Below are 230686 nucleotides of genomic sequence, written 5' to 3' on the forward strand. Positions count from 1 at the left end.
CCAGTTTCCAAGCTTGCTTCGACAGCCTTTTGTAGCGAGGTCAGTGTCTTTTGCCCATCACTTGTCAGGCAGATAAAACTAGAGCGTCTATCTTGATGGCAACACATGCGACTGAGCAGACCGCAATTTTTAGCTTCCAAACGAGCCACCATCCGAGAAACAGCGCTCGGGCTCAGATGAAGCTTATCTGGCAGGTCAATCTGGCGTAGAGATTTTTCTTCAGCCAAGTCCAGATAGTAGAGCAGGTAAAACTCTTTCAAGGTCAGACTTTGCTCGCTCTTCTGGGCAATGGTCTCTTCCAAGAGACTTTCAATTTCTTTCTGACGCCGATTGAAGTCAAACCATTTTTCCAAATAGGTCATAGTATCTCCTTTCTTTTTAGAGTTGTAAATAGAAGAAAGTCCATTTACGGACAGTCTCTGCATCACAAGATGATTGTGCATGCAATAATTATACTACTTTTCAAAAGAGCTAGCAAGTTCTGTTTTTTAGTGGTTTTCTTTTTTACTGTCCATATTTTTGGTAAAAATCAACTTTTACTTGGATGAAGGTTTTGGCTTCACGTAGGAGTTGAAGAAGGGTGGCACGGGTTTCAAATTCGTCTCTTGTCTTGGGCAGACTGCGGTTCCGGAAGACTTCCAGATAGCGTTCAATTTCATCTAGCAAATCAGAAGCAGGATTGGTCTGGCTTAGTTGACTAGCAATTTTTGAAAAGAGTTGGGCCAAAATCAGGCTTTCACTGGCAGCTAGGTGACAGGTGTTGATTTGGTGGGCCATATTTCGCAGGATACGACTTTGTCGCTGTCTCATCTCAAAGTAGTGGATATGGTAGTCGGTTTGGTGAAAGAGGTGGTCAGAGTGATCCAAATAGACCAGTCTGAGGGCTTCTTCTAAAAGTGTGTCTAATTCCTCTACCAACTGTGCTCGGTTGCGTCCATCCCCTCTGGATAAATAATATTTGAAACGCTGGAGGATATCTTTTAACTTTTCTTCCACCAGCGTGTGGTAGTGCTGGATTTCCTCTTCTCGTGAAGGCATGTAGAGATTGACCAGTAAGGCAAATCCTGTACCGATAGCAAAGAGAAGGAATTCATTGACTAGAAGGTCTGGAGAGGTTGATTTTTGCACCAAGAGATGGCTAACCAACACGCTACTTGGTGTGATGCCAATTTCCCAGCCCATCTTATAGGTCAGGGGAACATAGAGGGCTAGATAGAGGCCGAGGCTCCAGATATGAAATCCGCTCAGGTGAAAAGCTAGAACACCGATAGCCAGAGCTAGGAGCATGGAAAAGAGTCGATTGCGAGCCAGTTTTAAAGTACTTCTACGCGTATCAGATAGGCTCAAGAGAGCGATAATTCCGGCCGAAACTGCTGAGGAAAGATTGAGAAAATAAGCAAGCAGGCAGGCAAGGCAGGTAGCTAAGATGAGCTTGGTCGTACGTTGGCTAATAGACATAAGAATTTCCTGATAATACTCAATGAAAATCAAAGAGCAAACTAGGAAGCTAGCCGTAGGCAGTACTTGAGTACGGCAAGGCGAAGCTGACGTGGTTTGAATTTGATTTTCGAAGAGTATAAGTTAGAATAAAAGAGCAAAAGACAAAACCTGAGCAGGCTTGCCTTTATGAGTTATTTTTTACGGGCTGCTGCGTATTCGGCAACGGCGGTAAAGAGAACATCTGTAGAAGAGTTAAGGGCTGTTTCACATGAGTCTTGGATGACCCCAATCACAAATCCAACCCCAACAACTTGCATGGCAATATCGTTAGAAATACCGAAAAGGCTACAAGCAACTGGGATAAGAAGGAGGGAACCTCCCGCAATACCAGAAGCACCACAGGCTGAGATAGCTGCTACTACACTGAGGACAAAGGCTGTGGCAAAGTCAACAGGGATTCCCAGAGTATTTACTGCAGCAAGGGTCAAAACGTTAATGGTAATCGCTGCCCCTGCCATGTTGATAGTAGAACCAAGTGGGATAGAAACAGAATAGGTATCTGGGTTTAGCCCGAGGTCATGGCAGAGTTTCATGTTGACAGGAATGTTAGCCGCAGAACTACGAGTGAAGAAGGCTGTCACACCGCTGACACGGAGGCAGTTCCAAACTAGAGGGTAAGGATTGCGTCTCATAAAGAAGAAGGCAATCAAAGGGTTGACCACAAGGGCAACAAAAAGCATAGTCGTTACTAATAGAACCAATAAAATACCGTAGTTGGCAAGGCTTCCGATTCCCTTATCGGAAATAGTTTTGAAGACAAGACCAAGGATTCCAAATGGAGCCAGGTTGATGATCCATTCGACAATTTTAGAAGTCACGTCAGCGATAGTTTTTAGCAATTCTTTACTATTTTTGCTGGCTTCTCTCATGGCAATTCCGAAAACAACTGCCCAAGATAGGATACCGATGTAGTTGGCAGTAATGAGGGCATTGACTGGATTGTCAACCAGTTTGAGCAAGAGGTTGCTGAGGACCTGCCCAATCCCATCTGGTGGTGCAATTTCAGTATTGGCACTATTTAGGGTAATTTCAATAGGGACGATGAAACTTGCTAGTACAGCTACAAGAGCAGCAGCGAAAGTCCCTAGGATATACAAGAAAATAACAGTTTTCATATTGCTATCTTGCCCCTTTTGATGTTGGGAAAGGGCATTGGCAACGAGGGCAAAGACTAGGATAGGAGCAACAGCTTTTAGACCTCCGACGAATAAATCCCCGAGTAGCCCAATTCCTGAGAGATTAGGAAGGGTCAGTCCTAGGATTCCCCCACAAAGCATACCAATCAAGATACGCTTGACAAGGCTTGCCTTATTCCAAGCATGAATGATTCTTTTCATAATAATCTCCTTTTTATGTAGTGATTATGATTATAGTATAAATGATAGGCAAAATCAAGAATTTTCTGTCTATTTTTTGAATATTTATGGAGAATGAGACCGATAAAAGTATGGTATAATGAAATAAAGGAGTTTTATATGCAAAAATTTATTCAAGCTTATATTGAAAAGCTAGATGTGACAACTATTATCGAGAATATTCTCACCAAGATCATTTCTCTTTTACTGCTTTTGATTGTATTTTATATTGCTAAAAAAATGCTTCATACTATGGTGCAGAGAATTGTCAAACCTTCTCTAAAAATGTCTCATCATGATGTCGGGCGCCAAAAGACTATTGCGCGTTTACTAGAAAATGTGTTTAATTATACGCTATATTTCTTTTTACTCTACTGTATTTTATCGATTTTAGGCTTACCTGTATCTAGTTTGTTGGCTGGAGCTGGGATTGCTGGGGTGGCCATTGGGATGGGAGCCCAAGGTTTTCTGTCTGATGTCATCAATGGCTTTTTCATCCTTTTTGAACGTCAACTGGATGTGGGAGATGAGGTCGTTCTGACAAATGGTCCTATTACTGTATCGGGCAAGGTCGTCAGCGTGGGAATTCGTACGACCCAGCTTCGTAGCGAGGAGCAAGCCCTTCACTTTGTCCCTAACCGAAATATCACGGTTGTTAGCAATTTCTCACGCACAGACTAGACCTGTTATTTTAAGTAATTTGTGGTACAATAGAAAGAGTTTAATAAAGGAGAAAAAAAGATGTTTTTAGAAAAGCAGTTGGGCAATGGTTGTATTTGGATAGACCTTGATGTGGATAAGATTAAAAATATGGAAGATCTTTCTGACATCTATGGATTGGACAAGGAAACCATTGAGTATGCTCTGGATAGAAATGAACGAGCTCATATGGATTATAACCGTGAAACGGAGACGGTAACCTTTATTTATAATGTTCTTGATTTAGAAAAAGACAAAGAATATTATGAAGCGATTCCCATGACCTTTATCGTCGAAAGACAACGAATGATTACCATCAGCAACCATAAGAATGCTTATGTCATTGATCAGATGTCAGCTTATCTGGATAGCCATGAGTCGCTTTCTATTTACAAGTTTCTCTTTGCTGGTTTAGAGATTATCAGTAACGCTTATTATCCTGTTATTGAAGAGATGGATAAAAGTAAGGACGAAATTAGTGCCTTGCTACGTCAAACTACAACAAAGAAAAATCTCTTCGCCCTCTCTGACTTGGAGACTGGTATGGTTTACTTGACAGCAGCAGCAAAACAAAATCGACTCCTCTTGGAACATATCCAGGGCCATGCTCTTTATCGGAGATTTAATGATGTCGAACGAGAGCAGTTTGATGATGCCATGATTGAAGCCCATCAGTTGGTGTCTATGACAGACTTGATTTCTCAAGTCTTGCAACAACTCTCAGCTTCTTACAACAACATCCTAAACAATAACTTGAATGATAGTTTGTCAATTTTGACTATTATCTCCGTCTTACTAGCAGTACTTGCGGTTATTACAGGTTTCTTCGGAATGAATGTTCCTCTACCATTTACAGAAGAGCCAAATGCTTGGATTTATATCTTAATGGCTAGCTTGATTTTATGGGCAGCCTTATCTCAATGGATGAAGAAAATTACTAGAAAATAAAAGAGAAGGAGCCAGAATGGCGATTGAAAATTACATGCCAGATTTTGCTGTGGAAGCAGTTTATGATCTGACAGTCCCAAGCCTGCAGGCGCAGGGAATCAAGGCTGTTTTGGTCGATTTGGATAATACCCTCATTGCTTGGAACAACCCTGATGGGACGCCAGAGATGAAGCAATGGCTACATGATCTTCGGGACGCGGGCATTCGCATTATCGTAGTCTCAAATAACACTAAGAAACGCGTCCAAAGAGCAGTTGAGAAGTTTGGAATTGATTACGTCTATTGGGCTCTGAAACCCTTCACATTTGGGATTGACCGTGCCATGAAGGAATTCCACTATGAGAAAAGCGAAGTGGTCATGGTTGGCGACCAGCTCATGACAGATATACGAGCAGCCCACCGTGCTGGCATTCGCTCGATTTTAGTCAAACCCTTGGTCCAACATGACTCGATTAAAACACAGATTAACCGAGCTCGTGAGCGTCGTGTGATGCGAAAAATCACTGAAACGTACGGACCGATTACATATAAAAAAGGAATTTAACTATGGAAGAAATTCTCTGTATTGGTTGTGGAGCAACCATTCAGACGACAGACAAGGCTGGTCTTGGCTTTACTCCCCAGTCGGCACTCGAAAAAGGTTTGGAGACTGGCGAAGTCTATTGCCAACGCTGTTTCCGTCTCCGCCACTACAATGAAATCACGGATGTCCAGTTGACGGACGATGATTTCCTCAAACTCTTGCACGAGGTGGGAGATAGTGATGCCTTGGTGGTAAATGTCATTGACATCTTTGACTTTAATGGCTCTGTTATCCCAGGTTTGCCACGTTTTGTATCGGGTAATGATGTCCTCTTGGTCGGGAATAAAAAAGATATCCTGCCTAAGTCAGTTAAGCCGAGCAAGATTAGCCAGTGGCTCATGGAACGTGCCCACGAAGAAGGTCTTCGTCCAGTCGATGTCGTCCTAACTTCAGCACAAAACAAATATGCCATTAAGGAAGTCATCGACAAGATTGAACACTACCGTAAGGGCCGTGATGTCTATGTGGTCGGTGTGACCAACGTTGGAAAATCAACTCTAATCAATGCCATTATCCAAGAAATCACGGGTGATCAGAATGTCATTACGACTTCGCGTTTCCCAGGGACAACCTTGGATAAGATTGAGATTCCGCTTGACGACGGATCTTATATCTACGATACGCCGGGGATTATCCACCGCCACCAGATGGCCCACTACTTGACGGCCAAAAACCTCAAGTATGTCAGCCCTAAAAAGGAAATCAAACCTAAAACCTATCAGCTCAATCCTGAACAAACTCTATTTTTAGGTGGTCTCGGACGTTTTGACTTCATTGCGGGTGAGAAGCAAGGTTTCACTGCCTTCTTTGACAATGAATTGAAACTCCATCGTACTAAGCTTGAAGGCGCTGGTGCTTTCTACGACAAGCACCTTGGAACTCTTCTAACCCCACCAAATAGCAAGGAAAAAGAAGATTTTCCAAAACTAGTCCAACATGTCTTTAACATTAAGGACAAGACAGACCTAGTCATCTCTGGACTCGGCTGGATTCGCGTAACAGGCACCGCAAAAGTCGCCGTCTGGGCACCAGAAGGCGTCGCCGTCGTCACACGAAAAGCAATTATTTAAACACAGAAAGGAAAGGGTTTTCTGAACTCGGACGAGCAGGGCGAGCCCCATAGGGAATACTTTTCGCTGTGGTGCTAGTTGGTACAAGTGATTGTACCAACTGCGGAAAATTTGAGACCTTAGGCTCAAATTTTAGTCATGAAAGTCCGAAGGACTTTGCTGACGTCCGTCACCACTTCAGAAAAGTATAAAAAGAAACTCTTTTAAAGAAATTATGTCATTAACATCAAAACAACGTGCCTTCCTCAACAGTCAGGCACACACCCTCAAACCCATCATCCAAATCGGGAAAAATGGACTCAACGACCAAATCAAAACCAGCGTCCGTCAGGCTCTTGATGCCCGTGAATTGATCAAGGTTACTCTTTTGCAAAACACCGATGAAAATATCCACGAAGTAGCTGAAATTTTGGAAGAAGAAATCGGTGTGGATACAGTCCAAAAAATCGGACGCATCTTGATTTTGTTTAAACAATCCAGCAAGAAAGAGAATCGCAAGATTTCTAAAAAAGTCAAAGAAATTTGACCCCCATACTCCAAACAACTGTTTTTTACAGAGAAATAAAGGAGACTAGCCTATGGCAATCGAATTATTGACTCCCTTTACTAAGATAGAGTTGGAGCCAGAAATCAAGGAGAAAAAACGCAAACAAGTTGGGATTTTAGGGGGGAATTTTAACCCTGTTCACAATGCCCATCTTATTGTTGCGGATCAAGTACGCCAGCAGTTGGGATTGGACCAGGTTCTGCTCATGCCTGAATACCAACCTCCTCATGTAGATAAAAAGGAAACCATCCCTGAACACCATCGTCTCAAGATGCTTGAGTTGGCGATTGAGGGGATTGAAGGACTAGCCATTGAAACCATTGAGTTGGAGCGCAAGGGCATTTCTTACACCTACGACACCATGAAGCTTCTAACTGAGAAGAATCCAGATACAGATTATTATTTTATCATCGGTGCCGACATGGTGGACTATCTGCCCAAGTGGTACCGAATTGATGAACTGGTAGATATGGTTCAGTTTGTGGGAGTTCAGCGCCCACGCTACAAGGCAGGGACTTCCTATCCAGTTATCTGGGTGGATGTACCTCTCATGGATATCTCATCCAGCATGGTGCGTGACTTCCTTGCCCAAGGACGGAAACCCAACTTTCTCCTACCTCAGCCAGTGCTAGACTATATCGAGAAGGAGGGGCTTTACTGATGGCCTATCAAGACCATATCAACTGCTCTCGTGAGGCTTTGTTGGAAAAAATGGCAGAGCTTCTACCTGAGAAACGTCTAACCCATTGTCTAGGTGTGGAGCGTGCCGCTATGGAATTAGCTCAGCGATTTGGAGTCGATACCGAGAAAGCAGGTCTAGCAGGCCTTCTTCATGACTATGCTAAGAAGTTGTCAGATCAGGAATTTCTGGATTTGATTGACCGTTATCAGCTAGACCCTGACCTCAAAAACTGGGGCAATAATGTCTGGCATGGTATGGTCGGAATTTACAAGATTCAAGAAGACTTGGATTTGCATGATTCTGAAATTATACGAGCCATTGAAATCCATACAGTTGGGGCTGGTCAGATGACAGATCTTGATAAGGTCATCTACGTCGCAGACTATATCGAGCACAATCGAGCCTTTCCTGGAGTAAATGTGGCGCGTGAGATTGCAAGTCTATCGCTTGATAAGGCAGTGGCCTATGAAACATCTCGTACCGTAGAGCATCTAGCTCATCAGGGATTCCCCATCTATCCCCAAACTCTTGAAACCTATAACGCCTTTGTGTACTATTTGAAAGAGGACTAAATGAACGAAAAAGAATTACTAGAACTAGTCGTGAAAGCGGCTGATGAGAAACGTGCGGAGGATATCCTCGCACTTGATGTACAAGATTTGACTAGCGTGACGGATTACTTTGTTATTACTAGTTCAATGAATAGCCGTCAGTTGGATGCTATCGCTGACAATATCCGTGAAAAAGTAGCGGAAGCTGGTTTTAAAGGCAGCCATATCGAAGGCGATGCAGCTGGGGGATGGGTCTTGCTAGACCTCGGTGCTGTCGTTGTGCATATCTTCTCAGAAGAAATGCGTGCCCACTATAATCTGGAAAAACTATGGCATGAGGCGCATTCTGTAGATTTATCTGAAACTTTATAGTCTTTTCCTTTATCTTTTATTACGGCGTTAACTCGTTTTGCCTAACTCCAGTTATGCCTGCAACTCGTTGCCTAGTACTAAAAGCAAACGAAAAGACTATAGTGTGCAATTGAACTCAGTTGTAGTCAACTGGGTTTCTTTGCTTATTTTAGAAAAATTGATAGAAAGGTAAAGAGCGAGTGGTGTTTGCCATGGAGGCTCTTGGTATCATGATTATGGCAACTTATGAAACTTTTGCGGCGGTCTATGATGCGGTCATGGATGACAGTTTATACGACAAATGGACTGATTTTTCGCTGCGTCATTTGCCAAAAACTAAGGAGAGAAAGAAACTCTTGGAATTGGCTTGTGGAACAGGTATCCAGTCTGTTCGCTTTTCTCAAGCTGGTTTTGATGTGACTGGGCTTGATTTGAGTGCGGATATGTTGAAGATTGCTGAGAAGAGAGCTTCTTCAGCCAAACAAAAGATTGATTTTATGGAAGGCAATATGCTGGATTTGTCTAAGGCAGGTCAATACGACTTTGTCACGTGTTACTCGGACTCAATCTGCTACATGCAGGATGAGGTGGAAGTAGGGGACGTCTTTAAGGAAGTGTATAATGCCCTCAACGAAGACGGAGTTTTCATCTTTGATGTGCATTCGACTTACCAGACGGATGAGGTTTTTCCAGGCTATTCCTACCATGAAAATGTGGAAGATTTCGCCATGCTTTGGGATACCTATGAGGATGCGGCGCCTCACTCCATCGTGCATGAGCTGACTTTCTTTGTCAAGGAAGCGGACGGCTCCTTTAGTCGTCACGATGAGGTGCATGAGGAGCGGACCTATGAAGTCTTGACCTATGATATTTTGCTGGAACAGGCTGGATTTAAGTCTTTCAAACTCTATGCAGACTTTGAGGACAAGGAGCCGACAGAGACAAGTACCCGTTGGTTTTTTGTCGCGCAGAAGTAGGAGATCACTATGACCATCACAGGTATTATCGCGGAGTTTAATCCTTTTCATAATGGGCATAAATACCTGCTGGATCAGGCTGAGGGACTGAAAATCGTAGCCATGTCTGGAAATTTCATGCAACGTGGAGAGCCTGCTATCGTTGACAAGTGGACACGGGCCCAGATGGCACTGGAAAATGGAGCGGATCTGGTAGTGGAATTGCCCTTTTTAGTCAGTGTTCAGGCTGCGGATTTCTTCGGTCAAGGAGCTGTGGATATCTTGGCTCGGTTGGGCATTGATACTTTAGCTTTTGGGACAGAGGAAGTTCTGGATTACCAGAAAATCGCTGACTTATACACAGAGCAAGCTACTGAGATGGAGAAATTTGTGGAAAATCTGCCAGATGCCCTCTCCTATCCACAGAAAACCCAAGCCATGTGGCAGGAATTTGCAGGTCTTGATTTTTCAGGAAATACCCCCAATCATGTCCTTGCTCTGGCCTATGCCAAGGCAGTTGCAGGACGTAAAATCAAACTGCATCCAATTCAGCGTCAGGGGGCAGGTTATCATTCTGTGGACAAGGATGTGGACTTTGCCTCGGCAACAGCCCTCCGTCAGCACCAGAAGGACCAAGATTTCTTAGAACGCTTTATGCCTTCTGTTACCCTTTTTGAGCAGGCCAGTAAGGTGAACTGGGAAGACTATTTTCCCTTGCTCCATTATCAAATCTTGTCCAATCCAGACCTAACCACTATCTATCAGGTCAATCAAGAAATGGCAGTGCGCATCAAGGAAGCTATCAAAAAAGCTCAGTCTGTTGACGAATTGGTCGAGGCGGTTGCGACCAAACGCTACACCAAGGCGCGTGTCAGACGCCTCTTGACCTATATCTTGGTGCAGGCTAGAGAAAATGACTTGCCAGAATCCATTCATGTCCTTGGCTTTACTGAAAAAGGCAGGCAACACCTCAAGTCCTTGAAGGGACAGGTCAATCTAGTCAGCCGAATTGGCAGAGAACCTTGGGATGCTATGACCCAAAAAGCAGACCAGATTTACCAACTAGGAAATCCAAGTATAGCAGACCAGAATTTTGGAAGAGTGCCGATAAGAATAGAAACAAACTAAGTCTACTGAAAGGTGGACTTTTCTAAATAACAATTTTATTTCAGCAAATGTGTTCCAAATTCCTCAAAACATATTCTATTTTAGGTTTGTGAAAATCACTTTTTTATGGTAGAATGTAAAAGAATGTATGTCATTCGGAATAACAATAAAATGAGGTAAAAACATGGAAATCATGTCGCTTGCGATTGCTGTTTTTGCCGTCATCATTGGTTTAGTCATTGGATATGTCAGCATCTCAGCTAAGATGAAATCATCTCAGGAAGCTGCGGAGTTGATGCTTTTAAATGCTGAACAAGAAGCAACTAATTTACGTGGACAAGCTGAGCGTGAAGCGGATTTACTGGTTAATGAAGCCAAACGTGAAAGCAAGTCTCTTAAAAAAGAAGCACTATTGGAGGCCAAAGAAGAAGCCAGAAAATACCGTGAAGAAGTGGACGCTGAATTCAAATCAGAACGTCAAGAACTCAAACAAATCGAAAGTCGTTTGACAGAGAGAGCTACTAGCCTCGACCGCAAGGACGACAATTTGACGAGTAAAGAACAAACACTTGAACAAAAAGAACAAAGTATTTCTGATAGAGCGAAAAACCTTGATGCGCGTGAAGAGCAATTAGAGGAAGTCGAAAGACAAAAAGAAGCAGAGCTAGAGCGTATTGGTGCTCTGTCTCAGGCAGAAGCACGAGATATTATCTTGGCACAGACAGAGGAAAACTTGACCAAGGAGATTGCTAGCCGTATTCGCGAAGCTGAGCAAGAGGTCAAGGAACGTTCTGATAAAATGGCCAAGGACATCTTAGTTCAAGCTATGCAACGTATCGCTGGTGAATATGTAGCGGAGTCGACAAACTCAACGGTTCATCTGCCAGACGATACTATGAAGGGACGCATTATTGGTCGTGAAGGTCGTAACATTCGTACCTTTGAAAGTTTGACAGGGGTCGATGTGATTATCGACGATACACCAGAAGTGGTGACCTTGTCAGGTTTTGACCCGATTCGTCGTGAGATTGCCCGTATGACGATGGAAATGTTGCTCAAAGATGGTCGTATCCACCCAGCTCGTATCGAAGAGTTGGTTGAGAAAAACCGTCAAGAGATTGACAATAAGATCCGTGAATACGGTGAGGCTGCTGCCTATGAAATTGGTGCGCCGAACCTTCATCCAGACTTGATGAAGATTATGGGACGTTTGCAGTTCCGTACTTCTTATGGACAAAATGTCTTGCGCCATTCGATTGAGGTGGCTAAGTTGGCTGGTATCATGGCGAGTGAGCTTGGTGAAAATGCGGCTCTTGCCCGTCGTGCTGGATTCCTTCACGATATCGGGAAAGCTATTGACCGCGAGGTTGAAGGTAGCCACGTTGAAATCGGTATGGAATTGGCCCGTAAGTACAAGGAACATCCAGTTGTGGTGAATACGATTGCTAGTCACCACGGCGATGTCGAAGCCGAAAGCGTCATTGCAGTGATTGTTGCTGCAGCAGATGCCTTGAGTGCAGCCCGTCCAGGTGCTCGTAGTGAGTCTCTTGAAAGCTACATCAAGCGTCTCCATGATTTGGAAGAAATTGCGAACGGCTTTGAAGGAGTACAAACTAGCTTTGCCCTTCAAGCAGGACGTGAAATTCGTATCATGGTCAATCCAGGACAAATCAAGGACGACAAAGTCACAATCTTGGCTCACAAAGTTCGTGAGAAAATTGAAAACAATCTCGATTACCCAGGAAATATCAAGGTAACCGTGATTCGCGAGCTTCGTGCAGTAGATTATGCTAAATAAATAGGAAAGAGCAGTTGAAAAATTACTGCTTTTTTGTTACACTAGATAGAAAGACTGTAGAAGGATAGTTTGTGTAAAATGCTACTATACTGAAGGAAAATTTTATTTTATTTTTACAGACTGACTAAAAGGAGACACAATGGCAGACCGAGGCTTACTAATCGTTTTTTCTGGTCCTTCAGGGGTTGGAAAAGGAACGGTTAGAAGAGAGATTTTTGAGAGTTCTGAAAACCAATTTCAATACTCTGTATCGATGACGACACGCGCACAACGTCCTGGAGAAGTGGACGGTGTTGACTATTTCTTCCGTACTCGTGAAGAGTTTGAAGAGCTGATTCGTCAAGGACAGATGTTGGAATATGCAGAATATGTCGGCAATTATTATGGAACTCCTCTGACCTATGTCAATGAAACCTTGGACAAGGGAATCGATGTTTTCCTTGAAATTGAAGTTCAGGGCGCTCTTCAGGTCAAGAAAAAGGTTCCAGATGCTGTCTTTATATTCCTGACACCACCAGATTTGGATGAATTGCAAGATCGTTTGGTAGGACGTGGAACAGACAGCGCAGAAGTGATTGCCCAACGAATCGAAAAAGCCAAGGAAGAAATTGCTCTCATGCGTGAGTATGATTATGCGATTGTCAACGATCAGGTGCCCCTAGCTGCTGAGCGTGTCAAACGTGTGATCGAAGCAGAGCACTTCCGTGTGGATCGTGTCATTGGTCACTATCAGGAGATGTTACCAAAATCTCCAACTACCCGATAAAATTTAGAAAATAGGTACAAGCAAATGATGTTAAAACCCTCTATTGATACCTTGCTCGACAAGGTTCCTTCAAAATATTCACTCGTAATCTTGGAAGCAAAACGTGCCCACGAATTGGAAGCAGGTGCGCCAGCAACTCAAGGTTTCAAGTCTGAAAAATCAACTCTTCGCGCTTTAGAAGAAATCGAATCAGGAAATGTAACAATTCACCCAGATCCAGAAGGAAAACGTGAAGCAGTGCGTCGTCGTATCGAAGAAGAAAAACGTCGCAAAGAAGAAGAAGAAAAGAAAATCAAAGAGCAAATCGCTAAAGAAAAAGAAGATGGTGAAAAAATTTAAGGTTGGGGGGACTCAATCTTATTTTTTCTATTGCAAGAATGTACTGACAAGGAGGAGGTGAGAAGATGGCCATAGCTAAGATAATCGTAGATGTGCCCTTGATGCAGACGGACCAGCCCTATAGTTATAGGATTCCGGAGGAATTTGAGGGAATGCTGGAAGTTGGGATGCGGGTTCATGTACCTTTTGGTAAGGGAAATCGTCTGATTCAAGGGATTGTTCTTGGTTTGGAGTCTCAATCAGATGAGGAAGAGATGGAGCAAGATTTAAAAGATATTGCTGAGGTGCTGGATTTTTCTCCTGTTCTCACGCAAGAACAACTCTGGTTGGCTGAAGAGCTCCGCAAGTCCGTCTTTTCTTATAAAATCTCTATCCTCAAGGCTATGTTACCAGGGTTTCTGAACTCCAGCTATGATAAAATTCTCTATCCTAAGGCAGAACTGAGTCAGGAAGACCGAGTGCGCCTGTTTGGTTTAGAAGATTCGCTTGCCTTTTCTTCTCTGGATTTAAGTAAGCAAGCTGAAATGATGCGTTTGACTAGAAAAGGCTTGCTTGGTCTAGAATATCAGGCAATCGATCAAAAGAAGGTCAAGACCCAGTCTTGGTATGAGGTTGACCTTGCTCAATTAGAAAGTGTAGAGATTTCTGCTCGTGCTAAGAAAAAGTTGGAACTGAGAGACTATCTGCTGTCTCATACTGAGAGTGCTTCCTTGGCTAGTTTGCTAGAGTTCTATTCGCGGGAGCAAGTCAACTTTTTTGTGGAACAAGGTGCTGTGTCCATAGTCCAAAAGGAAGTGCAACGCTCGGCTGCTTATTTTGAAGGCATTGAGGCAAGTCAGCCTTTGGAGTTGAATCCAGAGCAAAGACAGGCGCGTGATGCGGTTGTGAGTGCTATTGGCAGTCATCAGCCTCCCTTCCTCCTTCAAGGGATTACAGGAAGTGGGAAAACGGAGGTTTATTTGCAGATTATTCAAGGAGCCTTGGACAAGGGCAAGACAGCCATTTTGCTGGTGCCTGAGATTTCCTTGACTCCTCAGATGACGGAGCGTTTTATTGCACGTTTTGGTGAGAAAGTGGCCATACTTCACTCAGGCTTGTCTAATGGTGAAAAGTATGATGAATGGCGCAAGGTGGAACGCGGTGATGCCCAAGTTGTGGTTGGTGCCAGATCTGCTATCTTTGCTCCGCTGAAAAATCTGGGTGTCATGATTATCGATGAAGAGCATGAAGCGACTTATAAGCAGGACAGTAATCCCCGTTATCATGCTAGAGAGGTAGCTATTTTACGGGCTCAGTATAATCAAGCAGCTTTGGTGCTTGGTTCAGCAACTCCTAGTCTGGAAAGCCGTGCTCGGGCTGGCAAAGGCGTCTATCAACATTTACGTCTAACCCAACGGGCCAATCCTTTGGCTAGGATCCCTGAGGTTCAAGTAATTGACTTTCGAGACTATATCGGACAAAACGAGACATCAAACTTTACACCTCCTTTGCTAGAAGCCATTCAAGACCGTCTGGCTAAAAAAGAGCAGGTGGTTCTCATGCTCAATCGCCGTGGCTATTCTAGCTTTGTCATGTGTCGGGAGTGTGGGACGGTGGATACTTGTCCTAACTGTGACATTTCCCTGACCTTGCACATGGATACCAAGAACATGAACTGCCATTATTGTGGTTTTTCGAAAGACATTCCTCAGGTCTGCCCTAACTGTAAGAGTCGCAGTATTCGTTACTACGGTACGGGAACTCAGAAGGCTTATGACGAGCTAGCAGAACTCTTTCCCCAGGCCCGTATTTTGCGCATGGATGTGGATACGACTCGCAAGAAAGGGAGTCATCAAGCTATGCTTGACCAGTTTGGACAAGGGGAAGCGGATATTTTACTAGGTACTCAGATGATTGCCAAGGGTTTGGATTTTCCAAATGTGACCCTAGTAGGAGTTCTTAATGCAGATACAGCCTTGAATTTGCCTGATTTCCGTTCTTCTGAGAGAACCTTCCAGCTTTTGACTCAGGTGGCAGGTCGGGCAGGACGTGCTGAAAAAGCTGGTCAGGTATTGATTCAGTCTTACAATCCTCAGCACTACGCTATTCGATTTGCCAAGGATCAGGATTACGAAGGTTTTTATGCCTATGAAATGGGTATTAGACGACAACTCGGTTATCCGCCTTACTATTTCACCATTGGCATTACCCTTTCTCATAAGAAAGAAGAAGAGGTGGTCAAACGTGCCTATGAAGTGATGAACATTTTGCGGTCAGGTTTATCTGAAACCAGTAACATCCTTGGGCCGACGCCGAAACCCATTGCCCGTACCCACAACCTCTATCATTACCAGATTTTAATTAAATACCGTTTAGAAGATGAGCTGGGGCCGACTCTAAATCAGGTTCTGGCCTTGACTCAAGAACGGGAAAATAGTGAGCTCCGTCTCAGCATTGACCATGAGCCACAGCAATTTTTATAAGAAGGAGAAGATATGACAAAATTAATCTTTATGGGGACACCCGACTTTTCAGCAACAGTCTTAAAAGGACTTTTGACAGATGACCGTTACGAAATTCTAGCCGTTGTGACCCAGCCAGACCGTGCTGTCGGACGTAAAAAAGTGATCCAAGAAACACCAGTCAAGCAGGCTGCAAAGGAAGCAGGTCTTCCTATCTACCAACCCGAAAAATTATCTGGAAGTCCAGAGATGGAAGAGATTATGAAACTAGGAGCAGATGGAATTGTGACTGCTGCTTTTGGGCAGTTTCTCCCAAGTAAGCTCCTTGATAGTATGGACTTTGCGGTCAACGTTCACGCTTCTCTTCTTCCTAAACACCGTGGTGGTGCGCCTATCCATTATGCCTTGATTCAAGGGGATGAGGAAGCTGGTGTGACCATTATGGAAATGGTTAAGGAAATGGATGCAGGGGATATGATTTCTCGTCGTAGTATTCCAATCACGGATGAGGACAATGTTGGCACCTTGTTTGAGAAATTAGCTCTCGTTGGTCGTGATTTGCTTTTGAACACTTTGCCTGCCTACATTGCTGGTGACATCAAACCTGAACCACAGGATCCAAGTCAGGTTACCTTCTCGCCAAATATCAAGCCAGAGGAAGAAAAACTGGACTGGAACAAAACCAATCGTCAACTCTTTAACCAAATCCGTGGGATGACCCCCTGGCCTGTTGCCCATACTTTCCTTAAGGGCGATCGCTTTAAGATTTATGAAGCTCTAGCTGTAGAAGGTCAGGGAAATCCAGGTGAGATTCTCTCTATCGGCAAGAAAGAATTGATTGTCGCAACAGCAGAAGGGGCTCTATCCCTCAAACAAGTGCAGCCAGCTGGTAAGCCTAAGATGGACATCGCTTCCTTCCTCAACGGAGTTGGACGTACATTGACTGTAGGAGAACGATTTGGTGACTAAAGTAGAAACGGCTAGAAGTCTAGCTCTGGCAGTGCTAGAGGATGTCTTTATCAATCAAGCATACTCAAACATCGCCTTAAATAAACACCTCAAGGGGAGCCGGCTCTCTGCAGCAGACAAGGGTTTGGTGACCGAGCTGGTCTATGGAACGGTAGCCCGTAAACTGACTCTGGAATGGTACCTATCCCACTTTATCGAGGACAGAGACCAGTTAGACAGCTGGCTTTATGTCCTACTTCTCATGAGTGCCTACCAGCTCCGCTATTTGGACAAAATTCCAGACCATGCTGTGGTCAATGAAGCAGTAGAATTGGCCAAAGTCCGTAAAAAAGGCAGTGGAAAATTGGTCAACGCCGTCCTTCGTCGTATTCTACGTGAAGGCTGGCCAGATATCACCAGCATCAAACGAAAAAACAAGCGTGACTCCATTGCCTATTCTCTTCCGGTTTGGTTGGTGTCTAAACTTAAGGAAGAATACGGAGAGGAGCGAGCACAGGCTATTTTTGAAAGTCTCTTGGTGCGAAACAAGGCCAGTATTCGTGTAACAGACCCAAGTCGAAAAGAGGAAATTCAAGTCTTGTTGGAGGCGAATAATTCCCTTTTAGCAACCACTGGTCTGGTTAAGGAGCAAGGGAATTTTGCAGGGCATGATTTGTTTGCAGATGGAGCCATTACCATCCAAGACGAGTCTAGTCAATTGGTTGCGCCAACTCTTGATTTACAAGGCAATGAGCAGGTTCTAGATGCCTGTGCGGCTCCAGGTGGGAAAACAGCCCATATAGCCTCTTATCTCACGACAGGTCAGGTTACTGCTCTGGACCTTTACGATCACAAGTTGGACTTAATCCAAGAAAATGCTCAACGTCTGGGAGTTGCAGATCGGGTTCAAAGGCAAAAATTGGATGCCAGAAAGGTACATGAGTTTTTTGGTCAGGATTCATTTGATAAGATTTTGGTGGATGCTCCCTGTTCAGGAATCGGTCTTTTGCGCCGAAAACCAGATATCAAATACAATAAAGAAACGGCAGATTTCGCGTCCTTACAGGAAATTCAGCTAGAAATATTAGGTAGTGTTTGTCAAACACTAGGCAAAGGTGGTATAATAACTTATAGTACCTGTACTATTGTCTCAGAGGAGAATTTTCAAGTCGTTGAGGCGTTTTTAGAAAGTCATCCTGAGTTCGAGCAGGTAAGACTAGAACATGAATGTAAGGATATCATGAAAGACGGCTGTATCCTCATTACACCTGAATTGTATGGAAGTGATGGATTCTTCATCAGTCAATTTCGCAAGATATCGGATTAGGAAGGAACTGACACATGGAAATTTCATTATTAACAGATGTTGGTCAGAAACGGACAAATAACCAAGACTATGTCAACCACTATGTCAATAGAGCTGGGCGTACCATGATTATTTTAGCTGATGGGATGGGAGGTCATCGCGCAGGGAATATCGCTAGTGAAATGGCGGTAACAGACCTAGGTATAGCTTGGGTCGATACCCAAATCGATACAGTCAATGAAGTGCGTGAATGGTTCGCCCATTACCTAGAAATTGAAAATCAAAAGATTCACCAGCTTGGTCAGGATGAAGCTTACAGAGGCATGGGAACTACTTTGGAAGTCCTTGCTATTATTGGCAATCAAGCTATCTATGCTCATATCGGTGATTCGCGTATCGGCTTGATTCGTGGAGAAGAATACCATCAGTTGACGAGCGACCATTCTTTGGTCAACGAATTACTCAAGGCTGGTCAATTGACACCAGAAGAGGCAGAAGCTCATCCTCAAAAAAATATTATCACCCAGTCTATCGGGCAAAAAGATGAAATTCAGCCTGATTTTGGGACAGTTATCCTTGAGTCAGGTGACTATCTCTTGCTCAATAGTGACGGCTTGACCAACATGATTTCAGGCAGTGAGATTCGTGATATTGTAACCAGTGATATTCCTTTAGCAGATAAAACGGAGACACTTGTTCGTTTTGCTAACAATGCAGGAGGTTTAGACAACATTACGGTTGCCCTTGTTTCTATGAACGAGGAGGACGCAGAATGATCCAAATCGGCAAGATTTTTGCCGGACGCTATCGGATTGTCAAACAGATTGGTCGAGGAGGCATGGCGGATGTCTACCTAGCCAAAGACTTAATCTTAGATGGGGAAGAAGTGGCAGTGAAGGTTCTGAGAACCAACTACCAGACGGACCCGATAGCTGTAGCTCGTTTTCAGCGTGAAGCGAGAGCTATGGCAGATTTAGACCATCCTCATATCGTTCGGATAACAGATATTGGCGAGGAAGACGGTCAACAGTATCTTGCAATGGAGTATGTTGCTGGACTAGACCTCAAACGCTATATCAAGGAACATTATCCTCTTTCTAATGAAGAAGCCGTCCGTATCATGGGACAAATCCTCCTAGCCATGCGTTTGGCCCATACCAGAGGAATTGTTCACCGGGACTTGAAACCTCAAAACATTCTTTTGACACCAGATGGGACTGTCAAGGTTACAGACTTTGGGATTGCAGTAGCCTTTGCTGAGACGAGTCTGACTCAGACTAACTCGATGCTGGGTTCAGTTCATTACTTGTCACCAGAGCAGGCGCGTGGTTCGAAGGCGACTGTACAAAGTGATATCTATGCAATGGGGATTATTTTCTATGAGATGCTGACAGGTCATATCCCTTATGATGGGGATAGTGCAGTGACTATCGCCCTCCAGCATTTCCAAAAGCCCCTGCCGTCCGTTATTGCTGAGAATCCATCTGTGCCTCAGGCTTTGGAGAATGTTGTTATCAAGGCAACTGCTAAGAAATTGACAGATCGCTATAAATCAGTTGCTGAAATGTATGTGGATTTGTCTAGTAGTTTGTCTTATAATCGTCGCAATGAACCAAAGCTGGTCTTTGATGATGCGACTAAGGCGGACACCAAGACTCTACCAAAAGTATCCCAGAGCACCTTGACTTCGATTCCTAAGGTTCAAGCGCAGACAGAACACAAACCAATCAAAAAAACAAGTCAGGCTGTGACAGAGGAAACTTACCAACCACAAGCACCGAAAAAACGTAGATTTAAGATGCGTTACCTGATTTTTTTGGCCAGCATTGTATTGGTGGCAGCTTCTCTTATTTGGATACTATCCAGAACTCCTGCAACCATTTCTATTCCAGATGTGGCAGGTCAGACAGTTGCGGAAGCCAAGGAAACGCTCAAAAAAGCCAATTTTGAGATTGGCGAGGAGAAGTCAGAGGCTAGTGAAAAGGTGGAAGAAGGGCGGATTATCCGTACAGATCCTGGTGCTGGAACTGGTCGAAAAGAAGGAACGAAAATCAATTTGGTTGTCTCATCAGGCAAACAATCCTTCCAAATTAGTAATTATGTCGGCCGGAAATCGACAGATGTTATAGCAGAACTCAAGCAGAAGAAGGTTCCTGAAAATCTCATCAAAATTGAGGAAGAAGAATCAAGTGAGAGCGAAGCAGGAACTGTTCTCAGACAGAGTCCAGCTGCTGGAACAACCTATGATTTGAGCAAGGCCTCAACGATTACCTTAACCGTTGCTAAGAAAGTAACCAGCGTTGCTATGCCAAGTTATATAGGATCTAGTCTCGAATTTACTAAAAATAATCTCGTTCAAATTGTCGGTATTAAAGAAGCCAATATTGAAGTTGTAGAAGTGTCGACAGCTCCCGCTGGAACTGCTGAAGGTACAGTCGTTGAACAGAGTCCAAAAGCAGGTGAAAAGGTTGATTTGACTAAGACGCGTGTCAAGATTTCAATCTACAAACCAAAAACACCGCCGTCAACGTCATCATCAGCACCAGCCCAACGTGGAAACCAAGGTTCTACTACAACACCAAGTCAGGGGAACCAACAAGGAAATCAACGAGAGAATGCACCTGGTCCTACTCAATCAAGTAGTGAAGGCAACCACGAAAATTCTCGTGATTAAATGAATCTTTGTCATGATTTCATGGCAAAGATTTTTTTTGAGTCCAGATTTGTGATAGAATAGAAGGAGTTGATAAAAGGAGGAACGCATGGAAGAATCAAGAGAATTAAATGCCGTCATCGATGTGATTATGTTAGCTGGAACCATTCTTCTCAAAAGTGGCTCAGAGATTCATCGTGTAGAAGATACCATGATCCGTATTGCGCATTCGCAGGGGATTGTGGATTGCAATGTTCTTGCCATGCCTGCTGCTATCTTTTTCTCCATTGAAAACACCAATATTTCGCGCATGAAGCGCGTGACCTCCTCTTCTTATAACATCGAAAAAGTCTGCGATGTCAACCAGATTTCTCGTCAACTGGTTGGGGGGCGGATTGATTTAGAGACAGCCTTCAAGCAATTGACGGCTTTGCAAGCCCAACCCCTTCCCTATACTAAGTTGCAGGTAACTCTGGCTGCGACCTTAAGTGCTCCTTTCTTTTCGGTTATGTTTAGTGGAAATATCTACGACGCACTTGGGGCAGGAGTGGCGACCTTATTTGGTTTTGCCTTTTCCCTTTATGTGGAGAAGTTTATCCGAATTCCTTTTGTAACAGCCTTTGCTGGGGCCTTCGTCTTTGGAATGATTGCCCAGTTTTGGGCTCGCTACACAGGTTTTCCTTCAACAGCAGATTTGATTATAGCTGGTGCAGTCATGCCTTTTGTACCAGGTATTGCCTTGACCAATGCGGTCCGTGATATTATGACCAACCACATAAACTCTGGTATGAGCAAGATGTTTGAATCCCTGCTCATTACCCTTGCTTTAGGGGCAGGAACTTCTGTCGCCTTGGTATTGATGAACTAATATGACACTAACAACCTTTTTATTACAAGCAGTAGCAAGTCTTCTTGCCATTATCACTTTTTTAATCGTACTCAATGTGCAACGCTCTATGCTCTTACCTGGAGGGATTTTGGGCATGGCTGTCTGGCTAATTTATCTCTTGCTCAAGGAACCGACCAATGTTATTGTGGCTACTTTTATTGCAGCTATTATTGGTTCTTGTGTCAGCCAGATTTTAAGTATTCTTTATAAGACACCTGCTGTGGTCTTTATCTTGGCCATCTTGGCACCTCTGGTTCCGGGTTATCTTTCTTATCGGACAACTGCCTTTTTTGTGACAGGGGACTATAATAAAGCGCTGGCAAGTGCGACCTTGGTTGTCATGCTGGCTCTGGTCATTTCCATTGGAATGGCTAGCGGAACAGTGATTCTCAGACTGTATCATTATATAAAAACACATCGAGTATCGTAGACTTTACAGAAATAAAAGAATTTTCTGAAAAAGGAGATAAATATAGTGACAAGGCTTTCTATGTATGCCATTCTCTATATATAGGAGGAAAAATCATGAAAAAATCACTATTTTCCTTATTGTTTGTAAGTCTACTGACCTTGTTATTTTTCCCAGTCATGGTTTCTAATTCAGGCTCAGAATTTCAAAGTGGATGGCAAGAGCATCAGTTGATTGCCGAAAAGGTTAGTAAAACACTTGACAAGACATTTGATAAGGATGTCAGAGAAATTCCGACCAGTCAGTTTTATCAAGAATTTGTAGATGAGATGGGAAGGACTTACTCAGGAGATTTAATCCTCCAGGAGCTGAGAACTGTGAATGGGGCTTATAAAGCTACTTATATCGGTGAACTCTATAGCAACTAATCATTCTTTAAAATTATGACCAATAAGAGGCTTGATTTGGTGAATCAAGTCTTTTTTCTCTCTTTTACTGCCATTTGTGATAAAATAGTACTGAACGATTTTTTACATGAATGATAAAACAGAGGTAAATATGACAATCGGTATTGATAAGATTGGTTTTGCGACCAGTCAATATGTCTTGAAGTTACAAGACTTAGCAGAAGCGAGGGGAATTGACCCTGAAAAATTAAGCAAAGGACTCTTACTCGAGGAATTGAGTATTGCGCCCTTAACTGAGGACATCGTGACCTTGGCGGCGAGTGCAAGTGACTCTATTTTAACTGAGCAAGAGAGACAAGAAATTGACATGGTCATTGTGGCTACCGAGTCAGGAATTGACCAGAGTAAGGCTGCAGCCGTCTTTGTGCATGGCTTGCTGGGTATTCAGCCCTTTGCTCGTAGTTTCGAGATTAAAGAAGCCTGCTATGGAGCGACAGCTGCCCTACATTATGCCAAATTGCATGTGGAAAATTCTCCAGAGTCCAAGGTCTTGGTCATTGCCAGTGATATTGCCAAATACGGTATTGAAACTCCAGGAGAACCAACTCAGGGTGCTGGAAGTGTGGCTATGTTAATTACACAAAATCCACGCATGATGGCCTTTAATAATGACAATGTAGCTCAAACCCGTGACATCATGGATTTTTGGCGTCCAAATTACTCGACAACTCCTTATGTAAATGGTGTCTATTCTACCCAACAATACTTGGATAGTTTGAAAACGACTTGGCTTGAATACCAAAAACGCTACCAGCTTACTTTGGATGATTTCGCGGCGGTTTGCTTCCACTTGCCTTACCCTAAATTAGCACTCAAAGGCTTGAAAAAAATCATGGATAAGAGCCTGCCTCAAGAGAAAAAGGACCTCTTGCAAAAGCACTTTGATCAGTCTATTCTCTACAGTCAAAAGGTGGGGAATATCTATACAGGTTCTCTCTTCCTTGGGCTTCTATCTCTCTTGGAAAATACAGATAGCTTGAAGGCTGGGGATAAAATTGCCCTTTATAGTTACGGAAGTGGGGCCGTAGCTGAGTTCTTTAGTGGTGAATTGGTTGAAGGATACGAAGCTTATCTGGATAAAGACCGTTTGAATAAGCTCAACCAACGAACTGCCCTGTCTGTTGCAGACTATGAAAAAGTCTTCTTTGAGGAAGTAGACTTGGATGAAACAAATTCTGCCCAGTTTGCTGGCTATGAAAATCAAGATTTTGCCTTGGTTGAAATTGTTGACCACCAACGCCGTTATAGCAAGGTTGAAAAATAATGAAGATAAGTTGGAATGGATTTTCTAAAAAATCATACCAAGAGCGCCTCGAGCTGTTAACAGCTCAGGCGCTCCTTAGTCCTGAGAGACAAGCGAGTCTGGAGCAGGATGAACAGATGAGTGTGACTGTGGCAGACCAGCTGAGTGAGAATGTAGTGGGAACTTTTTCTCTGCCTTATTCGCTGGTCCCAGAGGTTCTCGTTAACGGTCAGGAATACACAGTTCCCTATGTGACAGAAGAACCATCTGTGGTTGCTGCGGCCAGCTATGCCAGCAAAATCATCAAGAGAGCAGGTGGCTTTACTGCTCAAGTCCATGAGCGCCAGATGATTGGACAGGTAGCCCTTTATCAAGTTGCTGAACCTGAACAGGCGCAAGAGAAGATTGCCAGCAAAAAGGCTGAACTCTTGGAGCTTGCCAATCAAGCTTATCCTTCTATCGTTAAACGAGGAGGTGGGGCGCGTGATTTGCATGTAGAGCAGATCAAAGGTGAAACGGACTTTCTCGTCGTTTATCTTCATGTCGATACCCAGGAAGCCATGGGTGCCAATATGCTCAACACCATGCTGGAAGCCTTGAAACCAGTCTTAGAAGAACTTAGTCAAGGACAGAGTCTCATGGGGATTCTTTCTAATTACGCGACCGATTCTCTGGTGACGGCTAGTTGCCACATCGCCTTTCGCTACTTGAGCCACCAAAAAGATCAAGGACGAGAAATTGCGGAGAAGATAGCCATGGCTAGTCAGTTTGCGCAGGCTGATCCTTATCGAGCCGCTACTCACAATAAAGGGATTTTTAATGGTATTGATGCCATTTTGATTGCCACTGGTAATGACTGGCGTGCCATTGAGGCGGGAGCTCATGCTTTTGCCAGTCGAAATGGACATTACCAAGGTCTTAGTCAATGGACGCTGGATCTTGAAAGAGAAGAATTGGTTGGTGAGATGACCCTGCCCATGCCTGTGGCGACCAAGGGTGGCTCTATCGGCCTTAACCCTCGTGTAGCCCTCAGTCATGAACTACTGGGGAATCCTTCTGCCAAAGAATTAGCCCAGATTATCGTATCTATCGGGCTTGCACAAAACTTTGCGGCCCTGAAAGCCTTGGTGAGTACAGGCATCCAGCAAGGCCACATGAAATTGCAGGCCAAATCCTTAGCACTCCTCGCAGGTGCTAGTGAATCCGAGGTAGCTCCTCTAGTCGAGCTCCTCATCGCAGATAAAACCTTTAACCTAGAGACAGCCCAGCGCTACCTCGAAAATTTAAGATCATAAAAAACTCAGACGAATTCGGTCTGAGTTTTCTTGTGCTTATACTCAATGAAAATCAAAGAGCAAACTAGGAAGCTAGCCGTAGGTTGCTCAAAGCACTGCTTTGAGGTTGTAGATAAGACTGACGAAGTCAGTTACATATATCTACGGTAAGGCGACGCTGACGTGGTTTGAAGAGATTTTCGAAGAGTATTAAATACTTTTTCCAGGTAAAAGAGTAATTGGCAAAAAGTAACCAGTTGTCGCGACTTCCTTGCCTTCTATCTTCTGCAAGAGGAGGTCAACAGTGAGTTGGGCAATCTCTTTCAAGGGTTGCTTGATAGTAGCCAATTGAGGGTAGTAATTCTCGATAAAGTAGGTTCCATCATAGCCGATGACTTTAAGCTTTTCTGGGACAGAAATGCCCAGCTCCTGAGCAATTTTAATGACTAGAATAGCAGTCAAATCATCCGAAGCAAAAATCGCGTCTGGTTTTTGACGGGTCAAGATATTCTTGATTTCCATTTCTTTTCTGACGGGAGAAAAGTCACTGGAAACATTGATAATAGGAGCTTTTGGGAGTACAGATGCAAAACCAGCGTGGCGTAGTCCAGTTGGAGAATTAGAATTGTCATTCCCAGTAATCATGATGATAGATTGGGCACCTGTCTTAACCAAGGTCTGGGCAGCAAGAACACCACCAGCATAGTTGTCAGAGGAGACGACAGGGATGTCTGGAGACAGGTTTCGGTCAAAGGAAATAATCGGAGCTGTCACACGATTGTAGTCTTCAATTCCCAAGTTGTGACTACCAGAAATGATGCCGTCCACCTGATTGGCTTCGAGCATTTCGATGTACTCGCGTTCTTTTTCAGAATCGTGCTCACTATTGCAGATGATGGTCTTGTAACCATTTTTGAAGAGTTGGTGTTCCAGTTTATCAATCAATTCTGCATAGAAAACGTTGGAAATATTTGGGAAAATCAAGCCGATTAACTTAGCTGATTTTCCTTGCAGACTGCGAGCCAGGTTGTTAGGTTTATAGCCCAATTCTCTCATGGCTTCATTGACCTTTTGAATGGTTTTCTCTGATAAATAGCCTTTTTTATTGATAACCCGAGAAACGGTAGTCGGGCTGACACCTGCAAGTTTGGCGACATCAGTTAGTTTTGCGACCATAATCTAATTCATAGTAAGTTCCAGTTGGGTTTCCAGACTTGATGAGGATACCATTTTGGTCCGCATGTGGGAAGACACGACCAGAAAATACTTTTTCTCCTTTATTGATGAAAATTTCAAAGACAGAGTTATCGATAAAAATTGTGGCGGTAGTAGCCTGGTTATCGATAGGGCAAGAGCGAGTTGTCCCAAATTCTTGAGCGTACTGTTCACCAGCCTGGCTACGATCTACTGTCACTTGACCATTTGCAAGGTCAAAGTTGATGGAAAGTCCCTTGCCTTCTTTGTCAGCAAGTAAGACAATCTCGCTCTGACTATTAGGTTCCAAGTTGAGTTCAAGTTCGTAGCAGTTATTGGTTTGGGTACGGTTTGAGAAGGCTTCTTCAGAAGCACGAAGGTCCTTGATAGTCGCGACTGGGTATTGGTAGAGTTTGCCATCTTTAATAGTTAGTTCTTTGACCAAAGAGAAGGTTCCTTGGTGGTCAAAACGGTCAGATGGGTAAGAAACATCTGGCAAACCAAGCCAGCTAACTGCTAGAGCACGTCCATCAGGAGCGTTGAATGCTTGGGTTGCATAGGCTTCAAAACCATAATCCATGTTTTGGAGTTGAGACACATCTACCATTTTGGCATTTTCAGGGTCAAAGGAAGCCCCAATCTTATACATATTTGGATAGATATTATCGTAGTCTAGAACTTTCTTATCCAATCCTTGTGGGCAGTAGAGAAGGACAGGTTGTTCCCCTACAAAGACCAGATTTGGACATTCCATCATGTAGGCAGTGCGGTCGTTAGCAAAGTCAAGGTCGCCAACTGCTTGCCAGTTTGTGTAGTCGTTGTCCACAGCCTTGTAGAGACGGACGAAGCCTTTTTTCTCCAAGTCCTGTCCTCCGACGATAGCATAATATTGACCTTTAAAGTTAAAAATTTGCGGATCGCGGAAGTGGTCAGTAGAGTCTGCTGGCTGGTCAATCAAGATCTTGTCAATCTTCGTAATCTTGCCATCCTTATCCATCAAAGCACCGATCTGGTAAGGGTGACGGATCCAGTTTTCATCACGGACATTTCCTGTATAGAATAGGAATAAGTTATCGCCAAACTGCATGGCAGAACCAGAGTAGGCACCGTGGCTATCTAATGGAGTATCAGGCAAAACTTTGACTCCAGTTTCTGTGAAATGAACCAAGTTCTCACTTTCCAATTGAACCCAAGATTTCAAACCGTGGGCTGCACCAAAAGGAAAGTTCTGATAAAAAACAATCCACTTTCCATCAAAGTAAGAAAAGCCATTTGGGTCGTTAAGAAGTCCTGTTTTTGGCTCAACATGATAATGAGTATGCCATGGAGATTGTGCCATATTTTCTTTAATATTCTTAATTTCTTCTTGCGTCCAATCTTGATAAAGTCTGTAACGACGCTCAGTTGTCCATTCCATTCTTCTATTCCTCCAAAAATCTTATCACTTTTAATAGTAACCGTTTTCGGAAAAAAAAGCAAGACTTTTATGTTAAAAAAGAGAAAAAACTGTCAAACGTTAGTCATAAAATAAATGCAGGAAATCAATCAAATTTTCACAAAAATATGAAAGAGAATGAAATAAAACCCTTTTAACCAAGATTTTAAACTTATTTTTTTAAGGAACACCTGATAAAACAGTCAAAAACAATCAATCTTACTAAGTGGATAGAATATTTTTCTGCAAAACGCTTGACATATTTCTAAAACATGATAAAATAATAGTCGTAGGGCGAATAAAATCGCTTTCAAACAAGAACAAAATTTTATATAAGGAGATTTTTGCAAATGAACAATCAGGAAATTGCAAAAAAAGTCATCGATGCCTTGGGCGGACGTGAAAATGTCAACAGTGTTGCCCACTGTGCGACTCGTCTTCGTGTCATGGTCAAAGATGAAGGAAAAATCAATAAAGAAGTGATTGAGAACTTGGAAAAAGTTCAAGGTGCTTTCTTTAACTCAGGTCAATACCAAATCATCTTTGGTACTGGTACAGTAAACAAAATGTACGATGAAGTTGTTGCACTTGGTTTACCAACATCATCTAAAGATGACATGAAAGCAGAAGCTGCTAAACAAGGGAACTGGTTCCAACGTGCTATCCGTACTTTCGGTGACGTTTTCGTTCCAATCATCCCAGTTATCGTAGCGACAGGTCTCTTCATGGGTGTGCGTGGTCTTTTCATTGCTCTTGAAATGCCACTTCCAGGAGACTTTGCAACTTACACACAAATCTTGACAGATACAGCCTTCATCATCTTGCCAGGTTTGGTTGTTTGGTCAACCTTCCGTGTATTCGGTGGTAACCCTGCCGTTGGTATCGTTCTTGGTATGATGCTTGTTTCTGGCTCACTTCCAAACGCTTGGGCAGTTGCTCAAGGTGGTGAAGTAACAGCTATGAACTTCTTTGGTTTCATCCCTGTTGTTGGTTTGCAAGGTTCCGTTCTTCCAGCCTTCATCATCGGGGTTGTCGGAGCTAAATTTGAAAAAGCTGTCCGCAAGGTCGTTCCAGATGTCATTGACCTTTTGGTAACACCATTCGTGACACTTTTGGTTATGTCTATCCTTGGACTATTTGTCATCGGACCAGTCTTTCACGTTGTTGAAAACTACATCCTTATCGCGACAAAAGCGATCCTTAGTATGCCATTTGGTCTTGGTGGTTTCTTGATTGGTGGGGTTCACCAATTGATCGTCGTGTCAGGTGTGCACCATATCTTCAACTTGCTTGAAGTTCAATTGCTTGCTGCTGACCATGCTAACCCATTCAACGCTATCATCACTGCTGCTATGACAGCTCAAGGTGCTGCAACTGTTGCGGTTGGTGTTAAAACTAAAAATCCAAAACTAAAAACACTTGCTTTCCCAGCTGCTCTTTCTGCCTTCCTCGGTATTACAGAGCCTGCTATCTTCGGGGTGAACTTGCGCTTCCGTAAACCATTCTTCCTCTCATTGATTGCTGGTGCAATCGGTGGTGGATTGGCTTCTATCCTTGGACTTGCTGGTAATGGTAGTGGTATCACCATCATCCCTGGTACAATGCTTTATGTTGGTAACGGACAACTTGCCCAATACCTTCTTATGGTAGCTGTATCATTTGCACTTGGTTTTGCTCTTACTTACATGTTTGGTTATGAGGATGAAAAAGAAGTTGCTACTGAAGCGGCGACAGAACGTTTGGTCCAAGAAGAAACAACTGGCAACATTCCAGCAGCTCTTCAAAATGAAACACTTGTAACTCCTATCGTCGGTGATGTTGTCGCTCTTGCTGATGTCAATGACCCAGTCTTCTCAAGTGGAGCTATGGGACAAGGTATCGCTGTGAAACCAAGTCAAGGTGTGGTTTATGCACCAGCTGATGCTGAAGTTTCAATTGCCTTTCCAACAGGACACGCTTTTGGTTTGAAAACAACTGATGGTGCTGAAGTTTTGATCCATGTTGGTATTGACACTGTATCTATGGATGGTGAAGGTTTTGAAGCAAAAGTTGCTCAAGGTGATAAGGTTAAAGCTGGCGATGTTCTTGGAACATTTGACTCAAACAAAATTGCTGCAGCTGGACTTGATGATACAACAATGGTTATCGTTACAAATACAGCTGACTATGCCTCAGTAGCTCCAGTCGCAACAGGTTCAGTTGCGAAGGGGGATGCTGTGATCGAAGTGAAAATCTAATCAATCCTCTCTAATGTGAAAACGAACAAATGACATGTTTGTTCGTTTTTGCTTGAATGGTAAGATTTACAGAGGAAAATCTAAAAAATAGAGAAATTTAGACTTTCGAAATATGCTATAATAAAGAAAATAAAAACAAGAGGTTTATCATGACAAAATTATATGGAAGCTTGGAAGCGGGCGGTACAAAGTTTGTCTGTGCTGTCGGTGATGAAAACTTTAACGTTGTAGAAAAAACACAATTTCCAACAACAACTCCAATCGAAACAATCGATAAAACTATTGAGTTCTTCTCAAAATTCGATAATCTTGCTGGTCTTGCAGTTGGTTCATTTGGTCCGATTGATATTGATAAAAACTCAAAAACTTATGGCTTTATCACAACGACTCCAAAACCAAACTGGGCAAATGTGGACTTGCTTGGTGCCCTTCGTCGCGCCCTCAACGTGCCAATGTACTTCACTACAGATGTAAACAGCTCTGCTTATGGTGAAGTGGTTGCACGTAACAATGCTGGTGGTCGTATCGAAAACTTGGTTTACTACACAATCGGTACAGGTATCGGTGCAGGTGTTATCCAACGTGGAGAGTTTATCGGTGGTGTGGGTCACCCTGAGATGGGCCACTACTATGTTGCTAGACACCCAATGGATATTGAAAAAGAGTTTAAGGGTGTTTGTCCTTTCCACAAGGGATGTCTGGAAGGTTTTGCGGCTGGTCCAAGTTTGGAAGCTCGTACAGGTGTACGTGGAGAAAATATTGAACTCAACAACCCTGTTTGGGATGTTCAAGCCTACTATATCGCTCAAGCTGCGGTCAATGCGACAGTGACTTTCCGCCCAGATGTGATTGTCTTTGGTGGAGGGGTCATGGCTCAACAACACATGCTGGATCGTGTCCGTGAGAAATTTACATCTCTTCTCAATGGTTACCTACCAGTACCTGATGTGCGTGACTATATCGTGACGCCAGCAGTTGCAGGAAATGGTTCAGCTACTCTTGGAAATTTTGTCCTTGCAAAAGAAGTTTCAAAATAAATCACAAAATCCGCTTGGGAAACCAAACGGATTTTGTGGTTGAAAACAATATTTTTGAGCCTTTCCTTAAGTGATTACGGACGGTAGCGACTTTCTTCGAAATTCCATACCTAAACTTTGAGCCTAATGTCTCAAAGTTTCCGAACACCTGAAACCATTAGATTTCAAGGGTTTCTATCACGGCGGAAAGGCTAGGTAAGTACTCACCTCACTATTGAAAAATAGGAATGATTTCCATACCAAAGTATATTTAGTATCAAGCTATAATCGATCTACGCTCTAAAAATCCGCTTGGGAAACCAAACGGATTTTTTACGTGTCAAAGCATTTGCCAGAAAAAGTCAATAATATAGGTCAGACCGTAGGTATAAACCACGAGGGTAAAGGGCTTGGTCAGAATGATGATGGTCATATAGCGCTTGAAGCTCATCTTGGTCAGGGCAGCCAGCATACAGAGAAAGTCAGCTGGACTAATGGGCCAAATCATCATAAAGATAAAGAAACGGTCAAAACGATTGCCCTTATCCAGCCAGCCGATATACTTGTCATAGGTACGCTTGCTGACGACAGACTGGACAAAGGCAGCCCCATAGAGACGCACCAGATAAAAGATAATAGCACAGCCAATCACGATGCCGATATAGTTGTAGATAGTCCCGATGATGTGCCCGTAGATAAAGACGCCAGCCACTGAGGTCAAGGCCCCAGGAATGATAGGGACGACCGTCTGTAAAATCTGTAAAAAGATAAAGAGAGGTGGCCCCCAGATACCTGCCTGCTGGATGAAGGCAGAGAGGGTTTCCTTGGACTGTAAAATCCCAGCCTGATAAGCCCAAATACAGAAAATCAAACTCCCAACCCCACCGACAATCGATGAGATATTGATAACTTGCTGTAAAAAGGGAGAAACAGCTTTCATTTGTTTATCCTGTGACATGTAAACTCCTCATAGATAGTATAGTTCTACTATACCATATTTTGGAGGAGAAAGGGGGAATGAGTCTTTTTTGATAAGGAATAGAAAGTAAATAGCCCTTCGAGACTTAGAATAGGTCTGTCAACTAAAGTTTAAATGTATTCTAAGATTAGAATAATCGCAATTACATAAATTTAAAAGCATTCTGAGTTTCGAATAGCTTATCTGAGATAATTTTGAGGCATTCGAGCTTTCGAATAGTCATCTTCTCTAAAGTTTAGATGTATTCTGAAGCTAGAAAAGCTAAAATCTAAAAATAATAAGAGTCTCTATCTGATGGATGTAATTTATGTCTAGTATGAATCCTTTGAATCGTTAGTTAATTTTAATATTAATCAGTTCTGAAATAATTACTAAATATAGTTAGATGGTGAATGAATTATTGCTAAATTTCAAGTTCAAGTTAGTCATCAAGAAGTTTTCTCTGAGCGACTTGTAGTTCAAGCATTTTTTAGGATAGTTGTTAATTCAATTTTCGATGAATGCGACTTCTTTGGGAGTTGTTTTCTTAGTTCCCTTAGGTAACCATCTACGAATGAGCCTGTTGTGATTATCATTAGTTCCCCTTTCCCAAGAGGTATAGGGATGTGCATAGTAGATATGTTCCTTAGAAAACACATCAGACAAGCGATTGAATTCCGTTCCGTCCATTAGTAGATAAAGGATTACTCCTGCTTGAAATGACAGATGAACTTGTTTCTTATAAAAAATGTTGTCAAGAAATTATCTGTTTTTTTCCAGAAGTTTTAGAGGAAGAAAATTTTATGAGGAAAAAGAACTTACTCAAATAACAATTCAGGATAAAAAACTGACAGTTGAGGAGCAGAGTGGATAAATTAAGTTTGCTACTGTATAATGGATTTATCACTAAAAACGCTCCAGGCCATATTTTACATAGCATTAGTCTTCTAAAAATGGACAGAAGTCATTGTAAAGGCTATCAAAAAGGAGTATAATGAGTGAAAGAAATTTCGGAGGTTAAAGATGCTAGAAGTAAGAAGCCTAGAGAAAAGTTTTGGATCCAAGCAAGTTTTGTTTGGTATTGACTTTCAAGCGCGACCAGGTCGTATTTTGGGACTAGTCGGAAAAAATGGTGCTGGGAAGACAACGATTTTCCACAGTATTTTGAAGGTTTTAGAATACCAAGGAGAAATCAGTCTGGATGGTCAGGATATTCGTCAGGAGACCTATGCTCGGATTGGCTATCTGCCTGAAGAACGCAGTCTGATGCCTAAATTGACAGTTCTTGAACAAGTTCGTTATTTGGCTACTCTAAAAGGCATGGATGCCAAGGAGGTCAAGGAAAAACTCCCTCAATGGATGAAGAGGTTGGAAGTAAAAGGAAAGCTGACAGATAAAATCAAGAGTCTGTCAAAAGGAAATCAGCAGAAGATTCAGCTCATCATTACTCTGATTCATGAGCCAGACTTGATTATCTTGGATGAGCCTTTCAGTGGATTGGACCCAGTCAATACAGAATTGCTCAAGCAAGTCATTTTTCAAGAAAAAGAACGTGGGGCAACCATTATCTTTTCTGACCATGTCATGACCAACGTCGAGGAGCTTTGTGACGATATTCTCATGATCCGAGATGGCCGTGTGGTCTTGCATGGACCAGTTCAGGATGTCCGCAATCAATACGGGGAAACGCGTCTCTTTGTTTCAAGTGAACGAAGCAAGGAAGAATTGGAAAACCTTCCTCATGTTAAACAGGTGAGCTTGACCAAACAAGGCAGTTGGAAATTGATTTTGGAGGATGAGAGCGCTGGAAGGGAACTCTTCCCAATCTTAACTCAGGGGCAATATATCGCAACCTTTGACCAGCAAGCGCCAACAATCGATGAAATCTTTAAACTAGAATCAGGGGTGGAAGTATGAGAAATATGTGGGTTGTAATCAAGGAAACCTATCTTCGACATGTCAAATCGTGGAGTTTCTTCTTTATGGTGATTTCGCCGTTCCTCTTTTTAGGAATCTCTGTAGGAATTGCCTATCTCCAAGGCTCTTCAATGGCTAAAAATGATAAAGTGGCAGTAGTGACAACAGTGCCATCTGTAGCAGAAGGACTGAAGAATGTAAATGGTGTTAACTTTGACTATAAAGACGAAGCAAGTGCCAAAGAAGCGATTAAAGATGAAAAATTAAAAGGGTATCTGACTATTGATCAAGAAGATAGTGTTTTAAAGGCAGTTTATCATGGCGAAACGTCGCTTGAAAATGGAATTAAATTTGCAGTTACAGGTACACTCAATGAACTACAAAATCAGCTTAATCGTTCAACTGCTTCCTTGTCTCAAGAGCGGGAAAAACGCTTAGCGCAGACAGTTCAATTCACAGAAAAGATTGATGAAGCCAAGGAAAATAAAAAGTTTATTCAAACAATTGCAGCAGGCGCCTTAGGATTCTTTCTTTATATGATTCTGATTACCTATGCGGGTGTGACGGCTCAGGAAGTTGCCAGTGAAAAAGGCACCAAAATTATGGAAGTCGTCTTTTCTAGCATAAGGGCAAGTCACTATTTCTATGCGCGGATGATGGCTCTATTTCTAGTGATTTTAACGCATATTGGGATTTATGTTGTAGGTGGTCTCACTGCCATTCTGTTCTTTAAAGATTTGCCATTCTTGGCTCAGTCTGGTGTTTTAGATCACTTGGGAGATGCTTTCTCACTGAATACCTTGCTCTTTATTTTGGTTAGTCTTTTCATGTATGTAGTCTTGGCGGCCTTTCTAGGTTCTATGGTTTCTCGTCCGGAGGACGCAGGAAAAGCCTTGTCGCCTTTGATGATTTTGATTATGGGTGGTTTTTTTGGAGTGACAGCTCTAGGTGCAGCTGGTGACAATCTCATCTTGAAGATTGGTTCTTATATTCCCTTTATTTCGACCTTCTTTATGCCATTTAGAACCATTAATGGCTATGCAAATGGGTTAGAAGCATGGATTTCACTTGCTATTACAGTGATTTTTGCAGTGGTAGCAACAGGATTTATCGGACGCATGTATGCCAGCCTAGTCCTTCAAACAGATGATTTAGGAATCTGGAAAACCTTTAAACGCGCCTTATCTTATAAATAGAAGAGCCTCGCGAAAGCGAGGTTTTTTAGAGATGAAAAGAGTGGAATCACGAACCTAATTACTTACACATTATGTAAATAGGTTACTTGAAAACTCGATTGTATAGTGAACTGAATCTGAAATAGGATAATATTGCTTCTAAAACATTCTTATAAATTGATTTGAATTCCAAAATCCCATCGTTCCGTTCTTATTTCATTTTGCGATATAGTGAAAGGAAATAAGTCAGCTCACAAAAAATGCATACTACCAGGATTTTTCAAGACTTAGTAGTATGCGTTTTTTGATTGTGAAGACTTTTCATCCAGCCTCTTTATGTGATAAAGTATCGTTAATAGTCAATGAAAATCAGACTGGGAAGTTAGCGGAAGGCTCCTCGAAACATAGTTTTGAGGTTGAGGAACTAACTAAGTCAGTAACATATACACACTAAGGACAAGCTGACGTGGTTTGAAGAGTATAAAGATCTGTTTCGTAAGCATCTAATAATAGGGTATTTTGATAGTGTAATCATTTGGATAAGCATTGTAGTATAGTGATATGAAATCAACTAAACTAAATAAGAAATATAGATTATCAAAACTCTTTTAAAAGATTGCATTAAATCTAAATAACATAGACGTCTTCAGCGTGTGCTGTCTCATCTTATGCGAAAATCTTATAAGGAGAGTATAGAAAATCTCGATTGTAATCAACTAACTGATTGGAGAAATGTATAAATATGAGAAGTTAGCCCCCCATGTCACTACCATAATGAGATTGCTCGAATTCCTTGCTTTTTATACTCAATGAAAATCAAAGAGCAAACTAGGAAACTAGCCGCAGGTTGCTCAAAACAGTGTTTTGAGGTTGTAGATAAGACTGACGAAGTCAGCTCAAAACACTGTTTTGAGGTTGTGGATAAGACTGACGAAGTCAGCTCAAAACACTGTTTTGAGGTTGTGGATAAGACTGACGAAGTCAGTTACCTATAGATACGGCAAGGCGACGTTGACGCGGTTTGAAGAGATTTTCGAAGAGTATTAACTCAATATCAAACTAGCTACGATGGGGCTGACAAAGACATAGAGAATACCAGTGACACCGATAGCCAACCCCCCCATGGCTCCTGCTACAGAGCCATATCGGAAGGCTGTCCCTGTTCCGACTGCATGACCTGTTCCTCCAAGGGAAAGACCAATAGCTACTGGATCATCTATTTTCAACCACTTCAAAAGTGTTGGGCCGATGACACTGGTTAAAATCCCAGTTGCGACTACAACGACCAAGGTCACGGTCGTCAGACCTTGCAATTTTTCTGTAATTCCTACTGCCATGGCGGTTGTCACTGACTTGGGAAAGAGAGAAATGGCTAGGAAAAAGTCCATGCCAAAAATCTTAGCTACAAGGGCTGTGAAAGAGGTATTGACAACTACTGCTAAGAGACTACCAAAGAGAATACTCCGTGCATGGTGCTTCATCAAGTGAAAACTCTTATAAAGCGGAATCCCTAGAGCCACGGTCGATGGGACAATCAAGTTGTTCAGATAAACTCCACCTTGGTAGTAATCTTGGTAAGAAATACCTGTTACCTTTAGAAAGATGATAATGAAAACAGCTGACAAAAGCAAGGGCGTTGTCAATGGATGAGGAAAACGTCTGTAAATCAGCATTCCCACTAGATAAGCTAGGATAGACAGGGCAAGCCCAAACAAGGGATTGGAAACAAATTCACTCATTTGGCATCTCCTTTCTCATAATCTCCCTCAAACCGTCTCTTGATGAACTGAACTACCAAGGCTATGAGGATAATATTGATGACTGCTGCAAAAAAGACAATCAAAACAATGGGCAAAAGATAGGGAGCAATCACATCAAACTTCTCCATGATTCCCACTGCTGGCGGCAAAAAGAGAATGGTCATATTGGCCAGCAAGAAATTCCCCACCATGTTGACATGCCTGGTTCTCAGCCACTTAAATTGCAGGGCTAGAAAGAGAATAATCAAGCCGATAATACTGCCTGGGATGGGCAAATGAAAGAAACTAGAGATTCCCTCTCCAATTAGAGAAATCACAAAGAGAATCATTAATTGAACATATAATTTCATCCTATACTCCACGAAATAGACTTCTTTCATACCAGTTTACTCTTTTTTCAGAAAATTTCAAGGAAATGCACAAGGGTTAATGAAAATTAAAGAATAAACTAGGAAGTCATCTGCATGTTGCTCAAAGCAAAGTCTTGGGTTTGTAGGTCAAACTGACATAGTTTGAAGCGATTTTCGAAGAATATTACTTTTCTTTGCTTAAGTGACTGACTTGGTCGTAGTGTTTTAAGTCTTCTTCCGTGTAGTGGTGAATGACTTCAATGACTGTTTGAGGTAGGGAGAAGAGTAAATCGCTAATTTTTCTGCTATTTTCCGAGTCAAGATTGGCCTTGATTTCATCTGCTAAGATGAGTTGGCTATCATGGTAGAGGGCGCGAGCGATTTCAAGGCGTTGCTTCTCGCCACCAGATAGACTATCATTACTGAGTGTTCGATTTTTCAAATGTTCTAATCCTGTTTTTTTGAGGATATGATTTAGCGTTTGCTTTTATCTTAAATACTTCATATAAAAATGTAAATTTTTGGGGGATATGCAATTAAATGAAAATATCGTACTGACACAGATTAAAACAAAAAGCGAACAAAACAGAGTTCATTGTTTCGATTCGCTTTTTGTATTATTATCTAGATTTTTTGTAGCTCTGATAACATTTAGTTTGAGCATGTACACTAATAGTTGATGGAATAAAATGTGTACATTAGATTATTTCCAAGCGCCACTGGAATCTACATAGTAACCATCTGGTGTGTAGGTATTGTGAAGCATCTTACCTGATGAAGCGAGGTAGTACCAAGATCCACTATCTTTTACCCAGCCTGTTGCCATAGAACCTGAGTTGTTTAGATAATACCAAGATCCACTATCTTTGATCCAACCTGTCGCCATAGAACCTGAGTCTCTTAGGTAATACCAAGAGTGATTATCATATAGCCAGTCACTAGAAATCATAGCTCCTGATGATTTAAAGGCATACCAGTTGCCACCCTGATAGAGCCAAGTTTGATTGAACATGACCCCTTTATCATTCATAAAGTACCAAGTTCCCTTGTCCTTAACCCAATCGTTCTGCACTAGTTGACCTTGTTTTTGATAGTACCACTTTTCACCTTGATTATTTTTTAGATTTAGCCAGCTTTCTGCTTTTACAATCGGATAAAGTTCTCTGAAGACTCCCCCCCCTTTGTAGAAATGACTGATAGTCCCTGGCTTTACAAGTTTAATATTATCATACTCCTCTGCCCAAGCAAAGACTTTTTGACCATTGATAGTCTCTGGTAAGGTAGCAGTGTAGGTCTTGGTTTGATAGTCCCATTTAGTATCAAGGTAGGTGTATTGATCATTTGATTCTTTAATACGATAGTAGCCACTCTTTCCACCATTATATACATCATCTACCACTTTAGTGGACCAGGTTTTTACTTCATTTCCGCTCTTGGCCTCGACCTTGATATCTCCTCTATAGCCATAAGGAACATAGAAATTCAGGTAATGTCCTTCTTCTCCGATATTGGATCTATCCACTTCTTGACTTAGGAAATTGACAGTTTGATCTTGACCATTGAGACTGACCCTCCACTCAATTTTCTCAGTTTTTGGTAAATCCAAGACTTTTATATCTATGCTATGACCATTGTTAAATCGAAGAATTTTGTCATCTTGATATACAACTCCTCCTTTAACACGCCAAACTTCTTTAAGCTCAAAGGCCTTTCCCGAAAGAGGGAAAGCTAGTAAAGCTAAACCTGCTAGAGACAAACCAAATAATGTGATTTTTTTTGATACTTTCATTTTCTTAACCCCTTATTTTTGGAATAAAACAAATTGGCTGTTTTTAGGATAAACTGATACATGTTGCTCTTCGCGAATTTTTGATGCATCTTCAAGAACTAGAGGATAAGAGTATTGATACAGTTCCTCTAAAGTGATTTTTCCGTTAGCGTTGGTGTCTGCCATAGGCGAAATCATTCTATTTTGAAGCGGATCCCAACCTGTACCCATTGCCCAGTATCTGGTGGCAAGACTACCTACTCCGACTGCACTATACGATTCTTCATCCATACAAGAGGCACATAGTACGAGGAACTTAGAATCAAGCATTTCACCATTCTTGCTTGCTAGATTTCCTGTTGAAAATCCTGCCAAAAATGCTTGTTCATCAAATCTTTCTTCAGACTTGGAGGCAACCTTTTCATCTGATTTACCTACATCTATAATTTTTCCTGAATAGCAACAATCCAGCATAACCACAAACTTACCTTTATATTGTTTCAGTATAGATGCTAATTCCCAACCTGAAAAGGATATTTTATCGCTACCAATGGCTATCGTCCCATCTTCTCCACCATGGCAAGTAAGGTAAAGGTAGTTCACATCGCTTTCGCTAGAAGATTTGAAAAGCTCTTGCATTTTTGCAATAATCTCGGACTTAGTTTTATCTGGGAAACGAACAACTTTACTAAAGTTTTGGTTACTAAAAACCTTTTCCATAGCATTAACATCTTCGATAGGTACTGCTCTCGTTGATGTTTCACCCGTTTTTAGTGTAAGAACCGTCAGAATGTTTCTACCACCAACGGCCATTCGATTGAATCCAACTGCCATTAGAGTGACTATAAGCCTTGGGAGAGATAGATTCTTGAGCAGAAACTGGACTATTTACTGGTAGTGTTGTCACTAGGCTCAGTAAAGCAACTGATGACAATAAAATTTTTTTCATAATCATATTGTCCTTTCTGTTTTATTTTTGTATAATCATAATCATATCACAAATAAAAAAACAGGTTTAATTTTTTGCAGAAATGGAAGAGGAATACTATGGAAAATTTTGGAGCAGTTTTAAAGGATATCCGTATTTCAAAAAATTTTCGTCTTAAAGATTTGGCTTGTGATAAGATTAGTGAGTCAACTATTTCTCGTTTCGAAAATGGGATTACAAAATTATCTATTGATCATTTTTACATGTTGTTAAATCGCCTGGGGATATCATTTTCGGAATTTGAAGAATTAGTTCATTGCTATTATTCCAAAAAAGAATGCTTTTTTGAAGAATTGGAACATGCTGTAAACTCTTCAGATATCATTTTGTTACAAGAACTAATAAAGAAAATAGAGCTAAAACAAAAGCAGGAAAAAAGTTTATGCAATTGTCACATAAAGTTGATTGCTGAGCAACAGATCAACCGGCTTGCAAATCTTCCTTACAATGCCTCTAAATGTAATGAGCTAATCAAGTATTTGCTTTCTGTAGATAATTGGATGGAGTATGAACTGAAAATTTTCTATAATTCGGTGTTTTTTATGAACACTAAAACCATAAGCTTACTATATAGAGCGGTAATCAAGAAAACACGACATTTTTTAAAAACAGATATGGGAACACATAGAGTAATTCCTTTATATTTATTTAATTTAGAATTATTATTAAAAAATAATTTGTTAGATAGCGCTCAATTTTTTATAGATGATTTAGAAAATTTACTGACCAGACAAGGATATTATTTTGAAAAGAATTATTTGCTTTTTTTAAAAGGTATTTATCTCATAAAAACGAATCAAGTAGAGTTAGGTAAAAAAGAATGTTCCAAAGCTATGAGAATATGTAAGGAATATAATGATAGTGTCACAATAGAGAAATTAAACAAGACCTTTAAATCAGATTTAAAAGGATTTGTTTTTAAATAAAGTTAGACGGAAAATGAGATCAAAGAAAAAAGGATAGCCTCTCTGCGATGAGATGTTATCCTTTTTGATTTTAAAACTATTGCAAATTAACCTTGTTTCTCAAGATGTAGTAGGTTCCGAGATAAAAGATAGCTATGAAAATGAGTTCTTCAACAATGCCTACGCTTGCTCCCATATAGAAATTATCATTAAATCCTGCAAATGAACTGACATAGAAGTTAGTACTGGTGTTGAAGAAGAGTTCAATAAATCCAATGACGATTTTGATACCAATGTAGGCTGCAACAGCGAGTGCTGTACGGTATTCATTGAAAAGTTGTCCAATGGAAATGGCTAAGTAGATGCAGAGGATACTGGAAATGGTATTTAGTAGGAAGGATACCCCCATAAGAGAGAGTTGAGGAAGGTATGTTCCTGCAAGTGGAATCAAGTCAGAAGTTGCAAACCAATTTGGAGCTGTTAAGGTCAAAATAACAAAAGCACTTAGAGCTAGGACAGCAGTGCTAATCAACGACCAGATAAAGGCACCGATTAGTTTGGTTATGATGATATGGTGTTCAGAAACTGGCAAGGTCAAAGTCAGATAGCCTTGTCGGTCATAGACACTACCTTTAAAGCGTTTAATGATTAAGAAAAGAGTTGAAATCCCAAGTGTAATCATCAAGCCACCAAAGACGAGGGCTAGAAAAAGTAGCATAGTAGGTTGACTTTCTTTGACAGGTAGATTGTTATAGGTCTGTGCTTGTATCCCGATAAGGGCAGAAAGGACTAGCACAGCACCATAAAGAGCTAAATACCACTTGTTAACATTTTTAAATTCGTAGCGAATTAAATTCCAAAACATAAATAATCTCCTTTGCTTAAGCCTTAAATTCCTGACGGAAGAGTTGGTCAATGGATTCACCCGACTCATAGCGAATGTCATCTACATTTCCTTGACGGACGACTTTTCCGTCTTTTAGGAAGACAATTTCATCCAAGATTGGTTCGATATCAGAAATCAAGTGGGTAGAAATCAAAACGGTAGAAGTTGGTGAGTAGTTGTTGATAATGGTATTGAGGATATACTCACGGGCAGCAGGGTCTACCCCACCAATGGGTTCGTCTAAAACGTAGAGACGAGCATCACGGCTCATAACCAAAATCAGTTGTACCTTTTCCTTGTTTCCTTTTGATAGTTTCTTGAGACGACTATTTTCATCAATGCCAAGGTCTGCAAGTAGATGATGGGCGCGTTCAAGATTGAAATCTTTATAGAAGGTCTTGAAGTAGGTTAGGGCTTCTTTGACCTTCATTTGCTCATTGAGATAGGTCGTATCCGGCAAATAAGCTACGATAGCCTTGGTTGCTGGGCTTGGGTCCATGTCGTTGATAAGGACGCGTCCTTGATCTGGTTGTAAGAGGCCATTGATTAGTTTAATCAAGGTTGTTTTCCCTGAGCCGTTTGGACCAAGAAGACCAACGATTTTTCCAGCTGGAATCTCAAGGGAAACATTTTCAAGGGCTGGTGTTGCTCCATATGATTTGGATACATTTTCAAATGCTAGTAATGACATAGGCTTAAACTCCTTTAATATAATCGCCGACTACGCCTGGTAGTTCTTCTTTTTCATAGCCAAAATGGGTCATGGAGGAAACGAAGTGTTCCAATTCTTCTTCGGATAATTGTTTGCGCGATTGGGCGATTAGCTCCTTATCCTCAGTCACAAATCGTCCAGTTGTGCGCTTACTGTAGACAAATCCTTCTCGTTCAAGGTCTGACAAGGCTCTTTGGATGGTGTTGGGATTGACACCAGCCTCGCTAGCTAGCTCTCGCACGGTTGGAAGTTGTTGATTGGGTTCCAGTGTATGGGAAACAATCTGAAGCTTGATTTTCTCCATAATCTGTAAATAGATGGGTTTTTTGTTGTCAAATGTCCAGGACATCTTGGTCTCCTTTCTTCTATCTTTTTGTCTTAATTAAATAATACAACAAAACAAAAAACTTGTCAAGCAAAAAGAAGAATTGTTTTGGGAATCGCTTAAAAAATGGTATAATGAAAAGAAAACGATAAGGAGGGAAAGGATGCGTTGTCCAAAATGTGGGGCTACCAAGTCAAGTGTTATCGATAGTCGCCAAGCAGAAGAAGGGAACACTATTCGTAGAAGACGTGAGTGCGATGAATGCCAACACCGTTTTACAACCTACGAACGAGTAGAAGAGAGAACCTTAGTGGTCGTTAAAAAAGATGGCACACGGGAACAATTCTCCAGAGATAAAATCTTTAATGGGATTATCCGCTCAGCCCAGAAACGTCCTGTGTCAAGTGATGAAATCAACATGGTAGTCAATCGTATCGAACAGAAACTCCGTGGTCGAAATGAAAATGAAATTCAAAGTGAGGACATTGGTTCACTCGTCATGGAGGAGTTGGCTGAGTTAGATGAGATTACCTATGTACGTTTTGCCAGTGTCTATCGTAGTTTTAAGGATGTCAGTGAGTTAGAGAGCTTGCTCCAACAAATCACCCAGTCCTCTAAAAAGAAAAAGGAAAGATAAATGAAGCCAATTGACCGTTTTTCTTATCTAAAGAATAATCGGGTGTCGCAAGATACCTCATCTCTGGTACAGTGCTACCTCCCGATTATCGGTCAGGAGGCACTGAGCCTTTATCTTTATACGATTAGTTTTTGGGATAATGGCAGAAAGGAATACCTCTTTTCAAGCATTCTCAATCATCTCAATTTTGGGATGGATAGACTGATAAAATCCCTAAAAATCCTATCTGCTTTTAATCTCTTGACTCTCTATCAAAAGGGGGATGTTTATCAGATAGTTATCCATGCTCCTCTATCTAGTCAAGACTTCTTAGAGCATCCTGTTTATCGTAGATTTTTAGAGAAAAAGATTGGCGATGCAGCGGTGGAGGATTTGAAAGTTGAGAGTGCTGAGGGAGAAAAAATACCTGTCTCGCTCAATCAAGTCTTTCCAGATTTGGCAGAGCTGGGAAGTCAAGAAGACCTTGGTCTCAAGAAGAAAGTAGCCAATGATTTTGACTTAGACCATTTTCGTCAGCTTATGGCTCGAGATGGACTTCGTTTTGTGGATGAGCAGTCCGATGTCTTGAACCTCTTTGCCATTGCCGAGGAGAAGAAATGGACTTGGTTTGAAACCTATCAATTGGCCAAGTCAACAGCTGTTTCCCAGGTTATTTCAACCAGACGCATGCGGGAAAAAATTGCTCAAAAACCTGTTTCCTCTGACTTTAGTCCTAAGGAAACAACCATTATCAAAGAAGCCAAAAGTAAAACAGCCCTGCAGTTCTTGGCAGAAATCAAGCAAACACGCAAGGGGACCATTACTCAAACAGAAAGAGAACTCTTGCAACAGATGGCTGGCTTGGGCTTGCTGGATGAAGTCATCAATATTATTCTCTTATTGACCTTTAATAAGGTGGATTCAGCAAATATCAATGAGAAATATGCCATGAAGGTAGCCAATGATTACGCCTATCAAAAGATTCATTCGGCAGAAGAGGCAGTCTTGCGCATCCGTGAGCGAGGACAGAAGAATCAGGCTCAAAAAAGCAGTAAACCCAGTCCTGCCAAGTCCAATGTACCCAAGTGGAGCAATCCAGATTATAAGAATGAAACCAGCGAGGAAACTCGTCTGGAACTGGAACGTAAGAAACAAGAACTATTAGCTCGATTAGAAAAAGGAGGAGATTAGATGGAAAGTGTCGGAGACGTACTCAAACGTCAACCTAGCCGTTTTCATTATCAAGATTTGGTCCAGAAAATCATGAAGGACCCTGATGTTGCGGCCTTTATCCAGCAAGAATCCCTTACTCCAGAGGAATTAAATCGCAGTATCTCCAAGTTTAATCAGTACATCACCGAGCGCGACAAGTTTCTCCGTGGTGATACGGATTATATCGCCAAAGGATACAAGCCGATTTTGGTTATGAATCATGGCTATGCGGATGTTTCTTATGAAGAAACTCCTGAACTAATCGCGGCTGAAAAAGAAGCGGCTATTAAGAACCGTCTCAAGTTAATCAATCTGCCAGCCAGTCTCAAGAAAGCTAGTCTGGCTCAAGTAGACTTGGATGATTTGGGTCGCTTGCCAGTTTTTGAAAAGCTATTAGCCTTCGTAGAGCAATATCCAGCTATTCGAAAAGGTCTTTACTTATATGGAGATTTTGGTGTGGGCAAAAGTTTTATGGTGGCTGCCTTAGCCCATGATTTGTCAGAAAAACGTGGTGTTTCCTCCACTCTCCTCCACTATCCTAGCTTTGTTATTGATGTCAAAAATGCTATCGGTGATGGTAATGTCAAGACCTTGGTAGATGAGATTAAACTGTCTGAAGTCCTGATTTTAGATGATATTGGTGCCGAGCAATCAACAGCTTGGGTACGTGATGAAATCCTACAAGTCATTCTCCAATATCGGATGCAGGAAAATTTACCGACCTTTTTCACCTCCAACTTCAACTTTGAAGAATTGGAGCAGCATTTCGCTAAAGGGAAACATGGAAATGACGAAACCTGGGAAGCCAGACGCGTCATGGAACGCATCCGTTATTTGGCTGAGGAGACTCGTTTAGAAGGAGTAAACCGTCGATGACAGAGACTATTAAACTGATGAAAGCTCATACTTCAGTGCGTAGATTTAAGGAGCAAGCCCTTCCTCAGGAAGACTTGACTGAAATCCTGACAGCAGCCCAGATGGCTTCGTCTTGGAAGAATTTTCAATCCTACTCTGTGATTGTAGTGCGAAGTCAAGAGAAGAAAGATGCCCTGTATGAATTGGTACCTCAAGAAGCCATTCGCCAGTCAGCTGTTTTTCTTCTTTTTGTCGGAGATTTGAACCGAGCAGAAAAGGGAGCACGACTTCATACCGATACTTTCCAACCACAAGGTGTGGAAGGCCTCTTGATTAGTTCGGTCGATGCAGCTCTTGCTGGTCAAAATGCCCTGCTGGCAGCTGAAAGTTTAGGCTATGGCGGTGTCATTATTGGCTTGGTGCGGTACAAGTCAGAAGAAGTGGCAGAGCTCTTTAACCTGCCTGACTACACCTATCCTGTCTTTGGGATGGCGCTGGGTCTTCCAAATGAAGAACATGAAGTCAAACCTCGCTTGCCATTGAATCAAGTGGTGTTTGAGGAAGAATATCAGGAACAAACAGTTGATGTGATTGCGGCTTATGACCGTGTACAGGCTGACTATGCTGGGGCGCGTGCGACCACAAGCTGGAGTCAGCGCCTAGCAGAACAGTTTGGTCAAGCTGAACCAAGCTCAACTAGAAGAAATCTTGAACAGAAGAAGTTATTGTAGAAAGTGAGAAATTATGGCCCTACCAACTATTGCCATTGTAGGACGTCCCAATGTTGGGAAATCAACCCTATTTAATCGGATCGCTGGTGAGCGAATCTCCATTGTAGAAGATGTCGAAGGAGTGACACGTGACCGTATCTATGCAACGGGTGAGTGGCTCAATCGTTCTTTTAGCATGATTGATACAGGAGGAATCGATGATGTCGATGCTCCTTTCATGGAACAAATCAAGCACCAGGCAGAAATTGCCATGGAAGAAGCAGATGTTATCGTCTTTGTCGTGTCCGGTAAGGAAGGAATTACCGATGCAGACGAATACGTAGCCCGTAAACTTTATAAGACCCACAAACCAGTTATCCTCGCGGTTAACAAGGTGGACAACCCTGAGATGCGAAATGATATCTATGATTTCTATGCCCTCGGTTTGGGTGAACCCCTGCCTATCTCATCTGTCCATGGTATCGGTACAGGGGATGTGCTAGATGCCATCGTAGAAAATCTTCCAAATGAATATGAAGAAGAAAATCCAGATGTGATTAAGTTTAGCCTGATTGGTCGTCCTAACGTTGGAAAATCAAGCTTGATCAATGCTATTTTGGGAGAAGACCGTGTCATTGCTAGTCCTGTTGCTGGAACAACTCGTGACGCCATTGATACCCACTTTACAGATACAGATGGTCAAGAGTTTACCATGATTGATACAGCTGGTATGCGTAAATCTGGTAATGTTTATGAAAATACCGAGAAATACTCTGTCATGCGTGCCATGCGTGCTATTGACCGTTCAGATGTGGTCTTGATGGTCATCAATGCGGAAGAGGGTATCCGTGAATACGACAAGCGTATCGCTGGATTTGCCCACGAAGCTGGCAAAGGGATGATTATCGTGGTCAACAAGTGGGATACACTTGAAAAAGACAACCACACTATGAAAAACTGGGAAGAAGATATCCGTGAGCAGTTCCAATACTTGCCTTACGCACCGATTATCTTTGTCTCAGCCTTGACCAAGCAACGTCTTCACAAACTTCCTGAGATGATCAAACAAATCAGCGAAAGTCAAAACACACGTATTCCATCAGCTGTCTTGAACGATGTGATTATGGATGCTATTGCCATCAACCCAACACCGACAGACAAAGGAAAACGTCTCAAGATTTTCTATGCGACTCAAGTGGCAACCAAACCACCAACCTTTGTTATCTTTGTCAATGAAGAAGAACTCATGCACTTTTCTTACCTGCGTTTCTTGGAAAATCAAATCCGCAAGGCCTTTGTCTTTGAGGGAACTCCAATCCATCTCATCGCAAGAAAACGCAAATAAAAAAGTAGAATCTGGAATGACATTTCCAGATTTTTTTGATATAATAAAATAATAGAAAACGCTATCAAAAAGGAGGTGTCGATGAAACATTTGTTTAAATTTGTGCTCTTATTTCCCTGGTTTTACTTTTTCAGCTGGATTGAAAAGGATAATAGAGAAAGTAAATTTTTCCCAATTTTTTACTATTTTTACTGGTTTTACATTCCCCTCTATGCTCTTTTTAGCCTTGCTTGGACAGTTATTTCAGTTCTGTTTTTCAATATCGTCTTGAGAAATTTGACAGATATCAAGTTATGGAGCATTTGGTTTCTTTTTATTCTGCTAGCTATTGGTCTGAATAGGTTAACTTATTTCTGTTTCAAAAAAATGCTTCGCTTGAGACGAGAACTAGGGAAGTCTAAAGGCGAAAGGCATTGATTTATATCGGTTTTTATTTGTAGGAGGTGGCTTATGAAGATTCCTCTCTTAACTTTGGCAAGGCATAAATTTGTTTATGTCTTGCTTACTTTGCTTTTTCTTGCTTTAGTCTATCGTGATGTTTTGATGACTTATTTCTTTTTTGATATTCATGCGCCCGATCTAGCTAAATTCGATGGACAAGCAATTAAAAATGACTTATTAAAATCAGCATTAGATTTTCGTATTCTCCAGTTCAATCTAGGTTTTTATCAATCATTTATTATTCCAATCATCATTGTTTTGCTAGGTTTTCAATATATTGAGCTGAAAAATAAAGTTTTACGATTGAGTATTGGAAGAGAAGTGAGTTATCAAGGGTTAAAAAGAAAGTTGACTTTTCAACTTGCAAGTATCCCTTGTGTGATATATTTAGTGACTGTGCTGATAATTGCAATTTTAACTTATTTCTTTGGGACTTTTTCTCCTCTTGAATGGAATTCTCTATTTTCTGATGGGAGTAGTTTACAAAGACTCCTAGATGGAGAGATAACAAGCTATTTGTTCTTTACTTGTGTCCTACTAATCGGTATTTTCATCAATGCAGTCTATTTTTTTAAAATAGTTGATTATTTAGGGAATGTGACTCGTTCGGCAATTGCCTATTTGATGTTTCTTTGGCTTGGTTCTATGATGCTCTATAGTATCTTGCCATACTATATGGTTCCTATGACGAGTTTGATGCAAGCTAGCTATGGGGATGTAAGTTTGATGAGACTCTTTACTCCTTATATCCGTTATATTGTCCCCTATATGGTACTTAAAAAATATGAAGATAATGTTTAAGAACTTTAACAATATTTGGCTAAAGAGAAAGATCGTTTTACTACTTCGTATAGTTCTGATGATGATTTTGATTAACTATCTATTGTCAATAGCGGTTCAAAAGCAGGATGTTTTTCTCTTTTTCAAGAGGGAATTGATTTCAATCTTTTCCTATAATGACTATTCTGAAGCGAATTTAGAAATCCCCAAACTCTTGTTAAATCTTTCGCTTTTCATGGTAGGATGGCTCTCTGTCATTTTACTTGAAACTGATTTGGCAGACCATTACCATCACTTGATCCGCTATCAATCAACCTCCTTTTTCGATTATACAAGGAAACGATTGGTTGTCATTTCTAAATTTTTTACTCAAGATTTATTTGTCTGGTTCCTTGGTTTACTTCCTCTAGGAATTCATTTCAAAACAGTCGCACTTTTCTTTTTACTTGCTCAGTTAATGATCTTGTACTTACTACTGTCTTATCTGATAGCACTTATTAGTGCGGGCGCTGGTTTTTCCTTTTTTCTCTATTTTTTAGCATTTGTGGGACAAGAATGGATGATGGATCATATTGTAACAGTGTATTTAGTACTCTTAAGTTTATTGGTTATCTTGATTGTTAGTCGCTTGGAAGAGAAATTTAAGAAAGGATAAACGATGAGACTTGAAATTATAAATGGACAGAAAATTTATGGGAAAAGACCTATTTTAAATGAGTTAAATCTGGTCTTTCAATCAGGAAATATTTATGGTCTTAAAGGTGATAATGGATCTGGTAAGACAGTTCTTTTAAAGATACTTGCTGGTTATATTAAGCTTGACAAAGGAAAAGTTCTTCAAGATGGCAAAGTTTACGGGGCAAAAAATCATTATATTCAGGATGCAGGGATTTTAATTGAAAAGGTAGAGTTTCTATCTCATTTATCCCTTAGAGAAAATTTGGAACTGTTAAGGTATTTTTCATCTAAAGTTACGGAAAAAAGAATTGCCTATTGGATTCAATACTATGATTTACAGGAATTTGAAGACGTTGAATACCGTCATTTATCCTTAGGAACAAAGCAAAAAATGGCCTTGATTCAAGCCTTTATTGCCGAACCATCTATACTCTTTCTCGATGAACCTATGAATGCTTTAGATGAGAAGAGTGTGAGGTTAACCAAACAGGTCATTTTATCTTACCTGAAAAAAGAAAATGGTCTGGTTATCCTGACGTCACACATATCGGAAGATATTTCAGACCTTTGTACAGATGTATTAGTTGTCGAAAATGGACACATACAATATTTAAAGGATATACAATCCTAGGAGGTAGCTTATGGCACATCTAAAATCATTTATTACACGCTATTCCAAGGTCTATATTGGTTTAGTTCTGTTGATCTGGATTGCTTTCTTCTTTCTTCCTTGGGGCAGTCCGATTCTGGGGGGAAAGATTGACCTCTTCAGCATACAGAAAGTCTTGCTAGTTTTTGGTATTCTGTCTATTTTGATGGCCTTGCTGTCCAAGAAAGTCAGTCTCTTTGTTTTTGGATTGATCTGCTGTTTTTCTCTTTGGATTAATCTATTTATCCTATTTGCGATTTTGCCGATTTTTGGCAATTAAAGTATCATAAAAGTCAGAGAGGTTAGCTTGGAAACTAGCCTCTTTTTCCTTTTCAAAATGGGGATTCTTCCTTGAAAATAATCAGTAATTGTGCTAAAATTAAAAGAACATTCTAAAATATTCGGAATTTAAAGTAAGGAAAAACATGGCTAATATTTTAAAAACAATTATCGAAAATGATAAAGGAGAAATCCGTCGTCTGGAAAAGATGGCCGACAAGGTTTTCAAATACGAAGACCAAATGGCTGCTTTGACTGATGACCAACTAAAAGCAAAAACAGTTGAATTTAAAGAACGTTATCAAAATGGAGAATCACTGGATTCATTGCTTTATGAAGCATTTGCGGTTGTCCGTGAGGGTGCCAAACGTGTCCTAGGTCTCTTCCCTTATAAGGTTCAGGTTATGGGGGGAATTGTCCTTCACCATGGTGACGTGCCAGAGATGCGTACAGGGGAAGGGAAAACCTTGACTGCGACCATGCCAGTATACCTCAATGCCCTTTCAGGTAAAGGGGTTCACGTAGTTACGGTCAATGAATACCTGTCAGAACGTGATGCGACTGAGATGGGTGAATTGTACTCATGGCTTGGTTTGTCAGTAGGGATTAACTTGGCTGCTAAATCTCCAATGGAGAAAAAAGAAGCCTATGAGTGTGATATTACTTACTCAACCAACTCAGAAATCGGATTTGACTACCTTCGTGATAACATGGTCGTTCGTGCTGAAAACATGGTACAACGTCCGCTTAACTATGCTTTGGTCGATGAGGTTGACTCAATCTTGATTGACGAAGCGCGTACACCTTTGATCGTGTCAGGTGCTAACGCAGTTGAAACAAGTCAGCTCTACCATATGGCAGACCACTATGTAAAATCTTTGGACAAAGACGACTACATCATCGATGTGCAGTCTAAGACTATTGGTTTGTCTGATTCAGGGATTGACAAGGCTGAAAGCTACTTCAAGCTTGAAAACCTCTATGACATCGAAAACGTAGCTCTTACTCACTTTATTGATAACGCCCTTCGTGCCAACTACATCATGCTTCTCGATATTGACTATGTGGTGAGCGAAGAACAAGAAATTTTGATTGTCGACCAATTTACAGGTCGTACCATGGAAGGTCGTCGTTATTCTGATGGATTGCACCAAGCTATTGAAGCCAAAGAAGGTGTTCCAATCCAGGATGAAACCAAGACATCTGCCTCAATCACTTACCAAAACCTTTTCCGTATGTACAAGAAATTGTCTGGTATGACAGGTACAGGTAAGACCGAGGAAGAAGAATTCCGTGAAATTTACAACATTCGTGTTATTCCAATCCCAACCAACCGTCCTGTTCAACGTATTGACCACTCAGATCTTCTTTATGCAAGTATCGAGGCTAAGTTTAAGGCGGTTGTCGAAGACGTTAAGGCTCGTTACCAAAAAGGTCAGCCTGTATTGGTTGGTACAGTAGCGGTTGAAACCAGTGATTACATTTCTAAGAAATTGGTTGCAGCTGGCGTTCCTCACGAAGTCTTGAATGCCAAAAACCACTATAGAGAAGCCCAAATCATCATGAATGCTGGTCAACGTGGTGCCGTTACCATCGCAACCAACATGGCGGGTCGTGGTACCGACATCAAACTTGGTGAAGGGGTTCGCGAATTGGGTGGACTTTGTGTTATTGGTACAGAACGTCATGAAAGCCGTCGTATCGATAACCAGCTTCGTGGACGTTCAGGTCGTCAGGGAGACCCAGGTGAGTCACAATTTTACCTATCTCTTGAAGATGATTTGATGAAACGTTTTGGTTCTGAACGCTTGAAGGGAATCTTTGAACGTCTCAACATGTCTGAAGAGGCGATTGAGTCTCGTATGTTGACACGTCAGGTTGAGGCAGCGCAAAAACGCGTTGAAGGAAATAACTACGATACCCGTAAACAAGTCCTTCAATACGATGACGTCATGCGTGAACAACGTGAGATTATCTATGCTCAACGTTACGATGTCATCACTGCAGACCGTGACTTGGCACCTGAAATTCAGGCTATGATTAAACGCACGATTGAACGTGTCGTTGATGGTCATGCGCGTGCCAAACAAGATGAAAAACTAGAAGCTATTTTGAACTTTGCTAAGTACAACTTGCTTCCTGAAGATTCTATTACGATGGACGACTTGTCAGGCTTGTCTGATAAGGCTATTAAGGAAGAACTCTTCCAACGTGCCTTGCAAGTTTACGATAGTCAGGTTTCAAAACTACGCGATGAAGAAGCAGTCAAAGAATTCCAAAAAGTTTTGATTCTACGAGTGGTAGATAACAAGTGGACAGATCATATCGATGCTCTTGATCAATTGCGTAACGCAGTTGGACTTCGTGGCTATGCTCAGAACAACCCTGTTGTTGAGTATCAGGCAGAAGGTTTCCGTATGTTTAATGATATGATTGGTTCGATTGAGTTTGATGTGACACGTTTGATGATGAAAGCACAAATTCATGAACAAGAAAGACCACAGGCAGAACGCCATATCAGTACAACAGCGACTCGTAATATTGCTGCCCACCAAGCAAGTATGCCAGAAGATTTGGATTTGAGCCAGATTGGACGGAATGAACTTTGCCCATGTGGTTCTGGTAAGAAGTTTAAAAACTGTCACGGTAAAAGACAATAAAATGAGATAGTTTAGAGGCGGATACCTTGTGAAAAGTAAATTTTTACTTGGTATCCGTTTGCTTTATAAGGAGATGAGTTATGGTATTTACAGCAAAAAGTCCTAAAATCAATATTGAAGAAGTTCGTGCCTTGTCAAAATTAGAAGGCCAAGCTTTGGAGAGAAAATCACAGCGCGATCAAGAGCTAGAAGCCATTATACGTGGAGAAAACCAACGAATTCTCTTGGTAATCGGGCCATGCTCATCTGACAATGAAGAAGCTGTTCTTGAGTACGCTAAGCGTTTGGCAGTCTTACAAGAAGAAGTGGCAGACCGTATCTTTATGGTTATGCGTGTTTATACTGCCAAACCCCGTACTAACGGAGATGGTTACAAAGGCTTGATTCACCAGCCTAACGCGACAGAAGCGCCTAGTCTTATCAACGGAATTAAAGCCGTTCGTCATCTTCATTATCGTGTCATCACGGAAACAGGTATGACGACAGCTGATGAAATGCTTTATCCTGAAAATCTTCCGCTTGTAGATGATTTGATTTCTTACATGGCAGTTGGTGCCCGTTCAGTTGAAGACCAGCAACACCGCTTTGTGGCCAGTGGGGCAGGATTTTCTACTGGTTTTAAAAATCCAACCTCTGGAAATCTCAATGTCATGTTTAATGGGATTTATGCTGCTCAAAACAAACAAAGTTTCCTTTTCTTAGGAAAAGAAGTAGAAACAACTGGGAACCCGCTTTCACACGCTATTCTTCGTGGTGCTCTTAATGAGTATGGTAACAATATTCCCAACTACTATTATGACAATTTAATTGAGACCATTGCCCAGTATGAGAAAATGGGCTTGGAAAATCCTTTTATCATCATTGATACCAATCATGACAATTCTGGTAAGCAGTATATTGAACAGATCCGAATTGTCCGCCAGACCTTGATTAACCGTGCTTGGAATGAAAAAATTAAGCAGTTCGTTCGTGGTTTTATGATTGAGTCTTATCTGGAAGATGGTCGACAAAATGAGCCAGAAGTATTTGGTAAGTCTATCACAGACCCTTGCTTGGGTTGGGATAACACAGAAGCTCTTGTCAGAGAAATTTACAAAACGTTAGGAGAATAAGATGGCATTTATTGAAAAAGGTCAAGAAATCGATATGGAAGTCATTAAGGCTGAAACCCAATTGTCTGCGGAAGCCTTGAGACTCAAGGAAAGCCGTGACAGGGAATTGGCAGACATTATTTCAGGGGAAGATGACCGTCTCCTTTTGGTAATTGGTCCTTGCTCTTCTGATAATGAAGAAGCTGTCTTGGAATATGCCCGCCGCTTGTCAGCCTTGCAAAAGAAGGTAGCGGACAAGATTTTCATGGTTATGCGCGTTTATACTGCTAAGCCTCGTACCAACGGAGACGGCTATAAAGGGTTGGTTCACCAGCCAGACACTTCTAAGGCTCCAAGCCTGATTAACGGTTTGCAGGCTGTGCGCCAGTTGCACTACCGAGTGATTACAGAGACTGGTTTGACGACGGCAGATGAGATGCTTTATCCGTCAAATCTAATTTTGGTGGATGACTTGGTCAGCTACCATGCTGTTGGAGCTCGTTCTGTGGAAGACCAAGAGCACCGCTTTGTGGCTTCTGGGATTGATGCACCAGTAGGGATGAAAAATCCAACCTCAGGAAATTTGGGTGTTATGTTTAACGCCATCTATGCTGCTCAAAATAAGCAAACCTTCCTTTATCATGGGCAGGAAGTTGAGACTTCAGGTAATCCTTTGTCCCATGTCATCCTCCGTGGAGCAGTTAACGAGTATGGCAATTATATGCCGAATTACTACTATGAAAACCTACTCCAAGCCATTGAACGCTATGAAACCATGGGACTTGAAAATCCCTTTATCCTCATTGATACCAACCATGATAACTCAGGCAAGCAGTATATGGAGCAGATTCGAATTGTTCGCCAGACCTTGCAAAATCGTGATTGGAATGAGAAAATTAAAAAGACAGTTCGAGGATTTATGATTGAATCTTACCTAGCAGATGGTCGTCAAAACCAACCAGAGGTCTTTGGCTGCTCTATTACAGATCCTTGCCTAGGTTGGGAAAATACAGAGGCTTTGGTAGAAGAAATCTATGCTACCTTGGCAGAATAAGTGAAAAGGATGGAGTTGGGGAATCTCAACTCCTTTTGATGAGAATGATAGTTGGACACGGAATTGACATCGAAGAATTGGCTTCGATAGAAAGAGCGGCTGCACGACATGAAGGCTTTGCCAAGCGCGTGCTGACCGCTCAGGAAATGGAACGGTTTAACAGTCTTAAAGGGCGCAGGCAAATCGAATATTTGGCTGGTCGCTGGTCGGCTAAAGAAGCCTTTTCCAAGGCCATGGGAACGGGAATTGGCAAGCTCGGTTTTCAGGATTTAGAAGTCTTAAACAATGAACGCGGGGCGCCTTATTTTAGTCAGTCACCATTTTCAGGAAAAATTTGGCTATCTATCAGCCATACCGATCAGTTTGTGACAGCCAGTGTCATTTTGGAGGAAAATCATGAAAGCTAGTCCGCATAGACCAACCAAGGCTCTGATTCATCTGGGAGCTATTCGACACAATATTCAGCAAATGGGGGCTCATATCCCTGAGGGGACACTCAAGTGGGCAGTGGTCAAAGCCAATGCCTATGGGCATGGGGCAGTAGCTGTTGCCAAGGCAATCCAAGAAGATGTAGACGGTTTTTGCGTTTCCAATATTGATGAAGCCGTTGAACTTAGACAAGCTGGACTCAGCAAGCCAATCCTTATTTTAGGAGTTTCTGAGCTAGAAGCTGTTACTCTAGCTAAAGAATATGACATCACCTTGACAGTGGCTGGACTGGAGTGGGTTCAAGCACTCTTAGATAAGGAAGCTGATTTAGCTGATTTGACAGTCCACCTCAAGATTGATTCAGGAATGGGACGAATTGGTTTTAGAGAGGCCAGTGAGGTTGAGCAGGCTCAAGATTTGCTCCTTCAACACGGTGCTCGTGTTGAAGGAATCTTTACCCACTTTGCGACTGCTGATGAAGAGTCAGATGACTACTTTAATGAGCAGTTGGAACGGTTTAAAACTATTTTAGCCAGTATGAAGGAAGCCCCAGAGCTGATTCATGCTAGTAACTCTGCAACGACTCTTTGGCATGCAGAGACTATTTTTAATGCGATCCGTATGGGAGACGCTATGTATGGTCTCAATCCAAGTGGAGAGGTTTTGGATTTGCCTTATGACCTGACACCAGCCTTGACCTTGGAGTCTGCTTTAGTCCATGTCAAGACAGTTCCAGCGGGAGCTTGCATGGGCTACGGGGCGACCTATCAGGCGGATAGCGAGCAAGTCATCGCGACGGTGCCAATCGGCTATGCGGATGGTTGGACACGAGATATGCAAAATTTCTCTGTCTTGGTAGATGGGCAAGCTTGCCCAATCGTCGGACGAGTCTCTATGGACCAAATCACCATTCGTTTGCCTAAGCTTTATCCGCTGGGAACCAAAGTAACCTTGATTGGCTCCAATGGGGATAAGGAAATCACTGCAACTCAGGTAGCGACCTACCGTGGAACTATTAACTACGAGGTGGTTTGTCTCCTCAGCGACCGCATTCCGAGAGAATATGATTAGAAAAGAAAGGAGTGGAGCATGAATCTACATCAACCCTTGCATGTCTTACCTGGTGTGGGACCAAAGTCAGCAGAAAAATACGCCAAACTAGGAATTGAAAACTTGCAAGACCTCTTGTTCTACTTTCCTTTCCGTTATGAAGACTTTAAAACCAAGCAGGTTTTGGAGTTGGAAGACGGTGAAAAGGCGGTTCTTTCTGGTCAAGTCGTGACTCCTGCTAGTGTCCAGTATTATGGTTTTAAGCGCAATCGCCTGCGCTTTAGCCTCAAGCAGGGAGAAGTTGTTTTTGCAGTGAATTTCTTTAACCAGCCCTATCTAGCAGATAAGATAGAGTTGGGAGCAACCCTTGCTGTCTTTGGAAAATGGGACCGTGCTAAGGCTAGTTTGACTGGGATGAAGGTCCTGGCTCAGGTGGAAGATGACCTCCAACCTGTCTATCGCTTGGCTCAGGGAATCAGTCAGACCAGTCTGGTCAAGGTTATCAAGGCAGCCTTTGATCAGGGACTGGACCTCTTGATTGAGGAAAATCTTCCCCAGTCTTTGCTGGACAAATACAAACTCATGTCCCGTTGTCAGGCTGTTCGTGCCATGCATTTCCCCAAGGATTTGGCGGAATACAAGCAGGGCCTTCGCCGTATCAAATTTGAGGAACTCTTTTATTTCCAAATGCAATTGCAGACGCTCAAATCTGAAAATAGAGTTCAGGGAAGCGGTCTGGTTCTAGATTGGTCTCAGGAAAAGGTGACAGCAGTCAAGGAAAGCCTTCCTTTTGCCCTGACCCCAGCTCAAGAAAAGAGTTTGCAGGAAATTTTAATCGATATGAAGTCGGACCACCACATGAATCGTCTTTTGCAAGGGGATGTGGGGAGCGGGAAAACGGTAGTCGCTGGCTTGGCCATGTTTGCGGCAGTGACAGCTGGCTACCAAGCAGCCCTCATGGTGCCAACAGAAATCCTTGCAGAGCAACATTATGAGAGTTTACAGAACCTTTTTCCAGATTTGAAACTGGCTCTCTTGACAGGTTCTTTGAAAGTGGCAGAAAAAAGAGAAGTCTTGGAGACCATTGCCAAGGGTGAGGCTGATTTGATTATCGGAACCCACGCTCTGATACAGGATGGGGTGGAGTATGCTCGTCTTGGTTTGATTATCATCGATGAGCAACACCGTTTTGGTGTGGGGCAAAGGCGTATTTTACGGGAAAAAGGCGACAATCCAGATGTCCTCATGATGACGGCGACTCCCATTCCACGGACGCTTGCCATCACAGCCTTTGGAGATATGGATGTTTCCATTATCGACCAGATGCCAGCAGGTCGGAAACCTATTGTGACGCGCTGGATCAAACATGAGCAACTACCTCAGGTCTTGACTTGGTTAGAGGGGGAAATTCAAAAAGGTTCCCAAGCCTATGTCATCTCTCCCTTGATTGAAGAATCAGAAGCTCTAGATTTGAAAAATGCCATTGCCTTATCAGAAGAGCTGACGGCTCATTTTGCAGGTAAGGCAGAAGTGGCTCTTCTACATGGTAAGATGAAGAGTGACGAAAAAGACCAGATCATGCAGGATTTCAAGGAGAGAAAAACAGATATTCTGGTTTCAACAACGGTTATCGAGGTTGGGGTCAATGTTCCAAATGCGACTGTCATGATCATCATGGATGCCGATCGCTTCGGGCTCAGTCAGCTTCACCAGCTCAGAGGTCGTGTGGGTCGGGGGGACAAGCAGTCCTATGCTGTTCTCGTTGCCAATCCCAAGACTGATTCTGGGAAAGACCGCATGCGCATCATGACAGAAACGACCAATGGATTTGTCCTTGCGGAGGAAGATTTGAAAATGCGTGGTTCTGGTGAGATTTTTGGAACCAGACAGTCAGGACTCCCAGAGTTTCAAGTAGCTGATATTATCGAAGATTTTCCGATTTTAGAAGAAGCCAGAAAGGTTGCTAGCTACATTAGTTCTATTGAAGGCTGGCAAGAGGATCCAGAGTGGCGCATGATTGCCCTTCATTTGGAAAAGAAAGAACATCTGGATTAAGCTTTCTCTAAGGAAAACTTAAGCTAGCTTTCAGGTTTGACCCTTATACTAGAGTCATCAAAAAGAAACGAGGACTCTCAGATGACAGTAACAATTAAAGTAAATTACCAAACTACTTTCCAAAAGAAGGAAGCAAAAAACTAGTGTAAACATAAGAAAGAGCGAAATGCTCTTTTTCGTTTCTAAAACTACTTTCAGTCAATAGGCTTGAAGGAGGAAAAGCTAAATTCACTTTCTATTTACCCTTCTTTCTTGCATTGATTACATAGATATGCTACAGTTGTGATAGCGATTATAAAATATAAGGAGCATGCTATGAAAAATCCAGCTTTGTTAGAAGAAATTAAGACTTATAAAGGCAGGGACGAGGTTCCAGAGGACTTTGATGCTTTCTGGGATGAGGAAGTGAAAAAAGTTTCCACGCTTCCAGCCTATCAGTTGGAGGAAAGAGATTTCCACATTCCTCAAGTCAAGTGCTATGAGCTAACCTTTGAAGGAAGCAATGAAGGCAAGGTCTATGCACGCGTCGTTCTTCCAAAGAGTGAGGAGAAGGTTCCACTAATCTTCCATTTCCATGGTTATATGGGACGTGGCTGGGACTGGGCCGACATGCTGGCCTTCACCGTAGCTGGTTACGGTGTTGTTTCCATGGATGTTCGAGGCCAGTCGGGCTATTCACAAGACGGTTTGCGTTCTCCTCTAGGAAATACGGTTAAGGGACATATTATCCGTGGTGCTGTGGAGGGTCGGGATCACCTCTTTTATAAGGATGTTTATCTGGATATTTACCAGTTGGTTGAAATTGTTGCTAGTCTGTCTCAGGTTGATGAGAAGCGTCTTTCTAGCTATGGTGCCTCACAAGGAGGGGCTCTAGCTTTGGTTGCAGCAGCGCTCAATCCTCGAATTCAGAAAACAGTTGCCATTTATCCCTTCTTGTCAGACTTCAGACGAGTGATTGAGATTGGCAATACTAGTGAGGCTTATGATGAACTTTTCCGTTATTTCAAGTTCCACGATCCTTTTCATGAAACAGAGGAGGAAATCATGGCGACCCTTGCCTATATCGATGTCAAAAATCTTGCCCATCGTATCCAAGGTGAGGTTAAGATGATTACGGGCTTGGACGACGATGTTTGCTATCCCATTACCCAGTTTGCGATTTACAATCGTTTGATCTGCGATAAGGCTTATCGCATCATGCCTGAGTATGCCCACGAAGCCATGAATGTTTTTGTCAATGACCATGTTTATAACTGGCTCTGTGGGAGTGAGATTCCTTTCAAATATCTAAAATAAGGAGTCGACTCTAGGCACAAAATCTTAAAAATCACAAACACGCATAGTATCAGGGGATTAAGAAGACTTGATACTATGCGTTTTATCATGGAAATATTTATAGAATTTTTTGTTGCTAGCTTTGTCAAATTGCTTAAAATAATTTTTTTTAGAAAGCAAAAGCCGATACCTATCGAGTAGGGTAGTTCTTGCTATCGTCAGGCTTGTCTGTAGGTGTTAATACTTTCCAAAAATCTCTTCAAACCACGTCAGCTTCGCCTTGCCGTAGGTATGGTTACTGACTTCGTCAGTTTCATCTACAACCTCAAAACGGTGTTTTGAGCATCATGCGGCTAGCTTCTTAGTTTGCTCTTTGATTTTCATTGAGTGTAAAAAACAGATGAGTCTCTGTTTTCTTTTTATGGACTATAAATGTTCATCTGAAACTACTTTCAAGGATATTATTATACAAAAGAGTTTCTTGAAACTAAAATCTATTATACTACACTGTATTGAAAGCGTTTTAGAAATGAGGTATAATAAATTTGCTAACACTTATAAAAAGTGATAGAATCTTATCTTTATGTATATTTAAAGATAGATTGCTGTAAAAATAGTAGCAGCTATGCGAAATGACAGATAGAGAGAAGGGATTGAAGCTTAGAAAAGGGGAATAATATGATATTTAAGGCATTCAAGACAAAAAAGCAGAGAAAAAGACAAATTGAACTACTTTTGACAGTTTTTTTCGACAGTTTTCTGATTGATTTATTTCTTCACTTATTTGGGATTGTCCCCTTTAAGCTGGATAAGATTCTGATTGTGAGCTTGATTATATTTCCCATTATTTCTACAAGTATTTATGCTTATGAAAAGCTATTTGAAAAAGTGTTCGATAAGGATTGAGCAGGAAGTATGGTGTAAATAGCATAAGCTGATGTCCAATAATTTGCTTATAAAGAGATATTTTAGTTTAATTGCAGCGGTGTCCTGGTAGATAAACTAGATTGGTAGGAGTCTGATTGGAGAAAGGAGAGGGGAAATTTGGCACCAATTTGAGATAGTTTGTTTAGTTCATTTTTGTCATTTAAATGAACTGTAGTAAAAGAAAGTTAAGTAAAGACAAACTAAGTGCATTTTCTGGAGTAAATGTCTTATTTCAGAAATCGGGATATAGATATAGAGAGGAACAGTATGAATCGGAATGTTCAAGAACGTAAGTGTCGTTATAGCATTAGGAAACTATCGGTAGGAGCGGTTTCTATGATTGTGGGAGCAGTGGTGTTTGGAACGTCTCCTGTTTTAGCTCAAGAAGGGGCGAGTGAGCAACCTCTGGCAAATGAAACTCAACTTTCGGGGGGGGGGGAGCTCAACCCTAACTGATACAGAAAAGAGCCAGCCTTCTGAGGAAGGAGAAAATATAACTCTTCCTGCAGAGCATGTAGAGTCTGTTTCAGAGACTGAACTTTCTGGCAATGAGCAAGAACAAGAAAGGGAAGATAAGCAAGAAGAAAAAATTCCAAGAGATTACTATGCACGAGATTTGGAAAATGTCGAAACAGTGATAGAAAAAGATGACTTAGAGACGAATGATTCAAACGAAAAAAGAGTAGACTTGTCTGATGAATTAGAGAAAGTAAAGGGACTCCAAAATGCAACTGTTCATGTGGAGTTCAAACCGGCTGCTGATGGTCCTAGTTTTTACAATCTCTTTTCTGCTTCCAGTACAACTAAAGTAAATGAGTACTTTACAATGGCAATCAATAATGGGACAGCTTTGATAGAGGGACGTGGAGCTGATGGTAGCCAATTTTATGGAAGTTATACAGATGCGCCTTTGAAGATTAGACCAGGCAAGTATAATTCGGTTACTTTTACTGTTGAAAGACCAAGAAAGGATAGTCCAAATGGTCAGGTTCGTCTTTATGTGAATGGTGTATTATCTCGTACGAATAAAAAGTCAGGGAAATTCCTGGCAGACATGCCAGATGTGGATAAACTTCAGTTAGGTGCAACTAATAGAGCAGGAGAACTGAAGTGGGGCTCAAATCTCTCTATTCGTAATCTGACTGTATACAATCGTGCTCTAACTCCAGAGGAAGTCAAAAAACGTAGCCAGTTATTTGATGTGACAGATATTGAGCCGTCACTTCCTGAAGGGGCAGTCTTGACAGAGAAGCAAGAGTTGTTTATGAGCGGTGTCAATGGTAAGCCAAATAGTGAAGGAATTAAGAGTTATCGGATTCCAGCTTTGCTACGTACGGATAAAGGAACATTACTGGCAGGGGCAGATCAGCGTCGTCTCCACCATTCTGATTGGGGAGATATTGCTATGGTCGTTAGGAGAAGTGAGGATGGGGGAACTACTTGGCAGCCAACCTTAACCTTGACCAACTTGCGAGACAATCCAGAAGCAAAAGATCCGCAGGCACCATCTCCACTTAATATCGATATGGTCTTGGTTCAAGATCCTACCACAAAGAGAATTTTTTCAATCTACGATATGTTTCCAGAAGGTCGAGCTGTCTTTGGAATGCCAAACAAACCTCAAAAAGCTTATCAACAAGTTGGAGATAAGCACTATCAATTACTATATAAACAAGGGGAAAATCAAGCATATACTGTCCGAGAAAACGGAGAAGTATATGATGCAAATAATCAAAAAACAGATTATCGCGTTGTAGTGGATCCAAAAGAAGAAGCCTACAGAGATAAGGGTGACCTCTATAAAGGAGAAGAGCTTCTTGGGAATATCTACTTTGCTCCATCTGCTAAAAATCCATTTCGTGTAGCCTATACGAGCTATTTGTGGCTTTCTTATAGTGATGATGATGGGAAAACATGGTCGCAACCAAGAGATATTACACCATCAATTCGCCAAGATTGGATGAAATTTTTAGGAACAGGTCCAGGTACAGGAATTGTGCTTAGAACAGGAGAGCACAAGGGTCGTATCTTAGTTCCTACTTATACCACCAATGCTATCTCCCATCTAAGCGGATCCCAGTCTTCTCGTTTGATTTATTCAGATGATCATGGAGAAACATGGCAGGCTGGAGCTGCTGTCAATGATGATAGGACAGTAGGCGGAAGGAAAATTCATTCCTCAACTATGAATAATAGTCCTGCCCAAAATACAGAGTCAGTTGCTGTACAGTTAAATAATGGTGATGTGAAACTCTTTATGAGAGGATTAACGGGTGATTTACAGGTTGCCACAAGTAAAGATGGTGGGCAAACTTGGGACAAGGAAATCAAGAGATACAATCAGGTTAAAGATGTTTATGTCCAAATGGCTGCTGTTCACACCATGCACGAAGGAAAAGAATACATCATTTTAACCAATTCAGGAGGACCTAAACGGACGAATGGAATGGCTCATTTGGCTCGTGTAGAGGACAACGGAGACTTGACTTGGTTACATCATAGACCAATTCAAAAAGGAGAGTTTGCCTATAATTCGCTCCAAGAATTAGGAAATGGGGAGTATGGTATCTTGTATGAACACACTGAAAAAGGACAAAATGACTATACCCTATCATTTAGAAAATTTAATTGGGACTTTTTAACAAAAGATTCGGTATATCCAACGAGTGTAACTATCAGGGACGTTCGTAAATTGGAAACAGAAGAAGAGGATGCAGAACAAGGTATCTTAGCTATGCAATTTGATTCTGAGGTACTAGTGAATTCTATTCCGACTTTGACTTTAGCGAATGGACACAAAGCTACCTTCTTGACCCAAGCAGATCAAAAAACTCTACTTTTCACCTTTAATAAAGAAGATGCAGGTCAAGAAATTACAGGTCTATTGGCCGGTAGAATTGACAGTATGCATGATTTACCAGTTACACTAGCTGGCAGTAGAATTCCTGAAGATGCGAAAGAAAATCCTGTCGAGACCATGAATACAGTAAGAGAAAATGTATCTGAGGAGATGACAGAAAGGAAGTCAGAGAAGGATAAATTATCTTTGGGGTCTTCAGATAGAATGGTAGCAAACTCTCCTCTTACTTCTTTTGCTCCTCGTTACCTCCAATCTTATGTAGGAGATGTTATTAAAACTGAGACTAAAGTTCCAATAACGACTGGTTGGAAGCAAGAAAATGGTGCGTGGTATTTTTATACATCTGCTGGTGAAGTGGTGAAAGGCTGGCATCAGGAAGCGGATAAATGGTACTACTTGAGTTCTACTGGTGCGATGGCAACTGGTTGGGTCAGAGATGGTAATCAATGGTATTATTTGAGTGAGAGTGGAGCAATGTCTACTGGCTGGGTTGAATTCAGTGGTGTGTGGTACTATCTCAATGCTAACGGTTCAATGGCAACTGGTTGGATCAGAGATGGTAACCAATGGTATTATTTGAGTGAGAGCGGAGCAATGTCTACTGGCTGGGTTGAATTCAGTGGTGTGTGGTACTATCTCAATGCTAACGGTTCAATGGCAACTGGTTGGATAAAAGATGGAGACCATTGGTACTATCAGGAATCATCTGGTGCAATGAAGGTAAATCAATGGTTCCAAGTTGGAGACAAATGGTACTATGTCAATGAAAGCGGAAGATTAGCGGTTAATACTATAGTAGATGGTTATAAAGTTAACTCCAATGGGGAGTGGGTCAACTACTAGAACCTTGGATGTTGATGAATAACTGAGACATGTTTTGTCCGTCATAGAGATTAAAAGTTTATTTAGATAGTTTTCGTAGAAATTTCTACTTTAAGAAAAAGTCAATTTAGATGGGCTCTTATTGCCGGGTAAATGCCTTGCTAGTCGTAAATAAACTGTATATTTCCGACTTACTTAGGACTGGATACCACTAGTCGCAACTTAACAGTTCGCTTTAAGTGTTAAAATGCATATAGCTAGTTATTGGTTATATGCGTTTTTGTTCTTGATTATTTTATTTCTGTCTTGGAATATAGGTAAAATTATAGTAAAATAAAATTCTGTAAATCATGTTGGTAGATATACAGGAAGAAGAGTGTATTGTTGACAATACAGCACATAGAATCCAACATGTCCTTATACTCAAAAAATCAAAGAGCAAATTAGGAAGCTAGCCGTAGCCTGCTCAAAACACCGTTTTGAGGTTGCAGATAGAACTGACGAAGTCAGCTCAAAACACCGTTTTGAGGTTGCAGATAGAACTGACGAAGTCAGCTCAAAACACCGTTTTGAGGTTGCAGATAGAACTGATAAAGTCAGCTCAAAACACTGTTTTGAGGTTGCAGATAGAACTGACGAAGTCAGCTCAAAACACCGTTTTGAGGTTGCAGATAGAACTGATGAAGTCAGCTCAAAACACCGTTTTGAGGTTGCAGATAGAACTGATGAAGTCAGCTCAAAACACCGTTTTGAGGTTGCAGATAGAACTGATGAAGTCAGCTCAAAACACCGTTTTGAGGTTGCAGATAGAACTGATGAAGTCAGCTCAAAACACCGTTTTGAGGTTGCAGATAGAACTGACGAAGTCAGTAACATATACATACGGCACGACAAGGCTGACATGGTTTGAAGAGTATGGAACAATCATAACTTATTTGAAGATTTTAAAAGATTGTAAGCTATTATATCTGGATAAATAAGTATTAGAAACTAAAGTGAGGAAAAAGATGTTTTTATATTTAAAGGGTTTAGGAAAATTTCGTAAGTCAAAAGCTTATGGATTGGTGGGATGTCTGGCATTGGTGAGTATGATTGGATTATCGGTTCCTGATTTACCAGTTATTGGTGGTGGGGTCGTTTATGCTGACGTTATTCAAGGTGGCGATGATATAAAAGATGTGAGCGTTCATGAGAAGTCCGCTGAGGGTGTTGCTATGACTTATACCACTTATGATAGTGGTACGAGTGGGAAACAAACCGCATCAGGTAGCGGTGTCTTTGTAGCGCCGAATGTGATGGTAACAGTAGCTCATAACTACTATGATAAAAACCAAGATGATAAGTCTGCGGTCTTGCGTGGTGGGGAGTCTGCTCGTAGTTATGTTGTGATGAACTCGGAAAAGGAGAAAAGCAATAAAGTACCTACTTCAGGGGTATCAGAAGCTCTTGAAAAAGACTCTATTCACTTGTATAACGGCAAAGACTTTGGTAAAGACTATAGCAACGACTTAGCAGTAGTGGTAACTAAAAAGCCTGTAGAAGCTATGACAGGGGGAGAAGACTCTCCAAGAGAGTTGAGTGATAAAGAGGTTTCTACTGGTGATAAAATCACTATGGTCGGATATCCCAATGATTTTTCTACTCCAAATTTAAGTAAAGAAAATAAAGCTCGCTTGAAAGACGGTAAGGCTTATTCAGTCTCAACAACTGTGAGCAGTATCAATAAAGAGAGCGGTGCAGTCACTTATCATTCCTCAGCTTTGGGAGGTTTTTCAGGTGCTCCTTTGTTTAATGATAAGGGAGAGGTAGTCGGTATCCACCAGCACGGAACAAATACTTCAAACGCTCCTGAGAGTGAGCGTATTGGCGGTGGTACTATCTTTACGGAAAAGCACAGAACTTGGATTCGTTCTATGATTGATAAATATGGTATAAAGGGTTGGTATATAGATGGTGCAAACCGTTACTACTATGATGAAAATCATATAGCTTTAAAAGATGTAGAGTCTGAGATTGACGGCGCTTTGTATCGTTTTGATGAAAAAGGTCGAGCTACTTTAGTAAAAGGTGAAGAAAAAGGTCGAGTAGTATTACGTGTAGAAGATACTAAAGGCAATCCTTTGATTTCAGATAAGGTTGTTCAGGAAGGTCCTGTTGGAAGTGGTTTAGAGTTTCATTTGAGACAAAACCCTGATTTTAAGCAGTTGGTAGCAAGTTCTCCTAAAGCCAAAGTGGTTTCTTACAATGGAGTGTCTATAAACAAGTTGGCTAATGATACAAGTTGGTCTGATGAATATATCAGTAAGTTAGCTTTAGGTAATACCATTATAAAAGCTGTTGTTGACTCAGTAAATCCTTCATCTACTTCGTCTTCTGATTTCGCAAGAACGGAGGTTGGTAAGGTTGACTTGAGTGGCAAATCGAACTTACCTGTGCCTAGTAAAGAGGTGTTACAAGCTCCGAATGGTTCAGAAAATTTTTATGCTACAACGCATATTCAAACGCCAGATGGGTCAGGGTCTGGTACCTTAATTGCACAAAATCTAGTATTAACAGTCGCTCATAATTTTTTAACAGTTAAAGGTTCTGAGGTCGTTACGAAATCTGGTCGTACCAATACAGTGTATAAAGCAACCTTACCGAATGGTCAGTCTGTGCATTTTTCAGATGATGATATTGTTTATTGGAATAAAAAAGATTCCGTATTTGGATTTAAAAATGACTTAGCCTTGGTTCGACTAAAAGAAGATTTCAAAGCGGTAACTCCTGTAGAGGTTGTAAAACAATCTTCGAAAGTTGCAGAGGGGGATTCAGTTTCGGTCTATGGTTTTCCAGATAACAAGCTAAGTCCAGTTTTAGATAGCAAAGTAGTAGGAACTACAGACTTCGGTTCAGGTGTTGAGGGTATCAGCTATGAAGGCACAAAACCCGGAGCGTCTGGTGGTGGTCTTTATAATGACAAAGGTACTTTAATTGGAGTTCACCAAAATGGTGTCGTAGGAAGCCGCAGTGGTGGTTTGGTTTTATCAAAAGAGCAACTGGATTGGGTTCGTTCTTATATTGAAGGTAAACCAAAAGAGCCTGTCTATGTAAAAGATGAAGTTTTGGTGGATGAGAAGGATAAGGATAAACTTCCTTCAACTCCAAAAGACGAAAAACCAAGTACACCTAAAATAGAGTCTGATAAAGATAAAGTAGAACCTCCTCTCAAACCGCAAAAGGAGCCGAAAACAGAGGTTATTACCACTTACGAAGGTGACAGTACCCTTGAGGTTGGAAAAGAGCGTACAGAGGATACTAAGGGTGAAAAAGAAGGTGTTCCACTTATTTACCGAGTAGTGTATAAAGGTACTAAGCCGAAAGTAGAAAAAGAATCGATTGCTTTTGATACTCTTTACCAAGGAGATGAAACAAAAGAGCTTGGTTTCCGTTCAGTTGTAGAGGGTAAAGGAGGGGTGGTTACTCGAACTACTACTTATCAAGTAGATAAGTATACAGGAGCGGTATCTTCTCAAGTTTCTGAGAAGAAAATAGCTCCTCAATCCAAGGTGATTACTTTAGGTATTAAACCCAACAGTGTCATAAAAGAACTTCCGATTACAGAGCGTTTTGAGGACTCTGAAGAGTTAGAGAAAGGGAAAACGGAGGTTGTTTCGGAGGGGTATGTAGGTAAAGAAGTTACTAAGGTGACTTATAAGGTCTTAGCTGATGGAAAGATTGTTGAAAATTCTCGTACAGTCGAGGTTACACCTATGAAAGAACGTGTGGTTCTTAAGGGTGTGAAGGAAGTGGTGTCATCGACGGAAGAAAACTCAAGTAATCTCAAAGAGGAAGTGGTATCTCCAGATAAAGTAGAGTTTCCAGTTCCAAAAGATGCGCCGATCAGAGAAGAACTGCCTGCGTCTAGTGAGGAATTTTCAGAATCAGAGGTTTTAGTATCGGGAGAAAAAATACCAGGCGACCTTGGGAAGTCTATAGTATCTTCAAAAGAACTAGTCCCTGAAAGAGTGGAAGTTCCAGACTTTGTGGCTAAAGTTACAGGTGGAGAAAAATTGACAGTAGAAGGGCACCGAGATGAGAGAAAAATAAAGACTCCATCAAAACAGGAAAGATTATCTAGCCCAGAAACCACTGCTCAATTCACAACGAACGGGACAGGTTCGTCATCGTTAACAGCTGTTTTTGGCGTTGAAGCGGATAACATGTCACTTTCTACTGTTGAACATTCTGTTATTACATATAATCAACAAAGAGGATGGCATAAGATAAATAATCAGTGGTATTTTAGAAATTCCGATGGGAAAGAACGGACAGGCTGGATGAAAGAAAATGATGCATGGTATTATTTTGATGCGAATGGAATCATGCAAACCGGTTGGATACAGGATACAGACGGTAATTGGTATTATCTCAAGGATAATGGCATGATGGAGGTAGGCTGGTTCCAAGATTCAAGTGGCGCGTGGTACTACTTAGGATCATCTGGTTCCATGGAATCCAATACATGGATTTATTATAAAGGAAAGTGGTACTACTTAGGATCATCTGGTTCCATGGAATCCAATACATGGATTTATTATAAAGGAAAGTGGTACTATATCGATGCTTTTGGGAAACTACTTTTCAATTCGCTAACACCAGACGGCTATAGAGTGAACGAGTACGGGGAATGGATCAACTGATTTTGCTTTATGACCTATTGACGAGCAAGCGAGTAGTATAAAAAACATTAGAATTAATAGTCTAGGAAGTGGTAAGAGTTCTCTAAAACGGCTGATTTTGTAATCTTTTTTGTAAAATAGAGTCTTTAATAAATAATATGAGCAAGATTTATCTCTTTACAAGTGATTAGGATTAATAATTTTTAACTTTCTCGCTTCTTTTGTCTTTCTTTTCCGAATAAATAGATAGTAGCAGTAAATCTAGTAAACCTAGATTTAAAAATGTGCTATAATGAAAGGAGAAGCAATATGACTGTACGTCATCCGGGCATTAGCCCGACCAATGATTTGGTTGCTAAGAAGATTTTTAGCAATCCGGAAATCACTTGTCAATTTATTCGCGATATGCTGGATTTACCAGCCAAAAATGTGACCATTTTGGAGGGAAGTAACATTCACGTCTTGCCTTCCCTGCCCTACTCGGCTCAGGATTTCTATACCAGTATAGATGTTTTAGCTGAACTAGATAATGGTACTCAAGTAATCATTGAGATTCAAGTCCATCATCAGAATTTTTTCATCAATCGCCTGTGGGCTTACCTTTGCAGTCAGGTCAATCAAAATCTTGAAAAAATTCGTCAACGAGAAGGTGATACTCATCAGAGTTATAAACACATCTCACCAGTATACGCTATCGCAATTGTGGATAGTAACTACTTCTCAGATGACTTGGCTTTTCATAGTTTTAGCATGCGAGAGGATAGGACAGGTGAGGTTTTAACAATTACAAACAATGGACAGGAAAACCATCTGGTTAAGATGGCATTCTTGGAACTAAAAAAATACAGAGAAACCAGCAAAGACGAGGTTCGCAAGCCATGGTTGGAGTTTTTCGGGAATAAACCCTTTACCCAGCAGCCCGAGCGAGCCATCAGCCAAGCAGATCAACTGCTGGACTACAAGAGCTGGTCCGAGGAGGATAGGAAAATGTTTAGTGAACAACGCAGGCGAGAAGAACAAGCCATGTTAGCACAGGACTATGCTTTGGAGCAAGCTGAGGAAAAAGGTTTAGAGAGAGGTCTTGAACGTGGTCGCGCAGAGGGGATTGAACAAGGCATCGAAAAAGGTTTAGAACAAGGACTTGAACGTGGGAAAGTTGAAGGAAGTTTGTCTATGCTACTAAATCTAGTCCACCAAGGACTTCTGACTTCCGAGGTTGCCAGTCAGCAGTTGGGCATGACTGTTGCTGAGTTTGAAGTATTATTGAAAGACCATCATAAATAAGAATGTTGAATCTCAAATTCAAGTTAGGCAGAGAGAAGAAATTTTCAGAGAGATTTGCGATCCAACTATTTTTTAGGACAATCATTGCTTCACCTCTCGATGAAGGCAACTTTTTTAGAAGTCGTTTTTTTAGGTAAGAGGATTGACTTTAGGAAATCATCTACGAGTCAGTTTTTTTAAGTCCTCATATAGAGACTCTAGGCATAAAATCTTAAAAATCACAAACACGCATAGTATCAGGTAATTAAAAAACTTGATACTATGCGTTTTATAGTGCAGTGAATCTATATTAGGACACTACAATTCTTAAATCATTGTTAGAAATTAGTTTGAATTTTCCAATCAATTTATTCGATTTTTACATCATTGCATTATATCATGCGACTATTAACCTTGTTTTCTCCTAAAATTGACTTTCTTGTTTTCTTATCTTGTCCACTCGAAACAAGTCTTGCAAGAAACCTACTTATTTTTGAAAGTACTTTTAATGTAGTTGCTATAGTTAAAAAGATTTGAAACTAAATTCCAAATTAGAAAAAGACTTGAAATACTAAAAAAAAAGTATACTCTAATTGAAAACGGTAACAAAACTAATTTAGAGAATGAAATATAGAGTATTTCTCTCTTAAAAGTTTTTGGTGAAACGAGATGTAGAAAGGAGATTTAGCCAAAGAGTCTATTAGTGCTAGAATAATAGATTAGAATTATTTTAGAAAAACTAATACTCAATGAAAATCAAAGAGCAAACTAGGAAACTAGCCGCAGGCTGTACTTGAGTACGGCAAGGAGACGTTGACGCAGTTTGAATTTGATTTTCGAAGAGTATAAGTGAGCAGCTTATAAATTCAATTCCCCAAATAGATTCATACTAGTATCTTTTGCAAAAAATAAAGGGCGACTTCCTTCATGAATATCAATTTCATCTATAAGGAAGGTAGCTCATTGAACTAACTTATTTATTCTGTTTGTCGCTAGAAAAATCAGACCTCCTTGTGAAGATTGAGGAGATACTGAATGAAAATCAAAGAAGAAACTAGCAAGCTAGTAGCAGATTGCCCAAAACACCGCTTTGAGGTTGTAGATAAGACTGACCTATATAATCCAAGGTGAAGCGACTGTGGTTTGAAGAGATTTTCAAAGAGTATAGGTTAGAGAGTGTAGTGTTTTTATGTCCTTCTAGTAGAAAATGCTAGACAGAAGAATGGGGAACTTGGATAGGAAAAATAGATTGAGAAAGGAGGTTAGAAGAGATGATTATTACAAAAATTAGCCGTTTAGGAACTTATGTGGGAGTAAATCCACATTTTGCAACATTAATAGATTTTCTAGAAAAAACAGGACTAGAAAATTTAACAGAAGGTTCGATTGCTATCGATGGTAATCGATTGTTTGGGAATTGCTTTACTTATCTAGCAGATGGTCAAGCAGGGGCTTTCTTTGAAACACACCAAAAATATTTGGATATTCATTTAGTTTTGGAAAACGAAGAAGCCATGGCTGTTACATCGCCGGAAAATGTAAGCGTTACCCAAGAGTATGATAAAGAGAAAGATATTGAATTATACACAGGGAAAGTGGAACAGTTGGTTCATTTGAGAGCTGGCGAATGCCTCATCACTTTTCCAGAAGATTTACATCAACCCAAGGTTCGTATAAATGATGAACCTGTGAAAAAAGTTGTCTTTAAAGTTGCGATTTCTTAATGTAGAAAGGGAAGAACGATGAAAAAAATGAGAAAGTTTTTATGTCTAGCTGGAGTTGCGCTAGCAGCCGTTGCCTTGGTAGCTTGTTCAGGAAAAAAAGAAGCTACAACTAGTACTGAACCACCGACAGAATTATCTGGTGAGATTACAATGTGGCACTCCTTTACTCAAGGACCACGTTTAGAAAGTATTCAAAAATCAGCAGATGCCTTCATGCAAAAGCATCCGAAAACGAAAATTAAGATTGAAACATTCTCTTGGAATGACTTCTATACTAAATGGACTACAGGTTTAGCAAATGGGAATGTGCCAGATATCAGTACAGCTCTTCCTAACCAAGTAATGGAAATGGTCAACTCAGATGCTTTGGTTCCGCTAAACGATTCTATCAAGCGTATTGGACAGGATAAATTTAACGAAACTGCCTTAAATGAAGCAAAAATCGGAGATGATTACTACTCTGTTCCTCTTTATTCACATGCACAAGTCATGTGGGTTAGAACAGATTTGTTAAAAGAACATAATATTGAGGTTCCTAAAACTTGGGACCAGCTCTATGAAGCTTCTAAAAAATTGAAAGAAGCTGGAGTTTATGGATTATCTGTTCCGTTCGGAACAAATGACTTAATGGCAACACGTTTCTTGAACTTCTACGTACGTAGTGGTGGTGGAAGTCTCTTAACAAAAGATCTTAAAGCAGATTTGACAAGCCAACTTGCTCAAGATGGTATTAAATACTGGATTAAAATGTATAAAGAAATTTCACCTCAAGATTCTTTGAACTTTAATGTCCTTCAACAAGCTACCTTGTTCTATCAAGGAAAAACAGCATTTGACTTTAACTCTGGCTTCCATATTGGAGGAATTAATGCCAACAGTCCTCAATTGATTGATTCAATTGATGCTTATCCTATTCCAAAAATCAAAGAATCTGATAAGGACCAAGGGATTGAAACTTCAAACATTCCAATGGTTGTTTGGAAAAATTCAAAACACCCAGAAGTTGCTAAAGCATTCTTAGAATCACTTTATAATGAAGAAGACTACATTAAATTCCTTGATTCAACTCCAGTAGGTATGTTGCCAACTATTAAGGGGATTAGCGATTCTGCAGCCTATAAAGAAAATGAAACTCGTAAGAAATTTAAACATGCTGAAGAAGTAATTACTGAAGCTGTTAAAAAAGGTACTGCTATTGGTTATGAAAATGGACCAAGTGTACAAGCTGGTATGTTGACTAACCAACACATTATTGAACAAATGTTCCAAGATATCATTACAAATGGAACAGATCCTATGAAAGCAGCAAAAGAAGCAGAAAAACAATTAAACGATTTATTTGAGGCTGTTCAGTAGATGTAAAAGACTAGAAAATAGGTGGGCTAGTGAGCTGAAAAGCCCTAGCCCAATCTTGTAAAAGAAGGGAGAAGGAGAATGGTTAAAGAACGTAATTTAACTCGCTGGATATTTGTTTTGCCAGCTATGATTATCGTAGGATTACTCTTTGTTTATCCGTTTTTCTCGAGTATTTTTTATAGCTTTACCAATAAGCATTTGATTATGCCCAATTACAAATTTGTTGGTTTAGCTAACTATAAAGCTGTGCTATCAGATCCCAACTTCTTTAATGCGTTCTTTAATTCAATTAAGTGGACCATTTTCTCATTAGTTGGTCAAGTTTTAGTAGGGTTTGTATTAGCTTTAGCTCTTCACAGAGTACGCCACTTCAAGAAATTATATAGGACCTTATTGATTGTTCCTTGGGCATTTCCTACAATCGTTATTGCCTTCTCTTGGCAATGGATTCTAAACGGGGTTTATGGCTATTTACCTAATCTAATCGTAAAATTAGGTTTAATGGAACATACACCTGCATTTTTGACAGATAGTACATGGGCATTCCTATGTTTGGTGTTTATCAACATTTGGTTTGGAGCGCCGATGATTATGGTCAATGTGCTTTCAGCTTTGCAAACAGTACCAGAAGAACAATTTGAGGCTGCTAAGATAGATGGTGCTTCAAGTTGGCAGGTGTTCAAGTTTATCGTCTTTCCACATATTAAAGTGGTTGTAGGGCTTCTAGTTGTTTTGAGAACTGTATGGATCTTTAATAACTTTGACATTATCTACCTAATTACAGGTGGTGGACCAGCCAATGCTACAACGACGCTTCCAATTTTTGCCTACAACCTAGGTTGGGGAACTAAATTGTTGGGTCGTGCTTCAGCAGTCACAGTATTGCTCTTTATCTTCTTGGTGGCGATTTGCTTTATCTACTTTGCTATCATCAGTAAGTGGGAAAAGGAGGGTAGAAAATAATGAAGAAGAAATCCGGTATTTATTTAGATATTCTCTCACATGTACTCTTGATTGGTGCGACTATCGTTGCAATTTTCCCATTGGTATGGATTATCATATCTTCTGTCAAAGGTAAAGGGGAATTAACTCAGTATCCAACACGATTTTGGCCTGAACAATTTACATTAGATTATTTCACTCATGTTATCAACGATTTGCACTTTATTGATAACATTCGAAATAGTTTAATCATTGCCTTAGCTACAACCGTTATTGCGATTATTATTTCTGCTATGGCAGCCTACGGTATTGTTCGATTCTTCCCTAAATTGGGAGCAATCATGTCGAGATTACTTGTCATTACCTACATTTTCCCACCAATTTTGTTAGCAATTCCCTATTCAATTGCCATTGCTAAAGTTGGCTTAACAAATAGTTTATTTGGCTTGATGATGGTTTATCTATCTTTTAGTGTTCCATATGCAGTTTGGCTCTTAGTTGGATTTTTCCAAACAGTTCCAATTGGAATTGAAGAAGCGGCTCGAATTGATGGTGCAAATAAATTTGTTACTTTTTATAAAGTTGTACTACCGATTGTAGCCCCAGGTATTGTAGCAACAGCTATTTATACATTTATCAATGCTTGGAATGAATTCTTGTATGCCTTGATTTTGATTAACAATACAGGAAAGATGACAGTAGCAGTAGCCCTTCGATCACTTAATGGTTCAGAAATCTTAGACTGGGGAGATATGATGGCAGCATCTGTTATTGTAGTTCTTCCATCAATCATTTTCTTCTCTATCATCCAAAATAAAATTGCAAGTGGATTGTCAGAAGGATCTGTGAAGTAATACTCAATGAAAATCAAAGAGCAAACTAGGAAACTAGCCGCAGGCTGCTCAAAGTACAGCTTTGAGGTTGCAGATAAAACTGACGAAGTCAGCTCAAAACACGTTTTTGAGGCTGTAGATGAAGCGACGTTGACGCGGTTTGAAGAGATTTTCGAAGAGTATAAGTTAAAATTAGAAAGTTTATTCAATAATAAAGGAGAAAAAACATGGTTAAATACGGTGTTGTTGGAACAGGATATTTTGGAGCTGAATTGGCTCGCTATATGCAAAAGAATGATGGAGCAGAGATTACTCTTCTCTATGATCCAGATAATGCAGAGGTAATTGCAGAAGAATTGGGAGCAAAAGTAGCAAGTTCCCTAGATGAGTTGGTTTCTAGCGATGAAGTAGATTGTGTTATCGTCGCAACTCCAAATAATCTTCATAAGGAACCGGTTATTAAGGCTGCACAGCATGGTAAAAATGTTTTCTGTGAAAAACCAATTGCGCTTTCTTATCAAGATTGTCGCGAGATGGTAGATGCATGTAAAGAAAACAATGTAACCTTTATGGCAGGACATATTATGAATTTCTTTAATGGTGTTCATCATGCAAAAGAACTCATTAATCAAGGAGTCATCGGAGACGTTCTATATTGTCACACAGCTCGTAATGGTTGGGAAGAACAACAACCGTCAGTATCATGGAAAAAAATTCGTGAAAAATCAGGTGGTCACTTGTATCACCACATCCATGAGTTGGATTGTGTTCAATTCCTTATGGGTGGCATGCCTGAAACTGTAACTATGACAGGTGGAAATGTAGCCCATGAAGGTGAACATTTCGGTGATGAAGATGATATGATTTTTGTCAATATGGAATTTTCTAATAAGCGTTTTGCCTTGTTAGAATGGGGTTCAGCTTATCGTTGGGGTGAACATTATGTCTTAATCCAAGGAACCAAAGGTGCTATCCGCTTAGACTTATTCAACTGTAAAGGAACTCTTAAGCTAGATGGACAAGAAAGTTATTTCTTGATTCATGAATCTCAAGAAGAAGATGATGATCGTACTCGTATCTATCATAGTACAGAGATGGATGGAGCAATTGCTTATGGTAAACCAGGTAAACGTACTCCATTATGGTTGTCATCTGTCATTGATAAAGAAATGCGCTATCTGCATGAGATTATGCAAGGAGCTCCAGTATCAGAAGAATTTGCAAAACTATTGACAGGTGAAGCTGCTTTAGAAGCGATTGCTACTGCAGATGCTTGTACCCAGTCTATGTTTGAAGATCGCAAAGTAAAATTGTCAGAAATTGTAAAATAAATTTTGGTATTCTCCTATTATAGGTCGACTTGCTCCTCTGAAAGTACTTTTAGAGGAGCTGTTTGACTTGGCTAGTTTTTGAAACTGAAATCTATTATACTACAAACTCTTGAAAGCGTTTTATTTTTAAGGTATAATAATCTCATAGAAACAAAGAAAAAGGAAAAGGAGGAAAGAGGATGCCACAGATTACTAAAGAAGCCTTGATTACACAAATCAAAGATGGAATCATCGTTTCTTGTCAGGCCCTTCCTCACGAACCGCTTTATACAGAAGCGGGAGGAGTCATTCCCTTGCTGGTCAAAGCGGCTGAGCAAGGTGGAGCAGTCGGTATCCGAGCAAATAGTGTTCGTGATATCAAGGAGATCAAGGAGGTTACAAAACTTCCGATTATCGGGATTATCAAACGAGATTATCCACCTCAAGAACCTTTCATCACTGCTACTATGAAAGAAGTTGATGAACTAGCAGAACTAGATATTGAAGTGATTGCTCTAGACTGTACTAAACGCGAACGCTACGATGGTTTAGAGATTCAGGAGTTTATCCGTCAGGTCAAGGAAAAATATCCTAACCAGCTCTTGATGGCTGATACAAGTACTTTCGAAGAAGGACTAGCAGCCGTTGAAGCAGGAATTGACTTTGTCGGAACAACCTTATCAGGCTATACATCTTACAGTCCAAAAGTGGACGGACCTGATTTTGAATTAATCAAAAAACTCTGTGATGCAGGAGTGGATGTCATTGCCGAAGGGAAAATTCATACACCAGAACAAGCCAAACAAATCCTTGGATATGGAGTGCGAGGCATCGTTGTTGGTGGCGCTATTACTAGACCAAAAGAGATTACAGAACGCTTCGTTGCTGGTCTCAAATAACACAATCTTAAAAAAGAGGAGAGTGGTGGATGAGTAGGATGAAATGAAATCGCATACAAGAAATAAAGAACTCATTATCCAAGTTGGATACGCTTATTACATAGGAGAATACAAATGAAATTTAGAAAATTAGCTTGTACAGTACTTGCGGGTGCTGCGGTTCTTGGTCTTGCTGCTTGTGGCAATTCTGGCGGAAGTAAAGATGCTGGGAAATCAGGTGGTGACGGTGCCAAAACAGAAATCACTTGGTGGGCATTCCCAGTATTTACCCAAGAAAAAACTGGTGACGGTGTTGGAACTTATGAAAAATCAATCATCGAAGCGTTTGAAAAAGCCAATCCAGATGTAAAAGTGAAATTGGAAACCATTGACTTCAAGTCAGGTCCTGAAAAAATCACAACAGCTATCGAAGCAGGAACAGCTCCAGACGTACTCTTTGATGCACCAGGACGTATCATCCAATACGGTAAAAACGGCAAATTGGCTGAGTTGAACGACCTCTTCACAGATGAATTTGTTAAAGATGTCAACAATGAAAACATCGTACAAGCAAGTAAAGCTGGAGACAAGGCTTATATGTATCCAATTAGTTCTGCCCCATTCTACATGGCAATGAACAAGAAAATGCTAGAAGATGCTGGAGTAGCAAACCTTGTAAAAGAAGGTTGGACAACTGATGATTTTGAAAAAGTATTGAAAGCACTTAAAGACAAGGGTTACACACCAGGTTCATTGTTCAGTTCTGGTCAAGGGGGAGACCAAGGAACACGTGCCTTTATCTCTAACCTTTATAGCGGTTCTGTAACAGATGAAAAAGTTAGCAAATATACAACTGATGATCCTAAATTCGTCAAAGGTCTTGAAAAAGCAACTAGCTGGATTAAAGACAATTTGCTCAATAATGGTTCACAATTTGACGGTGGGGCAGATATCCAAAACTTTGCTAACGGTCAAACATCTTACACAATCCTTTGGGCACCAGCTCAAAATGGTATCCAAGCTAAACTTTTAGAAGCAAGTAAGGTAGAAGTGGTAGAAGTACCATTCCCATCAGACGAAGGTAAACCAGCTCTTGAATATCTTGTAAACGGATTTGCAGTATTCAACAATAAAGACGACAAGAAAGTCGCTGCATCTAAGAAATTCGTTCAATTTATCGCGGATGACAAAGAATGGGGTCCAAAAGACGTTGTTCGTACAGGTGCCTTCCCAGTCCGTACTTCATTTGGCAAACTTTATGATGACAAACGCATGGAAACAATCAGCGGCTGGACTCAATACTACTCACCATACTACAACACTATTGATGGATTTGCTGAAATGAGAACACTTTGGTTCCCAATGTTGCAATCTGTATCAAATGGTGACGAAAAACCAGCGGACGCTTTGAAAGCCTTCACTGAAAAAGCGAACGAAACAATCAAAAAAGCTATGAAACAATAGTCCTTAGTCATTCTATAAAAAGTAGTTTTTTAAAGAATCTAAGAGTGTATACCCCCTTTTCCCTCTACACAGATAGTGTAAGAAAAGGGGGGCTTTTGTTTAAAATGTAAGAAATTGTCACGAAATTAAAATGAAGTTCTTACATAAGCGAACCATAAAAAATTTCATTTTGATTTTAAAACAGTTCAAGAAAGTCAAAAAATTATTCTATTTGAAAGAGAGGTGCCGACTGTGAAAGTCAATAAAATCCGTATGAGGGAAACAGTGATTTCCTATGCTTTCCTAGCACCAGTGTTGTTCTTCTTTATTATCTTTGTTTTAGTACCAATGATTATGGGCTTCATCACAAGTTTCTTTAACTACTCTATGACTAGTTTTGAATTTGTGGGCTTAGATAACTATGTCCGTATGTTTAAAGATCCTGTCTTTACAAAATCTCTGATTAACACAGTTATTTTGGTTGTTGGCTCTGTACCGATTGTTGTTCTCTTTTCACTCTTTGTAGCGTCACAGACCTACCATCAAAATGCTATTGCCAGATCTTTCTACCGTTTCGTCTTCTTCCTTCCTGTTGTAACAGGTAGTGTTGCCGTAACAGTTGTTTGGAAATGGATTTATGACCCACTATCAGGGATTCTAAACTTTGTCCTTAAATCAAGTCATATCATCAGCCAGAATATTTCTTGGTTGGGGGATAAACACTGGGCATTACTGGCAATTATGATTATCCTCTTGACAACTTCAGTTGGTCAACCAATCATCCTCTACATCGCTGCTATGGGGAATATTGACAATTCACTGGTTGAAGCGGCTCGTGTAGACGGTGCAACTGAATTTCAAGTTTTCTGGAAGATTAAATGGCCAAGCCTTCTTCCAACAACTCTCTACATCGCAATCATCACAACAATTAACTCATTTCAAGTTTTCGCCTTGATTCAACTATTAACATCTGGTGGGCCAAACTACTCAACAAGTACCTTGATGTACTACCTTTACGAAAAAGCCTTCCAATTGACCGAATACGGCTATGCCAACACAATTGGTGTCTTCTTGGCAGTCATGATTGCGATCGTAAGCTTTGTTCAATTTAAGGCGCTCGGAAATGACGTAGAATATTAAAGAAAGGAGACAGCTATGCAATCTACACAAAAGAAACCTATAACAGCTTTCACTGTTATTTCAACTATTATCTTGCTCTTGTTGACCGTGCTGTTCATCTTTCCATTCTACTGGATTTTGACAGGGGCATTCAAATCACAACCTGATACAATTATGATTCCGCCACAATGGTTTCCTAAAATGCCAACCATGGAAAACTTCCAACAACTCATGGTGCAGAACCCTGCCTTACAATGGATGTGGAACTCAGTATTTATCTCATTGGTAACCATGTTCTTAGTCTGTGCAACCTCATCTCTAGCAGGTTATGTATTGGCTAAAAAACGTTTCTATGGTCAACGCATTCTCTTTGCTATCTTCATCGCTGCTATGGCGCTTCCAAAACAAGTTGTCCTTGTACCACTGGTACGTATCGTCAACTTCATGGGAATTCATGACACTCTTTGGGCAGTTATCTTGCCTTTGATTGGATGGCCATTCGGGGTCTTCCTCATGAAACAGTTCAGTGAAAACATCCCAACAGAGTTGCTCGAATCAGCTAAAATCGACGGTTGTGGTGAGATTCGTACTTTCTGGAGCGTAGCCTTCCCAATTGTGAAACCAGGATTTGCAGCCCTTGCAATCTTTACCTTCATCAATACTTGGAACGACTACTTCATGCAGTTGGTAATGTTGACTTCACGTAACAATTTGACTATTTCACTCGGGGTTGCGACCATGCAAGCCGAAATGGCAACCAACTATGGTTTAATCATGGCAGGGGCAGCTCTTGCTGCTGTGCCAATCGTAACAGTCTTCCTAGTCTTCCAAAAATCCTTCACACAAGGTATTACTATGGGAGCGGTCAAAGGTTAAGAAAAGTAAACTGGTGTGTCAAGATTGCGGAAGTGGTCTTGACATGCTATGGAAATATAGATGTTATAAGTGTCTACAAAATGTTGGGTATTTGCTTACCTTAGAGATTTTGTTAGACACTTATAAACTTAAGAATGATTTTAGTTAACTATCAGAAACGAAGGAAAGAGTATGATTTTTGACGATTTGAAAAACATTAGCTTTTACAAAGGGATTCATCCCAATCTAGACAAGGCTATCGACTATCTCTACCAACATCGTAAGGATTCTTTCGAATTAGGTAAGTATGAGATTGACGGAGATAAAGTCTTTCTAGTTGTTCAGGAAAATGTCCTCAATCAAGCTGAAAATGATCAATTTGAGCATCATAAGAACTATGCAGATTTACATTTGCTGGTAGAAGGACATGAATATTCGAGCTACGGTTCACGTATCAAAGATGAAGCAGTAGCATTCGACGAAGCGAGTGACATTGGCTTTGTTCATTGTCATGAAAAATACCCACTCTTGTTGGGTTATCACAATTTTGCAATTTTCTTCCCAGGAGAACCTCACCAGCCAAATGGCTATGCAGGTATGGAAGAGAAGGTTCGTAAATATCTCTTTAAAATTTTGATTGATTAAAAAATCAGGAGGAGCAAACATGGCACAAAAAGGAGTAAGCCTCATCAAGGCAGCATTTGATACAGACAACTTTCTCATGCGTTTTAGTGAAAAGGTTTTGGATATCGTCACAGCCAATCTTCTTTTTGTCGTCTCTTGTTTGCCCATCGTGACGATTGGAGTGGCTAAAATTAGCCTCTACGAGACCATGTTTGAGATTAAGAAGAGCAGACGTGTGCCTGTCTTTAAAATCTATCTAAGAGCTTTCCAGCAAAATCTGAAATTAGGTTTTCAGTTAGGTCTGCTTGAGCTGGGCATTGTTTTGTTGAGTCTTTTAGACCTCTATATCTTTTGGGGGCAGACAGCTATGCCTTTCCAAATGGTGAAAGCTATTTGTCTAGGGATTCTTATCTTCCTCACTATCGTGATGCTGGCTAGCTATCCAATCGCTGCGCGCTATGATTTAACTTGGAAAGAAGTATTACAAAAAGGGCTGATCTTGGCAAGTTTTAACTTTCCTTGGTTCTTCCTCATGTTAGCCATTCTTATCCTCATTGTGATGATTCTTTATCTGTCCGCTTTCAGTCTACTTTTAGGTGGTTCAGCCTTCCTGCTTTTTGGATTTGGACTATTGGTCTTTATCCAGACTGGATTGATGGAGAAAATTTTTGCAAAATACGAATAGGATGGCTTGTTTCTGAAACTACTTTCAAGCTTTAAACGTTTCAAAATACATATCGAAACTAAAATCTAAGTGTACACCAGATGTTGAAAGCGTTTTTCACAAGGTGTATACTAAACACGTAAAGAATAAATCCTGCTTCTAGCAGAAAAAAGAAATCTTAGGAGAAAATCTATGTCAGATTTAAAAAAATATGAAGGTGTCATTCCAGCCTTCTACGCATGTTACGATGAACAAGGAGAAGTAAGCTCAGAACGTACTCGTGCCTTGGTTCAATACTTCATTGATAAAGGTGTTCAAGGTCTCTATGTCAATGGTTCTTCTGGTGAATGTATCTACCAAAGTGTTGAAGACCGCAAGTTGATTTTGGAAGAAGTCATGGCAGTTGCCAAAGGGAAATTGACTATCATTGCTCACGTTGCTTGCAACAATACTAAAGATAGTATGGAACTTGCTCGCCACGCAGAAAGCTTGGGTGTAGATGCCATTGCAACGATTCCGCCGATTTACTTCCGCTTGCCAGAATACTCAGTTGCTAAATACTGGAACGATATCAGTTCTGCAGCTCCAAACACAGACTACGTTATCTACAACATTCCTCAGTTAGCAGGTGTTGCCTTGACTCCAAGTCTCTATACTGAAATGTTGAAAAATCCACGTGTTATCGGTGTGAAGAATTCTTCTATGCCGGTTCAAGATATCCAAACCTTTGTCAGCCTTGGTGGAGGAGACCACATCGTCTTTAACGGTCCAGATGAACAATTCCTAGGTGGCCGTCTCATGGGTGCTAAAGCTGGTATCGGTGGTACTTATGGTGCTATGCCAGAACTCTTCTTGAAACTCAATCAATTGATTGCGGACAAAGACTTGGAAACAGCGCGTGAATTGCAGTATGCTATCAACGCAATCATTGGCAAACTCACTGCTGCACATGGAAATATGTACGGTGTGATTAAAGAAGTTTTGAAAATCAATGAAGGCTTGAACATTGGTTCTGTTCGTTCACCATTGACACCAGTAACTGAAGAAGATCGCCCAGTTGTAGAAGCAGCTGCCGCCTTGATTCGTGAAACCAAGGAGCGCTTCCTCTAATCCATAAGGAGGTATTTATGACACACTACGTTGCAATTGATATCGGTGGAACCAATATCAAATATGGTTTGATCGACTCAAAAGGCCAACTTGTTGAATCCCATGAAATGCCAACTGAGGCGCATAAGGGTGGTCCTCATATCTTACAAAAGACCAAAGATATCGTAGCCAGCTATCTAGAAAAAGGCCCGGTAGCAGGTGTTGCTATTTCTTCTGCAGGAATGGTGGATCCTGATAAGGGTGAGATTTTCTATGCTGGCCCTCAGATTCCCAACTATGCAGGTACACAGTTCAAGAAGGAAATCGAGACGAGTTTTACGATTCCTTGTGAAATTGAAAATGATGTCAACTGTGCAGGTCTGGCTGAAGCGGTATCTGGTTCAGGCAAGGGAGCGAGTGTCACTCTTTGCTTGACTATTGGAACAGGTATCGGGGGTTGCTTGATTATGGATGGGAAAGTTTTCCATGGATTTAGCAATTCAGCCTGTGAAGTTGGTTATATGCATATGCAGGATGGAGCTTTCCAAGACTTAGCCTCTACGACAGCCTTGGTGGAGTATGTAGCAGTAGGTCATGGAGATTCAGTTGATCAGTGGAATGGCCGACGCATCTTTAAGGAAGCTACCGAAGGAAACAAAATCTGTATGGCTGGCATTGACCGCATGGTAGATTACCTTGGAAAAGGTCTGGCAAATATTTGCTACGTTGCCAATCCAGAAGTAGTCATTCTCGGTGGCGGTATCATGGGACAAGAGGCTATCCTCAAACCGAAGATTCGCACAGCTTTAAAAGATGCCTTGGTACCAAGCCTAGCTGAAAAAACACGATTAGAATTTGCCCATCACCAAAATACAGCAGGGATGTTGGGAGCCTACTATCATTTCAAGACAAAACAATCCTAGTTTGGCCCAGCCAAACTAGGATTTTCTAATCAAGTTCCCTTGACTTTCTTTATAATTGTGAGATAATAAATAAAATATATAAAGGAATTATATAAAATGACTATAGCAAATTCAAGTAAAGTTGTGACCTTCCAAGCTAATAGAGAATTAGTAAATGATGCCATGGAGGTGTTAAAAGAAAAAAATCTCTCTCTTTCATCAGCACTAAGATTATTTTTAAAGAATGTTGCCGTAACAAATGAAGTAGATTTACTGAGTGAAGAGGAATTAGAGAAGGAGTATTTATTTAGGCAATTACAAGCAGAAGTTCAAGAAAGTTATGCCAAGATTGAGGCTGGAAATTACTTGACAGATGAGGATGTCGTGACACGCTATGAATTATAAAAAATATAGGATTTTGTATTCTCCTAGAGTGATTGATAGTCTGGATAAAATATATCAGTATATAGCGGAGGAAATTGGTTCAGTAGAGGCTGCGAGACGAAAAGTGGCGAGTATCAGAAAAGATATGAATCGGCTAGAAATTTTCCCTCAAGCTGGATTTGATGCCGATGAAAAATTTGGTAAGAAATTAGATCCTCACTACCAAACGCGAGGGTTGACCTTGAGTAAGGATTACATCGTATTATATACAATTGTTGAGGATACCGTCAGGCTTGCTTATTTACTCCCTTCAAAAAGTGATTACATGAAATTATTTAAGACTAAGTCAAGATACGACTAATTCATAATCTAGAAGAGGGATGTTTGGTGATGAATAAAAATCCTAGTTTGGCTCAGCCAAACTAGGATTTTCTGACACGTTTTTGTCTACGATAGCCGTTGAGTTTCTTATTTTCCCAGTAGCTATTAAAGATTTTTTCCTTGCTTTCGCGATTGATTTCCAAAAAGTAGGCATAAATCAAATCGATAAAGAAGAGCATAGGAAGTTGAGCGGATATTCGTTGGATGTAGGAAGGTTGGCTGTGGCTAGCAACGAGAACGGTCTCTGTATAGGTCTGGCTATCTTTATTGGGAACACTTGAAAAGAGTACAGTCTTTGCCCCCATCTCCTTGGCATCTAGTAGACTATCTAAAATAGAAGGTGTTGTACCAGAAAGTGAGAAACCAAGTACGAGACAATTTTCGTCCATAATACTGGTTGTCCAGGCAAAGCCGTCTTGATCGGTCAAAGCTTCGCAGACCACACCCAGACGCATGAAGCGCAATTTCATTTCACGAGCAACAAGGCCAGAACTCCCTGTTCCGAAGAAGTAGACACGCTCAGCATCTTCGATTAATTGGGCAATTCGTTCTAGTTGGACTTCGTCAATCAAGTCTTGTGTTTGTTCCCTCATATTGCTATAGCTTCTGAGGACTCGTTTGGTCAGTGGACTGTGCTTGGAGACTTGGTTGGCTTGATTTTCTGCCTGATGTTGGTATTGGAAAATAAATTCTCGGTAGCCAGTAAAGCCACACTTTTTAGCAAAGCGGGTCAGAGCAGCCTGAGAGATATGTAATTTTTGAGTGACCTGTTGGGAGGAAAGGTCATCTTGAATGGTTTCTGCTTGCAAAAAATAGCGAGCGATTTCTTGCTCTAGGTCTGTCATTTCTTCAAAATGTGAATCAATGACAGTTGCGATATCTGGTTTGTCCATAGGGAAGGCTCCTTTAAATGAGTCGTGTTGGAAAAAGACTAGATTATTGAACTGTTACATTCATTATAACATATAATATAGGGATGAATAAATAAAAACGTATCTTACTGTAAAAACGAAAAAAAGCTTCTTTCTTTTCCATAATTTTCTGCTCAAATTGTGGTACAATTAAGAGTAAGATTTTAAGTTAGAAATGAGACTGATTTGTATGAGAAAATTTAACAGCCATTCGATTCCGATTCGGCTTAATTTATTGTTTTCAATCGTCATTTTACTCTTTATGACCATTATTGGTCGTTTGTTGTATATGCAGGTTTTGAACAAGGATTTTTACGAAAAAAAGCTAGCCTCAGCTAGTCAGACCAAGGTCACAACCAGTTCTGCCCGTGGGGAAATTTATGATGCTAGTGGAAAACCTTTGGTAGAAAATACGTTAAAACAGGTTGTTTCCTTTACGCGTAGCAATAAAATGACGGCTACAGACTTAAAAGAAATAGCTAAAAAGTTACTGACTTATGTGAGCATCAGTTCGCCAAATTTAACAGAACGCCAGCTGGCTGATTACTATTTGGCTGATCCTGAAATCTATAAAAAAACAGTGGAAGCTCTCCCAAGTGAGAAACGCTTGGATTCAGATGGCAATCGCCTATCCGAATCAGAACTGTATAACAATGCGGTCGATAGTGTCCCAACAAGTCAACTAAACTATACAGAGGATGAAAAGAAAGAAATCTATCTTTTTAGTCAGTTAAATGCTGTTGGAAACTTTGCGACAGGAACCATTGTGACAGATCCTCTAAATGATTCTCAGGTGGCTGTTATTGCCTCTATTTCAAAGGAGATGCCTGGCATTAGTATTTCTACTTCTTGGGATCGAAAGATTTTGGAAACTTCCCTTTCTTCTATAGTAGGGAGTGTATCCAGTGAAAAAGCTGGTCTCCCAGCGGAAGAAGCAGAAGCCTATCTTAAAAAAGGCTATTCTCTAAATGACCGTGTTGGAACCTCCTATTTGGAAAAGCAATATGAAGAGACCTTACAAGGGAAACGCTCGGTAAAAGAAATCCATCTGGATAAATATGGCAATATGGAAAGTGTGGATACAATTGAGGAAGGTAGTAAGGGAAACAATATCAAACTGACCATTGATTTGGCCTTCCAAGATAGCGTGGATGCTTTGCTGAAAAGTTATTTCAATTCCGAGCTAGGAAATGGTGGAGCTAAGTATTCTGAAGGCGTGTATGCAGTCGCCCTTAACCCCAAAACAGGTGCTGTTTTGTCTATGTCAGGACTCAAACATGACCTGAAAACGGGAGACTTGACGCCTGATTCCTTGGGAACGGTAACCAATGTCTTTGTCCCAGGGTCAGTAGTTAAGGCCGCTACCATCAGCTCAGGTTGGGAAAATGGTGTTTTATCAGGAAACCAAACCTTAACAGATCAGCCTATTGTTTTCCAAGGTTCAGCTCCAATTTATTCTTGGTATAAATTGGCATATGGATCTTTTCCTATTACAGCTGTGGAAGCCTTGGAGTATTCTTCTAATGCCTATATGGTTCAAACGGCTTTGGGCATTATGGGTCAGACCTATCAACCCAATATGTTTGTTCTAACTAACAATTTAGAATCCGCCATGGGGAAACTTCGCTCGACATTTGCGGAATATGGTCTTGGAGCCTCAACAGGCATTGACCTTCCAGATGAGTCAACTGGTTTTATACCAAAAGAGTATAATTTTGCTAATTACATTACCAATGCCTTTGGTCAGTTTGATAACTATACGCCGATGCAGTTGGCTCAGTATGTAGCAACTATTGCAAATGATGGTGTTCGTGTGGCTCCTCGTATTGTTGAAGGCATTTATGGAAATAATGATAAGGGAGGCCTAGGCGACTTGATTCAGCAACTGCAACCGACAGAGATGAATAAGGTCAATATATCCGACTCCGATATGAGTGTCTTGCACCAAGGTTTTTATCAGGTTGCTCATGGGACTAGCGGATTGACAACTGGACGTGCCTTTTCAAATGGTGCCTTGGTATCTATTAGCGGAAAAACGGGTACAGCCGAAAGCTATGTGGCAGATGGTCAGGAAGCAACCAATACCAATGCGGTAGCCTATGGCCCATCTGATAATCCCCAAATCGCTGTTGCAGTGGTCTTTCCTCATAATACCAATCTAACAAATGGTGTAGGACCTTCCATTGCGCGTGATATTATCAATCTGTATCAAAAATACCATCCAATGAATTAGAAAGGAAATTATGCTTTATCCAACACCCATTGCCAAGCTGATTGACAGTTATTCCAAGTTACCAGGTATCGGGATTAAGACGGCTACGCGTCTGGCCTTTTATACGATTGGGATGTCTGATGATGATGTCAATGAATTTGCAAAAAATCTCCTTTCTGCTAAGAGAGAATTGACCTACTGTTCCATTTGTGGACGTTTGACAGACGACGACCCTTGCTCTATCTGTACCGATCCGACTCGTGACCAGACAACGATTTTGGTGCTAGAGGATAGTCGGGATGTGGCAGCCATGGAAAACATCCAAGAATACCATGGCCTCTATCATGTCCTGCATGGCCTTATTTCTCCTATGAATGGTATCAGTCCAGATGATATCAATCTCAAGAGTCTCATGACTCGTCTGATGGATAGTGAGGTTTCAGAAGTAATCGTAGCAACCAATGCCACAGCAGATGGGGAAGCGACTTCCATGTATCTTTCCCGCTTACTCAAGCCAGCTGGGATTAAGGTCACTCGCCTGGCACGAGGCCTTGCTGTGGGAGCAGATATCGAGTATGCGGACGAAGTGACCCTCTTACGGGCTATTGAAAATCGAACAGAGTTGTAAGTGTAGACAAATTTACGAACTCCATTCATTTATAAAAAATCAAGGAGGCTGAAAATCGTTCCTATCGGCCTCTTTTTGTATAGTGTGATGGGTAGTATCAGGTTCAAATTTTAAAAAAACAAGCAAATATGATATACTAAAGAGCGAGTATTCTAGTAGAATTAGGACAAATGATATGAAACAAACGATTATTCTTTTATACGGTGGACGGAGTGCGGAACGCGAAGTCTCTGTCCTTTCAGCTGAGAGTGTCATGCGTGCGGTCAATTACAACCGTTTCACAGTTAAGACTTTCTTTATCAGTCAGTCAGGTGACTTTATCAAAACACAGGAATTTAGTCAGACTCCGGGGCAAGAGGACCGTCTCATGACCAATGAAACCATTGATTGGGATAAGAAAGTTGCACCAAGTGCCATCTACGAAGAAGGGGCAGTTGTCTTTCCAGTTCTTCACGGTCCGATGGGAGAAGATGGTTCTGTTCAAGGATTCTTGGAAGTTTTGAAAATGCCGTATGTCGGCTGTAATATCTTGTCATCTAGTCTTGCCATGGATAAAATCACGACCAAGCGTGTGTTAGAATCTGCTGGCATTGCCCAAGTTCCTCATGTGGCTATCGTTGAAGGCGATGATGTGACTGCTAAAATCGCTGAAGTGGAAGAAAAATTGGCTTATCCAGTCTTCACCAAACCGTCAAACATGGGGTCTAGTGTCGGTATTTCTAAGTCTGAAAATCAAGAAGAACTTCGTCAGGCTTTGGAACTTGCCTTTCAATATGACAGCCGTGTCTTGGTAGAGCAAGGAGTAAATGCCCGTGAAATTGAGGTTGGCCTCTTGGGTAACTACGATGTCAAGAGCACGCTACCTGGAGAAGTTGTCAAGGACGTTGCCTTTTATGACTACGATGCCAAGTATATTGATAACAAGATTACTATGGATATTCCTGCCAAAATCAGTGATGATGTGGTAGCTGTCATGCGTCAAAATGCAGAAACGGCCTTCCGTGCCATTGGTGGCCTCGGTCTCTCTCGTTGCGATTTCTTCTATACAGATAAGGGAGAGATTTTTCTAAACGAGCTTAATACCATGCCAGGTTTCACCCAGTGGTCAATGTATCCACTGCTTTGGGACAATATGGGAATCAGCTACCCAGAACTAATCGAGCGTTTGGTTGACCTTGCCAAGGAAAGTTTTGACAAGCGCGAAGCGCATTTGCTATAAAATGAAAGAGAGGGTAGGAGCCAGAACCATCACTGCAAGGTGATCATAGTTCTCGGACTTCGACCCTTTTTAAAGGAGTAGAAATGAAATTAACAATCCATGAAGTGACTCAAGTTGTAGGAGCTAAAAATGATATCAGCATCTTTGAGAACACCCAGTTAGAGAAGGCTGAGTTTGACAGTCGCTTAATCGCGACGGGGGACTTGTTTGTGCCCCTCAAAGGTGCGCGTGACGGTCATGACTTTATCGAAACAGCTTTTGACAATGGCGCTGCTGTAACCCTGTCTGAGAAAGAGCTTGCAAATCATCCTTACATTTTAGTAGACGATGTGTTGACTGCCTTTCAACAACTAGCTGCCTACTATCTTGAGAAAATGGCTGTTGATGTCTTTGCAGTTACAGGTTCAAATGGCAAGACAACGACCAAGGATATGTTGGCGCACTTGCTATCAACAACCTACAAAACCTACAAAACACAAGGCAATTACAATAACGAGATCGGCCTTCCCTACACAGTTCTTCATATGCCTGAAGGAACAGAAAAGTTGGTTTTGGAGATGGGGCAGGATCACTTGGGCGATATTCATCTCTTGTCTGAGTTGGCTCATCCAAAGACAGCCATCGTGACCTTGGTTGGAGAAGCCCATTTGGCCTTTTTCAAAGACCGTTCGGAGATCGCTAAAGGGAAAATGCAAATTGCAGATGGTATGGTATCGGGTTCCTTGCTTTTGGCACCAGCTGACTCCATTGTAGAGGACTACTTGCCAACAGATAAAAAGGTAGTCCGTTTTGGGCCAGGAGCAGAGTTGGAAATTACAGACTTGATTGAGCGCAAGGACAGTCTGACCTTTAAGGCTAATTTCTTGGAACAAGCCCTCGATTTGCCAGTGACTGGTAAGTACAATGCCACCAATGCTATGATTGCGTCCTATGTTGTCCTACAAGAAGGGGTTTCAGAGGAGCAAATTCGTCAGGCCTTCCAAAATCTTGAATTGACGCGTAATCGTACCGAGTGGAAGAAAGCAGCCAATGGAGCAGATATCCTATCAGATGTGTATAATGCCAACCCAACTGCTATGAAGCTGATTTTAGAGACTTTCTCTGCCATCCCAGCCAATGAAGGTGGCAAAAAAATTGCTGTCTTGGCGGATATGAAGGAACTTGGTGACCAGTCTGTTCAACTCCATAACCAGATGATTTTGAGTCTCTCTCCAGATGTGCTTGATACCGTGATTTTCTATGGAGAAGACATTGCTGAATTAGCCAAATTGGCCAGTCAAATGTTCCCAATTGGCCACGTTTACTACTTCAAGAAAACAGAAGACCAAGACCAATTTGAAGACCTAGTCAAGCAGGTCAAGGAAAGTCTAGGAGCCCACGACCAAATCCTACTCAAAGGCTCCAATTCTATGAATCTAGCCAAATTGGTAGAAAGTTTAGAACATGAAGACAAGTGATTTTGTCAAACATTTACGTATTTCTAAATCCATTTTTCTTAAGTAGCATGGTATAATAAAATGCAGGAAAATTTTGAATCATGAGGAAGACTAAATGAATTTATGGGATATTTTTTTTACAACTCAGGCAACCGAGCCGCCCAAATTTGACCTTTTTTGGTATGTCAGTATATTTACACTCTTGGCTTTGATCTTTTATACAGCCTATCGTTATCGTGAAAAGAAGGTTTACCAACGATTTTTCCAGATTTTACAGGCCGTTCAGTTAATCCTACTTTATGGTTGGTACTGGGTCAATCATATGCCACTATCAGAAAGCTTACCCTTTTACCATTGCCGTATGGCCATGTTTGTGGTACTTTTGCTTCCTGGTCAGTCCAAATATAGGCAGTATTTTGCATTACTAGGAACATTTGGGACATTAGCAGCCTTTGTTTATCCAGTGTCAGATGCCTATCCTTTCCCCCATATCACCATTTTATCCTTTATTTTTGGGCATTTAGCACTCTTGGGGAACTCTCTGGTTTATCTCTTGAGACAGTATAATGCGCGATTGCTGGATGTGAAGGGGATTTTTCTCATGACCTTTGCATTAAATGCTTTGATTTTTATGGTCAATTTGGTAACAGGTGGAGATTACGGATTCTTGACAAAACCGCCATTGGTTGGAGATCACGGCTTAGTGGCTAATTATTTAATCGTTTCTCTGGCCCTGTCAGCAGCGATTACGTTGACAAAGAAAATTTTAGAACTATTTTTAGAACAAGAAGCAGAAAAAATGATTGCAAAGAAAGCTTAACACAGAGCTTTCTTTTTTTGTCTTAGAGAGTTTTTACAAGCAGCTTACAAAATAAGAATTTCTGAACATAGAAACTCAAAAAATGGCTGGGAAATTTAGGAAAAAAGCAAGCACGATTAAATTTTTTGTGTTATAATATTCTGTGAATAGCTATGCCTATGTTTAGCTATGGAATAATACGAAGTGCGAAACTTGGAAGATAGAGAGGATGCGATGTAATGGCTAGAGAAGGCTTTTTTACAGGTCTAGATATTGGAACAAGCTCTGTCAAGGTGCTTGTGGCCGAGCAGAGAAATGGTGAATTAAATGTAATTGGCGTGAGTAATGCCAAAAGTAAAGGTGTAAAGGATGGAATTATTGTTGATATTGATGCAGCAGCAACTGCTATCAAGTCAGCCATTTCCCAAGCAGAAGAAAAGGCAGGTATTTCGATTAAATCAGTGAATGTCGGCTTGCCTGGTAATCTTTTGCAGGTCGAACCAACTCAAGGGATGATTCCAGTAACATCTGATACCAAGGAAATTACGGATCAAGATGTTGAAAATGTTGTCAAATCAGCTTTGACAAAGAGTATGACACCTGACCGTGAAGTCATTACCTTTATTCCTGAAGAATTTATTGTGGATGGTTTCCAAGGGATTCGTGACCCACGTGGCATGATGGGGGTTCGCCTTGAAATGCGTGGCTTGCTTTATACAGGCCCTCGTACTATCTTGCACAATTTGCGTAAGACGGTTGAGCGTGCAGGTGTTCAGGTTGAAAATATTATCATTTCGCCACTAGCAATGGTTCAATCAGTTTTGAACGAAGGTGAACGTGAATTTGGTGCTACAGTGATTGATATGGGGGCAGGTCAAACGACTGTCGCTACAATCCGCAACCAAGAACTCCAATTCACACATATTCTCCAAGAAGGTGGAGATTATGTAACTAAAGATATCTCCAAGGTTTTGAAAACCTCTCGCAAATTAGCAGAAGGCTTGAAACTGAATTACGGGGAAGCCTATCCGCCTCTTGCAAGCAAAGAAACCTTCCAAGTAGAAGTTATTGGAGAAGTAGAAGCAGTCGAAGTGACGGAAGCCTACTTGTCAGAAATTATTTCTGCACGAATCAAGCACATCCTTGAACAAATTAAGCAAGAATTAGATAGAAGACGTCTATTGGAGCTCCCTGGTGGAATTGTCTTAATCGGTGGAAATGCTATTTTACCGGGTATGGTAGAATTGGCTCAAGAAGTCTTTGGCGTTCGTGTCAAACTCTATGTTCCAAACCAAGTTGGTATCCGTAATCCAGCCTTTGCGCATGTGATTAGTTTATCAGAATTTGCTGGACAATTGACAGAAGTCAATCTTTTGGCTCAAAGAGCGGTCAAGGGTGAAGTTGCTCTGACTCATCAACCAATTAGTTTTGGGGGAATGATACAGAAAACAGCTCAGTTTGTACAATCAACGCCTGTTCAACCAGCTCCTGCTCCAGAAGTAGAGCCGGTGGCGCCTACAGAACCAATGGCGGATTTCCAACAAGCTTCACAAAATAAACCGAAATTAGCAGATCGTTTCCGTGGCTTGATCGGAAGCATGTTTGACGAATAAAGAGGAAAAATAAATTATGACATTTTCATTTGATACAGCTGCTGCTCAAGGTGCAGTGATTAAAGTAATTGGTGTCGGTGGAGGTGGTGGCAATGCCATCAACCGTATGGTCGACGAAGGTGTTACAGGCGTAGAATTTATCGCAGCAAACACAGATGTACAAGCATTGAGTAGTACAAAAGCTGAGACTGTAATTCAGTTGGGACCTAAATTGACTCGTGGTTTGGGTGCAGGAGGTCAACCTGAGGTTGGTCGTAAAGCTGCTGAAGAAAGCGAAGAAACACTGACGGAAGCTATCAGTGGTGCAGATATGGTCTTCATCACTGCTGGTATGGGAGGAGGCTCTGGAACTGGAGCTGCTCCTGTTATTGCTCGTATCGCCAAAGATTTAGGTGCTCTTACAGTTGGTGTTGTGACACGTCCTTTCGGTTTTGAAGGAAGCAAGCGTGGACAATTTGCTGTAGAAGGAATCAATCAACTTCGTGAGCATGTAGATACTCTATTGATTATTTCGAACAACAACTTACTTGAAATTGTTGATAAGAAAACACCGCTCTTGGAGGCTCTTAGCGAAGCGGATAACGTTCTTCGTCAAGGTGTTCAAGGGATTACTGATTTGATTACTAATCCAGGATTGATTAACCTTGACTTTGCCGATGTGAAAACGGTGATGGCAAACAAAGGGAATGCTCTTATGGGTATTGGTATCGGTAGTGGAGAAGAACGTGTTGTTGAAGCAGCGCGTAAGGCAATTTACTCTCCACTTCTTGAAACAACAATTGATGGAGCAGAAGATGTGATTGTCAACGTTACTGGTGGTCTTGATTTAACCTTGATTGAAGCAGAAGAGGCTTCACAAATTGTGAACCAAGCAGCAGGTCAAGGAGTGAACATCTGGCTCGGTACTTCAATTGATGAAAGTATGCGTGATGAAATTCGTGTAACAGTTGTCGCAACAGGTGTTCGTCAAGACCGCGTAGAGAAGGTTGTTGCTCCACAAGCTAGACCTACTACTAACTACCGTGAGACAGTGAAACCAGCTCATTCACATGGCTTTGATCGTCATTTTGATATGGCAGAAACAGCTGAATTGCCAAAACAAAATCCACGTCGTTTGGAACCAACTCAAGCATCTGCTTTTGGTGATTGGGATCTTCGCCGTGAATCGATTGTTCGTACAACAGATTCAGTCGTTTCTCCAGTTGAACGCTTTGAAGCCCCAACATCACAAGATGAAGATGAATTGGATACACCTCCATTTTTCAAAAATCGTTAAGTAAATGAATGTAAAAGAAAATACAGAACTTGTTTTTCGAGAAGTCGCAGAGGCGAGTCTGAATGCTCATCGCGAGAGTGGCTCAGTCTCTGTCATTGCAGTTACCAAGTATGTAGATGTACCGACAGCGGAAGCCTTGCTTCCGCTAGGTGTTCATCATATCGGTGAAAATCGTGTCGATAAGTTTCTGGAAAAATATGAAGCTTTAAAAGATCGAGATGTGACTTGGCATTTGATTGGTACCTTGCAAAGACGTAAGGTGAAAGATGTCATTCAATACGTTGATTATTTCCATGCCTTGGATTCAGTCAAGCTAGCAGAGGAAATTCAAAAAAGAAGTGACCGAGTCATCAAGTGTTTTCTTCAAGTAAATATTTCTAAAGAAGAAAGCAAACACGGTTTTTCGAGAGAGGAACTGCTGGAAATCTTGCCAGAGTTAGCCAGACTAGATAAGATTGAATATGTTGGTTTAATGACGATGGCACCTTTTGAGGCTAGCAGTGAGCAGTTGAAAGAGATTTTCAATGCGACCCAAGATTTACAAAAAGAAATTCAAGAAAAACAAATTCCAAATATGCCTATGACCGAGTTAAGTATGGGAATGAGTCGTGATTATAAAGAAGCGATTCAATTCGGTTCCACCTTTGTTCGTATAGGTACATCATTTTTTAAGTAGGAGAGAACCATGTCTTTAAAAGATAGATTCGATAGATTTATAGATTATTTTACGGAGGATGAGGATTCAAGTCTCCCTTATGAAAAAAGAGATGAGCCTGTGTTAACTCCAGTAAATTCTTCACAGGAACCGGCTCTCCCAATGCATCAACCTTCACAGTCTGCTGGTGCAAAAGATAGCAATATCACCAGACTTCATGCAAGACAACAGGAATTGGCAAATCAGAGTCAGCGTGCAACGGATAAGGTCATTATAGATGTTCGTTATCCTAGAAAATATGAGGATGCAACAGAAATTGTTGATTTATTGGCAGGAAACGAAAGTATCTTGATTGATTTTCAATATATGACTGAAGTGCAGGCTCGTCGTTGTTTGGACTATTTGGATGGAGCTTGTCATGTTTTAGCTGGAAATTTGAAAAAGGTAGCATCTACTATGTATCTGTTAACACCAGTGAATGTTATTGTGAATGTAGAAGATATTCGTTTACCAGATGAAGAACAAAATGGTGAGTTTGGCTTTGATATGAAGCGAAATAGAGTACGATAATGATTTTTTTAATTCGTATGATTTATAATGCAGTAGATATTTACTCCCTGATTTTGGTGGCCTTTGCTGTCATGTCTTGGTTTCCAGGCGCCTACGAATCAAGTTTAGGTCGTTGGATTGTAGCGTTGGTAAAACCAGTGCTTGCTCCCTTGCAACGCCTGCCTTTACAGATAGCGGGTCTTGATTTATCTGTTTGGGTTGCGATTGTTTTGATTCGATTTTTAGGAGAAAACCTAGTCCGTTTTCTGGCGATGATAGGATGAATAAAGGGATTTACCAGCATTTCTCCATAGAAGATCGTCCATTTCTTGACAAGGGAATGGAATGGATAAAGAAGGTAGAAGATAGCTATGCTCCTTTTTTAACTCCTTTTATCAATCCTCATCAGGAGAAGCTATTAAAGATTTTGGCCAAAACTTATGGTCTTGCTTGTAGCAGTAGTGGGGAGTTCGTCTCGAGTGAGTATGTTCGAGTTTTATTATACCCAGATTATTTCCAACCAGAGTTTTCAGATTTTGAAATATCTCTCCAGGAAATAGTGTATTCCAATAAATTTGAACACTTAACGCATGCTAAGATTTTAGGGACAGTCATCAATCAATTAGGGATTGAACGGAAACTTTTTGGAGATATCCTAGTAGATGAAGAACGGGCGCAGATTATGGTCAATCAGCAATTTCTTCTTCTCTTTCAAGATGGATTAAAGAAAATTGGCCGTATACCCGTTTCGCTGGAGGAACGTCCTTTCACCGAGAAAATAGATAAGCTAGAGCAGTACCGAGAGCTGGATTTATCTGTGTCTAGTTTCCGATTAGATGTTCTTTTATCAAATGTTTTAAAACTATCTAGGAATCAAGCAAACCAGTTGATTGAAAAGAAACTTGTCCAAGTAAATTATCATGTGGTAGACAAATCAGATTATATTGTTCAAGTTGGAGACTTGATTAGTGTAAGAAAATTTGGGCGCTTGAGATTGCTTCAAGATAAGGGACAAACAAAAAAAGAGAAGAAAAAAATAACCGTCCAGTTATTATTAAGTAAGTGAGGAATAGAATGCCAATTACATCATTAGAAATAAAGGACAAAACCTTTGGAACTCGATTCAGAGGTTTTGATCCAGAAGAAGTCGATGAATTTTTAGATATTGTGGTTCGTGATTACGAAGATCTTGTTCGTGCGAATCATGATAAAGATTTGCGTATTAAGAGTTTAGAAGAGCGTTTGTCTTACTTTGACGAAATGAAAGATTCATTGAGCCAGTCTGTATTGATTGCCCAAGATACAGCTGAGCGAGTGAAACAGGCGGCGCATGAACGTTCAAACAATATCATTCATCAAGCAGAGCAGGATGCGCAACGCTTGTTGGAAGAAGCTAAATATAAGGCAAACGAGATTCTTCGTCAAGCAACTGATAATGCTAAGAAAGTTGCTGTTGAAACCGAAGAATTGAAGAACAAGAGTCGTGTCTTCCACCAACGTCTTAAATCTACAATTGAGAGCCAGTTAGCTATTGTTGAATCTTCAGATTGGGAAGATATTCTCCGTCCAACAGCTACTTATCTTCAAACCAGTGATGAAGCCTTTAAAGAAGTGGTTAGCGAAGTGCTTGGAGAACCGATTCCAGCTCCAATTGAAGAAGAACCAATTGATATGACACGTCAGTTCTCTCAAGCAGAAATGGCAGAGTTACAGGCTCGTATTGAGGCAGCCAATAAAGAATTGGCTGAATTTGAAGCTCAGGCTAAACAGGGAGTGGAAAATCCAACTCCTGTAGTGAGTCCTCAAATGGAAGAAGAGCCTGCTCATCCAGTTGGTCCAATGTACGAAGAACCAGAAGTAGCTCCAGTACATCCTTCGGCTCCAACACCAGCTACAGAAACGTTTGATTCAGCACCAGGATTTGAAGCACCGCAAGAATCCGTTACAATTTTATAAGAAATATTCTGAGAACAATATCTTATCCTTATATTTCCAGCGAGCAGGAGATGGTGTGAGTCCTGCATTCCCTAACGATAAGATTATCCTCTCAAAAACTCAAGTCTGAATGGAGTAAGATTTGACGTTCCCCACGTTACGGGATAAGAGGGAGAAAGACTAGATCTTTTTCCGAATAAAGGTGGTACCACGATTTTCGTCCTTTTTGGCAGTCGTGGTTTTTAATTTGTTATTATTTATAAAGGAGATACCATGAAACTCAAAGATACCCTTAATCTTGGGAAAACAGCTTTCCCAATGCGTGCAGGCCTTCCGACCAAAGAGCCAGTTTGGCAAAAGGAATGGGAAGATGCAAAACTTTATCAACGTCGTCAAGAATTGAACCAAGGAAAACCTCATTTCACCTTGCATGATGGCCCTCCATACGCGAACGGAAATATTCACGTTGGACACGCTATGAACAAGATTTCAAAAGATATCATTGTTCGTTCAAAATCAATGTCAGGTTTTTACGCACCATTTATCCCAGGTTGGGATACTCATGGTCTGCCAATCGAGCAAGTTTTGGCAAAACAAGGTGTCAAACGTAAAGAAATGGACTTGGTTGAGTACTTGAAACTTTGTCGTGAATACGCTCTTTCTCAAGTAGATAAACAACGTGAAGACTTTAAACGTTTGGGTGTTTCTGGTGACTGGGAAAATCCATATGTGACTTTGACTCCTGACTATGAAGCAGCCCAAATCCGTGTCTTTGGTGAGATGGCTAATAAAGGCTATATCTACCGTGGTGCAAAACCAGTTTACTGGTCATGGTCATCTGAGTCTGCCCTTGCCGAAGCCGAGATTGAATACCATGACTTGGTTTCAACTTCTCTTTACTATGCCAACAAGGTTAAGGACGGAAAAGGTATCCTAGATACAGATACTTATATCGTAGTCTGGACAACAACTCCATTTACCATCACAGCTTCTCGTGGTTTGACTGTTGGTGCAGATATTGATTACGTTTTGGTTCAACCTGCTGGTGAAGCTCGTAAGTTTGTGGTTGCTGCAGAATTATTGACTAGCTTGTCTGAAAAATTTGGCTGGGTTGATGTTCAAGTCTTGGCAACTTACCGTGGTCAAGAACTCAACCACATCGTAACAGAACACCCATGGGATACAGCTGTAGATGAATTGGTGATCCTTGGTGACCACGTTACAACTGACTCTGGTACAGGTATTGTCCATACAGCCCCTGGTTTTGGTGAGGACGACTACAATGTTGGTATTGCTAATGGTCTTGAAGTCGCAGTGACTGTTGACGAACGTGGTATCATGATGAAGAATGCTGGTCCTGAGTTTGAAGGTCAATTCTATGAAAAGGTAGTTCCAACTGTTATCGAGAAACTTGGTAACCTCCTTCTTGCCCAAGAAGAAATCTCTCACTCATACCCATTTGACTGGCGTACTAAGAAACCAATCATCTGGCGTGCAGTACCACAATGGTTTGCCTCAGTTTCTAAATTCCGCCAAGAAATCTTGGATGAAATTGAAAAAGTGAAATTCCACTCAGAATGGGGTAAAGTCCGTCTTTACAATATGATTCGTGACCGTGGTGACTGGGTCATCTCTCGTCAACGTGCTTGGGGTGTTCCGCTTCCAATTTTCTACGCTGAAGATGGTACAGCGATCATGACTGCTGAAACTATTGAACACGTGGCTCAACTCTTTGAGGAACATGGTTCAAGCATTTGGTGGGAACGTGATGCTAAGGACCTCTTGCCAGAAGGATTTACTCATCCAGGTTCACCAAATGGAGAGTTCAAAAAAGAAACAGATATCATGGACGTTTGGTTTGACTCAGGTTCATCATGGAATGGAGTGGTAGTAAACCGTCCTGAGTTGACTTACCCTGCAGACCTTTACCTAGAAGGTTCTGACCAGTACCGTGGTTGGTTCAACTCTTCACTCATCACATCTGTTGCCAACCATGGCGTAGCACCTTACAAGCAAATCTTGTCACAAGGTTTTGCTCTTGACGGTAAAGGTGAGAAGATGTCTAAATCTCTTGGAAATACCATTGCTCCAAGCGATGTTGAAAAACAATTTGGTGCAGAAATCTTGCGTCTCTGGGTAACAAGCGTAGACTCAAGCAACGACGTGCGTATCTCTATGGATATCTTGAGCCAAGTTTCTGAAACTTACCGCAAGATCCGTAACACTCTTCGTTTCTTGATTGCCAATACATCTGACTTTAATCCAGCTCAAGATGCAGTCGCTTACGATGAACTTCGTTCAGTTGATAAGTACATGACGATTCGCTTTAACCAGCTTGTCAAGACCATTCGTGATGCTTATGCAAACTTTGAATTCTTGACAATCTATAAGGCATTGGTGAACTTTATCAACGTTGACTTGTCAGCCTTCTACCTTGATTTTGCCAAAGATGTTGTTTACATCGAAGGTGCCAAATCATTGGAACGCCGTCAAATGCAGACTGTCTTCTATGACATTCTTGTCAAAATTACCAAACTCTTGACACCAATCCTTCCTCACACTGCGGAAGAAATCTGGTCATATCTTGAGTTTGAAGCTGAAGATTTTGTTCAATTGTCAGAATTACCAGAAGCTCAAACTTTTGCTAATCAAGAGGAAATCTTGGATACATGGGCTGCCTTCATGGACTTCCGTGGACAAGCTCAAAAAGCCTTGGAAGAAGCGCGTAATGCAAAAGTTATCGGTAAATCACTTGAAGCACACTTGATAGTTTATCCAAACGAAGTTGTGAAAACTCTACTTGAAGCAGTAAACAGCAATGTGGCTCAACTCTTGATCGTGTCAGACTTGACCATCGCAGAAGGACCAGCTCCAGAAGCTGCCGTTAGCTTCGAAGATGTCGCCTTTACAGTTGAACGCGCTGCAGGTGAAGTATGTGACCGCTGCCGTCGCATCGACCCAACAACAGCAGAACGTAGCTACCACGCAGTTATCTGTGATCACTGTGCAAGCATCGTAGAAGAAAACTTTGCGGACGCAGTCTCAGAAGGATTTGAAGAGAAGTAAGGTTGAAAAGTCTCTATGCGTCTAGTATATAAAAATCAGTTATTCCAAGTTTATAATCTCTCTTGTGAGATGCTAAAGTTTAATGAGAATTGGTTTTGCTAATACTAGGAGAAAGTAAGTATGCTAAAATCGCAAGATTGTTTTTCTTGCGATTTCTTAAACTAGTGAGGAAAAATAAACATTATGAGACAAACAAATGTTAGAGGAAGCTTGTCCCTCCGTGGCTTTAGAAAATTGAGAACAGGTGCAATTGTTGCGACAGGTGTCATTTTGCTAGGTCTGGGCTTTTTAGCTCCAACTGTGTCAGCCAGTGAACAAGATGGTGTCTGGGTAGCCAGAACAGTTGAGGAAGTGAAAGCTGACCTTCAAAAAGAAGGTGATTTATTTAAGTATGTCATTAAGTGGGGAGATACATTAAGTGTTATCAGCGAAGCAAGCAATATCCCGGTAGATGTACTCCAAGAAATGAATCAAGCTTCAGGTAAGAATTTATTCTTACCACACAATGAATTGTACTTTACTGAAGCTGAAACGGTTTCAGATACAGTCACAAAACACAAGATTGTCATCAAAGAAAGTGGTGCAAGTGGCGAAGTTCGCACTTACGAAGTCTTGCTCAAGAAAGATCAGGAAACAAAAGCTGTTACCTTTGAATTAACAGATGTCACTGAGAAAGTTGAAAAAATGACTGTGAACTATAGCCTAGTTTATCAGCCTGTATCAGCACCAGTAGTGGAAAGAGCGGAAGAATCGGGTGAAGAACCTGCTTCAGAAGCACCAGCAGAGACAAGCCCAGAAGTTAAAGAAGAAACAGAAGCTCCAGTAGCACCAAAAGCAGAAGAGCCAACTGTAACAACGCCAAAAGCAGAAAAACCAGTGTCTCCAGCACCAACAGAATCAGCGCCAGAGGTAGAAAAACCAGCTGAGCCTAAAGAAGCAGAATCAACACCTGAAGGAACATTTACAGGAACAGCAGAATCAGCACCAGATTCAACAGAATTAGTGGCAAATGGAGCTTCAGGAAGAACAGAAGGGGCTTCAGAAGTAACTCCAGGAGTAACAGGAAAAGAAACTGAAGAATCAGGAACAGAAGCACCTACAACTCCAAAAGAAGATACACCTGAAGGAACAGTTTCAGAAGGAGAAACAGGAACAGAGTCAGCAGAATTGGCTGAACCAAAAACAGAAGCACCTACAACTCCAGAAAATAAAGAAGAACAACCAGGTGCAACAGAAGCACCGGAACCAAAAGTAACAGAGTCCGAGGCAGCGAAACCAGCTCCAAAAGAAGCAGGAACAACAGCAGGAAATGAAGTAAAAGAAACTGAAGAAGCAGGAACAGGTTCAGAAGTAGCTACAACAGGTGCACCAGCAGCGGAAGGAAGTTCAGAAGCGACTCTAGGTTCAACAGAAGAAGCTTCAGGAACAACACCAAAAGCAGAAGTTTCAGAAGCACCAGTGGTAGAGGCTACAACTTCAGGAGAACAAAGCCAACCAGCAGAAGAAACTCCAGCACCATCAAAACCAGAAACCCCAGCTTCAACAGAAGCAGCTACAGAGGCTACAACTTCAAGTGAAGTAGGCAATGCAGAAGAAACCTCTGTTGAGGAGACAGGAAAACAAGATAGCGCAACAAATACACCGTCAGCTGAGTCTAAAGAAGAAGCGGTAACAACACCAGAAGCAACAGAAAAAGAAGCAAAAGCAGAAGAGTCAGCAGAACCAGGAACATCTGCAACTGTGGAATCAACACCAGCAGGAGAAGAAGGTAAAGCCGAAGCAACGGAAGAAGCTGAAGAACCAGGAATAATAGCAGAAGCAACCCCAGCACCAAAAGAATCAGGAGAAGAAGGTAAAGCGGAGGATTCAGTTTCTTCAACTGAATCTTCATCAACTGCTTCTGAAGGGGAGTCAACAGCTACGCAGCCAGCTGTAGAAGAAGAAACAGATTCAACATCGGAAGCTGAAGAACTTGCAACTACGGAAACAGCAACAGCACCAAAAGCGGAAGAGCCAGAGGCGGCAACCCCAGCTTCAGAAGTACCATCAGAATCAGAGTCGAAAGAAGAAGATTCATCTGCAGGGGATACAACAGTTACAGAAGAACAGCCGGCTTCAGAAACTGTCTCTGAAGGTGGGTTACCAGCTACACAACCAGCTGGAGAAGAAAATAAATCCGAACCAACGTCAGAAACTTCAACTATTCCATCTGTAGATGCTACAAATGATTCAGGTAATTCAGAGTCATCACCTTCAGTAACAGAAGGCAATAAAGAAGAAACAAATTCACAAAATACTGAAGCTTCGACTGTGAACGAAAACTCAGAATCATCTAATTCAGATTCAGAAAAACCACAGGGTGATGAACCAGCTGTACAAGTAGGATCAGACCCAACAGCGTCAACAGAAGGAACATCTACAGGAAAAGAAGAATCAGCACCAAAAGCAGAAGAAAAACAAGTCGACAAGAAACTAGAGCTTAGGAATATTTCAAATGTGGAATTATTTACAGTAGAAAATAATAAATATCGACATGTAACCTCATTTGATACGGTTCCAAATAATCCTAGTAACTACTTTATGAAAGTAAAATCAGAGAAGTTTAAAGATGTGATGTTACCTGTCTCAAGTATTACAAGTGTCAGAAGAGATAATCAAGAAGTATATAAAATTGTTGGTCGAGCAAATGATTTAATTCAACATGAAAATGATAGTACTGTAGAAAATTATACTTATTATTTACCAAAAACTATTAATAGTGAAAACGAAGTTTATACATCATTTAAAAATCTAGTAGAAGCAATGAATAGAAATTTACATGGTACGTTTCGTTTAGGAGCAACTATGGATGCTCGTGAAGTAGAACTTTCGGATGGTCAAGAAAGTTATATAAATCAAGAATTTAGTGGTACATTAATAGGTACAAACAATGATAAGAACTATGCTATATATAACTTGAAAAAACCGTTATTTAAAGTTTTAAATCATGCTGCTATTCAAGATCTTTCAATAAAAGAAGCTAATGTTTCTTTGAAAGAAGATGCTGCTACAATAGCGAAAGAGGCGAATAATGGTACTACAATTACAAATGTTCATTCATCAGGTGTAATTGCTGGTGAGCGTAGCATTGGTGGTTTGGTTTCAAAAGTAACTGACTCTACAATTTCTAATAGTAGTTTTACAGGTAGAATAACAAATACTTATAATACAAATGCTACTTATCAAATAGGTGGTTTAGTTGGCAAACTTTCAGGTGTTGGTGCTTTAATAGAAAACTCAATTTCATCTATCGATATGGCGACAAACGCTAATCAAGGGGACCAAACAGTTGGTGGTATAGCTGGGGTTGTTGATAGAAGTGCTAGAATTAGTAATAGTTACGTTGAAGGAAATCTTAACAATGTGAAGCCTTTTGGTAAAGTAGGAGGAGTTGTAGGTAATCTTTGGGATAATTCAGGTGAAGTTGAAAATTCAGGTCGACTATCTGATGTATTAAGCGATGTCAATGTTACTAACGGTAATGCTATTGCTGGTTATGATTTTAATGGTATAAAAGCAACTAACACTTATAGTAATAAAAATAATAAGGTGGTAAAAGTAGTTCAAGTAGATGACGAAGTACTTAGTAAAGATTCTGAAGAGCAAAGAGGAACTGTGCTAGAAGCGGATGAGATTAATGTGAAAAAAGCTCAACTTGTTCCTAAAAATAATATTAAAACTGAGGACTTTAATTTCTCTTCTAAATATGGAACGGATTATAGTAAATTAAAAGATGTTGATGTTTCTAGGTTAAGGGTATATAAAAATATAGAAAAATTACTGCCATTTTATAACAGAGAGACTATTGTTAAGTATGGTAATTTAGTGGATACTAATAATGCTTTATATACTAAGGATCTTGTGTCTGTAGTTTCAATGCATGACAAAGAAGTAATTTCTGATATTAATAAACATAAAGCTAGTATTAATAAGTTGTTACTACATTATTCAGATAATACTTCTCAAACATTAGATATAAAATATCTACAAGATTTCTCTAAAGTAGCAGAATACGAAATAACTAATACAAAATTAATATACACACCTAATACGTTATTACATAATTACAATAATATTGTAAAATCTGTTTTAAATGATCTGAAATCTGTTCAATATAATTCAGCTGATGTTAGAAAAGTATTAGATATTTCTAATGATATAAAATTAACAGAATTATATCTAGATGAACAGTTCGATAAAACAAAAGCAAATATTGAAGATACTTTATCAAAACTTCTTTCTGCAGATGCGGCAATAGCTGTAAATAATAATTCGATAATAGATAATTATGTAGTAGAAAAAATTAAGAATAATAAAGAGGCGTTGCTTTTAGGTTTAACATATCTTGAACGTTGGTATAATTTTAAATATGATAATGCAAGTGCAAAAGATTTAGTATTATATCATTTAGATTTCTTTGGTAAATCTAATAGTTCTGCATTAGATAATGTTATTGAGCTAGGTAAATCAGGATTTAACAATTTATTAGCTAAAAATAATGTAATTACTTATAATGTATTATTATCAAAAAATTATGGAACTAAGAGTTTATTTGAGGCATTGGAAAAATATAGAAAAGTTTTAGTGCCGAATAAAACAAATAACGAATGGTTTAAAGAACAATCTAAAGCTTATATAGTAGAAGAAAAATCTACAATTCCTGAAGTAAGCGAAAAACAATCTAAGGAAGGGACGAAGTATTCTATTGGAGTATATGATAGATTAACTAGCCCTTCTTGGAAATATCAAAGTATGGTGTTACCGTTATTAACACTACCTGAAAAATCAGTGTTTATGATAGCGAATATTTCAACTATAGGATTTGGAGCCTATGACAGATATAGAAGTTCAGAATATCCTAAGGGAGAAAAATTAAATAAATTTGTAGAAGATAATGCAAAAGAAGCGGCTAAACGCTTTAGAGATCATTATGATTATTGGTACAAAATACTAGATACGAAAAATAAAGACAAATTGTTTAGAAGTATTTTGGTATATGATTCTTTCAGATTTGGTAATGATAAAGATAAAAATACTAGTCAAGCAGATTTTGAAACTGATCATCCAGCAATAAAACATTTCTTCGGTCCTGCGGGGAATAATGTTGTTCATAATGGACACGGAGCATATGCTACGGGAGATGCGTTCTACTATATGGCTTATCGTATGCTTGATAAGGCTGGCGCAGTAACATATACTCATGAAATGACACATAACTCAGATAGAGAAATTTATCTTGGAGGATATGGAAGAAGAAATGGGCTTGGACCAGAGTTTTATGCAAAAGGATTATTACAAGCTCCCGATCATCCAGATGATGCAACAATCACGATAAACTCTGTATTGAAATATGATGAAGCGGAAAATGCTAATAGACTACAAGTGAAAAATCCAACTCAACGATTTAATAATGCAGAAGACTTGCGTAAATATATGCATAACTTATTCGATTTAGTTTATACACTTGAAAAATTAGAAGGAGAAGCAGTAGTTAACTTAGGTGCCAATGAGAAAGGTGAGCTATTAAGGAAAATAGAGAATGAGTATAAACCTGATCCTGATGGAAATGATGTTTATGCAACGAATGTAGTCCGTAGATTAAAACCTGATGAGCTTAATAAGTTAACCTCTTTCAATAGTTTAATAGAAAACGATATAATCACAAGAAGAGGGTATATTGATGAAGGTGAGTATAAACGAAATGGATACTACACAATCAATCTTTTCTCGCCAATATATTCTGCCTTAAGTAGTGATAAAGGGACTCCGGGTGATTTAATGGCTCGTCGTATGGCATTTGAACTATTAGCTGCAAAAGGATATAAAGAAGGTATGGTACCATATATTTCTAACCAATATGAAAATGAAGTGAAAGCTAATGGAAGTAAAATTAATTCATACGGTAAAGAAGTAGGATTGGTAACTGATAAATTAGTGCTTAATAAGATATTTAATAACCAGTATTCATCTTGGGCTGATTTTAAAAAAGCTATGTATAAAGAACGAGAAAATAAATTTAATAACTTAACAAATATTAGCTTTATAAATCCTAATAATTGGGGACGTCAAGAGACGATAACTATTGATAGTATTGCTAAGTTAAGAAATATAATTAAAGAAGCGGTTCAGGCGGATGCTACTAATTATGCTTCAATATTATATCCAAAAGAAAGTAGTAAAGTTTACAAACTTAAAAAAGCTATTTTCAAAGCTTATCTAGATAAAACTGATGATTTTAGAAGTTCAATTTTTGATGAGGAAAATAAATTTACTAATTAGGGTAGCACATGAAGATAGGTTTCGTTTCTTCATGTGTGAAACTCTTTCCTTTTTGGTTTTGACTAGCTTTTTTGTGAAAAATTGTGTAAAATAGAATAGATAAACGAGGGGAAACCTCGGAAAATTTAAAGGAGAATCCATCTAATGGTAAAATTGGTTTTTGCTCGCCACGGTGAGTCTGAATGGAACAAAGCTAACCTTTTCACTGGTTGGGCTGATGTTGATTTGTCTGAAAAAGGTACACAACAAGCGATTGACGCTGGTAAATTGATCAAAGAAGCTGGTATCGAATTTGACCAAGCTTACACTTCAGTATTGAAACGTGCGATCAAAACAACTAACTTGGCTCTTGAAGCTTCTGACCAATTGTGGGTTCCAGTTGAAAAATCATGGCGCTTGAACGAACGTCACTACGGTGGTTTGACTGGTAAAAACAAAGCTGAAGCTGCTGAACAATTTGGTGATGAGCAAGTTCACATCTGGCGTCGTTCATACGATGTATTGCCTCCAAACATGGACCGTGATGATGAGCACTCAGCTCACACTGACCGTCGTTACGCTTCACTTGACGACTCAGTTATCCCAGATGCTGAAAACTTGAAAGTGACTTTGGAACGTGCCCTTCCATTCTGGGAAGATAAAATCGCTCCAGCTCTTAAAGATGGTAAAAACGTATTCGTAGGAGCTCACGGTAACTCAATCCGTGCCCTTGTAAAACATATCAAAGGTTTGTCAGATGACGAAATCATGGACGTGGAAATCCCTAACTTCCCACCATTGGTATTCGAATTTGACGAAAAATTGAACGTAGTTTCTGAATACTACCTTGGAAAATAAAAAATTGTAAGTCTAGAATTGATTTCTAGGCTTTTTATGTTAGTATGGTAGTATGATAAGGAATAAAAAACAAGATTATGTACTGGCCTACAAGCAACCAGCGTCAACAACATATAAGGGCTGGGAAGAAGAGGCCTTACCGATAGGAAATGGTTCTTTAGGGGCAAAAGTATTTGGGCTTATAGGGGCTGAGCGGATTCAATTCAATGAAAAAAGTCTCTGGTCTGGATGTCCACTTCCTGATAGTTCAGATTATCAGGGTGGAAATCTTCAAGAACAGCATAACTTTTTAGCTGAGATTCGGCAGGCTTTGGAAAAGAGAGATTACAATCGGGCTAAGGAACTGGCTGAACAGCACCTGGTCGGGCCCAAAACGAGTCAATATGGGACCTATCTGTCCTTTGGGGATATTTTCATTGAGTTCAGCCAGCAAGGTACGACTTTGTCTCAGGTGACGAACTATCAGAGACAGCTGAATATTAGTAAGGCACTTGCGACGACTTCTTATGTCTATAAGGGAACGAAATTTGAACGTGAAGCCTTTGCCAGTTTTCCAGATGATCTCTTGGTTCAGCGCTTTACTCAGGAAGGGTTGGAAACTCTAGATTTTACTATAGAACTATCCTTGACCCGTGATTTGGCTTCTGATGGAAAGTATGAACAGGAAAAATCTGATTACAAGGAATGCAAGTTGGATATTACTGATTCTCATATTTTGATGAAGGGGAGGGTTAAGGACAATGACCTGCGGTTTGCTAGCTGTTTAGCTTGGGAAACGGATGGAGACATTAGAGTCTGGTCAGATAAGATTCAGATATCAGGAGCCAGTTATGCCAATCTCTTCTTGGCGGCTAAGACAGATTTTGCCCAAAATCCTGCTAGTAATTATCGCAAGAAACTAGATTTAGAGCAACAGGTGATAGACTTGGTGGACACAGCTAAAGAAAAGGGCTATGCCCAATTGAAATCAAGGCATATTGAGGACTACCAAGCATTATTCCAGCGTGTTCAATTGGATTTGGGAGCTGATGTAGACACATCCACTACAGATGATTTGTTAAAAAATTATAAGCCACAAGAGGGGCAGGCTTTGGAGGAGTTGTTCTTCCAGTATGGACGGTATTTATTGATTAGTTCTTCTAGAGACTGTCCGGATGCTCTACCAGCTAACCTACAGGGAGTCTGGAATGCGGTCGATAATCCTCCTTGGAATTCGGACTATCACCTGAATATCAACCTGCAGATGAATTATTGGCCAGCCTATGTTACCAATCTCCTAGAGACGGCCTTTCCGGTTATCAACTATATCGATGTTTTGCGTGTCTATGGTCGCATAGCGGCTGCAAGGTATGCAGGAATCGTCTCTCGGGAAGGAGAGGAGAATGGTTGGTTGGTTCATACTCAAGCGACTCCTTTTGGCTGGACGGCACCTGGTTGGGATTACTATTGGGGTTGGTCACCAGCTGCCAATGCGTGGATGATGCAAACTGTTTATGAAGCCTATTCATTTTATAGGGACCAAGACTATCTCAGGGAGAAAATTTATCCCATGTTGAGGGAAACGGTTCGTTTTTGGAATGCCTTTTTACATAAGGATCAGCAGGCGCAGCGTTGGGTGTCTTCTCCGTCTTATTCGCCAGAACATGGGCCGATTTCGATTGGCAATACCTATGACCAATCTCTGATTTGGCAGTTATTTCATGATTTTATTCAGGCTGCTCAAGAATTGGGACTGGATGGGGCTTTGTTGACTGAGGTCAAGCAGAAGTTTGACTTGCTTAATCCTCTTCAAATCAATCAATCTAGTCGAATCAGGGAGTGGTATGAGGAGGAAGAGCAGTATTTTCAAAATGAGAAAGTGGAGGCCCAACATCGGCATGCTTCCCATCTGGTGGGACTCTATCCTGGCAATCTCTTTAGCTATAAGGGGCAGGAGTATCTTGAAGCCGCGCGTGCTAGTCTCAATGATCGTGGAGATGGGGGCACAGGTTGGTCCAAGGCTAATAAGATCAATCTCTGGGCGCGTTTGGGAGATGGCAATCGAGCCCATAAATTATTAGCAGAGCAGTTAAAGTCATCCACCTTGCCAAATCTTTGGTGTAGCCATCCTCCTTTTCAGATAGATGGTAATTTTGGTGCTACTAGTGGCATGGCAGAAATGTTGCTCCAGTCTCATACAGCTTATCTGGTACCTCTAGCTGCCCTACCTGATGCATGGTCAACAGGTTCCGTTTCAGGCTTAATGGCACGTGGACATTTTGAAGTGAGCATGAGGTGGGAGGATAAAAAACTCTTACAGATGACCATTTTATCAAGAAGTGGAGGAGAATTGAGAGTCTCTTATCCAGGTATTGAGAAGAGTGTGATTAAATTGGATAAAGAAACAATAAAAGCGAAATGCATAGAGAAAGATTGTATTTCGGTAGCAACAGCAGAAGGCAATCTGGTTCAATTTTATTTTTAAGAAGATGTTAGAAGGCAGTGGTTTGAGACTGCCTTTTAATAAGGATTTGAGAATGTAAGCAGTTTCCAACTAGTTGAAAAAGCGTTATAATGGTAATAGGAAGTAATACTCAATGAAAATCAAAGAGCAAACTAGAAAGCTAACCGCAGGTTGCTCAAAACAGTGTTTTGAAGAGATTTTCGAGGAGTATAATTTGTTTAAGAGAGGGTGGGTCTGATGGCTTATATTGAGATGAAACACTGTTACAAGCGTTATCAGGTTGGGGACACGGAGATTGTGGCCAATCGTGATGTGAATTTTGAGATTGAGAAGGGTGAATTGGTTATTATCCTTGGTGCATCTGGTGCAGGTAAGTCAACAGTTCTCAATCTCCTAGGGGGAATGGATACCAATGATGAGGGGGAAATCTGGATTGATGGTGCCAATATTGCAGACTATAGTTCCCACCAGCGAACCAATTACCGCCGCAATGATGTCGGTTTTGTTTTTCAGTTTTATAACCTAGTTTCCAATTTGACTGCTAAGGAAAATGTGGAACTGGCTTCTGAAATCGTGACGGATGCCTTGGATCCTGAACAGGTCTTGACAGATGTAGGTCTGGCTCATCGTCTCAATAACTTTCCAGCTCAGCTTTCTGGAGGGGAGCAACAGCGAGTCTCCATTGCACGCGCGGTAGCCAAAAATCCTAAAATTCTCCTTTGTGACGAACCGACAGGTGCCTTGGATTATCAGACGGGCAAGCAGGTTTTGAAAATCCTCCAAGATATGTCTCGTCAAAAGGGAGCGACGGTGATTATCGTGACTCACAATGGAGCTTTGGCGCCCATTGCTGATCGCGTGATTCATATGCACGATGCCAGTGTCAAGGATGTGGTGATCAACCAGCATCCTCAGGATATCGATAGTTTGGAGTACTAGCATGATCAAGCGAAAAACCTATTGGAAGGACTTAATTCAGTCCTTCACAGGCTCCAAGGGGCGTTTTTTATCCATCTTGACCTTGATGATGTTGGGTTCTTTAGCCCTAGTAGGCCTCAAAGTGACTAGCCCCAACATGGAGGCGACAGCTAATGCTTATTTAAGAGCTGCTCAAACCTTGGATTTGGCAGTTATGTCTAATTATGGTTTGGATCAAGAAGATCAAGAAGAACTAAAACAGACGCAGGGCGCAGAGGTTGAGTTTGGCTATTTGACAGATGTGACTATGGATAATGGGCAGGATGCCATTCGGCTGTACTCCAAACCAGATCGAATTTCAACCTTTCAGCTAAGAAAGGGACGACTTCCGCAGTCAGATAAGGAAATCGCCTTGGCAAGTCATTTGCAAGGTCAATATCGTGTGGGACAGGAGATTAGCTTTAAAGAAAAAGAAGGTGGTCATTCCTCTTTAAAAAATCATACATATACCATTACTGGTTTTGTGGATTCAGCTGAAATCCTCTCCCAGCGAGATATGGGCTACGCAGCAAGTGGAAGTGGGACTCTGACAGCCTATGGAGTGATTTTACCTAGTCAGTTTGATCAGAAAGTTTACAATATAGCTCGTTTGAAATATCAAGATTTGGCAGGTTTAAATGTTTTTTCAGAAGCTTATGAAGAGAAATCCAAGCAACATCAGGAAGACCTTGAACAAGCTTTGTCAGATAATGGCAAGGCACGTCTGCAAGTGTTGAAAAAAGAAGGGCAAGAGTCTCTCGATAAGGGGCAAGAGACCCTTGACAAGGCTGAGACTAATTTGCAGGAAGGCAAGCGTCGTTTAGCAGCTACTCAAGCTCGTATACAGGCTCAAGAAAGTCAACTAGCCTTGCTTCCTCAAGCCCAGAGAGAGCAGGCCAGTGCTCAACTTACCCAAGCCAAGCAGGAATTGAGCAAGGAAGAGGATAGGCTAAAGCAGGCTGAACAAAATCTAGACCAAGAAAAGGAAAAATTAGAAAAACATCAGCAAGTCTTGGATGATTTGGTGGAGCCAAGGTATCAGGTCTATAATCGTCAGACCATGCCAGGTGGTCAGGGCTATCTCATGTATAGCAATGCTTCATCCAGTATTCGAGCAGTGGGCAATATCTTTCCTGTGGTGCTTTATGCCGTAGCAGCCATGGTGACCTTTACGACCATGACTCGCTTTGTGGATGAAGAGCGAACACATGCTGGGATTTTTAAGGCCTTGGGTTATCGTAGCAAGGATATTATCGCCAAGTTTCTCCTCTACGGCCTAGTAGCTGGGACTGTCGGAACAGCTCTAGGTAGTATACTTGGCCATTATTTACTAGCCAGTGTGATTTCAAGTGTCATTACAAAAGGCATGGTGGTGGGAGAAACCCAGATTCAGTTCTATTGGACCTATAGCTTACTGGCTCTTGTCTTAAGTTGGTTGGCGAGTGTGTTACCAGCCTACTTGGTAGCTCGGAGGGAACTTCATGACGAAGCAGCCCAGCTTTTACTGCCTAAACCTCCTGTTAAAGGAGCTAAAATCTTACTGGAGCGCATCGGTTTTATCTGGCGCCGTCTCAGTTTTACTCATAAGGTAACAGCCCGCAATATCTTCCGTTATAAGCAGCGGATGTTGATGACGATCTTTGGTGTGGCAGGTTCTGTAGCCCTTCTCTTTGCAGGTTTGGGAATCCAATCCTCTGTGGCAGGAGTTCCGTCCAGACAGTTTCAACAAATCCAACAGTATCAGATGATTGTTTCTGAAAATCCTAGTGCGACCAATCAGGACAAGAAAGAGCTAGAAGGAGTGTTGAAAGGGCAGGACATCAAAGCCTATCAGAAAATCTATTCTAAAACGCTAGACAAGGATTTCAAAGGTAAGGCTGGTCTTCAAACCATTACGCTTATGATGACAGAGAAGGAGGATTTGACTCCCTTTATTCATCTGCAAGACCATCAGCAAGAGTTGACATTAAAAGATGGAGTTGTCATCACAGCTAAACTCGCCCAGTTGGCAGGTGTCAAGCTTGGACAAACTTTAGAAATTGAAGGTAAGGGGCTAAAGGTCGCTGCTATTACTGAGAACTACGTTGGTCACTTTATTTATATGAGTCAGGCTAGCTATGAGCAACTTTACGGACAGCTACCCCAAGCCAACACTTATTTGGTCTCGCTAAGGGATACCAGTGCTACTAGTATCGAAAGGCAGGCAGGCTTGCTTATGAATCAATCTGCGGTGTCCAGCGTTGTCCAAAATGCTTCAGCCATTCGACTCTTTGACTCGGTCGCAAGTTCACTCAATCAGACCATGACCATCTTGGTCATCGTATCGGTTCTGTTGGCTATTGTTATCCTCTACAATCTGACTAACATCAACGTAGCTGAGAGAATCCGTGAACTCTCTACTATCAAGGTTCTCGGTTTTCATAATAAAGAAGTCACTCTCTACATTTACCGTGAGACGATTGTGCTGTCCCTTGTGGGAATCGTACTTGGTCTGGTAGCTGGTTTCTATTTACACCAATTTTTGATTCAAATGATTTCGCCTGCGACTATTCTCTTTTATCCGCAGGTAGGTTGGGAAGTCTATGTAATTCCAGTGGCAGCAGTAAGCACCATTCTGACCTTGCTTGGTTTCTTTGTCAATCGCCATCTGAGAAAGATTGATATGCTTGAAGCCTTGAAATCTGTAGAGTAATACTCAATGAAAATCAAAGAGCAAACTAGGAAGCAAGCCGTAGGTTGCTCAAAGCACCGCTTTGAGGTTGCAGATAAAGCTGACATGGTTTGAAGAGATTTTCGAAGAGTATAAGGTAGTTGTTTTTAGCTGATTGATCTTGTATTTACTTGTAAACAAAAATCCTCCGCTTCAAAGAGCAGAAAACTCTTTGTGACAGAGGATTTTTTCTATAGGGCTTTAGCAGCTGCAATTGCGGCTTCGAAGTTTGGTTCAGAGTTGATATTGTCCACGTATTCAACGTAGCGAATTGTATTGTCAGTATCGAGGACAAAAACTGCGCGTGCCAATAGATGCCACTCATTGATTAAGAGGGCATAATCACGTCCAAAGGAATGGTCGAAATAGTCTGAGAGCATGATGGCATTTTCAATACCTTCAGCACCGCACCAACGTTTTTGGGCAAAAGGGAGGTCCATGGAAACAGTCAAGACAACCGTATTATCCAGTCCAGCCAGTTCTTCATTAAAACGACGTGTTTGAGTTGAGCAGATACCTGTATCGATAGAAGGCACGACACTCAAGACTTTTTTCTTGCCATCAAAATCAGCCAGAGATTTTTTAGAAAGGTCTGTTGTAGTGAGTGAAAAATCAAGCGCCTTGTCGCCGACTTGTAGTTGTTTACCTGTAAAGCTCACAGGATTTCCGAGAAAAGTTACCATAGGATACTCCAATCTTTTTTCTTCCATTGTAGCTGAAACAGTCGAAATTTTCCAATGATTTGACCGGAAATGTGGGCATAGAAAAAACGCCAGCTCATGTGAGAATGACGTTTTTCAGATTTTTTATCTATTTGATATTTCTCGAAGGTAGTGCGGACGGGAGCAACTTCCTTCGGAATTTCATCCCTAATTTTTGAGCCCTAGGTCTCAAAAATTCCGTCCTAGATAAGATCAAAGTTCTTATCTAGGATACCACTACAGTGAGAAATATCTGGTAAAAACTCACTTCGTTCGTACTGATTTAAGAAATCTTTATTCTTATAAACGCTGTTTTGTAGCTAGAGATAGAACTAACAAAGCTAATATTAGAAGTAATGTAAAGAGAGACAAGAACCTAGTAATAGATAAACTAATATCTAGATTATTTAGCCAATCCTTCAGCAATCTTGTCAAGGTTGTATTTCATCATGCTGTAGTAGCTGTCGCCTTCTTTACCTTGTTCTGCGATAGAGTCAGTAAAGATTTGTGCGTAGATTGGGATGTTTGTGTCTTGAGAAACAGTTTTCATTGGACGGTCATCCACACTTGATTCTACAAAGAGTGATGGAACTTTTGTTTGGCGAAGTTTTTCAACCAAGGTCTTGATTTGTTCAGGTGTTCCTTCTTCTTCAGTGTTGATTTCCCAGATGTAAGCACTTGGGACACCATAGGCTTTAGAGAAGTATTTGAATGCTCCTTCGCTGGTTACAATGAGTTTCTTTTCAGCAGGGATATTATTAAATTTATCCTTACTTTCTTTATCAAGTTTGTCTAACTTATCAGTATATTCTTTGAGATTTTTTTCATAGAATTCCTTGTTGTTAGGATCTTTAGCGCTCAATTGTTTGGCGATATTTTTAGCAAAGATAATTCCATTTTCAAGGTTAAGCCAAGCGTGTGGGTCTTCTTTACCTTTTTCATTTTTTCCTTCAAGGTAGATAACTTCAACACCTTCACTGACTGCAAAGTAGTCTTTGTTTTCAGTTTTCTTAGCATTTTCTACCAATTTGGTGAACCAAGCATTACCACCTGTTTCAAGGTTGATACCGTTATAGAAAATGAGGTCTGCCTCAGAAGTTTTCTTAACATCTTCAGGAAGTGGTTCGTATTCGTGTGGGTCTTGTCCAATCGGAACGATACTGTGAAGATCAATCTTGTCACCAGCAATATTTTTAGTAATATCAGCGATGATTGAGTTTGTAGCAACAACTTTTAGTTTTTGACCAGAAGCTGCATCTTTTTTTCCGCTAGCACATGCTACAAGAGCAATAACGGAAAGAAAGAGAACGAGTAATGTACCTAATTTTTTCATTAGATCCTCCAATTTATTAGGGCTTTGCCCCTTATTTTAACAAATGTTTATTTTTTAGTTTCAAATATCGTTGTTTTGGAGCGATAAAGAAGCTAATGAGAAAGAAACTAGCGGCTGTAAGCACGATACTAGAACCTGCCGCAACGTTAAAGCTATAGCCGATAAAGAGCCCCAAAACTGAAGCAGTAGCTCCAAAGGTTGAGGAAAGGAAAATCATGCTTTTCAGGCTATTAGCATACAGATAAGCAGTTGCAGCTGGGGTAATCAGCATGGCTACAATCAGGATAGTTCCGACACTTTGCATGGCTGTCACAGACACGAGAGTCAAGAGTACCATGAGAAGGTAGTGATAGAAATTGACAGGCATTCCCATGGCTTTAGCCAAGAGTTCATCAAAGGAAGTTATCAAGAGTTGCTTGAAGAAAATCCAGATTAACAAGAGAATGACTGCCCCAACACCCATAGTAATAAACATATCCGTATCTTGGACGGCTAGGATATTACCAAAAAGGATATGGAAAAGGTCAGTTGAACTTTTAGCGACACTAATCAAGATGATACCGAGGGCTAAGAAAGAAGAAAAGGTAATGCCGATGGCGGTATCGCTTTTGATAATCGAGTTTCCCTTGATGTAGGTAATGATGATGGCAGCTAGCAGTCCAAAGACAATGGCTCCGATAAAGAAGTCAAGGCCCAAGATGAAGGAGAGGGCTACACCTGGTAAGACAGCATGTGAAATGGCATCTCCCATGAGTGACATCCCGCGTAGAATGATGAAACATCCTACAGCTCCAGCTACGACCCCGACGACAATAGCTGTTATCAAGGCATTTTGTAGGAAATGGAATTTTTGCAATCCATCGATAAATTCTGCAATCATAGGTCACCTCCATTGAAAAAGAGTTGATTACCGTAAGCTTCTTTGAGATTGGTTTCGGTAAAGGTTTCTTTGGTTGGACCAAAGGCAATCACTTCTCGATTGACAAGCAAGACTTGATCGAAGTAGTGGGGAACCTTGCTGAGGTCGTGGTGGACGATGAGAACCGTCTTTCCAGCTTTTTTCAAATCTCTCAGCGTATTCATGATGATTTCCTCACTGACAGAATCAATCCCAACAAAGGGTTCATCCAAGAGGATACAGTCGGCTTCCTGCACCAAACATCTGGCAATCAAGACCCGCTGGAATTGACCTCCAGATAGTTGACTGATTTGCCGTTCAGCGTAGTCAGCTAGGCCGACGATTTCAAGGGCCTCTTGCACTTTCTTCCAATGTTTAGCCTTTAAACTTCGAAAGAGAGGGATAGAGGGAAAGAGTCCTAACGAGACGCATTCCTTGACCTTGATGGGAAAGTTGTAGTCGATATTGATTTTTTGTTCGACATAGGCAATTCGGTGTAAGGATTTTTTAACTTCCTTGTCATCGAGAAATGCCTGACCTTGATGTGGGATAATTCCCAGCATACCTTTTAATAGTGTTGATTTCCCAGCGCCGTTTGGACCAATGATGCCGGTAATTGTTGGTCCATGGAGCACTAGTGAAATATCCTTAAGTGCCAACGTTTCTTTGTAGGAGACACTGAGGTTTTCGATACGTATCATAAACTTGTATTCCTCCTGTCTCTTAATATACATTAAAAAAAAAATTAAGTCAAGTTAATTTTTGAAAAAATTAAAATAATAACTGAAAAATAGATTCTAAAGATAACTCTCAGGATAAATTTCTAAATTATAAAACGCATAGTATCAAGTGTAAACAACTTGGAATTATGCGTTTTATCATGGAAAGATTTTTTATAATAGCTAAAAAATAATAGTTAAATGGTTATTAATTGCATTCCCTAGTGATTTTTGTTAAGATAAATGCAAATACAAATGAAAGCGAGAACAAGATGACACGTTATCAAGATGATTTTTATGATGCTATCAATGGAGAATGGCAACAGACAGCTGAAATCCCAGCAGATAAGTCTCAAACAGGAGGTTTTGTTGATTTAGACCAGGAAATTGAAGACCTGATGCTGGCGACAACAGACAAGTGGTTAGCAGGTGAAGAAGTGCCTGAGGATGCTATCTTGGAAAACTTTGTCAAATACCACCGCCTAGTTCGTGATTTTGACAAGAGAGAAGCTGACGGTATCACACCTGTCTTACCACTCCTTAAAGAATTCCAAGAATTGGAGACTTTTGCGGATTTTACAGCTAAACTAGCAGAGTTTGAGCTTGCAGGAAAACCAAACTTCCTTCCTTTTGGTGTATCGCCAGACTTTATGGATGCTAGAATCAATGTTCTATGGGCTAGCGCTCCAAGCACAATCTTGCCAGATACGACCTACTATGCAGAAGAACATCCTCAGCGCGAAGAGCTCTTGACTCTTTGGAAAGAAAGCAGCGCAAATCTCCTCAAGGCTTATGATTTCTCTGATGAAGAAATTGAAGACTTGCTAGAGAAAAGACTTGAATTGGACAGCCGAGTTGCAGCAGTGGTGCTCTCTAATGAAGAAAGTTCAGAATATGCCAAACTCTACCATCCATATGCTTATGAAGATTTCAAGAAATTCGCGCCTGCCTTACCTCTGGATGACTTCTTCCAAGCCGTTCTTGGACAAATACCAGACAAGGTTATTGTAGACGAGGAACGTTTCTGGCAAGCAGCAGACCAATTCTACAGTGAAGAGGCCTGGCCTCTCCTTAAAGCAACCTTGATTTTGAGTGTTGTTAATCTTTCAACCAGCTATTTAACAGAAGAAATCCGTGTCTTGTCAGGTGCCTATAGCCGTGCGCTTTCAGGAGTTCCAGAAGCTAAAGACAAGGTCAAGGCAGCTTATCAACTAGCACAAGGTCCTTTCAAACAAGCCTTGGGTCTTTGGTATGCCCATGAAAAATTCTCTCCAGAAGCTAAGGCAGACGTAGAGAAAAAAGTAGCAACTATGATTGATGTCTATAAGGAACGCTTGGCTAAAAATGACTGGCTGACTCCTGAAACTCGTGACAAGGCCATCGTCAAACTCAATGTCATCAAGCCTTATATCGGTTACCCAGAAGAATTGCCAGCACGCTACAAAGACAAGGTAGTGGATGAGACTGCTAGTCTTTTTGACAATGCTCTAGCCTTTGCGCGTGTGGAAATTAAGCACAGTTGGAGCAAATGGAATCAGCCTGTAGACTATAAGGAGTGGGGCATGCCTGCTCATATGGTCAATGCCTACTACAATCCACAGAAGAATCTGATTGTCTTTCCAGCAGCTATTTTACAGGCACCTTTCTATGATTTGCATCAGTCATCTTCTGCTAACTACGGGGGTATCGGGGCGGTTATTGCCCATGAAATTTCTCACGCCTTTGATACCAACGGAGCTTCCTTTGATGAAAATGGTAGTCTCAAAGATTGGTGGACTGAGAGTGACTATGCTGCCTTCAAGGAGAAAACACAAAAAGTCATTGACCAATTTGATGGACAGAATTCTTATGGTGCAACTATCAACGGTAAATTGACTGTGTCAGAAAACGTGGCTGACTTGGGAGGAATCGCTGCAGCGCTTGAAGCAGCTAAAAGAGAACCAGACTTCTCAGCAGAAGAATTCTTCTACAACTTCGGTCGCATCTGGCGCATGAAAGGTCGTCCAGAATTTATGAAACTTTTGGCCAGCGTTGATGTACACGCACCAGCCAAACTCCGTGTCAATGTGCAAGTACCAAACTTCGATGATTTCTTTACAACCTATGATGTCAAAGAAGGCGACGGTATGTGGCGTTCACCAGAAGAGCGCGTGATTATTTGGTAATGTAAAAAATCTAGTCATCAGAAAAAAAGGCATCCAATCAGGTGTGAAAACCTTGATAGGATGCCTTTTATAATGGAAAGATTTGCTGGATAGTTTACTTAAATTGCGATATACATTATCATCATCTTGCTAGAAAAAAGGATTGAAGGTCTTTTCATGGGCGATGGTCGTAGCTGGACCGTGTCCTGGATAGACGTCGTAGTTTGGTAGGGTGAAAAGTTGGGTCTGGATACTATGAAGGAGTTGCTCCATGCTACCAGTCGGAAGATCCGTCCGTCCGATTGTTTCACGGAACAGGGCATCACCTGTCAAGACTAGGTGAGCATCAGGAAAGACTAGGGAAACACCACCGATAGAGTGACCTGGTGTTGGCAAGACAGTGAAACGAAATTCCTCTAGTTGGTATTCTTCGTGAAAGATAAAAGTGTGTTCTGCAGGTTTTGTGACCACATCTGCCATATCATCGTGGCGGGGAAGTCCAGAGAGATTGTCGACAGGAGTGTAGAGCCAGCTGGCTTCGCTCTCTGCGATATAGACAGGAGGATTGCCAAAAGTCTCGCGAACCAAGTCCAGACTCATGATATGGTCATAATGGGCATGGGTCTGGAGAATAGCGCATATAGGTTTATTGATGTTCTTTATTGTCTGACGAATAGCTTCCCAATGGCTGCCAGGATCGACGACGATGAGGTGTTTTTCACCCTCCAGGTAATAGGTGTTTTCATAGGCAACAGGATTCACGGTTTTATGGATTTTCATATTGGCTCCAATCTCAAAGAATGTACTAAATTAAGTATAGCACAGTTAGGGAGAATAGGTAAGGATTTAGAATGAACTTAAAAACCAGCATGACTAGAGGAAGACAGGCTGGTTATCAATTTATCACTATTGGAGAGGTGTCAATTGCCCTTCATAGGTTGCATAAACTCCGTCATTAGCTTGTTTGATAGATGTGATATTTAGAGTGCCACCGTAGTTGGCTTCTCGTTTATCGCTATATTCACTATAAGTTATCCTATTGGGTAGGTTCTGGTCGTTAGCATAGTATTGAACGACTGTTTTTTTATAGCTTTGCTGGCTGAATAGAAACAGGCAGCTAACTCCTAACACTAGGAGAGCAAAGATAGAAATAGCAGTTTTTTTCATAGGTGTTCTCCTTATAAACTAAAGGATAAAAGAAAGCATCTTGAGGATTTTAATTCCAAAATCCAGTCAAGGTACCAGTGTATGTGACACGAGTCCCACCGTTTGATCTTCGTACACTGTCTATTTCAAGTGTTCCTTTGAAGGTTGAATGGAAACTATCATTATATTCTGAATAGTAGATAGTTGGTGGGATGTAACCATCATCGTTATAGTATTTTGTTACTGTTTTACTATAACGATGAGAATATATACGCTCATAACGAGGACCTTCAAAGTTATTTGTTGTACTAGTTTCAGCAGCAGTGATTGGAACGGTAATAGATAGAGCAGTAGCTCCTAATAGTGTTAGTACAGTTTTTTTCATAGAATACTCCTTTGTAAAACGACGTCATTCAACTATATTGACTTGAATGAAAAGGTGATAAGGATAGGGAGTTAAATTATATTTAGGTTACAATATGGTTTCCGTTCTTCTATCTCTCCTTCTATCACCTAAATAGAAAATCTAACTGTACAATGTATTATAAAAAAATATTTCAGAATTGTCAAGCAATTCTGAAATATTTTTTTCCTATTCTGTTCCAATCTAGTTTTCCTATTCTTAAAAAAGTGATAAAATGGTAGGAAGAATTGGAGAGTAGAGATGCCAAAAGAAGTGAATTTAACAGGCGAAGAAGTTGTCGCCTTAACCAAAGAATATTTAACAGAAGAGGATGTCCATTTTGTCCATAAGGCCTTGGTCTATGCGGTGGAATGCCATAGTGGTCAATATCGCAAATCAGGTGAGCCTTATATCATTCATCCTATCCAAGTGGCAGGTATTTTAGCCAAACTCAAACTAGATGCTGTAACAGTAGCTTGTGGTTTCTTGCATGATGTGGTAGAAGATACTGATGCGACCTTGGACGATTTGGAAAGAGAGTTTGGTCCTGATGTGCGGGTAATCGTCGATGGGGTTACCAAGCTTGGTAAGGTCGAGTACAAATCTATCGAGGAGCAATTAGCGGAAAATCATCGTAAGATGCTCATGGCCATGTCTGAGGACATCCGTGTTATCTTGGTCAAACTGTCTGACCGCTTGCACAATATGCGGACCCTGAAACATCTTCGAAAAGACAAGCAGGAGCGCATTTCCAAAGAAACCATGGAAATCTATGCTCCACTTGCCCATCGTTTGGGAATTTCCAGTGTCAAATGGGAGTTGGAAGACCTATCTTTCCGTTATCTCAATCCAACGGAGTTTTACAAGATTACCCATATGATGAAGGAAAAGCGCAGGGAGCGTGAAGCCTTGGTGGATGAGGTGGTCACAAAATTAGAGGAATATACGACAGATCGTCACCTAAAAGGGAAAATCTATGGTCGTCCCAAGCATATTTACTCGATTTTCCGCAAAATGCAGGATAAGAGAAAACGGTTTGAGGAAATCTATGACCTGATTGCCATTCGTTGTATTTTGGATACCCAAAGTGATGTTTATGCCATGCTTGGTTATGTGCATGAGCTTTGGAAACCCATGCCTGGTCGTTTCAAAGACTATATTGCTAACCGCAAGGCCAATGGTTACCAGTCTATCCATACGACAGTTTATGGGCCAAAAGGGCCCATTGAGTTCCAGATTCGAACTAAAGCCATGCACGAGGTTGCTGAGTACGGGGTTGCGGCTCACTGGGCTTATAAGAAAGGCGTTAAGGGGCAGGTTAACAGCAAGGAATCGGCTATTGGGATGAACTGGATCAAGGAGATGATGGAGCTTCAAGATCAAGCTGATGATGCCAAGGAATTTGTGGACTCTGTTAAGGAAAACTATCTGGCTGAGGAGATTTACGTCTTTACACCAGATGGAGCTGTCCGTTCTCTTCCCAAAGATTCAGGACCGATTGACTTTGCCTACGAAATTCATACCAAAGTCGGTGAAAAAGCGACGGGTGCCAAGGTCAATGGCCGTATGGTTCCACTGACAACCAAGCTCAAGACAGGGGATCAGGTTGAAATTGTCACCAACCCTAACTCCTTTGGACCGAGCCGTGATTGGCTCAATATGGTCAAGACCAGCAAGGCTCGTAACAAGATTCGTCAGTTCTTTAAAAATCAAGATAAGGAATTGTCTGTCAACAAGGGTCGTGAAATGCTGATGGCTCAGTTCCAAGAAAATGGCTATGTGGCCAATAAATTCATGGACAAGCGCCACATGGACCAAGTTCTACAAAAGACTAGCTACAAGACAGAAGAATCCCTCTTTGCGGCCATCGGTTTTGGAGAAATCGGTGCTATTACCGTCTTTAACCGTCTGACTGAAAAGGAACGCCGTGAAGAAGAGCGTGCCAAGGCTAAGGCGGAAGCAGAAGAACTTGTCAAAGGTGGCGAGATCAAGGTTGAAAACAAAGAAACCCTCAAGGTCAAGCATGAGGGTGGTGTGGTCATTGAAGGAGCCTCTGGTCTCCTAGTGCGGATTGCCAAGTGTTGTAATCCTGTTCCGGGTGACGATATTGTTGGCTACATTACCAAGGGGCGTGGTGTGGCTATTCACCGTGTGGACTGTATGAACCTGCGTGCCCAAGAAAACTATGAGCAACGTCTCCTTGATGTGGAATGGGAAGACCAGTACTCTAGCTCAAATAAGGAGTATATGGCCCATATCGATATTTACGGCCTCAACCGTACAGGATTATTGAACGATGTACTGCAAGTTCTTTCAAACACAACCAAGAATATTTCAACGGTCAACGCCCAACCAACCAAGGATATGAAATTTGCTAATATCCATGTGTCCTTCGGCATTGCCAACCTCTCTACACTGACTACTGTCGTAGATAAGATTAAGAGTGTGCCAGAAGTCTATTCTGTCAAACGGACTAACGGTTAATTGCCCTAGCTCTTACTAGAAAGGCTATTATGAAAATCATTATCCAACGGGTTACAAAAGCCCAAGTAAGTATCGAAGGTCAGGTGCAGGGGAAAATCAACCAAGGCCTCTTATTGCTGGTTGGTGTTGGACCAGAGGACCAAGAGGAAGATTTGGACTATGCTGTGAGAAAGCTTGTCAATATGCGGATTTTTTCAGACGCAGAAGGCAAGATGAACCTGTCTGTCAAAGATATTGAAGGAGAACTCCTTTCTATTTCTCAGTTTACCCTCTTTGCGGATACTAAGAAAGGCAATCGTCCAGCCTTTACAGGTGCAGCCAAGCCTGATATGGCATCAGACTTCTATGACGCTTTCAATCAAAAATTAGCGCAAGAAGTACCCGTTCAGACAGGTATCTTTGGAGCGGATATGCAAGTTGAGCTGGTCAATGACGGACCAGTTACCATTATCCTAGATACTAAAAATAGATAAGAAAGACCAAGCCCAGTCGGCTTGGTTTTTCTCATCTATCATAAAATACTCCAAAATGAAATCGTTTCTTGATAGGCTTTTGGGAAGTCTCTTTTCAGTCTTTGGCTTATGCGATAGGAAGAGATGAGATGTCCTAGGATTAGGAGAGTTCCCTGAAGGAGAAGTGGCACACCACTCAAACATATCAAGGAGAGAATCATCAGGCTATCCCATAGAAGGATTTGTAAGGCAAAATGCCAGAATTTTGGTCTAATCTGGGAATAGAGGTGACTAAAGTGGTCACAAAGCTGGTTTGAAAGATAGGCCAATAGCACAGGGTGAAAGAAAATGAGCCAACCACTATAAATTAAAATCCAATCCCAAGTGAGCCCCTCTTTAAATGTCAAAAATGCCAGCATAATTCCATCGATGGCAAGGAGCTCAATGGTTTTGATGAAGATGATTTTTTTCATGCTAAAACCTCCTTTTTTCATCTGTTAGTGACGTAATATTGAATATAATTATTATACAATATTTAGTTGGAGTGTGAAAGCGTTTACTATCTTTTTTCTTTGAAACAAAGTATAAATTTCTAATTATCTTTTTATATTTTCTTAAATGCTCGTAAAGCCTTATTCTATGTGCTTTCGAGTATTTTTACTGTAGGAAGATACTTCACGTTTCTTTGCATATTTCCTCATGTCTTAGCTGTCAGAAGTGGTAAATAAGTAGTAAATTCATTTGTACTACTAAGCAACAAGACGCTCCTGTTGCTTCTCTTTATTCAAGCGTTTCATTTCTGCCATTGCAGAATCGAATGTTGCATGTGCGTAATAGTTCAGCGTCATGGCTATATTAGCATGTCCCATAATGTACTGTAATGCCTTTGGATTCATTCCTGCATTTGCATAGTTGGTACAGAATGTATGTCGCAAACTATGTGGAGTGATGTGTGGCAATTTATCCTCGTTATACTTATTGTATTTCTTAACAAGACCTTTCATCATGCCGTTGTAATCACTTGCCACTTTTGGATAGTTCTTTCTATTAAGAAAGAGGAAATCACTATATCCATCAATCTCAACACGCTTATCATTCTTTCGATTCGCTAACACTCGCTTAAATGCTTGATAGGCTTCTTCAACCATAGGAACTTGACGTTCGCCACTTTTGGTCTTTGGTGTTTCAATGTAGTACCCAATTTCAGTATCTCTCAATAGCTGATGGTCTATATTGACAAGACGATTCTCAAAATCTAAATCTGGAAGTGTCAAACCACCAAACTCTGAAATACGAAGACCTGTTTTTAAGAGTATCAGAATTTCATCATAATTTTTGCTGTAGGTTTTATCAGCTTTTGCAAAGGCTAACAGTTTTTCTTCCTGTTCTTCTGTTAGTACGGTCTTAGGGACAGTATCATCATCAAGAACTGCTTTCAGTTGAAAGTCAAATGGATTCTTCCGAACACAATCATCTTGTATAGCAATATAGAATGAAGCCTTTAAAGAACGTTTGTAGTTATTGATGGTTTGATAAGCATAACCATTTTCACTCATTCTAATAGCCCATTCTTTAGCGTCTGATGGCTTAATACTGTCAATACTTCTTACACCTAACTTGTCTTTCTTCAAAATATCCATAAGATATTTGCGTCCAGTTTCAGTGTTTTTTCTAACCTTTGGTCTTTGAGCGTTCTGTTTTGCGTAAAGCTGGCAGAGTGTCATTTTCTTTCCTACAACATCAATACCATCATGAATGTCTTTCTGTAACTCTGCGATTTTCTCTCTAAGTGAGATACAATCACGCTTTCCTGCTGGTACTCGGTCTGTAGCCACAAGTTTCCACGAGTAAACAAATTGCGGTTCTCCAAATGAATCTATATATTTGTATAAGTATCTTCCGTCTTTTCGTTGGCTCTCTCCAGTCTTTAAGATTCGACCTTTATTGTCACGTCTTTTTTCTGACATGGCATTTGCTCCTTTCCTTTATGGAAAGAGCCTTGATACGACTTAATACTATTTTATCATATACAAGACCCTTTGGCGACGCTAGATTGCGTCCAATGTATCTATAATTTTTTCAAATTGTTTTCGTTTAATCTGAATACGATTGCCATTCATAATCAGCCAATTTGCATTTTTATTTTCCTCTGCCAAGCGTCGTAGCTTGTTTTCGCCAATACGAAAATATTTTGACGCTTCTTCAATGGTTAGGGTATAACGTTCCCAAATAGGAATGTCAGTCTGCTTCATAAAATCCTCCTTTCCAAATCACTTATTTGGATTTCATAAAAGTTGTTTTACCAGCAATCGAACAGCTTTAGCAAAGCTCACGGGAGTTCCACCCCTGCATGGTTCTCATGTAGCCATACTCATTGCCTGCGACGGTTTTATCACGCTCGGACTATTGACTGTATGGGAGTATCATTATCACGATAAGAATGTCGTTGCAGGCAATCCTGCTAAAGATTGCTTCTCGGATCACTAACATGAATCGCTCGCTATCTTTATAAGATAGGTCATGGCGGTTAGTTCCGTTGGCTCTTTTCTTATCGAAACGTATTCGATTACTTTTATTCAGTTTTCAAAGAACAATGGCTCGTTAGCCTATCAAAACACATTGAAAGCTCAATATGCTTTGGTGGAATAACAAACCTCCCTGTTCGGGAAGCGTGGAATGGTTTAGCACGCTTCCACGAAAGGAGAGAGGATATTACTTAATTTCAAATGACAAAATCTTTGTAATCAGTCTGGTTTCCATTCTTCCACGTAAGACTTCATCAACGACCATACTTTGATTGCCATATTCATCTTTCATAAGTCGTAGGGAACGCTTCGTTATGTACCCTCTGTAATGATGTAGAATCTGGTTAATCGCTTCGGTATCGCCATCTGTTGCCTTTACAATGAGAGGAAAGGGAATCATAGGATATTGTGTTTTCATTCTTCAAATTCCTCCATAAACTTTTTAATTAAGGCTAGTCCACTGGTTCTATGCCGATAGACAGTAGAACGGTTCAATTTCAACAGGTCTGCAATTTCTGAATCGCTCATGTCCATAAAGTAAAACAGCAGTAGAATTTCACGTTTCTTGTCTGGCAACTCACGTAATGCTTCACTCAACAAATCATTTTCAACGCCTACTGATAACCCATTGAGTGTAAAAATCTGAAAGTCAGTTGAATAGTTATCTGTTGTCGCAAACTGGCTAACAAGATAATCGCCAACATCCGAAAAGGACACCTCACGCTTTGCAATCCTTGAAAGATAAAGCATATAATTCTTTCGCTCGTCTTCCATAGCACGTTTACAGATATAGTCAAACTGATTTTCTATTGTGGTCTGAAAAGAAGATGGTTTCATGTTTCTCACCCCCTTTCTGTCTAGGAAAGGAAGTGAGCCTTGCTCGTTTATCTCCTTTCACTCTTAGTCCCAATGTGAAAGGGGGATTTGTTGCATTACTGATAAATAAACTTTGTAAAAAAGTTCTGAATAGCCAAAAAAGCATATAAACAGATTTATTTCTCTGTTTACATGCTTCTGTTATTCTATCTATATGATTTATAAAACCACATTGGTGGACGTACTTATCTATTGCAGATAGACGACTTTTTTTGACAAGAACCCAATGTAAGGAAATTTATTGTATATGATGTACTTCATGGCGACGTTGACCTCCAACAAACCGCCATTTGGAAGTAATATACAATATTTTAACAGCGTAAATAGCACTACCATATAACGGTTTTTTTTATTGGCGTTTAGTAGTGCTTTTTATTAAATATAAACCTATAAACCATATAACACGTTTTTCTATACCTGTTTTTAATTCAGTAGGAACAATAAAATGTATAGAGGTGGTCTACTATGCGTAAAAAAGAAGATAAATATGATTTTAGAGCCTTTGGTTTAGCCATTAAAGAAGCTCGATTGAAACGAGGTTTAACTCGTGAACAAGTGGGAGCATTGATTGAAATTGACCCACGGTACTTAACTAATATTGAAAATAAAGGGCAACACCCCAGCATACAAGTTCTTTATGACCTTGTATCGTTACTTCATGTTTCCGTTGATGAATTTTTCTTACCTGGGGTCCCGAGCGCTTAGTGGGAATTTGTATCGATAAGGGGTACAAATTCCCACTAAACCAATGTTTCAAGGCCTATTTATTTTTTATATTCAATTCTCTTAAGTGTTTAGGAATAGATAACAAGTCAAATTTATACTCTCCAAGAAAAGTGATATGCTCCCAATTAATAGGAGATACATGCTTCATATACTTAGTTACTTCGGGATCTATTTTGACGAGATAATTATAAGCTGCTTGTAAGTAGACGGCGTTCCATATACTTATTGCATTTATTAACACATTAAGCGCACTAGCACTTTGAAGTTGTCGGCGAATATCGCGCTCCATAAATTTTCCGCGTCGCCCAAAAAATAGTTCTCTAGCTAAAGCATTAATCGCTTCTGTCTTATTTAGTCCATGAGTGATCCTTCGCCGTAGCTCACTATCTGTAATATAATCTATCATAAAAATGCTCTTTTCAATGCGACCTAGTTCTCTCAGTGCAAGAGCTACTCTATTCTTACGTGCGTATGAGCCTAGCTTTCCTAATAGTAAAGAACTAGATACTTTTCCTGTTTGAATCGAATAGGCGATTCGTTTAATTTCATCATAGTTTTCTTCAATAATTTTTACATTGATTTTTCCGCTTATATCTTCTGATAAGTTAGGGTAGTAGGAAGGTGATTTGATAGAAAATAATTGTGATTTTTTTATATTTCTGATGCGAGGTTCAAAATCAAAGCCTAGTAATGCGGTCATTCCAAACACCTGATCAGAATACCCATTTGTATCAGTAAAATGTTCCTCAATATCTAGATCTGTTTCATGATAAAGTAGGCCATCAAGGGTATGAGTAGCTTCCCTTGTATTAGTTGAAGCAACCTCGATATGATGAGTCGTATGCCTATCATTTATTGATCGAATCATTGTAGCTCCTTTTTCCATACTTTTGTAATGTGGATTAACATCGGATTTTAGAGCTGAGACGCCCACTGGGACGCGCATTCCGTCTGAAGCAGTGGTTTTTCCTTCACCCCAAAAGTCTGCAACAGGAAGCTTTAACTGATAATTAACCAAAACAGATTGAGCACGAGTCAGAGCTTCTTTATAAAAGCGCCATTGTTTGGCATTGGCTAACTGAGAATAAGAAATTCCAGGAGTTGATTGGGCCATTTTTTCAAGACCAATATTCATCCCTAAACCCAGCAAAGCAGCAAAAATAATTTTTCTTTCTTGTTCACTCGGCGGTTTCCCTGTAGAATCATGACTAAATTCTTGTGAAAAGTTGGTCCAACTGTCCACCTCAATTAAAAGATCACTAAGCCTTATCTTAGGAATTATTGAATAAAGTTTTTTTCTATATATTTCTGCTTCGCTAGGTGTAACTTTTTCCAACTTTTTAAGGTTTGCTCTTGAAATTCTCTTATCAACTGTCGAATAAAATTGAAGCTGTAAATCTAAAATTATTTCCCGATCCTTTAAATAGTCCTCAAACGTGTCTGGAATAGTTTCTGAATCAATACAAGCAGATAAATCAACTAAGTAATCATCAATATTTCGATGGATCATACTTCCTTCAACTGAAATATCTCCTGATCGAATATTGTTCTTTAGCTCGGTGAAAGCTACTAACTCATAGTAAGACCGATCTATTTTCCCCTCTTCTGGCCGAACAAGGCTTTTCCATTTTTTACTCACAAAATCAGTAGAAGTATCTGCCGGTATTTTTCTTTTACCACTATTGTGTAAATCAGTTAGTTGAGTTAGGGCCATGAGGACTGGATTTGCTGCCGGAGTTGCTTTGAACGAAAGGGTCCTCAATAACATTGGCGTGTATCTTCGGAGGTAATTAGCTTTATTTCGAACCATTTCTAAATAGCCATGATTTTTATTACCTGTAATTTTTTTAGCTTCTTCTCCATCTTGTACTAAATCTTCCCAAGGCATGATTCGTTCAATTTCGTCAAAAGGATTACTATCATTATCTTTTGCAAAGTGAAGAGCATCAATTAAAGAAGCATAATGTTCCAATTTTTTAGTAGCCAATTTTCCTTTTTCTTTTAACTGTTCTTGTGAATCACGTGTCCCTTTGCGTTTAATACTTGCTAAAATGCGGTCATTAATCTCAATCAGTTGATCGATCAGATATTGATGATGATTGACTAAAAAAGCAATAAGTAAAGAGTATCTTTTTTCAAGCTCAAAACGGGAGAAGTCATATGCATCATAATTTTCCCCTAGTCTAGCTAGCTGAAGAAACCTGTTCCGATTAATATGGGAGACATTAATTGTCCCGAGTCCCATGGAAGCAATCACTTCCACTTTTTTACAAATACTCATAAAGCTTTCTGGATTTGCCTTACCTGGAATGTCTTTTAGCCAAGCGAGTTTAGTTATTTTCGTCTCTTCATAAATTTGAAACAAACTCTCTAGTTTTTCAATTTGTATATCTGTTAATGAACAGAGTAATATTGAAAATAAGTTGTTTTCTGCTTTATCTCGACAGCGGCTTATAATGTCTTCAAGTGTAGCTATAGATGGAAAAATAATTCTTTTTCGAGTTAAGAAATCAATTGTTTTTTTCATTAGATAGATAGAGTCATCATTTTCTAAAGCTAGTTCAATTAAATATTCTATTAACTGTTTTTGTGTATTAGCACTACCGAATCGATGATAGTTGAATACTTCTAAGATCTCGTTGAAGTGATTTGCACGTGTATTTCTATGATCATATGAATTTAAATCAATTGCATCAAGATGGAGCTGTCGACTCACATAAGAAGTTAGTCTGGTTGATTTAATCGGCCAATTACTTAAAGAACACCCAGGATACCGGGCCAAACAAAGTTGTATCGCAAATCCTAGTTTATTGACCTTTCCACGGTGTTGATTAATAACCTCCAGATCATAATCAGAAAAACTAAAATACGCTTTAAAATCCTCTTCTGATAAGTGGTCTACAGAAAGAAGTTGTTCACGCTGTGAAGTAGTTAAAATTCTTTTCATAGCCATATCTTAAGCATTCCTTTTATTGAGGTAACGGTAAAAGGTTGTTTTGCTTAATTTAGAGGCATCAAGAATTTGACGAATAGAATACTCTTTGCTGTCATACATTTTTAAAGCTAAATCAATTGATAGCTTACCTTTACTTGGACGGCCCCCTTTTTTTCCTCGGACTCTGGCTGCCTTAAGACCAGAGTTAGTTCGTTCAATAATAATATCCCGTTCCAGTTCTGCTAAACTAGCCATAACTCGGAAAAAGAATCTTCCCATAGACGTTGAAGTATCTACGTTATCTTGAATAGATATAAAATTGACACTAAGTTCTTCAAATAATTCAGAAAGTTCAATCAAATGTTTAGTTGATCGTGAAATTCGATCTAACTTGTAAATGACAACAGAATCTCCTTCACGTAGTAGGTTGATCATTTCTTCTAATTGCGGTCGGTCTTTTTTCGCACCAGTTACTTTTTCTTGAAATAATTTATCAATTCCATAATGAGTAAGTGCATCAATTTGTAAACTAAGATTTTGATCATCCGTACTCACTCGAGCATAGCCAAAAATCATAAAAAAACCTCCTTAATTTTATAATTTAAATGTACCATAACTCATTAAGTATAACTATATAGGAACTATGAAAAAGGAACGGATTTTGGTACTTGATTTACTTAAAAAACATTTAGAAAAAGCAGGAAAATGAAAAGGTACCATAAACGGTCGTTTATGGTACCATTCAAATTTATCCTTATTGTACAAAATAACAGCGAAATTTTTAAATCTATTCCTTATCGATACAAATTCCCCGTAGGCGCTAGGGACCTCTTTAGCTCCTTGGAAGCTGTCAGTAGTATACCTAATAATTTATCTACATTCCCTTTAGTAACGTGTAACTTTCCAAATTTACAAAAGCGACTCATAGAATTATTTCCTCCCGTTAAATAATAGATAACTATTAAAAATAGACAATACTTGCTCATAAGTAACGGTACTTAAATTGTTTACTTTGGCGTGTTTCATTGCTTGATGAAACTGATTTTTAGTAAACAGTTGACGATATTCTCGATTGACCCATTTTGAAACAAAGTACGTATATAGCTTCCAATATTTATCTGGAACATCTGTGGTATGGCGGGTAAGTTTTATTAAGACACTGTTTACTTTTGGTTTAGGATGAAAGCATTCCGCTGGCAGCTTAAGCAATTGCTGAATCGAGACTTGAGTGTGCAAGAGCAACCCTAGTGTTCGGTGAATATCCAAGGTACGCTTGTAGAATCCTTCTTCAACAATCAGATAGATGTCAGACGCATGGCTTTCAAAAACCACTTTTTTAATAATTTGTGTGCTTAAATGGTAAGGAATATTCCCAACAATTTTATACCTCTGTTTGTTAGGGAATTGAAACTGTAGAATATCTTGGTGAATTAAAGTGACACGAATGTTCAGTTTTAATTTTTCTGACGATAAGTTGAATAGATGACTGTCTAATTCAATAGACGTTACCTGTTTACTTATTTTAGCCAGTTTCGTCGTTAAATGCCCTTTACCTGTTCCAATTTCGTAAACGGTATCGGTTTCTTTTAAATTCAATTGTTTTATTATTTGGTTGAGTACTTTTTCACTCGTTAAAAAGTTTTGAGAATATTTTATATTTTTGTTCATGTAATCACTCCTGAAGTGATTACATCTATAAATAAATACAGAAGTTAAACGATTTGTTTGTAATTTTAGTTATCTGTTTAAAAAGTCATAAGATTAGTCACTGGTAGGAATTAATCTAACGTATTTATTTATCTGCGTAATCACTGTTTTTAGTCTGTTTCAAAACAGTAGATGTTTTATCTACATTACGCATTTGGAATACCAACATGACGAATCCCTCCTTCTTAATTACAAATTTTTAGCATCTAATTTAACTTCAATTCCTATTATACAAAATTTTAAGATAATGCACAATCAACACACTCTTAAGTTTGCTTCTAAGTCTTATTTCCATAACTTTAGGGTTAACCATACGCAAGACCAATCACTCTCGGACAATACTCATGATTTTAATGATAAAATCCATGTTAAACCCATAGATAAGAAATACACCTGCAATAACCGTTACCTGTTTGTGCCAATTTAAAAATGCACCACTTTTTTATAATTAAAACGGTTGAAAACTGTACCACTAATAACTCACAATAGAGAGATGTCACCGTCAAGTTAAATGTACAAAATAACAGCGAAATTTTTAAATCTATTTCTTATCGATACAAATTCCTCGTAGGCGCTCGGGACCCCTACCTGCTAATAACTTGGTAAAAAGCACCCGACGATTACAGATAGAGAAATACATGGATAGCTTTACAGACAAAGAACTATCCTTAATGGAATCTTTAGCCAGCGGTATCAACGAAGCAAGAAACATCGAAGACTAATTAAAAGAATCCATACATAACGGAAAGAGCCGATAAAATGAGATTGTATTAATCTCATTTTATCGGCTCTGCGTCTTTGCGTCTGGCTCTGTAATCACAGTTACTTTGAACTGCTTTATTTCAATTAAATTTTCTTGTCTGCATTTCGGACAATAGAGGGGGAATTTTTTTAATTCAGTATCTTCCCTTATCTTTAATCGTGTTTTATTTCCACATACAGGACACAATATCCACTTGTAGTTTATAATAACTATCTCCTCCTTTACACTTTAATTCAAATCTTTATTAAAAAATATTTCATCTTATTTAACAAGAAACCATATTTATATAACAACATAAAATACACTAAGTTATTTTATTGAACATATATCGTACTTTATCTATCCGACTATTTGGACGACGGGGCTGGCAAACAGGTTCACCGGTAGTAACATGGTACCCTTTTAACTCTGTTAAACAAACACTACGTCCATTTGTAAAGAAAGTTAAATCACTACGATATTCTTGAATACACCGAGCAGGGATTTCTCCACTAAGAATGACCTCATTATTTTTCAATTGAGTGTCTACGATGTTCGCACAATATTTAGGAGCATCGTTGTATGCTCGTAAAAGATATTCCTGTGGCGCATAAATTTTAAAACTAAGATATGGCTCTAACAATTCTGTTCCAGCTTTTTTTAAGACTTGTTCCAATACAATAGGAGCAAGCATCCGAAAATCTGCTGGGGTACTAACAGGGCTATAGTATAAACCGTACTTAAAACAGATTTTACAATCCGTCACATTCCAACCATATAATCCTTGTTCGCAACCATAGCGTATCCCTTCCATAACTGCATTTTGAAATGATTGATTTAAGTATCCAAGAGAAACCGAGCTCTCATACTGCATTCCACTTCCCAACGGAAGCGGTGATACAGATAAACCAATGGAAGCCCAGAAAGGATTTGGCGGCACTTCGATGTGAATGGTATATTCTGCATTTTTTAACGGTCTCTCCATATAAATGACTGTAGGCTCTTTTATTTCTATCTCCACATGATACTTTTCTTGCAGCAGAGCACAAGTCACTTCCATTTGTACTTTCCCTAAGAAAGAAAGTATGATTTCATGTGTCGCAGAATCCACATAATATCGCAGAAGCGGGTCACTGTCGGAGATTTCTAAAAGTGCATCAAGTAACATTTCCCTTTGTTGAGGTTTGCTCGGTTCAACAGTCGTTTGCAGCAGAGGGAGGGGATTTTCAATTCTCTCTCTCTGTGGCAATAGCTTTGTATCTCCAAGAACACTATTTAACTTCAAAAACTCATTCTGCAAAATAACAATTTCCCCGGAATAAGCCTTATCGATTTTACATAATTCACCATTTATTGAAGTATACATTTCTGTAATTTTTATTTTTTCCTTTTCCGATATTCTAACCGAATCTCGCAAATGCAGTACGCCACTATAAAGACGTATATATGCAAGACGCTGTCTTTTTTCCGAATACTCAATTTTGAAAACTTTTCCGCAAAGTTCAGACTGACCTCGATGTGTTGATGAATAAAATTTATTCGTAATCACTTCTATAAGGTTATCAATCCCTATATTGTTTTTTGCACTTCCGTGATAAACAGGGAACAGGGAACAATTATGAAATCTTATGCTTTCCTCTTGTTCGAGTTCCAATGCTTCTAATGATTTACCGGACATATATTTCTCTAAAAGGTCATCGTTTCCCTCTATTACCGTATCCCATTGTTCAGATTCGGTAAAGTTCGTCACACACATATTAGGATACAGTTCTACCTTCTGTTTGATTACAATTTCGGCAGAAAGTTTCTCTTTAATATCCTGATAAACCGTTGATAAATCAATTCCATTTTGGTCAATCTTATTGATAAAAAAGATTGTGGGAATCCCCATTTTCCTAAGTGCATGAAATAATATACGAGTTTGTGCTTGTACGCCATCTTTTGCAGAAATCAGTAGAATTGCCCCATCTAAAACTGATAATGAACGATATACTTCTGCTAAGAAATCCATATGTCCTGGCGTGTCTATGATGTTCACCTTCGTATTTTCCCACTGAAAAGAGGTTATTCCTGTCTGAATTGTAATTCCTCTCTGACGTTCTAAAAGCGTATTATCCGTCCTCGTTGTACCTTTGTCCACGCTTCCTAATTCTGTAATCGCTCCACTGTTATATAATAAGCTTTCTGTTAAGGTAGTTTTTCCCGCATCAACATGAGCTAAAACTCCAATATTAATAATTTTCATGTGATTTTCCTCCATTCAAAAGCCCAAAAGGGCATAAAAATCCCAGTGATAAATACTCTTATCACTGGGATTTTTATGCATAACCATAGGCATACAAAGCATACAGATATTCTCCGGATACTTTAGAATCACATGATAAAGGTATTCTTAAACTGGGTACAAAAAACTAAGCCCTCCTAAAAAAGGACATCCAATTATTTGTTCCCACTATCAAATTGACAGTTTATTTAAGAATACCTTGCCGCATATTTATTAACTCCTTTTAAATAGATACTTAAATTATAGCACGTAAGAGCATATTTGTAAAGGAATCTCCAATTTTTTATCAAAGAGAGTACGTGATTACAAAATAGCTGTAATAATGTACCAATATTTGTTATTCTATAATCTTCCAATTACTCCCGTTCTTTTCAAGTACCAAATCAAATTGAGATACCTGCGTTGCTTTGGTCTGCTGGTCGATATACTCCACTGTCAGCGATACCGTGACTTGATTATCCTTACGATTGTGAATAGGATTTACCAGTTCTTGAAAGATGTACTCTTTTCCGATTGGTTTTAATATCCCGTCATTCACATAGTAGGAAAGTTCACTGGCTGTCGCTGTAGGATAGAGCTTGAAGAACGTCGTTAAAAACTCATTGATTTCATTGGTTGTAATGGAATCAACCGTCCCCTCACTTTCAATGGCTTTTGGTTTATAACTTGATTTCTTAGGTATGTTGGTAATGGTCGGATTCTTAACCAGTACCATATTTCCAGAACCATCTACATAGACACTCACTATATAAGCAGAGTGGACGGTCTTTGTATTTTCTCCCTCTGTAATGAGCTGGTCTACACTGTAGGTTACATTAAACTCATTGTCGCCAGTTGGCTCTACCGTCCATATCTGAAATCCTCTTACAGAAGACGATACAGGAATATCTTTGCGTACTGTATCAACATTGAGAGCTTGAAGTTCATCTGTCAGATAGCCTTTTAGACTTTCCATTCGATTATCAATGGACTTATCGGATTGCTCCCATGAATAGTAGACTTTCGCAAAGTTCTCTACAAAATTTTCTACATGATGAGTATCAACGTATTCCTTTTCTATGATAGTTGTTTCGTGAATAGTATGAGTATCTATAGCTGTAAAGTGCTTGAATATCGCAAAGCTGAAACTAAGCCCTAAAAGTACCCACAAGGCAATCACAACCTTTTTATGAGGATTGACCTTATAGTAGACACGAGGTTTCTTTTCCTTTGGTATCTGTTTTTCTTTATTCTGATTTTTTCTAAATTTCATCATTAAATCTTCCTTTCTCATTGTTTGATTCGTCCTGCTCCCACTAAATGCTGTTGCCAGTAGGGGCTTGTTAAGTCGGCATAACCGATTGGGTCGCCTGCATGAAACATACGGTTATTGCCAAGGTATATCCCAACATGAGTAATATAAGAGCCAGCGTTATAGGTAGAATGAAAGAAAACCAAATCGCCAGCTTGTGCTTCCGATAGTGGGATATGCTGGGTCACATCATATTGCTGTTGTGTGGTTCGTGGTAAGTTAATTCCAGCTTTTCCATACGTCCATTGTGTCAGTCCGCTACAATCAAAAGAAGTAGTCGGGGAAGCTCCACCGTAAACGTATCGCCAGCCCTCATATTTCAGTGCTTCGTCCATGATGGCTTGTACCGTATCATCATCAAACTCTGTTGTGACAAGATACTGCGTTACCAGTTGCACATAAAACATATTGCCATAGTTGTATCGCCAGCCCCCATTGATAGGTATGGCTATGGGATTGGGGTAAGACACTTTTTCGCCACCTGAATACTCTTTTGAGAAACTTTGAGCCAGTTCAAAGGTATATTTATTTCCACGATTAGCCACATACCCTAAGAAACCACCACCATAATTGTAGGACTGGATAACCGATTCTAAATCTACACTGAGCCTTTCGCTACTGGCTAATAATTCACTGAAATACTTCACACCTTGCTTAATGGATTCTTCTGTACTCAATGAATTAGGTGGAAGACCGAGGGATTCCGAGGACTGCATAACATCTTCCGCAGTACCGCCCGATTCCACCTGTATAATCGCAAGAAGTATGTTGACATATTCTTCAACGCCATATTCTTTGGCATATTTTTCTACCATAGGCTTATGAGCCAGCACTTCTGCGGAAACATTCACACCTCCATAATGAATATTGGAAATTCCGCTGTCCTGTTCATCTGAAAATAAAATGGCAACAAACAGAAGCAGTGAGAAGACCATCAAGAATAATCCAGAACCACCAATCACTAAAGTTTTCAACTTCATGGTTTCTTACCGACTTTCTTAATGGTGGCGGTTTTGATTGGTGGTCTACTTCTTGTATTTTGTAGTGGTACTCTTTGAACAGTAGACGGACGTTCTTTTGTGATTGGACGTTGTGAAGTTCTATCTGCTGTAGTGGTTGAAGTTGCTGGCTTTTGAACGGTTTTTTCTTGAACGGTATTGCCTTGGCGTTCCACTTTTGGACTTGAAAAATCGGACTTAACTGCTGGACGCTCTTGTTTGGCTTGTTGAGATTCCTTATATGAAGTCTGAATATTAGACTGTTTTGAGGTCTGTTCATCATGATATTGTTCTTGTCTTGTAGTCGGTCTTTCATGAACAGAAGAAGCAGGCTGTTTTTTCTGTTTGACCTGTTCCATTTCAGAGCGACGCTTCGCAATGGTTTTTCGCCTTTGTTCCTGCTGTTCCTTGCGTCCACTGGCTCTGTCCGCTTTGGTTTGAGAAATACTACTGGTTAAATCACGGACATTCTCTTTTACTTTGGATTTTCCTTGATATACTGCATATCTTGCATTGGTCGGCAAATCTTTAACCTGTTCTTTCAAACCACTAGCAGTGTCTACCATTCTGTCTTTGGTATCAGCTACTGTACCGATGGTTTGACCGATACGTTTTCCAAGTGTTGATTTTTCCTTTCCGTCTGGTCGGGAGTGATCTGCTTGTGTCCTTGCAGAACTCCCCGAACCCGACTGTCCTTTTTTACCTGTAACAATGGCAGACCCAGCCCCTAGAGTAGTCATGGAACGTCCAAGTTTCCGCTGTAGACGGTGCATGTGAGCGTGCATAAGCATACGAGGTTTTCTCATCACACGACTTCCCACACTTTGAGAATCGTTACTCTGTAGAGAAAACATACTCATTAAATCGCCCAGCTTGAAGTAGATTCCTGCAAAGGTCACAATCTGTAGAAAAGCAATCAAAAAGAACGGATAACCAGCCGATAAGGTATAGAGCATGGTTGAAATACTAAATGCTGTCGTAATAATCAATGTGATTCCAGCTCGTGTCAAAATGGTATTAAAGAGCTTTGTTATGGCTCGTTTTGACATACCATCAAATGATGGAATCATGCTTAAAATAAAGCTCACAGGCAGAAACATAGCATAGATGATAAAAAGTACCTGCGAGAAAATCATGATTCCTGTTAATAGGAATACAAATATGGAAATCCCAATATTGAAGACAAATAGGAAGAAGACTGTACCTAAACGGTTAATGGTCTTTGTAATGGTTAGATTGGTATTGCTTCTGTCTTCAATTTCTTCCGCAACAATTTTTTCTCTGTCTTCGCCATTGTTGGAATCTGGGCTGGTGGAGAGCAGGCTTTCCACACGGTCAATACCGATACTTTCAATGTCTGAACTGTTGTATTGAAGCAGTAGCCACGGTTGCTGAACCTGTATGGAAAACAGGCTATCTCTGATTAAGTCCACGCTGTCCTTGCCTTGACTATCGGAATGGGGCATGACAATCTTCGTGCCAAGTGATAAACTGGCATTACTGATGTCTGATGAAAAGTTATTGATTTTTTTAATGTAGTCGGGAGCGTAGGCAATAAAGGAAGCCGATAGGATAAACACCAGCACAAAATTCATAATGGCATGAATTGCCTTTGTGGTTTCTCTCTTTATCAGTCCCGTATAGGCAACATAAACCCCAAGAACCAAAATCAAGAGTAAGAGGAATCCAACATAGAAACCCTCTGTTGAAAATCCGTTTGCACTCACACCAGCTAAGGTCTGCATATTCTTACCAATGGAATCTGCTGTAGCGGAAATGAAGTCTAAGGAATAGGCTTCCTGTACTAAGTAACCTGTCGCATTGGAAACATACAAACTGATTGTCCAAATAAAATTGGTAATGGCATATAGTCCATACATGACCTGTTTTCCAATCCCGTCCGACCAGTTCCACGGAAGCCAGCCCCAGCTATTATCCACATAAAAATCCAGTTGATAGTTTTCAAGTGGGTATCGGCTGTATTCATTTGCCACATTGACCGTATCATCTACCAAGCCCGCAGCTTGAACCACCGTTCCCAGCATGGCTAAAAGAAAAATGGCAATCACAAGTGTGAAAGCCACTGTCATTGCCACTTTACCTAGACGTTTCAGCGTCCAGTTTGATTTTATTCTGTTTACTATTGATGGTTTCACATTTACACCTCTTTTCGCACAGGTGGTCTGGTATCAAAGGCATGGAGCAGTTCTTCAAATACAGGGTGGAACTGTATCACACCGACACGACCATATAAATCACTGATAAGGCATTGCCCGTTTTCCAAATCACGCAATCGCTTCTGATTGTTTTCGTCCTCTGGGTCTACACCAAAAAAGGCTAAGGTCTTTTTAATCTCGTTAAGGTCAGTGGAACGAAATGCAAATTTTAAGCCGAGGTTATTTTTCAGTTTTTCATCTAAGAGGTCGTCTGTATTTTGGGTCACGAAATATACCCCAGCGTTCATAGCACGACCAGCCCGAACCAGCTTCATAGATAGTGTTTTTCCTTGTGCTACCTGTAAAAAGCTCCATGCTTCGTCTAAATCTACAATCTTGAAAATGCTTCGGTCTGTATGGATAAAGTCTAAAGCAAAGGTACTAATGACAATCAGCATAGCAACGGATAAAAGCTCCATAGTGGTATATTCCTCAAAGGAAGTTTCCTTGTCGGGAAGTACCAAGTCCGCAACCTGTATAATGTTCAGTTGTTTTTCTAAGCTGATAGACTGCTCCACATAACCATTACTGAATAATAAATGTGCAAAGTCATAGTCTGTAAAACTTTCGATATGGTCGGCTATACTGGTACTTAGTGGCGTATTCTCAACCCGTAATTCCTCAATCACTTTCATCAACCCTCGTACTTCACTATTGGTTACTGCACGAATGGCTTTTCTAAGGATTGGGAAGCGTTCCCCATCACGAGAGGAAATCCCCGTAAGGAATGTCAGAATATCAATAGCCAGTGATTCAGAATCTTTGGGATTTTTCATAATCACATAAGGGTCAAGTAAGCCTTTGTTTTTCTCATCAGAAGTCAGAGTGACGATATTGATTTCATGGGAAATCTCTGGCAAGGTTTCTTTCCATCTGCCACGTTCTGCTTTTGGGTCTACAATCACTGCTTGTGCCCCATAAAGCACCGCATAATAGACGATAAGGTTATTCGCAAAGGATTTACCACCACCCAGCGAACCAACAAAAGCCGACGCTAACGCATTGGTTACTGAACCCTTAACCCCTTGACTGGCAAGAGCAGGTTTCAGATAGACATTGCGTCCAGTATCTAAGCTGTAGCCAACATAAATCCCCTCATTTTCCCCCAGCATTTGAGTAGCACCAAAACCTAAACCAGCGAGGAAATCAGAGGTCACGTATTGAATATAATCATTCATATAACGCTTGCTGGCAGGTAAAAATTCTTCATGTAAGCCGAGCATATCCCCAAATGGTCGTACCAGTTTTACGCTTAAATCGTCATAAAAATCTTTCACTTCATTACAACGACGTTTGAGTTCGTCAAGATCATTTGCTGATACCCTTACCACATAAGACAGCTTGTACATAGATTCCTTGCTTTGGTCTAAATTGGTTTCCAGCTCATTCACACTTTCCAGAGCTTCCGCCACATTGGAGCTGGTTTCATTATCACTTTGCCAAGCGTGGTTATCCAAGTCTTTCAGTTCTTTCTTTTTATTGCGGACAGTAGATAGGGCTTTACGATTCGCTACAATTTCCACATTCATTGACGTATCAATCGGGAATGTAAATTGCTGTTGCTGGTAGTAGAAGATTTCAGAGGACGGGAAGTCCAGTTCTCCGACAATGCTGTTAATGGTAAAGTAAGCTACATAGACGGTTTCATCTTCCTGCTGGATTTTCAAATATCGCTGTTTTTCTTCCACCAAACAGCGAGTAGGCTTAATCAAGTCATAGTATTTAATCAGCGTTTCATTATCCAGCTTTTTCTTTGATAGATGGTACTCATACTCTTCATAGGCAGTGCCTGTCTGTCCGTAAAGGTGTTCAATCAGATAGCCGAAGTCGTCCTTATCTAACCTGCGGATTTTGAAACGACGAGAGATTTTATTTTCTAAGAGCTTTTCCATCTTCTGAAAACGCAGGATTTCATCATTACTCATACTAACAAAATCGCCCATCAGCTTATGGTTCACATCATAGACAAAATCAGACAAAGCATTTTTTGCTTCAACGGTAAGACTTTTCATAGAAAACTCCTGATCGTTGAGAAGCAACTTAAAGCCGATAAAGAAACGGTAGTTCACTTGATTTTCGCCAATCATGGATATTAAAGCGTCTGTCTGTTGGTCGATTTTGTCATAGGCAACCGCTTTGAGCTTGCCAGTGACTTCATTTTTGGAACGCTCTTGTGCAGAACGTATGCTGGATTCTGTACTGATTTGTAAAGCATGAATTTTGCCATCACGATTTTGTGCGATAAGCTGTCTGAAAGAATCATGCACTTGTATTTTCTGTTCTGGACTTAGAAATGAGTAATTGTAAGGAACAAGCTCATAGTAAGCATAACATTCCCCGTCTTTATTCCAGACGAGATTGTTTTCAATGTATTTAATTGGATATGCCATAAAATTCACTCCTAACTGCTGTAATGGCTTCTTGTGGCTGGTTTCTGCCAAGCGTTACTTTTTTTCCTGCATAGGTCAGCTTTGGTCGCAGTGCATAAGCAATGACAGACTTCAAAAATCCATAAGGCTTTTTACCATCAAAAGTTTTTGTAGACATAAACCATGTGAAAGCCACAGGAATCCCAAAGTATTTGAGAAATGCTCCCTCTATCATGGAAAGAGGGGGCAAGTTGCCAAGTATCATCACTGCAAAGAGTGACACGACAAACCATGTCATTTGCGTAAAGGTTATGGGAAACGGAAGTCTAAAATCATTGATAGAATACAGTACCTTTTCCACAGACCAGATACTGGTATAGCTTCGTATTTTCTTCATGTAATCAATCCTTTCATAAAAAATAGGGGTAGCTGATTGAGCCACCCCGTAAAATAGAAAATCTGCCAGTAGTAATGTACCGACAGATTTAATAGACGATTTCAAAAATCCCATGATTGGTTGAGATAAACGTTCCTGAAAGGTCTAAATCCCGACCATAGGCTTGATAATCAATATAGTTTTGAAGACTAGCTGGTACTTCGCCTAAAGCACCCGTTTCTTCAATGTAGTAGCGTGCCACGTCATACATATCATCACAATCGGAATGAATGATAATATCCTCTTGATGTTCGCTTAGTTCTTCAATGCTTGAAAAATGAGTGAGCAGAGCAGATAGCTCCGATTGTAATTCTTCGGGTAATTCCGATACCATTTCCCATAGTCGATTGAGTTCGCCAATGGAAGTGTATTCGTCAACCGTAAAGGGTAACTCGTAGTCATGAATGGCGTATTCCTCATATTCATCATTCAAGCCGATTTTCTCTTTGACTTCCTCAAAGTCAATGGGAAAGGTAAACCACGCACCGACCAATTCGCCCTCATTGTATTTGCCTAAATTCGCAATATAGACTTGCATATCGTCCATATATTCACGTCCTTTCTTTGTAGAGATTCAAAAATCCCTACCGCACTTCGTTTGGTGTACCATTCCTTTGCGGAACATAAGAAAACCACTTATATTCCACAAAAGAACGGTTTTATTTAAGCACCAATAATGCGATTGAATAGCTCTAGTAAAATGTCTTTTACTCCAGCAGCGTTGAAGACTAAGCCAACCGCAATAATCGCAATAATTAAAAAGCCAATCAGTTTGCTAAACTCACGCTTGAAGCCAAGATACAAGCCAATCACAACGATTGCTAAAAGCACCAGTGATTGAGCGTTTGATAGAAACCAGTTATAAAGGTTTTGTCCAAAATTCATAAAAATGTTCTCCTCTCTATATTCAATGAATTTGTATTTGAGTTATTTTTTTGTTGTTATCACGTCCTGTTCTTTTACTGACTGTTGCTTCAAAATCTGCTTGTGTCGGTCTGTCAGTTTCGCATGGTCGAGAATGTCTTTTACAACCTGCGTCTGGTTGATTTCATCAAGTTTAATCGCAACCTTTAAGGTCGGGGCAACTTGATGAGATAGCCAGTTCAGCGTCCTTTGGAAGGAGTAAGGCTCTGGTTTTGTGGTTAGTTTTAATCGTTCACGATTGTTCCCAATAAACCAAGCCCATTCTTCATTCAGTTTCCAATCAGAACGAGGTTTGGAATCGTCTTTATCTACAAAACGGATATACCGATTGATAATTTTAAAGGCGGTATGCTCTGGATTGTCATAGACGAGTAAATCACGGACTGCATAATAGGCACGCTCATTTTTCAATCGAATCTCAAAACGGTTTTTTACTTCTGCGTCTTCAATGGGAATATCATTTTTCTTGTACTGCTCGTAGTCCTTTTCATAGATACAGAAATAAACTTCACTTTGTAATGAACCGATATAGAGGGTGTTTCCCATACATTCCTTTTCCTCTTTGCGTACCAGTTCGCCACTGCGATAGCTTTTAAAACTGCGGAAGACGGAGATACATTCTTCCTGTTGGCACTTTTCAGTGAGTACAGGGATATTCAAAATCCCTGTCTTATCGTTAATGGCAAGGTCAAGGCGTTTCATCACACCGCCAGCCACCAAAACGTCCATAAAGAACTCATACCAGCTTCTTTGTTGTGCCAGAAGATAGCTTTCAAATTGTCTGCACCCACGACCTTTCAATTCCACCAGAACTCCTTTGTCCAGTTCATGGGAGCAAAGGACGAATATGTCGCCTAAAGCATAATGCTCTGAATAAGAATAGAAACCATAGTCCTCATGAAGAAAATAGGACAGTTTCAGTTGTAAGATGTTTTCGACCACCTGCTGTACGTCTGTTGTCGGAAAGCGAATCCTTACATAATCAAACAGCATTTCAAGGGGAGCGTCGGGATTGAAGCGTTCCAGAGCTTCCCAAAGGGACTGCTGTAAATCCTCTGATGGCTTGACTTTTCCTGTTTCAATATCGCTTAGATACTGCCTTGTAATACCAGTCGCAACAGCTAAACGGTTTTGAGATAGTCCATAAGCCAAGCGTTTTTCTTTTAAATGCTGTAACCAAGTTTGTTCATTCAGTAAAAATCCCTCCAATCAAAAAGGCGTATGTCAACTTTTAAAGCCCATTTGACATACGCTGAAATTTTGTAAATCCCTTGTAACCAAAGGATTTTCTAATGTTTTTTTGACTGTTTCCTGTCGATTTGTACCCCCCTGTTAGATACGGGGGGTTAAGTGCTGGCGTGGCTATTGCCACACCAGCCAGCAAGATCAGTCCACACCTGCGACTTCCGCTTCGCACGTCGCCTGCGTGGACTGTCTGCTGTTGGATAACTTTTTAATTTCCTCCAAGAAATCATATCCTTTTGGTACAAGGGGAGTATAAAACTCTGATATGACACTTGTTCCTACATCAACATAGCCACGACCTTTGATTCGCTTTAAGAAGAAATCCTTTTGTACGTCACTGCCAAACATCATGCCATAGCCCATTTCAGACATACGACCTAAAGCCACTCTGAAATTAAACTGATCACGGATTCCGTCGCCTAAATATTTTGCGTCTGGACGTTGACAAGCCAGTATTAGAAAGAAGCCAGCTTGACGACCTAACATGACAATCTGTTTCAGCTTATTCATAACTGCGGTGTTTTCTTTTGTTCCCAGCATTTCCATGAAAGCGACGTATTCATCAAAGATTAAGAAGTGTGCCGGGAGACCTAAGTAAGCATAATTTTTGCCAGTCTTATAGTTCTTCATCTGCTTCATTTCCTCACTACGTTTCATCATTTCTTCATAGAATGTTTCAATGCAAGAAAGCAAGTCTTCTTTTCTATAGTAGACATTTGCCATCACAGAACCTAAGTCCGCAAGGTCAGCATTTTTCGGGTCAAGAATATACAGTTTTGAATCTGTATGAAGCAAGGCTTCAATCAGTGTCAGTATAAAGTAAGTTTTACCGCCACCTGTACCACCAGCAATCAACATATGAGGGAGCTTATCATATTCCCACCATACGTTTTTCATTAAGCGAAGTTTACCATCTTTAGCTTCTACTTCATCAATAGAAATACGACTGGCTATGGTGTCATAGAGCAAAGTATATTCCACATAGGAATCCTTTAACTCTTTATCCGTCAGCTCACAGTACAAGCCACTCTCTAATTTCTTTTCCAAGTGTAAGAGTTGGTCTTGATATTTTCCCAGCGTGATTTCCACCCGTATCTGTATCAAGCCATTTTTAAGTCGATAATACATTTTAGGGAAGTAGGTTATCTTTTCCTTTGTACGACCAGCACTATCTTTAAAGAAACCCTCTGTTTTGACCTGTTCAGATTCATACCACTTGTTTTCAAGTATCATCTTTGCCAGTTTTTGACGGTGGTAAAGTTGTTTAACCGTATCATAGCGAACCCGTTTGAATACAAACGCTACCAGCAAGCAGATAAGAATTGCGACACTGAAACTGATAATTAAATAGGGAATGTCAATCTTATCTGCTTGTGATAGGTTAAAATCCTGCCAGTTGATCTGCTGGATTGTCTTCACATGAAACAGTCCGACAACCAGCAGGAAAACAGGCAGGAGTGACGCTATCGTAAAATGAAAGACTAAATCTTTACCAGATGGGCGAATCCTTTTACCACGCTGTTTCATGCGAAAAAGTCTCCTTTCTACCTAGCGACTATTTGTCTTGTGTCGGTTCTTTCTTTGCTTGTGGTTGAGCTTTGAATGAACTAGAATCCTTTGTCAGCACAATATCGTCTGCCTTGATATACCAGTCAACATCTGCTCCTTGATAGGTGGCAGTAGCAACGGTGTCCGCAATGGGATTGATAAGTTCCACCCGTGCGTTATAATCAAACTCTTTCAAAGGCACGCTGGCAGGAATACTTACTTGAATCATGCGTCCTTGTCCTTTGGATTTTAAGTCATAGGTACGTTCCTTGATTTCATCTGAAACCGACCCGTCTTCATTTTGGATTCTCACTTCACGACGTAGAGCAGAGAATTTCAATTCTCCAAAAGTCGTGTCTTTATCTAATACAATGCCATTTGCTAATCTCATCATTTTTCCTCTCTTTCTTTATTCTTTTATCATGTCGTCAGCATGTAAAAGGTAATTTGTAAAACCACGAGTGCCGATTTTGTAGCCCTCTGCGGTAATACGTGGATTGACTAACTTCACACGTTCCTCAAAGCCGAAATGTTTTTCGCCAGCTTCAGCAGGAAGCACCACCACAATATCATCTGCTCTTTGAACATCAGAATAGAGATTATAGCTTCTTGATAAGACAGTTAGCCGTCCGTTGATTCTTCGCTGAACGACTTTATCCTCGCCAGCAAATTCTAAATTGCCGAATGTTTTTTCCATGTTGGGAATCACAAATTTAAGTTCCATATTTTTACCTATCCTTTCTTTTTTATTGGCTGAATGAATGTTTGATGGTCTTAAAGAGTGGGGAACGACCTTTTGATTCTTGATTTTTTGTTTTCATAAGTTCACTTCCTTTCAAAATCGGGTAAAAAAATAGACACCTCATTTTTTGAAGTGTCTACCTATTAAATATTCAAATTTTATTGGAAGTATCTTTATATCTTCACTTTTCAAGGATAAATCGTCGTATCAAAGCTCATTCATAAGTAGTAAATTAGTAGTAAATTGAGTGGTTTTGACCTTGATAAAGTGTGATAAGTCCAGTTTTTATGCGGATAACTAGATTTTTATGCTATTTTTGATATAAAAAATAGATAAGAAAACCCTGAAAATCAAACTTTCAGGGTTGGTAGGGGATTGGAGAAATTAGTTGATTTTCTCGACATAGAGTTGTTTTGCAATGTCCATACTTACTTGTAAGTCCTCGTCTTTACTAAGGATAGTGAAGGTGTTGCTGAAGCCATCAAACTGCTTGACTTGGAGCTGATCACCGATGTGAAGTGAGTGCTTGTCCAGATAATGGAGAATGTCAAAACTATCATGCACCCGAGTCAGGCGGTAGGAGCCAGCTTCCTTGATGTCAGCTAGTGGGAGGTTATTGATTTCAACTAGGAGTTCTCCCTTGGCAGGAATGGTTCCTCCGTGAGGGCAGGTCTTGGGAAATCCAAGCAATTTATCCAGTCTTTCCACGAAGAGGTCAGAGACAGTATGTTCCAATACCTCAGCTTCCTCGTGAATCTGGTCACTCGTATAGTTTAAATGATGAACCAGAAAAACTTCAATCAAGCGGTGTTTACGATAGAGCTCAGAGACCAATTTGAGGCCGAGGTCAGTCAGTAGATAGCCACATTCCTTGTCCTTGAGGATGAGATTTTCGCTCTTCATCCGTTTAATCATTTCAGTTACGGCAGGGGGAGAGACTTGCATGCGGGCAGCAATTTCCTTGTTGGTAATCTTATGCAAATCTATGCTAATTTCATAAATACATTTTAGATAGTCTTCTTTATTCGGGGTCATTCGCTTCCTCTTGTCTAATATCTTTATCTAGTATATCAAAAAAAGCTAGATTTCTCTAGCTGTGACTTTTTATGTTATACTTATTGCAAGAGAAAAAACGAGGAGATGGATATGACGAAAATAGCTCTTCTTTCAGATATTCATGGAAATACCACCGCCTTGGAGGCTGTTTTGGCAGATGCTCGGCAGCGAGGAGTGGATGAATACTGGCTTTTGGGAGATATTCTCATGCCAGGGACAGGGCGTAGAAGGATTTTGGACTTGTTGGCTCAACTACCGATTACGGTTAGAGTTTTGGGAAACTGGGAAGACAGTCTGTGGCATGGTATCCGTAAGGAATTGGATAGTACTCGTCCCAGCCAACGCTATCTCTTGCGCCAGTGCCAGTATGTTCTAGAGGAGATTTCCCTAGAAGAAATTGAACTGCTCCATAATCAACCACTCCAGATCCATCGTCAGTTTGGGGATTTGACGGTAGGAATTAGCCACCATCTTCCTGATAAGAATTGGGGACGAGAGTTGATTCATACTGGAGCGCAAGAGGATTTTGATCGCTTGGTGACCAATCCGCCTTGCGATATTGCTGTTTATGGTCATATTCACCAGCAGTTGCTTCGTTACGGTACTGGTGGGCAATTGATTGTTAATCCGGGTTCGATTGGGCAGCCTTTCTTTCTAGATGCTCAGTTGCGGAAGGACTTGCGGGCCCAGTATATGATTTTGGAGTTTGATGACAAGGGCTTGGTAGATATGAACTTCCGACGGGTAGACTACGATGTGGCAGCTGAATTGCAGTTGGCTAAAGATCTTAAACTTCCCTATTTTGAGGTTTACTATGAAAGTCTGGTCAATGGGATCCACCATACTCATCATCAGGAATTTCTGAGAGAATTGGCCCAGAAAGAGGGCTACGATCGGGAGTTAGACGACTGGTTAAAAGGTGGTAATGATTGACATTACAACTAAAAAGGGTATAATAAAAGAAAAAGAAGAGTAGAGGCAGAGTAGCCTCGTAAAAAGGAGAAGAGGATGCAAATTCCAAGTAGATTTACCATTGCGACTCATATGCTGATAATCATTGCCCTCGAGAGGAAGGAAAGCAAGGTGACCAGTGATTTTCTGGCTGCTAGTGTCGGGGTCAATCCAGTCATTATCAGAAAAACCTTGTCCCAGTTGAAGAAGGCAGAGCTGATTTCAGTCGCGCGCGGAACAGGGGGAACAGAGATTGTTAAGGATCTCAAAGACATTAGTCTTTTAGATGTTTATCAGGCGGTCGAATGTCTTGGTAAGACTGGTCAACTCTTCAGTTTCCATGACAATCCAAATCCAAATTGCCCAGTTGGAGCTCATATTCATGATGTTTTGGATCAAAAATTGGAGAGAATTCAGCTGGCTATGGAGGCTGAACTTGGTCAGACCAGTTTAGAGCAAGTCGTGGCTGATGCAGAGAGTCAGATGAAGGAGTGATTTTTTCTTTAAAACAAAAAAGCTTATGAAAAGGTTTTTATACTCAATGAAAATCAAAAAGCAAACTAGGAAGCTAGCCGCAGGTTGCTCAAAGCACAGCTTTGAGGTTGCAGATAAAGCTGACGTGGTTTGAAGAGATTTTCGAAGAGTATTACCTTTTCATAAGCTTTTTATCTATTTTTCCATGCTTGGTAACGGGTATCAATCAATAACTGGGTGAGGCGTCCCATGGTTTCCCTTTCTTCTGGAGTGAGAGATTGAGCTTGGACAAAGAGATGACGAATGTGTTCGACAGCCTTTAAGGAAGACAAGTCATTGATAGAAGTAATACCTGAATCAAGAATGGTGCCAAAGAAGAGATCAAAGTAGAGCTGGAGTTCCTCGTCAGGGACTGTGGCTACCCACTCCTTGAAGGTTATGTCTACTTGTTGACTATCGCTGTTGGTCTTATCCAGTTGGATGAAGTGCTTGTCCTCAATCTGCCAACTAAAGGTATCGTGCTGGGCAATACCACCCAGGGCAGTACTTTGAACGATGATTTGGTGAGCAGGGATTTCCATCATCATACCGATGATGGAACCTTGTGGGATAAAGACCTTGGTTCTATCCATTATCCTTTGATAGCCCTCGGTTTGTGTCAGTTCTTTGTGGAGACCAGGCGCATCAAAGGTATAAACTGCTGTAATCTGATTTTGCAAGCTTTGCTCAATTTGACTAGCCGCATAGATGGCTAGATTTCCTCCCTTGGAATGCCCAGCCAGAATGACCTTCTGCTTAGGATAGTGGGCAAAAAAGTTCTTTAAATAGCGGAGGGCGTGCTTTTGAGCAGGAATTTCCTTCATATAGGTTAGGTGGAAATCTTCCTTCCAGCCAATGATACTGTCATCAGTCCCACGAAAGACAATCAGATAGGTATCGAGAGTGAGGCGGTAGGTTATAGCCGCAAATTGTTTTTGCAATTCAGGATCGATGTCATTGATAAAATGGGAGAGTTTGCAATTTTTGAAGCGTTTGTGTTGAGCTAATTCATCCAATAATTGGAGACGATTTTTACTGGTCAACATGTTGGGTTCCCTTGGAACCTGAGGTGCCAGGTCTAAAAGTCGCTGAGGACTTGTGGAGACCAGATTATCAAAGGAGAGGTAGGGGATTTCTGTTAGGGCTAGAATGTCTAATTCATTTAAAGGAAGGTCGTAATAAGAATCGTATGCGACATCTTTCAGATAGTCAAAAATATTGGCCATAAGAGCTCCTTTCTTTTTATTTATCTTATCAAATTTCCCTCAAATTAGCTAGTAGGGTTGCCTCACTTTGTTGGCTAAAAACAAGCTCTTTCAAATTCAGTTTCAGACCTTCTAGCATGGAAAAATCTGTTATAATAATAGAAAAGGAGGAGCGCATGCACAAGATTTTATTAGTAGAAGATGATCAGGTTATTCGTCAACAAGTCGGGAAAATGCTCTCTGAATGGGGATTTGAAGTGGTTCTGGTAGAAGACTTTATGGAAGTTTTGAGTCTATTTGTTCAGTCGGAGCCTCATCTGGTCCTCATGGATATTGGTTTGCCCTTGTTTAATGGCTATCACTGGTGTCAGGAAATTCGCAAGATTTCCAAGGTACCTATCATGTTTCTGTCTTCGAGAGACCAGGCTATGGATATTGTCATGGCAATCAATATGGGCGCGGATGACTTTGTGACCAAGCCTTTTGACCAGCAGGTTCTTTTAGCCAAGGTTCAGGGCTTGTTGCGCCGTTCCTATGAGTTTGGGCGTGACGAGAGTTTACTGGAATATGCTGGTGTTATTCTCAATACCAAATCAATGGATTTACATTATCAAGGTCAAGTCTTGAATTTGACCAAGAACGAATTTCAGATTTTACACGTGTTGTTTGAGCATGCGGGCAATATTGTAGCGCGTGACGACCTCATGCGGGAACTTTGGAACAGCGACTTTTTTATTGATGATAATACGCTCTCTGTCAATGTGGCTCGATTGCGTAAAAAGTTGGAAGAGCAGGGCTTGGTAGGATTTATCGAGACCAAGAAAGGGATAGGGTACGGACTGAAGCATGCTTGATTGGAAACAATTTTTTCTAGCCTATCTGCGTTCCCGTAGTCGTCTGTTTGTCTATCTGCTTGCTTTGGCATTTCTGGTTTTGCTCTTTCAGTTTTTATTTGCCAGTTTGGGAATTTACTTTCTCTACTTTTTCCTCTTGTGTTGCTTTGTAACCATCTTATTTTTCACTTGGGACATATTGGTGGAGATGCAGATCTATCGTCAGGAACTTCTCTACGGTGAGAGGGAAGCCAAATCTCCTTTGGAAATAGCCTTGGCTGAAAAATTAGAAGCGCGTGAGATGGAACTCTATCAGCAGAGGTCAGACGCAGAAAGAAAACTGACGGATTTGCTGGATTACTATACCTTGTGGGTCCATCAGATAAAGACTCCCATTGCAGCTAGTCAACTCTTAGTTGCAGAAGTAGCCGACCGCCAACTGAAGCAGCAATTAGAACAGGAAATTTTCAAGATTGACTCCTATACCAATTTAGTTTTACAGTACCTGCGTTTAGAAAGTTTTCATGATGATTTGGTCTTGAAGCAGGTGCAAATCGAGGATTTGGTCAAGGAAATAATTCGTAAATACGCTCTTTTCTTTATTCAAAAAGGCTTAAATGTCAACCTACATGACCTTGATAAAGAAATCGTGACGGATAAAAAGTGGCTGCTAGTGGTCATTGAGCAAATTATCTCAAACAGTCTCAAGTACACCAAGGAAGGTGGTCTGGAGATTTATATGGAAGGCCAGGAACTCTGTATCAAGGATACGGGAATCGGGATAAAAAACAGTGATGTCCTCCGAGTCTTTGAACGTGGCTTTTCAGGATATAATGGCCGCCTAACCCAGCAGTCATCTGGACTTGGACTTTACCTATCTAAGAAAATTTCTGAAGAACTGGGTCACCAGATTAGTATCGAGTCTGAGGTTGGTACAGGAACGATAGTGCGGATTCAGTTTGCTCAAGTGAACTTAGTCCTTGAGTGAGAAGAGACAATGAGTTTTTACCCAATCTCTTTTTGCTATATTTCAGGATATTTGAAGACTGTTTTTTACACAACCAATAATAGAATTTTTAATACGGAATATAGTATAAATACTGGTTCAAAGTGAAGTTTTGTATGCTTTTTGCTCTTGTTAAGTATAAAATCTATTGACTAAGGTTGAAGTACAAAAAATCAATGTGAAATGAAGTGAATAGTAGACTTTGAAAATGTCTCCTACTCGATTTTAGAACGAATCTCTGACACAGGATTAAAAGAACTGAAGCTCTCTTTTTGTTTTGAATGAGATAGGTGTATATAGATTTGTGTAACTGGTGTAGAACTGTTTCCAAGAATTTATTGAATGTATCGAATACACATTCTATTGATTTTGAACCAGTTTTAATTTCTAAATGTTATAATAGTTTTATCAAGTAAAAGGAGACTGCCATGATTGGAGACAATATAAAATTCTTACGAAAATCACATAATCTGATATAACCAGAATTTTCACGGATTGTGGGTGTGTCATGAAATAGCCTAAATCGTTAGAAAAACTGAAAAAGCTTACTTTCAATAGAAGTATTGGAAATATTCATTTTACATCTATCAAAGAAACATGGGATAGACCTATATTTTACAAAATAGCAAATTATATTTTGAATGATAGTAAAAACTGCAGTACTTGTGTGATTTACAATTATTGCACTCAATGTCCGAGTATCGCACTATCTGAAATAGGGAATAGTAGAGATTGTTCTGCGATATGTAAAAAAACGCATTAGCAAGGAGTATCGTATATGCTACCATATCTTAAAACTATTAGATGGTATCTCTTCTTTAATTTTCTTTTTGGTGTAGTATCGAATATCTGCACAGCTTTGTTACCGTATTTCACGCAGGCATTAATCAAAGGGGATTATCAAGTAGCTCTATATGGTTACTCTATGTCAGTGGCAGGCTATTTGAGTTGTAACTATATCCAAATGATACTTGATTGGAAGCAGGGGATTATCTTTTCGACTACTTTGAAAAATGAGTGGTTTCGTTCACTTCTGGGACTCAGTCACCACGATTTTAAGCAGAAAACAGTAGCAGAGTATATTTCCTATCAATCTAATGACCTAGATTCGTTGGAAAAGGATTACCTTCCTCCATTGATGAGTTTTATCAAACAAATTTTACGTATTATCATTTATGCTTTCATTATTAGCAGAACAATTAATCCTATTGTATCACTGATTTTAATCTTTTCCACTGGAATTAGTATTCAAATTCCTAAAATCGTTGGGAAGTTGACCGCTAATCGTAGACAGGTTTACTTGAAAAAACAAGGAGATTACTATCGAACTTTGGAGGATTTGCTCATGGGACATCATTTGGTAAATAAACTAACTATGTCGCATTTTTTGAATCAACAAAAGAGTTCTCTAAAGAATTTGCAGGATAAGTATTTTAAGTATGGTTTGACAAAAATTACAGGCATCTTATTGACAGGTGTTTCGTTTGAATTCATTAGTCTTGTTCTGTTTATTTATTTAGCCTACTCTCTATCTCACCAGCAACTCGGTATTCCTGAGGTGGTGGCGAGTTTCGGATATATTAATGCTTTTTCTGAACCAATACAGGAAATCCTTTATGATTTACAAATGTTAGAGTCCGTAAAGCCTGTAATCAAGAGTTTTCAAAACATTGTTGGGAGACCCGTTTCAGTTCAAGCACCTCAACATTCTTTTGATACGATTACTTTGAAAAACATTTCCAAACAACTGGGAGAATCAAAATTGATAATTACTTCCGCTACGATTCAAAAAGGGGATAAAATTGCGCTTATTGGTAAGAATGGGTCTGGAAAAAGTAGTCTTCTCAACATTTTAAATGGAACAGATGAAGATTTTGAAGGACAAATTGTGCTAGATGGCCTTGTTTTGGACCATCTTTGGGGAAGATTCGGTATGATTCTGCAACAAGAACATACATTTATTTCGAGTTATGAAAATAATGTAACGCTATTCAATAGTTTCAATGAAAAATTCAGAGAAGAAGATTTTGAAAAAATTCCACCACAATCCCTGTCAGGTGGTCAGCAACAACGAATGTATTTAAATCGTGAGAAAAATCGTAAAAATCCATTGCTTATCCTAGATGAACCTTTCTCTGCCTTGGATACTAATCAGTTTAAAATGGAATTGGAAAGAGTTCTGGAACTACCAAGTGCCGTCATTGTTACTTTACATCGCCAAAACGAATTATTAAGTAAGTTTGACCAAGTTTGGGAAATTAAGAATGGAGAACTTATAATTTTGAAATAGCTAAATTATAAAGAATAAAACGCATAGTAACAAGGTCATTCAACACCTGATATTATGCGTTTTTCTGATTTTAAGGACTTTTTACTAGGTTCTTATTTCTCAACGCGTGATTTGTTGGCGATATCAGCTAGGATAGCTTGAACAAAATCATCTACTGAGACAGTTTGTGTTTCTTTTTGACCGTAGCGACGAACGTTGACTGTTCCGTCTTCCATTTCCTTGTCCCCAACGATCAATTGGTAAGGAATCTTGCTGGTTTGTGAAGCACGGATCTTGAACTGCATTTTTTCATTGCGCTCATCTACATCTGCACGGACACCGCGGTCACGGAGTTTCTTCGCCACTTCCCAAGCGTAGTCCACGTGTTTTTCGTTAGAAACTGGGATGAGGGTTACTTGGTGTGGTGCAAGCCATGTTGGGAAGGCACCCTTGTAGTTCTCAATCAAGATAGCTGTGAAGCGTTCCATAGTTGAGATAACCCCACGGTGGATCATCACTGGACGGTGCTCTTCACCATCAGCTCCGATGTATTTGAGGTCGAAGCGTTCTGGAAGCAAGAAGTCAAGTTGGATAGTAGAAAGAGTTTCTTCTTTTCCAAGAGCGGTCTTAACTTGAATATCCAATTTTGGTCCGTAGAAGGCTGCCTCACCTTCGGCTTCAAAGTAGTCCACGCCCATTTCATCAAGGGCTGCACGAAGCATGGTTTGAGCATTTTCCCACATCTCATCGTTATCAAAGTACTTGTGAGTATCTTGAGGATCACGAAGAGAGAGGCGGAAGCGGTATTCAGTCAAGTTGAAGTCTTCATAAACATCGATAATCAACTGAAGGGCGCGTTGGAATTCTTCTTGGATTTGTTCTGGAGTTACGAAGAGGTGACCGTCGTTGAGCGACATTTCACGCACACGTTGAAGACCAGTGAGGGCACCAGATTTTTCATAACGGTGCATCATACCGATTTCAGCGATACGGATTGGCAACTCACGGTAAGAGTGAACATGATGTTTGAAGACTTGGATGTGGTGTGGGCAGTTCATTGGACGAAGGACAAATTCTTCCCCGTCACCCATATCCATAGTTGGGAACATGTCTTCTTGGTAATGATCCCAGTGACCAGAAGTCTTGTAAAGTTCAACAGAAGCAAGAGGTGGAGTGTAGACGTGTTGGTAGCCAGAAGCCAACTCTTTGTCAACGATGTAGCGTTCCAACTCACGACGAATAGTCGCACCGTTTGGCAACCAGAATGGAAGCCCTTGACCAACCTCTTGAGAAATCATGAAGAGATCAAGCTCTTTACCAAGTTTACGGTGGTCACGTTCCTTAGCTTCTTCACGCATTTGGAGGTAGTTTTTCAAGTCTTTTTTGTCAAACCAAGCTGTACCATAGATACGTTGCATCATAGCGTTATCACTATTTCCACGCCAGTAAGCACCTGCTACATGGAGAAGGTGGAAGATTTGGATGCGGCTTGTTGATGGGACGTGAGGGCCACGGCAAAGGTCTACATATTCACCCTGACGATAGATAGTCAAACCGCCTTCGTCTTCTGAGTGTTCTTCAATCAATTCCAACTTGTAAGGGTCATTTTTGAAGATTTCACGCGCCTCGTCTTTAGTCACCTCTTCGCGAATAGATGGGAAGTTTTCTTTGACGATTTTTTGCATTTCTTCTTCGATACGAGGAAGGTCTTCGTTAGAGATTTGACCAGCAGTATTGTCAGTATCGTAGTAGAAGCCGTCTTCGATGGCTGGACCAACTCCCAAGTGAATGTCTGGGAAAAGACGACGAGCTGCTTGGGCGAACAAGTGAGCGGCTGAGTGACGCAAGATTGGAAGGGCATCTTCGTGATCAGGTGTCACGATTTCGATGCTTCCATCTTCAGTGATAGCACGAGTAGTGTCGATGAGTTTGCCGTTGAATTTACCAGCCAAGGCTTTTTTAGCTAGGGAATTGCTGATAGATTGGGCAATTTCAAAAGTTGTAACGCCAGATTCGAATTCACGAACAGCGCCATCTGGGAAAGTAATGTTAATCATGATGTTCTCCTTTTTATTATTTCATAGTTTTTAAGCATTGACTTTTTTGCAGACTACTTCCTAGTCTTAATGTTCAATTGCTTTTCTTTATCAGAGAGGAAGTTTTCCATTTCCGTCAGAATGTCTATATCCAGACGTTGAGAAAGTTCTACTAGCCACCAGATATTTTCTGAAAGTTTTTGTTCCAGTGTGTAGGGTGTTTCATCATAGTAGCGTCCTTGCTTTGTCATCACCAATCGTTGGAAATTTCCAATATCATTAGACAAAGCCAAGAGGTCTTCTTCTACCGTCCACTTGGAATCATGATGCTTAACTTCCAGTTCGTGATAAGCTTGTCGGATTGCCCCACAGCGCTCCACTAATTTTTGCAACTCCATAGTTAGCCTCCTCATAAAAAATTGCGACATCCTCGAAAGGACGTCGCAACGTGGTTCCACCTTCATTTATGTACCTCAAAAGAGAGGGACACCTCTGATTGGCTCTAACGTGGCCACCGTTTTATGTTTTCATAAAAAACTCAAGAGTAGTATCAGTTTAGGCTCTCTATGCGTTTCCAGCAACCACGCACTCTCTAGTAGAAAGGGACTAAGTGACTTGTCTCTATGGATTATTATAGCATGATTGTGAGATTTTTCAAGGATTTTGTGAAAGTTTTTTGTTTTTCATTTTTGTAGAATATGCTTGATGCTAATACCAGAATCCATGCCGACCAGAGCAACTGTTTCATAGATTAGCAAGTAAATTAGTATAAACTCACCAAAGGTTATGATAGTAAAGTAAAAGAGCAGTCCGTTACCAACTAACCATCAAAGTGAGAAACGGAAACGGTAGCTATAGAGTAACGATACAATCAAGATTACCAGAGGTGTAAAGAAGAGAAGATTATTTACGTAGAGACTCTTGAGCAAAAGGGGGTCAGAAATAATTAGTGATAACAACTGATAAAGTGGCCAATAAAAGAAAAATATGACCAGATAGTAGGGGAGATGGGAATAGAATCTACGCATGATAATCACCTCGTTTTAAAAAACAGACAACTTATATTTCTTGCTATGATTATTATAGCATATTTAAAACAAGAAAGTAAATCTGTTGACAAAGAAGTTAGTTATTGGTAGAATAGTGAATGTCGTAAAGACAAATAACTTCTTCTTGGTTACAGGCATGCCAACCTGTCACTCGGATGAAGCCAAATAAAAAGGAGAAACATCATGGCAATCTCAAAAGAGAAAAAAAATGAAATTATCGCACAATATGCACGTCACGAAGGTGATACAGGTTCAGTAGAGGTTCAAGTTGCTGTCCTTACTTGGGAAATCAACCACCTTAACGAACACATCAAACAACACAAAAAAGACCACGCTACTTACCGTGGATTGATGAAGAAAATCGGTCGCCGTCGTAACTTGCTTGCATACTTGCGTAAAAACGACGTTAACCGTTACCGTGAGTTAATTAACTCTCTAGGACTTCGTCGTTAATTCAAGATACAAAGGCCGTCAAAAGCACAAAGCAAAAATAGGAAAATTGACGAAGAAACTTCAGTTTCTAGGAGATTTTATCTTTTTTGCCAAGTGCTTAGGCCGTGTTCAATTGAGCATATCTTGATAATGAAGCTACTCTAAATTGGGTAGCTTTTTTACTTTTGTTACCTTACTTCGATATACTCAAGTATAATCTTCGGTTACAGTTCCTAGCACTGTAAGGTAAAATAAACCAGAATGATCTCCCTTCGGGGAGATTTTTTTGTTTCACTAAAAATTTTGTACAATCTTCGGCTTACCGCCTAGTCTATAAACGGTTTATCCAGCAAGAATTATGATGCTAAGGGCGTAAGAAATCCGTATGAAAACAGGGAAATGACACAGTGTTCGATGAACACAAGGAGTTTCATCTTTTTCACTAGGATTTTAGCCCGAGCTCAAATCAGCTCTCTGATTTTCAGAGGGCTTTTTTATTGAGGTTTTATCGGTCACAATTTTGGAGACTACAAAAACCTCAAATGGTATCAGCTAATTACACCATAAAGGTGCGTAGCTACTCGGAGAGCCCACACTTTACGAAGTAAAGTATAGTATGTTATACTTTACATAGAAGTAGTCACCTAATTCCAGTTAGAAATTACTTTGTAACTACGTTTTGAGGAGGAGTAAAATGCTTTCCTATGTTCGAAATTACCCACTAGCGATAGCTAAATTAATGTGTCTGTGCTCTCCTAAAATCTGCTGATTTATTACTGACTAATACAGGAGGGTTTTTTATGGGACAGACAATCATATCTGCTATTGGTGTTTATATTTCCACCAGTATCGATTATTTAATTATTTTATTTATTTTATTTGCACAGCTATCACAGAATAAACAAAAATGGCATATTTATGCGGGGCAATATCTAGGCACAGGCTTACTTGTAGGGGCGAGTTTAGTTGCTGCTTATGTCGTTAATTTCGTGCCTGAAGAATGGATGGTTGGATTGCTTGGTTTAATCCCTATCTATTTAGGGATTCGCTTTGCAATTGTTGGAGAAGGTGAGGAAGAAGAGGAAGAAGAGGAAGAAATTATTGAAAGATTAGAACAAAGCAAGGCAAATCAACTGTTTTGGACAGTTACATTGCTAACAATTGCGTCTGGCGGAGATAATTTAGGTATCTATATACCTTATTTTGCTTCATTAGATTGGTCACAGACCCTCGTGGCCTTGCTTGTGTTTGTAATCGGCATAATTATCTTATGCGAGATTAGTCGGGTATTATCCTCTATTCCCTTAATATTCGAGACAATTGAAAAATACGAGCGAATCATTGTGCCCTTAGTATTCATTCTACTTGGACTATACATCATGTATGAAAATGGCACGATAGAGACTTTTCTGACCGTGTAGATTTTTTTGTTTCACTAGGATTTTATCCCGAGCTCAAATTGGCTCTCTGACTTCAGAGGGCTTTTTTGTTGTCACCTTCCCTCGATATCTTCAAGTATAATCTTCGGTTACGATTATTAGCACTGTAAGACCAATTATATTTATTTTTCTCATCTTGTTCCATTGTTGAAAATATGGTATACTTTTCATGAGAATTTTCTAAATTTTTAAGATTCTATCAAAGGAGGTTTTCATGCTTTCCAAATTTTCTGGAAGCCGACAAGACCAGCAATTTGTGTTACTTTTAGTTGTTTTGCTAGGTATTTTAGGGATTTCTCTCTTTCTAGCAGTTTCAATGGGATCTGTTGCGATTGATCTAGGAGATACCTATCGGATTATTTTGAGCAGGTTGGGATTTCCTCTTGAGATAGGAGAGGTTTCCAAGTCTACTCTTGCCATTGTATGGAACATGAGATTCCCTCGAGTATTGTTAGGTCTGATAGTAGGAGCAGGCCTTTCTATGTGTGGTAGTGTGATGCAGTCTACAGTGAACAATCCCATCGCTGAGCCTTATGTCTTAGGAATATCTGCGGGTGCAACTCTAGGAGCAACCTTGAGCATCATTCTTGGTTTAAAAGTGATGATTAGCCTTGGAGCTTTTCTTGGAGCTATTTTGGCAACAATTGCTGTCCTCATCATTGCCTCTATGCAGGGAAGGATGACGACTTCTAGTCTGATTTTATCAGGAACGGTGGTCAACGCTCTCTTTCTGGCATTTTCAAACTTTATTATCTCAGTCGGAGCTAATGCGGACAGTGTGATGACCATTAAATTTTGGACCATGGGCTCTCTTGCCGGGACTACCTGGTCTGACTTGGTCCTGCCAACTATAGTAGTAGGAATGGCCTTTCTATTTTTCTCTACTCAGTATCGTGTTTTCAATGCGATGATGATGGGAGATGAGGCTGCTTTAACTTTGGGAATTCCCTTACGCTTTTATTGGTATCTTTATGTGACAATGGTGGCTGTGCTGACAGCAGTTTTAGTGGCAACCTGTGGGATTATTGGATTTGTCGGTCTGATTACTCCACATTTAGCTCGAGGGTTAGTAGGAACGAATTACAAGAGGCTTTTTCCTGTTGCAACCTTGCTAGGTGCCCTCTTTGTCATTTGGGCAGACGTACTCTCTCGTATCATCATTCCAAACGCAGAGCTTCCTATTGGTATTTTCACAGCCTTGGTAGGTGCTCCCTTCTTTATCTACATTGTTGGGGGTAGGCGAAGGGAGGTGAGGGTCTGATATGGACTTGATTTGTCAGGATGTCCACTTTGGACTAGGAGAGAAAAAAATCCTCAAAGGAGTCTCTCTTAAGGTTGAAGGGAATCAATTTCACACGATACTAGGACCAAATGGAAGTGGAAAAACCAGTCTACTTAAACTCCTTTATCGTCAGGAAAAGGTGGACAAAGGCTTGATAAGCCTAGATGGAAAGCCTCTGGAACAATGGACGCTCAAAGAAACAGCCAAGCAAATGGCAGTTGTGACCCAGTTTAACCAGCTGCAGTTTGATTGTACAGTTGAGGAAATTGTCTTGCTGGGAAGAACTCCCCACCTCTCTTTTCTACAAAAGGAAAGGGAAAGGGATTATGCGCTCGTTCAAGATGCTCTCGTTAAGGTGGATATGCTCGAGAAGAAAACTCGTCTCTATTCGTCCCTGTCAGGGGGAGAGAAACAGCGAGTCTTGTTAGCACGTGCCTTGGCCCAAGAACCGACTATCTTGCTCCTAGACGAACCAACCAATCATCTGGATATCAAGTATCAGCTAGACTTGTTGGCCATTGTGAAAAATCTCAAGGTCAATGTTCTAGCTGTCCTACATGATATTCAACTTGCTTGTCGCTATTCGGATTATCTCTATCTGATGAAAGAGGGAGAAATCCTTTACCAAGGGACTCCAAAGGAGACTATCACCCCTGAGTCATTGCAAACTGTATACGGAGTTCAAAGTCAGGTGACTTGGACCGAGGATCAGCAAGCTATGATTCACTATTTATAAGAAAGAAAAGGAAAACAAGATGAAAAAAACACTAAGCATTTTACTCGTAACAGTAGCTACCTTAACTTTGGCAGCTTGTGGCAATACTACCACTGAAAAAGCTACGACACAATCAAGCGCAGAAACAAGTCAAAAGGCCAGCACAGAGACGACTTATCCGTTAAATATCAAAACTTATGATGCTAAAGGAAATGAAGTCGAACAAGTCTTTGACAAGGCACCTGAAAAAGTTATCACCAACAATCTTTCAACCACTGAAATCTTATTGGAGTTGGGATTGAAGGATAAAATTGTTGGCATGCTCAATCCAGACAATGCTGTGACGGACAAATACAAGGACGCGATTGCAACTATTCCTCAAATCGGGGATAAAAAAACAGTCTCACAAGAGACAGTCCTTTCTTATGAGCCAGACGCTGTGATGGGTCGAAATATGATGTTTTCTGAAAAATCCTTGGGGACAGTTAGCACTTGGAATGAAAACAAAATCCCAGTCTATACGCAAAAAGCTTCTCTCTCAACAATTCAGCAAGATTTGGGGAATATCGTAGAAGATGTCAAAAATCTTGGAATGATTTTTAATGTTCAGGACAAGGCCAATGAATACGCAGCCCAATTACAAACTAAAATTGATGCTGTTAAGAAAGCAAATCCAGCAAGCCAAGGTGAAAAGAAAAAGGCTTTGATTATGGTTGCTTATAATGATGAAACCTTTGGTGCCTACAAGTCTGCTTTGCAAGAAAGTTTACTGAACCAACTTGGTTATACAAACGTTGCTACGGGAACATCAGGCTTGACCTTGGAAAATCTCGTGTCAATGGATCCTGAATTGATTATCTATGTGACCAGCGACCGTAATAAAAAATTGGATGAAAAAGCAGTAGAGTTGATGAAGGCAAATGCTGTTTTGGAAAGCGTTCCTGCTATTAAGAATCAAAAAATCATGACCATCTCTTACGATGAGTTGATGGACTATGGTCCAGCAGTGATTGATTCCCTTGAGAAAATCAATGACTTTATCAATAAATAATGAGTTTGATTGGGAAGGAATTCAAGTCAAAATCAGCCTTCCTTCTAACTACGACCTCAATCAAACCTATCCGGCTATTTTATTGAATGATGGAAACTTGGATTTCTTATCGTCTCTTTCCGAATCTGTGATTTTAGTGGGCTTGACCTCTAAAAATCGCCTAGACGACTACACTCCATGGGCGACATCTGCTCTGAGAGATGGGGCTCCAGATTTTGGCGGTCAGGCAAATGCCTATCATAGTCATTTATTTGGAGGTCTTTTGGACAAGTTGCAGTCGCTTTATCGCTTGGATAAAAATCGCCTTGCTTATGGAGGTTACTCACTAGGTGGTTTGGTGGCAGTCTACAGTCTTTTCAGCTTTGACAAGGTTTCCTGTGTCTTTTCCATCTGCGGTTCCTTTTGGTATCCTGATTTTGTGACTTACTGCAAGACAGAGACAGTGAAAAATTTGGACTGTTTGCTGTATTTACAGAATGGTCAAACAGAAGGAGCACACCATACTAATCGCTTGGCTCAAGCACCAGTCTATGCTGAGCAGATCCATACCAGTCTTCAGAAACACTATCCGAACTGTCAGTTTGTTTTTGATCCTTATGGACACCATGAACAATTGGATGAGCGATTTCTAGCCTTTTCCAGCTGGTTGGCCCAAAAATGGAAAATCGAATAAAAGATTTATCCCTTGGCTTTTGCCAAGGGATTGTTGTATTTATTTAACCAAGTTTTTCTCTCTTTTTATCTGGATTCCAGATGAAGCTTGCGATAAAGCTAAAGATGATGGTTAGGATAGCGAGGATAATGGCAAGGATGAGGGCAGGGATACGGATAAACCACCAGAGTGGGTTTGGTTTTTTATCATTGTGCCATTGTTTTGTTTCTTGGTCCAAACGTTGAAATTCTGTTTGGATATGATTGGCGACTGTTTCAATCCCTTCATCATTCATTTTTTTGATATCTGAGATATCAATTGGATTTCCAAAGTTCATATCAACACGCTCGCGGCTAACCAAGCCTTTCAAGGTCATAGGACCTGTATAGGTAACCGGCATGATACGGACCTTGGCCATCTTGGCAATTAGTGCAACTCCACCCTTGACATCGTTTGAGTGACGGCTCCCACTTGGAAACATGATGAGAGAGCGATCACTTTTTTTAAGAACATTGATAGGGTATTTGATGGCTGAGGCGCTAGGATTTTCACGGTCGATAGGAAAAGCGCCACACATACGAATCCACCAGCCAAAGATACGGTTGGTAAAGAGCTCTTTTTTGGCCATAAAGATAAATTGTTTTGGTTTGGTCGCAAAGGCCATATAAACTGGATCCCACCAGGTACGGTGAGGGGCAACCAAAATATAATTTTCATCTTGATTAGGAATTTTATCAGTATTATGATAGTGGGCATTGCCATTGATGGACCATAGGAGCAAGACAACCAATCCACGTAAATAAGTATAAAACATGCGATCTCCTTCGATTATTTTCTTGTTATTATTATACCTTATCAAAGGAGGGCTGGCAAACTTTTCCCTTGACCAGGTCCATATTTGGGATGAGATTAGAATTCTTTTAGAAAAAATGATATGATAGAATTTATGGATAAAAATAAGATTATGGGATTAACCCAAAGAGAAGTCAAGGAAAGACAGGCTAAGGGCTTGGTCAATGATTTTACTGCATCGGCCAGTACTAGCACTTGGCAAATCATCAAACGAAATGTCTTTACTCTTTTTAACGCTTTGAACTTTGCCATTGCTTTGGCACTAGCCTTTGTGCAGGCTTGGAGCAATCTGGTCTTCTTTGCTGTTATCTGCTTTAACGCTTTTTCTGGAATTGTGACCGAGCTGCGGGCTAAACACATGGTGGACAAGCTCAATCTCATGACCAAGGAAAAGGTCAAGACTATTCGTGATGGCCAAGAAGTGGCTCTGAATCCTGAAGAATTGGTGTTAGGAGATGTCATTCGTTTGTCTGCAGGAGAGCAGATTCCTAGTGATGCCTTGGTTTTAGAAGGCTTTGCGGAAGTCAATGAAGCTATGTTGACGGGGGAAAGTGATTTGGTGCAAAAGGAAGTGGATGTCTTGCTTTTGTCAGGAAGTTTCTTAGCCAGTGGAGCAGTTTTAGCTCAAGTTCACCATGTTGGATCTGATAACTATGCTGCCAAACTCATGCTGGAAGCCAAGACCGTTAAACCAATCAACTCTCGTATCATGAAATCACTGGACAAGCTAGCTGGTTTTACTGGGAAAATTATCATTCCTTTTGGTCTGGCTCTCTTGCTGGAAGCCTTGCTTTTAAAAGGCCTGCCTCTTAAGTCGTCCGTTGTAAATTCATCGACAGCCCTTTTGGGGATGTTACCTAAGGGAATTGCTCTTTTGACCATTACTTCGCTCTTGACCGCGGTGATTAAGCTGGGCTTGAAAAAGGTCTTGGTGCAGGAGATGTACTCTGTTGAGACCTTGGCGCGCGTGGATATGCTCTGTCTGGACAAGACGGGCACCATCACCCAAGGAAAGATGCAGGTGGAAGCCGTTCTTCCGCTAATGGAAACTTATAGTGAGGAGACTATTGCCAGCATTTTGGCCAGCTACATAGCTCACAGTGAGGATAAAAATCCAACTGCCCAAGCTATTCGCCAGCGATTCCAAGGCCAAGTAGCCTATTCTATGATTTCCAATCTCCCCTTCTCAAGCGACCGCAAGTGGGGTGCTATGGAGTTAGAAGGTTTGGGAACAGTTTTCTTAGGGGCGCCTGAGATGTTGCTAGATTCTGAGGTCCCAGAAGCCAGAGAGGCCTTGGAGAGAGGTTCACGTGTCTTGGTCTTGGCTCTCAGTCAGGAAAAACTAGACCATCACAAGCCACAGAAACCATTTGATATTCAGGCTCTAGCCTTGCTGGAAATCTTAGACCCGATACGAGAAGGAGCGGCAGAGACGCTGGACTATCTCCGTTCTCAGGAAGTGGGATTGAAAATTATCTCTGGTGACAATCCAGTTACGGTGTCCAGCATTGCCCAGAAGGCTGGTTTTGCGGACTACCATAGCTATGTAGATTGTTCAAAAATCACTGATGAAGAATTGATTGTTATGGCTGAAGAGATAGCTATTTTCGGACGTGTTTCCCCTCATCAAAAGAAACTCATCATCCAAACTCTGAAAAAAGCAGGGCATACAACAGCTATGACAGGGGACGGAGTCAATGATATCCTGGCTCTTCGTGAGGCGGATTGTTCCATCGTAATGGCTGAGGGAGATCCAGCGACTCGTCAGATTGCCAATCTGGTTCTCTTGAACTCTGACTTTAATGATGTTCCTGAGATTCTCTTTGAAGGTCGTCGTGTGGTCAATAACATTGCCCACATCGCACCGATTTTCTTGATAAAGACCATCTACTCATTCTTGCTCGCAGTTATCTGTATTGCCAGTGCTCTTCTGGGACGGTCTGAATGGATCTTGATTTTCCCTTTTATTCCAATCCAGATTACCATGATTGACCAATTCGTGGAAGGTTTCCCACCATTCGTTCTGACTTTTGAGGGAAATATCAAACCTGTCGAACCAAACTTCCTCAGAAGATCCATGCTTCGTGCCCTACCAAGCGCTCTCATGGTCGTGTTCAGCGTTCTTTTTGTGAAAATATTTGGAAGTAGCCAAGGTTGGTCTGAGTTAGAAATCTCAACTCTACTCTATTATCTATTGGGGTCAATTGGTTTCTTATCCGTATTTAGAGCCTGCATGCCATTTACCCTATGGCGGGTCCTCTTGATTGTTTGGTCAGTAGGAGGCTTCCTAGCCACAGCTCTCTTCCCAAGAATTCAAAAACTGCTTGAAATTTCAACCTTGACAGGACAAACATTACCTGTTTATGGTGTCATGATGTTGGTCTTTACCGTGATTTTCATCCTGACTAGTCGCTATCAAGCCAGAAAATAAAGAAAGGCTGCAATCTGTGGATTGCGGTCTTTTTAGGTACAAGATTGCCAGCTGAAATGTGGTATAATAAGAGGTAATAGAGTTTGGAAAGTGAGAGAAGATGATTTCAAAGAGATTAGAATTAGTGGCTTCCTTTGTGCCACAGGGAACCATTTTACTAGATGTGGGGAGTGACCATGCTTATCTGCCTATCGAGTTGGTCGAAAGAGGACAAATAAAAAGTGCTATTGCAGGTGAGGTGGTGGAAGGCCCCTATCAGTCTGCGGTCAAAAATGTTGAGGCTCACGGACTAAAGGAGAAAATCCAGGTTCGTTTAGCCAATGGTTTGGCAGCCTTTGAAGAGGCAGATAAGGTATCGGTCATTACCATTGCTGGTATGGGTGGTCGTTTGATTGCTAGGATTTTAGAAGAAGGCTTGGACAAGTTAGCTAATGTAGAACGATTGATCCTCCAACCCAATAATCGTGAAGATGACTTGCGTATCTGGTTGCAAGACAATGGTTTTCAGATTGTAGCAGAAAACATCCTAGAAGAAGCTGGCAAGTTTTACGAGATTTTGGTGGTGGAAGCAGGTCAAATGAAGCTATCAGCCAGTGATGTTCGCTTTGGACCTTTCTTGTGCAAAGAGGTCAGTCCAGTCTTTGTCCAAAAATGGCAAAAAGAAGCTGTTAAGCTAGAGTTTGCCCTCGGACAAATCCCAGAAAAAAATTTGGAAGAACGTCAAGTTCTAGTAGATAAGATTCAAGCCATCAAGGAGGTGCTCCATGTTAGCAAGTGAAGTGATTAACGCGTATGAAGCCTTTTGCCCTCAGGAATTTTCAATGGAGGGAGACAGTCGTGGCCTGCAAATTGGAACTTTGGACAAGGATATCCAAAGAGTCATGGTGGCTCTGGATATTCGTGAAGAAACGGTGGCTGAAGCCATTGAAAAGGGTGTAGACTTGATTATTGTCAAACACGCGCCGATTTTCCGTCCTATCAAGGACTTGGTAGCTAGCCGTCCGCAAAATCAGATTTATATCGACCTCATCAAGCATGACATTGCAGTTTATGTCAGCCATACCAATATTGATATTGTTGAAAATGGTCTCAATGATTGGTTCTGTCAGATGCTAGGTATCGAGGAAACGACCTATCTGCAGGAGACAGGTCCTGAACGTGGAATTGGTCGTATTGGGAATATTCAGCCTCAGACCTTTGGAGAATTAGCCCAACATGTCAAGCAAGTCTTTGGCCTAGATAGCCTTCGAATGGTGCATTATCAAGAGAATGACTTGCAGAAGTCTATTTCAAGAGTGGCTATCTGCGGTGGAAGTGGGCAGTCTTTCTATAAGGATGCTTTAGCTAAAGGAGCGGATGTCTATATCACTGGTGATATTTACTACCACACTGCCCAGGATATGTTGTCTGATGGCTTGCTAGCATTGAACCCAGGTCACTATATTGAAGTGCTTTTTGTGGAAAAAATTGCAGAGCTTCTTAATCAATGGAAAGGAGAAAAGGGCTGGACAATCGATATTGTACCTAGTCAAGCATCGACCAATCCTTTCCACCATATCTAGTTAGAAAGTGAAAACAATGAAAAAAGTTGCTATTATCGGAGCAGGAATTGTGGGAGCAACAGCTGCCTACTACCTCTCGAAAGAAAGTGACCTAGAGGTGACCGTTTTTGACCATGGACAGGGTCAGGCAACCAAGGCTGCAGCAGGAATTATCAGTCCTTGGTTTTCCAAACGCCGCAATAAAGCTTGGTACAAGATGGCGCGCTTGGGGGCTGATTTTTATGTGGATTTATTGGCTGATTTAGAGAAGTCAGGACAAGAGATCGACTTTTACCAGCGTTCGGGAGTCTTTCTCCTGAAAAAGGATGAAACTAAGTTGGAAGAACTCTATCAACTAGCCCTCCAGCGCAGAGAAGAATCTCCCTTGATAGGGCAATTAGCCATTCTGGACCCAGCATCAGCTAATGAATTATTCCCTGGCTTACAGGGATTTGACCGCTTGCTCTATGCTTCTGGTGGAGCGAGAGTAGATGGTCAACTCTTAGTGACTCGTTTGCTGGAAGCCAGTCAGGTCAAGCTGGTCAAAGAAAAAGTGAGTCTGACACCGTTAGCATCAGGCTACCAGATTGGCGAAGAGGTGTTTGATCAGGTTATTTTGGCGACTGGAGCTTGGTTGGGGGATATGTTAGAACCCTTGGGTTATGAAGTGGATGTTCGTCCCCAAAAAGGACAACTCCGAGATTATTGGCTTGCCCAAGACATGGAATCTTATCCTGTGATTATGCCAGAAGGGGAGTGGGATCTGATTCCTTTTGTAGGTGGGAAATTATCTTTAGGCGCTACTCATGAAAATGATATGGGTTTTGATTTGACGGTGGATGAAACCTTGCTCCAGCAAATGGAGGAGGCGGCCCTGCCTTGCTATCCTAGTTTAGTAGAAGCTACCAGAGCTGGTGAGCGTGTGGGAATCCGTGCCTACACTAGTGATTTCTCACCTTTCTTTGGGCAGGTGCCAGAATTGGCAGGTGTCTATGCTGCTAGTGGACTAGGTTCATCAGGCCTCACAACTGGTCCTATCATTGGTTACCATCTAGCTCAACTGATCCAAGACAAGGAGTTGACTTTGGACCCTCTAAACTACCCAATTGAAAACTATGTCAAACGACTAAAAAGCGAATAAATATTTTACTGAAATTTTAGCTTAGCTTCTAGGATGGCAAATGACATTCCCTATCAAAAATGGTAAAATAAGAAAAAATCCGAGAATCGAGGAACAAAGATGCAAGAAAAGATTTTGGTAACGGGTGGAGCTGGTTTTATCGGAACCCACACTGTTATTGAGTTAATCCAAGCAGGTCATCAGGTTGTTGTGGTGGATAACCTTGTCAACAGCAATCGCAAAAGTTTAGAAGTTGTTGAGAGAATTACAGGAGTTGAAGTGCCTTTTTATGAGGCGGATATCCGTGATACAGACACCCTCAGAGACATTTTCACACAAGAAGAACCAACAGGGGTCATTCACTTTGCTGGTTTGAAGGCTGTCGGTGAATCAACACGTATCCCTCTTGCCTACTATGACAACAATATCGCTGGAACTGTTAGTCTTTTGAAGGTCATGGAAGAAAACAACTGTAAAAACATTATTTTCAGTTCTTCTGCGACAGTTTACGGAGATCCGCATACAGTGCCAATCTTGGAAGATTTCCCACTTTCAGTGACCAATCCATATGGCCGCACCAAGCTTATGCTAGAGGAAATTTTGACGGATATTTACAAGGCAGACTCAGAATGGAATGTGGTCTTGCTTCGTTACTTTAACCCAATCGGAGCCCATGAGAGTGGAGATTTGGGAGAAAATCCAAACGGTATTCCAAACAATCTCTTGCCATATGTGACTCAAGTAGCCGTTGGAAAATTAGAGCAAGTGCAAGTGTTTGGAGACGATTACGATACCGAAGACGGAACTGGTGTTCGTGACTATATCCACGTTGTTGACTTGGCTAAAGGTCACGTTGCAGCTCTGAAAAAAATCCAAAAGGGTTCAGGTCTAAACATTTATAACCTTGGAACAGGGAAAGGCTACTCAGTTCTTGAAATTATCCAAAATATGGAAAAAGCAGTGGGACGTCCAATTCCTTACCGCATTGTAGAACGTCGCCCAGGGGATATCGCAGCCTGCTATTCAGATCCTGCAAAAGCCAAAGCAGAACTAGGCTGGGAAGCAAAATTAGGCATCACCCAAATGTGTGAAGACGCATGGCGTTGGCAAAGCAAGCATCCAAATGGATTTGAAGACTAAGATGGTGATGTCAATCATTGTCCCCTGTTTAAACGAAGAGGAAGTACTTCCTCTTTTTTATCAGGCTTTGGAAACTTTACTTCCAGATTTGGGAACAGAAATCGAGTATGTCTTTGTCGATGATGGATCAAGTGATGGGACCTTGGAACTCTTAAAGGCCTATCGGGAACAAAATCCGACAGTGCATTATATTTCTTTCTCACGAAATTTTGGCAAAGAAGCAGCTCTGTATGCAGGCTTACAATATGCGACAGGAGATCTGGTGGTGGTAATGGATGCAGACCTCCAGGATCCTCCTAGTATGTTGCTTGAGATGAAAAACTTACTAGATCAGAATGAAGACTTGGACTGCGTTGGAACACGGAGAACTAGTCGGGAGGGAGAACCCTTCTTTCGCAGTTTCTGCGCCAATCTCTTTTACCGCCTTATGCAAAAAATTAGCCCAGTAGCCCTACCGTCAGGTGTCCGTGATTTTCGCATGATGAGACGGTCTGTGGTCGATGCCATTTTATCCTTGACCGAGTCTAATCGTTTTTCAAAGGGACTCTTTGCTTGGGTCGGCTTTAAAACCCACTATCTGGACTATCCAAATGTTGAAAGGCAGGCTGGTAAGACCAGTTGGAGTTTTAGGCAACTCTTTTTCTACTCTATTGAAGGGATTGTTAACTTTTCAGATTTTCCCTTGATTATAGCCTTTGTGGCTGGTCTCCTATCTTGTTTTATTTCTCTGCTTATGACCTTTTTTGTAGTAGTTCGTACCCTCATTTTGGGCAATCCGACATCAGGTTGGACCTCTCTGATGGCTGTCATTCTCTTTCTTGGAGGCATTCAACTCTTGACCATTGGGATTCTCGGCAAGTACATCAGTAAGATTTATCTAGAGACTAAAAAAAGACCACTTTATCTTATCAAAGAAAAAAGTGATGGTAGGTCAAAACAAAGATAGAATTTATCTAGCGTAGTTACTTTTTGTTTTTATAATTTTTTTACTCCGGAATTTTGGTAGTTTTTAAAGTAACTAGGGATTTGATACGATATCAAGGATTTATGTAGGAAGATTTACTGCAAAAGTGGAAACTTAAGAAATAAAAAATTAGGAGGATTATTTTATGATAAATAAAGAAGACTATTTCCAAGAAATCGATCTTATAAAGAAACAAAATTATGTAGAGGTTGAACTGTATCCTTTAGTTGCTGATATAATTAAGCCAACTTTAAGAGAGAGTTTATCAAAAAGATATGTCTTCGGAAGAAGAAAGAGTAATATGGGGCAAATATATTATGGTCTAAGTAATTTTCCTGATATAGTTATTTTGGATAAGAATTATCAAAATAAAGCCAGAAAAAGTATAGAAATTGAAGAATGGAAGAAACTTCGAGGATGCGTGGAAATTAAGAATTTAAACAATAGTTTAATTACAGAGGAAAAAATTAAATCAACCATATCGAACAGTTTGGAACATATAACTCGAGAGATGGGACAACTTATTGGAGACCTTTTATGGTATAAAAAAGTAATTTATACCAATGGAATTGAATGGAGATTTCTAAGTTTAGATGATAAGGAAGAGATAGATAACACAATTGTTGAAGTGGTTAACAAAAGAATAGAAACAGAAGAAGCGGGAAATTCTTTTGATTGGTGGAAGAATATTAAAGATTTATCATTCAATTATACGGATATATGTTTATCTAAAGATTGTAGACAAGAGTGGGACGAATTTGTAAAGAAAGTAAAGGAAATAGAATGGTAGTAGTCTATTCTCATTAAGAAATTTAGATTTTAAGTTACAGTAAAATTTATTTGGAGACCAAAAAAAGACCACTTTATCTTATCAAAGAAAAAAGTGACCTTCCTGATTTTACAGAAAAAAATAAAGTGAAAAGACTATAATTTTACATGGAAATGTGCTAAACTAGAGGGAGTGGATTATCGCCATTGATTTAGGCTTCCTGATTTCCAATCAGGGCGCGAGTTGGGCAATTTTTAACAGCCTCTAAGACATCCTGACTAGGAGAAATTTCTTTTTCCAGTTGGTCAGGGTCATCGTAAAAACGCACGATTCCATTATCGTGGTAATCAAATAAATCAGAATAAGTTTGGCAAAGTCCACAGGCGATACATCGTTCAGGTATAAGTGTGATTTTCATGTTCATATTTATATTGTAATAAGAAAAGTAAAAAAAAACAAGGAGTAGGGTATGGAAAAAGAACCGTGGCAAGAAGATATTTATGATCAAGAAGAATCAAGAGCAGAGCGTCGTAAGAGAACTCAAGGCAGAGATGTAGTGGCCAATCGTATTTTGACTATCCTAGCCAGTATTTTCTTTGTAATTGTGGTGGTGATGATCATTGTTCTTATCTATCTATCATCGGGTGGGAGTAATCGCACAGCAGCCTTGAAAGATTTTCACGATTCTGATGCAAGTGTAGCACAAGTCTCATCTTCAAGCAGTTCCCAGCCTGAGCAGAGTTCAGAGCCAGAATCTACTTCTAGTAGTTCAGAAGAAGCTGCTAATCCTGAAGGAACGATTAAAGTTCTCGCAGGAGAAGGGGAAGCAGCCATTGCAGCTCGTGCTGGGATTTCGATTGCTCAGTTAGAAGCTTTAAATCCTGGGCACATGGCTACAGGATCTTGGTTTGCTAATCCAGGTGATGTTATAAAAATAAAATAGGAGCCGATATGAAAACAATTCAAATTGCTATTGACGGTCCTGCTTCCAGTGGTAAGAGTACAGTCGCAAAGATTATTGCCAAGGATTTTGGATACACCTACCTAGATACAGGTGCCATGTATCGTGCGGCAACCTATATGGCTCTCCAAAACCAGTTAGGAGTAGAAGAAGTCGAAGCCCTTCTAGCCTTGTTGGACCAGCATCCAATTAGTTTTGGGCGTTCAGAAACTGGGGAACAGCTTGTCTTTGTAGGAGATGTGGATATTACCCATCCTATCCGTGAAAATGAAGTGACCAATCATGTTTCTGCTATTGCAGCAATTCCTCAAGTGCGTGAGAAACTGGTTTCTCTCCAACAAGAAATTGCCCAGCAAGGCGGGATTGTCATGGACGGTCGCGATATTGGGACTGTTGTATTGCCACAAGCAGAATTGAAAATTTTCCTAGTAGCTTCGGTAGATGAAAGAGCAGAGCGTCGTTACAAGGAAAATATTGCCAAGGGAATTGAAACAGACCTTGAAACTCTAAAAGAGGAAATTGCTGCGCGTGACTACAAGGATAGTCATCGTGAGACTTCGCCTCTCAAACAAGCAGAGGATGCTGTCTACCTTGATACAACTGGCTTGAACATTCAAGAAGTAGTTGAAAAAATCAAAGCAGAAGCTGAAAAAAGAATGTAAATGTAGAAAAGCCGATAGATGGATATCGGTTTTTTTCTAAATTTGTCAAAATGCTGATTTTAGGGTATAATAGTTGCTGTTCGAGAAATTTTGATTTTCAAAGAATAGTGAATGATGATAAGGAGAAACCATGAACAACCTACCAAATTGTCCAAAATGTAACTCAGAGTATGTCTACGAAGACGGTGCCCTACTGGTTTGCCCAGAGTGTGCTCATGAGTGGAATCCTGCTGAAGTTGCAGATGTAGAAGAGGGCCTTGTTGCTATTGATGCCAACGGGAATAAATTGGCTGACGGTGATACAGTAACCCTCATTAAGGATTTGAAAGTAAAAGGTGCGCCAAAAGATTTGAAACAAGGGACGCGCGTGAAAAATATCCGTATCGTAGAAGGCGACCACAATATCGACTGTAAGATTGATGGCTTCGGTGCCATGAAACTCAAATCAGAGTTTGTGAAGAAGATTTAAGTATGTCAAAACACTATAAATTTGTATTTTATAGCCGTGTCTTCTTGTTTCTAGCGGCTTTTACGGGAGTTTACCTTGAAATTACCAAGCATGGTGGTTTTGGGATGCTTCTCTATTACACGGTTCTGTCAAATCTGTTAGTAACTATTTTTACCCTCTATCTCTTAAAGGTTATGAGCCGTGTAGGTGAAAACTGGCAAAAGCCAAGTCTCTTGCGCTTAAAAGGTGGAGTCACCATGAGTATCATGATTACCTGTGTGATTTACCATTTCCTCTTGGCGCCTATTGCGACTAATTTCTATACTCTGGAAAATTTCCTTTGCCACTATATCGTTCCCCTTTGGTTTTTCGCAGATACCCTCTTTTTTGACAAACAGGGTCAATACAAGATTTGGGATCCAATTGTGTGGACGATTTTACCCTTGCTGTATATGATTTTTGCTCTTTTTAATGGCTTGGTTCTAAAACTCAATATTCCAAATGCCAAGGATAATCCTTTCCCTTACTTCTTTTTGAATGTGAACAAGGGTTGGGATGTTGTGTTTAAGTGGTGTCTGATTATCTTTGTTGCCTATATGGTAGCAGGATTTATCTTCTACTTTATTAAGCAAATCAAGAGAAAATCATCCTGAGACACAAGGGATTCATTTTCGAGTTTAAGAAGGAGTCTACAAACCAATGGGACTTCTTCTTTTCTTGCTTGTTTGATAACGATCAAAAAAGTAGAAGATTAAGAGAAAGATAGAAAGAGATTTCATGAAACAATTTTTAGAACGGGCCAGTATTTTGGCTCTCTCCCTCGTTTTGATTACCTCCTTTTCGATTTCAAGTGCCCTGCCAGCCATGTTTGACTATTATCAAGGCTATCCTAAGGAACAAATTGAGCTCTTGGCTAGCTTGCCTTCCTTTGGAATCATGATGATGTTATTACTAAATGGTTTTTTAGAAAAAATATTCACTGAGCGCTTACAGATTAGTTTGGGCTTGCTGATTTTATCACTGAGCGGGACGGCTCCCTTTTGGTATCAAGCCTATCCCTTTGTCTTTGGAACACGGATTCTTTTTGGCCTGGGAGTTGGGATGATCAATGCCAAGGCCATTTCTATTATCAGTGAACGCTATCAAGGAAAAACGCGAATTCAAATGTTAGGGCTACGCGGTTCTGCAGAGGTCGTTGGGGCTTCTCTCATTACCTTGGCAGTCGGCCAATTGTTGGCCTTTGGTTGGACAGCTACCTTCCTAGCCTATAGTGCTGGATTTTTGGTGTTGACCCTTTATTTGCTCTTTGTCCCTTATGGAAAATCAAAGAAAGAAGTCAAGAAAAAAGCGAAGGATGCAAGTCGTTTAACTCGTGAAATGAAAGGCTTGATTTTTACTCTAGCTATTGAAGCGGCAGTTGTAGTTTGTACCAATACAGCTATTACCATCCGTATTCCAAGTTTGATGGTGGAAAGAGGACTTGGGGATGCCCAGTTATCTAGTTTTGTCCTTAGTGTCATGCAGTTGATCGGGATTGTGGCTGGGGTGAGTTTTTCTTTCTTGATTTCTATCTTTAAAGAGAAACTGCTCCTCTGGTCCGGTATTACCTTTGGTTTGGGGCAAATTGTGATTGCCTTATCTCCATCCTTGTGGGTGGTAGTAGCAGGAAGTATTCTGGCTGGTTTTGCCTACAGTGTAGCCTTGACGACGGTCTTTCAACTTGTTTCTGAAAGAATTCCAGCCAAACTCCTCAATCAAGCAACCTCATTTGCTGTTTTAGGCTGTAGTTTCGGAGCCTTTACGACCCCATTCATTCTAGGTGCGATTGGCTTGATGACTCACAATGGGATGTTGGTCTTTGCCATCTTAGGATCCTGGTTGATTGTAACCTCTATCTTTGTCATGTACCTACTTCAAAAGAGAGCTTAGGATTGGTTTCCTAAGTTTTTCTTTTCGAAAATATTGTACCCGGACAGATTTAAATTTTGTAGCTTGTTTACAGACTATTTTCTTGATAAAATAGAGGTTATGACGAGATATAAAGCAACTATTTCCTATGATGGTTATGCCTTTGCTGGTTTTCAGCGCCAGCCTCATGCGCGTAGCGTTCAGGAAGAAATTGAAAAAACCTTGACCAGGTTAAATAAAGGGCAAGCCATTACTGTTCACGGTGCTGGTAGGACTGATAGTGGGGTTCATGCTTTGGGACAGGTTATTCATTTTGACCTGCCTTATCAGATGGATGAGGAGAAGCTCCGTTTTGCTTTGGATACCCAGTCCCCTGAAGATATTGATGTGATTTCGATTGAGCTTGTGGCAGATGATTTTCATTGCCGTTATGCCAAGCATAGCAAGACTTATGAGTTTATTGTGGATAGAGGACGTCCCAAGAATCCTATGCGCCGTCACTATGCCACTCACTTTCCCTACCCACTCGATGTGGAACGCATGCAGATTGCAATCAAAAAGCTAGAAGGAACCCATGATTTCACTGGCTTTACAGCCTCTGGGACTAGTGTAGAAGATAAGGTTCGCACTATTACAGAAGCTAGCCTTAGGGTGGATGAGACAGGCCAGTTTTTGACCTTTACCTTTTCAGGAAATGGTTTCTTGTATAAGCAGATTCGCAATATGGTGGGGACGCTACTCAAAATTGGCAATAACCGCATGCCAGTAGAGCAGATTGACCTCATCTTGGAGAAAAAGGACAGGCAGCTTGCAGGTCCCACTGCAGCACCAAATGGTTTATATTTAAAGGAGATTCGTTATGAAGAATAATCGTATTTTAGCACTTTCTGGAAATGATATTTTTAGTGGTGGTGGTTTGTCAGCTGATTTGGCTACCTATACCTTGAACGGCTTGCATGGCTTTGTAGCAGTGACTTGTTTGACAGCCTTGACAGAAAAAGGATTTGAAGTCTTTCCAACTGACGATGTCATTTTTCAATATGAATTAGATAGCTTGCGTGATGTGGAATTTGCAGGGATTAAGATTGGTCTTCTACCAACTGTCAGTGTGGCTGAGAAGGCCTTGGACTTTATCAAACAACGCCCAGGAGTACCTGTGGTGTTGGATCCTGTCTTGGTCTGCAAGGAAACGCATGATGTAGCTGTCAGTGAGCTCTGCCAAGAGTTGATTCGCTTTTTCCCTTATGTCAGTGTGATTACGCCTAACCTCCCAGAAGCAGAATTATTAGCAGATCAAGAGATTAAAACCCTTGAAGATATGAAAACTGCAGCACAGAAATTGCATGACTTAGGAGCGCCAGCAGTCATTATCAAGGGAGGCAATCGCCTTAGTCAGGATAAGGCTGTGGATGTCTTTTATGATGGACAAACCTTTACAGTCCTAGAAAATCCTGTTATCCAAGGGCAAAATGCTGGCGCAGGTTGTACCTTTGCCTCCAGCATTGCCAGTCACTTGGTTAAAGGTGATGAACTTTTGCCAGCAGTAGAAAGCTCTAAGGCTTTCGTTTATCGTGCCATTGTACAAGCAGATCAGTATGGAGTAAGACAATATGAAGCAAACTAAAACAACTAAAATTGCCATTGTATCCCTATTAACCGCCCTTTCTGTGGTTCTAGGCTATTTCTTAAAAATTCCAACACCGACAGGCATTCTAACTCTTTTAGATGCGGGTGTCTTCTTTACGGCCTTCTACTTTGGTAGTCGTGAAGGGGCTGTAGTCGGAGGACTAGCAGGTTTCTTGATTGACCTCTTATCAGGCTACCCTCAATGGATGTTCTTTAGCTTGGTCAACCATGGTTTACAGGGATTTTTCGCAGGATTTAAAGGAAAAACTCAGTGGTTAGGCCTTATCTTAGCAACGATTGCCATGGTAGGGGGTTACGCCCTAGGTTCAACTTTGATGAATGGCTGGGCTGCAGCCCTACCAGAAATCCTACCAAATTTCATGCAAAATATGGTAGGGATGATTGTAGGATTTATCCTTAGTCAAAGTATCAAGAAGATTAAGTAAAGAATCTGGATAAAAGTCTTAAAAATCAGAAAAACGCATAGTATCAGGTGTTGAAACCTTGATAGTATGCGTTTTATTGTGGGAAGATTTTATAATCTTCGAAAATCTCTTCAAACCGAGTCAACGTCGCCTTGTTGTAGATATGGTTACTGACTTCATCAGTCTTATCTACAACCTCAAAGCAGTGCTTTGAGCAACCTGCGGCTAGTTTCCTAGTTTGCACTTTGATTTTCATTGAGTATTAGATGAATATTAATCAAAATAAAGCAAGTCTTTGCTGGTACTTGTAAAGAGGTCAAAGCCATCCTTGGTAACAACACCGCAGTCTTCGATACGGACACCGACTTTACCAGGGATATAGATACCTGGTTCAACAGAGAAGCACATGCCTTCTTCGATGACCATGTCGTTTCCTTCCATGATAGATGGGAATTCATGGACATCCATACCGATACCGTGACCAAGACGGTGGTTGAAGTACTCGCCGTAACCAGCTTTTTCAATGACTTCACGGGCAGCGCGGTCCACTTCATGGGCAGTCACACCCGGCTTGATAAAGTCAAGAGCAGCCTGTTGGGCTTCGAGGGTCAAGTTGTAAATGTCTTTCTTGAATTGGTCTGGTTTACCAACAGCGACTGTACGAGTCATATCTGAAGCATAGCCGTTGACTAGAACACCAAGGTCAAAGAGGAGAAGAGCATTATTTTCAACCTTGTTTGCTGCTGGAATGCCGTGTGGATTTGCAGCATTATCACCAGTCAAGACCATGGTATCAAAACTCATTTCATAGCCTTCACGTTTCATAGCAAAGTCAATTTGGGCGATGATATCTGTTTCTGTCTTATCAAGAGAAATATTGTCAAAACCAACCTTAACAGCCTTGTCCGCATAGAGACCTGCAACCATCATTTTTTGCACTTCGTCAGCTGATTTGATGAGGCGCATGCGTTGGATACGAGGTGTGAGGTTTTCAAACTCAGCAGTTTCAAAAACGATTTTCAAGCCATGATATTTGGTCAAGATGAGATTGTCAAACTCAACAGCGACACGTTTGAAATCAAGCTGTGGAAGAGCGTGTTTCATTTTTTGCCATGGATTTTCAGAATCCACATAGCCCACAACTGGGAAGGAAACAGTGCTAGTAGCACGCTCAACTTCAAGGGCTGGGACAAAGAGGAGGGGTTCCTGATCCGCTAGGACAAAAAGGAACATCTGGCGTTCATGGGGATCACTGTAAAAGCCAGTGAGGTAATTGATTGTGACGGGGTCAGATACGACAGCGACGTCTAGTTTTTCTGATTCAAGATATGTTACGATTTGTTGTAATTTAGACATATGCTACCTTCTTTCTACCCCTCTATTTTGGCAAAAAAAGAGAGAAAATGCAAGGGAGAAGGGTAAAAGAAAAGACAAAAAGAACTCCGATAAGATAATGGAGTTCTTTGATATGTTTTTCCTTGGTTTAAGAAAAGTCAGCCTTGCTTTTGACGTCGCTATATTCTTCAGCGATTTCTTGGCTGAGAATGTCCTCATAGGCAGGGAGTTGGATGTCCTGACCATATTTCTTCTTGAGGGCTGTAGTGACTAGGCGATAAGCTAGATTGGCATTACGAGAGAGGATAGGCCCGTGGAAGTAGGAACCAAAGACATTCTTATAATGAACCCCTTCACCAATCTTTTCTTCATTGTTTCCATTTCCATAGACTACCTGTCCCAGTGGTTTTTGGTCATCTGAGAGGAAGGTACGGCCCTGGTGATTTTCAAAGCCATAGTAGGTTTCATTGAAATCTTCATTGTGAATCTTGATGTCCCCGATAAAACGGTTATTGGCCTGATTGAGCGTGTAGTGACCCATGACCCCTAGTCCTTCGATGCGTTTGCCTGAAGCTTCAACATAATATTGCCCCAATAGTTGGAAACCACCACAGATAGCCAGAACCACACCGTCGTTTTGGATGTAGTTGTCAATGCTCTCTTTTTTAGCAGGTAGATCGTCTGCAATAATACTTTGTTCAAAGTCTTGACCGCCACCGAAAAAGGCGATGTCATAGTGGTTTTCATCAAAGTCATCATGGAGAGAAACGATGTCAACCGTTACATGTGTCCCCAGTTTTTCAGCCACATACTTGAGCATGAGGATGTTTCCATTGTCCCCGTAGGTATTCATGAGGTTTCCATAGAGGTGGGCAATGTTGAGCTGATAGGGGTAATTGCCAGCTTTTGAGGAAAGTGAAGTATAAACCATTAGTTCATCTCCTTTCTAACAATTTGACGACTAGCCAGCAGTTCACGGAATTCCAGCATAGCAGTATAGGTAGCCAGGATATAGGCATGCTTGCAGTCTTGGTTCTCAATGGTCTTGAGAACTTGCTCCAGACTACTTGTTTCAGTGATTTTCTCAGCTGGATAGCCTGTTACTCGTAGACGACGAGCGATTTCAGAATGGCGAACACCGCCAGCGTTGATTTCAGGGATGTCCATGTCAGTGATTTGTTCAAAATCAGCATCCCAGATCCAGCTAGTATCAATACCGTCTGCATAGTTGGCATTGAGGAGGACAGATAGGCTAAATGGATAAGGTGCTAGTTTAATCATCTCGATAGCTTGGGTCGCACCGACTGGATTTTTAATCAAGATGAGGGTACATTCCTTATCACCGATATGGAAGGTTTCTTGGCGTCCAAAGACTGCACGGCTCTTGTCAAATCCCTGCTTGATGAGTTGCGAATCTGCACCGAGGAAACGGGCGATGGCAACTGCAGCTAGGGCGTTGTAGATATTGTAGAGTCCCCCGATTTGGATTCCGTATTCTTGGCCGTCAATGACAAAGCGAGAGCGATTGTTGGTCAACTCAACCAATTCTATCAAGCGATAGTCGAGATCAGGACGTTTACATCCACAGCCTTCACAGATATAGGCACCCAAGTTTGCATAGGTATTATGCTCATATTTGAGGATGCTTTGGCAGTCAGGACAGAGAATTCCTTCGGTATTATAGTGAGCCAGCTGGGCTGGACCTTTCTCCAAGTCAAAACCAAAATATTTTACAGGATTTGGAATAGCTGGCTTGTAGAAAAGTGGACTGTCTCCATTAAGGAGAACAGTGGCAGTAGGCACCTTACGAATGGCGTCCAAAATCATCTTGTAAGTTGTGTAAATCTCACCATAGCGGTCCATCTGGTCACGGAAGATATTGGTGATGACGAAGAGACTTGGCTGGATATAGTCACAGATACGAGAAAGACTGGCTTCGTCAATTTCTAATACTGCAATATTTTTCCCAGTTTTAGAAGATTTGGCAGTTAGGAAAGTTGTTGCAATTCCTGTAATCATGTTGGCACCGCTTGGATTGGTCAGAACTTGACCATAAACCTCTTTTAAAATACCGACAGTGAGGGCAGTTGTCAAGGTTTTTCCGTTGGTTCCAGTGACCACGACAATCTCGTAGTTCTTAGCTAGGTTTTGTAAAATATCTTTATCAAATTGAAGGGCGACTTTTCCTGGGAGCGTACTTCCACGGCCAAGACGGCTTAAAACGAAGTGGGAAGAACACCCAGCAAGAAGACCCAAAGTAGTTTTTAAGTTCATGTTTCTATTATATCACAAAAGAGGGAAAAGACAGATTTGGTGTTTCGCAGAAGTAAAAACAGCCCAAAGAGGGCTGTTCGATATGATTAAATCTCAACTTAAATCGCAAACAAGTCATTCAAGTTCTCAGCCAAGGTTGGGTGAGTGAAGATTTGTTTTGTGAAGTAAGTGTAAGGAATCTTGTTGTCCATAGCAACAGTGATGATGTTGATGATTTCTTGAGATCCTTCTGAGAAGATGCTTGCTCCAAGAATTTCTTTTGTTTCAGTATTAACCACAGCTTTGAAGGCTCCGCGAAGGTCTCCGTTTACGTGACCACGAGGCATGGCTGCAACAGGAATTTCCTTAACGGCGTATGGAAGTTTCAAATCAGCTGCTTGGCTTTCAGTCAAACCTACTTGTGAAAGTGCAGGTGTGATAAACATGGTGTTTGGTACATTGAGACGGTCTTCAAGTGTGTAGCTGCCATCTCCAGCAAGGTAGCTGTAAACAACACGGAAGTCATCAAGTGAAATGTAAGTAAATTGAAGGCCACCGTTGACATCTCCAACTGCAAAGACACCAGGAACGTTTGTTTGACAATGTTTGTCTACTTTAATAGCACCACGTTCAGTTAGTTCAATATCTGTATTTTCAAGTTGAAGTGGTTCTACGTTTGGTTTGCGTCCAGTTGCGTAAAGAAGGGCGTCGAAACGGTAAGTTTCATTTTCAGTTACGACAAGCACTTGCTCACCGTCATTTTTAATTTCAGTAGTATGGATATTTTGAAGCAATTCAATGCCATCTTCTTCCATGTATTGTTTAGCAAGAGCTGCGATGGAAGGTTCTGCACGAGGTAGGAAAGTATCCAAGGCATCTAGGACTGTAACCTTGCTTCCTAGTTTATTGTAAAGGCCAGCAAATTCAAGACCGATATTTCCGCCACCAAGGACTCCAAGTTTTTCAGGCAATTTGTCCAAGTTTTGGATACCTGTTGAGTCAAAGACGTTTTTGCTTGTAGCAAGTCCAGGGATTGGCAAGACGTTTGAAACAGCACCAGTGTTGATGACGATAGTTTCAGCAGTCAGTTCTTTCTTTTCATCACCAGCTTGGATTTCGATGACTTTATTTGAAAGGAAGTGAGCTTCCGCATCAAAGATATCTACGCCTGTACCAGCAACAGTCGCATAGTTTTTACCGTTGAGGCGACCAGTGATAGTATTTTTGGTAGCAATGACTTCTTCAAAAGACAAGCCCTTCTCAGCAGCAACTAGCAAAGTTTTAGTTGGGATACAACCAATATTGATACAAGTTCCACCGTACATAGCTTTGCTACGTTCAATGAGGGCAACTTTTTTACCAGCTGAAGCCAATTTACCTGCTAGTGTTTTACCAGCTTTACCAAATCCGATAACGATTAAATCATAAGTTAACATTTAGAGTTCCTCCTATTCGCATTTCATTCTAGCACAAGAAAAAAACTTTTGCACAATTCTGCTACGAAAAAGACAGAAAAAGATAAAAACGCTTTCCAGACAAAAAACTAGTAATTTTTTGACAAGCTTGATAAACTAAAATCCTATCTATTTTTATATAAGATAGAATAAATGTTCGAAAATAGGAGGTTTTATGAAATCGAATCGTTATATTATTGCCTTTGCTGGGGTCATTTTACACTTAATGCTGGGTTCGACTTATGCTTGGAGTGTTTATCGCAACCCTATTATTGAAAAAACGGGATGGGATCAGGCTTCTGTTGCCTTTGCCTTTAGTCTAGCAATCTTTTGTTTGGGCTTATCGGCTGCATTTATGGGGCGTTTGGTAGAAAAATTTGGTCCGAGAGTCATGGGGAGTCTATCTGCCTTTCTATACGCAGGTGGAAATATCTTAACAGGATTTGCAATAGACCGTCAGGAACTGTGGTTGTTGTATCTCGCTTATGGTATTTTAGGTGGGCTTGGTTTGGGAGCCGGCTATATTACTCCTGTGTCAACGATTATAAAATGGTTTCCTGATAAACGTGGTCTCGCAACAGGTTTAGCGATTATGGGGTTTGGTTTTGCTTCTTTATTGACTAGTCCCATAGCGCAACATCTCATCGCAGGGGTAGGGCTTGTAGAAACTTTTTATATTTTAGGTGCAAGTTACTTTATTATCATGCTCCTAGCTTCACAATTCATTAAGCGTCCAAATGAGCAAGAGCTTGCAATTTTATCTGTTTCAGGGAAAGAAAAAATAGCCTCTTTGACGCAAGGAATGGCTGCAAATCAGGCTCTGAAAAGCAATCGGTTTTATATACTTTGGATTATTTTCTTTATCAACATAGCTTGTGGTTTAGGCTTAATTTCAGCGGCATCGCCAATGGCACAGGAGATGGCTGGCTTGTCTACAAGTCATGCAGCAGTAATGGTGGGCGTTTTAGGGATTTTCAATGGGTTTGGTCGTTTGCTCTGGGCGAGTTTGTCTGACTATATCGGTCGCCCTCTAACCTTTAGTATATTACTGCTTGTCAATCTTTTCTTTTCTCTCTCACTTTGGCTCTTTACAGATTCCGTTTTATTTGTAGTCGCTATGTCTATTTTGATGACTTGCTATGGAGCTGGTTTTTCATTGATTCCAGCTTATCTCAGTGATATTTTTGGAACCAAGGAATTGGCCGCTCTGCATGGTTATATTTTAACAGCTTGGGCAATGGCTGGTTTAGCAGGACCTATTTTATTAGCAGAGACTTATAAAATGGCTCATTCTTACACACAAACCTTGTTCGTTTTTATCATTTTATATAGTATCGCCTTGGCTTTGTCTTATTATTTAGGTCGTTCAATCAAAAAGGAAAGCCAAAAACCGCTTACATGATTTTCTAGAGAAATTGGGCTATCTTTTGCTCTAGTCTTGTGTTATACTAGATAGGTTGCAAAGAAAACAGTACTTTTCTTTTGTGGAAAAGAAGCAACACGATTTTATATCCAGTATATGAAAATACGTCATAAAAAGAAAAGTATACACTAAGCCCTATAGGGTGGCTTCGCACCACCTTTAGAAAGAAGAATAACGTGAAATTTAATGAATTAAACTTGTCTGCTGATTTGTTAGCAGAGATTGAAAAAGCTGGTTTTGTAGAAGCCAGTCCGATCCAAGAACAAACTATTCCCTTGGCCCTTGAAGGCAAGGACGTTATCGGTCAAGCTCAGACTGGTACAGGGAAAACCGCAGCTTTTGGCTTGCCTACCCTTGAAAAAATCCGTACAGAAGAAGCGACTATCCAAGCCTTGGTTATCGCTCCAACACGTGAACTAGCTGTCCAAAGTCAAGAGGAATTGTTCCGTTTTGGTCGTAGCAAGGGAGTCAAAGTCCGCTCAGTATATGGCGGATCGAGCATTGAAAAACAAATTAAGGCTCTTAAATCTGGTGCCCATATCGTGGTGGGAACTCCTGGTCGCCTCTTGGACTTGATTAAACGCAAGGCCTTGAAATTACAAGATATTGAAACGCTCATCCTTGATGAAGCGGATGAAATGCTCAACATGGGCTTCCTTGAAGATATTGAAGCCATCATCTCGCGTGTCCCTGAAAACCGTCAAACTCTACTCTTCTCAGCAACTATGCCAGATGCCATCAAACGTATCGGTGTTCAGTTTATGAAAGAACCTGAGCATGTGAAGATTGCTGCTAAGGAATTGACAACAGAATTGGTTGACCAGTACTATATCCGAGTTAAAGAACAAGAAAAATTTGACACCATGACTCGTCTCATGGATGTGGAGCAACCTGAGCTTGCTATCGTATTTGGTCGTACCAAGCGCCGTGTAGATGAATTGACTCGTGGTCTGAAAATCCGTGGCTTCCGTGCAGAAGGAATTCATGGTGATTTGGACCAAAACAAACGTCTTCGTGTCCTTCGTGACTTTAAAAATGGCAATCTTGATGTTTTGGTTGCGACAGACGTGGCAGCGCGTGGTTTGGATATTTCAGGTGTGACCCATGTCTATAACTACGATATTCCACAAGATCCTGAAAGTTATGTTCACCGTATCGGTCGTACAGGTCGTGCTGGTAAGTCAGGCCAGTCGATTACTTTTGTTGCTCCAAACGAAATGGGCTACCTTCAAATCATTGAAAACTTGACCAAGAAACGCATGAAAGGTCTTAAACCTGCAAGTGCAGAAGAAGCCTTCCAAGCTAAAAAACACGTAGCTCTCAAGAAAATCGAACGTGATTTTGCAGATGAAACTATTCGTGCCAACTTTGAGAAATTTGGCAAGGATGCTCGTAAGCTAGCTGCCGAATTTACTCCAGAAGAATTGGCAATGTATATTTTGAGTCTGACTGTTCAAGATCCAGATAGCCTTCCTGAAGTGGAGATTGCGCGTGAAAAACCACTGCCATTTAAACCATCAGGTAATGGCTTTGGTGGTAAAGCTAAGGGAGGTCGTCGTGGAGATGACCGTCGTGATAATCGCCGTGTAGACAATCGTCGTGGTGGTCGCCGTGATGATTTCAAAAAAGGAAGTCGTGGCAATGATCGTTTTGATAAGGAAAAACGTTACCGTAAGGATAATAAAAAACCACGCAATACTTCAAGCGAAAAGAAAACAGGCTTTGTGATTCGTAACAAGGGCGATAAATAAGAAAAAGCGGTTCAAAATGAATCGCTTTTTTATATAAGGAGACCGAATGGAAAAAGATGGTGATAGCAAAGGATAGGTGAAATGGAAAGGTATTATCAATCCACCTTCTTGTGATGATATAATATCAAATATAAATTAGGTTGTCAATAAGAAAACATAATTTTCTAAAATATTTCAGCTAGTCTAAATTGCAATTAAATAAGCAATTTTCAGATAATAATTGAAAATTCAATCTGTTTATGTTATAATGATAGCGATTAAATTCGAGGTGAAAAATGGCACATTTATTAGAAAAAACAAGAAAAATTACTTCTATCCTGAAGCGCTCAGAGGAGCAGTTGCAGGAAGAACTTCCCTACAATGCGATTACCCGTCAATTGGCAGACATTATTGATTGTAATGCTTGTATTGTTAACAGCAAGGGGCGTCTCCTTGGCTATTTTATGCGTTATAAAACAAATACAGATCGCGTAGAGCAGTTCTTCCAAACTAAGATTTTCCCGGATGACTACATTCAAGGTGCGAATATGATTTACGATACAGAAGCCAATCTGACAGTTGATCATGATTTAAGTATTTTTCCTGTGGAAAGTCGTTCGGACTTTCCAGATGGTTTGACGACTATTGCACCGATTCATGTATCGGGGATTCGCCTTGGTTCTTTGATTATTTGGCGTAATGACAAAGAATTTGATGACGAGGACTTGATTCTTGTTGAGATTGCCAGTACCGTTGTTGGAATTCAACTCCTTAATTTCCAACGTGAAGAAGATGAGAAAAATATCCGTCGCCGTACTGCTGTTACCATGGCGGTTAATACCCTTTCTTACTCCGAACTCCGTGCTGTTTCAGCCATTTTAGGAGAATTAAACGGAAATGAAGGGCAGTTAACTGCGTCTGTAATTGCAGACCGTATCGGAATTACCCGTTCTGTGATTGTCAATGCCCTTCGTAAACTTGAGTCTGCGGGGATTATTGAAAGTCGCTCACTTGGAATGAAGGGAACCTATCTTAAGGTCTTGATTTCAGATATTTTTGAAGAAGTGAAGAAAAGAGATTACTAATGACTAAGGCTTTAATTTCGATTGATTATACAGAAGATTTTGTTGCTGATAGTGGTAAATTGACAGCAGGCGCTCCAGCTCAAGCTATTTCGGAAGCCATTAGCAAGGTGACTCGATTAGCTTTTGAACGTGGAGACTACATCTTCTTTACTATCGATGCTCATGAAGAAAACGATTGTTTCCATCCAGAAAGTAAACTATTCCCGCCTCATAATCTGATTGGGACTAGTGGACGGAATTTATATGGAGATTTGGGGATCTTTTATCAAGAGCATGGTTCAGACAGTCGTGTCTTTTGGATGGATAAACGCCATTACTCAGCTTTTTCAGGGACTGACCTAGATATTCGTTTGAGAGAGCGTAGAGTGTCTACAGTTATTTTAACAGGAGTCTTGACGGATATTTGTGTCCTGCATACAGCTATAGATGCCTATAATCTAGGATATGACATCGAGATTGTTAAACCAGCTGTTGCTTCTATCTGGCCTGAAAATCATCAATTTGCCCTAGGTCATTTCAAAAATACACTTGGAGCTAAGTTGGTAGATGAAAATCTAAATGAACTTTCTGAGTAATTTGGTTGATGAAATGAAAAATTTTGAAAAAAAGTGTTGACAAGTATCCCAAAAGTTGATATACTAGTAAAGTAATCGACGCGGGGATGGCGGAATTGGCAGACGCGCAGGACTAAGGATCCTGTGACCGCTTTAGGTCGTGAGGGTTCAAGTCCCTCTCTCCGCATAGGATAAGAGTTAGCTTAGGCTAGCTCTTTTGTATTTCTCTAAAAAATTAGAATCCAGTCAAATGTAGTGGAGAATCAGCGAAAATATGGGAAAGCTGATTCTTGTTTCTGCTTTTGTATAGAAGAATAATAAAGATTATCTTCTTCAAATTCTCCGATATTCTCTAAAGTTTTGTGCAAGTTGCACAGAACTTTTTTGTTTTTTTGGTCACCTTGCCATAGAAATGTAAAGCGTTTTCATCTATAATATAATTATCAAAAGACAAAAGGAGTTCACCTCATGGTAGAATTAAATCTTAAAAATATTTACAAAAAATATCCAAACAGCGAACACTATTCAGTTGAAGATTTCAACTTGAACATCAAAGATAAAGAATTTATCGTTTTCGTAGGTCCTTCAGGATGTGGTAAATCAACTACACTCCGTATGATTGCTGGTCTTGAAGACATCACAGAAGGTACTGCATCTATCGATGGCGTGGTTGTCAACGACGTAGCTCCAAAAGACCGTGACATCGCCATGGTATTCCAAAACTACGCTCTTTACCCACACATGACTGTTTATGACAACATGGCTTTCGGTTTGAAATTGCGTAAATACAGCAAAGAAGACATCGACAAACGTGTGCAAGAAGCAGCTGAAATTCTTGGATTGAAAGAATTTTTGGAACGTAAACCAGCTGACCTTTCAGGTGGTCAACGTCAACGTGTTGCCATGGGTCGTGCCATCGTCCGTGATGCAAAAGTATTCTTGATGGACGAACCTTTGTCAAACTTGGATGCTAAACTTCGTGTATCAATGCGTGCTGAGATTGCGAAAATCCACCGTCGTATCGGAGCTACTACTATCTACGTAACTCACGACCAAACAGAAGCGATGACACTTGCAGACCGTATCGTTATCATGTCAGCAACTAAGAACCCTGCTGGTACAGGTACTATCGGACGTGTTGAACAAATCGGTACTCCTCAAGAAGTTTACAAAAACCCAGTTAATAAATTCGTAGCAGGATTCATCGGAAGCCCAGCTATGAACTTCATCAATGTGAAATTGGTTGGAAGTGAAATTATTTCTGATGGTTTCCGTTTGAAAGTTCCAGAAGGTGCTTTGAAAGTTCTTCGTGAAAAAGGCTACGAAGGTAAAGAATTGATCTTCGGTATTCGTCCAGAAGACGTGAATGCAGAACCTGCTTTCCTTGAAACATTCCCAGACTGTGTTGTAAAAGCGACTATCTCTGTATCAGAACTGCTTGGTTCAGAATCTCACCTTTACTGCCAAGTTGGTAAAGATGAATTTGTTGCAAAAGTTGATGCTCGTGACTACTTGCAAACAGGTGCAACAGTTGAACTTGGATTTGACTTGAACAAAGCACACTTCTTTGATGTAGAAACTGAAAAAACAGTCTACTAAAATAAATAAAATTCAAAGCACTACAAGAAAAGATATCTCTTTATCAATTGTAGTGGAGAGATATCAGTTAATCTAAGGAGAGAAACAAAATGCTTCTCTCCTTTTTGCTAGGGAAGTCATATTATGCATCTATCTTGTGATACCCTTTGAATAAAAATGGTCATCTTATTTGCCTTATAGGGTGACTAGCAGATGAAATATTGTTTTCTCTTTCTTCTTTACTAGAAAGTATGGTATAATAGAGAGTAAAAAACTTTGAAAGAAAGAAAAAGATGAATTTAAAAGATTACATTGCAACAATTGAAAATTATCCAAAGGAAGGGATTACCTTCCGTGATATCAGTCCTTTGATGGCTGATGGAAATGCATATAGCTACGCTGTTCGTGAAATTGTTCAGTATGCTACTGACAAGAAAATAGACATGATTGTAGGGCCTGAGGCTCGTGGATTTATCGTGGGCTGTCCAGTTGCCTTTGAGTTGGGAATTGGTTTTGCCCCTGTTCGTAAGCCAGGTAAATTACCACGTGAAGTCATTTCTGCTGACTATGAAAAAGAGTACGGTGTTGATACCTTGACTATGCATGCGGATGCCATCAAGCCAGGTCAACGTGTTCTTATTGTAGATGACCTCTTGGCAACAGGTGGAACTGTTAAGGCAACCATCGAGATGATTGAAAAACTTGGTGGTGTTGTAGCAGGTTGTGCCTTCCTTGTTGAATTGGATGAATTGAACGGCCGTGAAAAAATCGGTGACTACGATTACAAAGTTTTGATGCATTATTAATGAAAAACAGTCCCTAGGGCTGTTTTCTCTACATTAGGATATAAAAATAGACTATAGCTAGTTAGAGAAAAACTATAATTGAAAACTATATCTTCTTGCAGTATAATAAAAGGACTAAGTGTTTGAGATTTGGCTTCAAACATATGCAATGATTCCTGAAAGAATACAGTTAGGAGAGGGTTATGCCGATTCGAATTGATAAAAAATTGCCAGCTGTTGAGATTTTACGGACAGAGAACATCTTTGTCATGGATGATCAACGTGCTGCTCACCAAGATATTCGTCCTTTGAAGATTTTAATTTTAAATCTCATGCCACAGAAAATGGTCACAGAAACCCAGTTGTTACGCCACTTGGCTAATACCCCCCTACAACTGGATATTGATTTTCTCTATATGGAGAGCCACCGTTCTAAGACAACTCGTTCAGAGCACATGGAGACCTTTTATAAAACTTTTCCTGAAGTCAAGGATGAGTATTTTGATGGGATGATTATCACGGGTGCTCCAGTTGAACATTTACCATTTGAGGAAGTGGACTATTGGGAGGAATTTAGCCAGGTGCTTGAGTGGTCCAAGACTCATGTCTATTCGACGCTTCATATCTGTTGGGGGGCTCAGGCTGGGCTCTACCTACGCTATGGGGTAGAAAAATACCAGATGGACAGTAAGTTATCAGGTATTTATCCTCAGGATGCTTTAAAAGAAGGGCACCTTCTTTTTAGAGGCTTTGACGATAGCTATGTATCCCCTCATTCACGGCACACGGAGATTTCTAAGGAAGAAGTCTTAAACAAAACCAATCTCGAGATTTTATCAGAAGGGCCACAGGTTGGGGTTTCGATTTTGGCCAGTCGTGATTTACGAGAAATTTATAGTTTTGGGCATTTGGAATATGACCGTGATACCTTGGCAAAAGAGTATTTTAGGGATCGTGATGCAGGTTTAGATCCTCATATTCCAGAAAATTATTTTAAGGATGATGATGTTAATCAGACGCCTTGTCTTTGTTGGTCTTCATCGGCAGCCCTCTTTTTCAGTAACTGGGTGAACTATGCGGTCTATCAGGAAACTCCTTTTGACTGGAGAAAAATAGAAGATGATGCATCCGCATTTGGATATTTATAAGAGGAATTATGACATATTTAGACGCTTTTAAATCAGGGAACTTGGTTTTACCGAGTACCCTGCTCTTGCATTTTAAGGAACTCTTTCCTTCCAGCGATGATTTTCTGGTCTGGCAATTTTTCTATTTGCAAAATACGACAGGCTTGGAAGAAATGTCGCCAAGCCAGATTGCTGACAGGATTGGCAAGGAAATTTCGGATGTCAACCAGTCCATTTCTAATCTGACGGAGAGGGGACTTCTCCAGTATCGAACGATTGAATTGAATGGTGAAATTGAATTGCTTTTTGATGCTAGTTTGGCTTTGGAACGTCTGGATGACTTGCTTGGAGTCGCTCATTCAAGTTCAGACCAGTTGACACCTCAAAATCAGCTCAAGGATTTGGTAGAAACCTTCCAGCAGGAATTAGGACGCTTGTTGACACCTTTTGAAATTGAAGATTTGACTAAGACCCTAAAAGAAGATGGAACCAGTGCTGACTTGATTAAGGAAGCTCTTCGTGAAGCTGTTTTGAATGGAAAAGCAAACTGGAAGTACATTCAGGCGATTTTGAGAAACTGGCGCCATGAAGGTATCAAGAGTGTGGCTCAAATCGAGGCTAAGCGGGCAGAGAGAGAAGCAAGCAATCCTCAGTTGACACAGGTATCCGCAGATTTTAGAACTGCTATGGATCTCTGGAAGGATTAATCCATGTAAGCAGACTTGAAATCCGAGTAAGATTTGCAAGCTGTGTCTAATTGTGATAAAATAAATAGAAAATAAATTGAAAAAAGAGGTATGTGAAATGTCACGTAAACCATTTATCGCTGGTAACTGGAAAATGAACAAAAATCCAGAAGAAGCTAAAGCATTCGTTGAAGCAGTTGCGTCAAAACTTCCTTCATCAGACCTTGTTGAAGCAGGTATCGCAGCTCCAGCTCTTGATTTGACAACTGTTCTTGCTGCTGCTAAAGGTTCAAACCTTAAAGTTGCTGCTCAAAACTGCTACTTTGAAAATGCAGGTGCTTTCACTGGTGAAACTAGCCCACAAGTTTTGAAAGAAATCGGTACTGACTACGTTGTTATCGGTCACTCAGAACGCCGTGACTACTTCCATGAAACTGACGAAGATATCAACAAAAAAGCAAAAGCAATCTTTGCAAACGGTATGCTTCCAATCATCTGTTGTGGTGAGTCACTTGAAACTTACGAAGCTGGTAAAGCTGCTGAATTTGTAGGTGCTCAAGTATCTGCTGCATTGGCTGGATTGACTGCTGAACAAGTTGCTGCATCAGTTATCGCTTATGAGCCAATCTGGGCTATCGGTACTGGTAAATCAGCTTCACAAGACGATGCACAAAAAATGTGTAAAGTTGTTCGTGACGTTGTAGCTGCTGACTTCGGTCAAGAAGTTGCGGACAAAGTTCGTGTTCAATACGGTGGTTCTGTTAAACCTGAGAACGTTACTTCATACATGGCTTGTCCAGACGTTGACGGTGCCCTTGTAGGTGGTGCGTCACTTGAAGCTGAAAGCTTCTTGGCTTTGCTTGACTTTGTAAAATAATCAGTAGCAAAAGCTAGGTGGAACAGCATTCAGGTGCCTGTTCCATTTTTTATAGGAGAGGAAAGATTGAAAACAAAAATTGTATGTATAGGGCTAGCAAGTCTCTGCTTACTTGGCGCAAGAGTTTCAGGAATTGCGGCAGATGAAACAAGTGGAAGCACAGTTTCAGAAAAATCTAGTCTATCAACAGGGACTTCATCAACTAGTAGCAATGAACAGAGAAACAGTGTCTCTGCCCACTGGGATGGGGATTATTATGTAAAGGCTGATGGTTCTAAAGCTCAAAGTGAATGGATTTTTGACAACTACTACAAGGCTTGGTTTTATATTAATTCAGATGGTCGTTACACGCAGAATGAATGGCATGGAAATTACTACCTGAAATCAGGTGGCTATATGGCCCAAAACGAGTGGATCTATGACAGTAATTACAAGAGTTGGTTTTATCTTAAGTCAGATGGGGCTTATGCTCATCAAGAATGGCAATTGATTGGAAATAAGTGGTATTACTTCAAGAAGTGGGGTTACATGGCTAAAAGCCAATGGCAAGGAAGTTATTTCTTGAATGGTCAAGGTGCCATGATGCAAAATGAATGGCTTTATGATCCGGCTTATTCTGCTTATTTTTATCTAAAATCCGATGGAACTTATGCCAACCAAGAGTGGCAAAAAGTGGGCGGCAAATGGTACTATTTCAAGAAGTGGGGCTATATGGCGCGGAATGAGTGGCAAGGCAACTACTATTTGACTGGAAGTGGTGCCATGGCGACTGATGAAGTGATTATGGATGGTGCTCGCTATATCTTTGCGGCTTCTGGTGAGCTCAAAGAAAAGAAAGATTTGAATGTCGGCTGGGTTCACAGAGATGGTAAACGCTATTTCTTTAATAATAGAGAAGAGCAAGTGGGAACCGAACATGCTAAGAAAGTTATTGATATTAGTGAGCACAATGGTCGTATCAATGATTGGAAAAAGGTTATTGATGAGAACGAGGTGGATGGTGTCATTGTTCGTCTAGGTTATAGCGGTAAAGAAGACAAGGAATTGGCGCATAACATTAAGGAGTTAAACCGTCTGGGAATTCCTTATGGTGTCTATCTCTATACCTATGCTGAAAATGAGACCGATGCTGAGAATGACGCTGAACAGACCATTGAACTTCTGAAGAAATACAATATGAACTTGTCTTACCCTATCTACTATGATGTTGAGAACTGGGAGTATGTGAATAAAAGTAAGCGTGCTCCGAGTGATACAGGTACTTGGGTTAAGATTATCAACAAGTACATGGAGACGATGAAGCAGGCGGGCTATCAAAATGTGTATGTCTATAGCTATCGTAGTTTATTACAGACGCGTTTAAAACACCCAGATATTTTAAAACATGTAAACTGGGTAGCGGCCTATACCAATGCTTTAGAATGGGAAAATCCTCATTATTCAGGAGAAAAAGGTTGGCAGTATACCTCTTCTGAATACATGAAAGGAATTCGTGGTCGTGTTGACGTCAGCGTTTGGTATTAAGATATAAGTTTGAAAAAGGAGTGTGCAAGAAAATTGCATCCTCTTTTTCTTTATTTTGTCGCAGTTAAGAGATGTGTAAGGGGACTGTGTTTTATTCTAAAGAATTCTTAAATTATCAGTCTATTGCAACTTTTCTCATGTGGGTCATTTGGCTTGCTATTGTCTTTCCTTAGTAGTATACTAAGGTAGTAATCATTAAGAAGTGGTTACAAAAAATAATGAACGAGGTAAAATAAAATGGTAGAATTGAAAAAAGAAGCAGTAAAAGATGTAACATCATTGACAAAAGCAGAGCCAGTAGCATTGGCAAAAACAAAGGAAGTCTTGAACCAAGCAGTTGCTGATTTGTATGTAGCTCATGTGGCTTTGCATCAAGTACACTGGTACATGCGTGGTCGTGGTTTCCTTGTATGGCATCCAAAAATGGATGAGTACATGGATGCTCTTGATGGTCACTTGGATGAAATCAGCGAACGTTTAATTACCCTTGGTGGCAAACCTTACTCAACTTTGACAGAATTCCTTCAACACAGTGAAATCGAAGAAGAAGAAGGAGAATTCCGTAACGTTGAAGAAAGCTTGGAACGTGTCCTTGAAATTTATCGTTACCTCATCACGCTTTTCCAAGAAGCTTTGGATGTGACAGATAAAGAAGGCGATGATGTAACCAATGATATCTTTGTTGGAGCTAAGGCTGACCTTGAAAAAACAGTCTGGATGCTTGCAGCAGAACTTGGACAAGCACCTGGTTTGTAAGAAATAATAGTAATATATATAAATCTGTAGGAAATTTCTTACAGATTTTTTCTATCTTATAAGCTATTCCAAACCAGTCTTTTTTCGAGTTTTTTGATAAAATAGTACTATCAGTGAAAAGGATGGAAGCATGACTAAGAAAATCGTAGCTATTTGGGCCCAGGATGAAGAGGGTGTGATTGGTAAGGACAATCGTCTGCCTTGGCATTTGCCAGCAGAATTGCAACACTTTAAAGAAACAACTCTGAATCATGCTATCTTGATGGGGCGTGTGACCTTTGATGGAATAGGGCGTCGCTTGCTTCCCAAACGGGAGACCTTGATTTTGACTCGTAACCCAGAAGAAAAGATAGACGGGGTTGCTACTTTTTATGATGTTCAGTCTGTCTTGGACTGGTATCAGGCTCAAGATAAGAATCTTTATATTCTAGGTGGAAAGCAAATTTTTCAAGCTTTTGAACCCTACCTTGACGAAGTGATTGTGACTCACATTCATGCTCGGGTGGAAGGAGATACCTATTTCCCTGAAGAATTTGACTTGTCTCTTTTTGAGACAGTTTCAAGCAAATTCTATAGCAAAGATGAGAAAAATCCTTATGATTTTACCATCCAATACCGCAAGAGAAAGGAAGTCTAATGGAACGTAGTATATTTGGTTTTTTCACAGCCATGCTGTGTTTGGTCTGCTTGCTTGCTGGCGCACAGGCTTTTCGTAAAAAGCGTTATGGACTTTCTATCCTCCTCTGGTTAAATGCCTTTACCAATTTGGTCAATAGTGTTCATGCCTTTTACATGACCTTATTTTAGATAGAATGATAGTATAGAATAGAACGGAAGGAAATCATGCCTACAACTAGGAATAATGATATGATGGTTTATTGCTCATTTTGTGGCAAAAGCCAAGAAGAAGTACAAAAAATAATCGCAGGCAACAACGCCTTTATCTGTAATGAATGTGTGGAGTTGGCCCAGGAAATCATTCGAGAAGAATTGGTTGAGGAAGTCTTGGCAGACTTGTCTGAGGTGCCAAAACCAATTGAACTCCTCCATATCTTGAACCACTATGTAATTGGTCAAGATCGTGCCAAGCGTGCCTTGGCAGTGGCAGTTTACAACCACTACAAACGCATCAATTTCCACGATACGCGAGAAGAGTCAGAAGACGTAGATTTGCAGAAATCAAACATCTTGATGATTGGTCCAACTGGTTCAGGGAAAACTTTCCTTGCCCAGACCTTGGCTAAGAGCTTGAATGTGCCTTTTGCTATTGCGGATGCGACAGCTCTGACGGAGGCTGGTTATGTGGGTGAGGACGTGGAAAATATCCTCCTTAAACTCTTGCAGGCTGCTGACTTTAACATTGAACGTGCAGAGCGTGGCATTATCTACGTGGATGAAATTGACAAGATTGCCAAGAAGAGCGAAAACGTGTCTATCACACGTGATGTTTCTGGTGAAGGGGTGCAACAAGCTCTTCTCAAGATTATAGAGGGAACAATTGCAAGCGTGCCGCCTCAAGGTGGACGCAAACATCCGCAACAAGAGATGATTCAAGTGGATACTAAAAATATCCTCTTCATCGTGGGTGGTGCCTTTGATGGCATTGAAGAAATTGTCAAACAACGTCTGGGAGAAAAAGTCATCGGATTTGGTCAAAATAATAAAGCGATTGATGAAAATAGCTCTTACATGCAAGAAATCATCGCAGAAGATATTCAAAAATTCGGGATTATTCCAGAATTGATTGGACGCTTGCCTGTCTTTGCTGCTCTTGAGCAATTGACGGTCGATGACTTGGTTCGTATCTTGAAAGAGCCAAGAAATGCCTTGGTCAAACAATACCAAACCTTGTTATCTTATGACGACGTTGAGTTGGAATTTGACGACGAAGCCCTTCAAGAAATTGCCAATAAGGCCATCGAACGGAAGACAGGGGCGCGTGGTCTTCGCTCCATCATCGAGGAAACCATGCTGGACGTTATGTTTGAAGTACCGAGTCAGGAAAATGTGAAATTGGTCCGCATCACTAAAGAAGCTGTCGATGGAACGGATAAACCAATCCTAGAAACAGCCTAGAGGTGACTATGGAACTGAATACACATAATGCTGAAATCTTGCTCAGTGCGGCGAATAAATCCCACTACCCACAGGATGAACTGCCAGAGATTGCCCTAGCAGGGCGTTCCAATGTTGGTAAGTCTAGCTTTATCAACACTATGTTGAATCGTAAGAATCTAGCCCGAACATCAGGTAAACCTGGTAAAACCCAGCTTCTTAACTTCTTTAACATTGACGACAAGATGCGCTTTGTGGATGTGCCTGGTTATGGTTATGCCCGCGTTTCCAAAAAGGAACGTGAAAAGTGGGGGCGTATGATTGAGGAGTATCTGACAACTCGAGAAAATCTCCGTGCGGTAGTCAGTTTAGTTGACCTTCGTCATGACCCGTCAGCAGATGATGTGCAGATGTACGAATTTCTCAAGTACTATGAGATTCCGGTCATCATCGTTGCGACCAAGGCAGACAAGATTCCACGTGGTAAATGGAACAAGCACGAATCAGCAATCAAAAAGAAATTAAACTTTGACCCAAGTGACGACTTCATCCTCTTTTCATCTGTCAGCAAGGCAGGGATGGATGAGGCTTGGGATGCAATCTTAGAAAAATTGTGAGGAAAAGAAAATGGCAAAAACAATTCATACAGACAAAGCTCCAAAGGCTATCGGACCATATGTTCAAGGAAAAATCGTTGGCAACCTTTTGTTTGCTAGCGGTCAAGTTCCCCTATCTCCTGAAACTGGGGAAATCGTTGGAGAAACAATCCAAGAACAGACAGAACAAGTCTTGAAAAACATCGGTGCTATTTTGGCAGAGGCAGGAACAGACTTTGACCATGTTGTCAAAACAACTTGCTTCTTGAGCGATATGAACGATTTTGTTCCTTTTAACGAGGTTTACCAAACGGCCTTTACAGAGGAATTTCCAGCTCGTTCAGCAGTAGAGGTAGCTCGTCTTCCTCGTGATGTAAAAGTCGAAATTGAAGTCATCGCAGAGATTGGATAAGCTAGTTGAAGTTTGGTGTTGCCAAACTTCTTTTGATATAAGGAGAAAAAGATGACAAAGAAACAACTTCACTTGGTGATTGTGACAGGAATGAGTGGTGCAGGGAAAACAGTTGCCATTCAGTCCTTCGAAGATTTGGGTTATTTTACTATTGATAATATGCCGCCAGCTCTCTTGCCTAAGTTTTTGCAGTTGGTGGAAACTAAGGAAGACGATCCCAAGTTGGCCTTGGTAGTGGATATGCGTAGCCGTTCTTTCTTCTCGGAGATTCAAACTGTTTTGGATGAGTTGGAAAACAAGGAAGAACTGGACTTTAAAATTCTCTTTTTGGACGCAGCAGATAAGGAATTGGTAGCCCGTTACAAGGAAACCAGAAGGAGTCACCCATTAGCTGCAGATGGACGGATTTTGGATGGAATCAAGCTGGAACGTGAACTCTTGGCACCTTTGAAAAATATGAGCCAAAATGTGGTGGATACAACTGAACTCACTCCTCGTGAGCTACGTAAAACCATTGCAGAGCAGTTTTCAGATCAAGAACAAGCCCAGTCTTTCCGTATCGAAGTCATGTCTTTCGGCTTTAAATATGGAATCCCAATTGATGCAGACTTGGTTTTTGATGTGCGCTTTTTGCCAAATCCATATTACCTTCCAGAGCTGAGAAACCAAACGGGTGTGGATGAACCTGTTTATGACTATGTCATGAATCATCCTGAGTCAGAAGATTTTTATCAGCATTTATTGGCCTTGATTGAGCCGATTTTGCCAAGTTACCAAAAGGAAGGGAAGTCTGTTTTGACCATTGCCATGGGTTGTACAGGTGGACAACACCGTAGTGTGGCCTTTGCTAAACGCTTGGCGCAGGACTTATCCAAGAATTGGCCTGTTAATGAAGGGCATCGCGACAAAGACCGGAGAAAGGAAACGGTAAACCGTTCATGAGAAAACCAAAGATAACGGTGATTGGTGGAGGTACTGGGATCCCCGTCATTCTTAAAAGTCTGCGTGAAAAAGATGTGGAAATCGCTGCTATCGTAACGGTGGCGGATGATGGTGGTTCATCAGGTGAACTCCGAAAAAATATGCAGCAATTGACACCGCCAGGTGATCTTCGTAATGTCCTTGTGGCCATGTCGGATATGCCTAAGTTTTATGAGAAAGTCTTTCAGTATCGCTTTTCCGAGGATGCCGGAGCCTTTGCTGGCCATCCATTGGGCAATCTCATTATTGCAGGTCTGTCAGAGATGCAGGGTTCGACCTATAATGCCATGCAGTTATTGAGCAAATTTTTCCATACAACTGGGAAGATTTATCCTTCCAGTGACCATCCTTTGACCTTGCATGCAGTCTTTCAGGATGGGACAGAAGTGGCTGGAGAGAGTCATATTGCAGACCATCCAGGCATGATTGACCATGTCTATGTGACCAATACCCTCAACGATGATACGCCTCTGGCCAGCCGTCGAGTAGTCCAGACCATTCTTGAAAGTGACATGATTGTCCTCGGACCTGGTTCTCTCTTTACCTCTATTTTGCCCAATATCGTGATTAAGGAAATCGGGCAGGCGCTTTTGGAAACCAAGGCAGAAATCGCCTATGTCTGCAATATTATGACCCAACGTGGGGAGACAGAACACTTTACAGATAGTGATCACGTGGAAGTCTTGCATCGTCACCTTAGCCGACCTTTTATCGATACGGTCTTGGTGAATATCGAAAAAGTGCCTCAAGAATACATGAATTCCAATCGCTTTGATGAATACTTGGTCCAGGTGGAACATGATTTTGCTGGTCTTTGTAAGCAAGTTCCGCGCATGATTTCATCCAACTTCCTTCGTCTGGAAAATGGCGGTGCCTTCCACGATGGAGATTTGATTGTGGATGAGTTGATGCGGATTATACAGGTGAGAAAATGAGTTTCACAGTAGCAGTAAAAGAAGAAATCCTAGGTCAACACCATCTGAGCCGGTATGAATTATCTGCCATTATCAAAATGTCTGGTAGCATCGGTCTCTCGACTTCGGGCTTGACTTTGTCAGTTGTGACAGAAAATGCCAAACTGGCCCGTCACCTCTATGAGTCCTTTCTCCATTTCTATGAAATCAAATCGGAAATTCGTCACCACCAGAGGAGCAATCTTCGCAAGAATCGCGTCTATACCGTTTTTACAGATGAAAAGGTGCAGGATTTGTTAAGTGATTTGCACTTGGCAGACTCTTTCTTTGACCTGGAAACAGGTATTGATGAGGCGATTTTATCGGATGAGGAAGCAGGTCGTGCTTATCTTTGTGGTGCTTTCTTGGCAAATGGAAGTATTCGTGACCCTGAATCAGGTAAGTACCAGTTGGAAATCAGTTCTGTTTATCTGGACCACGCGCAAGGGATTGCCTCACTTCTCCAGCAATTTTTACTGGATGCCAAGGTGCTTGAGCGCAAGAAGGGAGCTGTGACCTATCTCCAGCGTGCCGAAGACATTATGGACTTCTTGATAGTCATCGGAGCCATGCAGGCGCGTGATGATTTTGAGCGGGTTAAGATTTTGCGAGAAACCCGTAACGACCTCAATCGGGCCAATAATGCCGAGACAGCTAATATCGCTCGGACAGTTTCTGCCAGCATGAAGACTATCAATAATATCAGTAAAATCAAAGATATCATGGGCTTAGAAAATCTGCCAGTGGATTTGCAGGAAGTAGCGCAGTTGCGTATTCAGCACCCAGACTACTCTATCCAGCAGTTAGCAGATAGCCTCAGCACCCCTCTGACCAAAAGTGGTGTCAATCACAGACTCAGAAAGATAAACAAATTAGCTGATGAGTTATAAAGATATAAAACAAGCCCTTGAATTATCAGTATGATTGGTTGATTCCATTTTTCTAACAGCCTGATGTCGCTAGTTTACAAAATATTAACCTGTTTCTTGACAATTGAATAGAGCATGTGAGATAATAAAGGGGAATTGAGAAGTTCTAGCATTTTAGTGCTAACAGAAATCCCCTCGGTACTGCAATACCGAGGGGATTTTTTCTGGGTTAGATAGCACTAACCATGAAGGTTACTTGTCGAAGTGATCGTCTAACCAACGAGTCACCAGCCATGAGATGATACTCTCGATGACTGCGATAAGTACTATTCTGAGAAGTTCTAGCATCTGTAATACCTCCTTTTCCAAGGCGTATTGTTAGTGCCGTCCCTATTATATCACATGTTTTATCAGTTTGATAGGCATTTTTATTTTTGTTAAAGAAGGGGGAAATATGAGCTAACAAGATAGCCGATGAACTATAAAACCACGAATCCTATGTTACTCGTGGTTCTTTTTTATAAACTAGTAGAGTGTTTTGGTTGTACTTTTTGCTCTGGGTCGATGTAGTTGATAGCATTATTGACAGCAGTTGGAGCTTCTCCGAGACCTGTCGCAATCAAGTCAATTTTTCCGTCATAGTAGCAGCAGTCACCGATAGCATAGATACCTGCTTGGCTAGATTCTTGTTTGCTGTTGACAATAATCTTGTGACGATTGAGGTCCAGACCCCAGTTTTTAAGGTTACCGACAGAAGATTTGAAGCCATAGTTGACAAAGAGGTGGTCTAGGTCAATCGTTTCTGTTTCATCAGATTTAACTTTTGTGATTTCCAACTTGTCAAGCATTTTTCCATCTCCAAGGAGTTGGCTAGGAACGAATGGTGTCTTGATGGATACAGATGATTCTTGCAAGGCTTGAACACTGTGTTCCAAGGCACGGAAATTATCTCTGCGGTGAACAAGGGTGGTTGGTGCAATTTTTTCAAAAGCCAAAGCCCAATCCACTGCTGAGTCTCCCCCACCAAGAATCGTCACTTTTTTACCAGCGTATTGCTGGATGTTGGAAACGTGGTAATGGATATTTTCATAGCCCTCAACGCCTTCTAGTTCCAAAGGACGTGGCTTGAAGGCACCGCCCCCCATAGCGATGATAACAGTTTTTGATAGATGACTTCCTTTAGAAGTTGTGATGATAAAGCCTTCTTCTTGTTTTTCAATCTCAAGAACTGTTTCATTGAGATGGATAGGGGTATCAAAGCTGTTTAGTTGTTCAATCAAGCGGTTGGTCAATTCTTCTCCAGTCAGGTTTGGGAAGCCTGGGACGTCTAGGATTTCCTTTTCAGGATAGAGAATAGCAGGTTGTCCACCTAGTTGGGGAAGGGAGTCGATGATTTGGACCTTGGCTTGGCGTAGATGGGCATAAAAGGATGCAAAAAGCCCGACAGGACCACCACCTACAATGGTAATATCATAGAGTTGAGACATAGTTTCTCCTTTGTTTTTTCTAGTCAGTTTATTTTATCATATTTTTGCTCAATGTAAAATGAACTAGGATAGGGAAAAAATGCCAGAAAATGGTATAATAGGACGAAAGTGTTTTGATAGGGAGGATATCAGGGATGAATTTTCAACAATTATCCAATCTGCAATATTGGACCAGTTTGTTTGCAAGTCCATGGACGATAGCTATCAATCTGATTGATATTTTGATTGTTGCTTATATTTTATACCATTTTACAAAAGCTATTGCAGGAACCAAGATTATGATTTTGGTACGTGGAGTTTTGGTGTTTATTTTAGCTCAAATCCTTGCAAATATGATTGGCTTGACTACGATTTCTTGGTTAATCAATCAAATTATTACTTATGGGGTTATTGCGGCGGTTGTTATCTTCTCTCCAGAGATTCGGACTGGTTTGGAACGTTTGGGAAGAGCGACAGATTTCTTTTCCAATGCCCCTATTAGTGCTGAGGAACAGATGATTCGTGCCTTTGTTAAGTCTGTTGAATACATGAGTCCTCGTAAAATCGGGGCCTTGGTTGCTATTCAGCGTGTACGTACCTTGCAGGAGTATATTTCGACAGGAATTCCCTTAGATGCTAAGATTTCTGCAGAACTTCTCATTAACATTTTTATTCCCAACACTCCCCTACATGATGGTGCGGTGATTATCAGAGAAGAACGTATCGCTGTGACGTCTGCCTATCTGCCTTTGACAGAAAGTACAGGAATTTCCAAGGAATTTGGGACCAGACACCGGGCGGCTATCGGTTTATCAGAAGTCTCAGATGCCTTGACTTTTGTCGTATCAGAGGAAACGGGAGGAATTTCGGTAACCTATAATGGAAGCTTTAAGCACAACCTAACACTTGATGAATTTGAAACAGAATTACGTGAAATCTTACTTCCAAAAGAGGAAGCAGGTCTTAGTTTTAAAGAACGATTGCTAGGAGGATGGAAACATGAGAAAAAATAGTTTATATATCATATCCTCACTCTTTTTTGCTTGTGTCTTATTTGTCTATGCTACGGCGACGAATTTTCAAAACAGTACCAGTGCTAGGCAGGTAAAAACGGAAACCTATACGAATACAGTAACAAATGTCCCTATTGACATACGCTATAATAGTGATGAGTATTTTATTAGCGGTTTTGCTTCAGAAGTATCAGTGGTCTTGACTGGTGCAAATCGCCTATCGCTAGCTAGTGAAATGCAAGAAAGCACACGTAAATTCAAGGTTACTGCTGACCTAACAGATGCCAGTGTTGGAACGATTGAAGTTCCTTTGAGCATTGAAGATTTACCCAATGGGCTGACCGCTGTGGCGACTCCGCAAAAAATTACAGTCAAGATTGGTAAGAAGGCTCAGAAGGATAAGGTGAAGGTTGTACCAGAGATTGACCCTAGTCAAATTGATAGTCGGGTACAGATTGAAAATGTCACGGTGTCAGATGAAGAAGTGTCGATTACGAGTGACCAAGAGACATTGGATAGAATTGATAAGATTATCGCTGTCTTGCCAACTAGCGAACGCATAACAGGTAATTACAGTGGTTCAGTACCTTTGCAGGCAATCGACCGCAATGGTGTTGTCTTACCGGCAGTTATCACTCCGTTTGATACAATAATGAAGGTGACTACAAAACCAGTAGCATCAAGTTCAAGCACATCAAATTCAAGCACAAGCAGTTCATCGGAGACATCTTCGTCAACGAAAGCAACTAGTTCAAAAACGAATTAAAAATAGAAAAAGGATTTTATAAAAATGGGTAAATATTTTGGGACTGATGGAGTCCGTGGAGAAGCTAATGTAGAACTTACTCCGGAATTAGCCTTTAAACTAGGACGTTTTGGAGGCTATGTTCTGAGTCAACATGAAACGGAAGCACCAAAAGTCTTTGTGGGACGTGACACACGTATTTCCGGGGAAATGCTAGAATCTGCCTTGGTGGCAGGTCTCCTCTCTGTAGGGATTCACGTATACAAATTAGGCGTTCTGGCAACACCAGCAGTAGCTTACTTGGTTAAAACTGAAGGAGCAAGTGCCGGTGTCATGATTTCTGCCAGCCACAACCCAGCCCTTGATAACGGAATCAAGTTCTTTGGTGGTGATGGCTTCAAACTAGATGACGAAAAAGAAGCAGAAATTGAAGCCTTGCTAGATGCTGCGGAAGACACTCTTCCTCGTCCAAGTGCAGAAGGCTTGGGAACCTTGGTAGATTACCCAGAAGGCTTGCGTAAGTATGAAGGCTACCTTGTTTCAACTGGAACTCCTCTTGATGGAATGAAGGTTGCCTTGGATACAGCTAATGGAGCAGCTTCTACCAGTGCCCGTCAGATTTTTGCTGATCTTGGTGCTCAGTTGACGGTTATCGGAGAAACACCAGATGGTCTTAACATCAACCTTAATGTTGGTTCAACCCATCCAGAAGCCCTTCAAGAAGTGGTCAAAGAAAGCGGGTCAGCGATTGGTTTGGCCTTTGATGGAGACAGTGACCGCTTGATTGCTGTTGATGAGAATGGTGACATCGTTGATGGTGACAAGATTATGTACATCATCGGAAAATACCTTTCTGAAAAAGGGCAATTGGCTCAAAATACAATTGTGACAACTGTTATGTCTAACCTTGGTTTCCACAAGGCCTTGGACCGTGAAGGCATTAACAAGTCAGTCACTGCAGTTGGCGATCGTTACGTTGTTGAAGAAATGAGAAAATCAGGCTACAACCTTGGTGGTGAACAGTCTGGTCACGTCATCTTGATGGACTACAATACAACAGGTGATGGTCAATTATCTGCTGTTCAATTGACTAAAATCATGAAGGAAACGGGTAAGAGCTTATCAGAGTTGGCAGCAGAAGTAACCATTTATCCACAAAAATTAGTCAATATCCGAGTGGAAAATGCCATGAAGGAAAAGGCTATGGAAGTGCCAGCTATCAAGGCTATTATCGAGAAGATGGAAGAAGAAATGGCAGGGAATGGCCGTATCCTAGTACGCCCAAGTGGAACAGAGCCCCTCTTGCGTGTTATGGCAGAAGCTCCTACAACAGAAGAAGTGGACTACTATGTTGATACTATCGCAGATGTAGTTCGAGCTGAAATCGGGATTGACTAAATCCTAGAAAACTAGATGAAAATAAAAAAATATGGTACAATAGCTTATAATATTGTAGCCAAGGGAGAAAGACATGAATCTTAAACGTGAACAAGAATTTGTTAGTCAGTATCATTTTGATGCGCGTAATTTTGAATGGGAAAATGAAAATGGAGCTCCTGAAACCAAGGTGGATGTGAATTTCCAATTGCTCCAACATGACCAAGAAAATCAAGTGACTTCCTTGATTGTCATCTTGACCTTTATGATTGTATTTGATAAGTTTGTCATCAGTGGAACCATTTCACAGGTAAATCATATCGATGGCCGTATTGTCAATGAACCAAGTGAATTGAGCCAAGAAGAAGTGGAAACTTTGGCTCGCCCAAGTTTGAACATGCTCAACCGTTTGACTTACGAAGTAACTGAAATTGCATTAGACTTACCAGGAATCAATTTGGAGTTCTAATATGAAACTAGCTGTTATCACAGATTCTTCTGCCTATCTCAGTGCAGAGACCTTGCAAAGAGAAGATTTATTTGTCTTGGATATTCCTGTCAATATTGATGGTGAGGAGTATGTCGAAGGTATCAATCTGACTGCTGAGGAATTTTACCAAAAAATGGCTCAGGCTTCTGAATTGCCTAAGACCAGTCAACCAAGTATTGCCAAGTTAGATGAGATTCTAACTTCGCTCAAAGAACAAGGTTATACCCATGCCTTGGGGCTTTTCCTATCTTCTGGAATTTCAGGTTTTTACCAAAATATTCAGTATATGATAGATGAATATGAGGGCTTAACCATTGCTTTTCCAGACACTTTGATTACAAGTGCTCCTCTGGGTATCATGGTTGAAAGCGTCTTTAATTGGCGTGACCAGGGCGATGATTTTGCCAGCATTCAGGATAAGCTAGCCATTCAAATCAGTCGTACGTCAGCTTTTATCATGGTAGATGATTTAGATCATTTGGTGAAAGGTGGGCGCCTTTCAAATGGGGCTGCCATTTTGGGCAATCTGCTAAGCATTAAGCCAATCCTTTATTTCAACGACCAAGGTGTGATTGAAGTTTACGAAAAAGTTCGTACTGAAAAGAAAGCAACCAAACGCTTAATTGAAATTATCAAGGAAACAACGGCTTCAGGCCAATATCGGGTCATTGTCATTCATGGGAATGCTCCTGAAAAGGCTGAGGAATTGCGTCAACACTTGCTTGATTCTGGCTTGGGTTCGGATGTTTCACTTGCTACATTTGGTAGTGTCATTGGAACTCACCTAGGAGCAGGAAGCATTGCTCTGGGTTATATTCCAGTGATTTAGTTGGCATTTTTAGACTAGTTAAGATGGCTTGTATCTTAGCAATTGAACACGGACTACCTGCCTCTTGAAAAAAGATGCCTGTCTTGCCTTTCGTGGAAAGTCAGCGCCATTCCCTATTTTTCATGGGCAGCTAACGTCCTTTGTATCTTAGACAGGAGTAGAGATGAGTATTCGAGTAATTATTGCCGGTTTTAAGGGAAAGATGGGCCAAGCTGCTTGTCAGATGGTCTTGGCTGATCCAGACTTGGACTTGGTAGCAGTTTTGGATCCTTTTGAGTCTGAGTCAGAATGGCAGGGTATTCCTGTTTTCAAGGATAAGGCTGATTTAGCAGGCTTTGAAGCGGATGTCTGGGTAGACTTTACTACACCAGCCGTTGCCTATGAAAATACACGCTTTGCTCTTGAAAATGGCTTTGCTCCAGTAGTTGGAACAACAGGTTTCACAAGTGAAGAAATTGCAGAGCTAAAAGCATTTTCTCGTGAACAAAATTTGGGTGGTTTGATCGCTCCAAATTTTGCCTTGGGTGCTGTTTTACTCATGCAATTTGCAAGGCAGGCTGCTAAATATTTCCCAAATGTGGAGATTATTGAGCTCCATCATGACAAGAAAAAGGATGCTCCGAGTGGAACAGCTATTAAAACAGCTGAGTTGATGGCAGAAGTTCGAGAGTCTATTCAGCAAGGTGCGCCTGATGAGGAAGAATTGATTGCAGGTGCCCGTGGTGCTGACTTTGATGGTATGCGTATTCACTCAGTTCGTTTACCAGGCTTGGTAGCCCATCAGGAAGTCATCTTTGGCAATCAAGGAGAAGGATTGACCCTTCGTCATGACTCCTATGATCGCATCTCCTTCATGACAGGGGTGAATTTGGGAATTAAAGAAGTTGTCAAGCGTCATGAGCTTGTCTATGGATTAGAACACTTATTATGAGATTAACGCAAATGCCTTCTGAATTTCAGAAGGCTTTACCAGTATTAGAAAAAATTAAAGAAGCAGGTTTTGAAGCCTATTTTGTTGGGGGCTCTGTTCGAGATGCCCTTCTCAATCGCCCTATCCACGATGTGGACATTGCGACGTCTTCTTATCCAGAAGAGACCAAGCAGATTTTTCCGCGAACAGCCGATATCGGAATCGAGCATGGAACTGTCTTGGTCTTAGACGGGGATGAGGAGTATGAGGTAACCACCTTCCGGACAGAGGATGTCTATGTGGACTATCGCAGACCAAGTGCGGTTTCCTTTGTGCGTTCGCTAGAAGAAGACCTCAAGCGCCGTGATTTCACAGTCAACGCCTTTGCCTTGGACGAGACAGGAGAAATTGTTGACTTGTTTCATGGTTTAGACGATTTGGAAAATCAAGTCTTGAGGGCGGTTGGAGTGGCAAGTGAGCGTTTCAACGAAGACGCTCTGCGGATTATGCGTGGTTTCCGTTTTCAGGCCAGTCTTGGCTTCGAACTTGAGCCAGAAACCTTTAAAGCTATGAAGACCTTGACGCCACTTTTGGAGAAAATTTCTGTAGAGCGTACTTTTGTTGAGTTTGATAAACTCTTGCTGGCTCCATTTTGGAGAAGGGGCTTGGCTTCCATGATTGAGAGTCAAGCTTATGACTATCTCCCTGATATGGCAGCTAGCCAGGACAAGCTCAATAGACTGTTTGATTTGGAGACTGATTTCACCTTTAAATCCTCTGAACAAGCCTGGGCAGCTCTACTGTGGGCTTTGGAGATTGAAAATGCGCAGCCATTTTTGAAGGCTTGGAAGACCTCACGCCAGTTTGCTAAGCAAGTTCAGGATTTGCTGACTATTTTGGCCTTGCGTGAAAAGGGAGAATTGAGCAAGCGCGATTGTTATCGCTTTGACTTGGATTTACTTTTACAGGCTGAAAATCTTCGTCAGGCTCAAGGGAAACCAGTCAACCCACAAGCCATCACAGAAACCTATCAGAGTTTGACCATTCATGATAAGAAAGAAATTCAGATTAATGGTGGCATTTTGATTAAGGAATATGGCTATCAGCCGGGACCTGACTTGGGAGAGATTTTAACAGAGATTGAGTATGCCATTGTCGATGGAGAATTGGAAAATGACCGTCAAGCCATCCATGCTTATCTGAGGGAGAAAAAATGAGTGATTTTATCGTTGAAAAACTAAGTAAATCCGTCGGTGACAAGACCGTTTTTAAGGATATTTCCTTTATCATCCATGACCTAGACAGAATTGGTCTGATTGGTGTCAATGGGACTGGCAAGACCACCCTTTTAGATGTCCTTTCTGGTGTTTCTGGCTTTGATGGGGATGTCAGTCCTTTTTCAGCAAAGAACGATTACCAGATTGGCTACTTGACCCAGGACCCTGATTTTGATGATAGCAAGACGGTCTTGGATACGGTTCTATCTAGCGACCTTAAGGAAATCCAGCTCATTCGTGAGTACGAATTGATCATGCTCAACTATAGTGAGGACAAGCAGGCTTGTTTGGAACGTGTCATGGCAGAAATGGACTCTCTCCAAGCTTGGGAAATTGAGAGTCAGGTCAAGACGGTTCTTAGCAAGCTGGGGATTCAGGACTTATCCACTCCAGTTGGGGAATTGTCAGGTGGTCTGAGAAGACGAGTTCAGTTGGCGCAAGTCTTACTTGGCAACCACGACCTCTTGCTTCTGGATGAGCCGACCAACCATCTGGACATTGCGACTATTGAGTGGCTGACCCTCTTTTTGAAAAATTCCAAGAAGACCGTCCTTTTTATTACCCACGATCGTTATTTCCTAGACGCTTTGTCAACACGGATTTTCGAGTTGGACCGAGCAGGCTTGACCGAATATCAGGGAAATTATCAGGATTATGTTCGCCTTAAGGCGGAACAGGACGAGCGCGATGCGGCTCTTCTCCACAAAAAGGAACAACTTTATAAGCAAGAATTGGCCTGGATGCGCAGACAACCGCAGGCGCGTGCGACCAAGCAACAAGCTCGTATCAATCGTTTCCACGATTTGAAGAAAGAAGTTTCAGGTGGCGTTGCTGAAACAGACTTGACCATGAACTTTGAAACCAGTCGGATTGGGAAGAAGGTCATCGAGTTTCAAGATGTTTCTTTTGCCTATGAAAACAAGCCAATTTTGCAAGATTTTAATCTCTTGGTGCAGCCCAAAGACCGTATCGGAATCGTTGGGGACAACGGTGTTGGGAAATCAACTCTCCTTAACTTGATTGCAGGAAGTCTTGAGCCGATAGCAGGTCAAGTTATCATTGGGGAAACGGTTCGCATCGCCTATTTCTCTCAACAAATCGAAGGTCTGGATGAAAGCAAGCGAGTGATCAATTACCTACAGGAAGTGGCAGAAGAGGTCAAGACCAGCGGTGGTACTACGACTTCGATTGCAGAATTGCTAGAGCAGTTCCTTTTCCCACGTTCGACGCATGGAACCTTGATTGAGAAATTGTCAGGGGGAGAGAAAAAACGTCTTTATCTCCTCAAATTGCTCTTGGAAAAACCAAATGTTCTCCTCTTGGACGAGCCAACCAATGACCTGGACATTGCAACCTTGACAGTTTTGGAGAATTTTTTGCAAGGCTTTGCTGGTCCAGTTTTGACTGTTAGTCATGACCGCTATTTCTTGGATAAGGTAGCGACCAAGATTCTCGCTTTTGAGGATGGTAAAATTCGTCCTTTCTTTGGTCATTACACCGACTATCTTGATGAAAAAGTCTTTGAAACAGAGATGGCCAATCAAGTGCAAAAGGTAGAAAAGGAAAAAGTCGTCAAGGTTCGAGAAGACAAGAAATGTATGAGCTACCAAGAAAAGCAGGAGTGGGCAAGTATTGAAGGTGATATTGAAGCCTTGGAAGATCGTATCTCTGCTATTGAAGAGGAGATGCAGGCCAACGGCTCCGACTTTGGTAAGCTGGCTACTCTCCAAAAAGAACTAGATGAGAAGAACGAAGCACTTCTTGAAAAATACGAACGCTATGAATACCTAAGTGACTTTGATAGCTAGAAGAATAGAAAAATCCCGTCTCATTGACAGGATTTCTCTATTCTTTTTTGGTTTCCTGGTGGAAGACATTTTGCCAAGTTTCATGGCGACGCCAGATACTGGTATGGACAATTCCGTCCAATTTATAGCAGATGAGTTTGGTCTTTTGACTGATGGAAGTGATTTGGATGTCCTTGATAGCTGAATTCAAGTCTTTTTCTGCTTTATAGGCCTCTTTATCCATCTGCTTTCCGTCTTGGCGAATATAGACAAAATCATCAGCTAATAGTTCTTCCAGTTGATTTCCCTGATCAATCAATTGTTCACGCATAAGCAATTTTTTGTAGACATTGTCTAAAATTTCATCCTCAGGGATAGGCGCTGGCTCAATATGAACATCGGTATCAAAGACGCCAAAACGTTCCTCCAGCATAGATTCGACTTGATCCGCGATTTCATGGCTCGCAAAAACAGACAAGTCTGGATTCATTTCTAGCGTAATATCAAGGTAAATGTTGCTACCGTAGGTGCGACCTCTTTGCGATTTGACCTTGCTGATTTTAGGAATTTCCATGATAGCCTTTTGGTAGTCCTCAAGCAGACGGTCATCGAAGCCATCTGATAGGCTAAAGGAGGACTCGATAAAGATATCATAGGCAGTTTTCAAGATAAAGAAAGTGATGATGATAGCGACCAGTTTATCCACAATGGGATAATTGAAACTGCTAGCCAGGATGGCAATGGTCGTACCAAGCGAGGTGACAGCATCAGAAAGATTATCCTTGGCTGCGGCCTTCAGTGCCTTGGAGTTGGATTTCTTACTAAGGCCAGTGTTGTAGAGATACACCAGAAACATAATCGCTGCAGACATAATTCCTAGAGTTGCACCAAGAGGGTCAATAACCGTTTCTTCACGACTGAGAATCTTCTGAATGGTATCCTGAAGTACATCAAAGCCAACATAGAACATGATGATAGAAGTGACCAAGCTAGCCAAATCCTCAATCTTCCAGTGACCAAAACGGTGGTCTCGGTCTGCAGGCTGGCGCGCCATCCGAATGCCAATCAAGAGGGCCACATTTCCAATGATGTCCGACACGTTGTTAAAACCATCAGCCACCAAACTGGATGAATGAAGGAGATGACCAGTTGCTAATTTGGCTGCAGACAAGATTAAATAGGTTGAAATGCTGATAATGGCCCCACGCTCAGCTAACTTGAGATTTGAAATAGATTGCTTCATTCAACTTCCTTTCTAGTCACATAGCATTCTACCATTATACTGCTTTTCAAGGGAAAATTCAAATAGGACGGATAAAACTAAGAAAACACAAAGCAGAAAATGCTTTTTTTTTTAGGAAATATGATAGACTGATAAAGTGAAAAGTTGAGGTAAATAAAATTGAAAAAAATAAGTATTTTAGCGATGAGTATTTCTTTGCTCTTTACTGTTTTAGTCTGGTTCTCGATGGTAACAAATGTCAAACAAGGAATACCGTTTTCAGATGCTAGTATTTTTGAATATTTTGGGTATGCAATGAATCGAGGAGAATTGATGTATGCAGACTTATTTGATCATAAGGGGCCAGTTCTTTTTTTACTGAACTACCTAGGATATCTTATTGGTGGTGCGTTAGGAATTAAATTTTTATACCTATTTTGTACATTTCTATTCTTTATAGCTAGCTATAAGATCTCAAGATTATTTACTGGGAATAAGCAAACAATTTTAACTTTAGCAATTATCTTTATAATTTATGAGTATTTTTTTGATGGCGGTTGGAGTTTAGAAGGTTTTATTTTACCTTTTTTGTCTTATTCATTATACATTTTTTTAAAATTATTTATACAAAATGATTTCAGTAAAAATGACATCGTAGTATCAGGTGCGTTTTTCGCTATTGTATTTTTTACGAAAGCAAATATGATAGGGATTTGGCTAGTATTTTGTATTTATGTATTGATTGATTTTATACTAAAGAAAGCATACAGGGAATTGTTTTCTTTGATAGGATTATTTTTCGTTGGAGTATTAATACCAACTATCCCTTTGTGCCTATATCTGTTATCAAAGGGCATCTTTATTGAAATGGTATACCAGTCGATTGGAATTAATTTTATTTATGCTACAGAGTCTAATAACGTTTCGATGTATGAGATTATCAGATGGTACATTTCTCAAACAAATCTCTTAAGTCTTAATTTATTGATGTTATTTTCCTTGATGCCACTGTGGAAGAAATTTGGAATAAAATCAATCTTCTATCATTTTGTTTTTATTGTTTGTTTACTTCTGGCTCTTATCTCAAAAAGAAGCTATGGTCATTACATTTTAGTAATGCTCCCGATTTTGATTCCATATATTTCCTATTTATTTCATAGCATATCCAAGAAAATGTCTTTTCAAGTATTTTTTGTCTTATTCTTAGGATTTATTATTGTATACCAGAATGATGTAAAATCCATCATGAAAAGTATGAATACAAGATATCTGAATAGATCTGAGAAACAGCAACGCGTTGCTAGCTATATAGAGAAAAATACGTCGATAGATGACCGAATTTATACACACCGTCAAAATGGAACAATTTATTTGTATAGTGAACGGCTAGCTAGTACAAAATTTTTCTTCATCCCAGCTGTGACAGATGATCGAGTTATTATTGATGAGTTTAGAAAATCTATACAAGAAAATCCTCCTATCTATATTGTATTTGATACTGAATGGGATTATGGTAAGAGAACTGACTCTTTTATAAAGGATTACATTAAAGTAAATTATCACTTAGAAAAACAGATTGATACGGCTATGATTTATAGAAAAGGAGGAGAATAGCATGAGCAGGAAAAAGCCAATTTTATATATAGTTATTCCATGTTATAACGAAGAGCAAGTCTTACCACATACTAATCCAATGTTTGTTGAAAAAATTGAACAATTAGTAAAGAAAGAAGAAATCCATCCTCTTAGTAAGATCATGTATGTAAATGATGGTAGTAAGGATCGGACTTGGGAATTGATAGAAAGTTATGCTAAATCCATCCCTTCTGTAGTTGGCGTGTCACAAAGTCGTAACAGAGGTCATCAAAGTAGTGTCCTTGCGGGTATGTATGAGGCCATTCAGTTTGCTGATATTGTTATTACTATAGATGCTGATGGACAAGATGATATCAATTGTATGGACAAAATGGTTGAAGAATATAAAAGTGGTTCGGAAATTGTCTATGGTGTACGGGATAATCGTGACACGGACTCTGCATTTAAACGAATTACAGCTGAAGGTTTCTATAAGGTACTACGCCTATTTGGAGCAGAAGTTGTTTTCAATCATGCCGACTATCGATTGGTTTCTAAAAGATTCTTGAAGGAATTAGAAAAATTCACTGAAGTGAATCTGTTTCTTCGTGGTTTAATGCCCTTAGTTGGTTTTAAATATTCTTATGTTTCATATAAGCGCCATGAACGAATTGCTGGTGAGAGCCACTATCCACTATCTAAAATGCTTGGTTTGGCTATGGATGGTATTACCAGTTTATCGATCAAACCGATTCGGTTGATTACCAGTCTAGGTGTTTTGACGTCACTCTTTAGCTTTCTGTTGATTATTTGGGTTTTATGGAGTAAGGTTGCTGGTACGGTTGTGGCAGGCTGGGCAAGCACCTATGCAATAGTTAGCCTACTTGGTGGAGTACAATTGATTAGTTTGGGAGTAATTGGTGAGTATATTGGAAAGATTTATCTAGAAACGAAACGTCGTCCTAGATATATTATCAGTGAACGTACTTTTGATAAGGATAGAATTTTATAGAATCTTTACTCTTTGAAAACTTTTCAAAATTTGGTATAATAGTACTACTCAAGGGAGTAGCTGGCAGAAACCTGTGATAGTGTCGTCATTCCGAATTTTATACTGAAAGGTATGCTTTCCGGCACTATCTTAAACAGCGAGACTTGTTATGATTAACAGGTCTCTTTTTGTTTGTCGTGAAAAGATGCGATGAGGGAAAAGAGGGCCTGTTTTGCACACAATGTCAAGGAGGAGACACATGTCAAAAGAACAAAAACGCCAAGCGTTTTACACTCAGAGTCCTGAAGAGGTCTTGAAGGCTGTGGATGCGACCGAGCAAGGTTTGTCATCAAGTGAGGCAGAAAAACGCCTTGCCGAGTTTGGCCACAATGAACTCGAAGAAGGTGAGAAACGATCAATCCTGGTCAAATTCATCGAGCAATTTAAGGATTTGATGATTATTATCCTAGTTGCGGCAGCAATCTTGTCAGTCGTGACTTCTGGTGGGGAAGATATCGCAGATGCCATTATCATCTTAGCCGTGGTTATCATCAATGCTGCCTTTGGTGTTTACCAAGAAGGAAAAGCAGAAGAAGCTATCGAAGCCCTCAAATCCATGTCTAGTCCAGCTGCCCGCGTTCTGCGTGATGGGCACATGGCTGAGATTGACTCTAAAGAATTGGTTCCTGGTGATATTGTTGCTCTTGAAGCAGGTGATGTGGTACCAGCAGACTTACGTTTGCTAGAAGCCAACTCTCTTAAAATCGAAGAAGCTGCTTTGACAGGTGAGTCTGTGCCAGTCGAAAAAGACTTGACAGTTGAACTTGCTGCAGATGCTGGTATTGGTGACCGTGTCAACATGGCCTTCCAAAACTCAAATGTTACTTATGGTCGTGGTCTTGGTGTTGTTGTCAATACAGGGATGTACACGGAAGTTGGTCATATCGCTGGTATGCTCCAAGATGCGGATGAGACGGATACACCACTCAAACAAAACTTGAACAACCTTTCTAAGGTCTTGACCTATGCGATCTTGGTCATTGCCCTTGTTACTTTTGTAGTGGGTGTCTTCATTCAAGGGAAAAATCCACTCGGTGAGTTGTTGACTTCTGTTGCCCTTGCCGTTGCAGCTATTCCAGAAGGTCTCCCAGCTATCGTGACCATCGTTCTTTCCCTTGGTACTCAAGTTTTGGCCAAACGACATTCCATCGTTCGTAAGTTGCCAGCAGTTGAAACACTTGGTTCAACAGAAATCATCGCTTCTGATAAGACTGGTACGCTGACTATGAACAAGATGACTGTTGAAAAAGTCTTCTACGATGCGGTTCTACATGACTCAGCTGATGACATTGAACTAGGTCTTGAAATGCCCCTACTTCGTTCAGTTGTCTTGGCCAATGATACGAAAATCGATGTGGAAGGTAATCTAATTGGTGATCCAACCGAAACAGCCTTTATCCAGTATGCCTTGGACAAGGGCTGCGATGTTAAAGGATTTTTACAGAAATATCCTCGTGTGGCCGAGTTGCCATTTGACTCTGACCGTAAGCTCATGTCAACGGTTCACCCATTGCCAGATGGTCGTTTCCTTGTAGCAGTCAAGGGTGCGCCAGACCAACTTTGGAAACGTTGTCTTCTTCGTGATAAGGCTGGGGATATTGCTCCGATTGATGAGAAGGTTACAAACCTCATTTATACAAACAATTCTGAAATGGCCCACCAAGCCTTGCGTGTCCTTGCAGGTGCTTATAAGATTATTGACAGCATTCCAGAAAACCTGACTTCTGAAGAGCTTGAAAATGATTTAATCTTTACTGGTTTGATTGGGATGATTGACCCTGAACGTCCTGAGGCAGCTGAGGCTGTTCGTGTAGCCAAGGAAGCTGGAATCCGTCCAATCATGATTACGGGTGACCATCAAGATACTGCAGAAGCTATTGCCAAACGTTTGGGAATCATTGATGCAAATGATACCGAAGGCCACGTTTTAACTGGTGCTGAACTCAATGAACTGTCAGATGAAGACTTTGAAAAAGTAGTTGGTCAATACTCTGTTTATGCCCGTGTGTCTCCAGAGCACAAGGTTCGTATCGTCAAGGCTTGGCAAAAACAAGGTAAGGTCGTTGCCATGACAGGTGACGGTGTCAATGATGCGCCAGCTCTGAAAACAGCCGATATCGGTATCGGTATGGGAATCACTGGTACAGAGGTTTCTAAGGGGGCTTCTGACATGATTCTTGCAGATGATAACTTTGCGACTATCATTGTTGCAGTTGAAGAAGGACGTAAGGTCTTCTCAAACATTCAAAAGACTATTCAGTATCTGCTTTCTGCCAATACTGCTGAAGTATTAACCATCTTCCTATCAACCTTGTTTGGTTGGGATGTCTTACAGCCAGTTCATCTTTTGTGGATCAATTTGGTAACAGATACCTTCCCAGCAATTGCACTAGGTGTTGAACCTGCTGAGCCTGGTGTCATGAACCATAAACCACGTGGACGCAAGGCAAGCTTCTTCTCAGGTGGTGTTTTGAGTTCTATCATCTATCAAGGTGTACTCCAAGCAGCTATTGTTATGAGTGTTTATGGTCTTGCCCTTCTTTACCCAGTTCATGTGGGTGACAATCATGCCATTCATGCAGACGCCCTTACTATGGCCTTTGCAACCCTTGGTTTGATTCAGCTCTTCCATGCCTACAATGTCAAGTCTGTCTACCAATCCATCTTGACAGTCGGTCCATTCAAGTCTAAGACCTTCAACTGGTCTATCTTGGTATCCTTCATCCTTCTCATGGCAACAATCGTCGTAGAACCGCTTGAAGGAATCTTCCACGTAACCAAACTAGACTTGTCACAATGGGGAATCGTTATGGGCGGAAGTTTCTCAATGATTATTATCGTCGAAATTGTTAAGTTTGTTCAACGTAAACTTGGCTTTGATAAGAATGCGATTTAAGGGAGGTTTCGGATGTCAGCATATCAATTACCGACCGTATGGCAGGATGAAGCTAGTAATCAAGGAGCCTTTACGGGATTAAATAGACCAACAGCAGGTGCCCGTTTCGAACAAAACTTGCCAAAAGGAGAACAACCTTTTCAGCTTTATTCACTGGGAACACCAAATGGTGTGAAGGTCACTATCTTATTGGAAGAATTACTAGAAGCTGGTTTTGAGCAAGCGGCTTACGACTTGTATAAGATTGCTATCATGGATGGGGATCAATTCGGATCAGACTTTGTAAAGCTCAATCCAAATTCAAAGATTCCAGCCTTGTTGGACCAGTCAGGGGCTAAAGATGTAAGAGTTTTTGAGTCTGCTCATATTCTTCTATACCTTGCTGAGAAATTTGGAGCCTTTCTACCAAGCAATCCTGTGGAAAAGGTAGAAGTTTTGAACTGGCTATTCTGGCAAGCAGGTGCAGCACCTTTTCTAGGTGGGGGATTTGGACATTTCTTCAATTATGCTCCTGAAAAATTGGAATATCCTATTAACCGTTTTACGATGGAAGTGAAACGCCAGTTGGATTTATTGGATAAGGAATTGGCTCAGAAACCTTATATTGCAGGCAATGACTATACGATTGCAGATATTGCTATCTGGTCTTGGTATGGACAGTTAGTTCAAGGAAATCTTTACCAAGGTTCTGCAAAATTCTTAGATGTCTCAAGTTATCAGAATCTAGTAAGATGGGCAGAAAAAATTGCCAATCGTCCAGCTGTTAAGCGTGGCTTGGAAGTAACTTATACAGAAATTAAATAGCAAAAAAGTCATCTTCGGATGGCTTTTTGCTACAGTTGAGGGAAAGGGCTTGCAGTTATCAGCTTTTGTGCTATAATTGCTATAATATAGTAAAAAGCAAGAGGAGTGTGAGGAAGTGGAAAAGAAAATTGTGAAGGATATTTTATTTTTATCTCAGGTGTCTCAGCCGGCAAATCAGGAAGACCTGCATCTTGCTAGAGACTTACAGGATACACTCTTAGCAAATCGAGAAACTTGTGTTGGTCTAGCAGCCAATATGATTGGGGTGCAGAAGCGCGTGATTATCTTTAATCTTGGCTTGGTTCCCATGGTCATGTTTAACCCAGTACTTCTGTCCTTTGAAGGATCTTATGAGACAGAGGAAGGCTGTTTGTCCTTGACAGGTGTGAGACCTACTAAGCGCTATGAAACCATAAGGGTTGCTTATCGTGACAGCAAGTGGCAGGAACAGACCATGACCTTGACAGGCTTCCCAGCTCAGATTTGTCAGCATGAACTGGATCACTTGGAAGGACGAATCATTTAGGAGGAAAGTAAATGAAACGGATAATCTTTGAACTTATTTTTATCGCAACGACCTGGTATATCTTTTTACCGCCCCTTAATCTGACCAGCTGGGAATTTCTCTTTTTCCTTTGTGGGCATTTGCTGCTTGTAGCAATCTTATTTGGCTTTGGCAAGGGGATAAATCTGGTCAAAACGGTTCATGTGCGTCATGGCAAAGCGGAAGCTGCCTTAAATCTTGAGGGTTTCAAAATCAATCGGTTAGGGAAAATACTTTTAGCTTCTATTGGAGGAATTCTTCTCTTGGCAGGTTTGGTTTCCTTGGTGACTTCCAGTATTTTTCAGGCTAAAAATTATGCCAATGTAGTCACGGTTACGGAAAAAGACTTTACTGAATTTCCTAAGACTGACACCAGTAAGGTTCCTATTTTAGATAGAAGTACTGCTGAAAAAATTGGTGACCGCTACTTGGGTTCCCTAACAGATAAGGTGTCGCAATACGTAGCGGCAGATACCTATACCCAATTGACGATTGATGGGAAACCTTATCGGGTTACACCACTAGAATACGCAGATCCTATAAAATGGTTTAACAATCAGGCCAAGGGAATCGGCGAGTATATCAAGGTGGACATGGTAACTGGAAATGCGGACTTGGTGGACTTGAAGACACCAATCAAGTATTCGGACTCGGAGTATTTTAACCGTGATGTCAAGCGTCACCTGCGCTTGAAGTACCCAACTAAGATCTTTAAAACTCCATCTTTCGAGGTGGACGATGAGGGCAATCCTTTCTATGTGGCTACAGTTTACCAAAAGCAATTTGGACTGGCGGTTCCTCGTCCTGTTTCAGTCATTATCTTGGATGCCACAAATGGAGAAACCAAGGAATACAGCTTATCAGATGTTCCGGAATGGGTAGATAGGGTCTATCCAGCTGAGGAAACTATTGAGCAAATCAACTACAACGGTAAGTACAAGGACGGTTTCTGGAATGCCATGATTTCCAAGAAAAACGTGACCCAGACTACCAAGGGCTATAATTACTTGTCTATCGGTAATGACATCTACCTCTACACAGGTGTGACATCGGCCAATGCAGATGAAAGTAATCTTGGTTTTATCCTTGAAAATATGCGAACAGGAGAAATTACTAAGTATAGCTTGGCTTCTGCGACCGAAGAATCAGCCCGTGAATCAGCCGAAGGTGCTGTTCAGGAGAAATCCTACAAGGCAACCTTCCCAATCCTCATCAACCTCAATGACAAGCCTCTCTACATCATGGGCTTGAAGGACAATGCTGGTTTGGTCAAAGAGTATGCTTTAGTAGACGCAGTCGAGTACCAAAATGTTATCGTAGCTACTACAGTGGAAGAGATGCTCAGCAAGTACGCCAATAAAAACGATCTTGAAATTGATAATGCAACAACAGAAAGCATCAAGGGTGTGGTAGCAGACCTCAAATCAGCTGTTATCAAGGGTGATACCGTCTACTTCTTTAAAGTTGATGGCAAGATTTACAAGGTTAAGGCCTCAGTATCAGATGACCTGCCTTACCTTGAAAATGGTAAAAACTTTGAAGGTCAAGTAGGAAAAGACAATTATCTCAAGACCTTTAAAGTTCAGTAAAAACAGCTTTATTTAAGAAGTATATGCTATAGTAAGGTAAATTAATACTAATGGAGGACAAACAAATGGGTTTTTATGTGATGATTGCTTCAATGCTACTCGGACTGCTCGCTTTGAAGATAGGTTTTTCTCAGTTCAAGGAGAAAAAAGATAAACTTTTATCTATCTTAACAAGCTTAGCAGGCATATCCCTTGTTCTCGTGGCTGTCTGGTTAGGATGGCCGAAATAAATATAGAAACCTCGGTCAAACCGAGGTTTTTCAGATGAATTTATTGGTAGCGGCTAAAAAATATGCTACACTATTAATATGAAAATTTTAATCCCAACAGCAAAAGAAATGAACACAGATTTGCCAAGTATTGAAGCCACTCCTTTAAAACCAGAAAGTCAGGCCGTACTGGATGCCTTGGCTCTCTATTCTGCTAGTCAATTGGAGAGTTTTTACAAGGTATCAGCCGAGAAGGCGGCGGAAGAATTTCAAAATATCCAAGCTTTAAAAAACAAAACTGCTCAACACTACCCAGCCTTGAAACTTTTTGATGGGCTCATGTACCGCCATATCAAGAGAGATAAGTTGACCGAGGCAGAACAAGCCTATCTTGAAAATCATGTCTTTATTACTTCGGCTTTGTACGGAGTCGTTCCAGCCTTGTCACCTATGCCACCTCACCGTTTGGACTTTTTGATGAAGTTGAAAGTCGCTGGTAAGACTTTGAAGAGCCATTGGAAGGTAGTCTATGATGAAGCTGTGAAGCAGGAAGAAGTGATTTTCTCCCTCTTGTCATCCGAGTTTGAGACTGTATTTTCTAAGGAAATCAGAGAAAAAATGGTGACCTTCAAATTTATGGAGGACAAGGGTAATCAGTTGAAAATTCACTCAACTATTTCTAAGAAAGCGCGTGGTGCCTTTTTAACCGCTATGATAGAAAATCAAGTGCAGACGGTGGAGGAAGCTCGGCGTTTAAGCTTTGCAGGATTTAACTACCGAGAAGATTTGTCACAGCCACAGGAATTGGTTTTTGTTAAGGAAGTATAGAAATCAGATATTTTGTATTGGACAATATGTATCACCAGTTATTTTAGTTTATAAATGAGAAAAAAGCGAACAAGCTAGGCTTCTGAGTGTCAGAAAAGTAGTCTTGTTCGCTTTTATTATGTTAGTTACTTGATCGCATTGACCAAGTCTTCCGCTTGTTTTTCAAGTGAGTTTAGGACTGTTTCTTCGAGAACCAATTTTCCGTCTGCCCAGGCAGAGTCATTGACACGTGCAGCGGTGAAATCACCAACGACTTGTGTACGGATAAATGGCAAGAGGTCTTTGTAGATAGCGAAGAGTTGATCGTGACCTGCATTGGCTACAGATGATACTGTGACAAACTTGTCTTGAAGGGCAGAAGCGCCGCGTGTATCAGACAAGTCAAGGGCACGAGATAGCCAGTCAAGCAAGTTCTTCACTGTTCCAGGGATAGAGAAGTTGTAGACTGGAGAGAAGATCCAGATAGCATCCGCAGCGAGAACCGCTTCACGAGCAGCCGCTACAGCTGGATGAGTTGGAACTTCCAAATCTTGGCTGAAGAGAGGAACAGCTGAATAATCAAGGTAGCTAACTTCCGCTTTACCAGCAAGTGCTTTCTCAGCTTCGAGAGCCATTTGGTGGTTAAAAGAACCTTGACGTAGTGATCCGACGATAAATAATACTTTTTTAGACATGATGTGTCTCCTTTTTCTTTAAATTTACGAGAACTCTCTCGTTGTTATAAAATATATTACAACAAAACAAAAGGACTTGCAAGAAATTTGCTCAGAGATTATTTGAGAAATATAAAATTTCAGAAACTCTAGTTATTTGCGACTGGAATGCATTTGATTTTCGAAGAGTATTCTAACATTCTCTTGTAATATGATGACATAAGTGCTAAAATAAACAAGAAAACTCGTAATAGAAACCGCATAACAGCTATTTTCCGGTATCATTTCAGGAACAATAATGGCATTGAAGAATGCTTCTAAAAAGGGGTGGAGATCATGTAAGACACAGATTAACAAGTGACGGACAAAAGAAATAATAATACACTTGTTAAAGGAGAAAAAAATGTTAATAAGAAATTATCGGAAAAATATTGGCCTAATGGCCGGAGTTGAGTTTTTTGCTTTTTTAGGGATTACCAGCTTTTGGATTCTCTTTCTTAGTCAAAACGGAATGTCTCTTTGGCAGATTGGACTTCTGGAAAGTATTTTTCATACTACCAGTCTTCTCTGTGAAATTCCATCTGGAATGTTGGCTGATCGCTATTCCTATAAGACCAACCTTTATTTAAGCCGAATAGCAGGGATTATGTCTTCTATTCTCATGTTGGCTGGGCAGGGAAATTTTTGGATTTATGCCTTAGCGATGGCGGTAAGTGCCTTGTCTTATAATTTTGATTCAGGCACAAGCACAGCAATGGTTTATGATTCAGCCGTGGAGGCTGGACTGAAGGAGCGCTATCTATCCATTTCAAGTTTTATGTCAGGAGTAGCAGAAGGAACTCGGTCTTTGGGGACAGTGTTGGCAGGATTTTTTGTCCATGGTCAATTGCACCTGACCTACTATATCATGATTGCGACTTCTATCATAGTTCTTTTCCTGATTTGGATGCTGAAAGAACCTAGTGTCAAGCTAGAAAAAGCTGATAGTGTGACTATGAGACAGATTATTTGGACTGTTAAGGAAGAGTTGGAGCGAAATCCCTTGCTTTTCAACTGGATGATTTTGTCTCAGATTGTCGGAGTACTCATGTGCATGTTTTATTTTTACTATCAAAATCAGTTACCAGATTTAAGTAGTTGGCAAATTTCAGCAGTTATGCTACTTGGTAGTCTCTTGAATATCGTCGCAGTTTATCTAGCGAGTAAGATTGGAAAGAAATATGCTGCCTTGAAGCTTTTCCCTATCCTCGTCCTGCTGACTGGAGTTACCTACCTGCTGTCTTACTTTGGAACACCTCTAATCTATATTTTGATTTATTTGATTAGTAATGCTCTATATGCTCTTTTTCAGCCGATTTTTGACAATGATTTGCAAGATCGGCTCCCAAGTGAAGTAAGGGCAACCATGCTGAGTGTCTACTCTATGATGTTTAGCCTAAGTATGATTGTCTTCTTCCCACTGACAGGCTGGTTGATTGACCATTTAGGCTTTGTGCTAACATTTCTTTATCTAGGATTCTTTTTAGTCATGATTAGCCTTTTACTGCCTGTATTTTTAGGGAAAATGGCTAAAAGAATGGATGAAAAAATTATTTCCTAGATTAAAATAATTTCTGAAAACTTGAGTGCCAAGCTCAGGTTTTTTAATAGGTTGATTTTGGAGCTGTCTTTACTTTTCTTACTCGATTTTAACTAAGAAAAATCAGTTTGCTTTGAAGGAAGAAATAGAATTGGTTGCTTATACTCAATGAAAATCAAAGAGCAAACTAGGAAGCTAGCCGTAAGCTGTACTTGAGTACGGTAAGGCGACGCTGACGTGGTTTGAATTTGATTTTCGAAGAGTATTCTTGCATTCACTTGTAATAAAGCTTAATAGATGGTAAAATAGACGAGTGAAAAAAAGACAAAACAAAGCAAAAAATAATCTACTGTGGCAGTATGGTCTAGGGATGACGATTTTATTTGTGGTTATCAGTGCTTCCTTTCTGTATTTAGTGTTTCTGAGTATGAAACCCTATCAAACAGCTAAAAGTGAAGGAGAAAAATTAGCTCAGCAGTATGCAGGATTAGAGCAGGCTGATCAGGTTGACTTATACAATGGCTTGGAATCCTATTATAGCATTCTTGGTCGTAATAAAAAACAAGAAGCACTTGCTGTCCTGATTGGAAAAGATGACCATAAGATTTACGTTTATCAGCTAAATCAAGGTGTTTCACAAGAAAAAGCAGAAGCGGTTTCTAAGGAAAAAGGAGCTGGCGAGATTGACAAGATTACCTTTGGCCGTTATCAAGACAAGCCAATCTGGGAAGTCAAGTCAGGATCTGATTTTTATCTAGTAGATTTTGAAACAGGAGCATTGGTCAATAAGGAGGGCCTATGAAACTATCCAACCGTGTTTTAGAAATGGAAGAAAGTGTGACTCTGGCTAGTGATGCAAGAGCAAAGAAGTTAAAGGCTGAAGGAAAAGATGTACTTTTCTTAACTTTAGGTCAGCCCGATTTCCATACTCCCAAAAATATTCAAGATGCAGCAGTTAAAGCTATTCGAGAAGGACAGGCTTCCTTCTATACAGTAGCTTCAGGTCTACCAGAATTAAAAGCTGCGGTGAATACCTACTTCGAGCGCTACTATGGCTATTCTGTCGCAAGTAACGAGGTTGCCTTTGCTACAGGTGCCAAGTTCTCCCTCTATACTTTCTTTATGGCTGTGGTCAATCCAGGTGATGAAGTCATCATCCCAACTCCATACTGGGTTAGTTATGGAGATCAGGTCAAGATGGCAGAAGGGGTACCAGTCTTTGTTCCAGCTAAGGAAGACAACCACTTTAAGGTAACTGTAGAGCAGTTAGAAGCAGTTCGCACTGATAAGACCAAGGTTTTGGTTCTCAATTCACCATCTAATCCGACTGGTATGATCTATACTCGTGAAGAATTACTAGCTATCGGAAATTGGGCAGTTGAGCATGACATTCTGATTTTAGCAGATGATATATACGGTCGCCTTGTTTATAATGGAAATGAATTTGTTCCAATTTCAAGTCTATCAGAAGCAATTCGTAAGCAAACCATTGTTATCAACGGTGTATCTAAGGCCTATGCCATGACGGGTTGGCGAGTTGGTTATGCGGTAGGTGATCCAGAAATCATTGCTGCTATGAGCAAATTGACAGGTCAAACAACTTCTAACCTAACTGCTGTTTCACAATATGCAACCATCGAAGCCCTAACTGGACCGCAAGATTCTGTGGAAGTTATGCGTCAAGCATTTGAAGAACGTCTCAATACTATCTATCCACTCTTGTGTGAAGTCCCTGGTTTTGAAGTTGTCAAACCACAAGGAGCTTTCTATCTCTTTCCAAATGTCAAAAAAGCTATGGAGATGAAAGGTTATACGGATGTGACTGACTTTACAACAGCTATTCTTGAGGAAGTTGGTTTGGCACTCATAACAGGAGCAGGATTTGGAGCGCCAGAAAATGTGCGCCTCAGTTATGCGACAGACCTAGACACGCTTAAAGAAGCTGTTAAACGCTTGAAAGCATTTATGGAAAAATAAAAGAAAAAGAAAAGGAAAAATAATGACAAAACGTGTAACGATTATTGATGTAAAAGACTATGTTGGTCAGGAAGTGACGATTGGCGCTTGGGTTGCCAACAAATCAGGAAAAGGGAAAATTGCCTTCTTGCAATTGCGTGATGGAACAGCCTTCTTCCAAGGTGTGGCTTTTAAACCAAACTTTGTCGAAAAATTTGGTGAAGAAGTAGGACTTGAGAAGTTTGATGTTATCAAACGCTTGAGCCAAGAAACTTCTGTTTATGTGACAGGTATTGTTAAAGAAGACGAACGTTCTAAATTTGGTTATGAGTTGGATATTACAGACATCGAAGTGATCGGTGAATCTCAAGACTACCCAATTACACCAAAAGAACACGGAACAGACTTTTTGATGGACAACCGTCACTTGTGGCTTCGTTCTCGTAAGCAAGTAGCCGTGATGCAAATCCGTAACGCTATTATCTATGCAACTTATGAGTTCTTCGACAAGAACGGTTTCATGAAGTTTGATAGCCCAATCCTTTCAGGAAACGCGGCAGAAGATTCAACAGAACTCTTTGAAACAGACTACTTCGGAACGCCAGCCTACTTGAGCCAATCAGGTCAGCTTTACCTAGAAGCAGGCGCTATGGCTCTTGGTCGTGTCTTTGACTTTGGTCCAGTATTCCGTGCCGAAAAATCAAAAACGCGCCGTCACTTGACTGAGTTCTGGATGATGGACGCAGAGTACTCCTACTTGACACATGATGAGTCGCTTGACTTGCAAGAAGCTTATGTGAAAGCTCTTCTACAAGGTGTTCTTGACCGTGCGCCTCAAGCCTTGGAAACTTTGGAACGTGATACAGAACTCTTGAAACGCTACATTGCAGAGCCATTCAAACGCATCACTTACGATCAAGCCATTGACCTCTTGCAAGAGCATGAAAATGATGAAGACGCTGACTATGAACATCTTGAGCATGGTGATGACTTTGGTTCACCACATGAAACTTGGATTTCAAACCACTTTGGTGTGCCAACATTTGTCATGAACTACCCAGCAGCTATCAAGGCCTTCTACATGAAACCAGTTCCTGGAAATCCAGAGCGCGTGCTTTGTGCAGATTTGCTTGCTCCAGAAGGTTATGGAGAAATCATCGGTGGGTCTATGCGTGAGGAAGACTACGATGCATTAGTTGCTAAGATGGATGAACTTGGCATGGATCGTACAGAGTATGAATTCTACCTTGACCTTCGTAAATACGGTACAGTTCCACATGGAGGATTTGGTATCGGTATCGAGCGTATGGTCACCTTCGCAGCAGGAACAAAACACATCCGTGAAGCTATCCCATTCCCACGTATGTTGCATCGTATCAAACCATAAGAACAGGAAAACGCCCATGTGGCGTTTTTTTCATAGAAATCTCTGGAAGCGAAAGGAAATATTATCAGGTATAGTGGATTGAAATAAGACAAAAGCGGGTTTTTGCCCAGCCTTTAGTGCTCTTAGAGTTCGAGTCATAGCTAATCTTCTGAAGGTTTTAACAAATAATACTCTTCGAAAATCTCTTCAAACCACGTCAGCGTCGCCTTACCGTACTCAAGTACAGCTTGCGGCTAGCTTCCTAGTTTGCTCTTTGATTTTCATTGAGTATAAGAAGAAAATTTTAGATTTTTAGTTACGTCATAATGTTTGATTTGTAGATAAAAAAAGAGTATAATAAATTAAGCCCATTTAAAATATGCTACGATATTTTAGGGGGGCTTTTTATTTGCTTCCTCAAAACATATTAACAGATAATCATTACAAAAGGAGTGTAGCAATGTTTAAGAATAAAGGCGTACATGCTCGTTCACAAGTGGAAAAATTTACACGTTATAGCATTCGTAAGGTTAGTTTTGGGGTAGCTAGTGTAGCTGTAGCTACAGGATTGTTTTTCTTAGGTGGGGGCAGCGTTCAAGCAAATTCTCCAGTAGTTCCAGCTAGACCAGAAGTAGGTGCTGAAGGAGGAGTACAGGGAGAGAGTGAATCGCTCTCACTTTCAAAAGTGAATGACAATACACTAGCTAGTGAAAGTTCGACAGACTCAGAAATGGAACCGGCGGCATCAGTTCCAGAGGTGCCAGCAACTGTGGAACCACAACCAGAAACAGCAATTGAAGCGTCAGAAGTTACAAAGGTTGATACAAGCAAATTGGGAGTTGCTATTGCTCGTATGCAATCAGCTCTTGAAAAAGCAGGCGTATCTGAAAAGACTGCCGCAACAATCGAAAATGCTAAGGAAGAACTAGCTAAGGCTCAAACCTTCCTATCAAATGAAAAAGCAACACAAGAAGAAGTAGATAAAGCTACGCGAGAATTAAAAAACAAAGCTTTCGTTATTGAAAGTATGCCAAAAGCAGAAAAGAAGAAAGCAAACAATAATCAAGACTCGCGTAATGGACAAGTGATTCCTGGAAACGGGGAAAGTGGGTTTAGAGAGGCTACAGGTGCTCAAGAAACTCCGCTTGCAGATGTAGCAAGAGTATCAGATGATGAACTGACAAAAGCTAAACAAGAATTACAAGGTGAAATTACAAAACTTACGGCTAAAATCTCTACTGAGGAAGCAAAGGGAGAGGGTGAGATAGATAAAGAATTTGTTGAACTTTTGAACACGATTAAGACTAAGTCAGAAACTATTTATAACGTAGAAATAGCTAGTCTAACAACTGAAAAAGAAAAGCATGCTGCTCTCCAAAAGCTAAAAGCTCAAAAAGATACTCTTCGTTATTATCAATCAGGTAAAGTTGATTGGGGTGCACCAATCAATAATAATGCTGTTAGATTTGGGAATAATAATGAAACAGGTGTTTTTGCAAATTTAAAGGAAGGTTTTGGTGAACAGAACTTCTCTAGTGCTATTAGTAAACAAAAAGATAGTGGGGATCAACAATTAGGTCCAGATACTAATAGTCCGAATGTTGGTTCAGCTACATATCATTGGAAGGAACTAGAACTTACCAGAGAACAGGCAGCAGATGGCACCAAGCTAAATGGTTGGAAATTAACAAATAATACAGAAAAGGTGACTCTAGTAAAAGGAGAATCCCCTACCAATATCACCCCTAAACCTAACCAAACCTACACTCCGAAATCTGCTAAGATATATAGCAATAATGATAAAGTAACAGCCACTGGTGGACAAAATAGACCTAATGCAGGTGGTGGTATGTTATCTGGGTTAATTTCTGCAGAGGACATGAAAAAAGTGGGATTAGGAAGGGTTGATAGAGACTATTACTTAGAGTTAGGGAAGAAAGGTAATGGAATTTATCGAGATGTGGATGTTAACCCTAACTCTCTGCTCTTTGTGAATGTTTTACATAATGGAGCTTATGG

At 40.6% G+C, this 230686-nt stretch carries 214 protein-coding genes, 1 tRNA gene and 9 pseudogenes (2 of these 224 running past the window's edge); 160 read left to right on the forward strand and 64 right to left on the reverse strand.

What is annotated here, in order from left to right; genetic code table 11:
* From SP4011_RS02695 to sstT, 3 genes are all read right to left on the reverse strand, one after another.
* Positions 1–362, reverse strand: the 5' portion of a protein-coding gene (locus SP4011_RS02695) for a MarR family winged helix-turn-helix transcriptional regulator (protein WP_112443854.1). The gene continues 19 nt to the left of window position 1, outside the view; only the first 362 of its 381 coding nucleotides appear in the window; its start codon is at positions 360–362; the stop codon falls past the left edge of the window.
* Positions 363–504: 142 nt separating this feature from the next.
* Positions 505–1458, reverse strand: a complete 954-nt coding sequence (locus tag SP4011_RS02700; RefSeq protein ID WP_173233176.1) for an aromatic acid exporter family protein — start codon at positions 1456–1458, stop codon at positions 505–507.
* 173 nt (positions 1459–1631) lie between these two features.
* The gene (sstT, locus tag SP4011_RS02705) at positions 1632–2837 is read right to left on the reverse strand and encodes a serine/threonine transporter SstT (protein ID WP_119943197.1); all 1206 of its coding nucleotides are present in this window, start codon (positions 2835–2837) and stop codon (positions 1632–1634) included.
* A 138-nt stretch (positions 2838–2975) separates the two neighbouring features.
* On the opposite strand from sstT, the gene SP4011_RS02710 reads away from it, so the two are divergent.
* From SP4011_RS02710 to SP4011_RS02820, 23 genes are all read left to right on the forward strand, one after another.
* The gene (locus SP4011_RS02710) at positions 2976–3536 is read left to right on the forward strand and encodes a mechanosensitive ion channel family protein (RefSeq protein ID WP_001168881.1); all 561 of its coding nucleotides are present in this window, start codon (positions 2976–2978) and stop codon (positions 3534–3536) included.
* A gap of 60 nt (positions 3537–3596) precedes the next feature.
* Entirely contained in the window at positions 3597–4502 is a 906-nt protein-coding gene (locus SP4011_RS02715) for a magnesium transporter CorA family protein (RefSeq protein ID WP_173282461.1), read from the forward strand.
* Positions 4503–4518: 16 nt separating this feature from the next.
* Entirely contained in the window at positions 4519–5046 is a 528-nt protein-coding gene (locus SP4011_RS02720; protein WP_125443532.1) for a YqeG family HAD IIIA-type phosphatase, read from the forward strand.
* Between the two features lie 2 nt (positions 5047–5048).
* Positions 5049–6155: a ribosome biogenesis GTPase YqeH gene (gene yqeH, locus SP4011_RS02725; protein ID WP_173282462.1), complete on the forward strand. Its 1107-nt coding sequence runs from the start codon at positions 5049–5051 to the stop codon at positions 6153–6155.
* A gap of 214 nt (positions 6156–6369) precedes the next feature.
* Positions 6370–6681 carry a ribosome assembly RNA-binding protein YhbY gene (gene yhbY / locus SP4011_RS02730; RefSeq protein WP_000060169.1) on the forward strand — a complete coding sequence of 104 codons (312 nt, stop codon included), beginning with the start codon at positions 6370–6372 and terminating at the stop codon, positions 6679–6681.
* A gap of 52 nt (positions 6682–6733) precedes the next feature.
* On the forward strand, positions 6734–7363 hold the full coding sequence (locus SP4011_RS02735) for a nicotinate-nucleotide adenylyltransferase (protein WP_112443859.1): 630 nt from the start codon (positions 6734–6736) through the stop codon (positions 7361–7363).
* On the forward strand, positions 7363–7956 hold the full coding sequence (gene yqeK, locus SP4011_RS02740; protein WP_112443860.1) for a bis(5'-nucleosyl)-tetraphosphatase (symmetrical) YqeK: 594 nt from the start codon (positions 7363–7365) through the stop codon (positions 7954–7956). Before SP4011_RS02735 ends, yqeK begins: the two co-directional genes overlap by 1 nt.
* Positions 7957–8307, forward strand: coding sequence for a ribosome silencing factor (gene rsfS, locus SP4011_RS02745; RefSeq protein WP_338619759.1), 351 nt, complete (start codon positions 7957–7959; stop codon positions 8305–8307).
* A 215-nt stretch (positions 8308–8522) separates the two neighbouring features.
* A complete protein-coding gene (locus SP4011_RS02750; protein WP_338620392.1) occupies positions 8523–9263 on the forward strand; it encodes a class I SAM-dependent methyltransferase in 741 nt (246 codons plus the stop codon).
* Positions 9264–9272: 9 nt separating this feature from the next.
* A complete protein-coding gene (locus SP4011_RS02755) occupies positions 9273–10370 on the forward strand; it encodes a nucleotidyltransferase (RefSeq protein ID WP_112443863.1) in 1098 nt (365 codons plus the stop codon).
* Positions 10371–10533: 163 nt separating this feature from the next.
* Positions 10534–12147 carry a ribonuclease Y gene (locus SP4011_RS02760; RefSeq protein ID WP_000404936.1) on the forward strand — a complete coding sequence of 538 codons (1614 nt, stop codon included), beginning with the start codon at positions 10534–10536 and terminating at the stop codon, positions 12145–12147.
* A 139-nt stretch (positions 12148–12286) separates the two neighbouring features.
* The gene (gmk, locus tag SP4011_RS02765) at positions 12287–12913 is read left to right on the forward strand and encodes a guanylate kinase (RefSeq protein ID WP_000775041.1); all 627 of its coding nucleotides are present in this window, start codon (positions 12287–12289) and stop codon (positions 12911–12913) included.
* Positions 12914–12937: 24 nt separating this feature from the next.
* Positions 12938–13252 carry a DNA-directed RNA polymerase subunit omega gene (gene rpoZ, locus SP4011_RS02770; RefSeq protein WP_000979235.1) on the forward strand — a complete coding sequence of 105 codons (315 nt, stop codon included), beginning with the start codon at positions 12938–12940 and terminating at the stop codon, positions 13250–13252.
* A gap of 65 nt (positions 13253–13317) precedes the next feature.
* A complete protein-coding gene (locus SP4011_RS02775) occupies positions 13318–15714 on the forward strand; it encodes a primosomal protein N' (RefSeq protein WP_338619760.1) in 2397 nt (798 codons plus the stop codon).
* 12 nt (positions 15715–15726) lie between these two features.
* Positions 15727–16662: a methionyl-tRNA formyltransferase gene (gene fmt, locus SP4011_RS02780; RefSeq protein WP_261060990.1), complete on the forward strand. Its 936-nt coding sequence runs from the start codon at positions 15727–15729 to the stop codon at positions 16660–16662.
* Positions 16655–17968 (forward strand): 16S rRNA (cytosine(967)-C(5))-methyltransferase RsmB, encoded by a 1314-nt coding sequence (gene rsmB, locus SP4011_RS02785; protein ID WP_338619762.1) that lies wholly within the window; start codon positions 16655–16657, stop codon positions 17966–17968. The genes fmt and rsmB overlap by 8 nt, the downstream gene beginning before the upstream one ends.
* Positions 17969–17982: 14 nt before the next feature.
* Positions 17983–18723 (forward strand): Stp1/IreP family PP2C-type Ser/Thr phosphatase, encoded by a 741-nt coding sequence (locus SP4011_RS02790; RefSeq protein ID WP_050234902.1) that lies wholly within the window; start codon positions 17983–17985, stop codon positions 18721–18723.
* Complete coding sequence (gene pknB / locus SP4011_RS02795; protein WP_338619763.1) at positions 18720–20621, forward strand: Stk1 family PASTA domain-containing Ser/Thr kinase; 1902 nt, start codon at positions 18720–18722, stop codon at positions 20619–20621. The genes SP4011_RS02790 and pknB overlap by 4 nt, the downstream gene beginning before the upstream one ends.
* A gap of 88 nt (positions 20622–20709) precedes the next feature.
* Complete coding sequence (locus tag SP4011_RS02800; protein WP_057487162.1) at positions 20710–21468, forward strand: threonine/serine exporter family protein; 759 nt, start codon at positions 20710–20712, stop codon at positions 21466–21468.
* Position 21469: 1 nt separating this feature from the next.
* A complete protein-coding gene (locus SP4011_RS02805) occupies positions 21470–21919 on the forward strand; it encodes a threonine/serine exporter family protein (protein WP_057487161.1) in 450 nt (149 codons plus the stop codon).
* A 158-nt stretch (positions 21920–22077) separates the two neighbouring features.
* Positions 22078–22326, forward strand: a complete 249-nt coding sequence (locus SP4011_RS02810) for a hypothetical protein (protein WP_057487170.1) — start codon at positions 22078–22080, stop codon at positions 22324–22326.
* A gap of 130 nt (positions 22327–22456) precedes the next feature.
* Entirely contained in the window at positions 22457–23629 is a 1173-nt protein-coding gene (locus SP4011_RS02815) for a hydroxymethylglutaryl-CoA synthase (protein WP_050252772.1), read from the forward strand.
* Positions 23629–24903, forward strand: coding sequence for a hydroxymethylglutaryl-CoA reductase, degradative (locus SP4011_RS02820; protein WP_218764351.1), 1275 nt, complete (start codon positions 23629–23631; stop codon positions 24901–24903). The genes SP4011_RS02815 and SP4011_RS02820 overlap by 1 nt, the downstream gene beginning before the upstream one ends.
* A 189-nt stretch (positions 24904–25092) precedes the next feature.
* Here SP4011_RS02820 and SP4011_RS02825 read toward each other — a convergent pair whose 3' ends face one another.
* The gene (locus tag SP4011_RS02825; protein ID WP_218764352.1) at positions 25093–26058 is read right to left on the reverse strand and encodes a LacI family DNA-binding transcriptional regulator; all 966 of its coding nucleotides are present in this window, start codon (positions 26056–26058) and stop codon (positions 25093–25095) included.
* The gene (locus SP4011_RS02830; protein ID WP_218764353.1) at positions 26039–27493 is read right to left on the reverse strand and encodes a sucrose-6-phosphate hydrolase; all 1455 of its coding nucleotides are present in this window, start codon (positions 27491–27493) and stop codon (positions 26039–26041) included. Before SP4011_RS02830 ends, SP4011_RS02825 begins: the two co-directional genes overlap by 20 nt.
* A 368-nt stretch (positions 27494–27861) precedes the next feature.
* On the opposite strand from SP4011_RS02830, the gene SP4011_RS02835 reads away from it, so the two are divergent.
* Positions 27862–29748 (forward strand): sucrose-specific PTS transporter subunit IIBC, encoded by a 1887-nt coding sequence (locus SP4011_RS02835; RefSeq protein WP_225904799.1) that lies wholly within the window; start codon positions 27862–27864, stop codon positions 29746–29748.
* A 149-nt stretch (positions 29749–29897) separates the two neighbouring features.
* Entirely contained in the window at positions 29898–30785 is an 888-nt protein-coding gene (scrK, locus tag SP4011_RS02840) for a fructokinase ScrK (RefSeq protein ID WP_218764354.1), read from the forward strand.
* 319 nt (positions 30786–31104) lie between these two features.
* Here scrK and SP4011_RS02845 read toward each other — a convergent pair whose 3' ends face one another.
* Positions 31105–31722 carry a TVP38/TMEM64 family protein gene (locus tag SP4011_RS02845; protein WP_084367610.1) on the reverse strand — a complete coding sequence of 206 codons (618 nt, stop codon included), beginning with the start codon at positions 31720–31722 and terminating at the stop codon, positions 31105–31107.
* 402 nt (positions 31723–32124) lie between these two features.
* A pseudogene (locus SP4011_RS02850) lies at positions 32125–32409 on the reverse strand (transposase); the annotation flags it as partial.
* Positions 32410–32745: 336 nt separating this feature from the next.
* Here SP4011_RS02850 and SP4011_RS02855 point away from each other — a divergent pair.
* From SP4011_RS02855 to SP4011_RS02870, 3 genes are all read left to right on the forward strand, one after another.
* On the forward strand, positions 32746–33639 hold the full coding sequence (locus tag SP4011_RS02855) for an ABC transporter ATP-binding protein (RefSeq protein ID WP_338619766.1): 894 nt from the start codon (positions 32746–32748) through the stop codon (positions 33637–33639).
* Positions 33636–34835 carry an ABC transporter permease gene (locus SP4011_RS02860; RefSeq protein ID WP_338619768.1) on the forward strand — a complete coding sequence of 400 codons (1200 nt, stop codon included), beginning with the start codon at positions 33636–33638 and terminating at the stop codon, positions 34833–34835. Before SP4011_RS02855 ends, SP4011_RS02860 begins: the two co-directional genes overlap by 4 nt.
* 788 nt (positions 34836–35623) lie before the next feature.
* A complete protein-coding gene (locus SP4011_RS02870) occupies positions 35624–35809 on the forward strand; it encodes a hypothetical protein (protein ID WP_338619769.1) in 186 nt (61 codons plus the stop codon).
* Positions 35810–35857: 48 nt separating this feature from the next.
* Here the strand turns inward: SP4011_RS02870 and SP4011_RS02875 are convergent, their stop codons facing one another.
* The 5 genes and pseudogenes from SP4011_RS02875 to SP4011_RS02895 form a co-directional block, all read right to left on the reverse strand.
* On the reverse strand, positions 35858–36553 hold the full coding sequence (locus SP4011_RS02875) for an LrgB family protein (RefSeq protein WP_176139676.1): 696 nt from the start codon (positions 36551–36553) through the stop codon (positions 35858–35860).
* Positions 36550–36924 carry a CidA/LrgA family protein gene (locus tag SP4011_RS02880; protein ID WP_000781325.1) on the reverse strand — a complete coding sequence of 125 codons (375 nt, stop codon included), beginning with the start codon at positions 36922–36924 and terminating at the stop codon, positions 36550–36552. Before SP4011_RS02880 ends, SP4011_RS02875 begins: the two co-directional genes overlap by 4 nt.
* Positions 36925–37108: 184 nt before the next feature.
* Positions 37109–37402, reverse strand: a pseudogene (locus SP4011_RS02885) (ATP-binding cassette domain-containing protein); the annotation flags it as partial.
* Between the two features lie 225 nt (positions 37403–37627).
* Complete coding sequence (locus SP4011_RS02890; RefSeq protein WP_338619770.1) at positions 37628–38713, reverse strand: N-acetylmuramoyl-L-alanine amidase family protein; 1086 nt, start codon at positions 38711–38713, stop codon at positions 37628–37630.
* A gap of 12 nt (positions 38714–38725) precedes the next feature.
* The gene (locus SP4011_RS02895) at positions 38726–39505 is read right to left on the reverse strand and encodes a caspase family protein (RefSeq protein WP_338619772.1); all 780 of its coding nucleotides are present in this window, start codon (positions 39503–39505) and stop codon (positions 38726–38728) included.
* A gap of 234 nt (positions 39506–39739) precedes the next feature.
* On the opposite strand from SP4011_RS02895, the gene SP4011_RS02900 reads away from it, so the two are divergent.
* Entirely contained in the window at positions 39740–40606 is an 867-nt protein-coding gene (locus tag SP4011_RS02900; RefSeq protein ID WP_338619773.1) for a helix-turn-helix domain-containing protein, read from the forward strand.
* Positions 40607–40682: 76 nt separating this feature from the next.
* Here SP4011_RS02900 and SP4011_RS02905 read toward each other — a convergent pair whose 3' ends face one another.
* Genes SP4011_RS02905 through SP4011_RS02915 form a run of 3 tightly spaced genes read right to left on the reverse strand, consistent with a single transcriptional unit; the run spans position 40683 to position 42532 of the window.
* Positions 40683–41450 (reverse strand): hypothetical protein, encoded by a 768-nt coding sequence (locus SP4011_RS02905; RefSeq protein WP_338619775.1) that lies wholly within the window; start codon positions 41448–41450, stop codon positions 40683–40685.
* Between the two features lie 16 nt (positions 41451–41466).
* The gene (locus SP4011_RS02910) at positions 41467–42162 is read right to left on the reverse strand and encodes an ABC transporter ATP-binding protein (RefSeq protein WP_000054205.1); all 696 of its coding nucleotides are present in this window, start codon (positions 42160–42162) and stop codon (positions 41467–41469) included.
* A 4-nt stretch (positions 42163–42166) separates the two neighbouring features.
* On the reverse strand, positions 42167–42532 hold the full coding sequence (locus SP4011_RS02915) for a GntR family transcriptional regulator (protein ID WP_000119149.1): 366 nt from the start codon (positions 42530–42532) through the stop codon (positions 42167–42169).
* Between the two features lie 139 nt (positions 42533–42671).
* Between SP4011_RS02915 and nrdR the strand changes: the two genes are divergently transcribed.
* The 39 genes from nrdR to SP4011_RS03110 all read left to right on the forward strand — a co-directional run bounded on the left by nrdR (position 42672) and on the right by SP4011_RS03110 (position 84704).
* Entirely contained in the window at positions 42672–43145 is a 474-nt protein-coding gene (gene nrdR / locus SP4011_RS02920) for a transcriptional regulator NrdR (protein WP_001203672.1), read from the forward strand.
* Entirely contained in the window at positions 43146–44315 is a 1170-nt protein-coding gene (locus tag SP4011_RS02925; RefSeq protein ID WP_338619779.1) for a replication initiation and membrane attachment family protein, read from the forward strand.
* Positions 44316–45212, forward strand: a complete 897-nt coding sequence (dnaI, locus tag SP4011_RS02930) for a primosomal protein DnaI (RefSeq protein WP_042900503.1) — start codon at positions 44316–44318, stop codon at positions 45210–45212. It begins immediately after the preceding gene.
* Positions 45209–45922, forward strand: coding sequence for an NADPH-dependent oxidoreductase (locus SP4011_RS02935; RefSeq protein ID WP_338619781.1), 714 nt, complete (start codon positions 45209–45211; stop codon positions 45920–45922). Before dnaI ends, SP4011_RS02935 begins: the two co-directional genes overlap by 4 nt.
* A gap of 13 nt (positions 45923–45935) precedes the next feature.
* Entirely contained in the window at positions 45936–47246 is a 1311-nt protein-coding gene (gene der, locus SP4011_RS02940) for a ribosome biogenesis GTPase Der (protein ID WP_338619782.1), read from the forward strand.
* Between the two features lie 81 nt (positions 47247–47327).
* Entirely contained in the window at positions 47328–47663 is a 336-nt protein-coding gene (locus SP4011_RS02945) for a hypothetical protein (RefSeq protein WP_338619783.1), read from the forward strand.
* A gap of 33 nt (positions 47664–47696) precedes the next feature.
* Positions 47697–48488 (forward strand): hypothetical protein, encoded by a 792-nt coding sequence (locus SP4011_RS02950; protein ID WP_338619785.1) that lies wholly within the window; start codon positions 47697–47699, stop codon positions 48486–48488.
* Positions 48481–49122 (forward strand): hypothetical protein, encoded by a 642-nt coding sequence (locus tag SP4011_RS02955; protein ID WP_050252790.1) that lies wholly within the window; start codon positions 48481–48483, stop codon positions 49120–49122. Before SP4011_RS02950 ends, SP4011_RS02955 begins: the two co-directional genes overlap by 8 nt.
* 3 nt (positions 49123–49125) lie before the next feature.
* Positions 49126–49776, forward strand: coding sequence for an ATP-binding cassette domain-containing protein (locus tag SP4011_RS02960; RefSeq protein ID WP_338619787.1), 651 nt, complete (start codon positions 49126–49128; stop codon positions 49774–49776).
* 10 nt (positions 49777–49786) lie between these two features.
* Positions 49787–50074: a hypothetical protein gene (locus tag SP4011_RS02965; protein ID WP_050251535.1), complete on the forward strand. Its 288-nt coding sequence runs from the start codon at positions 49787–49789 to the stop codon at positions 50072–50074.
* Positions 50075–50219: 145 nt separating this feature from the next.
* Positions 50220–52733, forward strand: coding sequence for a preprotein translocase subunit SecA (secA, locus tag SP4011_RS02970; protein ID WP_338619789.1), 2514 nt, complete (start codon positions 50220–50222; stop codon positions 52731–52733).
* Positions 52734–52813: 80 nt separating this feature from the next.
* On the forward strand, positions 52814–53845 hold the full coding sequence (locus tag SP4011_RS02975) for a 3-deoxy-7-phosphoheptulonate synthase (protein WP_338619790.1): 1032 nt from the start codon (positions 52814–52816) through the stop codon (positions 53843–53845).
* Position 53846: 1 nt separating this feature from the next.
* The gene (locus SP4011_RS02980) at positions 53847–54878 is read left to right on the forward strand and encodes a 3-deoxy-7-phosphoheptulonate synthase (RefSeq protein ID WP_000864063.1); all 1032 of its coding nucleotides are present in this window, start codon (positions 53847–53849) and stop codon (positions 54876–54878) included.
* Between the two features lie 44 nt (positions 54879–54922).
* The gene (gene acpS, locus SP4011_RS02985) at positions 54923–55285 is read left to right on the forward strand and encodes a holo-ACP synthase (protein WP_000634997.1); all 363 of its coding nucleotides are present in this window, start codon (positions 54923–54925) and stop codon (positions 55283–55285) included.
* Entirely contained in the window at positions 55275–56378 is a 1104-nt protein-coding gene (gene alr, locus SP4011_RS02990; RefSeq protein WP_338619791.1) for an alanine racemase, read from the forward strand. The genes acpS and alr overlap by 11 nt, the downstream gene beginning before the upstream one ends.
* Before the next feature lie 18 nt (positions 56379–56396).
* The gene (recG, locus tag SP4011_RS02995; RefSeq protein ID WP_338619793.1) at positions 56397–58412 is read left to right on the forward strand and encodes an ATP-dependent DNA helicase RecG; all 2016 of its coding nucleotides are present in this window, start codon (positions 56397–56399) and stop codon (positions 58410–58412) included.
* Positions 58413–58727: 315 nt separating this feature from the next.
* Entirely contained in the window at positions 58728–59708 is a 981-nt protein-coding gene (locus SP4011_RS03000) for an acetylxylan esterase (protein ID WP_338619794.1), read from the forward strand.
* Between the two features lie 657 nt (positions 59709–60365).
* A complete protein-coding gene (locus SP4011_RS03005; RefSeq protein WP_000576348.1) occupies positions 60366–60593 on the forward strand; it encodes a hypothetical protein in 228 nt (75 codons plus the stop codon).
* Between the two features lie 288 nt (positions 60594–60881).
* Positions 60882–61070: a YSIRK-type signal peptide-containing protein gene (locus tag SP4011_RS03010; RefSeq protein ID WP_078800240.1), complete on the forward strand. Its 189-nt coding sequence runs from the start codon at positions 60882–60884 to the stop codon at positions 61068–61070.
* On the forward strand, positions 61027–64317 hold the full coding sequence (locus SP4011_RS03015) for a sialidase domain-containing protein (protein WP_338620394.1): 3291 nt from the start codon (positions 61027–61029) through the stop codon (positions 64315–64317). The genes SP4011_RS03010 and SP4011_RS03015 overlap by 44 nt, the downstream gene beginning before the upstream one ends.
* Before the next feature lie 464 nt (positions 64318–64781).
* Positions 64782–65276, forward strand: a complete 495-nt coding sequence (locus SP4011_RS03020; RefSeq protein WP_338619797.1) for a hypothetical protein — start codon at positions 64782–64784, stop codon at positions 65274–65276.
* A 27-nt stretch (positions 65277–65303) separates the two neighbouring features.
* Positions 65304–68978: a trypsin-like peptidase domain-containing protein gene (locus SP4011_RS03025; protein WP_119947754.1), complete on the forward strand. Its 3675-nt coding sequence runs from the start codon at positions 65304–65306 to the stop codon at positions 68976–68978.
* Between the two features lie 288 nt (positions 68979–69266).
* The gene (locus SP4011_RS03030) at positions 69267–70241 is read left to right on the forward strand and encodes an Rpn family recombination-promoting nuclease/putative transposase (protein ID WP_338619799.1); all 975 of its coding nucleotides are present in this window, start codon (positions 69267–69269) and stop codon (positions 70239–70241) included.
* A 1250-nt stretch (positions 70242–71491) separates the two neighbouring features.
* Positions 71492–71944, forward strand: coding sequence for a YhcH/YjgK/YiaL family protein (locus SP4011_RS03035; RefSeq protein ID WP_000587474.1), 453 nt, complete (start codon positions 71492–71494; stop codon positions 71942–71944).
* Positions 71945–71962: 18 nt separating this feature from the next.
* Complete coding sequence (locus SP4011_RS03040) at positions 71963–73300, forward strand: sugar ABC transporter substrate-binding protein (protein ID WP_338619800.1); 1338 nt, start codon at positions 71963–71965, stop codon at positions 73298–73300.
* A gap of 78 nt (positions 73301–73378) precedes the next feature.
* Complete coding sequence (locus tag SP4011_RS03045; protein WP_000237985.1) at positions 73379–74263, forward strand: carbohydrate ABC transporter permease; 885 nt, start codon at positions 73379–73381, stop codon at positions 74261–74263.
* Positions 74263–75096, forward strand: a complete 834-nt coding sequence (locus SP4011_RS03050; RefSeq protein WP_000730332.1) for a carbohydrate ABC transporter permease — start codon at positions 74263–74265, stop codon at positions 75094–75096. Before SP4011_RS03045 ends, SP4011_RS03050 begins: the two co-directional genes overlap by 1 nt.
* 6 nt (positions 75097–75102) lie before the next feature.
* The gene (locus SP4011_RS03055; protein WP_338619803.1) at positions 75103–75420 is read left to right on the forward strand and encodes a hypothetical protein; all 318 of its coding nucleotides are present in this window, start codon (positions 75103–75105) and stop codon (positions 75418–75420) included.
* A complete protein-coding gene (locus SP4011_RS03060) occupies positions 75303–76406 on the forward strand; it encodes a Gfo/Idh/MocA family oxidoreductase (protein WP_338619804.1) in 1104 nt (367 codons plus the stop codon). Before SP4011_RS03055 ends, SP4011_RS03060 begins: the two co-directional genes overlap by 118 nt.
* A gap of 179 nt (positions 76407–76585) precedes the next feature.
* Complete coding sequence (locus SP4011_RS03065) at positions 76586–77284, forward strand: N-acetylmannosamine-6-phosphate 2-epimerase (protein WP_338619806.1); 699 nt, start codon at positions 76586–76588, stop codon at positions 77282–77284.
* Positions 77285–77398: 114 nt separating this feature from the next.
* Entirely contained in the window at positions 77399–78727 is a 1329-nt protein-coding gene (locus tag SP4011_RS03070; RefSeq protein WP_338619807.1) for an ABC transporter substrate-binding protein, read from the forward strand.
* Between the two features lie 252 nt (positions 78728–78979).
* Positions 78980–79846 carry a sugar ABC transporter permease gene (locus tag SP4011_RS03075; RefSeq protein ID WP_338620395.1) on the forward strand — a complete coding sequence of 289 codons (867 nt, stop codon included), beginning with the start codon at positions 78980–78982 and terminating at the stop codon, positions 79844–79846.
* A gap of 15 nt (positions 79847–79861) precedes the next feature.
* The gene (locus SP4011_RS03080; protein WP_166728114.1) at positions 79862–80701 is read left to right on the forward strand and encodes an ABC transporter permease subunit; all 840 of its coding nucleotides are present in this window, start codon (positions 79862–79864) and stop codon (positions 80699–80701) included.
* Between the two features lie 171 nt (positions 80702–80872).
* A complete protein-coding gene (locus SP4011_RS03085) occupies positions 80873–81325 on the forward strand; it encodes a YhcH/YjgK/YiaL family protein (RefSeq protein WP_338619810.1) in 453 nt (150 codons plus the stop codon).
* Between the two features lie 19 nt (positions 81326–81344).
* Positions 81345–81989 carry a YesL family protein gene (locus tag SP4011_RS03090; protein ID WP_338619812.1) on the forward strand — a complete coding sequence of 215 codons (645 nt, stop codon included), beginning with the start codon at positions 81345–81347 and terminating at the stop codon, positions 81987–81989.
* Positions 81990–82160: 171 nt separating this feature from the next.
* Positions 82161–83078, forward strand: a complete 918-nt coding sequence (locus SP4011_RS03095; RefSeq protein WP_338619813.1) for a dihydrodipicolinate synthase family protein — start codon at positions 82161–82163, stop codon at positions 83076–83078.
* 17 nt (positions 83079–83095) lie between these two features.
* A complete protein-coding gene (locus tag SP4011_RS03100) occupies positions 83096–83980 on the forward strand; it encodes an ROK family protein (protein WP_338619815.1) in 885 nt (294 codons plus the stop codon).
* 96 nt (positions 83981–84076) lie between these two features.
* The gene (locus SP4011_RS03105; protein ID WP_338619816.1) at positions 84077–84364 is read left to right on the forward strand and encodes a hypothetical protein; all 288 of its coding nucleotides are present in this window, start codon (positions 84077–84079) and stop codon (positions 84362–84364) included.
* Positions 84354–84704: a type II toxin-antitoxin system RelE/ParE family toxin gene (locus SP4011_RS03110; RefSeq protein WP_338619817.1), complete on the forward strand. Its 351-nt coding sequence runs from the start codon at positions 84354–84356 to the stop codon at positions 84702–84704. The genes SP4011_RS03105 and SP4011_RS03110 overlap by 11 nt, the downstream gene beginning before the upstream one ends.
* Positions 84705–84765: 61 nt before the next feature.
* Here SP4011_RS03110 and SP4011_RS03115 read toward each other — a convergent pair whose 3' ends face one another.
* Positions 84766–85617: a MurR/RpiR family transcriptional regulator gene (locus SP4011_RS03115; protein WP_338619818.1), complete on the reverse strand. Its 852-nt coding sequence runs from the start codon at positions 85615–85617 to the stop codon at positions 84766–84768.
* 193 nt (positions 85618–85810) lie between these two features.
* On the opposite strand from SP4011_RS03115, the gene pbp2b reads away from it, so the two are divergent.
* The 18 genes from pbp2b (at position 85811) to SP4011_RS03205 (ending at position 114270) form a co-directional block, all read left to right on the forward strand.
* Positions 85811–87868, forward strand: a complete 2058-nt coding sequence (pbp2b, locus tag SP4011_RS03120) for a penicillin-binding protein 2B (protein ID WP_338619820.1) — start codon at positions 85811–85813, stop codon at positions 87866–87868.
* A gap of 10 nt (positions 87869–87878) precedes the next feature.
* Positions 87879–88475 carry a recombination mediator RecR gene (gene recR, locus SP4011_RS03125; protein ID WP_000966754.1) on the forward strand — a complete coding sequence of 199 codons (597 nt, stop codon included), beginning with the start codon at positions 87879–87881 and terminating at the stop codon, positions 88473–88475.
* Between the two features lie 175 nt (positions 88476–88650).
* On the forward strand, positions 88651–89694 hold the full coding sequence (locus tag SP4011_RS03130; protein WP_338619822.1) for a D-alanine--D-alanine ligase: 1044 nt from the start codon (positions 88651–88653) through the stop codon (positions 89692–89694).
* An 83-nt stretch (positions 89695–89777) separates the two neighbouring features.
* The gene (locus tag SP4011_RS03135; protein ID WP_173253161.1) at positions 89778–91151 is read left to right on the forward strand and encodes a UDP-N-acetylmuramoyl-tripeptide--D-alanyl-D-alanine ligase; all 1374 of its coding nucleotides are present in this window, start codon (positions 89778–89780) and stop codon (positions 91149–91151) included.
* A gap of 94 nt (positions 91152–91245) precedes the next feature.
* On the forward strand, positions 91246–91950 hold the full coding sequence (locus SP4011_RS03140; RefSeq protein ID WP_173220112.1) for a TIGR02206 family membrane protein: 705 nt from the start codon (positions 91246–91248) through the stop codon (positions 91948–91950).
* Between the two features lie 218 nt (positions 91951–92168).
* The gene (gene ftsA / locus SP4011_RS03145; protein ID WP_000090392.1) at positions 92169–93542 is read left to right on the forward strand and encodes a cell division protein FtsA; all 1374 of its coding nucleotides are present in this window, start codon (positions 92169–92171) and stop codon (positions 93540–93542) included.
* Positions 93543–93558: 16 nt separating this feature from the next.
* On the forward strand, positions 93559–94818 hold the full coding sequence (gene ftsZ, locus SP4011_RS03150) for a cell division protein FtsZ (protein WP_000144272.1): 1260 nt from the start codon (positions 93559–93561) through the stop codon (positions 94816–94818).
* 4 nt (positions 94819–94822) lie between these two features.
* Positions 94823–95494, forward strand: a complete 672-nt coding sequence (locus SP4011_RS03155; RefSeq protein ID WP_173220115.1) for a YggS family pyridoxal phosphate-dependent enzyme — start codon at positions 94823–94825, stop codon at positions 95492–95494.
* A gap of 9 nt (positions 95495–95503) precedes the next feature.
* Positions 95504–96043 carry a cell division protein SepF gene (locus tag SP4011_RS03160; protein ID WP_172931413.1) on the forward strand — a complete coding sequence of 180 codons (540 nt, stop codon included), beginning with the start codon at positions 95504–95506 and terminating at the stop codon, positions 96041–96043.
* On the forward strand, positions 96043–96306 hold the full coding sequence (locus tag SP4011_RS03165) for a YggT family protein (protein ID WP_000576512.1): 264 nt from the start codon (positions 96043–96045) through the stop codon (positions 96304–96306). The genes SP4011_RS03160 and SP4011_RS03165 overlap by 1 nt, the downstream gene beginning before the upstream one ends.
* Positions 96303–97088: an RNA-binding protein gene (locus tag SP4011_RS03170; protein ID WP_050207847.1), complete on the forward strand. Its 786-nt coding sequence runs from the start codon at positions 96303–96305 to the stop codon at positions 97086–97088. Before SP4011_RS03165 ends, SP4011_RS03170 begins: the two co-directional genes overlap by 4 nt.
* An 8-nt stretch (positions 97089–97096) precedes the next feature.
* Complete coding sequence (locus SP4011_RS03175) at positions 97097–97978, forward strand: DivIVA domain-containing protein (protein ID WP_001123176.1); 882 nt, start codon at positions 97097–97099, stop codon at positions 97976–97978.
* A 252-nt stretch (positions 97979–98230) separates the two neighbouring features.
* A complete protein-coding gene (gene ileS, locus SP4011_RS03180; RefSeq protein ID WP_173253160.1) occupies positions 98231–101023 on the forward strand; it encodes an isoleucine--tRNA ligase in 2793 nt (930 codons plus the stop codon).
* Positions 101024–101206: 183 nt separating this feature from the next.
* The gene (locus SP4011_RS03185; protein WP_225904802.1) at positions 101207–107341 is read left to right on the forward strand and encodes a ZmpA/ZmpB/ZmpC family metallo-endopeptidase; all 6135 of its coding nucleotides are present in this window, start codon (positions 101207–101209) and stop codon (positions 107339–107341) included.
* Between the two features lie 144 nt (positions 107342–107485).
* Positions 107486–108178, forward strand: coding sequence for a phosphoglycerate mutase (locus SP4011_RS03190; RefSeq protein ID WP_000240129.1), 693 nt, complete (start codon positions 107486–107488; stop codon positions 108176–108178).
* A gap of 52 nt (positions 108179–108230) precedes the next feature.
* Positions 108231–110642 carry a glycosyl hydrolase family 95 catalytic domain-containing protein gene (locus tag SP4011_RS03195; RefSeq protein ID WP_173252836.1) on the forward strand — a complete coding sequence of 804 codons (2412 nt, stop codon included), beginning with the start codon at positions 108231–108233 and terminating at the stop codon, positions 110640–110642.
* A 216-nt stretch (positions 110643–110858) separates the two neighbouring features.
* Complete coding sequence (locus tag SP4011_RS03200; RefSeq protein WP_049494632.1) at positions 110859–111560, forward strand: ABC transporter ATP-binding protein; 702 nt, start codon at positions 110859–110861, stop codon at positions 111558–111560.
* 1 nt (position 111561) lies between these two features.
* Entirely contained in the window at positions 111562–114270 is a 2709-nt protein-coding gene (locus tag SP4011_RS03205) for an FtsX-like permease family protein (protein WP_338619830.1), read from the forward strand.
* Positions 114271–114479: 209 nt separating this feature from the next.
* Here SP4011_RS03205 and tpx read toward each other — a convergent pair whose 3' ends face one another.
* The 4 genes from tpx to SP4011_RS03225 form a co-directional block, all read right to left on the reverse strand.
* A complete protein-coding gene (gene tpx / locus SP4011_RS03210) occupies positions 114480–114971 on the reverse strand; it encodes a thiol peroxidase (RefSeq protein WP_000256026.1) in 492 nt (163 codons plus the stop codon).
* 421 nt (positions 114972–115392) lie between these two features.
* Positions 115393–116322, reverse strand: coding sequence for a metal ABC transporter substrate-binding lipoprotein/adhesin PsaA (psaA, locus tag SP4011_RS03215; RefSeq protein WP_023933209.1), 930 nt, complete (start codon positions 116320–116322; stop codon positions 115393–115395).
* A gap of 31 nt (positions 116323–116353) precedes the next feature.
* Positions 116354–117202 carry a metal ABC transporter permease gene (locus SP4011_RS03220; RefSeq protein WP_000559787.1) on the reverse strand — a complete coding sequence of 283 codons (849 nt, stop codon included), beginning with the start codon at positions 117200–117202 and terminating at the stop codon, positions 116354–116356.
* The gene (locus SP4011_RS03225; protein ID WP_338619832.1) at positions 117199–117921 is read right to left on the reverse strand and encodes a metal ABC transporter ATP-binding protein; all 723 of its coding nucleotides are present in this window, start codon (positions 117919–117921) and stop codon (positions 117199–117201) included. The genes SP4011_RS03220 and SP4011_RS03225 overlap by 4 nt, the downstream gene beginning before the upstream one ends.
* 290 nt (positions 117922–118211) lie before the next feature.
* Between SP4011_RS03225 and pepO the strand changes: the two genes are divergently transcribed.
* Positions 118212–120104, forward strand: coding sequence for an endopeptidase PepO (gene pepO / locus SP4011_RS03230; protein WP_338619834.1), 1893 nt, complete (start codon positions 118212–118214; stop codon positions 120102–120104).
* A gap of 129 nt (positions 120105–120233) precedes the next feature.
* Here pepO and SP4011_RS03235 read toward each other — a convergent pair whose 3' ends face one another.
* The 3 genes from SP4011_RS03235 to SP4011_RS03245 all read right to left on the reverse strand — a co-directional run bounded on the left by SP4011_RS03235 (position 120234) and on the right by SP4011_RS03245 (position 121614).
* Positions 120234–120863 (reverse strand): MBL fold metallo-hydrolase, encoded by a 630-nt coding sequence (locus SP4011_RS03235; RefSeq protein ID WP_338619835.1) that lies wholly within the window; start codon positions 120861–120863, stop codon positions 120234–120236.
* A 126-nt stretch (positions 120864–120989) separates the two neighbouring features.
* Complete coding sequence (locus SP4011_RS03240; protein WP_308410031.1) at positions 120990–121214, reverse strand: hypothetical protein; 225 nt, start codon at positions 121212–121214, stop codon at positions 120990–120992.
* 85 nt (positions 121215–121299) lie between these two features.
* The gene (locus SP4011_RS03245; protein WP_016397434.1) at positions 121300–121614 is read right to left on the reverse strand and encodes a hypothetical protein; all 315 of its coding nucleotides are present in this window, start codon (positions 121612–121614) and stop codon (positions 121300–121302) included.
* 279 nt (positions 121615–121893) lie between these two features.
* Between SP4011_RS03245 and SP4011_RS03250 the strand changes: the two genes are divergently transcribed.
* Both SP4011_RS03250 and dtd read left to right on the forward strand, forming a co-directional pair.
* Positions 121894–124116: a RelA/SpoT family protein gene (locus SP4011_RS03250; RefSeq protein ID WP_016397433.1), complete on the forward strand. Its 2223-nt coding sequence runs from the start codon at positions 121894–121896 to the stop codon at positions 124114–124116.
* A gap of 29 nt (positions 124117–124145) precedes the next feature.
* Entirely contained in the window at positions 124146–124589 is a 444-nt protein-coding gene (gene dtd / locus SP4011_RS03255) for a D-aminoacyl-tRNA deacylase (protein ID WP_016397432.1), read from the forward strand.
* A 38-nt stretch (positions 124590–124627) separates the two neighbouring features.
* Here the strand turns inward: dtd and SP4011_RS03260 are convergent, their stop codons facing one another.
* The 3 genes from SP4011_RS03260 to SP4011_RS03270 all read right to left on the reverse strand — a co-directional run bounded on the left by SP4011_RS03260 (position 124628) and on the right by SP4011_RS03270 (position 126820).
* Positions 124628–125041, reverse strand: a complete 414-nt coding sequence (locus SP4011_RS03260) for a hypothetical protein (RefSeq protein ID WP_078465556.1) — start codon at positions 125039–125041, stop codon at positions 124628–124630.
* Positions 125042–125317: 276 nt separating this feature from the next.
* Positions 125318–126535 (reverse strand): tyrosine-type recombinase/integrase, encoded by a 1218-nt coding sequence (locus SP4011_RS03265; RefSeq protein WP_001291561.1) that lies wholly within the window; start codon positions 126533–126535, stop codon positions 125318–125320.
* Positions 126536–126616: 81 nt separating this feature from the next.
* Positions 126617–126820, reverse strand: coding sequence for an excisionase (locus SP4011_RS03270; RefSeq protein WP_000814511.1), 204 nt, complete (start codon positions 126818–126820; stop codon positions 126617–126619).
* Here SP4011_RS03270 and SP4011_RS03275 point away from each other — a divergent pair.
* Positions 126804–127055, forward strand: coding sequence for a hypothetical protein (locus SP4011_RS03275; protein ID WP_001845478.1), 252 nt, complete (start codon positions 126804–126806; stop codon positions 127053–127055). The genes SP4011_RS03270 and SP4011_RS03275 overlap by 17 nt on opposite strands.
* Before the next feature lie 225 nt (positions 127056–127280).
* Here SP4011_RS03275 and SP4011_RS03280 read toward each other — a convergent pair whose 3' ends face one another.
* Positions 127281–127511, reverse strand: coding sequence for a helix-turn-helix domain-containing protein (locus SP4011_RS03280; RefSeq protein ID WP_000857133.1), 231 nt, complete (start codon positions 127509–127511; stop codon positions 127281–127283).
* Positions 127508–127930, reverse strand: coding sequence for a sigma-70 family RNA polymerase sigma factor (locus tag SP4011_RS03285; RefSeq protein ID WP_000804885.1), 423 nt, complete (start codon positions 127928–127930; stop codon positions 127508–127510). The genes SP4011_RS03280 and SP4011_RS03285 overlap by 4 nt, the downstream gene beginning before the upstream one ends.
* A gap of 504 nt (positions 127931–128434) precedes the next feature.
* Here SP4011_RS03285 and SP4011_RS03290 point away from each other — a divergent pair.
* Positions 128435–128656, forward strand: a pseudogene (locus SP4011_RS03290) (helix-turn-helix domain-containing protein); the annotation flags it as partial.
* 73 nt (positions 128657–128729) lie between these two features.
* Here the strand turns inward: SP4011_RS03290 and SP4011_RS03295 are convergent.
* The 5 genes and pseudogenes from SP4011_RS03295 to SP4011_RS03315 form a co-directional block, all read right to left on the reverse strand.
* A complete protein-coding gene (locus SP4011_RS03295; RefSeq protein WP_001240982.1) occupies positions 128730–131648 on the reverse strand; it encodes a Tn3 family transposase in 2919 nt (972 codons plus the stop codon).
* A gap of 3 nt (positions 131649–131651) precedes the next feature.
* Complete coding sequence (locus tag SP4011_RS03300; RefSeq protein ID WP_000576156.1) at positions 131652–132206, reverse strand: recombinase family protein; 555 nt, start codon at positions 132204–132206, stop codon at positions 131652–131654.
* A 354-nt stretch (positions 132207–132560) separates the two neighbouring features.
* The gene (gene erm(B) / locus SP4011_RS03305; RefSeq protein WP_001038790.1) at positions 132561–133298 is read right to left on the reverse strand and encodes a 23S rRNA (adenine(2058)-N(6))-methyltransferase Erm(B); all 738 of its coding nucleotides are present in this window, start codon (positions 133296–133298) and stop codon (positions 132561–132563) included.
* A 124-nt stretch (positions 133299–133422) separates the two neighbouring features.
* Entirely contained in the window at positions 133423–133506 is an 84-nt protein-coding gene (locus SP4011_RS03310) for a 23S rRNA methyltransferase attenuation leader peptide (RefSeq protein WP_001814874.1), read from the reverse strand.
* Positions 133507–133554: 48 nt separating this feature from the next.
* Positions 133555–133638: pseudogene (locus tag SP4011_RS03315) on the reverse strand (MLS leader peptide); the annotation flags it as partial.
* A gap of 283 nt (positions 133639–133921) precedes the next feature.
* Between SP4011_RS03315 and SP4011_RS03320 the strand changes: the two are divergent.
* Positions 133922–134059, forward strand: a pseudogene (locus SP4011_RS03320) (XRE family transcriptional regulator); the annotation flags it as partial.
* A gap of 59 nt (positions 134060–134118) precedes the next feature.
* Here SP4011_RS03320 and SP4011_RS03325 read toward each other — a convergent pair.
* The 16 genes and pseudogenes from SP4011_RS03325 to SP4011_RS03400 all read right to left on the reverse strand — a co-directional run bounded on the left by SP4011_RS03325 (position 134119) and on the right by SP4011_RS03400 (position 149167).
* A complete protein-coding gene (locus SP4011_RS03325) occupies positions 134119–134286 on the reverse strand; it encodes a cysteine-rich KTR domain-containing protein (RefSeq protein WP_000336323.1) in 168 nt (55 codons plus the stop codon).
* Positions 134287–134404: 118 nt separating this feature from the next.
* Positions 134405–136324, reverse strand: a complete 1920-nt coding sequence (tet(M), locus tag SP4011_RS03330; protein WP_261053183.1) for a tetracycline resistance ribosomal protection protein Tet(M) — start codon at positions 136322–136324, stop codon at positions 134405–134407.
* Positions 136325–136339: 15 nt separating this feature from the next.
* Positions 136340–136387, reverse strand: a pseudogene (locus SP4011_RS11425) (hypothetical protein); the annotation flags it as partial.
* Positions 136388–136700: 313 nt separating this feature from the next.
* Positions 136701–137636 carry a conjugal transfer protein gene (locus tag SP4011_RS03340; protein WP_001224320.1) on the reverse strand — a complete coding sequence of 312 codons (936 nt, stop codon included), beginning with the start codon at positions 137634–137636 and terminating at the stop codon, positions 136701–136703.
* On the reverse strand, positions 137633–138634 hold the full coding sequence (locus tag SP4011_RS03345) for a lysozyme family protein (protein ID WP_053023762.1): 1002 nt from the start codon (positions 138632–138634) through the stop codon (positions 137633–137635). Before SP4011_RS03345 ends, SP4011_RS03340 begins: the two co-directional genes overlap by 4 nt.
* Entirely contained in the window at positions 138631–140808 is a 2178-nt protein-coding gene (locus SP4011_RS03350; RefSeq protein WP_338619847.1) for a CD3337/EF1877 family mobilome membrane protein, read from the reverse strand. Before SP4011_RS03350 ends, SP4011_RS03345 begins: the two co-directional genes overlap by 4 nt.
* A 2-nt stretch (positions 140809–140810) precedes the next feature.
* Positions 140811–143258: an ATP-binding protein gene (locus SP4011_RS03355; protein ID WP_000331160.1), complete on the reverse strand. Its 2448-nt coding sequence runs from the start codon at positions 143256–143258 to the stop codon at positions 140811–140813.
* Positions 143242–143634, reverse strand: a complete 393-nt coding sequence (locus SP4011_RS03360; protein ID WP_000723888.1) for a conjugal transfer protein — start codon at positions 143632–143634, stop codon at positions 143242–143244. Before SP4011_RS03360 ends, SP4011_RS03355 begins: the two co-directional genes overlap by 17 nt.
* 88 nt (positions 143635–143722) lie before the next feature.
* A complete protein-coding gene (locus SP4011_RS03365) occupies positions 143723–144220 on the reverse strand; it encodes an antirestriction protein ArdA (RefSeq protein ID WP_000342539.1) in 498 nt (165 codons plus the stop codon).
* A 116-nt stretch (positions 144221–144336) separates the two neighbouring features.
* Positions 144337–144558, reverse strand: coding sequence for a hypothetical protein (locus SP4011_RS03370; RefSeq protein ID WP_001009056.1), 222 nt, complete (start codon positions 144556–144558; stop codon positions 144337–144339).
* Between the two features lie 42 nt (positions 144559–144600).
* Positions 144601–145806: a MobT family relaxase gene (mobT, locus tag SP4011_RS03375; protein ID WP_000398284.1), complete on the reverse strand. Its 1206-nt coding sequence runs from the start codon at positions 145804–145806 to the stop codon at positions 144601–144603.
* Between the two features lie 22 nt (positions 145807–145828).
* A complete protein-coding gene (locus tag SP4011_RS03380) occupies positions 145829–145981 on the reverse strand; it encodes a hypothetical protein (protein ID WP_000879507.1) in 153 nt (50 codons plus the stop codon).
* 2 nt (positions 145982–145983) lie between these two features.
* Positions 145984–147369, reverse strand: coding sequence for an FtsK/SpoIIIE domain-containing protein (locus tag SP4011_RS03385; protein ID WP_000813488.1), 1386 nt, complete (start codon positions 147367–147369; stop codon positions 145984–145986).
* Positions 147370–147397: 28 nt separating this feature from the next.
* Complete coding sequence (locus tag SP4011_RS03390) at positions 147398–147784, reverse strand: YdcP family protein (protein ID WP_000985015.1); 387 nt, start codon at positions 147782–147784, stop codon at positions 147398–147400.
* A 15-nt stretch (positions 147785–147799) separates the two neighbouring features.
* A complete protein-coding gene (locus SP4011_RS03395; protein WP_000420682.1) occupies positions 147800–148114 on the reverse strand; it encodes a YdcP family protein in 315 nt (104 codons plus the stop codon).
* A gap of 402 nt (positions 148115–148516) precedes the next feature.
* On the reverse strand, positions 148517–149167 hold the full coding sequence (locus SP4011_RS03400; protein ID WP_054384446.1) for a metal-dependent transcriptional regulator: 651 nt from the start codon (positions 149165–149167) through the stop codon (positions 148517–148519).
* Between the two features lie 111 nt (positions 149168–149278).
* Between SP4011_RS03400 and SP4011_RS03405 the strand changes: the two genes are divergently transcribed.
* Positions 149279–150121, forward strand: coding sequence for a metallophosphoesterase family protein (locus SP4011_RS03405; protein WP_338619859.1), 843 nt, complete (start codon positions 149279–149281; stop codon positions 150119–150121).
* A gap of 75 nt (positions 150122–150196) precedes the next feature.
* Positions 150197–150634: an Rrf2 family transcriptional regulator gene (locus SP4011_RS03410; protein WP_338619861.1), complete on the forward strand. Its 438-nt coding sequence runs from the start codon at positions 150197–150199 to the stop codon at positions 150632–150634.
* A gap of 170 nt (positions 150635–150804) precedes the next feature.
* On the opposite strand, the gene SP4011_RS03415 is transcribed toward SP4011_RS03410, so the two are convergent.
* Positions 150805–151878 carry a DUF2974 domain-containing protein gene (locus SP4011_RS03415; protein ID WP_338619863.1) on the reverse strand — a complete coding sequence of 358 codons (1074 nt, stop codon included), beginning with the start codon at positions 151876–151878 and terminating at the stop codon, positions 150805–150807.
* Between the two features lie 155 nt (positions 151879–152033).
* Between SP4011_RS03415 and SP4011_RS03420 the strand changes: the two genes are divergently transcribed.
* Both SP4011_RS03420 and SP4011_RS03425 read left to right on the forward strand, forming a co-directional pair.
* Positions 152034–152711, forward strand: a complete 678-nt coding sequence (locus tag SP4011_RS03420; RefSeq protein WP_000548989.1) for a response regulator transcription factor — start codon at positions 152034–152036, stop codon at positions 152709–152711.
* Positions 152704–153678 (forward strand): sensor histidine kinase, encoded by a 975-nt coding sequence (locus tag SP4011_RS03425; protein WP_338619864.1) that lies wholly within the window; start codon positions 152704–152706, stop codon positions 153676–153678. The genes SP4011_RS03420 and SP4011_RS03425 overlap by 8 nt, the downstream gene beginning before the upstream one ends.
* 233 nt (positions 153679–153911) lie before the next feature.
* On the opposite strand, the pseudogene SP4011_RS03430 reads toward SP4011_RS03425, so the two are convergent.
* Positions 153912–154061: pseudogene (locus SP4011_RS03430) on the reverse strand (integrase); the annotation flags it as partial.
* 413 nt (positions 154062–154474) lie between these two features.
* Here SP4011_RS03430 and SP4011_RS03435 point away from each other — a divergent pair.
* On the forward strand, positions 154475–155986 hold the full coding sequence (locus tag SP4011_RS03435; RefSeq protein ID WP_338619865.1) for an ABC transporter ATP-binding protein: 1512 nt from the start codon (positions 154475–154477) through the stop codon (positions 155984–155986).
* 92 nt (positions 155987–156078) lie between these two features.
* Here the strand turns inward: SP4011_RS03435 and thrS are convergent, their stop codons facing one another.
* The 3 genes and pseudogenes from thrS to SP4011_RS11430 all read right to left on the reverse strand — a co-directional run bounded on the left by thrS (position 156079) and on the right by SP4011_RS11430 (position 159029).
* Entirely contained in the window at positions 156079–158022 is a 1944-nt protein-coding gene (thrS, locus tag SP4011_RS03440; protein WP_112443949.1) for a threonine--tRNA ligase, read from the reverse strand.
* A gap of 53 nt (positions 158023–158075) precedes the next feature.
* Positions 158076–158399 carry a MazG-like protein gene (locus SP4011_RS03445; protein ID WP_173270232.1) on the reverse strand — a complete coding sequence of 108 codons (324 nt, stop codon included), beginning with the start codon at positions 158397–158399 and terminating at the stop codon, positions 158076–158078.
* Positions 158400–158655: 256 nt separating this feature from the next.
* A pseudogene (locus SP4011_RS11430) lies at positions 158656–159029 on the reverse strand (hypothetical protein).
* 204 nt (positions 159030–159233) lie between these two features.
* On the opposite strand from SP4011_RS11430, the gene rpsO reads away from it, so the two are divergent.
* The 6 genes from rpsO (at position 159234) to SP4011_RS03475 (ending at position 164642) form a co-directional block, all read left to right on the forward strand.
* Positions 159234–159503, forward strand: coding sequence for a 30S ribosomal protein S15 (gene rpsO / locus SP4011_RS03450; protein WP_001018251.1), 270 nt, complete (start codon positions 159234–159236; stop codon positions 159501–159503).
* A 779-nt stretch (positions 159504–160282) separates the two neighbouring features.
* Positions 160283–160903, forward strand: a complete 621-nt coding sequence (locus tag SP4011_RS03455; RefSeq protein ID WP_000531713.1) for a CadD family cadmium resistance transporter — start codon at positions 160283–160285, stop codon at positions 160901–160903.
* A gap of 232 nt (positions 160904–161135) precedes the next feature.
* Complete coding sequence (locus SP4011_RS03460) at positions 161136–162182, forward strand: FecCD family ABC transporter permease (RefSeq protein WP_262080556.1); 1047 nt, start codon at positions 161136–161138, stop codon at positions 162180–162182.
* Position 162183: 1 nt separating this feature from the next.
* Positions 162184–162939, forward strand: a complete 756-nt coding sequence (locus SP4011_RS03465; protein ID WP_338619877.1) for an ABC transporter ATP-binding protein — start codon at positions 162184–162186, stop codon at positions 162937–162939.
* A gap of 19 nt (positions 162940–162958) precedes the next feature.
* Positions 162959–163969, forward strand: a complete 1011-nt coding sequence (locus tag SP4011_RS03470) for an ABC transporter substrate-binding protein (protein ID WP_055348130.1) — start codon at positions 162959–162961, stop codon at positions 163967–163969.
* Positions 163950–164642: an alpha/beta hydrolase-fold protein gene (locus tag SP4011_RS03475; RefSeq protein WP_338619879.1), complete on the forward strand. Its 693-nt coding sequence runs from the start codon at positions 163950–163952 to the stop codon at positions 164640–164642. The genes SP4011_RS03470 and SP4011_RS03475 overlap by 20 nt, the downstream gene beginning before the upstream one ends.
* Positions 164643–164685: 43 nt before the next feature.
* Here the strand turns inward: SP4011_RS03475 and SP4011_RS03480 are convergent, their stop codons facing one another.
* Entirely contained in the window at positions 164686–165435 is a 750-nt protein-coding gene (locus SP4011_RS03480; RefSeq protein WP_338619880.1) for a 1-acyl-sn-glycerol-3-phosphate acyltransferase, read from the reverse strand.
* Positions 165436–165567: 132 nt separating this feature from the next.
* Here SP4011_RS03480 and SP4011_RS03485 point away from each other — a divergent pair, with 132 nt between their 5' ends.
* The 8 genes and pseudogenes from SP4011_RS03485 to SP4011_RS03525 form a co-directional block, all read left to right on the forward strand.
* A complete protein-coding gene (locus SP4011_RS03485) occupies positions 165568–167904 on the forward strand; it encodes a cation-translocating P-type ATPase (protein ID WP_338620398.1) in 2337 nt (778 codons plus the stop codon).
* A gap of 100 nt (positions 167905–168004) precedes the next feature.
* Positions 168005–168682: a tRNA (adenine(22)-N(1))-methyltransferase TrmK gene (locus SP4011_RS03490; RefSeq protein ID WP_338619881.1), complete on the forward strand. Its 678-nt coding sequence runs from the start codon at positions 168005–168007 to the stop codon at positions 168680–168682.
* Positions 168669–169466: a Nif3-like dinuclear metal center hexameric protein gene (locus SP4011_RS03495; RefSeq protein ID WP_338619883.1), complete on the forward strand. Its 798-nt coding sequence runs from the start codon at positions 168669–168671 to the stop codon at positions 169464–169466. Before SP4011_RS03490 ends, SP4011_RS03495 begins: the two co-directional genes overlap by 14 nt.
* 16 nt (positions 169467–169482) lie before the next feature.
* Positions 169483–170586, forward strand: coding sequence for an FAD-dependent oxidoreductase (locus tag SP4011_RS03500; protein WP_173282508.1), 1104 nt, complete (start codon positions 169483–169485; stop codon positions 170584–170586).
* Positions 170587–170685: 99 nt separating this feature from the next.
* The gene (gene galE / locus SP4011_RS03505) at positions 170686–171705 is read left to right on the forward strand and encodes a UDP-glucose 4-epimerase GalE (protein WP_173282509.1); all 1020 of its coding nucleotides are present in this window, start codon (positions 170686–170688) and stop codon (positions 171703–171705) included.
* A 1-nt stretch (position 171706) separates the two neighbouring features.
* Positions 171707–172651, forward strand: a complete 945-nt coding sequence (locus SP4011_RS11435) for a glycosyltransferase family 2 protein (RefSeq protein ID WP_419992025.1) — start codon at positions 171707–171709, stop codon at positions 172649–172651.
* A gap of 163 nt (positions 172652–172814) precedes the next feature.
* Positions 172815–173459 (forward strand): hypothetical protein, encoded by a 645-nt coding sequence (locus SP4011_RS03520; protein ID WP_057487109.1) that lies wholly within the window; start codon positions 172815–172817, stop codon positions 173457–173459.
* 38 nt (positions 173460–173497) lie between these two features.
* Positions 173498–173599 (forward strand): annotated as a pseudogene (locus tag SP4011_RS03525) (group 2 glycosyl transferase); the annotation flags it as partial.
* Between the two features lie 50 nt (positions 173600–173649).
* Here SP4011_RS03525 and SP4011_RS03530 read toward each other — a convergent pair.
* A complete protein-coding gene (locus SP4011_RS03530) occupies positions 173650–173856 on the reverse strand; it encodes a ferredoxin (protein WP_000705155.1) in 207 nt (68 codons plus the stop codon).
* Between the two features lie 51 nt (positions 173857–173907).
* Between SP4011_RS03530 and SP4011_RS03535 the strand changes: the two genes are divergently transcribed.
* The 8 genes from SP4011_RS03535 (at position 173908) to SP4011_RS03570 (ending at position 179489) form a co-directional block, all read left to right on the forward strand.
* Entirely contained in the window at positions 173908–174381 is a 474-nt protein-coding gene (locus SP4011_RS03535) for an SAG1386/EF1546 family surface-associated protein (RefSeq protein WP_000410179.1), read from the forward strand.
* Between the two features lie 8 nt (positions 174382–174389).
* Positions 174390–175061 (forward strand): (d)CMP kinase, encoded by a 672-nt coding sequence (cmk, locus tag SP4011_RS03540; protein ID WP_054364360.1) that lies wholly within the window; start codon positions 174390–174392, stop codon positions 175059–175061.
* A 130-nt stretch (positions 175062–175191) separates the two neighbouring features.
* Positions 175192–175530, forward strand: coding sequence for a zinc ribbon domain-containing protein YjdM (locus tag SP4011_RS03545; RefSeq protein ID WP_001061584.1), 339 nt, complete (start codon positions 175192–175194; stop codon positions 175528–175530).
* A gap of 2 nt (positions 175531–175532) precedes the next feature.
* A complete protein-coding gene (locus SP4011_RS03550; RefSeq protein ID WP_338619889.1) occupies positions 175533–176162 on the forward strand; it encodes a Pr6Pr family membrane protein in 630 nt (209 codons plus the stop codon).
* Positions 176163–176286: 124 nt separating this feature from the next.
* The gene (locus SP4011_RS03555) at positions 176287–177438 is read left to right on the forward strand and encodes an MFS transporter (protein WP_338619891.1); all 1152 of its coding nucleotides are present in this window, start codon (positions 176287–176289) and stop codon (positions 177436–177438) included.
* Positions 177439–177537: 99 nt separating this feature from the next.
* Positions 177538–178287 carry a tRNA pseudouridine(38-40) synthase TruA gene (truA, locus tag SP4011_RS03560; protein ID WP_125416066.1) on the forward strand — a complete coding sequence of 250 codons (750 nt, stop codon included), beginning with the start codon at positions 177538–177540 and terminating at the stop codon, positions 178285–178287.
* Positions 178277–179041 (forward strand): bifunctional hydroxymethylpyrimidine kinase/phosphomethylpyrimidine kinase, encoded by a 765-nt coding sequence (locus SP4011_RS03565; RefSeq protein ID WP_338619895.1) that lies wholly within the window; start codon positions 178277–178279, stop codon positions 179039–179041. Before truA ends, SP4011_RS03565 begins: the two co-directional genes overlap by 11 nt.
* Positions 179028–179489: an ECF transporter S component gene (locus SP4011_RS03570; RefSeq protein ID WP_338619897.1), complete on the forward strand. Its 462-nt coding sequence runs from the start codon at positions 179028–179030 to the stop codon at positions 179487–179489. Before SP4011_RS03565 ends, SP4011_RS03570 begins: the two co-directional genes overlap by 14 nt.
* A gap of 73 nt (positions 179490–179562) precedes the next feature.
* Here SP4011_RS03570 and SP4011_RS03575 read toward each other — a convergent pair whose 3' ends face one another.
* From SP4011_RS03575 to SP4011_RS03595, 5 genes are all read right to left on the reverse strand, one after another.
* On the reverse strand, positions 179563–179712 hold the full coding sequence (locus tag SP4011_RS03575; RefSeq protein WP_338619898.1) for a hypothetical protein: 150 nt from the start codon (positions 179710–179712) through the stop codon (positions 179563–179565).
* Positions 179713–179741: 29 nt separating this feature from the next.
* Positions 179742–180824: a M24 family metallopeptidase gene (locus SP4011_RS03580; RefSeq protein WP_265481942.1), complete on the reverse strand. Its 1083-nt coding sequence runs from the start codon at positions 180822–180824 to the stop codon at positions 179742–179744.
* 127 nt (positions 180825–180951) lie between these two features.
* The gene (gene gatD, locus SP4011_RS03585; RefSeq protein ID WP_061817746.1) at positions 180952–181734 is read right to left on the reverse strand and encodes a lipid II isoglutaminyl synthase subunit GatD; all 783 of its coding nucleotides are present in this window, start codon (positions 181732–181734) and stop codon (positions 180952–180954) included.
* Positions 181734–183077, reverse strand: coding sequence for a lipid II isoglutaminyl synthase subunit MurT (gene murT, locus SP4011_RS03590; RefSeq protein WP_338619902.1), 1344 nt, complete (start codon positions 183075–183077; stop codon positions 181734–181736). The genes gatD and murT overlap by 1 nt, the downstream gene beginning before the upstream one ends.
* Before the next feature lie 98 nt (positions 183078–183175).
* Entirely contained in the window at positions 183176–184492 is a 1317-nt protein-coding gene (locus tag SP4011_RS03595; RefSeq protein WP_338619904.1) for an FAD-containing oxidoreductase, read from the reverse strand.
* 193 nt (positions 184493–184685) lie between these two features.
* Between SP4011_RS03595 and SP4011_RS03600 the strand changes: the two genes are divergently transcribed.
* From SP4011_RS03600 to whiA, 20 genes are all read left to right on the forward strand, one after another.
* Complete coding sequence (locus tag SP4011_RS03600; protein ID WP_101514714.1) at positions 184686–185912, forward strand: OFA family MFS transporter; 1227 nt, start codon at positions 184686–184688, stop codon at positions 185910–185912.
* 197 nt (positions 185913–186109) lie between these two features.
* Positions 186110–187684, forward strand: coding sequence for a DEAD/DEAH box helicase (locus SP4011_RS03605; RefSeq protein ID WP_338619906.1), 1575 nt, complete (start codon positions 186110–186112; stop codon positions 187682–187684).
* Between the two features lie 275 nt (positions 187685–187959).
* Complete coding sequence (codY, locus tag SP4011_RS03610) at positions 187960–188748, forward strand: GTP-sensing pleiotropic transcriptional regulator CodY (protein WP_173227244.1); 789 nt, start codon at positions 187960–187962, stop codon at positions 188746–188748.
* Complete coding sequence (locus SP4011_RS03615; protein WP_000158736.1) at positions 188748–189323, forward strand: cysteine hydrolase family protein; 576 nt, start codon at positions 188748–188750, stop codon at positions 189321–189323. The genes codY and SP4011_RS03615 overlap by 1 nt, the downstream gene beginning before the upstream one ends.
* A gap of 80 nt (positions 189324–189403) precedes the next feature.
* Positions 189404–189489, forward strand: a tRNA-Leu gene (locus SP4011_RS03620).
* 281 nt (positions 189490–189770) lie between these two features.
* Positions 189771–190901, forward strand: coding sequence for an ABC transporter ATP-binding protein (locus SP4011_RS03625; protein ID WP_000229957.1), 1131 nt, complete (start codon positions 189771–189773; stop codon positions 190899–190901).
* 272 nt (positions 190902–191173) lie between these two features.
* Positions 191174–191686, forward strand: a complete 513-nt coding sequence (locus SP4011_RS03630; protein ID WP_001049318.1) for an adenine phosphoribosyltransferase — start codon at positions 191174–191176, stop codon at positions 191684–191686.
* Between the two features lie 182 nt (positions 191687–191868).
* On the forward strand, positions 191869–192813 hold the full coding sequence (gene metA, locus SP4011_RS03635) for a homoserine O-acetyltransferase MetA (RefSeq protein WP_112445487.1): 945 nt from the start codon (positions 191869–191871) through the stop codon (positions 192811–192813).
* A gap of 8 nt (positions 192814–192821) precedes the next feature.
* Positions 192822–193499, forward strand: a complete 678-nt coding sequence (locus SP4011_RS03640; RefSeq protein WP_338619911.1) for a DnaD domain-containing protein — start codon at positions 192822–192824, stop codon at positions 193497–193499.
* 97 nt (positions 193500–193596) lie between these two features.
* Entirely contained in the window at positions 193597–194355 is a 759-nt protein-coding gene (gene tpiA / locus SP4011_RS03645) for a triose-phosphate isomerase (protein ID WP_112445489.1), read from the forward strand.
* Between the two features lie 33 nt (positions 194356–194388).
* Positions 194389–195879: a choline binding-anchored murein hydrolase LytC gene (gene lytC / locus SP4011_RS03650; RefSeq protein WP_138702053.1), complete on the forward strand. Its 1491-nt coding sequence runs from the start codon at positions 194389–194391 to the stop codon at positions 195877–195879.
* 237 nt (positions 195880–196116) lie between these two features.
* The gene (locus tag SP4011_RS03655; protein WP_338619913.1) at positions 196117–196635 is read left to right on the forward strand and encodes a Dps family protein; all 519 of its coding nucleotides are present in this window, start codon (positions 196117–196119) and stop codon (positions 196633–196635) included.
* Positions 196636–196765: 130 nt separating this feature from the next.
* Positions 196766–197272 (forward strand): dihydrofolate reductase, encoded by a 507-nt coding sequence (locus tag SP4011_RS03660; protein WP_224218417.1) that lies wholly within the window; start codon positions 196766–196768, stop codon positions 197270–197272.
* Entirely contained in the window at positions 197272–197442 is a 171-nt protein-coding gene (locus tag SP4011_RS03665; protein ID WP_000442258.1) for a hypothetical protein, read from the forward strand. Before SP4011_RS03660 ends, SP4011_RS03665 begins: the two co-directional genes overlap by 1 nt.
* Before the next feature lie 36 nt (positions 197443–197478).
* Entirely contained in the window at positions 197479–198711 is a 1233-nt protein-coding gene (gene clpX, locus SP4011_RS03670) for an ATP-dependent Clp protease ATP-binding subunit ClpX (RefSeq protein WP_338619915.1), read from the forward strand.
* An 8-nt stretch (positions 198712–198719) separates the two neighbouring features.
* Entirely contained in the window at positions 198720–199307 is a 588-nt protein-coding gene (gene yihA / locus SP4011_RS03675) for a ribosome biogenesis GTP-binding protein YihA/YsxC (protein WP_000422605.1), read from the forward strand.
* A 10-nt stretch (positions 199308–199317) separates the two neighbouring features.
* Complete coding sequence (locus tag SP4011_RS03680; RefSeq protein WP_061457585.1) at positions 199318–199698, forward strand: RidA family protein; 381 nt, start codon at positions 199318–199320, stop codon at positions 199696–199698.
* Between the two features lie 51 nt (positions 199699–199749).
* Positions 199750–200640 (forward strand): RNase adapter RapZ, encoded by an 891-nt coding sequence (gene rapZ / locus SP4011_RS03685; protein WP_023937468.1) that lies wholly within the window; start codon positions 199750–199752, stop codon positions 200638–200640.
* Complete coding sequence (locus SP4011_RS03690) at positions 200637–201614, forward strand: YvcK family protein (protein WP_338619918.1); 978 nt, start codon at positions 200637–200639, stop codon at positions 201612–201614. The genes rapZ and SP4011_RS03690 overlap by 4 nt, the downstream gene beginning before the upstream one ends.
* Positions 201611–202522, forward strand: a complete 912-nt coding sequence (gene whiA / locus SP4011_RS03695) for a DNA-binding protein WhiA (protein ID WP_338619920.1) — start codon at positions 201611–201613, stop codon at positions 202520–202522. Before SP4011_RS03690 ends, whiA begins: the two co-directional genes overlap by 4 nt.
* A 497-nt stretch (positions 202523–203019) precedes the next feature.
* Here the strand turns inward: whiA and SP4011_RS03700 are convergent, their stop codons facing one another.
* A complete protein-coding gene (locus SP4011_RS03700; protein WP_338619922.1) occupies positions 203020–203988 on the reverse strand; it encodes an NAD(P)/FAD-dependent oxidoreductase in 969 nt (322 codons plus the stop codon).
* A 134-nt stretch (positions 203989–204122) separates the two neighbouring features.
* Between SP4011_RS03700 and cdaA the strand changes: the two genes are divergently transcribed.
* The 8 genes from cdaA to SP4011_RS03740 all read left to right on the forward strand — a co-directional run bounded on the left by cdaA (position 204123) and on the right by SP4011_RS03740 (position 212416).
* The gene (gene cdaA, locus SP4011_RS03705; RefSeq protein WP_050083861.1) at positions 204123–204980 is read left to right on the forward strand and encodes a diadenylate cyclase CdaA; all 858 of its coding nucleotides are present in this window, start codon (positions 204123–204125) and stop codon (positions 204978–204980) included.
* Positions 204967–205746 carry a YbbR-like domain-containing protein gene (locus tag SP4011_RS03710; protein ID WP_050083862.1) on the forward strand — a complete coding sequence of 260 codons (780 nt, stop codon included), beginning with the start codon at positions 204967–204969 and terminating at the stop codon, positions 205744–205746. The genes cdaA and SP4011_RS03710 overlap by 14 nt, the downstream gene beginning before the upstream one ends.
* Positions 205747–205770: 24 nt before the next feature.
* Positions 205771–207123 (forward strand): phosphoglucosamine mutase, encoded by a 1353-nt coding sequence (glmM, locus tag SP4011_RS03715; protein WP_050083863.1) that lies wholly within the window; start codon positions 205771–205773, stop codon positions 207121–207123.
* Between the two features lie 73 nt (positions 207124–207196).
* Positions 207197–207571, forward strand: a complete 375-nt coding sequence (locus SP4011_RS03720; RefSeq protein ID WP_001050088.1) for a DUF1149 family protein — start codon at positions 207197–207199, stop codon at positions 207569–207571.
* A gap of 1 nt (position 207572) precedes the next feature.
* Positions 207573–208421 carry a DegV family protein gene (locus SP4011_RS03725; protein WP_050083864.1) on the forward strand — a complete coding sequence of 283 codons (849 nt, stop codon included), beginning with the start codon at positions 207573–207575 and terminating at the stop codon, positions 208419–208421.
* 163 nt (positions 208422–208584) lie between these two features.
* Positions 208585–209352, forward strand: a complete 768-nt coding sequence (gene dapB, locus SP4011_RS03730; protein ID WP_050083865.1) for a 4-hydroxy-tetrahydrodipicolinate reductase — start codon at positions 208585–208587, stop codon at positions 209350–209352.
* Complete coding sequence (locus tag SP4011_RS03735; protein ID WP_078140833.1) at positions 209349–210548, forward strand: CCA tRNA nucleotidyltransferase; 1200 nt, start codon at positions 209349–209351, stop codon at positions 210546–210548. Before dapB ends, SP4011_RS03735 begins: the two co-directional genes overlap by 4 nt.
* Positions 210545–212416: an ABC-F family ATP-binding cassette domain-containing protein gene (locus SP4011_RS03740; RefSeq protein ID WP_338619930.1), complete on the forward strand. Its 1872-nt coding sequence runs from the start codon at positions 210545–210547 to the stop codon at positions 212414–212416. The genes SP4011_RS03735 and SP4011_RS03740 overlap by 4 nt, the downstream gene beginning before the upstream one ends.
* Before the next feature lie 37 nt (positions 212417–212453).
* Here SP4011_RS03740 and mntE read toward each other — a convergent pair whose 3' ends face one another.
* Positions 212454–213638 carry a CDF family manganese efflux transporter MntE gene (gene mntE, locus SP4011_RS03745; RefSeq protein WP_050083868.1) on the reverse strand — a complete coding sequence of 395 codons (1185 nt, stop codon included), beginning with the start codon at positions 213636–213638 and terminating at the stop codon, positions 212454–212456.
* 159 nt (positions 213639–213797) lie between these two features.
* Here mntE and SP4011_RS03750 point away from each other — a divergent pair, with 159 nt between their 5' ends.
* From SP4011_RS03750 to yaaA, 8 genes are all read left to right on the forward strand, one after another.
* On the forward strand, positions 213798–215231 hold the full coding sequence (locus SP4011_RS03750; RefSeq protein WP_338619933.1) for a hypothetical protein: 1434 nt from the start codon (positions 213798–213800) through the stop codon (positions 215229–215231).
* A gap of 1 nt (position 215232) precedes the next feature.
* Positions 215233–216204, forward strand: coding sequence for a glycosyltransferase family 2 protein (locus SP4011_RS03755; RefSeq protein WP_338619935.1), 972 nt, complete (start codon positions 215233–215235; stop codon positions 216202–216204).
* Positions 216205–216442: 238 nt separating this feature from the next.
* Entirely contained in the window at positions 216443–219139 is a 2697-nt protein-coding gene (locus tag SP4011_RS03760) for a cation-transporting P-type ATPase (RefSeq protein WP_338619937.1), read from the forward strand.
* A 12-nt stretch (positions 219140–219151) separates the two neighbouring features.
* Positions 219152–219943 carry a glutathione-dependent disulfide-bond oxidoreductase gene (gene yghU, locus SP4011_RS03765; protein ID WP_050105912.1) on the forward strand — a complete coding sequence of 264 codons (792 nt, stop codon included), beginning with the start codon at positions 219152–219154 and terminating at the stop codon, positions 219941–219943.
* Between the two features lie 115 nt (positions 219944–220058).
* Entirely contained in the window at positions 220059–220469 is a 411-nt protein-coding gene (locus SP4011_RS03770; protein WP_338619940.1) for a peptide deformylase, read from the forward strand.
* Positions 220470–220480: 11 nt separating this feature from the next.
* Positions 220481–222076: a hypothetical protein gene (locus tag SP4011_RS03775; protein ID WP_338619941.1), complete on the forward strand. Its 1596-nt coding sequence runs from the start codon at positions 220481–220483 to the stop codon at positions 222074–222076.
* A 65-nt stretch (positions 222077–222141) separates the two neighbouring features.
* Positions 222142–222306, forward strand: coding sequence for a YczI family protein (locus tag SP4011_RS03780; protein WP_192851961.1), 165 nt, complete (start codon positions 222142–222144; stop codon positions 222304–222306).
* A gap of 78 nt (positions 222307–222384) precedes the next feature.
* Positions 222385–223113, forward strand: a complete 729-nt coding sequence (gene yaaA, locus SP4011_RS03785) for a peroxide stress protein YaaA (RefSeq protein WP_338619942.1) — start codon at positions 222385–222387, stop codon at positions 223111–223113.
* A 125-nt stretch (positions 223114–223238) separates the two neighbouring features.
* Here the strand turns inward: yaaA and SP4011_RS03790 are convergent, their stop codons facing one another.
* The gene (locus SP4011_RS03790) at positions 223239–223787 is read right to left on the reverse strand and encodes an NAD(P)H-dependent oxidoreductase (protein WP_164226624.1); all 549 of its coding nucleotides are present in this window, start codon (positions 223785–223787) and stop codon (positions 223239–223241) included.
* Between the two features lie 382 nt (positions 223788–224169).
* Between SP4011_RS03790 and SP4011_RS03795 the strand changes: the two genes are divergently transcribed.
* The 5 genes from SP4011_RS03795 to SP4011_RS03815 all read left to right on the forward strand — a co-directional run.
* Positions 224170–225366, forward strand: a complete 1197-nt coding sequence (locus SP4011_RS03795; RefSeq protein WP_338619943.1) for an MFS transporter — start codon at positions 224170–224172, stop codon at positions 225364–225366.
* Positions 225367–225658: 292 nt separating this feature from the next.
* Positions 225659–226147, forward strand: coding sequence for a DUF5590 domain-containing protein (locus SP4011_RS03800; protein WP_261024035.1), 489 nt, complete (start codon positions 225659–225661; stop codon positions 226145–226147).
* Complete coding sequence (locus tag SP4011_RS03805; RefSeq protein WP_338619946.1) at positions 226144–227322, forward strand: pyridoxal phosphate-dependent aminotransferase; 1179 nt, start codon at positions 226144–226146, stop codon at positions 227320–227322. Before SP4011_RS03800 ends, SP4011_RS03805 begins: the two co-directional genes overlap by 4 nt.
* Positions 227323–227344: 22 nt before the next feature.
* Positions 227345–228688: an asparagine--tRNA ligase gene (gene asnS / locus SP4011_RS03810; RefSeq protein ID WP_000167160.1), complete on the forward strand. Its 1344-nt coding sequence runs from the start codon at positions 227345–227347 to the stop codon at positions 228686–228688.
* A 439-nt stretch (positions 228689–229127) separates the two neighbouring features.
* Positions 229128–230686 carry the 5' end (the start) of a Rib/alpha-like domain-containing protein gene (locus SP4011_RS03815; protein WP_173249887.1) on the forward strand. The gene runs 6157 nt beyond the window's last position, so only the first 1559 of its 7716 coding nucleotides appear in the window; its start codon is at positions 229128–229130; its stop codon lies off the right edge, out of view.

This window comes from Streptococcus parapneumoniae (genome assembly GCF_037076355.1).
Lineage (GTDB): Bacteria > Bacillota > Bacilli > Lactobacillales > Streptococcaceae > Streptococcus > Streptococcus parapneumoniae.

Coding starts and splice junctions, on each gene's coding strand:
- SP4011_RS03470 (WP_055348130.1), top strand. CDS start 162,959: ATGAAAAAAACACTAAGCATTTTACTCGTAACAGTAGCTACCTTAACT.
- SP4011_RS02800 (WP_057487162.1), top strand. CDS start 20,710: ATGGAAGAATCAAGAGAATTAAATGCCGTCATCGATGTGATTATGTTA.
- SP4011_RS03065 (WP_338619806.1), top strand. CDS start 76,586: ATGCCACAGATTACTAAAGAAGCCTTGATTACACAAATCAAAGATGGA.
- SP4011_RS03280 (WP_000857133.1), bottom strand. CDS start 127,511: ATGAAAACACAATATCCTATGATTCCCTTTCCTCTCATTGTAAAGGCA.
- SP4011_RS03365 (WP_000342539.1), bottom strand. CDS start 144,220: ATGGACGATATGCAAGTCTATATTGCGAATTTAGGCAAATACAATGAG.
- SP4011_RS03115 (WP_338619818.1), bottom strand. CDS start 85,617: ATGGACAAACCAGATATCGCAACTGTCATTGATTCACATTTTGAAGAA.
- SP4011_RS02925 (WP_338619779.1), top strand. CDS start 43,146: ATGAAGCCAATTGACCGTTTTTCTTATCTAAAGAATAATCGGGTGTCG.
- SP4011_RS03520 (WP_057487109.1), top strand. CDS start 172,815: ATGATAAATAAAGAAGACTATTTCCAAGAAATCGATCTTATAAAGAAA.
- SP4011_RS03005 (WP_000576348.1), top strand. CDS start 60,366: ATGATATTTAAGGCATTCAAGACAAAAAAGCAGAGAAAAAGACAAATT.
- SP4011_RS03275 (WP_001845478.1), top strand. CDS start 126,804: ATGTCAGTCTGCTTCATAAAATCCTCCTTTCCAAATCACTTATTTGGA.
- SP4011_RS03090 (WP_338619812.1), top strand. CDS start 81,345: ATGGCACAAAAAGGAGTAAGCCTCATCAAGGCAGCATTTGATACAGAC.
- SP4011_RS03105 (WP_338619816.1), top strand. CDS start 84,077: ATGACTATAGCAAATTCAAGTAAAGTTGTGACCTTCCAAGCTAATAGA.
- yghU (WP_050105912.1), top strand. CDS start 219,152: ATGTCAGCATATCAATTACCGACCGTATGGCAGGATGAAGCTAGTAAT.
- SP4011_RS03485 (WP_338620398.1), top strand. CDS start 165,568: ATGGATAAAAATAAGATTATGGGATTAACCCAAAGAGAAGTCAAGGAA.
- metA (WP_112445487.1), top strand. CDS start 191,869: ATGCCGATTCGAATTGATAAAAAATTGCCAGCTGTTGAGATTTTACGG.
- SP4011_RS03015 (WP_338620394.1), top strand. CDS start 61,027: ATGAAACTCAACTTTCGGGGGGGGGGGAGCTCAACCCTAACTGATACA.
- SP4011_RS03570 (WP_338619897.1), top strand. CDS start 179,028: ATGAAGCAAACTAAAACAACTAAAATTGCCATTGTATCCCTATTAACC.
- SP4011_RS02845 (WP_084367610.1), bottom strand. CDS start 31,722: ATGTCACAGGATAAACAAATGAAAGCTGTTTCTCCCTTTTTACAGCAA.
- SP4011_RS02775 (WP_338619760.1), top strand. CDS start 13,318: ATGGCCATAGCTAAGATAATCGTAGATGTGCCCTTGATGCAGACGGAC.
- SP4011_RS03060 (WP_338619804.1), top strand. CDS start 75,303: ATGGTTAAATACGGTGTTGTTGGAACAGGATATTTTGGAGCTGAATTG.
- SP4011_RS03595 (WP_338619904.1), bottom strand. CDS start 184,492: ATGTTAACTTATGATTTAATCGTTATCGGATTTGGTAAAGCTGGTAAA.
- SP4011_RS03600 (WP_101514714.1), top strand. CDS start 184,686: ATGAAATCGAATCGTTATATTATTGCCTTTGCTGGGGTCATTTTACAC.
- SP4011_RS02855 (WP_338619766.1), top strand. CDS start 32,746: ATGCTAGAAGTAAGAAGCCTAGAGAAAAGTTTTGGATCCAAGCAAGTT.
- pepO (WP_338619834.1), top strand. CDS start 118,212: ATGACACGTTATCAAGATGATTTTTATGATGCTATCAATGGAGAATGG.
- scrK (WP_218764354.1), top strand. CDS start 29,898: ATGACAAAATTATATGGAAGCTTGGAAGCGGGCGGTACAAAGTTTGTC.
- SP4011_RS03780 (WP_192851961.1), top strand. CDS start 222,142: ATGGGTTTTTATGTGATGATTGCTTCAATGCTACTCGGACTGCTCGCT.
- SP4011_RS03225 (WP_338619832.1), bottom strand. CDS start 117,921: ATGATACGTATCGAAAACCTCAGTGTCTCCTACAAAGAAACGTTGGCA.
- SP4011_RS03720 (WP_001050088.1), top strand. CDS start 207,197: ATGAATCTTAAACGTGAACAAGAATTTGTTAGTCAGTATCATTTTGAT.
- SP4011_RS02880 (WP_000781325.1), bottom strand. CDS start 36,924: ATGAAATTATATGTTCAATTAATGATTCTCTTTGTGATTTCTCTAATT.
- SP4011_RS02910 (WP_000054205.1), bottom strand. CDS start 42,162: ATGTCATTACTAGCATTTGAAAATGTATCCAAATCATATGGAGCAACA.
- SP4011_RS03435 (WP_338619865.1), top strand. CDS start 154,475: ATGCTACCATATCTTAAAACTATTAGATGGTATCTCTTCTTTAATTTT.
- nrdR (WP_001203672.1), top strand. CDS start 42,672: ATGCGTTGTCCAAAATGTGGGGCTACCAAGTCAAGTGTTATCGATAGT.
- SP4011_RS03300 (WP_000576156.1), bottom strand. CDS start 132,206: ATGATTTTTGGCTATGCTCGAGTGAGTACGGATGATCAAAATCTTAGT.
- SP4011_RS02975 (WP_338619790.1), top strand. CDS start 52,814: ATGGTATTTACAGCAAAAAGTCCTAAAATCAATATTGAAGAAGTTCGT.
- SP4011_RS03175 (WP_001123176.1), top strand. CDS start 97,097: ATGCCAATTACATCATTAGAAATAAAGGACAAAACCTTTGGAACTCGA.
- acpS (WP_000634997.1), top strand. CDS start 54,923: ATGATAGTTGGACACGGAATTGACATCGAAGAATTGGCTTCGATAGAA.
- psaA (WP_023933209.1), bottom strand. CDS start 116,322: ATGAAAAAATTAGGTACATTACTCGTTCTCTTTCTTTCCGTTATTGCT.
- SP4011_RS03465 (WP_338619877.1), top strand. CDS start 162,184: ATGGACTTGATTTGTCAGGATGTCCACTTTGGACTAGGAGAGAAAAAA.
- sstT (WP_119943197.1), bottom strand. CDS start 2,837: ATGAAAAGAATCATTCATGCTTGGAATAAGGCAAGCCTTGTCAAGCGT.
- SP4011_RS03400 (WP_054384446.1), bottom strand. CDS start 149,167: ATGACCCCGAATAAAGAAGACTATCTAAAATGTATTTATGAAATTAGC.
- SP4011_RS03760 (WP_338619937.1), top strand. CDS start 216,443: ATGTCAAAAGAACAAAAACGCCAAGCGTTTTACACTCAGAGTCCTGAA.
- fmt (WP_261060990.1), top strand. CDS start 15,727: ATGACAAAATTAATCTTTATGGGGACACCCGACTTTTCAGCAACAGTC.
- SP4011_RS03660 (WP_224218417.1), top strand. CDS start 196,766: ATGACTAAGAAAATCGTAGCTATTTGGGCCCAGGATGAAGAGGGTGTG.
- SP4011_RS02700 (WP_173233176.1), bottom strand. CDS start 1,458: ATGTCTATTAGCCAACGTACGACCAAGCTCATCTTAGCTACCTGCCTT.
- dnaI (WP_042900503.1), top strand. CDS start 44,316: ATGGAAAGTGTCGGAGACGTACTCAAACGTCAACCTAGCCGTTTTCAT.
- SP4011_RS02750 (WP_338620392.1), top strand. CDS start 8,523: ATGGCAACTTATGAAACTTTTGCGGCGGTCTATGATGCGGTCATGGAT.
- SP4011_RS02955 (WP_050252790.1), top strand. CDS start 48,481: ATGTTTAAGAACTTTAACAATATTTGGCTAAAGAGAAAGATCGTTTTA.
- SP4011_RS03640 (WP_338619911.1), top strand. CDS start 192,822: ATGACATATTTAGACGCTTTTAAATCAGGGAACTTGGTTTTACCGAGT.
- SP4011_RS03155 (WP_173220115.1), top strand. CDS start 94,823: ATGAATGTAAAAGAAAATACAGAACTTGTTTTTCGAGAAGTCGCAGAG.
- SP4011_RS03690 (WP_338619918.1), top strand. CDS start 200,637: ATGAGAAAACCAAAGATAACGGTGATTGGTGGAGGTACTGGGATCCCC.
- SP4011_RS02905 (WP_338619775.1), bottom strand. CDS start 41,450: ATGTTTTGGAATTTAATTCGCTACGAATTTAAAAATGTTAACAAGTGG.
- SP4011_RS03535 (WP_000410179.1), top strand. CDS start 173,908: ATGGAAAAAGAACCGTGGCAAGAAGATATTTATGATCAAGAAGAATCA.
- SP4011_RS03480 (WP_338619880.1), bottom strand. CDS start 165,435: ATGTTTTATACTTATTTACGTGGATTGGTTGTCTTGCTCCTATGGTCC.
- SP4011_RS03580 (WP_265481942.1), bottom strand. CDS start 180,824: ATGTCTAAATTACAACAAATCGTAACATATCTTGAATCAGAAAAACTA.
- SP4011_RS02870 (WP_338619769.1), top strand. CDS start 35,624: ATGAAAATCAAAGAGCAAACTAGGAAACTAGCCGCAGGTTGCTCAAAA.
- truA (WP_125416066.1), top strand. CDS start 177,538: ATGACGAGATATAAAGCAACTATTTCCTATGATGGTTATGCCTTTGCT.
- SP4011_RS03550 (WP_338619889.1), top strand. CDS start 175,533: ATGTCAAAACACTATAAATTTGTATTTTATAGCCGTGTCTTCTTGTTT.
- SP4011_RS03475 (WP_338619879.1), top strand. CDS start 163,950: ATGACTTTATCAATAAATAATGAGTTTGATTGGGAAGGAATTCAAGTC.
- alr (WP_338619791.1), top strand. CDS start 55,275: ATGAAAGCTAGTCCGCATAGACCAACCAAGGCTCTGATTCATCTGGGA.
- yqeK (WP_112443860.1), top strand. CDS start 7,363: ATGGCCTATCAAGACCATATCAACTGCTCTCGTGAGGCTTTGTTGGAA.
- asnS (WP_000167160.1), top strand. CDS start 227,345: ATGACAAAACGTGTAACGATTATTGATGTAAAAGACTATGTTGGTCAG.
- pbp2b (WP_338619820.1), top strand. CDS start 85,811: ATGAGACTGATTTGTATGAGAAAATTTAACAGCCATTCGATTCCGATT.
- SP4011_RS03755 (WP_338619935.1), top strand. CDS start 215,233: ATGAGCAGGAAAAAGCCAATTTTATATATAGTTATTCCATGTTATAAC.
- SP4011_RS03390 (WP_000985015.1), bottom strand. CDS start 147,784: ATGATGAGATTAGCAAATGGCATTGTATTAGATAAAGACACGACTTTT.
- dapB (WP_050083865.1), top strand. CDS start 208,585: ATGAGTATTCGAGTAATTATTGCCGGTTTTAAGGGAAAGATGGGCCAA.
- SP4011_RS02720 (WP_125443532.1), top strand. CDS start 4,519: ATGGCGATTGAAAATTACATGCCAGATTTTGCTGTGGAAGCAGTTTAT.
- SP4011_RS03250 (WP_016397433.1), top strand. CDS start 121,894: ATGCCAAAAGAAGTGAATTTAACAGGCGAAGAAGTTGTCGCCTTAACC.
- SP4011_RS03110 (WP_338619817.1), top strand. CDS start 84,354: ATGAATTATAAAAAATATAGGATTTTGTATTCTCCTAGAGTGATTGAT.
- yaaA (WP_338619942.1), top strand. CDS start 222,385: ATGAAAATTTTAATCCCAACAGCAAAAGAAATGAACACAGATTTGCCA.
- SP4011_RS03270 (WP_000814511.1), bottom strand. CDS start 126,820: ATGAAGCAGACTGACATTCCTATTTGGGAACGTTATACCCTAACCATT.
- SP4011_RS03025 (WP_119947754.1), top strand. CDS start 65,304: ATGTTTTTATATTTAAAGGGTTTAGGAAAATTTCGTAAGTCAAAAGCT.
- SP4011_RS02820 (WP_218764351.1), top strand. CDS start 23,629: ATGAAGATAAGTTGGAATGGATTTTCTAAAAAATCATACCAAGAGCGC.
- SP4011_RS03460 (WP_262080556.1), top strand. CDS start 161,136: ATGCTTTCCAAATTTTCTGGAAGCCGACAAGACCAGCAATTTGTGTTA.
- SP4011_RS03625 (WP_000229957.1), top strand. CDS start 189,771: ATGGTAGAATTAAATCTTAAAAATATTTACAAAAAATATCCAAACAGC.
- SP4011_RS03135 (WP_173253161.1), top strand. CDS start 89,778: ATGAAATTAACAATCCATGAAGTGACTCAAGTTGTAGGAGCTAAAAAT.
- SP4011_RS03165 (WP_000576512.1), top strand. CDS start 96,043: ATGATTTTTTTAATTCGTATGATTTATAATGCAGTAGATATTTACTCC.
- SP4011_RS03085 (WP_338619810.1), top strand. CDS start 80,873: ATGATTTTTGACGATTTGAAAAACATTAGCTTTTACAAAGGGATTCAT.
- SP4011_RS03530 (WP_000705155.1), bottom strand. CDS start 173,856: ATGAAAATCACACTTATACCTGAACGATGTATCGCCTGTGGACTTTGC.
- SP4011_RS02815 (WP_050252772.1), top strand. CDS start 22,457: ATGACAATCGGTATTGATAAGATTGGTTTTGCGACCAGTCAATATGTC.
- SP4011_RS03070 (WP_338619807.1), top strand. CDS start 77,399: ATGAAATTTAGAAAATTAGCTTGTACAGTACTTGCGGGTGCTGCGGTT.
- SP4011_RS03340 (WP_001224320.1), bottom strand. CDS start 137,636: ATGAGAAAGGAAGATTTAATGATGAAATTTAGAAAAAATCAGAATAAA.
- SP4011_RS02965 (WP_050251535.1), top strand. CDS start 49,787: ATGGCACATCTAAAATCATTTATTACACGCTATTCCAAGGTCTATATT.
- tpiA (WP_112445489.1), top strand. CDS start 193,597: ATGTCACGTAAACCATTTATCGCTGGTAACTGGAAAATGAACAAAAAT.
- SP4011_RS02830 (WP_218764353.1), bottom strand. CDS start 27,493: ATGGAATGGACAACTGAGCGTCGTTACAGACTTTATCAAGATTGGACG.
- SP4011_RS03420 (WP_000548989.1), top strand. CDS start 152,034: ATGCACAAGATTTTATTAGTAGAAGATGATCAGGTTATTCGTCAACAA.
- SP4011_RS03045 (WP_000237985.1), top strand. CDS start 73,379: ATGGTTAAAGAACGTAATTTAACTCGCTGGATATTTGTTTTGCCAGCT.
- SP4011_RS03030 (WP_338619799.1), top strand. CDS start 69,267: ATGACTGTACGTCATCCGGGCATTAGCCCGACCAATGATTTGGTTGCT.
- rpsO (WP_001018251.1), top strand. CDS start 159,234: ATGGCAATCTCAAAAGAGAAAAAAAATGAAATTATCGCACAATATGCA.
- SP4011_RS03545 (WP_001061584.1), top strand. CDS start 175,192: ATGAACAACCTACCAAATTGTCCAAAATGTAACTCAGAGTATGTCTAC.
- SP4011_RS03615 (WP_000158736.1), top strand. CDS start 188,748: ATGACTAAGGCTTTAATTTCGATTGATTATACAGAAGATTTTGTTGCT.
- SP4011_RS03130 (WP_338619822.1), top strand. CDS start 88,651: ATGAAACAAACGATTATTCTTTTATACGGTGGACGGAGTGCGGAACGC.
- yhbY (WP_000060169.1), top strand. CDS start 6,370: ATGTCATTAACATCAAAACAACGTGCCTTCCTCAACAGTCAGGCACAC.
- SP4011_RS02895 (WP_338619772.1), bottom strand. CDS start 39,505: ATGGCCGTTGGTGGTAGAAACATTCTGACGGTTCTTACACTAAAAACG.
- SP4011_RS02760 (WP_000404936.1), top strand. CDS start 10,534: ATGGAAATCATGTCGCTTGCGATTGCTGTTTTTGCCGTCATCATTGGT.
- SP4011_RS02835 (WP_225904799.1), top strand. CDS start 27,862: ATGAACAATCAGGAAATTGCAAAAAAAGTCATCGATGCCTTGGGCGGA.
- SP4011_RS02960 (WP_338619787.1), top strand. CDS start 49,126: ATGAGACTTGAAATTATAAATGGACAGAAAATTTATGGGAAAAGACCT.
- der (WP_338619782.1), top strand. CDS start 45,936: ATGGCCCTACCAACTATTGCCATTGTAGGACGTCCCAATGTTGGGAAA.
- SP4011_RS03190 (WP_000240129.1), top strand. CDS start 107,486: ATGGTAAAATTGGTTTTTGCTCGCCACGGTGAGTCTGAATGGAACAAA.
- rpoZ (WP_000979235.1), top strand. CDS start 12,938: ATGATGTTAAAACCCTCTATTGATACCTTGCTCGACAAGGTTCCTTCA.
- ftsZ (WP_000144272.1), top strand. CDS start 93,559: ATGACATTTTCATTTGATACAGCTGCTGCTCAAGGTGCAGTGATTAAA.
- SP4011_RS03000 (WP_338619794.1), top strand. CDS start 58,728: ATGAAAAATCCAGCTTTGTTAGAAGAAATTAAGACTTATAAAGGCAGG.
- SP4011_RS03665 (WP_000442258.1), top strand. CDS start 197,272: ATGGAACGTAGTATATTTGGTTTTTTCACAGCCATGCTGTGTTTGGTC.
- SP4011_RS03805 (WP_338619946.1), top strand. CDS start 226,144: ATGAAACTATCCAACCGTGTTTTAGAAATGGAAGAAAGTGTGACTCTG.
- dtd (WP_016397432.1), top strand. CDS start 124,146: ATGAAAATCATTATCCAACGGGTTACAAAAGCCCAAGTAAGTATCGAA.
- SP4011_RS03445 (WP_173270232.1), bottom strand. CDS start 158,399: ATGGAGTTGCAAAAATTAGTGGAGCGCTGTGGGGCAATCCGACAAGCT.
- glmM (WP_050083863.1), top strand. CDS start 205,771: ATGGGTAAATATTTTGGGACTGATGGAGTCCGTGGAGAAGCTAATGTA.
- SP4011_RS03295 (WP_001240982.1), bottom strand. CDS start 131,648: ATGGCTATGAAAAGAATTTTAACTACTTCACAGCGTGAACAACTTCTT.
- SP4011_RS03700 (WP_338619922.1), bottom strand. CDS start 203,988: ATGTCTCAACTCTATGATATTACCATTGTAGGTGGTGGTCCTGTCGGG.
- SP4011_RS03055 (WP_338619803.1), top strand. CDS start 75,103: ATGAAAATCAAAGAGCAAACTAGGAAACTAGCCGCAGGCTGCTCAAAG.
- SP4011_RS03735 (WP_078140833.1), top strand. CDS start 209,349: ATGAGATTAACGCAAATGCCTTCTGAATTTCAGAAGGCTTTACCAGTA.
- SP4011_RS02875 (WP_176139676.1), bottom strand. CDS start 36,553: ATGAGTGAATTTGTTTCCAATCCCTTGTTTGGGCTTGCCCTGTCTATC.
- rapZ (WP_023937468.1), top strand. CDS start 199,750: ATGACAAAGAAACAACTTCACTTGGTGATTGTGACAGGAATGAGTGGT.
- SP4011_RS03630 (WP_001049318.1), top strand. CDS start 191,174: ATGAATTTAAAAGATTACATTGCAACAATTGAAAATTATCCAAAGGAA.
- SP4011_RS03260 (WP_078465556.1), bottom strand. CDS start 125,041: ATGAAAAAAATCATCTTCATCAAAACCATTGAGCTCCTTGCCATCGAT.
- mntE (WP_050083868.1), bottom strand. CDS start 213,638: ATGAAGCAATCTATTTCAAATCTCAAGTTAGCTGAGCGTGGGGCCATT.
- SP4011_RS03795 (WP_338619943.1), top strand. CDS start 224,170: ATGTTAATAAGAAATTATCGGAAAAATATTGGCCTAATGGCCGGAGTT.
- SP4011_RS03655 (WP_338619913.1), top strand. CDS start 196,117: ATGGTAGAATTGAAAAAAGAAGCAGTAAAAGATGTAACATCATTGACA.
- SP4011_RS03790 (WP_164226624.1), bottom strand. CDS start 223,787: ATGTCTAAAAAAGTATTATTTATCGTCGGATCACTACGTCAAGGTTCT.
- SP4011_RS02950 (WP_338619785.1), top strand. CDS start 47,697: ATGAAGATTCCTCTCTTAACTTTGGCAAGGCATAAATTTGTTTATGTC.
- whiA (WP_338619920.1), top strand. CDS start 201,611: ATGAGTTTCACAGTAGCAGTAAAAGAAGAAATCCTAGGTCAACACCAT.
- recR (WP_000966754.1), top strand. CDS start 87,879: ATGCTTTATCCAACACCCATTGCCAAGCTGATTGACAGTTATTCCAAG.
- SP4011_RS03725 (WP_050083864.1), top strand. CDS start 207,573: ATGAAACTAGCTGTTATCACAGATTCTTCTGCCTATCTCAGTGCAGAG.
- ftsA (WP_000090392.1), top strand. CDS start 92,169: ATGGCTAGAGAAGGCTTTTTTACAGGTCTAGATATTGGAACAAGCTCT.
- clpX (WP_338619915.1), top strand. CDS start 197,479: ATGCCTACAACTAGGAATAATGATATGATGGTTTATTGCTCATTTTGT.
- SP4011_RS03490 (WP_338619881.1), top strand. CDS start 168,005: ATGATTTCAAAGAGATTAGAATTAGTGGCTTCCTTTGTGCCACAGGGA.
- SP4011_RS03395 (WP_000420682.1), bottom strand. CDS start 148,114: ATGGAACTTAAATTTGTGATTCCCAACATGGAAAAAACATTCGGCAAT.
- SP4011_RS03050 (WP_000730332.1), top strand. CDS start 74,263: ATGAAGAAGAAATCCGGTATTTATTTAGATATTCTCTCACATGTACTC.
- SP4011_RS03200 (WP_049494632.1), top strand. CDS start 110,859: ATGGCTTATATTGAGATGAAACACTGTTACAAGCGTTATCAGGTTGGG.
- SP4011_RS03235 (WP_338619835.1), bottom strand. CDS start 120,863: ATGAAAATCCATAAAACCGTGAATCCTGTTGCCTATGAAAACACCTAT.
- SP4011_RS03555 (WP_338619891.1), top strand. CDS start 176,287: ATGAAACAATTTTTAGAACGGGCCAGTATTTTGGCTCTCTCCCTCGTT.
- SP4011_RS03265 (WP_001291561.1), bottom strand. CDS start 126,535: ATGTCAGAAAAAAGACGTGACAATAAAGGTCGAATCTTAAAGACTGGA.
- recG (WP_338619793.1), top strand. CDS start 56,397: ATGAATCTACATCAACCCTTGCATGTCTTACCTGGTGTGGGACCAAAG.
- SP4011_RS11435 (WP_419992025.1), top strand. CDS start 171,707: ATGGTGATGTCAATCATTGTCCCCTGTTTAAACGAAGAGGAAGTACTT.
- SP4011_RS03410 (WP_338619861.1), top strand. CDS start 150,197: ATGCAAATTCCAAGTAGATTTACCATTGCGACTCATATGCTGATAATC.
- pknB (WP_338619763.1), top strand. CDS start 18,720: ATGATCCAAATCGGCAAGATTTTTGCCGGACGCTATCGGATTGTCAAA.
- SP4011_RS03415 (WP_338619863.1), bottom strand. CDS start 151,878: ATGGCCAATATTTTTGACTATCTGAAAGATGTCGCATACGATTCTTAT.
- SP4011_RS03680 (WP_061457585.1), top strand. CDS start 199,318: ATGGCAAAAACAATTCATACAGACAAAGCTCCAAAGGCTATCGGACCA.
- SP4011_RS03095 (WP_338619813.1), top strand. CDS start 82,161: ATGTCAGATTTAAAAAAATATGAAGGTGTCATTCCAGCCTTCTACGCA.
- SP4011_RS02735 (WP_112443859.1), top strand. CDS start 6,734: ATGGCAATCGAATTATTGACTCCCTTTACTAAGATAGAGTTGGAGCCA.
- SP4011_RS02790 (WP_050234902.1), top strand. CDS start 17,983: ATGGAAATTTCATTATTAACAGATGTTGGTCAGAAACGGACAAATAAC.
- SP4011_RS03345 (WP_053023762.1), bottom strand. CDS start 138,634: ATGAAGTTGAAAACTTTAGTGATTGGTGGTTCTGGATTATTCTTGATG.
- SP4011_RS03140 (WP_173220112.1), top strand. CDS start 91,246: ATGAATTTATGGGATATTTTTTTTACAACTCAGGCAACCGAGCCGCCC.
- SP4011_RS03385 (WP_000813488.1), bottom strand. CDS start 147,369: ATGAAACAGCGTGGTAAAAGGATTCGCCCATCTGGTAAAGATTTAGTC.
- SP4011_RS03355 (WP_000331160.1), bottom strand. CDS start 143,258: ATGGCATATCCAATTAAATACATTGAAAACAATCTCGTCTGGAATAAA.
- SP4011_RS02710 (WP_001168881.1), top strand. CDS start 2,976: ATGCAAAAATTTATTCAAGCTTATATTGAAAAGCTAGATGTGACAACT.
- yihA (WP_000422605.1), top strand. CDS start 198,720: ATGGAACTGAATACACATAATGCTGAAATCTTGCTCAGTGCGGCGAAT.
- SP4011_RS02755 (WP_112443863.1), top strand. CDS start 9,273: ATGACCATCACAGGTATTATCGCGGAGTTTAATCCTTTTCATAATGGG.
- SP4011_RS03405 (WP_338619859.1), top strand. CDS start 149,279: ATGACGAAAATAGCTCTTCTTTCAGATATTCATGGAAATACCACCGCC.
- SP4011_RS03425 (WP_338619864.1), top strand. CDS start 152,704: ATGCTTGATTGGAAACAATTTTTTCTAGCCTATCTGCGTTCCCGTAGT.
- SP4011_RS03360 (WP_000723888.1), bottom strand. CDS start 143,634: ATGAAGAAAATACGAAGCTATACCAGTATCTGGTCTGTGGAAAAGGTA.
- SP4011_RS02825 (WP_218764352.1), bottom strand. CDS start 26,058: ATGGTCGCAAAACTAACTGATGTCGCCAAACTTGCAGGTGTCAGCCCG.
- SP4011_RS03170 (WP_050207847.1), top strand. CDS start 96,303: ATGAATAAAGGGATTTACCAGCATTTCTCCATAGAAGATCGTCCATTT.
- secA (WP_338619789.1), top strand. CDS start 50,220: ATGGCTAATATTTTAAAAACAATTATCGAAAATGATAAAGGAGAAATC.
- SP4011_RS03495 (WP_338619883.1), top strand. CDS start 168,669: ATGTTAGCAAGTGAAGTGATTAACGCGTATGAAGCCTTTTGCCCTCAG.
- SP4011_RS03710 (WP_050083862.1), top strand. CDS start 204,967: ATGAGAAAAAATAGTTTATATATCATATCCTCACTCTTTTTTGCTTGT.
- SP4011_RS03100 (WP_338619815.1), top strand. CDS start 83,096: ATGACACACTACGTTGCAATTGATATCGGTGGAACCAATATCAAATAT.
- murT (WP_338619902.1), bottom strand. CDS start 183,077: ATGAACTTAAAAACTACTTTGGGTCTTCTTGCTGGGTGTTCTTCCCAC.
- tpx (WP_000256026.1), bottom strand. CDS start 114,971: ATGGTAACTTTTCTCGGAAATCCTGTGAGCTTTACAGGTAAACAACTA.
- yqeH (WP_173282462.1), top strand. CDS start 5,049: ATGGAAGAAATTCTCTGTATTGGTTGTGGAGCAACCATTCAGACGACA.
- SP4011_RS02980 (WP_000864063.1), top strand. CDS start 53,847: ATGGCATTTATTGAAAAAGGTCAAGAAATCGATATGGAAGTCATTAAG.
- SP4011_RS03310 (WP_001814874.1), bottom strand. CDS start 133,506: ATGTTGGTATTCCAAATGCGTAATGTAGATAAAACATCTACTGTTTTG.
- SP4011_RS03455 (WP_000531713.1), top strand. CDS start 160,283: ATGGGACAGACAATCATATCTGCTATTGGTGTTTATATTTCCACCAGT.
- gmk (WP_000775041.1), top strand. CDS start 12,287: ATGGCAGACCGAGGCTTACTAATCGTTTTTTCTGGTCCTTCAGGGGTT.
- rsfS (WP_338619759.1), top strand. CDS start 7,957: ATGAACGAAAAAGAATTACTAGAACTAGTCGTGAAAGCGGCTGATGAG.
- codY (WP_173227244.1), top strand. CDS start 187,960: ATGGCACATTTATTAGAAAAAACAAGAAAAATTACTTCTATCCTGAAG.
- cmk (WP_054364360.1), top strand. CDS start 174,390: ATGAAAACAATTCAAATTGCTATTGACGGTCCTGCTTCCAGTGGTAAG.
- SP4011_RS02715 (WP_173282461.1), top strand. CDS start 3,597: ATGTTTTTAGAAAAGCAGTTGGGCAATGGTTGTATTTGGATAGACCTT.
- gatD (WP_061817746.1), bottom strand. CDS start 181,734: ATGGTTTATACTTCACTTTCCTCAAAAGCTGGCAATTACCCCTATCAG.
- SP4011_RS02935 (WP_338619781.1), top strand. CDS start 45,209: ATGACAGAGACTATTAAACTGATGAAAGCTCATACTTCAGTGCGTAGA.
- SP4011_RS03205 (WP_338619830.1), top strand. CDS start 111,562: ATGATCAAGCGAAAAACCTATTGGAAGGACTTAATTCAGTCCTTCACA.
- SP4011_RS03245 (WP_016397434.1), bottom strand. CDS start 121,614: ATGAAAAAAACTGTACTAACACTATTAGGAGCTACTGCTCTATCTATT.
- SP4011_RS02945 (WP_338619783.1), top strand. CDS start 47,328: ATGAAACATTTGTTTAAATTTGTGCTCTTATTTCCCTGGTTTTACTTT.
- thrS (WP_112443949.1), bottom strand. CDS start 158,022: ATGATTAACATTACTTTCCCAGATGGCGCTGTTCGTGAATTCGAATCT.
- SP4011_RS03185 (WP_225904802.1), top strand. CDS start 101,207: ATGAGACAAACAAATGTTAGAGGAAGCTTGTCCCTCCGTGGCTTTAGA.
- cdaA (WP_050083861.1), top strand. CDS start 204,123: ATGAATTTTCAACAATTATCCAATCTGCAATATTGGACCAGTTTGTTT.
- SP4011_RS03010 (WP_078800240.1), top strand. CDS start 60,882: ATGAATCGGAATGTTCAAGAACGTAAGTGTCGTTATAGCATTAGGAAA.
- ileS (WP_173253160.1), top strand. CDS start 98,231: ATGAAACTCAAAGATACCCTTAATCTTGGGAAAACAGCTTTCCCAATG.
- SP4011_RS02860 (WP_338619768.1), top strand. CDS start 33,636: ATGAGAAATATGTGGGTTGTAATCAAGGAAACCTATCTTCGACATGTC.
- galE (WP_173282509.1), top strand. CDS start 170,686: ATGCAAGAAAAGATTTTGGTAACGGGTGGAGCTGGTTTTATCGGAACC.
- SP4011_RS03220 (WP_000559787.1), bottom strand. CDS start 117,202: ATGATTGCAGAATTTATCGATGGATTGCAAAAATTCCATTTCCTACAA.
- SP4011_RS03195 (WP_173252836.1), top strand. CDS start 108,231: ATGATAAGGAATAAAAAACAAGATTATGTACTGGCCTACAAGCAACCA.
- SP4011_RS03370 (WP_001009056.1), bottom strand. CDS start 144,558: ATGAATTTTGGACAAAACCTTTATAACTGGTTTCTATCAAACGCTCAA.
- SP4011_RS02890 (WP_338619770.1), bottom strand. CDS start 38,713: ATGAAAGTATCAAAAAAAATCACATTATTTGGTTTGTCTCTAGCAGGT.
- SP4011_RS02810 (WP_057487170.1), top strand. CDS start 22,078: ATGGTTTCTAATTCAGGCTCAGAATTTCAAAGTGGATGGCAAGAGCAT.
- SP4011_RS02805 (WP_057487161.1), top strand. CDS start 21,470: ATGACACTAACAACCTTTTTATTACAAGCAGTAGCAAGTCTTCTTGCC.
- SP4011_RS02900 (WP_338619773.1), top strand. CDS start 39,740: ATGGAAAATTTTGGAGCAGTTTTAAAGGATATCCGTATTTCAAAAAAT.
- SP4011_RS03080 (WP_166728114.1), top strand. CDS start 79,862: ATGCAATCTACACAAAAGAAACCTATAACAGCTTTCACTGTTATTTCA.
- SP4011_RS03075 (WP_338620395.1), top strand. CDS start 78,980: ATGAGGGAAACAGTGATTTCCTATGCTTTCCTAGCACCAGTGTTGTTC.
- SP4011_RS03500 (WP_173282508.1), top strand. CDS start 169,483: ATGAAAAAAGTTGCTATTATCGGAGCAGGAATTGTGGGAGCAACAGCT.
- SP4011_RS02915 (WP_000119149.1), bottom strand. CDS start 42,532: ATGTCCTGGACATTTGACAACAAAAAACCCATCTATTTACAGATTATG.
- SP4011_RS03740 (WP_338619930.1), top strand. CDS start 210,545: ATGAGTGATTTTATCGTTGAAAAACTAAGTAAATCCGTCGGTGACAAG.
- SP4011_RS03285 (WP_000804885.1), bottom strand. CDS start 127,930: ATGAAACCATCTTCTTTTCAGACCACAATAGAAAATCAGTTTGACTAT.
- SP4011_RS03160 (WP_172931413.1), top strand. CDS start 95,504: ATGTCTTTAAAAGATAGATTCGATAGATTTATAGATTATTTTACGGAG.
- SP4011_RS03035 (WP_000587474.1), top strand. CDS start 71,492: ATGATTATTACAAAAATTAGCCGTTTAGGAACTTATGTGGGAGTAAAT.
- SP4011_RS03775 (WP_338619941.1), top strand. CDS start 220,481: ATGAAACGGATAATCTTTGAACTTATTTTTATCGCAACGACCTGGTAT.
- SP4011_RS03040 (WP_338619800.1), top strand. CDS start 71,963: ATGAAAAAAATGAGAAAGTTTTTATGTCTAGCTGGAGTTGCGCTAGCA.
- SP4011_RS03565 (WP_338619895.1), top strand. CDS start 178,277: ATGAAGAATAATCGTATTTTAGCACTTTCTGGAAATGATATTTTTAGT.